At 59.9% G+C, this 230071-nt stretch carries 199 protein-coding genes, 2 tRNA genes, 1 other RNA gene and 1 riboswitch (1 of these 203 running past the window's edge); of the genes, 107 read left to right on the top strand and 95 right to left on the bottom strand.

Going from position 1 to position 230071, the window contains the following annotated elements; genetic code table 11:
• Both speB and speA read right to left on the bottom strand, forming a co-directional pair.
• Window positions 1-599 carry the 5' portion of an agmatinase gene (gene speB / locus ACJ8QI_RS18840; protein ID WP_004937606.1) on the bottom strand. Its footprint begins 322 nt before the window's first position, so only the first 599 of its 921 coding nucleotides appear in the window; the start codon lies at window positions 597-599; its stop codon lies off the left edge, out of view.
• Between the two features lie 318 nt (window positions 600-917).
• Window positions 918-2894: a biosynthetic arginine decarboxylase gene (gene speA / locus ACJ8QI_RS18835; RefSeq protein WP_055311965.1), complete on the bottom strand. Its 1977-nt coding sequence runs from the start codon at window positions 2892-2894 to the stop codon at window positions 918-920.
• A gap of 908 nt (window positions 2895-3802) precedes the next feature.
• On the opposite strand from speA, the gene metK reads away from it, so the two are divergent.
• Window positions 3803-4957: a methionine adenosyltransferase gene (metK, locus tag ACJ8QI_RS18830; RefSeq protein WP_033654692.1), complete on the top strand. Its 1155-nt coding sequence runs from the start codon at window positions 3803-3805 to the stop codon at window positions 4955-4957.
• 124 nt (window positions 4958-5081) lie between these two features.
• Here the strand turns inward: metK and ACJ8QI_RS18825 are convergent, their stop codons facing one another.
• The 7 genes from ACJ8QI_RS18825 to hrpB all read right to left on the bottom strand — a co-directional run bounded on the left by ACJ8QI_RS18825 (window position 5082) and on the right by hrpB (window position 16783).
• The gene (locus ACJ8QI_RS18825; RefSeq protein ID WP_004937610.1) at window positions 5082-5234 is read right to left on the bottom strand and encodes a Hok/Gef family protein; all 153 of its coding nucleotides are present in this window, start codon (window positions 5232-5234) and stop codon (window positions 5082-5084) included.
• Window positions 5235-5545: 311 nt separating this feature from the next.
• On the bottom strand, window positions 5546-7534 hold the full coding sequence (gene fhuB / locus ACJ8QI_RS18820; protein WP_442532932.1) for a Fe(3+)-hydroxamate ABC transporter permease FhuB: 1989 nt from the start codon (window positions 7532-7534) through the stop codon (window positions 5546-5548).
• Entirely contained in the window at window positions 7531-8439 is a 909-nt protein-coding gene (gene fhuD / locus ACJ8QI_RS18815; protein WP_038872395.1) for a Fe(3+)-hydroxamate ABC transporter substrate-binding protein FhuD, read from the bottom strand. The genes fhuB and fhuD overlap by 4 nt, the downstream gene beginning before the upstream one ends.
• Window positions 8439-9236 carry a Fe3+-hydroxamate ABC transporter ATP-binding protein FhuC gene (fhuC, locus tag ACJ8QI_RS18810; RefSeq protein ID WP_049200086.1) on the bottom strand — a complete coding sequence of 266 codons (798 nt, stop codon included), beginning with the start codon at window positions 9234-9236 and terminating at the stop codon, window positions 8439-8441. The genes fhuD and fhuC overlap by 1 nt, the downstream gene beginning before the upstream one ends.
• A gap of 47 nt (window positions 9237-9283) precedes the next feature.
• A complete protein-coding gene (gene fhuA / locus ACJ8QI_RS18805; RefSeq protein WP_149571398.1) occupies window positions 9284-11482 on the bottom strand; it encodes a ferrichrome porin FhuA in 2199 nt (732 codons plus the stop codon).
• 251 nt (window positions 11483-11733) lie between these two features.
• Window positions 11734-14226 carry a bifunctional glycosyl transferase/transpeptidase gene (mrcB, locus tag ACJ8QI_RS18800; protein WP_060441048.1) on the bottom strand — a complete coding sequence of 831 codons (2493 nt, stop codon included), beginning with the start codon at window positions 14224-14226 and terminating at the stop codon, window positions 11734-11736.
• A 118-nt stretch (window positions 14227-14344) separates the two neighbouring features.
• On the bottom strand, window positions 14345-16783 hold the full coding sequence (gene hrpB / locus ACJ8QI_RS18795) for an ATP-dependent helicase HrpB (RefSeq protein WP_336843804.1): 2439 nt from the start codon (window positions 16781-16783) through the stop codon (window positions 14345-14347).
• Between the two features lie 188 nt (window positions 16784-16971).
• Between hrpB and thpR the strand changes: the two genes are divergently transcribed.
• The 6 genes from thpR (at window position 16972) to folK (ending at window position 21950) form a co-directional block, all read left to right on the top strand.
• Window positions 16972-17514 (top strand): RNA 2',3'-cyclic phosphodiesterase, encoded by a 543-nt coding sequence (gene thpR / locus ACJ8QI_RS18790; RefSeq protein ID WP_038872406.1) that lies wholly within the window; start codon window positions 16972-16974, stop codon window positions 17512-17514.
• The gene (gene sfsA, locus ACJ8QI_RS18785) at window positions 17511-18218 is read left to right on the top strand and encodes a DNA/RNA nuclease SfsA (protein ID WP_004937572.1); all 708 of its coding nucleotides are present in this window, start codon (window positions 17511-17513) and stop codon (window positions 18216-18218) included. The genes thpR and sfsA overlap by 4 nt, the downstream gene beginning before the upstream one ends.
• A 183-nt stretch (window positions 18219-18401) precedes the next feature.
• Entirely contained in the window at window positions 18402-18857 is a 456-nt protein-coding gene (gene dksA, locus ACJ8QI_RS18780) for an RNA polymerase-binding protein DksA (RefSeq protein WP_004937569.1), read from the top strand.
• A gap of 72 nt (window positions 18858-18929) precedes the next feature.
• Window positions 18930-19841, top strand: a complete 912-nt coding sequence (gene gluQRS, locus ACJ8QI_RS18775) for a tRNA glutamyl-Q(34) synthetase GluQRS (protein WP_047729869.1) — start codon at window positions 18930-18932, stop codon at window positions 19839-19841.
• A gap of 61 nt (window positions 19842-19902) precedes the next feature.
• A complete protein-coding gene (gene pcnB / locus ACJ8QI_RS18770; RefSeq protein WP_071591451.1) occupies window positions 19903-21450 on the top strand; it encodes a polynucleotide adenylyltransferase PcnB in 1548 nt (515 codons plus the stop codon).
• Complete coding sequence (folK, locus tag ACJ8QI_RS18765) at window positions 21450-21950, top strand: 2-amino-4-hydroxy-6-hydroxymethyldihydropteridine diphosphokinase (protein WP_019456064.1); 501 nt, start codon at window positions 21450-21452, stop codon at window positions 21948-21950. Before pcnB ends, folK begins: the two co-directional genes overlap by 1 nt.
• A gap of 5 nt (window positions 21951-21955) precedes the next feature.
• On the opposite strand, the gene qseC is transcribed toward folK, so the two are convergent.
• A complete protein-coding gene (qseC, locus tag ACJ8QI_RS18760; protein ID WP_087762565.1) occupies window positions 21956-23314 on the bottom strand; it encodes a quorum sensing histidine kinase QseC in 1359 nt (452 codons plus the stop codon).
• A complete protein-coding gene (gene qseB / locus ACJ8QI_RS18755) occupies window positions 23311-23973 on the bottom strand; it encodes a quorum sensing response regulator transcription factor QseB (RefSeq protein WP_004937550.1) in 663 nt (220 codons plus the stop codon). The genes qseC and qseB overlap by 4 nt, the downstream gene beginning before the upstream one ends.
• A gap of 166 nt (window positions 23974-24139) precedes the next feature.
• Between qseB and panB the strand changes: the two genes are divergently transcribed.
• From panB to panD, 3 genes are all read left to right on the top strand, one after another.
• Complete coding sequence (gene panB, locus ACJ8QI_RS18750) at window positions 24140-24934, top strand: 3-methyl-2-oxobutanoate hydroxymethyltransferase (RefSeq protein WP_004937548.1); 795 nt, start codon at window positions 24140-24142, stop codon at window positions 24932-24934.
• A 23-nt stretch (window positions 24935-24957) separates the two neighbouring features.
• Entirely contained in the window at window positions 24958-25812 is an 855-nt protein-coding gene (panC, locus tag ACJ8QI_RS18745; protein WP_141960246.1) for a pantoate--beta-alanine ligase, read from the top strand.
• Window positions 25813-25957: 145 nt separating this feature from the next.
• On the top strand, window positions 25958-26338 hold the full coding sequence (panD, locus tag ACJ8QI_RS18740; protein WP_004937544.1) for an aspartate 1-decarboxylase: 381 nt from the start codon (window positions 25958-25960) through the stop codon (window positions 26336-26338).
• Window positions 26339-26372: 34 nt separating this feature from the next.
• On the opposite strand, the gene ACJ8QI_RS18735 is transcribed toward panD, so the two are convergent.
• The 3 genes from ACJ8QI_RS18735 to ACJ8QI_RS18725 all read right to left on the bottom strand — a co-directional run bounded on the left by ACJ8QI_RS18735 (window position 26373) and on the right by ACJ8QI_RS18725 (window position 29521).
• On the bottom strand, window positions 26373-27653 hold the full coding sequence (locus ACJ8QI_RS18735; RefSeq protein WP_055311947.1) for a polysaccharide deacetylase family protein: 1281 nt from the start codon (window positions 27651-27653) through the stop codon (window positions 26373-26375).
• Between the two features lie 177 nt (window positions 27654-27830).
• The gene (locus ACJ8QI_RS18730) at window positions 27831-28601 is read right to left on the bottom strand and encodes an ABC transporter permease (RefSeq protein ID WP_004937535.1); all 771 of its coding nucleotides are present in this window, start codon (window positions 28599-28601) and stop codon (window positions 27831-27833) included.
• On the bottom strand, window positions 28598-29521 hold the full coding sequence (locus ACJ8QI_RS18725; protein WP_015379030.1) for an ABC transporter ATP-binding protein: 924 nt from the start codon (window positions 29519-29521) through the stop codon (window positions 28598-28600). Before ACJ8QI_RS18725 ends, ACJ8QI_RS18730 begins: the two co-directional genes overlap by 4 nt.
• Before the next feature lie 210 nt (window positions 29522-29731).
• On the opposite strand from ACJ8QI_RS18725, the gene can reads away from it, so the two are divergent.
• Window positions 29732-30388 carry a carbonate dehydratase gene (can, locus tag ACJ8QI_RS18720; RefSeq protein WP_049200096.1) on the top strand — a complete coding sequence of 219 codons (657 nt, stop codon included), beginning with the start codon at window positions 29732-29734 and terminating at the stop codon, window positions 30386-30388.
• Window positions 30389-30425: 37 nt separating this feature from the next.
• Here can and hpt read toward each other — a convergent pair whose 3' ends face one another.
• From hpt to cueO, 4 genes are all read right to left on the bottom strand, one after another.
• Window positions 30426-30962 (bottom strand): hypoxanthine phosphoribosyltransferase, encoded by a 537-nt coding sequence (gene hpt / locus ACJ8QI_RS18715; protein WP_048234659.1) that lies wholly within the window; start codon window positions 30960-30962, stop codon window positions 30426-30428.
• A 90-nt stretch (window positions 30963-31052) separates the two neighbouring features.
• Window positions 31053-31328 carry a type II toxin-antitoxin system RelE/ParE family toxin gene (locus ACJ8QI_RS18710; RefSeq protein WP_049208401.1) on the bottom strand — a complete coding sequence of 92 codons (276 nt, stop codon included), beginning with the start codon at window positions 31326-31328 and terminating at the stop codon, window positions 31053-31055.
• 5 nt (window positions 31329-31333) lie between these two features.
• Complete coding sequence (gene relB / locus ACJ8QI_RS18705) at window positions 31334-31525, bottom strand: type II toxin-antitoxin system RelB family antitoxin (RefSeq protein WP_049200097.1); 192 nt, start codon at window positions 31523-31525, stop codon at window positions 31334-31336.
• A gap of 105 nt (window positions 31526-31630) precedes the next feature.
• Window positions 31631-33358 (bottom strand): multicopper oxidase CueO, encoded by a 1728-nt coding sequence (gene cueO / locus ACJ8QI_RS18700; protein WP_442532931.1) that lies wholly within the window; start codon window positions 33356-33358, stop codon window positions 31631-31633.
• Between the two features lie 218 nt (window positions 33359-33576).
• Between cueO and ACJ8QI_RS18695 the strand changes: the two genes are divergently transcribed.
• The 3 genes from ACJ8QI_RS18695 (at window position 33577) to speD (ending at window position 35734) form a co-directional block, all read left to right on the top strand.
• Window positions 33577-33924, top strand: coding sequence for a YacC family pilotin-like protein (locus tag ACJ8QI_RS18695; RefSeq protein ID WP_004937515.1), 348 nt, complete (start codon window positions 33577-33579; stop codon window positions 33922-33924).
• A 124-nt stretch (window positions 33925-34048) separates the two neighbouring features.
• Window positions 34049-34912: a polyamine aminopropyltransferase gene (gene speE, locus ACJ8QI_RS18690; protein WP_442532930.1), complete on the top strand. Its 864-nt coding sequence runs from the start codon at window positions 34049-34051 to the stop codon at window positions 34910-34912.
• Window positions 34913-34939: 27 nt separating this feature from the next.
• On the top strand, window positions 34940-35734 hold the full coding sequence (gene speD / locus ACJ8QI_RS18685) for an adenosylmethionine decarboxylase (RefSeq protein WP_049200100.1): 795 nt from the start codon (window positions 34940-34942) through the stop codon (window positions 35732-35734).
• Between the two features lie 32 nt (window positions 35735-35766).
• Here speD and yacL read toward each other — a convergent pair whose 3' ends face one another.
• Entirely contained in the window at window positions 35767-36129 is a 363-nt protein-coding gene (gene yacL / locus ACJ8QI_RS18680; protein ID WP_004937507.1) for a protein YacL, read from the bottom strand.
• Between the two features lie 467 nt (window positions 36130-36596).
• Here yacL and ACJ8QI_RS18675 point away from each other — a divergent pair, with 467 nt between their 5' ends.
• Window positions 36597-36887 (top strand): hypothetical protein, encoded by a 291-nt coding sequence (locus ACJ8QI_RS18675; RefSeq protein WP_064291158.1) that lies wholly within the window; start codon window positions 36597-36599, stop codon window positions 36885-36887.
• Window positions 36888-36960: 73 nt separating this feature from the next.
• On the opposite strand, the gene acnB is transcribed toward ACJ8QI_RS18675, so the two are convergent.
• The 5 genes from acnB to pdhR all read right to left on the bottom strand — a co-directional run bounded on the left by acnB (window position 36961) and on the right by pdhR (window position 47222).
• Window positions 36961-39558 carry a bifunctional aconitate hydratase 2/2-methylisocitrate dehydratase gene (gene acnB, locus ACJ8QI_RS18670; protein WP_442532929.1) on the bottom strand — a complete coding sequence of 866 codons (2598 nt, stop codon included), beginning with the start codon at window positions 39556-39558 and terminating at the stop codon, window positions 36961-36963.
• 515 nt (window positions 39559-40073) lie between these two features.
• Window positions 40074-41498, bottom strand: coding sequence for a dihydrolipoyl dehydrogenase (gene lpdA, locus ACJ8QI_RS18665; protein ID WP_004937500.1), 1425 nt, complete (start codon window positions 41496-41498; stop codon window positions 40074-40076).
• 233 nt (window positions 41499-41731) lie between these two features.
• Window positions 41732-43615: a pyruvate dehydrogenase complex dihydrolipoyllysine-residue acetyltransferase gene (gene aceF / locus ACJ8QI_RS18660; protein ID WP_019456076.1), complete on the bottom strand. Its 1884-nt coding sequence runs from the start codon at window positions 43613-43615 to the stop codon at window positions 41732-41734.
• Between the two features lie 13 nt (window positions 43616-43628).
• On the bottom strand, window positions 43629-46292 hold the full coding sequence (gene aceE / locus ACJ8QI_RS18655) for a pyruvate dehydrogenase (acetyl-transferring), homodimeric type (RefSeq protein ID WP_025304233.1): 2664 nt from the start codon (window positions 46290-46292) through the stop codon (window positions 43629-43631).
• A gap of 165 nt (window positions 46293-46457) precedes the next feature.
• Window positions 46458-47222, bottom strand: coding sequence for a pyruvate dehydrogenase complex transcriptional repressor PdhR (pdhR, locus tag ACJ8QI_RS18650; RefSeq protein WP_004937490.1), 765 nt, complete (start codon window positions 47220-47222; stop codon window positions 46458-46460).
• A gap of 631 nt (window positions 47223-47853) precedes the next feature.
• On the opposite strand from pdhR, the gene ACJ8QI_RS18645 reads away from it, so the two are divergent.
• Window positions 47854-49230 carry an amino acid permease gene (locus tag ACJ8QI_RS18645; protein ID WP_004937488.1) on the top strand — a complete coding sequence of 459 codons (1377 nt, stop codon included), beginning with the start codon at window positions 47854-47856 and terminating at the stop codon, window positions 49228-49230.
• 67 nt (window positions 49231-49297) lie between these two features.
• Here ACJ8QI_RS18645 and ACJ8QI_RS18640 read toward each other — a convergent pair whose 3' ends face one another.
• From ACJ8QI_RS18640 to ACJ8QI_RS18630, 3 genes are read right to left on the bottom strand one after another with little or no spacing between them, the layout of a single operon-like run.
• Complete coding sequence (locus ACJ8QI_RS18640; protein ID WP_442532928.1) at window positions 49298-50533, bottom strand: c-type cytochrome; 1236 nt, start codon at window positions 50531-50533, stop codon at window positions 49298-49300.
• The gene (locus tag ACJ8QI_RS18635; RefSeq protein WP_060441040.1) at window positions 50530-51084 is read right to left on the bottom strand and encodes a (2Fe-2S)-binding protein; all 555 of its coding nucleotides are present in this window, start codon (window positions 51082-51084) and stop codon (window positions 50530-50532) included. The genes ACJ8QI_RS18640 and ACJ8QI_RS18635 overlap by 4 nt, the downstream gene beginning before the upstream one ends.
• Entirely contained in the window at window positions 51081-53870 is a 2790-nt protein-coding gene (locus ACJ8QI_RS18630) for a xanthine dehydrogenase family protein molybdopterin-binding subunit (RefSeq protein WP_442532927.1), read from the bottom strand. Before ACJ8QI_RS18630 ends, ACJ8QI_RS18635 begins: the two co-directional genes overlap by 4 nt.
• A 208-nt stretch (window positions 53871-54078) precedes the next feature.
• On the opposite strand from ACJ8QI_RS18630, the gene ACJ8QI_RS18625 reads away from it, so the two are divergent.
• A complete protein-coding gene (locus ACJ8QI_RS18625) occupies window positions 54079-54663 on the top strand; it encodes a nucleotidyltransferase family protein (RefSeq protein ID WP_084827150.1) in 585 nt (194 codons plus the stop codon).
• 8 nt (window positions 54664-54671) lie between these two features.
• Entirely contained in the window at window positions 54672-55724 is a 1053-nt protein-coding gene (locus ACJ8QI_RS18620) for an XdhC family protein (RefSeq protein WP_442532926.1), read from the top strand.
• Here the strand turns inward: ACJ8QI_RS18620 and ACJ8QI_RS18615 are convergent.
• Both ACJ8QI_RS18615 and fumA read right to left on the bottom strand, forming a co-directional pair.
• Window positions 55648-56514, bottom strand: a complete 867-nt coding sequence (locus tag ACJ8QI_RS18615; RefSeq protein ID WP_084827149.1) for a helix-turn-helix domain-containing protein — start codon at window positions 56512-56514, stop codon at window positions 55648-55650. The genes ACJ8QI_RS18620 and ACJ8QI_RS18615 overlap by 77 nt on opposite strands.
• Window positions 56515-56664: 150 nt before the next feature.
• Window positions 56665-58311, bottom strand: coding sequence for a class I fumarate hydratase FumA (gene fumA, locus ACJ8QI_RS18610; RefSeq protein WP_033635936.1), 1647 nt, complete (start codon window positions 58309-58311; stop codon window positions 56665-56667).
• Between the two features lie 372 nt (window positions 58312-58683).
• Between fumA and ACJ8QI_RS18605 the strand changes: the two genes are divergently transcribed.
• The 6 genes from ACJ8QI_RS18605 to ruvX all read left to right on the top strand — a co-directional run bounded on the left by ACJ8QI_RS18605 (window position 58684) and on the right by ruvX (window position 62886).
• Window positions 58684-59196 (top strand): SprT family zinc-dependent metalloprotease, encoded by a 513-nt coding sequence (locus ACJ8QI_RS18605; RefSeq protein ID WP_016930082.1) that lies wholly within the window; start codon window positions 58684-58686, stop codon window positions 59194-59196.
• A gap of 101 nt (window positions 59197-59297) precedes the next feature.
• On the top strand, window positions 59298-59993 hold the full coding sequence (gene endA / locus ACJ8QI_RS18600) for a deoxyribonuclease I (protein ID WP_038879275.1): 696 nt from the start codon (window positions 59298-59300) through the stop codon (window positions 59991-59993).
• 69 nt (window positions 59994-60062) lie between these two features.
• On the top strand, window positions 60063-60794 hold the full coding sequence (gene rsmE / locus ACJ8QI_RS18595; RefSeq protein ID WP_033635938.1) for a 16S rRNA (uracil(1498)-N(3))-methyltransferase: 732 nt from the start codon (window positions 60063-60065) through the stop codon (window positions 60792-60794).
• A gap of 10 nt (window positions 60795-60804) precedes the next feature.
• Entirely contained in the window at window positions 60805-61755 is a 951-nt protein-coding gene (gene gshB / locus ACJ8QI_RS18590) for a glutathione synthase (RefSeq protein ID WP_047729854.1), read from the top strand.
• A 145-nt stretch (window positions 61756-61900) separates the two neighbouring features.
• Complete coding sequence (locus ACJ8QI_RS18585) at window positions 61901-62464, top strand: YqgE/AlgH family protein (RefSeq protein WP_033635940.1); 564 nt, start codon at window positions 61901-61903, stop codon at window positions 62462-62464.
• Window positions 62464-62886, top strand: coding sequence for a Holliday junction resolvase RuvX (gene ruvX, locus ACJ8QI_RS18580; protein ID WP_015379046.1), 423 nt, complete (start codon window positions 62464-62466; stop codon window positions 62884-62886). The genes ACJ8QI_RS18585 and ruvX overlap by 1 nt, the downstream gene beginning before the upstream one ends.
• Here ruvX and ACJ8QI_RS18575 read toward each other — a convergent pair.
• Entirely contained in the window at window positions 62883-63905 is a 1023-nt protein-coding gene (locus ACJ8QI_RS18575; protein WP_342145023.1) for a type IV pilus twitching motility protein PilT, read from the bottom strand. The two genes, ruvX and ACJ8QI_RS18575, sit on opposite strands and share 4 nt — an antisense overlap.
• 20 nt (window positions 63906-63925) lie before the next feature.
• Here ACJ8QI_RS18575 and ACJ8QI_RS18570 point away from each other — a divergent pair, with 20 nt between their 5' ends.
• The 6 genes from ACJ8QI_RS18570 to hemW are packed head-to-tail and all read left to right on the top strand — an operon-like array spanning window position 63926 to window position 68093.
• A complete protein-coding gene (locus tag ACJ8QI_RS18570) occupies window positions 63926-64633 on the top strand; it encodes a YggS family pyridoxal phosphate-dependent enzyme (protein ID WP_060422654.1) in 708 nt (235 codons plus the stop codon).
• A 19-nt stretch (window positions 64634-64652) separates the two neighbouring features.
• Window positions 64653-65474, top strand: coding sequence for a pyrroline-5-carboxylate reductase (gene proC, locus ACJ8QI_RS18565; RefSeq protein ID WP_442532925.1), 822 nt, complete (start codon window positions 64653-64655; stop codon window positions 65472-65474).
• A 31-nt stretch (window positions 65475-65505) separates the two neighbouring features.
• Window positions 65506-66060, top strand: a complete 555-nt coding sequence (locus tag ACJ8QI_RS18560) for a YggT family protein (RefSeq protein ID WP_442532924.1) — start codon at window positions 65506-65508, stop codon at window positions 66058-66060.
• Window positions 66057-66347, top strand: a complete 291-nt coding sequence (gene yggU, locus ACJ8QI_RS18555) for a DUF167 family protein YggU (RefSeq protein ID WP_033649585.1) — start codon at window positions 66057-66059, stop codon at window positions 66345-66347. Before ACJ8QI_RS18560 ends, yggU begins: the two co-directional genes overlap by 4 nt.
• A gap of 17 nt (window positions 66348-66364) precedes the next feature.
• The gene (locus ACJ8QI_RS18550; protein WP_047729848.1) at window positions 66365-66958 is read left to right on the top strand and encodes an XTP/dITP diphosphatase; all 594 of its coding nucleotides are present in this window, start codon (window positions 66365-66367) and stop codon (window positions 66956-66958) included.
• Complete coding sequence (hemW, locus tag ACJ8QI_RS18545; RefSeq protein WP_442532923.1) at window positions 66951-68093, top strand: radical SAM family heme chaperone HemW; 1143 nt, start codon at window positions 66951-66953, stop codon at window positions 68091-68093. Before ACJ8QI_RS18550 ends, hemW begins: the two co-directional genes overlap by 8 nt.
• Window positions 68094-68130: 37 nt before the next feature.
• On the opposite strand, the gene ACJ8QI_RS18540 is transcribed toward hemW, so the two are convergent.
• The 5 genes from ACJ8QI_RS18540 to trmB form a co-directional block, all read right to left on the bottom strand.
• The gene (locus ACJ8QI_RS18540) at window positions 68131-68565 is read right to left on the bottom strand and encodes a DUF29 domain-containing protein (RefSeq protein ID WP_016930094.1); all 435 of its coding nucleotides are present in this window, start codon (window positions 68563-68565) and stop codon (window positions 68131-68133) included.
• A 100-nt stretch (window positions 68566-68665) separates the two neighbouring features.
• Window positions 68666-69388: a DUF2884 domain-containing protein gene (locus ACJ8QI_RS18535; RefSeq protein WP_038879295.1), complete on the bottom strand. Its 723-nt coding sequence runs from the start codon at window positions 69386-69388 to the stop codon at window positions 68666-68668.
• A gap of 30 nt (window positions 69389-69418) precedes the next feature.
• A complete protein-coding gene (glsB, locus tag ACJ8QI_RS18530; RefSeq protein WP_033649631.1) occupies window positions 69419-70342 on the bottom strand; it encodes a glutaminase B in 924 nt (307 codons plus the stop codon).
• 95 nt (window positions 70343-70437) lie between these two features.
• The gene (locus tag ACJ8QI_RS18525; protein WP_019456098.1) at window positions 70438-70764 is read right to left on the bottom strand and encodes a YggL family protein; all 327 of its coding nucleotides are present in this window, start codon (window positions 70762-70764) and stop codon (window positions 70438-70440) included.
• Complete coding sequence (gene trmB, locus ACJ8QI_RS18520; protein ID WP_060441033.1) at window positions 70764-71483, bottom strand: tRNA (guanosine(46)-N7)-methyltransferase TrmB; 720 nt, start codon at window positions 71481-71483, stop codon at window positions 70764-70766. The genes ACJ8QI_RS18525 and trmB overlap by 1 nt, the downstream gene beginning before the upstream one ends.
• Before the next feature lie 177 nt (window positions 71484-71660).
• Between trmB and mutY the strand changes: the two genes are divergently transcribed.
• The 3 genes from mutY to mltC all read left to right on the top strand — a co-directional run bounded on the left by mutY (window position 71661) and on the right by mltC (window position 74171).
• A complete protein-coding gene (gene mutY / locus ACJ8QI_RS18515) occupies window positions 71661-72761 on the top strand; it encodes an A/G-specific adenine glycosylase (RefSeq protein ID WP_004937408.1) in 1101 nt (366 codons plus the stop codon).
• Complete coding sequence (locus ACJ8QI_RS18510) at window positions 72758-73030, top strand: oxidative damage protection protein (RefSeq protein WP_004937404.1); 273 nt, start codon at window positions 72758-72760, stop codon at window positions 73028-73030. Before mutY ends, ACJ8QI_RS18510 begins: the two co-directional genes overlap by 4 nt.
• 64 nt (window positions 73031-73094) lie before the next feature.
• Window positions 73095-74171 (top strand): membrane-bound lytic murein transglycosylase MltC, encoded by a 1077-nt coding sequence (mltC, locus tag ACJ8QI_RS18505; RefSeq protein WP_004937402.1) that lies wholly within the window; start codon window positions 73095-73097, stop codon window positions 74169-74171.
• 50 nt (window positions 74172-74221) lie between these two features.
• Here the strand turns inward: mltC and speF are convergent, their stop codons facing one another.
• The gene (gene speF / locus ACJ8QI_RS18500) at window positions 74222-76387 is read right to left on the bottom strand and encodes an ornithine decarboxylase SpeF (protein WP_442532941.1); all 2166 of its coding nucleotides are present in this window, start codon (window positions 76385-76387) and stop codon (window positions 74222-74224) included.
• A 704-nt stretch (window positions 76388-77091) separates the two neighbouring features.
• On the opposite strand from speF, the gene ACJ8QI_RS18495 reads away from it, so the two are divergent.
• Window positions 77092-77167 (top strand) — tRNA-Phe (locus ACJ8QI_RS18495).
• 618 nt (window positions 77168-77785) lie between these two features.
• Here ACJ8QI_RS18495 and ACJ8QI_RS18490 read toward each other — a convergent pair.
• The 9 genes from ACJ8QI_RS18490 to ACJ8QI_RS18450 are packed head-to-tail and all read right to left on the bottom strand — an operon-like array spanning window position 77786 to window position 89339.
• Window positions 77786-78202: a ParB N-terminal domain-containing protein gene (locus ACJ8QI_RS18490; RefSeq protein WP_072265500.1), complete on the bottom strand. Its 417-nt coding sequence runs from the start codon at window positions 78200-78202 to the stop codon at window positions 77786-77788.
• A gap of 7 nt (window positions 78203-78209) precedes the next feature.
• Complete coding sequence (locus tag ACJ8QI_RS18485) at window positions 78210-79394, bottom strand: aminotransferase class V-fold PLP-dependent enzyme (protein ID WP_060441031.1); 1185 nt, start codon at window positions 79392-79394, stop codon at window positions 78210-78212.
• On the bottom strand, window positions 79363-80523 hold the full coding sequence (locus ACJ8QI_RS18480; protein WP_442532922.1) for an ABC transporter substrate-binding protein: 1161 nt from the start codon (window positions 80521-80523) through the stop codon (window positions 79363-79365). The genes ACJ8QI_RS18485 and ACJ8QI_RS18480 overlap by 32 nt, the downstream gene beginning before the upstream one ends.
• Window positions 80520-81746 carry an MFS transporter gene (locus ACJ8QI_RS18475; RefSeq protein WP_060422630.1) on the bottom strand — a complete coding sequence of 409 codons (1227 nt, stop codon included), beginning with the start codon at window positions 81744-81746 and terminating at the stop codon, window positions 80520-80522. Before ACJ8QI_RS18475 ends, ACJ8QI_RS18480 begins: the two co-directional genes overlap by 4 nt.
• A gap of 2 nt (window positions 81747-81748) precedes the next feature.
• The gene (locus ACJ8QI_RS18470) at window positions 81749-82906 is read right to left on the bottom strand and encodes an NAD/NADP-dependent octopine/nopaline dehydrogenase family protein (RefSeq protein ID WP_060441029.1); all 1158 of its coding nucleotides are present in this window, start codon (window positions 82904-82906) and stop codon (window positions 81749-81751) included.
• Entirely contained in the window at window positions 82906-83919 is a 1014-nt protein-coding gene (locus tag ACJ8QI_RS18465; RefSeq protein WP_060422622.1) for a PLP-dependent cysteine synthase family protein, read from the bottom strand. Before ACJ8QI_RS18465 ends, ACJ8QI_RS18470 begins: the two co-directional genes overlap by 1 nt.
• Before the next feature lie 11 nt (window positions 83920-83930).
• Window positions 83931-85331, bottom strand: coding sequence for a Y4yA family PLP-dependent enzyme (locus ACJ8QI_RS18460; RefSeq protein WP_060422618.1), 1401 nt, complete (start codon window positions 85329-85331; stop codon window positions 83931-83933).
• 11 nt (window positions 85332-85342) lie between these two features.
• A complete protein-coding gene (locus tag ACJ8QI_RS18455) occupies window positions 85343-87448 on the bottom strand; it encodes a TonB-dependent receptor (RefSeq protein ID WP_060423105.1) in 2106 nt (701 codons plus the stop codon).
• A 34-nt stretch (window positions 87449-87482) separates the two neighbouring features.
• Window positions 87483-89339 carry an IucA/IucC family protein gene (locus ACJ8QI_RS18450; RefSeq protein ID WP_425504614.1) on the bottom strand — a complete coding sequence of 619 codons (1857 nt, stop codon included), beginning with the start codon at window positions 89337-89339 and terminating at the stop codon, window positions 87483-87485.
• A 219-nt stretch (window positions 89340-89558) separates the two neighbouring features.
• On the opposite strand from ACJ8QI_RS18450, the gene ACJ8QI_RS18445 reads away from it, so the two are divergent.
• The 17 genes from ACJ8QI_RS18445 (at window position 89559) to ACJ8QI_RS18365 (ending at window position 111203) form a co-directional block, all read left to right on the top strand.
• Window positions 89559-90383: an HpcH/HpaI aldolase/citrate lyase family protein gene (locus tag ACJ8QI_RS18445; RefSeq protein WP_060423102.1), complete on the top strand. Its 825-nt coding sequence runs from the start codon at window positions 89559-89561 to the stop codon at window positions 90381-90383.
• A gap of 345 nt (window positions 90384-90728) precedes the next feature.
• Complete coding sequence (locus ACJ8QI_RS18440) at window positions 90729-91331, top strand: DUF2913 family protein (protein WP_158524203.1); 603 nt, start codon at window positions 90729-90731, stop codon at window positions 91329-91331.
• A gap of 1439 nt (window positions 91332-92770) precedes the next feature.
• Window positions 92771-94066, top strand: a complete 1296-nt coding sequence (locus tag ACJ8QI_RS18435) for a lysine N(6)-hydroxylase/L-ornithine N(5)-oxygenase family protein (protein WP_308344867.1) — start codon at window positions 92771-92773, stop codon at window positions 94064-94066.
• Between the two features lie 50 nt (window positions 94067-94116).
• Complete coding sequence (locus ACJ8QI_RS18430; RefSeq protein WP_102985294.1) at window positions 94117-95001, top strand: ATP-grasp fold amidoligase family protein; 885 nt, start codon at window positions 94117-94119, stop codon at window positions 94999-95001.
• 625 nt (window positions 95002-95626) lie between these two features.
• Window positions 95627-96541 (top strand): alpha/beta hydrolase, encoded by a 915-nt coding sequence (locus tag ACJ8QI_RS18425; protein ID WP_442532921.1) that lies wholly within the window; start codon window positions 95627-95629, stop codon window positions 96539-96541.
• A 427-nt stretch (window positions 96542-96968) separates the two neighbouring features.
• Window positions 96969-97379, top strand: coding sequence for a GNAT family N-acetyltransferase (locus ACJ8QI_RS18420; protein ID WP_442532920.1), 411 nt, complete (start codon window positions 96969-96971; stop codon window positions 97377-97379).
• A gap of 27 nt (window positions 97380-97406) precedes the next feature.
• A complete protein-coding gene (locus ACJ8QI_RS18415) occupies window positions 97407-98096 on the top strand; it encodes a helix-turn-helix transcriptional regulator (protein WP_442532919.1) in 690 nt (229 codons plus the stop codon).
• Window positions 98097-98116: 20 nt separating this feature from the next.
• Window positions 98117-99418, top strand: a complete 1302-nt coding sequence (locus ACJ8QI_RS18410; protein ID WP_442532918.1) for a cytosine permease — start codon at window positions 98117-98119, stop codon at window positions 99416-99418.
• A 529-nt stretch (window positions 99419-99947) separates the two neighbouring features.
• Entirely contained in the window at window positions 99948-100562 is a 615-nt protein-coding gene (locus ACJ8QI_RS18405) for a helix-turn-helix domain-containing protein (protein WP_004937341.1), read from the top strand.
• Complete coding sequence (locus ACJ8QI_RS18400) at window positions 100563-101459, top strand: queuosine precursor transporter (protein WP_019453032.1); 897 nt, start codon at window positions 100563-100565, stop codon at window positions 101457-101459.
• A complete protein-coding gene (gene queF / locus ACJ8QI_RS18395) occupies window positions 101437-102276 on the top strand; it encodes an NADPH-dependent 7-cyano-7-deazaguanine reductase QueF (protein ID WP_060441065.1) in 840 nt (279 codons plus the stop codon). Before ACJ8QI_RS18400 ends, queF begins: the two co-directional genes overlap by 23 nt.
• A gap of 124 nt (window positions 102277-102400) precedes the next feature.
• Window positions 102401-104548 (top strand): phosphocholine-specific phospholipase C, encoded by a 2148-nt coding sequence (locus ACJ8QI_RS18390; protein ID WP_442532917.1) that lies wholly within the window; start codon window positions 102401-102403, stop codon window positions 104546-104548.
• A gap of 224 nt (window positions 104549-104772) precedes the next feature.
• Window positions 104773-105699 (top strand): aminoimidazole riboside kinase, encoded by a 927-nt coding sequence (locus ACJ8QI_RS18385; RefSeq protein ID WP_038879399.1) that lies wholly within the window; start codon window positions 104773-104775, stop codon window positions 105697-105699.
• 195 nt (window positions 105700-105894) lie between these two features.
• A complete protein-coding gene (locus tag ACJ8QI_RS18380; protein WP_197804298.1) occupies window positions 105895-107295 on the top strand; it encodes a carbohydrate porin in 1401 nt (466 codons plus the stop codon).
• 63 nt (window positions 107296-107358) lie between these two features.
• Window positions 107359-108729 (top strand): sucrose-specific PTS transporter subunit IIBC, encoded by a 1371-nt coding sequence (locus ACJ8QI_RS18375; protein WP_049198446.1) that lies wholly within the window; start codon window positions 107359-107361, stop codon window positions 108727-108729.
• Window positions 108729-110138: a sucrose-6-phosphate hydrolase gene (locus tag ACJ8QI_RS18370; protein ID WP_442532940.1), complete on the top strand. Its 1410-nt coding sequence runs from the start codon at window positions 108729-108731 to the stop codon at window positions 110136-110138. Before ACJ8QI_RS18375 ends, ACJ8QI_RS18370 begins: the two co-directional genes overlap by 1 nt.
• Window positions 110139-110159: 21 nt before the next feature.
• Window positions 110160-111203: a substrate-binding domain-containing protein gene (locus ACJ8QI_RS18365; protein WP_060422585.1), complete on the top strand. Its 1044-nt coding sequence runs from the start codon at window positions 110160-110162 to the stop codon at window positions 111201-111203.
• Between the two features lie 55 nt (window positions 111204-111258).
• On the opposite strand, the gene exbD is transcribed toward ACJ8QI_RS18365, so the two are convergent.
• Both exbD and exbB read right to left on the bottom strand, forming a co-directional pair.
• On the bottom strand, window positions 111259-111681 hold the full coding sequence (exbD, locus tag ACJ8QI_RS18360) for a TonB system transport protein ExbD (protein WP_004937307.1): 423 nt from the start codon (window positions 111679-111681) through the stop codon (window positions 111259-111261).
• A gap of 3 nt (window positions 111682-111684) precedes the next feature.
• Window positions 111685-112665 carry a tol-pal system-associated acyl-CoA thioesterase gene (gene exbB, locus ACJ8QI_RS18355; RefSeq protein WP_442532916.1) on the bottom strand — a complete coding sequence of 327 codons (981 nt, stop codon included), beginning with the start codon at window positions 112663-112665 and terminating at the stop codon, window positions 111685-111687.
• A 431-nt stretch (window positions 112666-113096) separates the two neighbouring features.
• Between exbB and metC the strand changes: the two genes are divergently transcribed.
• On the top strand, window positions 113097-114293 hold the full coding sequence (gene metC / locus ACJ8QI_RS18350; RefSeq protein ID WP_038879409.1) for a cystathionine beta-lyase: 1197 nt from the start codon (window positions 113097-113099) through the stop codon (window positions 114291-114293).
• A gap of 145 nt (window positions 114294-114438) precedes the next feature.
• Window positions 114439-115098: a DedA family protein gene (locus ACJ8QI_RS18345; RefSeq protein WP_038879412.1), complete on the top strand. Its 660-nt coding sequence runs from the start codon at window positions 114439-114441 to the stop codon at window positions 115096-115098.
• Between the two features lie 10 nt (window positions 115099-115108).
• Here ACJ8QI_RS18345 and ACJ8QI_RS18340 read toward each other — a convergent pair whose 3' ends face one another.
• On the bottom strand, window positions 115109-116029 hold the full coding sequence (locus ACJ8QI_RS18340; protein ID WP_100395899.1) for a LysR family transcriptional regulator: 921 nt from the start codon (window positions 116027-116029) through the stop codon (window positions 115109-115111).
• Window positions 116030-116136: 107 nt separating this feature from the next.
• On the opposite strand from ACJ8QI_RS18340, the gene ACJ8QI_RS18335 reads away from it, so the two are divergent.
• Window positions 116137-117165: a zinc-dependent alcohol dehydrogenase family protein gene (locus ACJ8QI_RS18335; RefSeq protein WP_442532915.1), complete on the top strand. Its 1029-nt coding sequence runs from the start codon at window positions 116137-116139 to the stop codon at window positions 117163-117165.
• 7 nt (window positions 117166-117172) lie between these two features.
• Here the strand turns inward: ACJ8QI_RS18335 and ACJ8QI_RS18330 are convergent, their stop codons facing one another.
• Entirely contained in the window at window positions 117173-118060 is an 888-nt protein-coding gene (locus ACJ8QI_RS18330) for an AraC family transcriptional regulator (RefSeq protein ID WP_194243114.1), read from the bottom strand.
• A 226-nt stretch (window positions 118061-118286) separates the two neighbouring features.
• Between ACJ8QI_RS18330 and yqhD the strand changes: the two genes are divergently transcribed.
• The 3 genes from yqhD to ACJ8QI_RS18315 all read left to right on the top strand — a co-directional run bounded on the left by yqhD (window position 118287) and on the right by ACJ8QI_RS18315 (window position 121311).
• Entirely contained in the window at window positions 118287-119450 is a 1164-nt protein-coding gene (gene yqhD / locus ACJ8QI_RS18325; protein ID WP_049196195.1) for an alcohol dehydrogenase, read from the top strand.
• A gap of 287 nt (window positions 119451-119737) precedes the next feature.
• Window positions 119738-120562, top strand: coding sequence for a 2,5-didehydrogluconate reductase DkgA (dkgA, locus tag ACJ8QI_RS18320; RefSeq protein WP_442532914.1), 825 nt, complete (start codon window positions 119738-119740; stop codon window positions 120560-120562).
• Window positions 120563-120705: 143 nt separating this feature from the next.
• The gene (locus ACJ8QI_RS18315; RefSeq protein WP_060441017.1) at window positions 120706-121311 is read left to right on the top strand and encodes a transglycosylase SLT domain-containing protein; all 606 of its coding nucleotides are present in this window, start codon (window positions 120706-120708) and stop codon (window positions 121309-121311) included.
• Window positions 121312-121374: 63 nt separating this feature from the next.
• On the opposite strand, the gene ACJ8QI_RS18310 is transcribed toward ACJ8QI_RS18315, so the two are convergent.
• Together ACJ8QI_RS18310 and ACJ8QI_RS18305 are read right to left on the bottom strand one after the other, a co-directional pair.
• Window positions 121375-123543, bottom strand: coding sequence for a YgiQ family radical SAM protein (locus ACJ8QI_RS18310; RefSeq protein ID WP_442532913.1), 2169 nt, complete (start codon window positions 123541-123543; stop codon window positions 121375-121377).
• Window positions 123544-123623: 80 nt separating this feature from the next.
• Complete coding sequence (locus ACJ8QI_RS18305; protein WP_442532912.1) at window positions 123624-124358, bottom strand: GntR family transcriptional regulator; 735 nt, start codon at window positions 124356-124358, stop codon at window positions 123624-123626.
• A 658-nt stretch (window positions 124359-125016) separates the two neighbouring features.
• Between ACJ8QI_RS18305 and ACJ8QI_RS18300 the strand changes: the two genes are divergently transcribed.
• Window positions 125017-126414 carry a purine-cytosine permease family protein gene (locus ACJ8QI_RS18300; protein ID WP_442532911.1) on the top strand — a complete coding sequence of 466 codons (1398 nt, stop codon included), beginning with the start codon at window positions 125017-125019 and terminating at the stop codon, window positions 126412-126414.
• Window positions 126411-127343 carry a PfkB family carbohydrate kinase gene (locus ACJ8QI_RS18295; RefSeq protein ID WP_442532910.1) on the top strand — a complete coding sequence of 311 codons (933 nt, stop codon included), beginning with the start codon at window positions 126411-126413 and terminating at the stop codon, window positions 127341-127343. Before ACJ8QI_RS18300 ends, ACJ8QI_RS18295 begins: the two co-directional genes overlap by 4 nt.
• Before the next feature lie 34 nt (window positions 127344-127377).
• On the opposite strand, the gene ACJ8QI_RS18290 is transcribed toward ACJ8QI_RS18295, so the two are convergent.
• Together ACJ8QI_RS18290 and xapA are read right to left on the bottom strand one after the other, a co-directional pair.
• Window positions 127378-128628: a nucleoside permease gene (locus tag ACJ8QI_RS18290; protein WP_442532909.1), complete on the bottom strand. Its 1251-nt coding sequence runs from the start codon at window positions 128626-128628 to the stop codon at window positions 127378-127380.
• 81 nt (window positions 128629-128709) lie between these two features.
• Window positions 128710-129531, bottom strand: coding sequence for a xanthosine phosphorylase (xapA, locus tag ACJ8QI_RS18285; RefSeq protein WP_070915369.1), 822 nt, complete (start codon window positions 129529-129531; stop codon window positions 128710-128712).
• Between the two features lie 137 nt (window positions 129532-129668).
• Here xapA and ACJ8QI_RS18280 point away from each other — a divergent pair, with 137 nt between their 5' ends.
• Window positions 129669-130580 carry a LysR family transcriptional regulator gene (locus ACJ8QI_RS18280; protein WP_049198459.1) on the top strand — a complete coding sequence of 304 codons (912 nt, stop codon included), beginning with the start codon at window positions 129669-129671 and terminating at the stop codon, window positions 130578-130580.
• Window positions 130581-130597: 17 nt separating this feature from the next.
• On the opposite strand, the gene ftsP is transcribed toward ACJ8QI_RS18280, so the two are convergent.
• The 3 genes from ftsP to parC form a co-directional block, all read right to left on the bottom strand.
• The gene (gene ftsP, locus ACJ8QI_RS18275) at window positions 130598-132013 is read right to left on the bottom strand and encodes a cell division protein FtsP (protein ID WP_442532908.1); all 1416 of its coding nucleotides are present in this window, start codon (window positions 132011-132013) and stop codon (window positions 130598-130600) included.
• A 132-nt stretch (window positions 132014-132145) separates the two neighbouring features.
• Window positions 132146-132880 carry a 1-acylglycerol-3-phosphate O-acyltransferase gene (locus ACJ8QI_RS18270; RefSeq protein WP_004937266.1) on the bottom strand — a complete coding sequence of 245 codons (735 nt, stop codon included), beginning with the start codon at window positions 132878-132880 and terminating at the stop codon, window positions 132146-132148.
• A gap of 246 nt (window positions 132881-133126) precedes the next feature.
• Window positions 133127-135400 (bottom strand): DNA topoisomerase IV subunit A, encoded by a 2274-nt coding sequence (gene parC, locus ACJ8QI_RS18265; RefSeq protein ID WP_025304301.1) that lies wholly within the window; start codon window positions 135398-135400, stop codon window positions 133127-133129.
• A 315-nt stretch (window positions 135401-135715) separates the two neighbouring features.
• On the opposite strand from parC, the gene ACJ8QI_RS18260 reads away from it, so the two are divergent.
• Window positions 135716-136297, top strand: a complete 582-nt coding sequence (locus tag ACJ8QI_RS18260) for an NAD(P)H-dependent oxidoreductase (RefSeq protein ID WP_038879461.1) — start codon at window positions 135716-135718, stop codon at window positions 136295-136297.
• A gap of 33 nt (window positions 136298-136330) precedes the next feature.
• Window positions 136331-136639, top strand: a complete 309-nt coding sequence (locus tag ACJ8QI_RS18255; RefSeq protein ID WP_033638602.1) for a putative quinol monooxygenase — start codon at window positions 136331-136333, stop codon at window positions 136637-136639.
• Between the two features lie 5 nt (window positions 136640-136644).
• Here ACJ8QI_RS18255 and ACJ8QI_RS18250 read toward each other — a convergent pair whose 3' ends face one another.
• From ACJ8QI_RS18250 to nudF, 6 genes are all read right to left on the bottom strand, one after another.
• On the bottom strand, window positions 136645-137559 hold the full coding sequence (locus ACJ8QI_RS18250) for a LysR substrate-binding domain-containing protein (RefSeq protein ID WP_060424765.1): 915 nt from the start codon (window positions 137557-137559) through the stop codon (window positions 136645-136647).
• An 83-nt stretch (window positions 137560-137642) separates the two neighbouring features.
• A complete protein-coding gene (parE, locus tag ACJ8QI_RS18245) occupies window positions 137643-139538 on the bottom strand; it encodes a DNA topoisomerase IV subunit B (RefSeq protein WP_025304305.1) in 1896 nt (631 codons plus the stop codon).
• 46 nt (window positions 139539-139584) lie between these two features.
• Entirely contained in the window at window positions 139585-140169 is a 585-nt protein-coding gene (gene yqiA / locus ACJ8QI_RS18240) for an esterase YqiA (RefSeq protein WP_442532907.1), read from the bottom strand.
• Window positions 140169-140996 (bottom strand): 3',5'-cyclic-AMP phosphodiesterase, encoded by an 828-nt coding sequence (gene cpdA, locus ACJ8QI_RS18235; protein WP_004937250.1) that lies wholly within the window; start codon window positions 140994-140996, stop codon window positions 140169-140171. The genes yqiA and cpdA overlap by 1 nt, the downstream gene beginning before the upstream one ends.
• Window positions 140997-141023: 27 nt before the next feature.
• Window positions 141024-141449 (bottom strand): DUF1249 family protein, encoded by a 426-nt coding sequence (locus tag ACJ8QI_RS18230; protein ID WP_004937244.1) that lies wholly within the window; start codon window positions 141447-141449, stop codon window positions 141024-141026.
• Window positions 141449-142081, bottom strand: a complete 633-nt coding sequence (gene nudF / locus ACJ8QI_RS18225) for an ADP-ribose diphosphatase (protein WP_004937242.1) — start codon at window positions 142079-142081, stop codon at window positions 141449-141451. The genes ACJ8QI_RS18230 and nudF overlap by 1 nt, the downstream gene beginning before the upstream one ends.
• 347 nt (window positions 142082-142428) lie before the next feature.
• On the opposite strand from nudF, the gene tolC reads away from it, so the two are divergent.
• The gene (tolC, locus tag ACJ8QI_RS18220) at window positions 142429-143943 is read left to right on the top strand and encodes an outer membrane channel protein TolC (RefSeq protein ID WP_442532906.1); all 1515 of its coding nucleotides are present in this window, start codon (window positions 142429-142431) and stop codon (window positions 143941-143943) included.
• Between the two features lie 150 nt (window positions 143944-144093).
• The gene (gene dhaR, locus ACJ8QI_RS18215) at window positions 144094-146043 is read left to right on the top strand and encodes a dihydroxyacetone kinase operon transcriptional regulator DhaR (protein WP_442532905.1); all 1950 of its coding nucleotides are present in this window, start codon (window positions 144094-144096) and stop codon (window positions 146041-146043) included.
• On the opposite strand, the gene dhaM is transcribed toward dhaR, so the two are convergent.
• Genes dhaM through ACJ8QI_RS18195 form a run of 4 tightly spaced genes read right to left on the bottom strand, consistent with a single transcriptional unit; the run spans window position 146040 to window position 150352 of the window.
• Window positions 146040-147470 carry a dihydroxyacetone kinase phosphoryl donor subunit DhaM gene (gene dhaM / locus ACJ8QI_RS18210; protein WP_442532904.1) on the bottom strand — a complete coding sequence of 477 codons (1431 nt, stop codon included), beginning with the start codon at window positions 147468-147470 and terminating at the stop codon, window positions 146040-146042. The genes dhaR and dhaM overlap by 4 nt on opposite strands.
• 17 nt (window positions 147471-147487) lie before the next feature.
• On the bottom strand, window positions 147488-148120 hold the full coding sequence (dhaL, locus tag ACJ8QI_RS18205) for a dihydroxyacetone kinase subunit DhaL (protein WP_442532903.1): 633 nt from the start codon (window positions 148118-148120) through the stop codon (window positions 147488-147490).
• Between the two features lie 9 nt (window positions 148121-148129).
• Window positions 148130-149200 carry a dihydroxyacetone kinase subunit DhaK gene (gene dhaK, locus ACJ8QI_RS18200; protein ID WP_193158418.1) on the bottom strand — a complete coding sequence of 357 codons (1071 nt, stop codon included), beginning with the start codon at window positions 149198-149200 and terminating at the stop codon, window positions 148130-148132.
• A gap of 51 nt (window positions 149201-149251) precedes the next feature.
• Window positions 149252-150352, bottom strand: coding sequence for a glycerol dehydrogenase (locus tag ACJ8QI_RS18195; protein WP_060424753.1), 1101 nt, complete (start codon window positions 150350-150352; stop codon window positions 149252-149254).
• 353 nt (window positions 150353-150705) lie between these two features.
• Between ACJ8QI_RS18195 and ACJ8QI_RS18190 the strand changes: the two genes are divergently transcribed.
• Together ACJ8QI_RS18190 and ACJ8QI_RS18185 are read left to right on the top strand one after the other, a co-directional pair.
• A complete protein-coding gene (locus tag ACJ8QI_RS18190; RefSeq protein WP_049198472.1) occupies window positions 150706-151374 on the top strand; it encodes a DUF1190 family protein in 669 nt (222 codons plus the stop codon).
• A 3-nt stretch (window positions 151375-151377) separates the two neighbouring features.
• Entirely contained in the window at window positions 151378-152538 is a 1161-nt protein-coding gene (locus ACJ8QI_RS18185; RefSeq protein WP_442532902.1) for a glutathionylspermidine synthase family protein, read from the top strand.
• 48 nt (window positions 152539-152586) lie between these two features.
• Here ACJ8QI_RS18185 and ygiD read toward each other — a convergent pair whose 3' ends face one another.
• The gene (gene ygiD / locus ACJ8QI_RS18180; RefSeq protein WP_442532901.1) at window positions 152587-153369 is read right to left on the bottom strand and encodes a 4,5-DOPA dioxygenase extradiol; all 783 of its coding nucleotides are present in this window, start codon (window positions 153367-153369) and stop codon (window positions 152587-152589) included.
• Between the two features lie 322 nt (window positions 153370-153691).
• Between ygiD and ACJ8QI_RS18175 the strand changes: the two genes are divergently transcribed.
• Window positions 153692-155224, top strand: coding sequence for an alkaline phosphatase (locus ACJ8QI_RS18175; protein ID WP_442532900.1), 1533 nt, complete (start codon window positions 153692-153694; stop codon window positions 155222-155224).
• 53 nt (window positions 155225-155277) lie between these two features.
• Here the strand turns inward: ACJ8QI_RS18175 and ribB are convergent, their stop codons facing one another.
• Window positions 155278-155931, bottom strand: coding sequence for a 3,4-dihydroxy-2-butanone-4-phosphate synthase (gene ribB / locus ACJ8QI_RS18170; protein WP_033636071.1), 654 nt, complete (start codon window positions 155929-155931; stop codon window positions 155278-155280).
• Between the two features lie 109 nt (window positions 155932-156040).
• Window positions 156041-156201: riboswitch (FMN riboswitch) on the bottom strand.
• A gap of 145 nt (window positions 156202-156346) precedes the next feature.
• Here ribB and ubiK point away from each other — a divergent pair.
• Window positions 156347-156622 (top strand): ubiquinone biosynthesis accessory factor UbiK, encoded by a 276-nt coding sequence (gene ubiK / locus ACJ8QI_RS18165; protein WP_442532899.1) that lies wholly within the window; start codon window positions 156347-156349, stop codon window positions 156620-156622.
• A gap of 51 nt (window positions 156623-156673) precedes the next feature.
• Here the strand turns inward: ubiK and hldE are convergent, their stop codons facing one another.
• The 3 genes from hldE to ACJ8QI_RS18150 all read right to left on the bottom strand — a co-directional run bounded on the left by hldE (window position 156674) and on the right by ACJ8QI_RS18150 (window position 162372).
• Window positions 156674-158104: a bifunctional D-glycero-beta-D-manno-heptose-7-phosphate kinase/D-glycero-beta-D-manno-heptose 1-phosphate adenylyltransferase HldE gene (gene hldE / locus ACJ8QI_RS18160; protein WP_019453075.1), complete on the bottom strand. Its 1431-nt coding sequence runs from the start codon at window positions 158102-158104 to the stop codon at window positions 156674-156676.
• A gap of 77 nt (window positions 158105-158181) precedes the next feature.
• On the bottom strand, window positions 158182-161019 hold the full coding sequence (gene glnE, locus ACJ8QI_RS18155; RefSeq protein ID WP_442532898.1) for a bifunctional [glutamate--ammonia ligase]-adenylyl-L-tyrosine phosphorylase/[glutamate--ammonia-ligase] adenylyltransferase: 2838 nt from the start codon (window positions 161017-161019) through the stop codon (window positions 158182-158184).
• A gap of 45 nt (window positions 161020-161064) precedes the next feature.
• Entirely contained in the window at window positions 161065-162372 is a 1308-nt protein-coding gene (locus tag ACJ8QI_RS18150) for a CYTH domain-containing protein (RefSeq protein WP_442532897.1), read from the bottom strand.
• A gap of 278 nt (window positions 162373-162650) precedes the next feature.
• Here ACJ8QI_RS18150 and ACJ8QI_RS18145 point away from each other — a divergent pair, with 278 nt between their 5' ends.
• Window positions 162651-163271: a TIGR04211 family SH3 domain-containing protein gene (locus tag ACJ8QI_RS18145; protein ID WP_019453078.1), complete on the top strand. Its 621-nt coding sequence runs from the start codon at window positions 162651-162653 to the stop codon at window positions 163269-163271.
• Window positions 163272-163393: 122 nt separating this feature from the next.
• Entirely contained in the window at window positions 163394-164638 is a 1245-nt protein-coding gene (locus tag ACJ8QI_RS18140) for a multifunctional CCA addition/repair protein (RefSeq protein WP_197796853.1), read from the top strand.
• Window positions 164639-164677: 39 nt separating this feature from the next.
• Here the strand turns inward: ACJ8QI_RS18140 and bacA are convergent, their stop codons facing one another.
• Together bacA and folB are read right to left on the bottom strand one after the other, a co-directional pair.
• Window positions 164678-165502 carry an undecaprenyl-diphosphate phosphatase gene (bacA, locus tag ACJ8QI_RS18135; RefSeq protein WP_025160107.1) on the bottom strand — a complete coding sequence of 275 codons (825 nt, stop codon included), beginning with the start codon at window positions 165500-165502 and terminating at the stop codon, window positions 164678-164680.
• A 132-nt stretch (window positions 165503-165634) separates the two neighbouring features.
• Window positions 165635-165994 (bottom strand): bifunctional dihydroneopterin aldolase/7,8-dihydroneopterin epimerase, encoded by a 360-nt coding sequence (gene folB / locus ACJ8QI_RS18130; RefSeq protein WP_019453081.1) that lies wholly within the window; start codon window positions 165992-165994, stop codon window positions 165635-165637.
• 107 nt (window positions 165995-166101) lie between these two features.
• Between folB and plsY the strand changes: the two genes are divergently transcribed.
• A complete protein-coding gene (plsY, locus tag ACJ8QI_RS18125; RefSeq protein ID WP_049198480.1) occupies window positions 166102-166746 on the top strand; it encodes a glycerol-3-phosphate 1-O-acyltransferase PlsY in 645 nt (214 codons plus the stop codon).
• Between the two features lie 30 nt (window positions 166747-166776).
• Here plsY and tsaD read toward each other — a convergent pair whose 3' ends face one another.
• Complete coding sequence (gene tsaD / locus ACJ8QI_RS18120; RefSeq protein WP_049198481.1) at window positions 166777-167790, bottom strand: tRNA (adenosine(37)-N6)-threonylcarbamoyltransferase complex transferase subunit TsaD; 1014 nt, start codon at window positions 167788-167790, stop codon at window positions 166777-166779.
• Window positions 167791-168115: 325 nt separating this feature from the next.
• Between tsaD and rpsU the strand changes: the two genes are divergently transcribed.
• The 3 genes from rpsU to rpoD all read left to right on the top strand — a co-directional run bounded on the left by rpsU (window position 168116) and on the right by rpoD (window position 172215).
• The gene (gene rpsU, locus ACJ8QI_RS18115) at window positions 168116-168331 is read left to right on the top strand and encodes a 30S ribosomal protein S21 (protein WP_001144069.1); all 216 of its coding nucleotides are present in this window, start codon (window positions 168116-168118) and stop codon (window positions 168329-168331) included.
• Window positions 168332-168467: 136 nt separating this feature from the next.
• On the top strand, window positions 168468-170216 hold the full coding sequence (gene dnaG, locus ACJ8QI_RS18110) for a DNA primase (protein ID WP_025304325.1): 1749 nt from the start codon (window positions 168468-168470) through the stop codon (window positions 170214-170216).
• A gap of 157 nt (window positions 170217-170373) precedes the next feature.
• Entirely contained in the window at window positions 170374-172215 is a 1842-nt protein-coding gene (gene rpoD / locus ACJ8QI_RS18105) for an RNA polymerase sigma factor RpoD (protein WP_004937194.1), read from the top strand.
• Window positions 172216-172289: 74 nt separating this feature from the next.
• Here the strand turns inward: rpoD and mug are convergent, their stop codons facing one another.
• Window positions 172290-172778 (bottom strand): G/U mismatch-specific DNA glycosylase, encoded by a 489-nt coding sequence (gene mug, locus ACJ8QI_RS18100; RefSeq protein ID WP_060441002.1) that lies wholly within the window; start codon window positions 172776-172778, stop codon window positions 172290-172292.
• A gap of 146 nt (window positions 172779-172924) precedes the next feature.
• Here mug and ACJ8QI_RS18095 point away from each other — a divergent pair.
• Together ACJ8QI_RS18095 and aac(6') are read left to right on the top strand one after the other, a co-directional pair.
• Window positions 172925-173000 (top strand) — tRNA-Ile (locus ACJ8QI_RS18095).
• A gap of 122 nt (window positions 173001-173122) precedes the next feature.
• Window positions 173123-173563 (top strand): aminoglycoside 6'-N-acetyltransferase, encoded by a 441-nt coding sequence (gene aac(6') / locus ACJ8QI_RS18090; protein ID WP_060422871.1) that lies wholly within the window; start codon window positions 173123-173125, stop codon window positions 173561-173563.
• On the opposite strand, the gene ACJ8QI_RS18085 is transcribed toward aac(6'), so the two are convergent.
• A complete protein-coding gene (locus ACJ8QI_RS18085; protein ID WP_060441001.1) occupies window positions 173564-174280 on the bottom strand; it encodes an HPP family protein in 717 nt (238 codons plus the stop codon). It abuts the gene before it with no gap.
• 171 nt (window positions 174281-174451) lie between these two features.
• Here ACJ8QI_RS18085 and yfcF point away from each other — a divergent pair, with 171 nt between their 5' ends.
• Entirely contained in the window at window positions 174452-175087 is a 636-nt protein-coding gene (yfcF, locus tag ACJ8QI_RS18080; protein WP_089186478.1) for a glutathione transferase, read from the top strand.
• A gap of 73 nt (window positions 175088-175160) precedes the next feature.
• On the opposite strand, the gene ACJ8QI_RS18075 is transcribed toward yfcF, so the two are convergent.
• Genes ACJ8QI_RS18075 through ACJ8QI_RS18065 form a run of 3 tightly spaced genes read right to left on the bottom strand, consistent with a single transcriptional unit; the run spans window position 175161 to window position 179193 of the window.
• Window positions 175161-176402, bottom strand: a complete 1242-nt coding sequence (locus ACJ8QI_RS18075; protein WP_033639324.1) for an aromatic amino acid transport family protein — start codon at window positions 176400-176402, stop codon at window positions 175161-175163.
• Window positions 176403-176460: 58 nt separating this feature from the next.
• On the bottom strand, window positions 176461-177915 hold the full coding sequence (locus tag ACJ8QI_RS18070) for an NAD-dependent succinate-semialdehyde dehydrogenase (RefSeq protein WP_060451958.1): 1455 nt from the start codon (window positions 177913-177915) through the stop codon (window positions 176461-176463).
• Window positions 177916-177927: 12 nt separating this feature from the next.
• Window positions 177928-179193 (bottom strand): 4-aminobutyrate--2-oxoglutarate transaminase, encoded by a 1266-nt coding sequence (locus tag ACJ8QI_RS18065; RefSeq protein WP_442532896.1) that lies wholly within the window; start codon window positions 179191-179193, stop codon window positions 177928-177930.
• A gap of 121 nt (window positions 179194-179314) precedes the next feature.
• Here ACJ8QI_RS18065 and pdxR point away from each other — a divergent pair, with 121 nt between their 5' ends.
• Window positions 179315-180805: a MocR-like pyridoxine biosynthesis transcription factor PdxR gene (pdxR, locus tag ACJ8QI_RS18060; protein WP_442532895.1), complete on the top strand. Its 1491-nt coding sequence runs from the start codon at window positions 179315-179317 to the stop codon at window positions 180803-180805.
• Between the two features lie 15 nt (window positions 180806-180820).
• Here the strand turns inward: pdxR and ACJ8QI_RS18055 are convergent, their stop codons facing one another.
• Complete coding sequence (locus ACJ8QI_RS18055) at window positions 180821-182440, bottom strand: ABC-F family ATP-binding cassette domain-containing protein (protein WP_442532894.1); 1620 nt, start codon at window positions 182438-182440, stop codon at window positions 180821-180823.
• 307 nt (window positions 182441-182747) lie between these two features.
• Between ACJ8QI_RS18055 and ACJ8QI_RS18050 the strand changes: the two genes are divergently transcribed.
• Window positions 182748-184769 carry an oxidoreductase gene (locus tag ACJ8QI_RS18050; protein ID WP_336843841.1) on the top strand — a complete coding sequence of 674 codons (2022 nt, stop codon included), beginning with the start codon at window positions 182748-182750 and terminating at the stop codon, window positions 184767-184769.
• Between the two features lie 34 nt (window positions 184770-184803).
• Here the strand turns inward: ACJ8QI_RS18050 and rlmG are convergent, their stop codons facing one another.
• Window positions 184804-185943, bottom strand: a complete 1140-nt coding sequence (gene rlmG / locus ACJ8QI_RS18045) for a 23S rRNA (guanine(1835)-N(2))-methyltransferase RlmG (protein ID WP_015379148.1) — start codon at window positions 185941-185943, stop codon at window positions 184804-184806.
• Window positions 185944-186092: 149 nt separating this feature from the next.
• Between rlmG and ACJ8QI_RS18040 the strand changes: the two genes are divergently transcribed.
• The 5 genes from ACJ8QI_RS18040 to sstT all read left to right on the top strand — a co-directional run bounded on the left by ACJ8QI_RS18040 (window position 186093) and on the right by sstT (window position 191082).
• Window positions 186093-186599 carry a M48 metallopeptidase family protein gene (locus ACJ8QI_RS18040; RefSeq protein ID WP_004937154.1) on the top strand — a complete coding sequence of 169 codons (507 nt, stop codon included), beginning with the start codon at window positions 186093-186095 and terminating at the stop codon, window positions 186597-186599.
• 50 nt (window positions 186600-186649) lie between these two features.
• Window positions 186650-187630, top strand: coding sequence for a Gfo/Idh/MocA family protein (locus tag ACJ8QI_RS18035; protein ID WP_070915396.1), 981 nt, complete (start codon window positions 186650-186652; stop codon window positions 187628-187630).
• A 1-nt stretch (window position 187631) separates the two neighbouring features.
• Entirely contained in the window at window positions 187632-188363 is a 732-nt protein-coding gene (locus tag ACJ8QI_RS18030) for a glutamine amidotransferase (RefSeq protein WP_141972442.1), read from the top strand.
• A 252-nt stretch (window positions 188364-188615) separates the two neighbouring features.
• Complete coding sequence (locus ACJ8QI_RS18025; protein WP_060424713.1) at window positions 188616-189584, top strand: TerC family protein; 969 nt, start codon at window positions 188616-188618, stop codon at window positions 189582-189584.
• A gap of 262 nt (window positions 189585-189846) precedes the next feature.
• Window positions 189847-191082 carry a serine/threonine transporter SstT gene (gene sstT, locus ACJ8QI_RS18020; protein WP_038879565.1) on the top strand — a complete coding sequence of 412 codons (1236 nt, stop codon included), beginning with the start codon at window positions 189847-189849 and terminating at the stop codon, window positions 191080-191082.
• A gap of 52 nt (window positions 191083-191134) precedes the next feature.
• Here sstT and ACJ8QI_RS18015 read toward each other — a convergent pair whose 3' ends face one another.
• Window positions 191135-192622: a UxaA family hydrolase gene (locus ACJ8QI_RS18015; protein ID WP_141960322.1), complete on the bottom strand. Its 1488-nt coding sequence runs from the start codon at window positions 192620-192622 to the stop codon at window positions 191135-191137.
• A gap of 20 nt (window positions 192623-192642) precedes the next feature.
• Window positions 192643-194055 (bottom strand): glucuronate isomerase, encoded by a 1413-nt coding sequence (gene uxaC, locus ACJ8QI_RS18010; protein WP_060424706.1) that lies wholly within the window; start codon window positions 194053-194055, stop codon window positions 192643-192645.
• A 300-nt stretch (window positions 194056-194355) separates the two neighbouring features.
• On the opposite strand from uxaC, the gene ACJ8QI_RS18005 reads away from it, so the two are divergent.
• The 11 genes from ACJ8QI_RS18005 to ACJ8QI_RS17955 all read left to right on the top strand — a co-directional run bounded on the left by ACJ8QI_RS18005 (window position 194356) and on the right by ACJ8QI_RS17955 (window position 201894).
• Window positions 194356-195654, top strand: a complete 1299-nt coding sequence (locus tag ACJ8QI_RS18005; protein ID WP_084827510.1) for an MFS transporter — start codon at window positions 194356-194358, stop codon at window positions 195652-195654.
• A 124-nt stretch (window positions 195655-195778) separates the two neighbouring features.
• Window positions 195779-196555: a transcriptional regulator ExuR gene (gene exuR, locus ACJ8QI_RS18000; RefSeq protein WP_033636102.1), complete on the top strand. Its 777-nt coding sequence runs from the start codon at window positions 195779-195781 to the stop codon at window positions 196553-196555.
• Window positions 196556-196741: 186 nt separating this feature from the next.
• Window positions 196742-197188, top strand: a complete 447-nt coding sequence (locus tag ACJ8QI_RS17995; protein ID WP_149571325.1) for a hypothetical protein — start codon at window positions 196742-196744, stop codon at window positions 197186-197188.
• A 136-nt stretch (window positions 197189-197324) separates the two neighbouring features.
• Window positions 197325-198005, top strand: a complete 681-nt coding sequence (locus ACJ8QI_RS17990; RefSeq protein ID WP_049198505.1) for a DedA family protein — start codon at window positions 197325-197327, stop codon at window positions 198003-198005.
• On the top strand, window positions 198002-198376 hold the full coding sequence (mzrA, locus tag ACJ8QI_RS17985; RefSeq protein WP_442532892.1) for an EnvZ/OmpR regulon moderator MzrA: 375 nt from the start codon (window positions 198002-198004) through the stop codon (window positions 198374-198376). Before ACJ8QI_RS17990 ends, mzrA begins: the two co-directional genes overlap by 4 nt.
• A gap of 241 nt (window positions 198377-198617) precedes the next feature.
• A complete protein-coding gene (locus tag ACJ8QI_RS17980) occupies window positions 198618-198989 on the top strand; it encodes a DUF1090 domain-containing protein (protein ID WP_084827508.1) in 372 nt (123 codons plus the stop codon).
• 164 nt (window positions 198990-199153) lie between these two features.
• On the top strand, window positions 199154-199459 hold the full coding sequence (locus tag ACJ8QI_RS17975) for a DUF883 family protein (protein WP_060424699.1): 306 nt from the start codon (window positions 199154-199156) through the stop codon (window positions 199457-199459).
• A gap of 2 nt (window positions 199460-199461) precedes the next feature.
• Window positions 199462-199863 carry a phage holin family protein gene (locus ACJ8QI_RS17970; RefSeq protein WP_015379160.1) on the top strand — a complete coding sequence of 134 codons (402 nt, stop codon included), beginning with the start codon at window positions 199462-199464 and terminating at the stop codon, window positions 199861-199863.
• Window positions 199860-200147 (top strand): YqjK-like family protein, encoded by a 288-nt coding sequence (locus ACJ8QI_RS17965; RefSeq protein WP_004937121.1) that lies wholly within the window; start codon window positions 199860-199862, stop codon window positions 200145-200147. The genes ACJ8QI_RS17970 and ACJ8QI_RS17965 overlap by 4 nt, the downstream gene beginning before the upstream one ends.
• A gap of 294 nt (window positions 200148-200441) precedes the next feature.
• Complete coding sequence (locus tag ACJ8QI_RS17960) at window positions 200442-200837, top strand: DoxX family protein (RefSeq protein WP_004937119.1); 396 nt, start codon at window positions 200442-200444, stop codon at window positions 200835-200837.
• 70 nt (window positions 200838-200907) lie between these two features.
• Window positions 200908-201894 (top strand): glutathione S-transferase family protein, encoded by a 987-nt coding sequence (locus tag ACJ8QI_RS17955; protein ID WP_442532891.1) that lies wholly within the window; start codon window positions 200908-200910, stop codon window positions 201892-201894.
• A 51-nt stretch (window positions 201895-201945) separates the two neighbouring features.
• Here ACJ8QI_RS17955 and ACJ8QI_RS17950 read toward each other — a convergent pair whose 3' ends face one another.
• Complete coding sequence (locus ACJ8QI_RS17950) at window positions 201946-202842, bottom strand: LysR family transcriptional regulator (protein WP_004937113.1); 897 nt, start codon at window positions 202840-202842, stop codon at window positions 201946-201948.
• A gap of 107 nt (window positions 202843-202949) precedes the next feature.
• Here ACJ8QI_RS17950 and ACJ8QI_RS17945 point away from each other — a divergent pair, with 107 nt between their 5' ends.
• Window positions 202950-203651 (top strand): pirin family protein, encoded by a 702-nt coding sequence (locus ACJ8QI_RS17945; protein WP_060424694.1) that lies wholly within the window; start codon window positions 202950-202952, stop codon window positions 203649-203651.
• A gap of 57 nt (window positions 203652-203708) precedes the next feature.
• Here the strand turns inward: ACJ8QI_RS17945 and rnpB are convergent.
• Together rnpB and rsmI are read right to left on the bottom strand one after the other, a co-directional pair.
• An RNA gene (gene rnpB / locus ACJ8QI_RS17940) (RNase P RNA component class A) lies at window positions 203709-204086 on the bottom strand.
• Between the two features lie 41 nt (window positions 204087-204127).
• On the bottom strand, window positions 204128-204991 hold the full coding sequence (gene rsmI / locus ACJ8QI_RS17935) for a 16S rRNA (cytidine(1402)-2'-O)-methyltransferase (RefSeq protein WP_004937108.1): 864 nt from the start codon (window positions 204989-204991) through the stop codon (window positions 204128-204130).
• Window positions 204992-205053: 62 nt separating this feature from the next.
• Here rsmI and ACJ8QI_RS17930 point away from each other — a divergent pair, with 62 nt between their 5' ends.
• The 5 genes from ACJ8QI_RS17930 to ACJ8QI_RS17910 all read left to right on the top strand — a co-directional run bounded on the left by ACJ8QI_RS17930 (window position 205054) and on the right by ACJ8QI_RS17910 (window position 210349).
• On the top strand, window positions 205054-207093 hold the full coding sequence (locus ACJ8QI_RS17930; RefSeq protein WP_060424690.1) for a penicillin-binding protein activator: 2040 nt from the start codon (window positions 205054-205056) through the stop codon (window positions 207091-207093).
• Complete coding sequence (locus ACJ8QI_RS17925) at window positions 207090-207443, top strand: YraN family protein (protein WP_089186488.1); 354 nt, start codon at window positions 207090-207092, stop codon at window positions 207441-207443. Before ACJ8QI_RS17930 ends, ACJ8QI_RS17925 begins: the two co-directional genes overlap by 4 nt.
• 51 nt (window positions 207444-207494) lie before the next feature.
• A complete protein-coding gene (diaA, locus tag ACJ8QI_RS17920; protein ID WP_004937103.1) occupies window positions 207495-208085 on the top strand; it encodes a DnaA initiator-associating protein DiaA in 591 nt (196 codons plus the stop codon).
• A 9-nt stretch (window positions 208086-208094) separates the two neighbouring features.
• Window positions 208095-208670: a division/outer membrane stress-associated lipid-binding lipoprotein gene (dolP, locus tag ACJ8QI_RS17915; RefSeq protein ID WP_004937101.1), complete on the top strand. Its 576-nt coding sequence runs from the start codon at window positions 208095-208097 to the stop codon at window positions 208668-208670.
• A 116-nt stretch (window positions 208671-208786) separates the two neighbouring features.
• Entirely contained in the window at window positions 208787-210349 is a 1563-nt protein-coding gene (locus tag ACJ8QI_RS17910) for a S10 family peptidase (RefSeq protein WP_442532890.1), read from the top strand.
• Between the two features lie 57 nt (window positions 210350-210406).
• Here ACJ8QI_RS17910 and mtgA read toward each other — a convergent pair whose 3' ends face one another.
• From mtgA to ACJ8QI_RS17890, 4 genes are all read right to left on the bottom strand, one after another.
• Window positions 210407-211138 carry a monofunctional biosynthetic peptidoglycan transglycosylase gene (mtgA, locus tag ACJ8QI_RS17905; RefSeq protein WP_060440986.1) on the bottom strand — a complete coding sequence of 244 codons (732 nt, stop codon included), beginning with the start codon at window positions 211136-211138 and terminating at the stop codon, window positions 210407-210409.
• The gene (gene elbB, locus ACJ8QI_RS17900; RefSeq protein WP_070915403.1) at window positions 211135-211788 is read right to left on the bottom strand and encodes an isoprenoid biosynthesis glyoxalase ElbB; all 654 of its coding nucleotides are present in this window, start codon (window positions 211786-211788) and stop codon (window positions 211135-211137) included. The genes mtgA and elbB overlap by 4 nt, the downstream gene beginning before the upstream one ends.
• A gap of 237 nt (window positions 211789-212025) precedes the next feature.
• A complete protein-coding gene (gene arcB / locus ACJ8QI_RS17895) occupies window positions 212026-214365 on the bottom strand; it encodes an aerobic respiration two-component sensor histidine kinase ArcB (protein WP_087763593.1) in 2340 nt (779 codons plus the stop codon).
• 92 nt (window positions 214366-214457) lie between these two features.
• Complete coding sequence (locus ACJ8QI_RS17890; protein WP_060424679.1) at window positions 214458-215396, bottom strand: TIGR01212 family radical SAM protein; 939 nt, start codon at window positions 215394-215396, stop codon at window positions 214458-214460.
• Window positions 215397-216088: 692 nt separating this feature from the next.
• Between ACJ8QI_RS17890 and gltB the strand changes: the two genes are divergently transcribed.
• From gltB to ACJ8QI_RS17875, 3 genes are all read left to right on the top strand, one after another.
• On the top strand, window positions 216089-220549 hold the full coding sequence (gltB, locus tag ACJ8QI_RS17885; RefSeq protein ID WP_442532889.1) for a glutamate synthase large subunit: 4461 nt from the start codon (window positions 216089-216091) through the stop codon (window positions 220547-220549).
• A 14-nt stretch (window positions 220550-220563) separates the two neighbouring features.
• Window positions 220564-221982 carry a glutamate synthase small subunit gene (locus ACJ8QI_RS17880; protein ID WP_048234903.1) on the top strand — a complete coding sequence of 473 codons (1419 nt, stop codon included), beginning with the start codon at window positions 220564-220566 and terminating at the stop codon, window positions 221980-221982.
• A 165-nt stretch (window positions 221983-222147) separates the two neighbouring features.
• Window positions 222148-222627, top strand: a complete 480-nt coding sequence (locus ACJ8QI_RS17875) for a hypothetical protein (RefSeq protein WP_049198519.1) — start codon at window positions 222148-222150, stop codon at window positions 222625-222627.
• 62 nt (window positions 222628-222689) lie between these two features.
• Here ACJ8QI_RS17875 and sspB read toward each other — a convergent pair whose 3' ends face one another.
• The 5 genes from sspB to zapE all read right to left on the bottom strand — a co-directional run bounded on the left by sspB (window position 222690) and on the right by zapE (window position 226391).
• Window positions 222690-223190 carry a ClpXP protease specificity-enhancing factor gene (sspB, locus tag ACJ8QI_RS17870; RefSeq protein WP_004937084.1) on the bottom strand — a complete coding sequence of 167 codons (501 nt, stop codon included), beginning with the start codon at window positions 223188-223190 and terminating at the stop codon, window positions 222690-222692.
• 5 nt (window positions 223191-223195) lie between these two features.
• The gene (sspA, locus tag ACJ8QI_RS17865) at window positions 223196-223837 is read right to left on the bottom strand and encodes a stringent starvation protein SspA (RefSeq protein ID WP_004937082.1); all 642 of its coding nucleotides are present in this window, start codon (window positions 223835-223837) and stop codon (window positions 223196-223198) included.
• 325 nt (window positions 223838-224162) lie between these two features.
• Window positions 224163-224555, bottom strand: coding sequence for a 30S ribosomal protein S9 (rpsI, locus tag ACJ8QI_RS17860; RefSeq protein WP_004937080.1), 393 nt, complete (start codon window positions 224553-224555; stop codon window positions 224163-224165).
• A 15-nt stretch (window positions 224556-224570) separates the two neighbouring features.
• A complete protein-coding gene (rplM, locus tag ACJ8QI_RS17855) occupies window positions 224571-224999 on the bottom strand; it encodes a 50S ribosomal protein L13 (protein ID WP_004937079.1) in 429 nt (142 codons plus the stop codon).
• A 264-nt stretch (window positions 225000-225263) separates the two neighbouring features.
• Complete coding sequence (gene zapE, locus ACJ8QI_RS17850; RefSeq protein WP_442532888.1) at window positions 225264-226391, bottom strand: cell division protein ZapE; 1128 nt, start codon at window positions 226389-226391, stop codon at window positions 225264-225266.
• Between the two features lie 231 nt (window positions 226392-226622).
• Between zapE and zapG the strand changes: the two genes are divergently transcribed.
• From zapG to degS, 3 genes are all read left to right on the top strand, one after another.
• Window positions 226623-227024 (top strand): Z-ring associated protein ZapG, encoded by a 402-nt coding sequence (gene zapG, locus ACJ8QI_RS17845; protein ID WP_004937074.1) that lies wholly within the window; start codon window positions 226623-226625, stop codon window positions 227022-227024.
• Between the two features lie 180 nt (window positions 227025-227204).
• Window positions 227205-228575 (top strand): serine endoprotease DegQ, encoded by a 1371-nt coding sequence (degQ, locus tag ACJ8QI_RS17840; RefSeq protein ID WP_442532887.1) that lies wholly within the window; start codon window positions 227205-227207, stop codon window positions 228573-228575.
• Window positions 228576-228663: 88 nt separating this feature from the next.
• Window positions 228664-229722 carry an outer membrane-stress sensor serine endopeptidase DegS gene (degS, locus tag ACJ8QI_RS17835; RefSeq protein WP_004937070.1) on the top strand — a complete coding sequence of 353 codons (1059 nt, stop codon included), beginning with the start codon at window positions 228664-228666 and terminating at the stop codon, window positions 229720-229722.
• Window positions 229723-230071: the final 349 nt, after the last annotated feature.

The raw sequence follows: 230071 nt of genomic DNA, 5'->3' as shown, positions 1-230071 counted from the left end.
TCCAGCACGGTAAAGCCGTTGTCATGATCGAACTCGGTGCGAATACCGATCTGCACCGAGTGGTGCGGATCGATCAGGCCTTCGTTCGGGGCATGGTAGAACATGGTGCCGTGGTCGAACTTGCTGCCGTTGGCGTAGGTATCGGTATGGGCGTCGAAGTGTACCAGCGCCAGCTTGCCGAAATGCTTGGCGTGCGCGCGCAGCAGCGGCAGGGTCACGAAGTGGTCGCCGCCGAACGAGAGCATGCGCTTACCGGCCTTCAGCAGTTTCTCCGCGTGCGCCTGCAGCTTGTCGCTCATGTCCTGCGCATCGCCGAAATTGAACACGATGTCGCCGCAGTCAACCACGTTCAGCCGATCGCGCAGATCGAAGCTCCACGGCCAACGGTTGCCTTCCCAGGCCAGGTTGGTAGATACCTGACGAATAGCCGCCGGGCCGTGACGGCCACCGGCGCGACCGGAGGTCGCCATGTCAAACGGAATGCCGGTGATGACCCACTCTGCATCGCTGTCGTAAGGCATGAAGTTCAGCGGAAAGCGCAGGAAACCAAAGGCATTGGACACTAATGAATTATCGGACTGATGGCCTAAGGTGCTCATAGTAAACCCTCGTAGTTCAACAAGTTGCCAGGCGCAGACGCCGGGCCGTTACAAAAAAAAATCCCTCCCGCGTCGTTAGCCCGACGAGAAAGGGATTGATACCCTGGATAATTGGAGTTGCATCAAGACGGCCAGAACGGGAATCCCCAGGAGCTTACTCAAGTAAGTAACTGGGGTGAACGCACGCAGCCAACACAGAGGCAACTTCAAGTATGACGGGTAATTCGATGTTTGTTTCGGTGCTACCGATACGGCAGATTATGGCCGCATTTTATCCATGCTTCAAGGGGGCCGATATCGCCCCCCTGAAGAGGGCGGTTACTCGTCTTCCAGATACGTGTAGCCGTACAGGCCGGCCTCAAACTCTTCCAGGAACTGCGCCTGCAGCTCGCTGTCCAGATCGGTTTCTTTGACCTGATCGCGGAATTTGGCCAGCAGCGCACTCGGATCGAGCTGCACGTACTCCAACATGTCCGCCACGGTGTCGCCCTCGTCGGACAGTTCGGTCTCGACGCTGCCGTCCGGGAACACATACACGTCAACCGAGGCGGTATCGCCGAACAGGTTGTGCATGTTGCCGAGGATCTCCTGGTACGCACCGACCATGAAGAAGCCCAGCGCCGGCGGGTTCTCCGGATCGTACGGCGGCATCGGCATGGTGGTCGCCACGCCGTCGCCGTCGACATAGTGGTCGATGGTGCCGTCGGAGTCGCAGGTGATGTCGAGCAGCACCGCGCGGCCTTCCGGCGGCTTATCCAGCCCTTCCAGCGGCAGCACCGGGAACAGCTGATCGATACCCCAGGCATCCGGCATCGATTGGAACAGCGAGAAGTTGACGTAGAACTTGTCCGCCATGCGTTCTTGCAGTTCGTCAATGATCGGACGGTGCGCGCGGTTGCTCGGATCGAGCTGCTGCTGGATCTTGTTGCAGATGTTCAGATACAGCTGCTCGGCCCAGGCACGCTTGGTCAGATCCAACATGCCGTGCGCGTATTGGGTATGCACGTCGTGCAGATCCATCTGGCTGTCGTGCAGCCATTCGCGCAGCGAGCGGCGGTTCTCCGGCTCGTTCATTTCCAGCCAGGTTTCCCACATGCTTTCCAGCGCGCGCGGCGCGTCGGCTTCCGGCGGCAGCGGTTCGCTGAATTCGTTGCGTTCTACGCCGATCACGTTGGAGACCAACACCGTGTGGTGCGCGGTCACGGCGCGGCCGGACTCGGTGATCACCGTCGGGTGCGGCAGGCCGTGTTCGTTACAGGCGTCGCCGATGCCCCAAATCACGTTGTTGGCATATTCGTTCAGGCCGTAGTTCACCGAGCAGTCGGACTGCGAGCGGGTGCCTTCGTAGTCGACGCCCAAACCGCCGCCCACGTCGAAGCACTGAATGTTGACGCCCAGCTTGTGCAGTTCAACGTAGAAGCGCGCCGATTCGCGCACGCCGGTGGCGATGTCGCGAATGTTGGCCAGCTGCGAGCCCAGGTGGAAGTGCAGCAGTTGCAGGCTGTCGAGACGGCCCGCTTCGCGCAGGGTCTCTACCAGCTTCAGCACCTGCACCGCCGCCAGGCCGAACTTGGATTTTTCGCCGCCGCTCGACTGCCATTTGCCGGAGCCCTGCGAAGCCAGACGCGCACGCACGCCCAGGCGTGGTATGACGTTCAACCGTTCGGCTTCTTCCAGCACCAGGTTGATCTCGGACATCTTCTCGATCACCAGGTACACCTTGTGCCCCAGTTTTTCCCCGATCAGCGCCAGGCGAATGTATTCACGATCTTTATAGCCGTTACAGACGATCACCGAGCGGGTCATGCCGGCATGCGCCAGCACCGCCATCAGCTCGGCCTTGGAGCCGGCTTCCAGCCCCAGCGGTTCCCCGGAGTTCACCAGCGACTCAATCACGCGGCGATGTTGGTTCACCTTGATCGGATACACCAGGAAATAGCCGCCCTGGTAACCGAAGGACTCACGCGCGCGTTTGAACGCGGCGTTGATCGAACGCAAGCGATGCTGGAGGATCTGCGGGAAGCAGAACAGCGCAGGCAAACGCTGCCCGTCTTGCTGGCGCGTTTTCACCAGTTCTGCCAGATCGACGCGCGCCTGCGGGACATCCGGGTCCGGGCACACGCTGATATGGCCCAGCTCGTTGACGTCATAGTAATTGTTGCCCCAGTAGGCGACGTTATAAGTGCGCAGCATCTTGCTGGCATTACGATCATTCATGGCAACCTCCTGCATGGAGCGCAAAGATAAAGACTCGCCCGCAACCGGCGGGCGGTGAATCAACAGATCATCAGACATGGTTCGCCTCACATTCCGCACTGACGAAACCGTCAGCCACTATCGCAGCTACAACCCGCGAGAACAACCCAACAAGCCGCGCTGGCGGCAGCGAAGAGAACTGCCGTTCGCGGTCAGCGATCGGTTTATCACTCATATAATTGTAAGACACCCTGTTCAAACCTCGTGAATCGGGCCAAGAAACATCCCACAGGAAGGCTGCAGGCTACCCTTGTTCAGTTCTTCAGACGACCGTTAGCCGGCCCGAGAATCCTGAGTAGCGGCCAAGTGTTTATCGCACCTGGTAAGTGACAGAGAGACAAGACGGGAAATAGCAGAAGAATGTGCGCCAGAACGGCACTGCTGTTGGGAGCCAACAACCGGTAGACAACGGATCATTAATCCAACCACCTCCACGCGCGCCGTTCGGAGTGAACGACCCAGCCTCTAAAATAGTGTAAGAACGTGACCGTTCGATGAAGCGGCGGCGCTCACGGCGAACGCCTGCGACGGATAATAGCGCAACGCCGGCGAATGCAAAGCGGAAGTTTATCGCACCTTCCCCACCGCCAATCGCCGTACTGTGCAGCAAATGAACCGCGCGCGCAGTTTATACCGGTAAGCAGGTGAAAAAGCAAAATGAAAATTCGCCGAAAACTGTTTCAAGCGATGAAAATGGCGCCAACCCGTTTGCGCAAAAGAGCGAAAGCGCAAAAAATTACTGGCAATCTGGCTAAACCCTGACCTAAAATAGACGTCCAGATGTTAATCCATCTATACTGGTTAACTGATAAACTGCTTAACGGCTTTGCCTGAGGGGCGTTGCAGGATGCATCTCGCGCCATCAGCGGAAGACCCTTCGCTTTGATGCCGGATCTCCAGCGCTGTGCAGTAATTTCTAACCCGTCTTATGCAAGGTAAAGAACACAATGGCTAAACACCTCTTCACGTCCGAATCCGTCTCCGAAGGACATCCCGATAAAATCGCCGATCAGATCTCCGATGCCGTCCTCGACGCCATCCTGGAACAGGATCCGAAAGCGCGCGTCGCCTGCGAAACCTACGTGAAAACCGGCATGGTGCTGGTCGGCGGTGAAATCACCACCAGCGCCTGGGTCGATATCGAAGAGATCACCCGCAAAACCGTACGCGAAATCGGCTACGTTCATTCGGACATGGGCTTTGACGCCAACTCCTGCGCAGTATTGAGCGCCATCGGCAAACAATCCCCGGATATCAATCAGGGCGTTGACCGTACCGATCCTCTCGAGCAGGGCGCCGGCGATCAGGGCTTGATGTTTGGCTACGCCACCAACGAAACCGACGTGCTGATGCCGGCTCCGGTGACCTACGCACACCGTCTGGTGCAGCGTCAGTCCGAAGTGCGCAAAAACGGCACCCTGCCGTGGCTGCGTCCGGACGCGAAGAGCCAGGTAACCTTCCAGTACGACGACGGCAAAATCGTCGGTATCGACGCCGTGGTGCTGTCCACTCAGCATTCCGAAGACATCGCGCTGAAAGATCTGCAAGAAGCGGTGATGGAAGAGATCATTAAACCGGTCCTGCCGGCGGAATGGCTGACGGCGGGCACCAAATACCACATCAACCCGACCGGCCGTTTCGTTATCGGCGGCCCGATGGGCGACTGCGGTCTGACCGGCCGTAAGATCATCGTCGACACCTACGGCGGCATGGCGCGCCACGGCGGCGGCGCCTTCTCCGGTAAGGATCCGTCCAAGGTTGACCGTTCCGCGGCTTACGCGGCGCGCTACGTGGCGAAAAACATCGTCGCCGCCGGCCTGGCCGATCGCTGCGAGATCCAGGTGTCTTACGCTATCGGCGTAGCGGAACCGACCTCCATCATGGTGGAAACCTTCGGTACCGAGAAAGTGCCAACCGAACAGCTGACGCTGCTGGTGCGCGAATTCTTCGATCTGCGCCCATACGGCCTGATCCAGATGATGGATCTGCTGCAGCCGATTTACCGCGAAACCGCTGCCTACGGCCACTTCGGCCGCGAGCACTTCCCGTGGGAAGCGACCGACAAAGCCGCGCTGCTGCGCGATGCCGCCGGCCTGAAATAAGCCCCGACATCAACATGAAAACGGCGAGCCTGGGCTCGCCGTTTTTTTTAAGCGGATGGGTGCTCCCGGATCAACGCAGCGACTTGCCGGCAAGCGGAGGCAAAGCCCCCGCTGCCGGGTTGCCTTACCGTTCGGATTCGTAAGCCAAAATGGCCGCAACCTCCGTAGTGCCCGATCGGATCCGCAGCTCACACAGCGTGCTGCGAGTTATCCATGCCAGTGATATTACCGTGGCACAAATAACCACCAATTTTAACAGGCTCCGTTTGTTCGGCATCATGCCTTCTTCTCCTTGCCTCGCGGCGGGTAAGAGGCTAACTTAACGTTGTCACGCGTTAGAGTAGGCCTCGGGTTGATGGATATCGACTCGGGGCTTTTCTCTTTATCTCTTTCGCACGGGCTCCAGAGACAAAGATCCAGAGCACCCGCCCGCAGTATATTCATCTCACCACCACGCCACGTGTTCCTTTTCGCACGCAATATCGTTTTTGCGCAACCGCTCGCAGTGCCTTGCAACACCCTGAAAAATAAAAAAAGGCTCAGCGACGCTGAGCCTTTGAGGGCAGAAAAAGCACGGCGAGACGCCGATTACGACGTCTGCTTACGCAACAGATAAACGAAGTACGGCGCACCGATAAAGGTCGCCAACAACCCGGCGGGGATCTGGTACGGGAACAGCAGCATCCGCCCGCACCAGTCGGCAAACACCATCAGCAAGCCGCCCAGCAGCGCGGCGATCACCATCTGCGGCAGCGCACGGCGGAAGCCCAGCATGCGCGCCATATGCGGTGCCATCAGCCCGACAAAGCTCAACGGCCCTACGGTCAGGGTCGCCATGGCGGTCAGCACGGCGGCCAATAAAAGAATGGTCAACCGCGCCGGCGTCAGTGCAATGCCCACCGAACGGGCGGTGGCGCCGCCGAGCGGCAGGATGGTCAACCAACGGCGGCACAGCGGCGCCAATACCATCAGGCCGGAGGCCACCAGCGCGGTACGCAGCGCCTGCGCCGGCTCCACCGAATAGGTCGAGCCGGAGAGCCAGGTCAGCAAGCCCCCCATACGCGGATCGCCGCTGGCCAACAGCAGGAAGATGACAGTGGTAAAGGCGGTGCTGAGCGCGATACCGGCGAGCAGCATACGTTCCGTCGAGAAACCGCCGCGACCTGCGGCGATCATGATAATAAGCAGCGTCGCGGCCGCCCCCAGGCTGCCGGCGGGCAGCAGCCAAACGAAGGCGTCGCCCGGCACCATAAACAGCATCATCACGACGCCAAAAGCGGCGCCGGAACTGATGCCCAACACTTCCGGGCTGGCCATCGGATTGCCGGTCAATTTCTGGATCAGCGTGCCGGCGACCGCCAGCATCATGCCCGCCGCCAGCGCCGACAGCACCCGCGGCCAGCGCCACGGCAGCAAGGAGTCCAGTTCCGCCCCCAGGCTCCAGTGCCAGCCTCCGGCATTTTTGCCCAGCATCAGCGCCAGCGTCAGGCCGATCAGCAGTACAAGGCCCCCCACCAGGATCCAGGCAGGCAGATTCCCGCGTTCGGCAGGCACCTTGTCGCCGAGGTTCATCGGCGGCGGCGCGGCGGCGCTGCGCAAACGCGGCAGCAGCCACAGCAGCAGCGGTGCGCCGAACAGCGCGGTGGCCGCGCCGGTCGGGATCTCACGCCACACCTGCGTCACCCCGATCATCACCTGATCGGTCAACCACAGCAGCAGCGCCCCCAGCAACGGCGCCAGCATCATGCGGTGCGCCAGGCGGCGCGCGCCCAGCATCTTCGCCATCAGCGGCGCAAACAGGCCGATAAAACCGATAACGCCCACCGCACTCACCAACATGGCGCTGAAGATAATGGCCAGCCCCAGAGTGCAGAAGCGCGCCATCGACAGCCCCAGCCCCAGGTTACGCGCCACGCCATCGTCCAGCCCCAGCAGCGTCAGCGGGCGCAGCAACAGTGCCGCCAGCAGGCCGGCCACCAGCAAACGCGGCAGAATGAACTGCACGGCGCTCCAGTCCTGTTGGTTCAACGCGCCAGTGCCCCACAGGAACATGCCCTGCAGCTGATCGTAATGAAACAGCGCCAACAGGCTGTTGACCGCGCCGCAGTACAGCCCCAGTACCAGCCCGGCCAGAATCAGCGTGACCGGCGACATCCGCTTGCCCCAGGCGACGCCGAACACCAGCCCGCCCACCACAATCGCGCCCACCATAGCGGCCAGCTGGCGAGTGAATTCGCCCACCGGCAGCACCCACAGCGTGGCAATGGTCAGGCCGAGCTGCGCGCCGGCGGCAACGCCGAGCGTCGACGGCTCCGCCAACGGATTGCGCAACACCTGCTGGAACAGGACGCCGACCAACCCCAGGCCGGCGCCGGCCAACAGCGACACCGTCAACCGCGGCAGCAGGCTGTAATGGAACAGCATTTGCCGCACGTCGTCGATGTCCGGCGCGCTGAGCGCCCGCATCCATTGCGCCGGCGGCAGCTGCTGCGCCAGGTTGTATATCGTCAGGCCGCCTGCCGCCGCCAGCAACAGTAGGATCAGCGTCAGTGGTAATCTCCGGATGCACGCATTCATGCCGCACTCTCCTGGGCCTGCGCCAACAGGCGGCAAAACCGCATCGTCGACAGCGTGGCGCCGTAGAACCACACCGCCGGCACCTGCCGCAGTTGGTTTTGCCGCACAAAGGGCAACGACTGCCACAGCGGCGTCGCGCTGACCTTGTCCATCATCGCCTGATTACCGTGATCGAGATAGATGACCCGGGCATTACGCACCGTAGCCAACCGTTCAATCCCCACCACCGCCGTGCCCCAAAAGTCGGTTTGCTCCTGCCAGGCATTGCGGATGCCCAGTTGGTCCATCGCTTCCTGGAACAGGCTTTTCTGGCCGATGATCAACGCATGGCGCGTGTCGATCAGCGAAAACAACAGCAGCGGTTGCCGGGTATAGCTTTGCAGGCGCTGACGCGCGTCCTGCATAAAGCCGTCGAACTGCGCCAGGTGGTTTACCGCCCGGCTTTCTATGCCCAACCGCTGGCCCAGCGCTAGCAGCGACTGGCGGGCGACGGTCAGCGGTTTGCCGCTGCCGTCGTTGAAGCCGAAGCTCATGGTTGGCGCGATGGGTTGGATTTTTCGCGGCGTCGGGCCATAGCCTTGCGACAGCAACACCAGCGAAGGCTGGAGCTGCTGCAGCAGTTCGAGGTTAGGTTCGGTGCGCTGACCGACGTCGACCACCGTCGCCGGCAGCTTCGGCTCCGCCACCCACAGGTTGTAGTTATGCACATCGGCCACCGCCAGCGGCGTCACGCCCAATGCCAACAGCAGTTCGATCGGCAGCCATTCCAGCGCCGCAACGCGCGCGATATCCGGCGGCGCATCCGCCGCCCGGCCGGGCAACGAGCCCAACAGCGGTGACAGCGCCAGCGCCATCAACAAACGGCGGCGCAGCGGATCGTGAGAAGAAGTGAATGCAGAAGACATCAGTAGACAAAACTCACCGGCGCGCCGCCGCTCGGGTGCGGCAACGTGCCCATAGGAATACCGTAAATTTGCTCCAGCACCGGCCCCTGCATCAGTTCCAGCGGGCCGCCCTGAGCGATCATTTCACCGCCGCGCAGCGCCACCAGATGATCGCAGTAGCGCGCCGCCATGTTGATGTCGTGCAGCACGGCGATCACCGTGAGATCGCGTTCACGGCTCAAACGCTGAATGAGCGCCAGCACCTCGACCTGGTGCGCGATGTCCAGCGCCGACGTCGGTTCGTCAAGCAGCAGGCAGCGGCTGTCCTGCGCCACCATCATCGCCAGCCAGGCGCGTTGGCGCTCGCCGCCGGACAGGCTGTCCACCAGGCGGTTGGCGAACGGCTTGAGCCCCACCAGTGAAATGGCCTCTTCGACCAATTGGCGATCGTTGGCGCCAAAACGCCCCAGCGCGCCGTGCCACGGATAGCGGCCGACGGCCACCAGCTCGCGCACCGTCATGCCTTCCGCCGCCGGCAACTGCTGCGGCAGGTAGGCCACCTGGCGGGCGAAGGATTTGCTGTCCCACTGCGCCAACGGCTGCCGATTGAGCAGTACCTGGCCACCGCTGGGGGCTTGATGCCGCCCGAGCAGTTTCAACAGAGTGGATTTACCAGAACCGTTATGGCCGATCAGGCCGCAGACTTTGCCCTGGGGAAAACTGAGCGACAGCGGTTGCAACAGCACCCGGCCGGGGACGGCGAAGCTGGCGTTATCCAGCGCGAAGGTCGCGCCGGGATTAAGAAGTTTGTCCTGCATAGATCCTGCTTTGTCCGGGGCGACGCGGCGCCGCCCCGGCTATCCGGTTAGAAACGGAAGGTTGCGGTGGCGACCACCTGGCGTTCTGCGCCCCAGTAGCAGGCGTAGTCGCGGTAGCAGCTCGACACGTAGGTCTTGTCGAACAGGTTGTTGATGTTGACGCCCACGGACGAGCCCGGCAGGCCAAAGCGCGCCAGATCGTATTTAATGGTAGCGTCCACCAGCGTGTAATCCGGCACCTTGAAGGCGGAATTATCGCTGTTGAAGCTCGAGCTGGAGCCGACGTAACGCACGCCGGAACCCAGCGTCAGGCCGCTCACCGCCGTTTCGTGGAAGGTGTAATCCGCCCACAGCGAAGCCATGTGTTTCGGCACTTCGACGGTCGGTTTGCCCTGATAGGTGTTGTCCTTGGTGTACTTCGCATCGGTATAGGTATAGGAGGCGATCAGGTTGACGTTGGCATTCAACGCCGCCTTGGCTTCCAGCTCCACGCCGCGTGAACGGATTTCGCCGCTCTGCACGCTGAACTGCGCATTGCTCGGGTCCGGCGTCAGGTTGTTGTTCTTGGTCAGCTGATACAGGGCGCCGGTCAGCACGATTGGGCGATCCTTCGGCACGTATTTCACGCCGGCTTCATACTGCTTGCCGATCGACGGCTTGAAGGTGCTACCCCCTTGCGTCGTGCCCAGATTCGGTTCAAACGATTCGCTGTAGCTGAAATACGGCGTCACGCCGTTGTCGAACAAGTAGTTGAGGCCGCCGCGCCAGGTGAACTGACGATCGGTCTGCTGGCTCGTCGAACTCGCATCGCGGTTATAAGCGGAAGTCTTCGCCCAGTCATAGCGCCCGCCCAGCGTCAACAGCCACTGGTTCCACTCCCCTTGCTCCTGCACATACAGGCCGGTTTGCTCCTGACGGTTCAGGTAATGGTAGGGGAAGTTGATATTGACCGCGTCATTCCCGTATTGCGGATTGGTCATGCTCAGACCGTCCGCAGAGCCAAATGCGGCATTGATATCGTTACGCATGCGCATGTAGTCCACGCCGAACAACAGCGTGTGGTCGATATCGCCGGTTTTCACCTTCGCCTGCGCCTGGGTATCCACAGAGAAATTGTTCAGGTGTTCTTTCGACTGGACATAGGCGCGATTAATCGTCGTCGGCGTCGCCGCAGAAACGCCGCTGCCATAGATGCTCTTCATGTCGGTTTCCAGCTGCATATAGCGCAGATTCTGGCGCACCGCCCAGGTATCGCTGAAGGCATGTTCGAAGCTGTAGCCGATCATCCGCTGTTTGCGGGAGGTGTAGTTGCTGGCTTCGCCTTCGTTGAAATCGGTCGGCAGCTTACCGCCGTTCGGCAGCGGAATCAGCGTGCCCTGCTTCGGCAGCCAGCCGTAATAACCGGTATAGGGATCGTTTTGAATGTTGGCCAACAGCGTGAAGTTGGTTTTGTCATCCGGACGCCAGCTAAAGGACGGCGCGATCGCATAGCGCTTCTCTTTGCTCATGTTCTGCTGCGAATCGCTGTCTTTCGCCAGGCCGGTCAGGCGGTAAGAATAGATACCCTGATCGTCCAGCGCGTCGCTGAAATCGAAACCGGTCTGGAACAGGTTATCGGTGCCCATTTTGAACTGGATTTCGCGCAGCGGCTCGGTGGTTGGCCGCTTGCTGACCATCGAGACCAAACCACCCGGGTTGCTTTTGCCGTACAGCACCGAGACCGGGCCGCGCAGCAGCTCGGCGCGCTCGAGGAAATAAGGATCGATGGACGCTTCGCTGTAGTTGTCGCCCAGCAACCGCAACCCATCCAGATACTGGGTGGTGTTGGTGGCCGGGAAGCCGCGGATCGCCACCGCATCATAGGTCGTGGAGCTGCCGCGGCTGGCAAATACGCCCGGCGCATAGGCCAGCGCGCCCTTCACCGTATCCGGCTGACGCATGTCCATCTCTTCACGCGTCACCACGGAAACAGACTGCGGGTTCTTCTCGATCGGCGTATCGGTTTTGGTGCCGGTGGCGCTGCGTTTGGCGACATAGGTGCCGACCGGCCCCCAGGCGCTTTCCTGCTGGGCGGTATTGCTACCGCCCACAACGGTAATCGTGTCTTCCTTGGCGGCCGGCTTGGCGTCGGCGGAAAAAGCCGGCATCGCCAGCGTGCCCAACGCCGCAGCGACGGTGATCGCTAACGCGCTGACGGGGGTACGGCCCTGCTTGGCCGCGGATGATGAAAGACGCTTGGTCGGCATAGTTGATTTCTCTGATGAATAATTAAATGACGAATGTAAACGATAATAATTATTATAAGCGTCGCATTTTATGCAGAAGCCAAATTAAACTGCAAGCCGAATTCATAGGGCAAATAGGTTAAGGATTAGGCGCTTAGCCATGCGGTTAACAGGGAAATAAAACGAGCGGAAAAATAAAAAAGCCCGCAACCAAGGTTACGGGCTTAATAACAAAGAAAAAATTTTCACCGGGGCCGACGCCCCGGTAGCGATTACTGGCCGAACATATCCTTGATCCAGCCGGCGACGCCATCGCCATCTTTTTGCTCACCCGCCGCCGGTTGCTGCTGTTGCTGCACCGCTGCCTGGCTGGCCTGGCACAATCCCTGCGGATTGTCGGTCCAGACCGGGATGGTGCGCCAGCTGCCGCCGCCGCAGATAAAGTTGCCGGCAGAGTCGATGTTCATCTGGTTAATGCCTTCCGGCGGCTGCAGCATCAGCGGCAGCGGCGTCTGGTTTTCCAGATAACGGCGATACAGGGTCAACGCGCCGTTGGCGCCGGTCAGCTTGGCCGGGCCGTTGTTGTCGCGCCCGACCCAGGCGATCGCCACTTCCTTGCCGTCGATGCCGGCGAACCAGCTGTCGCGCAGATCGTTGGTGGTACCGGTTTTCGCCGCCAGGTTGTAGTTCGGGAACTTCACCGACAGCGAGCGGGAAGTCCCGCGCGCCACGCCCTGCTGCATCGCGTACAGCGTCAGGTAAGCGGCCTGCGCCGGCACCATGCGTTCCGCCTGCGGGAAGCTCTGGTACAGCACCGTGCCGTCTTCGGCGATCACCGAACGCACCGCCGACAGCGGCGCACGGTTACCGCCGCTGGCGATGGTCTGGTACTCCTGAGCGACTTCCATCGGCGTCAGGCCGATCGCCCCCAGCAGCATCGATGGCACCGGGTTGATCTCCGCTTTCGGGATACCCAGGCGTTGCAGCGTAGCGCTGATCTGATCCAGCCCGACCGACAGGCCGAGGTTCACAGTCGGCACGTTCAGCGAGTTGGCCAACGCATCCACCAGCATCACCTGACCGCGGAATTTACGGTCATAGTTGTTCGGCTGCCAGACGGCGCCGTTCGGCTGTTTCAGCGACAGCGGCGCATCCGCCAGCCAGGTGTTGAGGCGGTATTTATCCGGTTCGGACAGCGCGGTCAGGTACGTCGGCGGCTTGGCCAGCGAGCCGACCAGGCGGCGCGCCTGCATCGCGCGGTTGAAGCCGGCGAACTGCGGGTTAGCGCCGCCGACCATGGCGCGCACTTCACCGCTGAAGCGATCGACGATCACCATCGCCGCTTCCAGATCCTGCAGGTGACGCGCGGCGCGCAGCGCCGGGATGCCGTCTTCGACCGCTTTTTCCGCCGCGTCTTGCGACACCGGATCCAGCGTGGTGAAGATCTTCACGCCGGACAGGTCATTGACCTTATCGCCCAGCTTGGTCTGCAGTTCCTGACGCACCATCTGCATAAACGCCGGCTGTGGCGTAATGACGCCGCCTTTCGGCTGCACGCCCAGCGGACGCGCGCTCAGCATGTCATACAGCTCGCCGTCGATCACGCCCTGGTTCTGCAGCAGCTTGAGCACCAGGTTGCGGCGCTCCAGCGCCAGTTTCGGGTTACGCCACGGGTTGTACAGCGACGCGCCCTTGACCATGCCGACCAGCAGCGCCTGCTGATCGAGGCTCAGCTCGTCCACCGGACGGCCAAAGTAGTACAGGCTGGCCAGCGGGAAACCGCGGATCTGGTCGCTGCCGCTCTGGCCGAGGTACACCTCGTTCAGATACAGCTCCAGAATGCGGTCCTTGCTGTAACGGTAATCCACCAGCAGCGCCATATAGGCTTCGTTAGCCTTACGCCACAGCGAACGTTCGTTGCTCAGGAACAGGTTCTTCACCAGCTGCTGCGTCAGCGTACTGCCGCCCTGCACCGCACGCCCGGCGGTCAGGTTGGCCAGCACCGCACGGCCGATGGAGTAGGGGCTGATGCCGTCATGCTCATAGAAGTGGCGGTCTTCCGTGGCGATCAACGTATCCACCAGCAGATCCGGGAAACCGGAGCGCGGCACGAACAGACGCTGTTCACCGTTCGGCGACTGCAGCATGGTGATAAGACGCGGATCGAGGCGGAAGAAGCCGAAGCTGCGGCCGCTGTCCAGGTTTTCGATCTTCGCCAGACGATTGTTCTGGAAGTCGAGACGGGCGCGGATCTGCCCCTCTTTACCATCCGGGAAGTCGAACGGGCGGCGCAGCATCTCAATGCTGTTGGCCTGCACGGTAAACTCGCCCGGACGCGTCATGCGGCTGACCTGGCGATACTGCATGCCTTCCAGCAGGTTGACCATCTCCTTCTTACTGTACGGCATACCCGGTTCCAGGTTGACCATGCGGCCGTACACCGCCGCCGGCAGTTGCCAGACTTTACCGTCGATACGGCTGCGGATCTGGGAATCCAGGTAGACGCCATAGATCGCCAACAGGACGGCGATCACCAGGATCAGTTTGATAAACAGGCCGAGCCAGCGGCGTTTTTTACGCGGCGGAGTCGCTTTTACCTTACGCGGCATGCGTTCCTCCTCCTCTTCATACTCATCATCGTCATACTCGTCTTCTTCGTAATCGTCATAATCGTCGTCTCGGCGACGGCGCGGCGGCTTGCGCGACGCGGTGCTTTTTGGTTGTTTTCCTTTGCGCCCGATGGGCTCGCGGTCATCCCCAGCCATGGCTGTTGTTCTCCGAGCTTGCCGACACTGCCGGCCATGATTAGTCGCTTAATCTGTGCCTACGCCGCAGCGCTGACCAGAAGAAACATCTGAATTCCAAACCTTAAATGATCGCGACCTACTGATATTTCTTCGTTCGGCGCGTCGGTACCGCCGTGGCCGGATCGTCCGGCCAAACGTGTTTCGGGTAGCGGCCCTTCATCTCTTTTTGCACCTCGCGATAGGCGCCTTGCCAGAAGGCCGCCAGATCGCCGGTGATTTGCAACGGCCGGTGCGCCGGTGAGAGTAACTCAAGCACCACCGGGATGCGACCCTCCGCCAGCATCGGGCTGCGCTGCTCGCCGAACACTTCCTGTAAACGCACCGCCAGCGCCGGCGGTTTGCCGGCCTCATAACGGATCGGCAGGCGGCTGCCGGTCGGCACAGTGTAATGAGTGGGTAGCGCATTATCCAGCCGCTGCTTTTGCTGCCAATCCAGCAGACGGGACAGCGCCTCGGCGATGTTGACCTGCTTCAAACCGCGCAGATCGCGCACGCCGTTCAGCGACGGCAACAGCCACTGCTCCAGCGCCGCCAGCAGGGGTTCTTCGTCCATCGCCGGCCATTCCGCCTCCGGCAGCCAGGCTTGCGCGCACTGCAGGCGCACCCGCAATTGTTCGGCGGCGCCCTCCCAGTTGAGCACCGCCAGCCCCTGTGCGCGCACCCAATCGAGCAGCGCCTGCTGCAGCTCTTCATCCGCCGGTTTGGCCAGCGGCTGGGCGCGCAGCGTCAGACGGCCGATCTGCTGGCGCTTCCAGGCGCGCAGCGTGCCCTTCTCGTCATCCCACTCCACCGCCGTGCGCTGCGTGACGATCGCCGGCAGCTGTGCCGCCAGCGCGTCGATATCCACCGGCAACGCCAACAGGATACGCGCATCGGGGCTGTTGTGGCCCTGCAACAGGCTGGGGACGATGAGCCAGGGCGCGCGCGACAGCGCCTCGTCCTGGTTCATCGCCGCCCCCAGACCGTTGGCCAGCAGGTAGCGGCCGTCCTGGCCTCGGCGCTGGGCGATACGATCGGTAAACGCCTGCGCCAACAGGCGCGGCGCCAGATCGACGTCGATTTGCCCCGCACGTTGCGGCAGGCGTTTGGCCAACTGCGCGGCGCGCTGCCGCCAGTTCGGTTGCGGGCGGCTCAGCCAGTAGCCGATATCCATCTGCCCGCCGCGCGGCGGTTCTTCCAGCAATGCCGCCAGCAACGCCGCCGTCGCCAGGCCGTCGGCACTCAGCGCCGCGCCGGCGACCAGCATCGCCGCCAGCCGCGGCTCGCACCCCAGCGCGGCCATCTGGCGCCCCGGGGCGGTAAGTTTGCCGCCGTCATCCGTGGCCCCCAGCCGGTGCAGCAACGCCCTGGCCGCCGCCAATGCCGCCGCCGGAGGCGCATCCAGCCAGGTCAGCTGCGCCGGATCATGGCATCCCCACTGCAGCAGTTCGAGCCAGAAGCCGGTGAGATCGCTCTGTAAAATGTCCGGTTCGGCGTGTTCCGCCGCGCGCTCCGCCTGTTCTTTGGCGAACAGATGCCAGCAAATGCCCGGCTCCAGGCGCCCGGCGCGTCCGGCGCGCTGCACCATCGACGCCTGACTGATGCGCTGCGTCGCCAGCCGCGTCAAACCGTTGCGCACGTCGTAGCGCGCCACGCGCTCCAGGCCGCTGTCCACCACCAGCCGAATGCCCTCGATCGTCAGGCTGGTTTCGGCGATGTTGGTCGCCAGCACCACCTTGCGGCGGCCAGACGCCGCCGGTTGGATCGCCTTTTGCTGCTGCGCCAAAGGCAGCGCGCCATACAGCGGGCAAAGATCGGTATCGCTCGCCACCTCGCCGGTCAATCGCTCCAGCACCCGATTGATCTCCGCCACACCCGGCAGGAACAGCAGCAAAGATCCCGGCTGTTCGGCCAGCAACCGCTTCACCGCCGCCGCTACGCCATCTTCCAGCCGCTGATGGCTGGCCAACGGCTGATACAGACGCTCAACCGGGAAGCTGCGCCCCTCGGACACCACCACCGGCGCTTCCGGCAGCAGCTGCGACAGGCGAGCGTTGTCCAGGGTGGCCGACATGATCAGCAGTTTCAGATCGTCGCGCAGCCCTTGCTGCACGTCGAGCAGCAGCGCCAGCGCCAGATCGGCCTGCAGGCTGCGTTCGTGGAACTCATCGAGGATCACCAGCGACACGCCCTGCAGTTCGGCGTCCTGCTGCAGCATGCGGGTGAGAATGCCTTCCGTCACCACTTCCAACCGGGTTTGCGGCCCGCTTTTGCTTTCGGCGCGCATGCGGTAGCCCACGGTCTGGCCGGGCTCCTCCCCCAGTTGCTGCGCCAGGCGATAGGCGACATTTTTCGCCGCCAGCCGCCGCGGCTCCAGCATGATAATGCGCCCCGGCAACCCGGCCTTAGCCAGGATCTGCAGCGGCAGCCAGGTGGATTTACCGGCGCCGGTCGGGGCGTGCAACAGCACCTGAGGAGCGGACTGCAACGCAGCCAGCAACTCATCAAGCACCGCGCTGACGGGCAATGAAGACACTGAACTCTCCGTGGTGGTTAACGTTAAACGGCGTACAGTGTAGCATTAGCTTTGTCCCCGTAGCCTTTCAAACTGCGGCGGCGTTAGCTATAGTACGGACCTCGTCCATGCGTCCCGCTTCGCGCGAGACCGTTGCAAGCCGCATCCATGTCTGTCCCGACAGATTTGTCATTATTTACCGAGCCCCCATGTCCAATTCGCGCCGCCTGTTTTTCGCCCTGTCCTTGCCTGATGCCCTGCAACAGCAGGTGATCCGCTGGCGCGCCGAGGCGTTTGCGCCGGAGGCCGGCCGGCCGGTGGTGGCGGCTAATTTGCACCTGACGCTGGCGTTTCTCGGCGAGGTCACCGCGCAGAAAGAGTTGGCGCTGCGCAAACTGGCCGGGCGCATCGTGCAACCCGGCTTCAGCATGCGGCTCGACGACCTCGGCCATTGGCCGCGCCCCGGCGTGGTCTGGCTCGGCACCCGCCGCGCGCCGCGCGGGCTGCTGCAGCTGGCCGAGCTGCTGCGTTCGCAGGCCGCCCGCAACGGCTGCCATCAAAGCGCGCTGCCGTTCCATCCGCACATCACGCTGTTGCGCGCCGCCACCCAGCCGGTGGCGATCCCGCCGGCGACGCCGGGCTGGGCGTTCAGCGCCGACGCCTTTTCCTTATATGAGTCGGTGTTCGAAAACGGCCGCACCCGCTATCAACACCTCGAACAGTGGCCGCTGGCCAAGCAGGCATCCGCATGATTTTCTCTCCACCACTGCGTTCCGCCACGCTGATCAAACGTTACAAACGCTTTCTGGCGGACGTGATCACCCCGGAAGGGGAAACCTTTACGCTGCACTGCGCCAATACCGGCGCCATGACCGGCTGCGCCACGCCCGGCGATACCGTTTGGTACTCCACCTCGGATAACCCCAAGCGCAAATACGCCCACAGCTGGGAGTTGACCCATACCCAACAGGGGCACTGGATCTGCGTCAATACCCTGCGCGCCAACGCGCTGGTGCGCGAGGCAATTGAACACAATTTAATCAATGAATTATCCGGTTACAGTAAAATCAGCGGCGAAGTGAAATACGGCGGTGAAAACAGCCGTATCGATTTGTTATTACAGGCAGAAAATCGGGTTAACTGCTATATTGAAGTTAAGTCAGTCACATTACTGCAACAACAACGTGGTTACTTTCCTGATGCGGTAACGCTCAGAGGGCAAAAGCACCTGCGTGAGTTGCTCAGCGTGGTTGAAAGCGGGCAACGGGCGGTGTTGTTCTTTGCCGTGTTACACAGCGGTATTGAGCAGGTCGCACCGGCACATCATATAGATGAGCGCTATGCGGCGCTGTTGGCACAGGTCCGGCAGTTGGGAGTGGAAGTGGTTTGTTACGGGGCAAAGTTATCACCTGACGGTATTTATCTCTGCGATAAGCTGCCGTTTTTTATCGATTAGCGCAGTCGGGTCCCTATAAATAGACAACCGGCCAGCACGATCGCCAAATACGCCCTCCTTCACACGATTGTCAAGCGGGCGACAGGAATAATTGCCAACCTACCTTCCTTCTGTTATTTATAGCGGCCTGTTTTTCCCCCGCATTGGGGATTCGATAGTGCGTGTGTATGTAGGAGAAGCAACATGCAAGAAGGGCAAAACCGTAAAACCTCGTCCTTGAGCATTCTCGCCATCGCTGGGGTGGAGCCGTACCAAGAGAAGCCGGGCGAAGAGTACATGAACGACGCCCAGTTGTCGCATTTCAAGCGCATTCTTGAAGCGTGGCGCAACCAGCTCAGGGACGAAGTGGACCGTACTGTATCGCATATGCAAGAAGAGGCAGCCAACTTCCCTGATCCGGCCGACCGTGCTACCCAGGAAGAAGAGTTCAGCCTTGAACTGCGTAACCGTGACCGTGAACGCAAACTGATCAAAAAGATCGAGAAAACGCTGAAGAAAGTGGAAGACGATGATTTCGGCTACTGCGAATCTTGCGGCGTGGAGATCGGCATTCGTCGCCTCGAAGCGCGTCCGACCGCCGATCTGTGCATCGACTGCAAGACGCTGGCTGAGATCCGCGAAAAGCAGATGGCCGGCTAATACCGTTGTTACCGCTGCGGCGTGCGCACCTGCGTGCGCCGCACAGAGAAAAGGGAACCTCTCCCCTCTGATATGCAAGAAAGTCATTATGTGGGGCGCTTTGCCCCATCGCCTTCCGGGGATCTGCATTTCGGTTCGCTGATTGCCGCTCTGGGAAGCTACCTTCAGGCTCGCGCCCAACGCGGGCAGTGGCTGGTTCGCATCGAAGATATCGACCCGCCGCGCGAAGTCCCCGGCGCCGCCGCTCGCATCCTGTCCGCGCTGGAACATTATGGTCTCCACTGGGACGGCCAGGTCATCTATCAATCCCAACGTCACGACGCCTATCGCGCCGCGCTGGATCTGTTGCAGCGCCAGGGGCTCAGCTATTACTGCACCTGCACCCGCAGCCGCATCCAGCAGATCGGCGGGTTGTACGACGGCCACTGCCGCGATTTGCAGCTCGGCCCACAGGGTGCCGCCATCCGCTTACGCCAAACCGCGCCCGTTTACGGGTTCCACGATCGCCTGCAGGGAGAATTGCACGCCGATCCGGCGCTGGCGGGGGAAGACTTTATCATTCGCCGCCGCGACGGGCTGTTCGCCTACAACCTGGCGGTGGTGATCGACGACCATTTTCAGGGCGTGACCGAGATTGTACGCGGTGCCGATCTGATCGAGCCGACGGTGCGCCAAATCGCCCTCTACCGCCAGCTGCAGGCGCCGGTGCCCGCCTATGTGCATCTGCCGCTGGCGCTGGGCGCCAACGGCATTAAGCTGTCGAAGCAAAACCATGCGCCGGCGTTGCCCGCCGGCGATCCGCGCCCGGTGCTGATCGCCGCGCTGAAATTTCTGCGCCAACCGCTGCCGGAAAGCTGGCAAGATCTTGACCTGCCATTATTATTGAGCTGGGCGGTCGCACATTGGCGGTTGGAAAACGTGCCGCGTCAGGAGGCTATCCCTCTGGATGAAAACACGCCGGCATTCTCAAAGGAGCCGTGGTGAGCTATGATTAGCCGCTATTTTTTGTTAGCTCCATTTTTATCAGTCACTATCGAGGTGTACCATTTTTACCCGAGTAGCCAACTTCTGTCGTAAGGTACTGACCCGCGATGACAAGCTGCCCCGCGACGACGCGGCGGCCGGCGATAAAAACGTAGTCCGCGAAGAGCGTGCCGCGGCACCAAGCCGCCCTGCGCCGCAGCCGCGCGCCGCCGATAACGGCAGCAACGCCCCTGCCCGCCGCTCAACGCCGCGCAAGCGTCCGCCTTTTCCTATCGCCGAGAGCAACGACTCGATGACCGTGATCCCGCGCGAACAGCACTCGATCTCCCGCAAAGACATCAGCGAAAATGCGCTGAAAGTGCTTTACCGCCTGAACAAGTCCGGCTACGAAGCCTATCTGGTCGGCGGCGGCGTGCGCGATCTGTTGCTCGGCAAAAAGCCGAAAGACTTCGACATCACCACTAACGCTACGCCGGAGCAAGTGCGCAAGCTGTTCCGCAACTGCCGCCTGGTCGGCCGCCGCTTCCGCTTGGCGCACGTGATGTTCGGGCCGGAGATCATCGAAGTGGCCACTTTCCGCGGCCACCACGAACAGAATCAGGAATCCGACAAGAACTCATCCCAGCAGGCGCAAAACGGCATGCTGCTGCGCGACAACATCTTCGGCTCGATCGAGGAAGATGCCCAGCGCCGTGATTTCACCATCAACAGCCTGTACTACGGCGTGGCGGATTTCACCCTGCGCGATTACGTCGGCGGCCTGAACGACCTGAAACAGGGCGTGATTCGCCTGATTGGCGATCCGGAAACCCGCTACCGCGAAGATCCGGTGCGCATGCTGCGCGCGGTGCGCTTCGCCGCCAAGCTGGATATGCGCATCAGCGAAGAAACCGCCGAGCCGATCCCGCGCCTGGCCTCGCTGCTGCATGAGATCCCGCCGGCGCGCCTGTTCGAAGAATCCCTCAAGCTGCTGCAGGCGGGTTACGGTTTCCAGACCTACCTGAAGCTGTGCGAATACCAGCTGTTCCAACCGCTGTTCCCGCTGATCGCCCGCAACTTCACGCCGAACCACGATACGCCGATGGAGCGCATTCTGGTGCAGGTGCTGAAGAACACCGATCACCGTCTGCAGAACGACATGCGCGTCAACCCGGCCTTCCTGTTTGCCGCCATGCTGTGGTACCCGCTGCTGGAGCATGCGCAGAAGCTGGCGCAGGAAAGCGGCCTGGCCTACTACGACGCCTTCGCGCTGGCGATGAACGACGTACTCGACGAGCAGTGCCGTTCGCTGGCCATTCCGAAACGCATCACCACGCTGGTGCGCGATATCTGGCAGCTGCAGCTGCGCCTGTCCCGCCGCCAGGGCAAACGCGCGCACAAGCTGATGGAGCACCCGAAATTCCGCGCCGCCTATGATCTGCTGGCGCTGCGTGCGGAAGTGGAAGACAATCAGGAGATGCTGCGTCTGGCCGAGTGGTGGGGCGAATTCCAGGACGCCACGCCGGCGCGGCAGAAAGCCATGCTGAGCACCCTGGGGGACGATCCGGCGCCGCGCCGCGCGCGTCAACGCCGCCCTCGCCGCCGGGCACCGCGTAAAGAAGGGGCATAATGATCCGCGTTTATATCGCGCTGGGCAGCAACCTGGCGCAGCCGCTGCAACAGGTTAAAGCCGCACTGGAGGCGCTGGAGCATCTCCCGCGCACCCGGCTGGTCACCTGTTCTTCGTTTTACCGCACCAAGCCGCTGGGGCCGCAAAACCAGCCGGACTTTCTCAACGCGGTGGTGGCGCTGGATACCCTGTTGCCGCCTGAACAGCTGCTCGACCATACCCAGGCGATAGAACGCAATCAGGGGCGCGTGCGCAAGGATGAACGCTGGGGGCCGCGCACGCTCGATCTGGACATCATGCTGTACGGCGACAAGGTGATCCATACCGAGCGCCTGACGGTGCCGCATTACGGCCTGAAAGAGCGCGAATTCATGCTCTACCCGCTGGCGGAAATCGCCCCCGACCTGATTTTCCCCGATGGCGAGCCACTCGCCAGCTGCCTCAAGCGCGTGCCGGAAAACGGCATGGCGCTGTGGCACCAGCCAAAACCCAAGTCCTGACCCACCTACAGAGCCAGCCGCGCAACGAACCCGCCCGCCGGGCGATTGGCGAAACTGACCTGTAGGCTATGCAAGCCGGCGATACGCTGCACGATCGAGAGCCCCAGCCCGCTGCCGGTTTGCTCCTGCCCCGGCGGGCGATAGAAGCGTTCTCCGAGCCGCGCCAGATGTTCCGTGGTGACCCCCGGACCGTCGTCCTCCACCGTCAGCGAACGTTCGCTCAGCGTCACGGTGACGACGCCGCCCTGCGGGGTGTAGCGCACCGCGTTATCCAGCAGGTTGCGCAATAGCAGCGACAGCAGCAAGGTTTCCCCCTGACGCGGCGGCGGCGTTCCCCGATGTTCATAGCGCAGCGTCACGCCCGCCGCATGGGCCTGCCGATCCTGCTCCGCCAGGGTCATCGTCACCAGATCGTTCCAGTCGATCGGCGCCAGTTCGGCCAGATCCGACAGCGAATCCAGCCGCGACAGCGTCAGCAGCTGATCCACCAGCCGGGTCGCGCGATCGATGCCGAGCGTCAGATTGTCCAGCGCGTGCTCGCGCATCGGCGCATCGTCCCCCGCCAGTTGCACCACTTCGGTCTGCACCCGCAGCGCCGCCAGCGGGCTGCGCAACTCGTGCGCGGCATCGGAGGTGAAACGCCGCTCCCGCACCAGCAGAGCGTTGATGCGGGTGAACAGCGCATTGAGCGCATCCACCAGCGGACGCACCTCGGTCGGCACCTGGCGCGCGTCCAGCGGCGTCGCGTCATCGGGTGCGCGCCGGCGCAAACCGGCGGCCACAGTGCGCAGCGGCCGCAGCTCCCGCCCGACCATCAGCGCGATCAGCAGCATCAGCACCGGCAGCGTCGCCAGCCAGGGCACCAGTTGGCCGGTCACCATGCCCAGCGCCATATCGCGCCGGTAATCCCACTCCTGGCCGACCACGATGCGGTAGCGCCCGTCCGGGCTGGTCAACCATACCAGGCGCCAACTGTCGTCATCGCCTTTGCGCTCGCCGTCGGTAAAACCTTCACGCTCCCCGTCAAACAGGAAGTCGGCGCCGTTCTCGCCGTCGTTGAGCAGCATCTTGCCTTGGCGATCGAAGATGGCGAACGCCAGCGCGTCGTCGTCCTGCTCGCCGCGTTTGCCGTGGTGCACCAGCTTTTTGGTTTTCGGCAGGCTGCGCGCACTTTCATCGGCCAGCAGATCGCCGAGGTTGGCGGTCGCCAGCCGTTTGGCGAACAGCATCTGTTGGGTGTCGAACACTTCGTTGATGGTGTTGCGCGACATCACCCAGGCCACCACGCTGGCGGTGCTCCAAGTCAGCAGCGCCAGCAGGCTGAAGATCAGGATCAGGCGCAGCCGCAGGCTGAGACGCTTCACGGCGCATCCCCCAGCGTGTAACCCACGCCGTGGATGGTACGGATGAAGCCGTTGCCCAGCTTGCGCCGCAGGTGGTGAATATGTACCTCCACCGCGTTGCTGCTCACCTCGTCATCCCAGTTGTACAGCTTCTCCTGAATCAACGGCCGCGCCAGCACCCGCCCCTTGTTGTGCAGAAACAGTTCCAGCACCGCCAATTCGCGCGGCGTCAGCGTCACCGGCTCGCCGTTGCAGCTCACGCTGCGGGTGGCGCTGTCGAACACCACGTTGCCGTGCGTCAGCTGCGGCATCAGTTGGCCGTGGCGGCGGCGGATCAGCGCCTGCAGGCGCGCCGCCACTTCGGCCAGCGCGAAAGGCTTGCACAGATAATCGTCGGCACCGCTTTGCAGCCCGCTGACCCTCTGCTCCAGCGCGTCTCGGGCGGTGAGGATCAGGACCGGCACGTCCTGCCCGGCCTGGCGCCACTGGCGCAGCAGATCCAGGCCGTCGAGGCCCGGCAGGCTGAGGTCGAGGATCACCGCGTCGTACGGCGCACTGTCCAGCGCATTTTTGCCGACGGCGCCGTCGGTGAACCAGTCCAGATTGAAGCCGAGTTTGGTCAGCCCGGCCTTGATGCCGTCCCCGATCAGTTTGTCATCTTCGATCAGCAAAATTCGCATGAGTATCCCTTTTGAGTCTTGGCGCCATTGCACCACAAGGTTCTTAAGAACCGCTTAAGCATGGCGATCCGCGCTACCCACCCCGATCGGGTTACAGTAGAATGACTGCACTTTTTTGCAGCCTGGGCCTGCGTACGCCGCACGGCCCGTTTCAGGAGACGTTGTGATGAAACCCACCACCGTGACCCACTTGCGCCAGTGGAAACAGGAGCAGCGCAAGTTTGCTACCCTTACCGCCTACGATGCCAGCTTTGCCAAACTGTTTGAAGAGCAAGGCATCAAAGTCCTGTTGGTGGGCGATTCGCTGGGCATGACGCTGCAGGGCCACGACTCCACGCTGCCGGTCACCGTCGCCGACGTGGCCTACCACACTCGCGCTGTGCGCCGCGGCGCGCCGGCCTGCCTGCTGTTGGCCGATCTGCCGTTCATGAGTTACGCCACCCCGGAACAGACCTTCGCCAACGCCGCCGAGCTGATGCGCGCCGGCGCCAACATGGTGAAACTGGAAGGCGGCAGCTGGCTGTGCGACACGGTGAAAATGCTCGCCGAGCGCGCGGTACCGGTGTGCGGCCACCTGGGCCTGACGCCGCAGTCGGTCAACGTATTCGGCGGCTATAAGGTACAAGGACGCGACGAACTGGCCGCCAAACAGCTGTTGCAGGACGCACAGAATCTGGAACTGGCCGGCATTCAGCTGCTGGTGCTGGAATGCGTGCCGACCGAGCTGGCGCGCCAGATCACCGAAGCATTGTCCATTCCGGTCATCGGCATCGGCGCCGGCAACGGCACCGACGGCCAGATCCTGGTGATGCACGACGCCTTCGGCATCACCGGCGGCCACACGCCGAAGTTCGCCAAGAACTTCCTGGCGCAGAGCGGCGATATCCGCACGGCGGTGCAGCACTACATTCAGGAAGTGGAGCAAGGCCTCTACCCGGCGGCTGAACACTCTTTTAACTAAGCGATGGTTCCAGGAGTCACCCAATGATTATTATCGAAACCCTGCCGATGCTGCGTCAGCAGATCCGCCGCTGGCGCCAGGAAGGCAAACGCATCGCGCTGGTGCCGACCATGGGCAACCTGCACGACGGCCATATGACGCTGGTCGATGAAGCGCGCGCCCGCGCCGACGTGGTGGTGGTGAGCATCTTCGTCAACCCGATGCAGTTCGATCGGCCGGACGATCTGGCGCGCTACCCGCGCACGCTGCAGGAAGACAGCGAGAAGCTGACCCGCCGCGGCGTCGATCTGGTGTTCGCGCCGGCCCCGGCTGCGGTCTATCCGCAGGGGCTGGACCAGCAGACTTACGTCGACGTGCCGGGCATCTCCAGCATCCTGGAAGGCGCAAGCCGGCCGGGCCACTTCCGCGGCGTTTCCACCATCGTCAGCAAGCTGTTCAACCTGGTGCAGCCTGATTTAGCCTGCTTCGGCGAGAAGGATTACCAACAGCTGGCGCTGATCCGCAAAATGGTGGCGGACATGGGTTACGACATCGACATCGTCGGCGTGCCGACCGTGCGCGCCAAAGACGGCCTGGCCCTCAGCTCGCGCAACGGCTACCTGACCGCCGAAGAGCGCAAGATCGCGCCGCAGCTGAGCAAGATCATGAACGCGCTGGCGCAGCAGTTGGCCAATGGCGAACGCCATGTCGAAGAGCTGCTGGAGCAGACCGCCGAGCAGCTGCGCGCCGCCGGCTTTACGCCGGATGAGCTGTTTATTCGCGACGCCGACAGCCTGCAGCCGCTGACGGTGGACAGCCAGCGGGCGGTGGTGCTGATGGCCGCCTGGCTGGGCAAGGCGCGTCTTATCGACAATCAGCAGGTCGACCTGACGCTGTAAGCCATTTTTTATACTATCGTCACCCTAAAACCCAGGCCATTGGTAGACAATGGCGGGGCAATCGGTGACGATAGAGATTGCAGGGATGCAGGAGAGATGTTCAACCCCAGCGCCTGTGAAGGCCGATATTCAGTTAGGTAAAGCTATGATACGTACTATGCTGCAAGGCAAGCTGCATCGCGTCAAAGTCACTCAGGCTGACTTGCACTATGAAGGGTCCTGCGCCATCGACCAGGATTTCCTGGAGGCCGCCGGCATTCTGGAATATGAAGCGATCGATATTTACAACGTGGATAACGGCCAGCGCTTCTCCACCTACGCCATCGCCGCCGAGCGCGGTTCGCGCATCATTTCGGTCAACGGCGCCGCCGCGCGCTGCGCCTGCGTGGGCGACAAGCTGATCATCTGCTCCTATGTGCAAATGACCGACGCCGACGCCCGCCAACACCACCCGAAAGTCGCCTATTTCGAAGGTGACAACAACCTGCAGCGCAAGGCGAAAGCCGTGCCGGTTCAGGTCGCCTGACGCTAAAACGGGCGCCTTACGCGCCCGTTCTTCCTTACTGCACCACCACCGTGCCCGGCTTGTTGGCTATCCGATCCGCCATGGTCTGGATCGAGTCGGTGCGCAGAATATATAGCCGCTTCAGCGTATAGGGATTATCCCCCGGTTTCACCTTGCCCTGCACCGTGGTCACCGCCAGATGGAAACCGGCATCCTGCGCCGCCTGGATCGCCCGCTGGTTATAGCCGCCGAACGGGTACGACAGATACAGCACGTGCGGGTTGAACTGCGACAGCGCGCGGCGCGAACGCTCAAAATCGAACTCGATATTGTGCAGCGAACGGCTCAGCAAAATCGGCTGACGATTGCCGTCGGTGCGGTGCAGGAAGTGGGTGTGCGACTGCACGTCGAACACGTCCTGAATCTGCTTCAGCTCCGAGACGCTCATAAACTGCAGCGAGTCCGGGTTCCATTTCTGCGGGTGGCGTTTGATGCGCGAAGAGATGATGAACGCCGTCGCGCGGAAACCGTAATCCTTCAGCACCGGGTAAGCGTAGCGATAAACCGACTTCAGCCCGTCGTCGAAGGTCAGCACGATCGCCTTGCCCGGCAGGTTGATCTGGTTCTTCAGGTAGGCTTCCAGCTGATACAGCGAAATGGTGTCGTAACCCGCCTGCTTCAGGTAGGTCATCTGGTTGCTGAACGCCACGTCAGAGGTGGTGGTCGAGGTGTGGCGGAAGCGTTTGTTCTCTTCGTTTTTCAGCAGGTGGTGGTAAGTCAGCACCGGGATGCCGTTATCGATTTCGCAGTCCAACTCACTGACGAACCCCAGCCGATCGCCGATGTTGACCTCGTACCAGGTGTTGTTCAGCCGGTCCTTCAGCTTGCCGATGATCGGATAGCGCAGGTTGCCTTCCAGCGTGCCGAAGACCTCGCTGTCCTTGTCCGCCGCGGTGTAAACGTCGATCGTTTTTTGGGTGATCAGGTTCTGGTTGGTCAGCGGTTTGTTCAGCTCGCCCAGATCGTCTTGCACCTTGCGCGATTTCTTCAGCTCACGCACGTCGTCTTTATCGATAAAGCCGGTACCGTGCCCGAATTTGAATTCGTAGTACTCCGCATCCGCCGGGAACACCTGGATCAGCTGCCCGCGCTTCACTTCCCCGACCGGGATCACATGCTCGCCCACCAACGCATAGACTTCGCTGTCGCGCTGCGCTTCCATGTATTCAGATTTAACCGCGCTGTCTTCCGACAGCAGATTCGCCAGGCTCACAGGGGAAACCAACGACATCAGAATGCCGAGTAACCCAGCCGCTAACTTGTATTGAGGCCGCATGATGATGTTCTGCTTACGAGTGCGTAATGACAAAAGTGAAGGAAATGTGGAGCGCCAGCATAGCACGATTTGAACAGCGGGGAACTAGCGGTTATCTGAGCAATTCTATTGATTTACGCGCCGCCTGCGCCAAATCAAGAAAAGCGCCCCCGCCGGGAAAGCGGGGGCGCGATACGATCAGCTGCGCAGGCCGCGGCCGCGCTCGATCAGATACCAGGACAGCAGGTAGAACACCGCGATAAACGCCACCAGCACCGCCATGGTGAACGCCAGCGGCACATCGTTGATGCCGAGGAAACCGTAGCGGAACCCGCTGATCATATAGACGATGGGGTTGAGCTTGGACACCGCCTGCCAGAATGGCGGCAGCAGCGACAGCGAGTAAAACACCCCGCCCAGGTAGGTCAGCGGCGTCAGGACGAAGGTCGGGATCAGGCTGATGTCGTCGAAGGTGGTGGCGAACACCGCGTTGATCAGCCCCGCCAGCGAGAACAGGATCGCCGTCAACAACAGCGTCAGCGCAATCACCCACCAGGCGTGTACCTGCAGCGGTACGAAGAACAGCGAGATGATGGTCACCAGCACGCCGACGCAGATACCGCGCGCCACGCCGCCGCCGACATAGCCGGCGATCACCACGTGGGTCGGCACCGGCGCCACCAGCAGTTCTTCAATGTTGCGCTGGAACTTGGCGCTGAAGAACGACGAGGCGACGTTGGCGTAAGAGTTGGTGATCACCGCCATCATGATAAGGCCGGGCACGATGAACTGCATGTAGCTGAAGCCGTGCATATCGCCGATGCGCGAGCCGATCAGATTGCCGAAGATGATGAAATACAGCGTCATGGTGATCACCGGCGGCACCAGGGTCTGGATCCAGATGCGCGCGAAGCGGTTCACCTCTTTGGCCCAGATGCTCTGCAAGGCCACCCAATACAAACGCGTCATGCTTTTTCTCCATTGCCGTTAACCAGGGTGACAAACAGCTCTTCCAGGCGGTTCGCCTTATTACGCATGCTCAGCACCTGCACGCCCTGTGCGCTCAGCTGGGCGAATAAACCGTTCAGCCCCTGCTCGCGCATCACCTCCACTTCCAGCGTGGAGGTATCCGTCAGGCGGCTGTGGTAACCGTCCAGCTTCGGCAGCGGGCTCTTCGCCGCCAGATCGAGGATAAAGGTTTCCGACTTCAGCTTGGCCAGCAGCCCCTTCATCGAGGTGTTTTCCACCAGCTCCCCGTTCTGGATGATACCGATGTTGCGGCACAGCATCTCCGCCTCTTCCAGATAGTGGGTGGTAAGGATAATGGTGGTGCCCTGGGCATTCAGCTCTTTCAGGAAGCCCCACATCGAACGGCGCAGCTCGATATCCACCCCGGCGGTCGGCTCATCGAGGATCAGCAGCTTCGGCTGATGCATCAACGCGCGGGCGATCATCAGGCGGCGCTTCATGCCGCCGGACAGCATGCGGGCGCGCTCGTTGCGCTTGCCCCACAGATCCAGCTGGTTGAGGTATTTTTCGGCGCGCGCCATCGCTTCACGCCGCGTAACGCCGTAGTAACCCGCCTGGTTCACCACGATCTGCAACACGGTCTCGAACGGGTTGAAGTTGAACTCCTGCGGCACCAGGCCGAGCTGGCGCTTGGCGTTGACGATGTCTTTATCGATGTCGTAACCGAACACCCGCACGCTGCCGGCGGTTTTGTTCACCAGCGAGCTGATGATGCCGATGGTGGTGGATTTACCGGCGCCGTTTGGCCCCAAAAGGGCATAAAAGTCCCCCGCCTCGACGCTCAGGTCGATGCCGCGCAGCGCCTTGACGCCACCGGCGTAAGTCTTGGTCAACTGCGCTAATTCCAGTGCATAATTCATATGTAAAATAGTACCTTATGACGATGAGTATGCCGCCGCGCCCCTGTCTGCGAGGCTTGAAACAATAACGATAATCCTAGCATCGGCGACGTTTCCACTGAGTCGAATCCGTGCGGAAAATGAGGTTGCACCACTGTTCCGATTTCCAAATTGTGACGCTTACCCTATATTACCCCAACGCAATCTGTTCGTTACGAGTCAATAACCTCCATGAAAGAAATCGAAGAGCTTATCGCCAACAACCATGCCTGGTCGGCCAATATCAGTCAGGAAGACCCGGAATTTTTTGAACGTTTAGCCCAGGCGCAAAAGCCCCGTTTCTTATGGATTGGTTGCTCTGACAGCCGCGTTCCCGCCGAACGCTTGACCGGCCTCGAGCCGGGTGAACTGTTCGTCCATCGCAACGTGGCGAACCTCGTTATCCATACCGATCTTAACTGCCTGTCGGTGGTGCAGTATGCGGTAGATGTGCTGGAAGTCGAACACATCATCATCTGCGGCCACCTGGGCTGCGGCGGCGTGCAGGCGGCGGTGGAAAACCCGGAGCTGGGGTTGATCGACAACTGGCTGCTGCACATTCGCGATCTGTGGTACAAGCACAGCTCGCTGCTGGGCGAGCTGCCGCCGGAGCAGCGTTTCGACATGCTGTGCAAGATCAACGTCATTGAGCAGGTGTACAACCTGGGCCACTCCACCATCATGCAGTCCGCCTGGAAGCGCGGCCAGAAGGTGATGATCCACGGTTGGGTATACGGCATTCAGGACGGCCGTCTGCGCGATATGGAAGTGCTGGCGACCAGCCGCGAGAGCCTGGAGATGGGCTACCGCAAAGCGATAGCCAAACTGAAGCAGGATAAAGGCATCTAACCCCGCCGCGGGCGCGGCAGGCCGCGCCCCACATCAATTACTCGTCCAGCAGCACCACTTTGCCGACGTACGGCAGGTGACGGTAGCGCTGAGCGTAGTCGATGCCATACCCCACCACGAACTCATCCGGGATCGAGAAGCCGACATATTCGACCGGCACCTGCACTTCACGGCGCTCAGGCTTGTCCAGCAAGGTGCAAATCGCCAGCGATTTCGGCCCGCGCAGCGCCAAAATCTCGCGCACTTTGTTCAGCGTGTTGCCGGAATCGATGATGTCTTCCACGATCAGTACGTCTTTGCCGCGAATGTCTTCGTCCAGATCCTTGAGGATCTTCACGTCGCGGGTGGTGGACATGCCGCTGCCGTAGCTGGAGGCAGTCATAAAGTCGACTTCGTGCGGCACGTCGATCGCGCGGCAGAGATCGGCCATGAACATGAAGGAGCCGCGCAGCAGCCCAACCAGCACCATGTCGCTGCCGCTGTCGCGGTAATGTTCGGTGATCTGGCGGCCAAGTTCGGCGATACGGGTCTTAACTTCCTGCTCGGAAATCATTACGTCTACAGTGTGTTTCATAGTATTCAGGTCAGTTGCCGGAAGAAAGGCGCAGAGTTTAGCATAGGCCGTTACGACTTGCCTCTCTCCCGGACAGGGGAGTTTTCTTTATTAAGGGTATTCCTGACGAGCGTGCAGGACACTCACTATTTCAATATGTGCAGCCAGCACGCGATAAACCACAATGTAATTAGGATGAACAACCATTTCACGAGTCCCGTTCACCCTGCCTGGCCTGAATAGATAAGGATGTTCCGCTAACGGGATAACCGACTCTTCAATGCGTTGCAACAAAGCCTCTGCGGCAAGTGGATTTCGCTCAGCGATAAAAGCCAGCAGCGTATATAAACCCGTTTTTGCTTCGTCAGTCCATTTGACGGTTAACATAAGGGTCAGGCCGATTTTCTTTTGGCTTTCGCCTGCTCGATAATGTGACGAGCGCCGGCCATGACTTCGTCATGGGGAATACGGGGGGAGTCGCTATTGATGGAAGATTCCACGGTGCTTCTGAACCAACGATCGTAGCTATCAGCCTGCTCTTGAGTCTCAAACTCAGAAACGATGGGATCCAATTTTGTCGGCATGACGCACTCCTCAACAGCTGATATTTTAATCAGTATAACGGCTTCCTTTCATTGAACCAAGCGGTGGCGACGCGAGCGCGCCACCACCGGAGCACCGGGCCGCCATCAATCGGCGACGGTGAAGCCCATCATCATGCCGGTATCTTCATGTTCCAACAGGTGGCAGTGGGCCATGTACGCATGTTCGCTGCTGGCCGGATGGTCAAAACGCACCAGCACTTCACTGCGCCATCCTTCGACGCGCACCGTGTCCTTCCAGCCGCTGCGATGCGCCGCCGGCGGTTTGCCGTTTTCCGACAAGATGCGGAACTGGGTGCCGTGAATGTGGAACGGGTGCAACATCATGTCGCCCTCGCCGGAAATGGTCCACTTTTCATACTGGCCCCGTTTGGCAGCGAACATCGGCTTGGTCATATCGAAGGCCTTGCCGTTGATCATATTGCCGTGGCTGAAATCGAACGGTTTGGCTTTGCCCTGCGCGCCACCGTGATCCATCCCGGCCATATTGCCATGATCCATGCCCTTCATGTTACCCATGTTGCCCATGTTGCCCATGTTGCCCATGTTGCCATGGTCCATGCCCTGCATGCCGCCCTTCTCCATGCCTTTCATGTTGCCATGGTCCATGCTCTGCATGCCGCCCTTCTCCATGCCTTTCATATCTGCGCCGCCCGTCGCGCCATGATTCATGCTCATGCCGGCCATCGCCTGGTGACCATAGCGGTCCATCAGCGCCTGCATACCGAGCATATCCATCTGCGGATCCATCATCAGCTGCAGCCAACGCTCCTGGATGCCGGTGGTGGCAGGCAACGTCGGCAGCTTCACCAGGCTGTCCGGCATGGTTTTGATGCCCTGCGCCAGCGACGGCTGAATGCGCAACACCGGCAGCGCTTGATCGAACGGCGCCAGCGTCATGCCCATCTGCTTCACCGGCAGCGTCACGATATCGAACGCTTTCCCATCCGAGGCATCGACCAGCACTTCAAAGCGTTCGCCCATCAGCATCGGCAGCTCGGTCAGTTTCACCGGCTCCGCCAGGAAACCGCCGTCGCTGGCGATGACATACAGCGGGCGGTTGTCACTGGCCGCCAGATTCAGCGAGCGGGCGTTGCAGCCGTTGAGGAAACGCAGGCGCAGCCAACCGCGCGGCGCCAAATGTTGTGGATACTGCGCGCCGTTGGTGAACATGCGATCGCCAAACCAGCCCACCGCCGCACTCATCACGTCCAGGCGGTATTCGATCTGCGCGTCTTTGCCCAGCCGCTTATCCTGCAGGATCACCGGAATATCATCCTGTCCCCAGGTTTTCGGCAGCGGCAGTTTGGCGCTCTCTTCGTCTTCCAGCAGCACCAGCCCCGCCAGCCCCATCATGACCTGGCTGCCGGTTTTACCGTGCGTATGCGGGTGGAACCAGCAGGTGGCCGCCGGTTGATCGACGGTGAAATTCACCGTGCGCGTCGCGCCGGGATGAATCAATGCCTGCGGGCCACCATCGACGTCACCGGGAATCTCCAGGCCGTGCCAGTGGACGGTGCTGGCCTCCGCCAGGCTGTTTTTGATATCAACCGTTACCGGCTGGCCACGCTGCAGCTTCACCGCCGGCCCGAGCAGCGCGCCGTTGAATCCCCAGGTTTTGGTGGCTGCGCCGGGCAACCAGCGGGTTTCCCCCGCCTGCAGCGCCAGCGCAATCTTTCCCTGCGCGTCCGGCGTCAACAGCGGCGGTACCGGCAGGGCCGGCCGATCGGCCGCCCAGGCGGCCCGGCTCCATAACGGCAATGCGCTCGCGGCGCCCAGCGCGGCGGTTAATTTAATAAAATCACGGCGTAACATCGCTGACTCCCTTTTCTCAGTGACATAACTCAATGCCGCCAGCCTAAACCTTCCCCCTGGCGGAAGGTCAAGCCTTTCCTGGCGGTATTTTAAGCTATGCCTCACAATCAAGAGAGCGCCATTGACGAACGCAAGGCCGCGCCCAGCGGCAATAAAATTTGGTGCCTTTACAGGCAAGTGTGGTAACGTCTGCAAACGACAAACAGGCCTATTTCATGATGAAAAAAACAACGTTATCGATGCTGTTGCTGGCGATGCTGGGCTTCTCCAACGCCAGTCTGGCGCTGAATGAATCCGAGGCGGAAGATCTGGCCGATCTGACGGCGGTATTTATTTATTTGAAAAATGATTGCGGCTACAACGATTTGCCAAATGCGCAAATCAAACGCGCCATCGTCTATTTCGCGCAACAAAACCGCTGGGATTTGAGCAACTACAACAGCTTCAATATGAAGGCGCTGGGCGAAGACAGCTACCGCGATCTCAGCGGCATCGCCATTCCAACGCCTAAAAAATGCAAATCGCTGGCGCGCGACTCTTTGAGCCTGCTGGCCTACGCCAACTAATTTCCCCCCTTCTCCCGCCCGCCTAACGCTCTCTCTGTCTGAAATTCAACCGTGCATCGCCAGGCAGAGTTAGCTATGATGTTGCGCCGATTTTTCATGGCTGTTATTACGGAGTTTCCCGCACATGACCCAGAAAGAAATTTGGTACGAAACGCTGCATACGGGCTTCGGCCAGTACTTCTCGGTAGAGAAAGTGCTGTACCGCGAGAAGACCGATCATCAGGATCTGGTGATCTTCGAGAACCCGGTGCTGGGGCGCGTGATGGCGCTCGACGGCGTGGTGCAAACCACCGAGCGTGACGAGTTCATCTATCACGAAATGCTGACCCACGTGCCGCTGCTGGCGCACGGCGCGGCGAAGAAAGTGCTGATCATCGGCGGCGGCGACGGCGGCATGCTGCGCGAAGTCAGCCGGCACCCTGGCGTGGAGCAGATCACCATGGTCGAAATCGACGCCGGCGTCGTCGAGTTCTGCCGCCAATACCTGCCCAACCACAGCGCCGGCGCCTATGACGATCCGCGCTTCAAGCTGGTGATCGACGACGGCGTCAACTTCGTGAACCAAACCGACGAAACCTTCGATGTGATCATCTCCGACTGCACCGATCCGATCGGCCCCGGCGAAAGCCTGTTCACCTCGGCGTTTTATGAAGGCTGCGCCCGCTGCCTGAATGAGGGCGGCATTTTCGTCGCGCAAAACGGCGTCTGTTTCCTGCAGCAGGACGAAGCGGTCAACAGCCACACCAAACTGAGCGGCTACTTTAGCGACGTCAGCTTCTATCAGGCAGCGATCCCTACCTATTACGGCGGCATCATGACCTTTGCCTGGGCAAGCCAGAACCCGGCGCTGCGCCAGCTCGATCTGCCTACTCTGCAACAGCGCTTTAACCAAAGCGGTCTACACTGCCGTTATTACAACCCGGCAATTCACGTCGGCAGCTTTGCCCTGCCGCAATATTTGCTCAATGCCCTGAACGTAACACGTTAAGCGAGAAGATAAAGGAGGTGGCCCAAATTGCATAAGCTAAAACTGCACGGCTTCAACAACCTGACTAAGAGCCTGAGTTTTTGTATTTACGATATTTGTTACGCCAAGACCGCGGACGATCGCGACGGCTATATCGCCTACATTGACGAACAATATAATGCCAACCGGCTGACCGAGATCCTGAGCGAGACCTGCTCTATCATCGGCGCCAATATTCTGAACATCGCACGTCAGGACTACGAGCCGCAGGGCGCCAGCGTCACCATCCTGGTCAGCGAAGAGCCGATCGATCCGAAAGACGTCGATACGTCGGAACATCCCGGCCCGCTGCCAAACACGGTCGTTGCGCACCTGGACAAGAGCCACATCTGCGTACACACCTACCCGGAAAGCCATCCGGAAGGCGGGCTGTGCACCTTTCGCGCCGATATCGAAGTCTCGACCTGCGGCGTCATTTCGCCCCTCAAGGCGCTGAACTACTTAATTCACCAGCTGGAATCCGACATCGTCACCATGGACTACCGCGTGCGCGGTTTCACCCGCGACGTGAACGGCGTGAAACATTACATCGATCACGAGATCAATTCGATCCAGAACTTTATGTCGGAAGACATCAAGGCGCTGTACCACATGATGGACGTGAACGTTTACCAGGAAAATATCTTCCATACCAAGATGTTGCTGAAGGATTTCGATCTGAAGCATTACCTGTTCAATGCGGCACCGGAAGCGCTGAGCGCCGTCGAACGCAAACAGATCACCGATCTGTTATGGAAAGAGATGCAGGAAATCTATTACGGCCGCAATATCCCGCCTCTATGATGGAAAGGGCGCGGCACGCCGCGCCCTGATGCTTAGTATTTCAGCATGAAAGAACGATAGGCCTTCAACACCAGCAGGAAGTCCTCAACGCCGCAGAATGAGAGGCTTTCTTCGTCGTAGTAGTTCATCCCCTCTTCCATTTCATCGCCTTCGAACTCCAGCTGATTGGCGCGGATCATCACTTCTTCACCATCCATCAACAGCGTATATTCATGGCCTTCCAGCTGCCATTGACGCTCGCTGCCTTTGACCTCGGCCGCACCGGCTTCTATGCGGTCCAGCAGGTTGAAATCGCCTTTGACTTCTTCGTTGATCCAGTGGCCAATCGCTTCATGCCCCATCGAAAATCTGACGATCACCTGACCGGTAACGTCACGCAGAAATTCGTAATCCATAGCATGCCCTCCTGAGCCCTTTTTCTTAGTGTAAACATAAATTGATTGCTAACTCAGTGAGCGCTCGCAAAGTTGGCAACTCGGCAAAATAAAACCTTGGCGGCGCGCAATATAGCGGCTTGCGGCGGCGATGGGAAGACGCCGGCCGCGATCCCTCAAGGAAAGCGAAGCGGTGCCTCATCGCCGCGCGGCGCATGCCCGCCATGCGAAAAGTCGGCCGACAATCCGCCGATCGCCGGTTATTTATTTGAATCATGTAGATACCGTGGAGATGTATGTCACGATTTTATCGGGATTATGATTTCCCTTTAAAATAAATAAGTTACTGATTCCTGGCGCGACGCGACTTTATTGACATCCCCTCAATATCGATTAGCTTTTAAATAAAGGAGCTCTAATTATGTTCACCAGCGGCCAGAGGTGTTCTCACCTCATTCATACCTATCACCACGATCAGGATGTGTGCCATGAAATACATAACCTCCATTATCGCACTGAGCATGATGTTCTCTGCATCGGCGTTCGCCGCCAAACAAATCACCCTTGAAGAATCCGCCAACTACACCAAACTCGGCGATCTCTCCATTCAGCAGACCGGCGTGCCTACCGTCGGCCATAAATATATTTCCTCAGAGGTTGATAAGAAATGTAATGAACTCAGCGGACTGGATGGGAAAGACTGCTTCTATCGCATCATCTCCGCCACCGGGCAAGAGAGCGATCACAAAGATATCCACGTGGAAATATTCAAAAAATAGCGGGCAGGCTTTGAACGTAAAATAAAAAAACGGGGCCCTGGAAAGGGCCCCGCTGCTTGGGATTGACGCTGAATTAAACCGCGGTCTGGAAGATCACGCCGTCGGCTTTTTCGGTGTACTGCCCCAGCTGATCAAAGTTCAGATAGCGGTAGGTATCCGCCGCCGTCTTGTCGACCTGCGCCATATAGGTCTGGTACTCGTCCGGCGTCGGCAGGCGGCCCAGCAGGGACGCAACCGCAGCCAGTTCGGCAGACGCCAGATAGACGTTGGCACCGGTGCCCAGACGGTTCGGGAAGTTACGGGTCGAGGTGGAGACCACCGTCGCACCGTCCGCCACGCGAGCCTGGTTGCCCATGCACAGCGAACAGCCCGGGATCTCGATGCGCGCCCCGCTCTTGCCGAAGACGCTGTAGTAGCCTTCTTCGGTCAGCTGAGCCGCGTCCATCTTGGTTGGCGGCGCCACCCACAGACGGGTCGGCAGCTGGCCCTTGTGCTGATCCAGCAGCTTGCCGGCCGCGCGGAAGTGGCCGATGTTGGTCATGCAAGAACCGATGAACACTTCATCGATTTTGCTGTTGGCCACGTCAGACAGCAGACGTGCATCGTCAGGATCGTTCGGCGCGCACAGGATCGGCTCTTTGATCTCGTTCAGATCGATGTCGATCACCGCCGCGTATTCCGCATCCGCATCGCCTTCCAGCAGTTGCGGATCCGCCAGCCATTTTTCCATACCCTGAATACGGCGTTCCAGCGTACGGCGATCGCCGTAGCCTTCGGAGATCATCCACTTCAGCAACACGATGTTGGAGTTCAGGTACTCTTCGATCGGCGCTTTGTCCAGCTTGATGGTACAACCGGCGGCGGAACGTTCGGCGGACGCATCGGTCAGCTCAAACGCCTGCTCGACCTTCAGATCCGGCAGGCCTTCGATCTCCAGAATACGGCCGGAGAAGATGTTTTTCTTGCCCTTCTTCTCGACGGTCAGCAAGCCTTGCTGGATCGCGTAGTAAGGGATGGCGTGCACCAGATCGCGCAGGGTAATGCCCGGCTGCATTTTGCCTTTGAAGCGCACCAGCACCGACTCAGGCATATCCAGCGGCATCACGCCGGTCGCGGCGGCAAACGCCACCAGGCCGGAACCGGCCGGGAAGGAGATGCCGATCGGGAAGCGGGTGTGGGAATCGCCACCGGTGCCGACGGTGTCAGGCAGCAGCATGCGGTTCAACCAGGAGTGGATCACGCCGTCGCCCGGACGCAGCGAGACGCCGCCGCGGTTCATGATGAAGTCAGGCAGCGTGTGGTGCGTGGTCACGTCGACCGGTTTCGGGTACGCGGCGGTGTGGCAGAACGACTGCATGACCAGATCGGCGGAGAAGCCGAGGCAGGCCAGGTCTTTCAGCTCATCGCGGGTCATCGGGCCGGTGGTGTCCTGAGAACCGACGGAGGTCATCTTCGGTTCGCAGTACTCGCCAGGGCGAATGCCGGCGACGCCGCAGGCGCGGCCGACCATTTTCTGCGCCAGCGAGAAGCCTTTGCTGCTGGCGGCAACCGGCTTGGCGATACGGAACACGTCGCTGTGCGGCAGACCTAGCGCTTCGCGTGCCTTGGTGGTCAGGCCGCGGCCGATGATCAGCGGGATACGGCCGCCGGCGCGCACTTCATCCAGCAGCACGTCGGTTTTCAGCTCGAAGTTGGCGATCAGCGCGCCGGTTTCGTGGTTGCGCACTTCACCTTTGTACGGGTAAACGTCGATCACGTCGCCCATGTTCAGCTCGGACACGTCCACTTCGATCGGCAACGCGCCGGCATCTTCCATGGTGTTGAAGAAGATAGGCGCAATCTTGCCGCCCAGCACCACGCCGCCGCCGCGCTTGTTCGGCACGTGCGGGATGTCGTCGCCCATAAACCACAGCACGGAGTTGGTAGCGGATTTACGGGAAGAACCGGTGCCGACCACGTCGCCGACGTAGGCCAGCGGGAAGCCTTTCTTGTTCAGCAGCTCGATCTGTTTGATCGGGCCGACGCTGCCCGGCTGATCCGGCACGATGCCTTCACGTTCGTTTTTCAGCATCGCCAGCGCGTGCAGCGGGATGTCCGGGCGCGACCAGGCGTCCGGCGCCGGGGAAAGGTCGTCGGTGTTGGTTTCGCCGGTGACTTTGAACACGGTGACGGTGATCTTTTCCGCCAGCTCAGGGCGCGACAGGTACCATTCGGCGTCGGCCCAGGACTGCATGATCTGCTTGGCGTGTGGGTTACCGGCCTTGGCCTTCTCTTCCACGTCGTAGAAGTTGTCGAACATCAGCAGCGTGTGGGACAGCGCTTTCGCGGCGATAGGCGCCAGCGTTTCGTTGTCCAGCGCTTCGATCAGCGGGTGAATGTTATAGCCGCCCTGCATGGTGCCTAACAGTTCAATGGCTTTCTCGGGGGTAACCAGGGGGGATGTCGCTTCGCCTTTGCCGATGGCCGCCAGGAAACCTGCTTTGACGTAGGCGGCTTCGTCGACGCCCGGTGGAACACGGTTAATCAGCAGGTCTAACAGGAATTCTTCTTCGCCTTTTGGCGGATTCTTCAGTAGTTCGACCAGCGCGGCCATTTGGGTGGCGTCTAGCGGCTTAGGGGCGATGCCCTCAGCAGCACGCTCGGCTACGTGCTTACGGTATTCTTCTAGCACGACGTTCTCCTCGCTCTCATTGTCATTTATTGTGCCTGGCGTATATGCAAACCGGGTTTATACCCTTGGGGTTTCACTCTGTGGCTAGGCGATCGGCCCGTAAAGGCCCCGAAACGGTGATTGGGGCAAACAAGCACGGTCAAACAGCGTTACAGCATGAAAGACTGATGGGTAGAGCGCACGGCGATATAGATGCCATCTATCCTGACGGGGCACTGCTGTCGATGTCCTGGACTGTAAGGTACAGTGCCCGGTTCCGCTCAGCCAGCATATCAGGATTTGAAACGGTTGTTAATTCGTTCACATAAAAGCAACATTAAATCTTTGCTGAATCGTTGAGCGCAGCGTAATCGGCTGCCGGACTAGCAGGGCATTATATCCATATAATTAGAGTGGATATAAGCAGGGGGATCGGAATTTGGCGCAGCGGCCACAAAAATACCGCTTTCTGAGTTTGAGCAAAAAAAAACGGCCCCTTTTCAGGAGCCGCTGGTTAACCGGTCAAGCCAGCAGAATTACTTCTTCTTGGCTTTCGGGTTAGGCAGGTCGGTGATGCTGCCTTCGTAGATTTCCGCCGCCAGGCCCACGGATTCGTGCAGGGTCGGGTGAGCGTGGATGGTCAGCGCGATGTCTTCCGCGTCGCAGCCCATCTCGATAGCCAGACCGATTTCACCCAGCAGCTCGCCGCCGTTGGTGCCGACAATCGCGCCACCGATGATGCGATGAGTTTCTTTGTCGAAGATCAGTTTGGTCATGCCGTCTGCACAGTCGGAAGCGATCGCACGGCCGGAAGCCGCCCACGGGAAGGTGGAGGTTTCGTAGCTGATGCCTTTCTCTTTCGCTTCTTTCTCGGTCAGACCCACCCATGCCACTTCCGGCTCGGTGTAAGCGATGGATGGGATCACTTTCGGATCGAAGTAGTGCTTCATGCCGGCGATAACTTCCGCGGCAACGTGGCCTTCGTGCACGCCTTTGTGCGCCAGCATCGGCTGACCGACGATGTCGCCGATAGCGAAGATGTGCGGCACGTTGGTGCGCAGCTGTTTGTCGACGTTGATGAAGCCACGCTCGTCAACTTCAACACCGGCTTTGCCGGCATCCAGCAGTTTGCCGTTCGGCACGCGGCCGATCGCCACCAGCACCGCGTCGTAACGCTGTGGTTCTGCCGGCGCTTTTTTACCTTCCATCGTGACGTAGATGCCGTCTTCTTTGGCTTCTACCGCGGTCACTTTGGTTTCCAGCATCAGGTTGAACTGCTTGCTGATACGTTTGGTGAAGACTTTCACCACGTCTTTATCTGCCGCCGGGATGACCTGATCGAACATTTCAACGACGTCGATCTGTGAACCCAAAGCATGGTATACGGTGCCCATTTCCAGGCCGATGATGCCGCCGCCCATAACCAGCAGACGCTCTGGGACGGTTTTCAGTTCCAGCGCATCGGTAGAATCCCACACGCGTGGATCTTCATGAGGAATGAATGGCAGTTGGATCGGACGAGAACCTGCAGCGATGATGGCGTTGTCGAAGTTGATGGTGGTTGGGCCGTTTTCGCCTTCCACAACCAGGGTGTTAGCGCCGGTGAACTTGCCCAGGCCGTTGACCACTTTCACTTTACGGCCTTTCGCCATGCCAGCCAGACCGCCGGTCAGCTGAGTGATGACTTTTTCTTTCCAGACGCGCACTTTGTCGATGTCGGTTTTCGGCTCGCCGAAAACGATGCCGTGTTCGGCCAACGCTTTGGCTTCTTCGATCACTTTGGCAACGTGCAGCAGTGCTTTGGAAGGGATACATCCCACGTTCAGGCAAACCCCGCCCAGAGTGGAATAACGTTCAACCAGAACGGTTTCAAGACCTAAGTCAGCGCAACGAAAGGCTGCAGAGTAACCTGCCGGGCCCGCCCCAAGTACCACGACCTGAGTTTTAATTTCAGTACTCATCATGACCTCTTAATTGATTGTCCGGCGGGTCAGACGTCATTTTTATTGCTAATCGATCTCATAACGCCCTTCATCCACCGGGACGCTTACACCGCGAGCAGTTTACAGAATTGTTAATAATCTGCAAAGCGTGTTCGAGTGACCCGTGTCTCAACAATTTTGTCGAGTTGTGCAAAATCCGACAAAACTGCTACAGAATCGTCAGGGGCGCAGCATGCTGCGCCCCTTTTGCATTACATCACCAGACGGCGAATGTCGGACAACATGTTGTTGATGATGGTGATGAAGCGCGCACCATCGGCACCGTCGATAACGCGGTGGTCGAAGGACAGCGACATCGGCATCATCAGGCGCGGCATGAACTCTTTACCGTTCCAGACCGGCTCCATCGCAGACTTGGAGACGCCCAGGATAGCCACTTCCGGCGCGTTGACGATCGGCGCGAAGTGGGTCGTCCCGATGCCGCCCAGGCTGGAGATGGTGAAGCAGCCGCCCTGCATCTCGCCCGCGGTCAGCTTGCCGTCGCGCGCTTTCTTGGAGATGGCCATCAGTTCGCGAGACAGCTCGGTGATGCTCTTCTTGTTCACGTCCTTGAACACCGGAACCACCAGGCCGTTCGGGGTATCTACCGCCACGCCGATGTTGATGTATTTCTTCAGCGTCAGCTTCTGACCGTCTTCGGACAGCGAGCTGTTGAAGCGCGGCATCTGCTCCAGAGCGGCAGCAACGGCTTTCATGATGAACACGACAGGCGTGAACTTCACGTCCAGCTTGCGCTTGGCCGCTTCTTCGTTCTGCTGCTTGCGGAACGCTTCCAGATCGGTGATGTCGGTTTTGTCGAAGTGAGTCACGTGCGGGATCATCACCCAGTTGCGGCTCAGGTTCGCGCCAGAGATCTTCTGGATGCGGCCCATTTCGACTTCTTCGATCTCGCCGAACTTGCTGAAGTCCACTTTCGGCCATGGCAGCATGCCTGGCAGACCGCCGCCGGCAGCAGCCGGAGCCGCTTCAGCGCGTTTCACCGCGTCTTTCACGTAAGTCTGAACGTCTTCGCGCAGGATGCGGCCTTTACGACCGGTGCCCTTCACTTTCGCCAGGTTAACGCCGAATTCACGCGCCAGACGACGAATGACCGGGGTCGCGTGCACGTATGCCGCGTTCTCGGCGAACTCGCCTTTGTCGTCAGCTTTCGCAGCCGGAGCGGCGGCTTTAGCGGCGGCCGGAGCCGGCGCAGCTTCCGCTTTAGCGGCTGGAGCGGCGGCAGCGGCAGGCGCAGCGCCTTCCACTTCGAACACCATGATCAGGGAGCCGGTTTTCACTTTGTCGCCGGTCGCGATCTTGATCTCTTTAACGGTACCCGCGAACGGTGCAGGCACTTCCATGGAGGCCTTGTCGCCTTCCACGGTGATCAGAGACTGCTCGGCGGCAACCTTGTCGCCCACCTTAACCATCACTTCGGTCACTTCGACTTCGTCACCGCCGATATCCGGCACGGCGACGTCTTTGGCCGCAGAGGCCGCAGGCGCTGCAGCGGCGGCAGGGGCTTGCGCCGCAGCCGGGGCCGCAGCGGAAGCGGCGCCGGCCACTTCGAACACCATGATCAGGGAACCGGTTTTCACTTTGTCGCCGGTCGCGATCTTGATCTCTTTCACGGTGCCCGCGAACGGCGCAGGGACTTCCATGGAAGCCTTGTCGCCTTCCACGGTGATCAGGGACTGCTCGGCTTCCACCTTGTCGCCCACTTTCACCAGGATCTCGGTCACTTCGACTTCGTCAGCGCCGATGTCCGGCACGGCAACGTCTTTGGCCGCAGCGGCGGCCGGGGCAGCTGCTGCCGCTGCCGGTTTTTCTTCCGCTTTCGCCGCCGGTGCAGCTTCCGCTGCGCCTGCCGCTTCGAAGATCATGATCAGTTTGCCGGTTTCGGTTTTATCGCCGACCGCCACTTTGATCTCTTTCACCACGCCCGCCTGCGGGGAGGGCACTTCCATGGAAGCCTTGTCGCCTTCCACGGTGATCAGCGATTGTTCCGCTTCAACTTTATCGCCGACCTTCACCAGAATCTCGGTGATTTCGACTTCATCTGCACCGATGTCCGGTACGTTGATTTCGATAGACATTATTCAGTACCTCTTAGGCCAGACGCGGGTTAACTTTTTCCGGGTTGATGTCGAATTTCTTGATTGCATCGGCAACCACAGAAGCTTCGATCTCACCGCGTTTAGCCAGTTCACCCAGAGCAGCAACCACCACGTAGGATGCATCGACTTCGAAGTGGTGACGCAGGTTTTCGCGGCTGTCCGAACGACCGAAGCCGTCGGTGCCCAGTACGCGATAATCGCTGGCCGGCACATAAGTACGAACCTGTTCGGCGAACAGTTTCATGTAGTCGGTAGAAGCTACCGCCGGCGCGTCGCTCATCACCTGAGCGATGTAAGGCACGCGTGGCGTTTCGGTTGGGTGCAGCATGTTCCAGCGCTCGCAATCCTGGCCGTCGCGCGCCAGTTCTGTGAACGAGGTCACGCTGTAGGTGTCGGAACCCACGCCGTAGTCCTTCGCCAGGATCTGCGCAGCTTCGCGCACGTGGCGCAGGATGGCGCCGGAGCCCAGCAGCTGTACCTTGCCTTTGCTGCCTTCCAGCGTTTCCAGCTTGTAGATACCCTTGCGGATACCTTCTTCCGCACCCTGCGGCATCGCAGGCATGTGGTAGTTTTCGTTCAGCGTGGTCAGGTAGTAGTACACGTTTTCCGGGTTGTCGCCATACATGCGCACCAGACCGTCGTGCATGATCACCGCCACTTCGTACGCGTAAGCCGGATCGTAAGAGATGCAGTTAGGGATGGTCAGAGACTGAATGTGGCTGTGGCCATCTTCGTGCTGCAGACCTTCGCCGTTCAGGGTAGTACGGCCCGAGGTGCCGCCGATCAGGAAGCCGCGCGCCTGTTGGTCGCCCGCTGCCCAGCACAGGTCGCCGATACGTTGGAAACCGAACATCGAGTAGTAGATGTAGAACGGAATCATCGGCAGATCGTTGGTGCTGTAGGAAGTCGCTGCGGCCAGCCAGGAAGAGGCTGCGCCCAGTTCGTTGATGCCTTCCTGCAGGATTTGGCCTTTCTCGTCTTCTTTGTAGTAAGCCACCTGCTCACGGTCCTGCGGAGTGTACTGCTGGCCGTTCGGGCTGTAGATACCGATCTGACGGAACAGACCTTCCATACCGAAGGTACGCGCTTCGTCGGCGATGATTGGCACCAGGCGATCTTTGATCGACTTGTTCTTCAGCATCACGTTCAGGGCACGCACGAAGGCGATAGTGGTGGAGATCTCTTTGTTCTGCTCTTCCAGCAGCGAGCTGAAATCTTCCAGCGCCGGCATTTCCAGCTTCTGAGTGAACTCCGGCAGACGCGTCGGCACGTAGCCTTTCAGCGCCTGGCGACGTTCGTGCAGGTATTTGTACTCTTCGGACTCTTTCTCGAAGGTGATGTACGGCAGTTTTTCGATGTCAGCATCGGCAACCGGCACGTTGAAACGATCGCGGAAGTGGTGAACCCCTTCCATGTTCATTTTCTTCACCTGGTGAGCGATGTTTTTACCTTCCGCGGTTTCACCCATGCCGTAACCTTTGATGGTGTGGGCCAGGATAACGGTCGGTTTGCCTTTGGTGTCCTGCGCTTTTTTCAGTGCAGCGAAGATTTTCTTCGGATCGTGACCACCACGGTTCAGCGCCCAGATTTCGTCGTCGGTCATGTCTTTGACCAGCGCCGCGGTTTCTGGGTAACGGCCGAAGAAGTGCTCGCGCACGTAAGCGCCGTCTTTGGATTTGAAGGTCTGGTAGTCGCCGTCCAGGGTCTCGTTCATCAGCTGAACCAGTTTACCGCTGGTGTCTTTACGCAGCAGTTCGTCCCAACGGCCGCCCCAGATCACTTTCAGCACCTGCCAGCCTGCGCCGGAGAAGATGCCTTCCAGTTCGTTGATGATCTTGCCGTTGCCGGTGACCGGGCCGTCCAGGCGCTGCAGGTTGCAGTTGATGACGAACACCAGGTTGTCCAGCTTCTCGCGGGTCGCGATGGTGATGGCGCCTTTGGATTCCGGCTCATCCATCTCGCCGTCGCCCAGGAAGGCGTAAACGGTCTGCTCAGAGGTGTCTTTCAGGCCGCGGTGTTCCAGGTATTTCAGGAACTTCGCCTGATAGATGGCGCTGATTGGGCCCAGGCCCATGGAAACGGTCGGGAACTGCCAGAATTCCGGCATCAGCTTAGGATGCGGGTAAGAGGACAGGCCGTTGCCGTGCACTTCCTGACGGAAGTTGTTCATTTGTTCTTCGGTCAGGCGGCCTTCAAGGAAGGCACGCGCGTAAACGCCCGGAGAGATGTGGCCCTGGAAGTACACCAGGTCGCCGCCGTCTTTCTCGTTGCGTGCGCGGAAGAAGTGGTTAAAGCAGACTTCATAGAAGGTCGCGGAAGACTGGAAGGAAGCCATGTGGCCGCCCAGCTCCAGGTCTTTTTTGGATGCGCGCAGAACGGTCATGATCGCGTTCCAACGGATCGCTGAGCGAATGCGGCGTTCCAGATCCAGGTTGCCTGGGTAGGCCGGTTCGTCTTCTACCGCGATGGTGTTGACGTAGTTGTGCGCTGCAGCACCGGCCGCAACGTTAACGCCGCCTTTGCGGGCTTCTCCCAATACCTGATCAATCAGAAACTGAGCTCGCTCAACACCCTCTTCACGGATGACCGATTCGATCGCCTGCAGCCAGTCGCGGGTTTCGATCGGATCCACGTCATTGTTTAAACGTTCTGACATGGTGGTATTCCTTATCTGTCTAATGGTTTGTTTGGAGCCTGTCTTCCTGTGCTCTGTGCAAAAACACACGAAGACAGGCCCATCAGTTTAGTTGCCGCTTAAGTACTTAACTAAGTACCTCGAACTTAACCCCCGCAGGCTGGTGTACCCTGAAGAGGACAGCTCTTAATCCTTGCGTTGCTGGAGACGCCGTAGCGATCTCTCGCGCCGAGTATGCTCCCGGCTGAGATCCAGCAAGATTTCCTCGATAAACGCCAAGTGGCGATGCGAGGCTTCACGGGCCTTTTCCGGCTCGCGTGCCACAATCGCCTCAAAAATTCCGGCGCGGTGGCTGCTCACTTTTGCCAACATCTCACGGCGCGAGTAGAGCAATTCAAAGTTCTGACGCACGTTCTGTTCCAGCATCGGCCCCATGCAGCGTAGCAGGTGAAGTAACACAACGTTGTGGGCAGCTTCGGTCACGGCGATTTGATACTGCATGACCGCATCGGCTTCGGCGTCGAGATCGCCGCTGTCTTGAGCCTGTTGAATCACGATATGGCAGTCGCGGATGCGCGCCAGATCTTCATCGGTGCCGCGCAGCGCCGCGTAATAGGCGGCAATGCCTTCCAGCGCGTGACGGGTTTCCAGCAGATCGAACTGTGATTCGGGATGGTCGGCCAGCAGCTCGGCCAGCGGATCGCTGAAGCTCTGCCACAGATTAGTTTGCACGAAGGTGCCGCCGCCCTGACGGCGCAGGAGCAGCCCTTTCGCTTCCAGGCGCTGAATGGCCTCTCTCAGAGAAGGACGGGAGACATCAAATTGTTTCGCCAGCTCGCGCTCCGGAGGCAGTTTTTCGCCTGGGCGCAGTGTCCCCTCGAGGATCAGGTATTCGAGCTGTTGCTCGATAACATCTGACAACTTGGGTTGGCGGATTTTGCTGTAGGCCATGAGTGAATTCTTCTCTGCGAATGGCGCGGAGTCAATTGGTAATACCAATTTCAAAAACGTGACGGTAAAGTAACAAAGTATTCACCTCCTGTCCATACGGGCCTTGATCGAAATCAGGTTACCCGCACATTTTAACACCCCGCTGAAAACCCCGCTGCAAACCGGTAACGCCGTGATGGTATTACCATTTACGCGCCGGGTTGGGGATTTAACTTTTACCAAACCTTACGCAAGGCAGAGTGCAAACTTTTTGCCCGAGTTTTATTGCATGGTTATGACGCTTTAATGAATGGCTATTTGGCGAGCAGCGCAACGGGGATTCGTTCATTATTTGAACGCGCGCCGCCGCTCGGATCTACGTTATTTTTGCGCATTATGTGATTTGTTGCTTATTTCATGCACTGAATCCCCCCCGCCGTCACACAACCCGCATTTTGTTTCCTAAACTGCTGCAATCTTAATCACTCACACGACAAAGCAGGTGCAAACCGACGCGCATAACATTATTCTCTGCCAAACGGTAGCGGCGCCGTGGAATTAATAGCTATAACGCCGTAAATAAAACAAAACACACATCGTAACCACTGCTTTACAGGCATGTGGTCATTCGCAACGACAGAGGGTTAGATTGATGGATGGTCAACAGCATGGTGACCAGCTGAAACGCGGCCTGAAAAACCGCCATATTCAGCTCATCGCCTTAGGTGGCGCAATCGGCACCGGGTTATTTCTCGGTATCGCTCAAACAATAAAAATGGCCGGCCCGTCAGTGCTTCTCGGCTACGCCATCGGCGGCTTCATCGCGTTTCTGATCATGCGCCAGCTGGGGGAAATGGTGGTGGAAGAGCCGGTTGCCGGTTCCTTCAGCCACTTCGCCTACAAATACTGGGGCAACTTCGCCGGCTTCGCTTCCGGCTGGAACTACTGGGTGCTGTATGTCCTGGTGGCGATGGCGGAGCTGACCGCGGTCGGCATCTACGTGCAGTACTGGTGGCCGGAGATCCCCACCTGGGTCTCCGCCGCGGTGTTCTTCCTGGCGATCAACGCCATCAACCTGGCCAACGTTAAAGTTTACGGCGAGATGGAGTTCTGGTTCGCCATCATCAAGGTGGTGGCGATTATCGGCATGATCGTGTTCGGCGCCTACCTGCTGTTCAGCGGCATGGGCGGCCCGGAGGCCACCGTCACCAACCTGTGGGCGCAGGGCGGGTTCTTCCCGAACGGCGTCATGGGCCTGGTGATGGCGATGGCGGTGATCATGTTCTCCTTCGGCGGCCTCGAGCTGGTCGGCATCACCGCCGCTGAAGCCGACAACCCGCAAAAAAGCATTCCGAAAGCCACCAATCAGGTGATCTACCGCATCCTGATCTTCTATATCGGTTCGCTGGCCATTCTGCTGTCGCTGTACCCGTGGGGCAAAGTGGTTGAAGGCGGCAGCCCGTTCGTGCTGATCTTCCACGCGCTGAACAGCAACCTGGTGGCGACCGTGCTGAACATCGTGGTGCTCACCGCCGCGCTGTCGGTGTACAACAGCTGCGTCTACTGCAACAGCCGCATGCTGTACGGCCTGGCGCAGCAGGGCAACGGCCCGAAAAGCCTGCTGAAGGTCGACGGCCGCGGCGTGCCGGTGGTAGCCATCGGCATTTCCGCCCTCGCCACCGCGCTGTGCGTGCTGATTAACTACCTGATCCCGGGGCGGGCCTTCGAACTGCTGATGGCGTTGGTGGTATCGGCGCTGGTGATCAACTGGGCGATGATCAGCCTGGCGCACCTGAAGTTCCGCGCCGCCAAAAACCGCGAAGGCGTGGTGCCGAAGTTCAAAGCCTTCTGGTACCCGTTCAGCAACTACCTATGCCTGCTGTTCATGGCCGGCATCCTGGTGATCATGTACCTGACGCCGGGCATTCAAATCTCGGTGCTGCTGATCCCGGTATGGGTGGCGATCCTGGCCGTCGGTTACGCCATCAAACAGCGCAGCCAACGCGTAGACGGCGTCACCAGCCGTTGAATCCCGTGACCGCACAATAAATAAAATGGCCCGCAGATGCGGGCCATTTTTTTCTCCTGAACGCCGCTTACTTGCGCAGCGCTTTCACCTGCTCTGCGGTGATATCCGCCGGCAAGCCGCCCCAGGTCACGCGCAGGTAATTCACCAGCTCCGCCACTTCGGCATCGCTCAGCCGCTCACCGAAGCCCGGCATGCTCTGCATGCTTTCATCGTTCGGGAACTGCTGGGCCGGCAGGCCGTCCAGCACCGACACGATCAGGTTCTTGCCGTCTGCCTGGCGCAGCGTGGCATTATCGCGCATCGCCGGTGCGACGTGCGGTTTACCCTCGCCTTCACGCGCGTGACACCCGGCGCACTGATCCAAATAGGCCATGCGCCCGGCATCGCTGCCCTGGCCCATTTTCACCGGCACCGCCACCGGCGGCTGCTCGCCCATCAGATACAGCGCCAACGCCTGATGATCTTCCGGCGTTAAATGACGGGTGCTGAGATCCACCACCATGTGCATCTCGCTGAAGGCGGAACCCTGCGGCGCGAGGCCGGTGCTGAGGAAGCGGCTGACGTCCTGTGGCGTCCAGCCGCGCTGCGCCAGGCCGTGCGGCGTAATGTCCGGCGCCATGAAGCGGCCGAGATCGCCGCCCTGCATCGGCTTAGCGAGATCCATCTGGCCCAGCGCGCCGCGCGGCGTGTGGCATTCGCCACAGTGCCCCAGCACGTCGGCCAGATAGCGGCCGCGCTGCCATAGCGGCGAACTGCCCTGCGAACTGGCCGGCAGCGGATCCTGGCTGCGGAACAGCAGGTTCCAGCCGATCAGCGCCATGCGCTGGTTGAACGGGAACGGCATCTCGTTGGCCGGAATGGCCACGTCCACCGCCGGGCGCGTCATCAGGTAAGCGTAGATGTCGTCGGCATCCTGACGCGACATGCCCTTGTACGAGGTGTAAGGCATCGCCGGGTACAGGTGTCGCCCGCCCGGCGCCACGCCCTGCGTCAGCGCCAGGAAGAAGTCGTCCTTGGTCCAGCGCCCGATGCCGTGGTCTGACGACGGCGTCAGATTGCTGCCGTAAATCGTGCCGAACGGCGTTTCCAGCGGATAGCCGCCGGCCAACGGCGCCCCGCCGCTGGCGGTATGACAGGCGGCGCAGTCGGCGGCCTGCGCCAGATAGCGGCCGCGAGCGATCTGTTCGGCGCCGGCGGTCACCTGCTGCACCGGGCCGTCGTAACGGCGGTTTTCCCGCCACCACAGCAGCGCAATCACCACGATCGCCACCAGCAAAATCAATACTGCGAGACGTTTTTTCATTGCGCCGTCTCCTTCAGCAGGCCCGGCGTTTTCAGCACCACGTCGCGCACCGCTTCGTAGTAACGCACATAACCGGTACAGCGGCAGATGTGGCTGTCCAGCGCCTGCTCGATGGCGCTTTCCAGCTGCTCGCGAGCGATAGGTTCACGCTTGAGCTTTTCCACGAAAATGGTAGCGGCATTGACGAAGCCCGGCGTGCAATAGCCGCACTGGAAGCTGTAGTGCTCCAGAAACGCCTGCTGGATCGGAGACAGTTCAACCACCTCGCCCTGCTCGTCCATCTTGGCGTGGCCTTCGACGGTACGCACTTTCTTGCCGTTGAAGAAATGCGCGCCGGTGATACAGGTGCGCACCTCTTCGCTAGTGCCGCTCGGGTGATCGACGATCGCCACGCAGGCGTGGCAAATGCCCTGCCCGCAGCCGAGGCGCGAACCGGTCAGGTCAAGGTACTCGTGCAGGAAATCGATCATCATCAAGCCTTCCGGCACCTCGATCGGGCCGTACTGCTTCTCGTTGATGGTCAGGGAGATCGGCTGGGTTTTAATGCTCATTGTAATACCTCACGAATATTTTCTGCACGAACGGGCAAATCACGGAAACGGTGGCCGGTGGCGTCGGCGATGGCGTTGACCAGCGCGGCCACGATCGGGATCATCACCACCTCCGCCATGCCTTTCGGCGGATCGGTTTCCGACAGCGCCGGCAGGATGTCGCCGCTCTGTTTCCACACCGCCACGTCGCTGGCGCGCGGCAGGTGGTAACGGTTGAAGTTCCAGGTGCCGTTGCCCGGGCCGTCTTCGTACAGCGGTAAATATTCGTGCAGCGCATGGCCGATCCCCATCGCCAGCCCGCCCTGCAGTTGGCCGGAAACCAGTTCCGGCACGATCAGGTTGCCGCACTCCATGATCGAATGGTGATTCAGCAATTCCACCTGGCCGGTGGCGATATCCACCGCCACTTCCGCCAGCGTGCCAACGGCGCTGTAGTAGGTCACCGCCGCATTGTTGCGCTGGGTTGGCGGGTAGTAGACCTGCCCGCGCGCCAGCGGTTTGAATTCACCGCCGGCGTTGCGCAGCGCCATGCCGTCGATCGGCAGGCGTTCGCTTTTGCCGTTCAGCGTGAAATCGGCCTCCGCCCACTGCCAGCGGTTGAAAACGTGCACCGCCGCGCCGGTGACGCCGCCCATCTGATAGGCCGTCTTGGCCAGCAGCTCGAGGCTCAGCACCGACATGCCCGCCGCCGTCAGGCCGCCCTCGACCCAACGCGCATCTTCACGCCGCACCACCAGCGGCGCCGCCTGGCCGCCGCCGATGCCGGCCTGCCACAGCGCCATCGCCGCCGGCCACAGGCCGCGATCGAAGATCAGGCGCGCCGCTTCGCGGGTGCTGTGCGAGAAGTAATAGGCCGAGTTGCTGGCGCTGGACGGCGAACAGTAGCTCGGCGTCCAGTTAGGGTTGGTTTGCAGTTTGTCCTGCTCTGCCTGCGACATCAGGTAAGGATCGCCGCTGGTGACCATCGGCAGCACCGACCAGTCGGTGACCGAGAAATGCGCTTCGTCGGCCGGTTTGCCCAGCCACTGTGCGCACAGCACCGACTGCGAGGTCGACATGCCGGTGCCCATCTCCGCGCCGCTGTGATGCAGCGTGATGCGGCCGTCTTCGCTCAGCTCCACCCGGGCGAACGAAGTTTCCGCCCCGGTGCCGAAGTCTTTCTGCACGCAGCCAAAGCCAACGCCATAGCGCTTGCCGGGATGGCGGCTCTCAAACTCGGCCTTGCGTTCGGCGCGCTTGAGCCACATCTCATGCTTCGCCGCCTTCTCCAGCACTTCATCGGCGCGGATCGCACCGGCAGGGATCGCCCCCTGGGTATTTTTCATGCCGGATTTCAGCACGTTGCGCAGGCGGAACTCGATCGGGTCGATCTTCAGTTCGGCGGCCAGCTCATCCACCATCATCTCGGTGGCGGCCATGCTCTGCAGCGTGCCGTAACCGCGCGCCGAACCGGCGTCGATGGCGCGTGAGGCCAGCCCGACCGACGACAGATCGCTTTTCGGGAAATAGTAAATCGACTGGGCGGCGGTCGCGCCGACCATCACCACCGAAGGGGTAAAGTTGCTTCGGCCGCCACCGTCCGCGGTCATGTCACCGAGGAACGACTGCATAACGCCGGTCTGGCGATTCACCGCGATGCGGTAATTCATATCGAACGCGTGGCGCTTCAGCGCCGTCTGGAACTGCTCGAAGCGGTCATTGGCCAGGCGCACCGGGTGGCCGTCGCCGTACATCGCCGCCACCGCGCCGTAATAGGGGAAGTTGTAGTGATCTTTCGAGCCGTAGCCCACGGTGTAGCACGGGTGCAGGATCAGCTGTTTCACCGGCGGATTGCGCTTGGCCAGCATGCGCGGCATCTCGTCGGCCACTTCCTGCGGCGACTGGGTCGGCACCACCAGATGCAGCGTTTGCGTCTGTGCGTCAAACCAGCCGTTGGCGTTGTCCGGCTCCAGCGCCGAGGTGTCGATCGACTGCGTGGTGTAGCGGCGCGACATCACCAGCCAATCGGCCGGCGGGTTTGCCATCTCGTCGGCGATCTGGCCCGCATAGCGCATGCCTTCCTGATCCAGCTTGCCGCCCTCGTGCCCTTCCGGCCACACCGGCAGGTGTTTTTTCATCGATACCGGGAAGATTGGCGTGTCCTTCAGGCTGGAGAAGCGATCGTCGTCGAACGGCTGATCGCCCCCCACCCGCACATAGCGGAAGCTGCCCCAGGGATCGCGCTCCAGCGGGCCGGTGACCGCGCCGTATTTGATGGTTTCTTCACGAAATTTCAGCTTGTCCTTGGCGAAGCGGAAACGGGCGAAGTCGTGATAGATCAGGATCGCCACCGCTTGGCCGAGGTAGGCCGGGGTTTTGCCGCTCGGCAGCAGCATGTCGTCACCGTAGAACGCCGGGAAGGCCAGGCCGTCGCGCGCCAGATCTTCCGCCGTCACCAGGCGATCCGGCTGCAGGTCGTCCCCCAACAGCGACAGATCGACCCCTTCGAACAGCCGGTCGGCTTTGGTGACGCGCAGAATGAAGGCGTGCGCCTGTTTCTGCGGCCAGTGCGGCATGTCCACCGCGCGGATATCGCGCGCGAACACCTTCTGCCCCATGACCTTGGCGCGGCCATCGATACGGAAACGGACGCGTTTGGTCTGCGGATCCCAGTTGGGTGACTGGAGGATTTTTTGCTCGAACAGCGCGGCGTAGGCGCGGCTGTACAGGGGCGCGAGATACACAGACACCCCCGCAATCACGGCGCTTTTGATAAAGCGGCGCCGCGACGGGTTGAAATTGCTCATAAATAAGTCCTTCACGTCTTTCTTGTAATTGGTTTTTGTTCGCGGTGTTGTTGCGCAAACGCTGACGACCTTGCCGTAGACGTCATAAGCATATGCTTATAACTAAAATTATGTGATGATTAACAGGCTGTTTTCAACAAAAAAACATTTGCAAAACACAGGTAGTTTGTAGGCTAATAAATAATTTGCGCAAACGCGGACTTCAACCATGACCACGGGCATTGTCATTACCGCCGCCGGACGCGGGGAGCGCTTTATTCAGGCCGGCGGCCAGGGCAACAAATTGAACGCCGGATTTACCGACGCGGCGGGCGAGCGGCGATCGCTGTTCGAACACACCCTGCGCCAGGCATTGGCTTCCGGCCTGCCGGTACAGGTGGTAACCCGGCCGGATAATCTGCCGGTGCTGGCAGCCTGCGCCGCCAATCAGGTGCCGGTCACCCTGCTCGCCAGTTCGGGCCTCGGCGACTCGATCGCCGCGGGCGTTGCCGCCACGCCGCACTGGCAGGGCTGGCTGATCCACCTGGCCGATATGCCGTTCGTCGGCGCCGAGGTTTTCCGGCAGGTGGCGGATGCCTTACGGCAGCACACGATCGTGCGCCCCTGCTATGCGCAACAGCCCGGCCACCCGGTCGGCTTTTCCGCCCTATTGCGCAAACCCCTTTGCCAACTGCGCGGCGATAATGGCGCGCGTGAACTGCTGCAAGGCGCGGCAGTGCACCTGCTGCCGCTTGAGCACCCCGGCGTCGTGCAGGATATTGATCTTCCATCGCAACTCCCGGCCAGCGAGTAAATTCACCTATGCAACATCTTGATGTCACCGTGGTCAGCCAGGCGATAAGCTGGCTGCAGCAACAGCCGGTCTGGTTATGCACCGTGCTCAGTACCTATGGCTCTTCGCCGCGGTCGCCGGGCGCGCTGATGGCGGCGACCCGCGACGGCCGCTACAGCGGTTCGCTGTCGGGCGGCTGTGTGGAGGAGGATTTTTTGCGCCGCGTGGCCGCCGGGGAGTATCAGGCGGCCAGCCAGGTGATCCGTTACGGCGAAGGCGGCATGACGCCCAACGTGGCGCTGCCCTGCGGCGGCGTGTTGGACGTGCTGATCGAATACCTGCCGGCGGGTGAAGGCAGCATCGCTTACCTGCAACGCATCGCCGGCGCGCTGGAAGGGCATCACGCGTTGATCAAACGCCTGACGCTGCCCAACGCCTGCCACAGCCTCGAGAAAAGCCACTTCACCAGCGCCACGCAGGTCGAACGCCGGCTCGAGCAGATCACCCTGCACATCGCGGCCGCGCCGCGCCTGCTGATCGCCGGGCTGTCCAGCGTGGCGCTGTACTGCGCCGATTTCGCCGTGGCGCTGGGGTTTGAGGTGCTGGTGTGCGAGAACCGCCCTGAGGTGCTGGATAACTTTGCCGCCGAGCTGAAACCGGGCGTGACGTTGCTGCGCCAGTTTCCGGCCAAATTTATTGAAGAAGGGGGATGCCACGCCAATACCGCCGTCGTGGCGCTGACCCACGATCCGCGCATGGACGACCTGACGCTGATGGAAGCGATCCACACCCCGGCGTTTTACATCGGGGCCATGGGATCGCTCAGAAACAGCGCGCGGCGGCGCCAGCGTTTGCAGCAGATTGCCGAATTCACGCCGCAGGAGCTGGAACGCATCCATGCGCCGATCGGCCTGCCGCTGGGCAGCAAAACCCCGGCGGAGATCGCCCTGGCGGTGATGGCGGCGATCGTGCAGCAAAAAAACCGGCTGCCGGCCGCCGACGGGATCAATGCAGCGGCACCACCGGCACCAGATGCTGCAGCTCCAGATGCAGTTCCTCTTTCCCGCTCAGCGAATAGCTGAACACCGTAATGTCCGGCCCGTCACCGCGGGCCAGCCCCATTTCGGGCAACACCTGCGTGTAGATCTGAATGATGTGGTCGTTGAGCGCCACCGGCTTGCCGGAATAGCGAAAACGGCAAAACTCGCCGTGGATCTCCGGCAGCGGCTCCAGCACCACGCCTTCGCGCAGCGGGTATTCCGTCGTCACGCCCAGGGTATAATCGACCCTGACCCGCTCGCCGTCCGGCACCAGCTGGGTAAACGAATAGGTTTGCGTCGGGCGCTCGCCCAACAAGGTGTAGAACTGCCCCCGCAGCGCGCTGCGCTGTGGCAGGTGCGACTTGTCCAGCTTCTCGATATCCAGGTGATAAGCGTACTGCTTGCCGTGAAAGGCGTATTGCCCCCGGGCGATGCTGACGCGTTCAACCTGAATATCGCCGGGCTGGCTGGCCGCCAGCGAACGCACCAGATTGCTGAAGTCCTGCTTGCGGGCATGGCGATACACGCTGGGCGATTCGGCGAAGTGTTTCTTGAAACAGCGCGAGAACGTCTGCTGGTTATCGAATTGGTATTCGACCGAGATATCGAGAATGCTCTTCTGCGTGAAACGCAAGGCGAAAGCGGCGAGGTAGAGGCGGCGAGCGCGGATGTACGAGGCTAACGACAACCCGGTCTGCTTCTTGAACATGCGCTGCAGGTACCATTTCGTATAGCCTGACTTGGCGGAAACGATATCCAACGACAGCGGATTGGTCAGGTTATCTTCAATCCAGACCAGCAATTCCTTGATATGACTTTCCTGCGTACCCATGTGCTTGCCGAACCTTCTGTTGCCGATATTCCATTAGTCGAATTTTAGTGCTATCCGCGTAGGGTATACAGGTTAAAACTCGACGTCCAGCAAGCTACAGGACTTTACACACTCCCCTTCACCGCCCGCAGGCGGCGAAGGGGGCCGCGCTTATTTCAGGCAGCTGGAGCACTGACCGGCCTGGATCTTCTGGAAGAAGTCATTGCCTTTGTCATCCACCAGGATAAACGCCGGGAAATCCTCCACTTCGATTTTCCAGATCGCTTCCATACCCAGCTCAGGATACTCCACGCACTCCAGGCTCTTGATGCTCTGCTGCGCCAGCACCGCCGCCGGGCCGCCGATGCTGCCGAGGTAGAAACCGCCGTGCTTGTGGCAGGCATCCGTCACCTGCTGGCTACGGTTGCCTTTCGCCAGCATGATCATGCTGCCGCCGTGAGATTGCAGCAGATCGACGTAGGAGTCCATACGTCCGGCGGTGGTCGGCCCCAGCGAACCGGACGCGTAGCCCTCCGGCGTTTTGGCCGGGCCGGCGTAGTAGATCGGGTGATCCTTGACGTACTGCGGCAGGCCTTCACCGCGATCCAGACGCTCTTTCAGCTTGGCGTGCGCGATATCGCGGCCGACGATGATGGTGCCACTCAACGACAGGCGGGTGGAAACCGGGTACTGCGACAGCTGTTTAAGGATCTCGGCCATCGGGCGGTTGAGATCGACTTTGATCGCCTCGCCTTCCCCGGCCTGACGCAGTTCCTGAGGAATGAATTTACCCGGATTGTGCTCCAGTTTTTCCAGCCAGATGCCGTCGCGGTTGATCTTGCCTTTGATGTTGCGGTCCGCCGAGCAGGAGACGCCCATGCCGACCGGGCAGGACGCGCCGTGGCGCGGCAGGCGCACCACGCGGATATCGTGCGCGAAGTATTTGCCGCCGAACTGCGCGCCCAGCCCCAGGTTTTGCGCTTCTTGCAGCAGCTCCGCTTCGAGTTCCAGATCGCGGAACGCCTGGCCATGCTCGTTGCCTTCGGTGGGCAGGCCATCGTAATACTTGGTCGAGGCCAGCTTGACGGTTTTCAGCGTCGCTTCCGCCGAGGTGCCGCCGATGACGAACGCCACGTGGTACGGCGGGCAAGCCGCGGTGCCTAACGTGCGCATCTTGTCGACCAGGTAGTTTTTCAGTTTTCCCGGCGACAGCAGCGCCTTGGTTTCCTGATACAGATAGGTTTTGTTGGCGGAACCGCCGCCCTTGGCGATGCACAGGAACTTGTACTCTTCGCCGTCCACGCTGTAGAGATCGATCTGCGCCGGCAGGTTGCTACCGGTATTGACCTCTTTATACATATCCAGCGCGGCGTTCTGCGAATAGCGCAGGTTCTCTTCGATGTAGGTGTTGTACACCCCACGCGACAACGCCGCTTCATCGCCGCCGCCGGTCCAGACGCGCTGGCCCTTTTTGCCGACGATGATCGCCGTGCCGGTGTCCTGGCAGGTCGGTAAAATACCCTTGGCGGCGATTTCTGAGTTACGCAGAAATTGCAGCGCAACGTACTTGTCGTTTTCGCTGGCGTCCGGATCGTCGAGGATATCGGCCACCTGCTGTTGGTGCGCCGGGCGCAGCATGAACGAGGCGTCGTGGAACGCATGCTGGGCAAGCAGGGTTAACGCTTCAGGGGCAACTTTCAGAATTTCCTGGCCTTCAAATTCGCTCACGGAAACGTGGTCGCGGCTCAGCAGGTAGTATTCGGTATCGTCTTTCTTCAGCGGGAACGGATCTTGATAGTGGAACGGTTTATTCGACATTGATCTCTCACTTGCAACATCAGCTGCGTTAAATTCACACTTGCGGCGCACGGCTCGGCGCCTTGTCAAAAAACTGCCTCCACCTTACGTATTTTTAATCAGTCAGTTATTGCGCCAAATCGCAAAATAACCGCTCTTTGCGTAAGGAATTACCACAGGCGGCGTTTCAACCTTGCTCGGTGAGAACTGCGGGTACAGGCTCATCATGCACGCTTTATTATCCCGCAGTTAACACATTGATTACAATCCATCGGCGGCGATCGTCTTATCAATGTGGCGAAAAACCGGCGCGCAGCGCCAAGAAAGCGTCGGATGCGGATTTAGGCCGGGGCATATTGTCAGCCGCCGTGCCATTGCTTAAGCTAGGCCGCAATGAACAAACCAAGAATCCCCATCGCGCTGCAACAAGCGGTGATGCGCTGCCTGCGAGAAAAGCTGCAGTTGGCACGCCGGCATTTTGCCGTCGAGTTCCCCGAACCCAGCATCGTCTATCAGCAACGCGGCACCAGCGCGGGCACCGCCTGGCTGCAAAGCTGGGAAATCCGTCTGAACCCGGTGCTGCTGCTGGAAAACCAACAGCCGTTTATCGATGAAGTGGTGCCGCACGAGCTGGCGCACCTGCTGGTGTTTCGCCAATTCGGCCGGGTGGCGCCGCACGGCCGCGAATGGCGCTGGATGATGGAAAGCGTACTGCTGACCCCCGCCAGCCGCACTCACCGTTTCGAAACCGCCTCGGTGCAAAGCAAAACCTTCCCCTACCGCTGCGGCTGCGGGCAGCACCAGCTCACCATTCGCCGCCATAACCGCGTGCTGCGCGGCGAAAGCGAATACCGCTGCCGCCGGTGCGGCGAAAAACTGAAATTTCTTGCTAGCGAGAACCTTTAGTTAAACGATTTATACGTTAAAACAAGCAAATATCGCCATTTGCCACTACCGGCAAGTTCCGTTACCCTGCCTGCTTTTCCAATTTTGAGCTGTTTTGGAATATGCTTCGCAGAATTTTGTTTATGGCGGTTTTCGCCGCAGGCGCCGTACAGGCGCACGGCATCAATAATTTTTCTCAGGCCAAGGCGGCGGCGGCCAAGATTAACCAGGATGCGCCGGGCAGTTTTTACTGCGGCTGCCGCATCGACTGGCAAGGCAAGAAGGGCATCCCGGATCTCGCCGGCTGCGGCTATCAGGTGCGTAAAAACGCCCAACGCGCGCAGCGCATCGAGTGGGAACACGTGGTGCCGGCCTGGCAGTTCGGCCACCAGCTGCAGTGCTGGCAGGACGGCGGGCGCAAGAACTGCAACAAAGACGCCACCTATCGCCAGATAGAAACCGATCTGCACAACCTGCAGCCGGCGATCGGCGAAGTGAACGGCGACCGCAATAACTTCATGTACAGCCAATGGAACGGCGGTGAAGGCCAATACGGGCAATGCCCGATGAAGGTGGACTTCAAGAATAAACAGGCGGAGCCGCCCGCCCGCGCCCGCGGCGCCATTGCCCGCACCTACTTCTACATGCGCGATCGCTACCAGCTGCGGCTGTCACGCCAGCAAACCCAGCTGTTCGAGGTGTGGAACCGGCAATATCCGGTGAGCCAATGGGAATGTCAGCGTGAAGCACGTATCGCCAAGGTGCAGGGCAACCACAACCCCTATATTCAACAGGCTTGTCAGCAGCGGAAAAGCTAACCTACTATAGCCTTTATCTTTCATGGCGCCGCCAACCCGCGGCGCCGTTTCGTCAGGATCAGACTACCCATGCGCATACCCCGCATTTACCATCCGCAGCCGTTGACCGATCGGGCGGAGATCGCCCTGAGCGAGGACGCCGCCAACCACGTCGGCCGCGTGCTGCGCATGAGCGCCGGCCAGGCGCTGCAGCTGTTCGACGGCAGCAACCAGGTGTTCGACGCCGAGATAGTTCGGGTGGACAAAAAGAGCGTGCTGGTGCGCCTCGGCGACGGCCGCGTGGATGACATCGAATCGCCGCTCAACCTGCATCTGGGCCAGGTGATCTCGCGCGGCGAGAAGATGGAGTTCACCATTCAGAAGTCCATCGAGCTGGGCGTCAACGTCATTACCCCGCTGTTTTCCGAGCGCTGCGGCGTCAAACTGGACGGCGAGCGTCTGGCGAAGAAAATCCAGCAATGGCAAAAGATCGCCATCGCCGCCTGCGAACAGTGCGGCCGTAACCGCATTCCCGAAATCCGCGAGGCGATGTCGCTGGAAGCCTGGTGCGCCGAGCAGGACGGCAGCCTGAAGCTCAACCTGCATCCGCGCGCCAGCCACAGCATCAACACGCTGCCGCAGCCGGTAGACCGCGTCCGCCTGCTGATCGGCCCGGAAGGCGGTTTGTCCGCCGACGAAATCGCCATGACCACCAACCACGGATTTACTGATATTCTGCTGGGGCCACGCGTGCTGCGTACCGAAACCACAGCGCTCACCGCCATTACCGCTCTGCAGGTCCGCTTCGGCGACCTGGGTTAAAGGAGAAAAGATGATTAAGCTCGGCATCGTGATGGACCCTATCGATTCCATCAACATCAAGAAAGACACCAGCTTCGCCATGCTGCTCGAAGCGCAGCGCCGCGGTTACGAATTGCACTACATGGAGATGAACGATCTCTATCTGCACGCCGGTGACGGGCGCGCCCGCACTCGCCTGCTGAGCGTGAAGGAAGACAAGGAGAACTGGTTCAGCTTCGGCAGCGAGCAGGATCTGGCGCTGCACGATCTGGACGTGATCCTGATGCGCAAGGATCCGCCGTTCGATACCGAATACATCTACGCGACCTACATTCTGGAGCGCGCCGAAGTCAAAGGCACGCTGGTGGTCAACAAGCCGCAAAGCCTGCGCGACTGCAACGAGAAGCTGTTCACCGCCTGGTTCCCGGAACTGACGCCGGACACGCTGGTCAGCCGCAGCGCCGCGCACATCCGCAAATTCCACCAGCAGCACGGCGACGTCATCCTGAAGCCGCTGGACGGCATGGGCGGCGCGTCTATCTTCCGCGTGAAGCAGGACGATCCTAACCTGTCGGTGATCATCGAAACCCTGACCGAACACGGCAGCCGTTTCTGCATGGCGCAGAACTTCCTGCCGGCGATCAAGGACGGCGACAAACGCATTCTGGTCGTCGACGGCGAGCCGGTGCCTTACTGCCTGGCGCGCATTCCGGCGCAGGGCGAAACCCGTGGCAACCTGGCGGCCGGCGGCCGCGGCGAAGCGCGTCCGCTGAGCGAGAGCGACTGGAAAATCGCCCGCGCCGTCGCGCCGACGCTGAAAGAGAAAGGGCTGATCTTCGTCGGCTTGGACGTGATCGGCGATCGCCTGACCGAAATCAACGTGACCAGCCCAACCTGCGCGCGCGAAATTGAGGCGGCATTCCCGATCTCGATTACCGGCATGCTGATGGACGCGATTGAAAAGCGCCTGGCGGCGAAATAATGCGTCATGCGGGCGGCCTGCCGCCCGCTATCCTGTATCGCGCCCGCCAAAGCACGCCTTTTCACGCGGCTTGAAAGGCGGCGGGTATAGCCGCATACTGGCGGCTGTTTATTTTCTCACCCATTGATTACCTTATACTAACGCCATGAATTTACAGCACCATTTTCTGATCGCCATGCCCACCCTGCAGGATCCTCGCTTCAAGCGCTCGGTGATTTACGTCTGCGAGCACAACGAAGAAGGCGCCATGGGTTTGGTGATCAATAAACCGGTGGAGCAGTTCACGGTAGCCACGGTACTGAGCAAGCTGAAGATCATGCCGCCTGCGCGCGATCCTGCCATCAGCCTGGACAAGCCGGTGTTCGCCGGCGGCCCGCTGGCGGACGATCGCGGATTTATCCTGCATACGCCGCGCCACGGCTTCGGTGCCAGCATTCAAATTTCCCCCAACACCATGATCACCACCTCGAAAGACGTGCTGGAAACGCTCGGCACCCCGGAACAACCGGACGACGTGCTGGTGGCGCTGGGTTATGCAGGTTGGGAAAAGGGCCAGCTGGAGCAGGAGGTGTTGGAGAACGCCTGGCTGACCATCGAGGCCAACACCGACATTCTGTTCCGCACGCCGATCGCCAGCCGTTGGCGCGAGGCGGGGAACCTTCTGGGTATCGACATTCGCAGCATCGCCAACCACGCAGGACACGCCTGATGAGTAACCGCACCATTATCGCCTTCGACTTCGGCACCAAAAGCATCGGCGCGGCCGTCGGCCAGGAGTTGACCGGCAGTGCCCGCGCCCTGCCGGCCTTCAAAGCGCAGGACGGCTCGCCGGACTGGCTGAAAATCGAAAAGCTGCTGAAGGAGTGGCAGCCGGATCTGGTGGTGGTCGGCCTGCCGCTGAACATGGACGGCACCGAACAACCGGTGACCGCCCAGGCGCGCAAGTTCGCCAACCGCCTGCACGGCCGCTTCGGCATTCAGATCGATCTGCATGACGAGCGCCTGAGCACCGTGGAAGCCCGCGCCAACCTGTTCGATCGCGGCGGCTTCCGCGCGCTCGACAAAGGCAGCGTGGATTCCGCCTCTGCGGTGGTGATCCTCGAAAGCTGGTTCGAACGGCAGCTGGGTTAACTCCCCGCCCCTTCGCCAACACAATCCCCCAACACGCCGGCGTCGATCCGCTGCTGCAAACCTTGCTCAAAGGTTTGCATGCCGGACTGCGCGCCGGTTTGCAACACGCTCGCCAACTGATGGGTTTTCCCTTCGCGGATCAGGTTGCTGACCGCCGCCGTCGCCGTCAGCACCTCAAAGATCGCCACTCGCCCGCCGCCGGGCCGCCGCATCAGCTTTTGTGCGATCACCGCCTGCAGGCTGCCGGCCAGCTGGGCGCGCACATAGGGTTTCTCTTCCGCCGGAAACACGTCCACCAGCCGTTCCACCGCCTGCGGCGCGCTGCGGGTGTGCAGCGTCGCCAGCACCAGATGGCCGGTCTCCGCCGCGGTGAGCGCCAGCCGAATGGTGGCGACATCGCGCAGCTCGCCCAGCAGGATCACATCCGGATCTTCGCGCAGCGCAGCGCGCAACGCCGTATCGAAGCTGTGACTGTCGCGGCCGATCTCCCGCTGCTGAATCAGCGATCGTCGGCTGCGGTGCAGGAATTCGATCGGATCTTCCAACGTCAAAATGTGCCGCGGCTGGTGCCGGTTGATCTCGTCAATCATCGCCGCCAGCGTGGTGGACTTGCCGCTGCCGGTGGCGCCGGTGACCAGGAGAAGCCCGTCGTCGCGCCGCAGCAGTGCCGGGACGATGGCCGGGGCCGCCAGCTCGGCAAGCGAAGGCGCCTGCCCAGCGATGCGCCGCAATGCGAGAGACATCCCCGCGCTTTGCTGAAAAACGTTGGCCCGCAACCGCTCCCCACCCGGCCTGTGCAGCGCCAGATCGAGCTGCCCCAGCCGCCGCAGGCTCTCGCGCTGCTGCACACTCAGCAATCCGTCGCAGAGGGCCTGCACGCCTTGCGCCGTCAGCGTTGGCGCCGCCGCCAGCGGCTGCAGCTCACCGTCGATGCGCAACATCGGCGGATGGCCGGCACAAAGGTGCAGATCGGAAGCATTATGCTTTACACTAAGGGCCACGAATTCATCGATATCCATATCACTCTCCCGGGTCAATAATGAGCACTATCCAACAGAACCTGCAGGATGTCAGAAACCGCATCGCGGCCGCCGCGCAAAACTGCGCGCGGGCGCCAGAAGAAGTTGCTCTGCTTGCAGTCAGCAAAACCAAACCTGTGGCGGCGATCGAAGAAGCCATCGCCGCGGGCCAGCGCGCCTTCGGCGAGAACTACGTGCAGGAAGGGGTAGACAAGATCCGGCATTTCGCCGAGTCGCCGCAGAGCGGCGAGTTGGTGTGGCACTTTATCGGCCCGCTGCAATCCAATAAGAGTCGGCTGGTGGCGGAACACTTCGCCTGGTGCCATACCGTAGATCGGCTGCGCATCGCCCAGCGCCTGAGCGATCAGCGTCCGGCCGGTATGCCGCCGCTCAACGTGCTGATTCAAATCAACATCAGCGATGAGCAGAGCAAATCCGGCATCGCGCTGGCCGAGCTGCCGGCGTTGGCCGAAGCGATCGCCGCGCTGCCGAACCTGACGCTGCGCGGCCTGATGGCCATTCCGGCGCCGGAAGCGGATTACCAGCGGCAGCTGGCGGTATTCAGCCGGATGAACGACGCCTTTCTCGCCCTGCGTCAGCGTTATCCGCAGGCCGATACGCTGTCGATGGGCATGACGGACGACATGGCGGCGGCGATCGCCGCTGGCAGCACCCTGGTGCGCATCGGCACCGCAATTTTTGGCGCCCGCGACTACTCGCAGGCCTGACAAACAGACGAGGGATTTGATGCAACATCGCAAGATTACCTTTATCGGCGCCGGCAACATGGCGCGTGCAATCATCGCCGGCCTGGTGGCGGGCGGCTATCCGGCCAAATCCATCAGCGTCTGCGCCCCTTCGGCGAAAAACCGTGACGCGCTGGCGGCGGACTACGGCATCGTCAGCAGCGGCGACAACGTCGCCTGCGCGCGCGCGGCCGACGTGGTGGTGCTGGCGGTCAAACCGCAGCTGATGGCCGACGTTTGCCAGCCGCTGCGCGAGCAGGTCGATTTCAGAGGCAAGCTGGTGCTGTCGATCGCCGCCGGTATTCAGGTCAGCCGTTTCTATCAGCTGCTCGGCGACAAGCTGAACATCGTGCGCATCATGCCCAACACCCCGTCGCTGGTCGGCAAGGGCATGAGCGGATTGTACGCACCGGAGCAGGTCAGCCGGCAGGATCGCGACTACACCAGCGATTTAATGGCGTCGGTCGGTAAAGTTTGCTGGGTCGGTGACGAAAATGGCATCAACGGCGTGATCGCCGCTGCGGGCAGTGCCCCGGCCTATTTCTTCCTGTTTATGGAAGCGATGCAGAAAGAGGCCGAACGCATGGGCTTCGACAGCCAAACCGCGCGCGATCTGGTGCAACAGGCCGCTTCCGGCGCCGCCGCGCTGGTTGAGGCCAACCCGGATACGCCGCTAGGCACGCTGCGCGAGCAGGTGACATCCAAAGGCGGCACCACCGCCGAAGCGCTGCGGGTGTTCAACGAACGCCAACTGGCGGAAACCGTGGCGCAAGCGATGCAGGCCGCCGTTTCCCGTGCGCAAGAGATGGAAAAATTATTTTAAATAACCATGAGTTAAGGAGAAGGACCACTTCATGCTAACGCTGACTTTCCTGGTCAAAACCGTTATTGATCTGTACGTGATGGTGCTGTTGCTGCGCATTTGGATGCAATGGACGCGCACCGATTTTTACAACCCGTTCTCGCAGTTTGTGGTGAAGATCACCCAGCCGATCGTCGGCCCATTGCGCCGCATCATCCCGTCGCTGGGGCCTATCGACAGCGCTTCGCTGCTGCTGGCGTTCCTGCTGATGACCATCAAGTACCCGCTGCTACTGCTGATCCAGGGCGGCGCGATGTCGCTCAGCCCCTATAACCTGCTGTTCGGCCTAATCTCGCTGGTGAAGTCCGTCGGCTACCTGATCTTCTGGGTAATGATCATTCGTGCGCTGATGAGCTGGGTAAGCCAGGGCCGCAGCCCGATCGACTACGTGATGTACCAGCTGACCGAACCCTTGATGGCGCCGATCCGTCGCATCATCCCGGCGATGGGCGGCATCGACTTTTCCGCCATGGTGGTAATCCTGATCCTCTATCTGCTCAACTACCTGGGCATGGATCTGTTCCCCCAACTTTGGTTCCTGCTGTGAGTGCAGTCACTCCGGTGCTGGACGGGCTGGCGATCAGGCTATATATTCAGCCGAAAGCCAGCCGCGACCAAATTATCGGCTTGCATGGCGACGAACTGAAAGTCGCCATCACCGCTCCGCCGGTCGACGGCCAAGCCAACGCCCATTTGATCAAGTTTATCGCCAAGCAGTTCAAAGTGGCGAAAAGCAGCGTCACCATCGAGAAAGGCGAACTGGGGCGGCATAAACAGTTACGCATCGTGAATCCGCAACAGATCCCCGCCGTGGTCGCGGCGCTCATCGAATAATTTTCAAGGTAGTCATTATGCAAAAAGTCGTTCTTGCCACCGGTAACCCGGGCAAAGTGCGCGAACTTGCCGACCTGTTGGCCGATTTCGGCCTGGACGTGGTCGCGCAAACCGATCTGGGCGTGGAATCCGCCGAAGAGACCGGGCTGACGTTTATCGAAAACGCCATTCTGAAAGCGCGCCATGCGGCACAGGTCACCGGCCTGCCGGCGATCGCCGACGACTCCGGCCTGGCGGTCGACGCGCTGGGCGGCGCGCCGGGCATCTACTCCGCACGCTATGCCGGTGAAGACGCCGACGATCGGCAGAACCTCGACAAGCTGCTGGCGGCGCTGAAAGGCGTAGCGCCGGGCCGGCGCGGCGCGCAATTCCACTGCGTGCTGGTCTATCTGCGCCATGCGGAAGATCCGACGCCGCTGGTGTTCCACGGCAGTTGGGCCGGTGAGATCACCGAGCAGGCCGCCGGCGAAGGCGGCTTCGGTTACGATCCTGTCTTCTACGTACCGGAGCTGGGCCGCACCGCCGCCGAGCTGAGCCGCGACGAGAAGCGGGCGATTTCGCACCGCGGCAAGGCGCTGACGCTGATGTTGGAAGCCATGCGCAATGCTTAAGCTGCCCCCGCTGAGTCTCTACATTCACATCCCGTGGTGCGTGCAGAAATGCCCGTACTGCGACTTCAACTCCCATGCGCTGAAGGGTGACGTGCCGCATCAGGAGTATGTCGATCATCTGTTGGCGGATCTGGATACCGATCTGCCGCTGGCCGGCGGCCGGGAGATAAACACCATCTTCATCGGCGGCGGCACCCCCAGCCTGCTGAGCGCAGAGGCGATGCAAGCCTTGCTGGACGGCGTGCGGGCGCGCATACGCGTCGCCGACGACGCCGAAATCACCATGGAGGCCAACCCCGGCACCGTGGAGGCCGATCGCTTCAGCGGCTACCAGCGCGCCGGCGTCAACCGCATCTCCATCGGGGTGCAAAGCTTCAGCGCCGAGAAGCTGACCCGCTTAGGGCGCATCCACGGCCCGGAAGAGGCCAAGCGCGCGGCAACGCTGGCGACCGGCCTCGGCCTGCGCAGCTTCAACCTCGATCTGATGCACGGCCTGCCGGATCAGTCGCTGGAAGAGGCGCTGGACGATCTGCGCCAGGCTATCGCCCTGAACCCGCCGCACCTGTCGTGGTATCAGCTGACCATCGAGCCGAACACCCTGTTCAGCTCGCGCCCGCCGGTTTTGCCGGACGACGACGCGCTGTGGGATATCTTCGAACGCGGCCACCAGCTGCTGAGCGCCGCCGGCTATCAGCAGTATGAAACTTCGGCCTATGCCAAACCGGGCTACCAATGCCAGCACAACCTCAACTACTGGCGCTTCGGCGACTATCTGGGGATCGGCTGCGGCGCGCACGGCAAGGTGACCTTCAGCGACGGGCGCATCCTGCGCACCGCCAAGACCAAGCACCCGCGCGGCTTTATGCGCGGCGATTACATGGACAAGCAGCATGAGGTGGCGGCGGCGGATCGGCCGTTCGAATTCTTCATGAACCGCTTCCGCCTGCTGGAAGCTGCGCCGCGCGCCGACTTCGTCAACTACACCGGGCTGGCGGAAAGCGTCATTCGCCCGCAGCTGGACGAAGCGCTGGCCAAAGGCTATCTGGAAGAAACCGCAGAGCACTGGCAAATCACCGAGAAGGGCAAACTGTTCCTCAACTCGCTGCTGGAACTGTTCCTGGCGGACGACGAGTAAAAAAAAGCGCTGAATAATCAGCGCTTTTTTATTGGTGTTAATCTGGGTAAAACGTCTGAGACAGAATCTGCTGAGTTTCCCAGATGCCGTTTTCCGGATATACATCCAGCCCAGTTTCGGCCGTAGCGAGCGCAACGGCCTTCGACCAGACGACATCCAGCCAATCAGCATCGCTCAGTTTACCTTTTAGGCTGGGCGACTCTTTCAAGCTGTAAAGCACCTCTTTGCGCTGCGCTTTAATCGTTCTCTCCCAGCTGGTTCCGCGCCTGGCCGGCTGATATTTCCATTTAAGCAAATGTGCAATCAGCACCGTCATCCGGCTAGCAAGTTCCCTTTGCTCGCTCTTCCCCACGTCCTCAATCTCCTCGGCGATCTTTTCAATATCGATCTCAGACAATTTTCCGGAGCGCAAAAGAGCGGCCTGTTCATTTGCCCAGGCAACAACATCGGTTTCGTAACGTGTATGGCTCATAGCGTCCTCCGTAAACATCCATAAATCTGTACGTAGTTTGACCAGTCTGTCAGATAAGCTTAAGAAGGTCAAAAAACATACTGCCGAGAAGGTTCTTGAATCACTTCAACGCCTTCAGAAGATCCTTGCGCTGGGTTTCCAGTGCGGTGACGCGGTTGCAAACGTCGTGACCGAAGTTCTGGAAGTCCTGCTCCTGGTTGTTCCACTCGTTCTGGATCGCCTTCTGCAAGCCGCCCAGGTTGCCCATGATCGCCTGCAGCGGGTTGCCGCCGCTGTTGGCAGCCTGTTTGACGCCCATCTCGTTCAGGCTGTCCTGCAGCACGCCGCCCATGCTCTGCTGCACGATGTTGCGGCCATCCTGTTCCACCTGGTCAATCGCCTTGTGGTGGAAGGTCAGGCCGTCGCTGCGGTGCTCGATGATGCGGTTCATCTGCTGTTTCAGCTGGCCGTTGAGGGTGGTCAGCCGGTTGCGCACGTTGCTGTTGCTGCCCAGCTCTTTGACGATCACCTTATCCAGCGCTGCGCGGGCTTTCTCCAGGTGTTTCTGCGCGCCGTCGTCGATCCACGGCAGCTGCTTGCGCAGCGCGCTCTGGTAACTGAAGGCTTTCTGCCGCTGGCTGTCGCTCAGGCTCAGCGCCTGACCGTTGCGGATCACGTCACCATCCGGCGAAATTTGCAGGTCGCCGCTGGCGCCTTTCACCTGCACGCTCTGCGGGCTGATGATCACATCGTCCTGGGGTTTAACGCTGCATTGGTACTCGGCGTGGGCCTGCGCGGCAGTCGCCGCCAGCAGCAGTAAGGCTAACCCGGTTTTCTTCAACATAGCTTCTCCTGACTCCCATCCAGATTGGGATTAAAAAATCGAACGACCGATACGTTGAGACAACAGTTCCAGCGCCGCAGTTCCCGCCAGCGAGTTGCCGGAAGCATCCAGCTCCGGCGACCAGACGACGATCGACAGCTCGCCCGGCACAATGGCCACGATGCCGCCGCCCACGCCGGACTTGCCCGGCATCCCCACCCGATAGGCGAATTCGCCGGCGCCGTCGTACATGCCGCTGGTCATCATCAGGGCGTTGATCTGCCGGGCCTGCAGCGGGCTGATCACCGTCTCGCCGTTGAGATCGCGGCCGTGATTGGCCAGATAGACGAAGCTGCGCGCCAGCTCCACGCAGCTCATGCGCAGCGCACAGTAGTGGAAATAGGTTTGCAGCACGGTGATCACGTCGTTCTCGAAGTTGCCGAACGACTTCATCAGATAGGCGATGGCCGCATTGCGATCGGAGTGTTCGAACTCGGAGCGCGCCACCCGCAGGTCATAGGCCAGGTCGTCTTCGCCGGCCAGCTGGCGCACCACCTCCAGCATGCGCTGTTTGGGGGCGCTGAGCCGGGTTTGCAGCATGTCGCACACCACCAGCGCGCCGGGGTTGATAAACGGATTGCGCGGTTTGCCCTGCTCCATCTCCAGCTGCAGCAGCGAGTTGAACGGCAGGCCGGAAGGCTCTTTGCCGACGCGCCGCCAGATCTCAGGCTCCTGATAGCGCGTCAGCGCCAGCGTCAGGCTCAGCACTTTGGAGATCGACTGAATGGAGAAGCGCTCCGCGGCGTCGCCGGCCTGGAACAGTTCGCCATCCACCGTGCAGACGGCGATCGCCAGCCGATCGGCGGGCACTTCCGCCAACGCCGGGATGTAGTCGGCCACTTTCCCCTGACCAATCAGCGGGCGCACCTGTTGCAGGATCTCCTCCAGCAACGCGTTATCCAATGTTGTTACCACCTCGGTCACACTCCGGGCAAAACAAAGGCGCCGTTAAGGCACCTTAGATCAATAAAACGGCGCGGCGCGAAGCCGCGCTCATCGGGCAAGCGCGATCAATCCCACCAGATATCGAACAGATCGCTGACCTTAACGTCGGTCAGTTTGCGCGCTTCCAGCCAGTTTTTCACCAGCTCGCGCTGCTCGTCGGTGCAGTGGCCGATCTTCTGCAGGCAGATCAGACCTTCCCACTGCAGGTAGCCGCTGCCGTCAAACGCCAGGCCGTTCGGCTCGATCACTTCATCGATGAAGGTATCCAGCGTGCTGTCGATGTCTTCCACCGACGTGCCTTCGGCGAAGCGCCAGGCTACGGAGAAACCCAGCTCCTGAAATTCTTCAATGTGCAACTTTTTACGTAAACGACGACTGCGGTTCTTAGCCATTATTCTTTCCTCTCAAACATCAAGTCCCAAACGCCATGTCCCAGGCGCTGGCCGCGTAATTCAAATTTCGTCAGTGGGCGCGAATCCGGACGCGGCACGTAATCATTATCGCTGGAAAGATTACGGTAGCCTGCGACCCCGTTCATAACCTCTAACATATGTTCCGCATAAGGTTGCCAATCGGTGGCCATGTGGAAGACGCCGCCGGTCTTCAGCTTGCGCAGCACCAGTTCGACAAACGGCGTTTGCACGATGCGGCGCTTGTTGTGGCGCGCCTTGTGCCACGGATCGGGGAAGAACAGCTGCACCATATCCAGCGAGCCGTCCGGGATCATGTTTTCCAGCACCTCAACCGCGTCGTGGCACATCACGCGCAGGTTGCTCAGCTTCGCCTCGTGGGCGTCGGCCAGGCAGGCGCCCACGCCCGGCGAGTGCACTTCGATCCCTAAAAAGTTCTGCTGCGGGTTGTTGCCCGCCATGGTCACCAGCGAGGCCCCCATGCCAAAACCGATCTCCAGCACCGTCGGCGCGTCGCGGCCGAACAACGCGGTGAGATCGACAGCGTCAGCCTGATACTCCACGCCCATCACCGGCCAATAGTTCTCCAGCGCGTGCTGCTGGCCTTTGGTCAGCCGCCCCTGGCGGCGGACAAAACTGCGGATACGGCGCATCGCGCGGCCGTTCTCATCAAATTCCGGGGAGATGACGTCATTAATCATAGTGCTTTCTGTCTGTTTGGCTGCCAATTAGGGAAACGCGCATTATGCAAAGATACATTGGTTTAGCAAGTGTTCATCTTCTGTACCCGCCGTGCGGCGTCGGAAAGTTCCGGTTTACAGCACCATGACTCTATGCTGCAATCTCGCTTCATTTTCTGCCGGATAACGACGCTGCTCATGATGCAAGCACAACAATTCGCACAGGTGGTGCTTGACTGGTATCAGCGCTACGGTCGCAAGACCCTGCCGTGGCAGCTGGAAAAAACCGCCTATCAAGTATGGCTCTCCGAGGTGATGTTGCAACAGACCCAGGTTGCCACCGTCATTCCTTATTTTCAGCGCTTTATGGCCCGTTTTCCCAACGTGCGCGCGCTGGCGGAAGCCCCGCTCGACGAAGTGCTGCATCTGTGGACCGGCCTTGGCTATTACGCCCGCGCCCGCAACCTGCACAAGGCGGCGCAGACCATTGTCGCACAGCACGGCGGCGAGTTCCCGACAACCTTCGCAGAAATCGCCGATTTACCGGGCGTCGGCCGCTCTACCGCCGGCGCGGTGCTGTCGTTGGCGCTGGGCCAACACTATCCGATCCTCGACGGCAACGTGAAGCGCGTGCTGGCCCGCTGCTACGCGGTGGAGGGCTGGCCGGGCAAGAAAGAAGTCGAAAACCGGCTGTGGAAAATCAGCGAAGAGGTCACTCCGGCGCAGGGCGTCGGCCAGTTCAACCAGGCAATGATGGATCTGGGCGCCATGGTCTGTACCCGCTCCAAGCCCAAGTGCGAACTCTGCCCGCTCAACGTCGGCTGCCTGTCTTACGCCAACCACAGCTGGGCCAACTACCCCGGCAAGAAACCCAAGCAGACCCTGCCGGAAAAAACCGCCTACTTCTTATTGCTGCAGCACGGCGACCGGGTGTGGCTGGAGCAGCGCCCGGCGGTGGGCCTGTGGGGCGGCCTGTTCTGCTTCCCGCAGTTCAGCGCGCGCGTGGATTTGGAACTCTGGCTGCAGCAGCGCGGTCTGAAAGGCAAGCGCCTGGAGCAGCTGACCGCGTTTCGCCACACGTTCAGCCATTTCCACCTCGATATCGTGCCGATGTGGCTGTCGCTCGACGCGGCGGGCAGCGGCATGGATGAGGGCGCAGGTCTCTGGTATAACTTAGCGCAGCCGCCGTCGGTCGGGCTGGCAGCGCCGGTGGATCGCCTGTTGCAACAGCTAGCGAAGCAGCCCCCGATCCAACAAAACTTATATGGCGATAGCGCCATCGATGAGGAATTAGCATGAGCCGCACCATTTTTTGTACTTTCCTGCAGCGCGACGCCGAAGGCCAGGACTTCCAGCTTTATCCCGGTGACGTCGGCAAGCGCATCTACAACGAGATCTCCAAGGAAGCCTGGGGCGAGTGGATGAAGAAGCAGACCATGCTGATCAACGAGAAGAAGCTGAACATGATGAACGTGGACGACCGCAAGCTGCTGGAAGAGGAAATGATCAAGTTCCTGTTCGAAGGGCACGACGTGCACATCGAAGGCTATACGCCGCCGAGCGAATAACGCTGTTGGGGCCAGGCGCTGGCCCCGCTTCAATCCTCTTATACTTCTTCCAAACGGCTTTAAGATGAAGAAAATTTTAGCTTTGCTCGTAATAGCGCCTTTGCTGATCTCCTGTTCCGGCAAAAAAAGTGAAGAAATCAACGAAGCCTGGATTAAAGATACCAACGGCTTCGACATTCTGATGGGCCAATTCGCCCACAACATCGAGAACATCTGGGGTCTGAACGAAGTTCTGATCGCCGGGCCGAAAGACTACGTCAAATATACCGACCAATACCAAACCCGCAGCCACATCAACTTCGACACCGGCGCCATTACCATCGAGACCATCGCCACCACCGATCCGGCCGCGCACCTGCGCCAGGCGATCATCAGCACGCTGCTGATGGGTGACGATCCGGGGTCCATCGATCTCTATTCCGACGCCAACGATATCCAGATCAGCAAAGAGCCGTTCCTGTACGGCCAGGTGCTGGATAACAAGGGCGCGCCGATCCGCTGGGAATGGCGCGCGGCGCACTTCGCCGATTACCTGCTGCAGACCAAGCTGCAAAAACGCACCTCCGGCCTGCACGTGATCTACTCGGTCACCATCCAGCTGGTGCCGAACCACCTGGACAAACGTGCGCACAAATACCTGCCGATGGTGCGCAAAGCGTCGGAAAAATACGGCGTGGACGAGTCGCTGATCCTGGCGATCATGCAGACCGAATCGAGCTTCAACCCGTATGCGGTGAGCGGTTCGGACGCGCTCGGCCTGATGCAGGTGGTGCAGCACACCGCCGGTAAGGATGTGTTCCAGATGCGCGGCAAATGGGGCACCCCGAGCCGCAGCTACCTGTTCGATCCGGAGAACAACATCGACACCGGCACCGCCTACCTGGCTATCCTGCAGAACAACTACCTGGGCGGCATTCAGAACCCGACCTCGCGCCGCTATGCGGTGATCACCGCCTACAACGGCGGTGCGGGCAGCGTGCTGCGGGTGTTCTCCAGCGACAGAACGCGCGCGGTGGGCATCATCAACGGCATGCAACCGGGCGACGTGTACCAGACGCTGACCACCAAGCACCCGGCAGCCGAGTCGCGCCGCTATCTGGTGAAAGTGAATACCGCGCAGAAGAGCTACCGCAGAAAGTAACGCGTTCCGCGTGGATAAATGAGAAGGGCCGGTGCGAACCGGCCCTTTTTCTATGGCTTGATCATATAGCCGAAGATGCGCTTCCAGCCGTGATCTTTTTTCTCGATGTAGACCCCCTGCAGCTCCGGCGAGAAGCCCGGCAGGCGGTTGATGCCCTCTTCCAGCGCCAGGAAGTAGCGCTGCACCGCGCCGCCCCACACTTCGCCCGGCACCACGCACAGCACGCCCGGCGGGTACGGCAAGGCCCCTTCCGCCGCGATGCGCCCTTCCGCCTGGCCGATCGGCACCAGCTCGACGTTATCGCGGATAAACTCCACGTTGGCGTCCTGCGGGTTCATCACCACCGGCGGGAAATGATCCTGCCGGAACATCTCCTTTTGCAGCTGTTTGACGTCGAAGCTGACGTACAGATCGTGCATCTCCTGGCACAGTCGGCGAATGCTGTAGCCGCGGTAGCGCTGCTCGTTCTTGCGGTACACCGTCGGCAGTACCACGCTCAGCGGCGCGTCTTCTGCAACATAGCGCTCGAACTGCGCCAGCATCTCCACCAGGTGCTCCATCTTGGCCGGGTTTTCCGCCGGGGTCAGCAGGAACAGGATCGAGTTGAGATCGCACTTCTCCGGCACGATACCGTTCTCGCGCAGGAAGTTGGCCAGAATGGTGGCCGGCACGCCGAACTCGGTGTATTGGCCGGTCGCGGCGTCGATGCCCGGCGTGGTCAGCAGCAGCTTGCACGGATCCACCAAATACTGATCCTGGGCATAGCCTTCGAAGCCGTGCCACGTTTCCCCCGGCACGAAGGTGAAGAAGCGCGCGTCGTTGGCGATAAGGTCAGTATCGTGATCCTGCCAGTCTTTGCCCGCCACCTGCTGCGGAATAAACGGTTTCAGCTGCGAGCAGCACTTGAGCAGCTGTTTACGGGTCTCGATGCCCAGCTTGACGCAGTCCATCCACATGCGGCGCCCGGCGGGGCCGGCGTGCATCTTGGCGTTGACGTCCAGCGCGGCGAACAGCGGATAGAACGGGCTGGTCGACGCATGCAGCATGAACGCGTTGTTCAGGTGCTTGTGGTTGCAGTGGCGCTTTTGCCCTTTGATATGGTCGTCTTTCTTGTGGATCTGCGAGGTCTGCGAGAACCCCGCCTGCTGTTTATGCACCGACTGGGTGACGAAAATGCCCGGATCGTGCTCGTCCAGCTCCAGCAGCAGCGGCGAACACTCTTTCAGCATCGGAATAAAGCCTTCGTAGCCCACCCAGGCGGAGTCGAACAGGATGTAGTCGCACAGGTGGCCGATGGTGTCGATCACCTGGCGAGCGTTGTAAATCGTGCCGTCGTAGGTGCCGAGCTGAATAATCGCCAGCCGGAACGGCCGCGCCGCCGCGGCCTTCTCAGGCGCCACTTCGCGGATTTGCTCACGCAGGTAGCGTTCGTCGAAGCAGTACGCATCGATGCCGCCGATAAAGCCGAACGGGTTACGGGCGGTTTCCAGATAGACCGGCGTGGCGCCGGCCTGGATCAGCGCCCCGTGGTGGTTGGATTTATGGTTGTTGCGATCGAACAGCACCAGATCGCCACGGGTCAGCAGCGCGTTGGTCACCACCTTGTTGGCCGCCGAGGTGCCGTTGAGCACGAAGTAGGTTTTATCGGCGTTGAACACCCGCGCCGCGTGCTTTTGCGCATCCTTGGCCGATCCTTCGTGGATCAGCAGATCGCCCAGCTTGACGTCGGCGTTGCACATATCGGAACGGAACAGGGTCTCACCGTAGAAATCGAAGAACTGCCGGCCGGCCGGGTGCTTGCGGAAGAACTCGCCGCCCTGATGCCCCGGGCAGGCGAAGGTCGAGTTTTCCATCTCGACGTAGGTCTTCAGCGTTTTGAAGAACGGCGGCAGCAGCGCCTGCTCGTAGGCATCGGCGGCGGCCTCCAGCTGCGCCATGTAGAACGGCTTGCTGGCGCCGGCCAGCAGCGCGAAAACCCCACTGACGAACGGCAGATAGTCCGGCGAGAGATGCTCATCCCCTTCCACCGCCACGAAGGTCGGAATGTCGAACCCCGTCGCCTGCAAGCGCGCCAGAATGCCGGCGTTAACGTCGGCGACCGACACCACCACCGCCGCCACGTCGGTGTAGTCCGTCTGCTCTACGCGCACGATTTGGCGCAGCGTCTCAATGGTGGCGACCAGGCTGGCGCTGGTCGCGATTTTCAATTCTTTCATCATGCTGACTCTCAAACGGTGAAGGATGAGGGTGTGCCACCGGCACGGTAATGAGATAACGCGGTTATCCCGGTAAAGCGATACCCGGGCACGGCAGCATAAGCGGCGTGCGTGACCGGCTCATGATCGGGGATCATCAGGCGGCTATCGGGGGAACTGGTCTTGGCAGCGTCCGACAGGCATCAGTAAAATCAGGGCCATAGCGCTGGCTTTACGCATGCCTAACAGCGAGCATCAGGCGGCCTTACCGCATGGCCGGCAGGCGTATTCGGGCGGATGACGTGCAAAGGAGACAACGGCGGAACGGTGGCGGCGTCAGATGTCTGGTGCGCAGCAGCGCTTGAGCAACAAAACCAGTCATGCCAATAACCCTCTGGCTTATAAGAAGCGGGAACACCGTCAGGGAACGGAGAGTGCTAAAATTTGCGCAATGATTGCATGATTCGTTGCGGGGTTCAAGCAAGAATCGCCCTGATTTAACGCGCATTGATTTTAAAATAACGCATTGTTATTTAATTAAAAAATCATAAAAACTCATCTTAACGACGGTATAAATACACGTTTTATATGCATATTTATTGAATGACGATACCCTCCCATTCCCCACTCCGCCGGGTTCGCTGCCTGAAAATAGAGCAACCGATCGGCTTTGTGACAGAAAGCGATTGACGCCACCCGGCCAATACGGTTTAATGCGCCCCGTTGCCCGGATAGCTCAGTCGGTAGAGCAGGGGATTGAAAATCCCCGTGTCCTTGGTTCGATTCCGAGTCCGGGCACCATATTTAGAGAACCCAGCCTATGGCTGGGTTTTTCGCTTTCTGGAGTACGGACTCTCCATCGAACTACGTTCGATTATTCGGCCCAAAGTCCTCACCCTGCGGGCCAGCGCTAAAGCGCTGTTCAACGCGGCGCAGGCGCCGGTTGTCCGAGTCCGGTCGCCCTATTTAGAGAACCCAGCCTATGGCTGGGTTTTTGCTTTTCAGGGACAGGACTCTCCATCGAACTGCGTTCGATTATTCGGCCAAAGGCCTCACCCTGCGGGCCAGCGCTAAAGCGCTGTTCAACCCGGCACAGGCGCCCGTTGTCCGAGTCCGGGCACCATATTCAGAATAACCCGCCTATGGCGGGTTTTTCGTTTTCTGGGATACGGACTCTCCATCGAACTACGTTCGATGATGCGGCCAAGGGCCTCGCTCGGAAGAAGGCAAAGTGCAGCGCATGGTCGATCTGCGGCCGCGCTGAGGCGCAGTACATACATAGCGGGACATCAGCAACGTCCTAAGCTCGAGGATTGGCTCAATGGCTGAGTGTCTAAAAGCATCCGCTGCAATGCTCTCGTGCAGAACTATTCCTACAAAACGGACTCCGGCATTGATCGCGACCAGAGCCGAGAAGAACTATATAGTTAATGAACGTATACCGAATAACTGTTTGAGCTGAAAATCAACGGCTGGAAGAACCGGTGAAAATAAATGACGAGTGGTTTTATACGGGAAAATTTTTCCCTGGTTTACTATGTGGTCTCTGATTTTTAACGGGCAGAAGGGCTCACCATTATTCCAGTCGTGTACTCTCACGCGTACATCAGTATAATCAAGCAATATACAAGGAAGGTACATTAGCCCAAGATTATTGGCCACACGATATCGATGGTTGCCATCCATAATGATCCCCGTGTGCTTTTCAATGGGAACGGGTGTTATCCATTTTTGGCAACGCGCTATCTCCTCTGTTAATGCTATAACATGTTCCATATTGACCTCTTCAGAGGGACGGATCAAGGCAACTGGGTGTAATATTACCTCATACTGCATGTTCACCTCACCTGAAATTTTCAAGGGCATTAAGTAAGATATCTATCTCATCTTCACTGTTATACGCATGAACGGATGCACGAACGACTGACTCCAGCCCACGATTTCGCATGTCAATGAATGTCGAACTAAATCGAGAACATGAGACATTAATTCGACGTGGTTGAGCCGATAGGTATTCCTTAACAGATTCAGCTGTTTTATTTTTAACTGTAAATGTAACTATTCCTGATAGATTATCTCCTTTATCCTGTAACTGAACGTGCGTTATACATTTCAGGCCTAAGCGAAGTTGCTTAGCCAACTTAAAAATTCTTTGCGTTACTTTATCTTGCCCTAACGAAAGCGCATATTTCGCGGCAGCCCCCAGGCCAAGCCTGTCAGCGATATTTGCCTCCCAGCATTCGAATCGTCGGGCTCCCTCGCTAATATGATAACTCTGCTCATCTATAAGTCTTGCAGCATGGTGATCAAGCCACACCGGTTCAATATTCGAACTCAGGGTGCTGTCCATCCATAAAAAACCCGTACCGCGTGGAGCTCGCAGGTATTTACGCCCTGAGGCTGTTAACACGTGGCACCCAATTTTTTGGACATCAAGTTGTAAATGTCCAATACCCTGGCAAGCATCAAGGAAAAACCACACGCCAGCATCACGAGCAAGGGCGCCCATTTTTTCTACCGGCTGTATTGGTCCCCCATGAGTTCCCAGTATTGGGAGGCTGATTAATCTGACCCGAGGGTTGCCAAGGGCATGTTGTAATTGCTTCAGACAAACAGCCCCCTCCTCATCCGCTTCCAGAATGTTGATCTGAATGCCATCACGTTTTTGTCGTTGCAGGTAAGGTATATAATTACCTGCATATTCAGTGGTCGAAGTCAGGATGATATCTCCAGGGCGCAAGGGAAGAGAGTAGAATGCGATGTCCCAGGCCCGGGTAGCATTTTCCACAAGCGCGATATCTGCAGGCTTTGCCTGGATCATTTTCGCCAGATAACCATATATATCACTAAGCCATTGGCGCTCACTCTCTGCGGCTTCATACCCACCGAGGGTAATTTCTTTTAAATAGTGTTCATGCACAGCCTGTATAACCGGGACAGGCATTAAGCTTGCTCCTGCATTGTTAAAATGAATAACATGCTCAGTCCCTGGCGTGTCAGCGCGGAGTTGTGCCAGACTTAACGTCATGGTTATTCTCCTCTTTTTTCAGGCTTACCATATACCCGGATTGATACGGAACGGGAAGAAATTCCTGATGCATACGACGGAATGTGTCATCAGGGGCCAGGTCCGCGAATAATTGTGGATGTATCCATCTGGCGAGTTGCTGGATGGCAATAACGTCATACGGGCTGTTGTAGAACTGATGCCAGATGGCGAAAAATGCGCTATTACGGCGGGCAGTGCTATCTGCATAAGCTGGACGGGTGGTGAACCATGCCAGCTTACGCCTGGACTCCTCGATATTGACGCCCGGTCCGAGAGGGATCCACCTTCCGCCAGGAACGAAGGCCTGAAAATTCCCGCTGGTGAGTATGACGACATCAGGATTTGCAGCTATCACCTTTTCAGGATTTAGCGTAAAAAATGAACCGGGAGCAAGATTGGTTGCGATATTGTCTCCTCCGGCTAATTTAACAAAACGCCCAAAACTCCCCTTTCCAAAGGTCATACAGCATTCTTCTGAATAACCTCCAAGACGTTCTAAAAATACCTTTGGCAATGGCTTCTGTAATTTTAAAGTCCTGGATATGACGCGTTGTAACTCACTATCGCGAAACTTTAAATAGGCTTCAGAGCGTTCCGATTGACCAAATAACTCGCCAAATAGTTTCACTGTAAGAGGAATATGTGCAATAGGGTCATACCGAAAATCCACATAGACAATTGGGATACCCGCACTGGCAAGTGCGGCTTCATACCCTGAGTCAACAATGGCATTTCGCGCATCCATATTCATGATGATGACGTCAGGTTTCAAATTAATAGCCTGTTCGATATCGAAGGTCCCTTGCTCGCTGCCTCCAAATGTCGGGATTTTCTCCAGTTGTGGAAACTGTTGCCGGTACTGCTGCCATGTTGCCGGATCTGACTGTATTAAATCTTTCCGCCAGGCCACTATCCTCTTGGCAGGATTTTCTTTATCAAGCATTGCGACCAGATACAGTTGGCGCCCTTCCCCAAGGATGACACGCTGTACCGGTAATTTGATGTTAACGGTTCGGCCAAGGAGATCGGTTACAGGCGTCACCGTCTGTTCAGCATGAGCAACTGATGAGGTTAACAATACAATAAAGAGCACAAGTCGTAATATCATTTTTCATAACCTATTTTCTTGTTGAATTCCCTTGAAGAACGGCTGATTTTTAACGTAATCATTAAAGTCATGGAATACATGACCACAACGCAAAGAAACAACGCTGACAACCCCGGCCAGAGAAGGACTACGCCCCCCAAAGCAATACCTATGATGGAGGCGAACTGGCTGATGCTCTGGACCACCCCCAATATATACCCTTGCATACCTTCGGCTGTTGTGCGCGAAATTAATGCGGTAAGCACAGGCGTGGTTGCGCCAAGGAGAATTCCCCATAAAAAATAAAGCCCGATAAACCAGCTGGTTTCCCTTACTGTAGCCAGCAGCAGTGTTACCAGGATACATCCCATGATGATCCCCACCATTCGGTAGAGCGTGCTGGCTATATCGTGCGCTTCAAACCATCTTGCCCAGAGAGACGCTGATACAATCACTCCCGTAGCCTGTAATCCATAAGCTAATCCTGTTAGCCAATTAGGGGCATTGAACACCGTGCTGACATAAAGAGAAAAAGGCGTTTGCGTAATCATGCGGCTCATTAATAACAAGCCAAGAACCGTCAGTAAGCCAACAATGACGCCATTGTTGATTCCAGTTGGAGTCCTTTTCTTATCTTTTGAATGAACAGCTGAAGTAGACGAGACTCCATGAGGAGCATCAGCAGGTAATATGAAAAGAACAATCAGTGCACATAGCGTACAAATAATGAATGCGCTGACGTTTATCCAGAAGAAACTCAGTAGATCGAGAATGGCTCCCCCGATAATCGCCCCTGCCAAAGAGCCTGCGTTGGTCGACACCTGCAACCAGGCAAAAAGTCTCGTACGCTGTGCCGCTGGCACCATTGCAATACCATAGGCCTGCGCCGGCGCAATATAACCCGCACAGGTACCCTGTAAAAAACGTAAAATAAGCACCAGCCAGACGTCATTGGCGAAAGCAAGCCCAAGTTGCGTTAATGCCAGGCCCATCAGTGCGCGGATCATCATGACTTTATTGCCCGTTTTGTCGCCTACCCGCCCCCAGAATGTGCTGGTTAGCATAACGCCAAGCATCGGTGCTATATACACCCCTGTGCCAGCGATGCTCAGTAGTTCTGTGGACGTCATGCTTTCGATATGAAGCGGCCAAAAAGGGCCGCTCATTTCCATCGCTCCCATCGAAAGCAGTTGCACGATAAACAGAAACTGGACAATAAAAGTCACACTGCCCGTTACGCGCATCCTCATTCCCTCCTTATCGTTGGCCAATCGGCGGGGATCGGGGAGCGGGCAATCTTCCCTCCCATATACTCGCAACACCAGTAATAGATTTCTTCTATATATGGTGTTGGCACCTTGAGCCTCTGGCCGATTAAAACCAGCAGGCTTAAACCGCAGCCAATATCTTCCCGAAAGACCCGATGGTTTTTGTCAAAAATAAAAGTGTCGGATCGCCCTTCGCGGATCAGAGGCAGCGGGATCCCCTCATAGGCCTTATTCGTTCGTAAAATACTGAGGAGTGTTCTGGGGTCAGAAATTGAGTCACCGTATGCCTCGACTATTTCCTGCTGCAATGGCTGCACAGAGCTGAGATCGATACCCAGTGAAAGTTCGGCAGCTTTACATAAGGCCTGATTTTCCTCATCACAGCGAGCAAGGAAATAAGCACCGAGTTCAGGGCAATCACTCCACCAACACGGAATATGATTGAAAGCATGCCCGTGCCACTGCCCCCATGGGCCGATGAGGCCATAAATGACGGAACTGTGCATGATTGGATTTCCTGGTGTAAGGGTAATCTCCAGATAATTAGACAGCAGAGTGACGGGAGCCTCATAAAGCTGCCTCAGATAATCAAGCAGAATATCGGTATTCTCAGGTGTTTCCCGGCGATGAACAGCCACGTACAACTGTGATTTCTCCCCCCCTATCCTGACACTTTTTCCGGGTACAAGATCAAACGCAATATGGGGGACATCTTTCATGCCCCATATAACAATATTCGATAAGCCTCCAAATGCTTTTTCTGCCAGCCAGTCAAATCCGCCAAAACCGGGAATGGCTCCGACGAAGACCTGCTTATGCCGGGGCAGCGCTGGCGCGATGCTTTGAAGCACGCTTTCGCGTACATGGCTTGGGGCAGTAATGATAATGAGATCTGCAGCGGCGCAGGCTTCATCGACTGACGCCGTCATCCTGACGGCAGAGGCTTTTATGACATTTGCGTCAGGCATGATCGCATGCAACTGAGCGCCACTGCCTTGATATGCGGTGACAGTTTCTGGCCGGCTAGTGTAAAGAGTTACTGCAACTGCGGGATTTTGACTGAATAAAATGGCAGCAAGGTGGCCCGTACGGCCGGCCCCACATATTGTTACCCTTAACTTCTCGCCTGAGAACATTATTCTCCCTCCTGAACAGAAGAGAGTGCAAACCAGCCATCAAGTTTCTCCCAGACTTGCTCGGAGAGAAGATCCCGTTCTTTGAGCCACTCCTCATTGAAGATCGTATTTAGATATTTTTCACCGCCATCTGCAATAACGAGAGCCACATTCCCCCGAATCGTTCCATTATTGATAAATTCCAACGCTTTATATATTGCACCACCGGTAGAACCGCCAACAAGCAGCCCGAAACGGCGCGCAAGATAGCGTGCAGTTTCAAAAGCGCAGACGTCGGAAACCTGTTCACCATAATCAATGCAGCTGTAATCCAGAACTAATCCGACGGTGTCTCCTTCCGGTGTGCCGGTCCCTGATTGATAATAGGGTTTTCCTGGCTTGCCAAATACGATAGAGCCTTCTGGCTCTACCGCGATCGTAACTGTATCCGGATTATGAACCTTGAGGCCATGCGCTATCCCTGTCATCGAACCGCCAGTGCCAACACATCCAATCCACGCGTCGACTTTGCCAATCTGGCAGATAATTTCACGCACCAGGTCTGCATATCCACCGGCATTGGCCGCATTATCTGATTGGTTCATGAAAACTGCGCCGGGTATTTCACCTGCAATTTCAGCCGCCATACGCTGTCGTTCCACAACCGCGACTTCATTTTCACCATAATTACCCTTAACGTAACGAATATCTGCTCCCAGAGCTCGCATGATGGTAATTTTATCCTGAGCGGCATGATGGTCCACCACTGCAATAAATTTAAGCCCAAATTCGATAGCCGCAATGGCCAGGCCGATCCCCGTATTTCCTGATGATGATTCAACAATCGTCCCACCTGGTTGGATCCGCCCTGATTTCAGCGCCGCAACAATCATATTTCTGGCCATGCGATCTTTCATGCTCCCGCCAGGATTGTTCTTCTCCACTTTGATATAAAGACGAGAGTCAGATTGCGCCAGCGGTAATTGAATGACGGGAGTATTGCCAATCAAATCAGTTACTTTTCTGAAGATCATTTTACAACTCCTTAATTGTCAACGGTAAAAATGAGGTTTTGGCGCGAGCTCATGACAGCGGTCAGTCTTGTGGGGAGCGGGTGCCGGTGGAACTGGTTTTCCAGTAAATCCATTTGGTAACCAGCGGTATTGGCAAATATCAGCAAGTCGCCCGGTTCAGGCAGGTGCTTGAATGCAATCAGACGGTTAGTTATAACGTCCTCGTCAAGGCAACTATGACCCGCAATCCATGCTTTCGCAGCAGGAGATGGCTCATGAGAATTCTGACGAATATGAAGCGGATCGCTTAAGAATTCAGAGTTAAACCACGTTTCGCATGCACTGAAGCTACTTCCCTCGACAAAAATAACGTATCCGGAATCACCGTGAGGCCGGACTCGACATACACGAAAAACACTTATGGCGCTCTGGTTGGCCAGACTTCTTCCGGGCTCGACACACAGCGTTAATCCTTCATCGATTAATGCATCGCAGACTCTTTTACCCACAGGGCCCGCGCCGCCAAGAAACTGAGTGAGCCAGTGCTCAGCGTTTATATCACCACCATAGGGATAGAAAGCATCCGGGACCCGTCGAGTACGATAGTTTTCCTGCGTCTGTGAGGATAGCCATGCCTTATAGCAATTCCCCTCTACATACTGAACGGGCAACCCTCCCCCGATATCGATAATGCATGGGGAATGGCCAAGACTACGGGCGCAGGCAATCAACGGTAATGTGTCAAAAAAAGCGTTAACCCTGGATACGGGCGAGTAGCCACTAAGATGGAAATGGAAGCCATCGATTTTTAATGGATTACAGGTCTCGAGTTTCTGAAGCACGGCACTCACTTCACTGGATGACATACCAAAACGGCTGGTATGGCTGAACGCGGGGCGAAGGCGCAGTAGTATACTGATTCGGCCTGTCGGGCTTTTCCAGCATTTAGCTACTTCCATGAGATCGTCCATTTCCTCGACTGAATCCACGACAATCCGCGCCCCCTGCAGAATTAACTCCTGCAAAAAACGTATTGTTTTTGCAGGACCGGTGGCACACAAATCGGTGCCTCTGCATCCAGCGCGGATAGCATCGTTGAGCTCATGCAGGCTGGATACATCAGCCCCTGTTCCGGCAGCGACGGCAGCCTGTAATAACGACTGTGATTTATTGACTTTAACGCCATAATAAAATTTCGCTTCAATACCAAATCCCGCCGTAATAGCAGCCATCGCATTGAAATTATTCTCCACGGTATGCGGCCAAACAATATTGAGCGGAGAACCGTAAATTTCTGATAAGCGAACAAGAGTATCAGGGGACGTCTCTAACCATCGGGCAATAACAGGATCCACATAGGGGGGTAATTCTCTGGCAGGGCTTACCCGCCATGAAGTGGTTTCCCGGCAATAGGTATTTAACAGCGAAGCCATATTAAATCCTCTCAGAAATCAATGGTTACCGATGCAAGGAAGGTGCGTGGCGCTCCCTGCGCAATGGTGCTGTATGACGCCACGCCAGCCCAATAATGGCGATCTAACACGTTCTGAACATCAAAGCGGAAAGTTGCCGGTGTACCGTACACACGCGTTTTATAGGCAGCCCCCATATCTACCGTTGTCCAAGAACGGATAGACTGCGTATTCGCCTGATTGACGTACTGCTTCCCGCTGTAATTAACATGACTGTTCAGGGACAATCCCCGTAGGACAGGGAGGTCATATTCAACACCCGCGTTTGCTTGTACCGGGGAGACGCCAACGGGTTTGTTACCACGAACGCCGGTGGAGGGAGATTTGGTGAGCTCAGCATCAATCAGGGAAAGGCTTCCTGACATTCGCAAATTATCAAGAGGTTTATGGGAGATATTCAGTTCAATTCCTCGGTTCCGCTGCTCGCTATTGGAATTGAATGTATTGTTACTGTCGATTGCACCACTCGGCTTCGTGATCTGGAAAAGAGCAAGACTGTTTTGGATTCCCGCCTCATCGTATTTAATGCCCACTTCGTATTGACGCGATCGGTATGGACGCATCACCTGACCTGCGTTTTGTGCCGTACCAGGGGCAACATCACCTTTGCTGAGCCCCTCAATGTAGTTGGCATACAGCGAAACGGGTTTCCAGGGACGGTAAACCAGGCCAAGCATCGGAGTGACGGCAGAGTCATCATAGGTGGATGAACGATCGCCATTAGCGGCGAAGTTATCGGCACGAACCCTTTGGAGACGCACGCCTGGCGTGATGTCAACACGTCCATCCAGTACGGTCATTGTGTCTGCAAGCGCGAGACCACTTAACTGGCTGGAGGAGGTTTTTGATACTCTGGCTGGCGCAGAAGGCAGGGTGACATCAACGTCTGACGGGGAATAAATATTGGAATCTACCGTTTGCCCCCAAGTGCTGGCGATTGCGAGGCGATCATGGTAATAACTGACCTGCAGCGTCGCCTGATGATCAATGGAACCGGTTGAAAAATAACTTCTTGCGCCAGCTTCTAAAGTATAACGATTCACCTTAAAGCGGAAATTAGTAATCGTCGAGACGACATCCCCTTTGTCGTTAATAATATTAGGGGTTTGCTCTGATATGCGTGAAACCATCGAGCGCCCACCGCCTGCATTCGCAAAAACGGTCACGTTGTCATTAATATCGTATTCTGTGTGTAGCAATGCCCCCTGATCCCGGATTTTCCACCACATCCCCTTTTGTGCGATGTTTGTCTTACCATCAGGAGCATCCGGAACATCAATGCCTGCAGCGACAGTGAAGGGGCGATTTGGGGATTTGACTCGCTGATATTGATCAAGCAGGTCAAGGGAAGCCCTCACCCCTCCGTTCCCATAATCGAGAGCAAGCGCGCCTAATGCCGTATTTTTATAGGCATTGTCGAGTGCCAAATCGCCACCACTACCGCCACCGTTAAAACGGATTCCCCACACCTCACCGTCCGGGGTAACCCACAATTTACCGACATCGACGTATGCACCGAGTTGGTTGTTGGACTCCCAGGTGGTGGTGAGTCGTTTAATATCCTGAGCTGTAGCCCTTTTAGTCACTGCGTTGATGACACCGCCAACCCCTCCATTCGGGGACATCCCATAGAGCCCCGCGCCCGGCCCCTTCAGTAACTCTATTCGTTCGAGATATTGCGGCAATAATTGATAATTTGGTGCCACACCATAGACACCATTGAGTGCCACTTCACCGGTATTGCCTTCACCAATAGGGAATCCACGGATCATGAAAGAATCCAGGATCCCGCCTGAAGGAGAGGTAACCCGCACGGATGAATCATTTTTTATAACATCGCCGAGAGATTTAGCCTGCCTGTCTTCAATGTATCGCGAGGTATATCCCTTGATACTGAATGGCGTATCATGAATGACTTTACTTCCTAATAAGCCAATGTTGGCTTGTTTGGATAGTTCATCTTCAGTTTGTGTAACAGCACTGTCGGCGGTAACGACAACGGTATCTTCCGCGTTCGCAATATAAGGAATTAAAATTTCTACAACAGCCAAAACCAGAAACTTCTTTCTACGATTCATAACCATTATCTCGAGTCCCAGAGTTACCGGCGTATCAATCAGCTAAAGGATTATTAAGGCCGTGCTGAAGTCGATAATCAGTATATTGTTGTAAATGCATGCTCATTAATGAGCGGGTATACCAGGGATGGTTCATAAAATGCTCGCGTTCCTGATGCCAGAAGCTGTCATCTAGCCTTGGGTGAAGTTCTTTAAATACACGGTCAAGTTCTTCGCCAATAACTTTCCACATACGGTTATCTTGGATGCAATAGAAGTGAGTCAGGCAAAGGGCGATTTCATGTAAATGACTGACAAGGCAAGCATCCACGACGAAGGTTCTGACGGGTTCAATATCATCTTCAAACACCGTGGGTAAAATGCCAGGCCAGATATAAGGCTTGAGTTCGTAACCTTGCTTACGGAGTGCCGGGGCCCAGCTGCGGCCATCGCCGAAGTCACGGATAAGCATGGCCACAGCGCGGCCGGAATCATCAAATAAAACCTGCGTATTTTGTTGGTGTGCTTCAAGCGCCACGCCATAAATCAAATACATAGCCAAGACCGGTTTCAGTATGATCCGGGTGTAATGACGAAACCATGTCTCAGGCGTGTATCCTGACAAGGCAATCAGCTCACTGATAAGGGGATCGGATTTATGCGGGAGGGCGGTAAATAGCGATGCAACCGTGATAGCCAATGAATTATCGTTTCTTTTCCACGCATCCGTACTACGAAACACGACGGAGAGAAACTTACCCTCAGCGTCATCCATACGATCTTTATGACGGAAATGCCATGCGGCATCTTCCCGGAAAAAGTCGAGTTTGCCGTCAAAACCCTGCTCCACATCCAGGATATCCTCAATAATCGTACTAATACGCGGCCCCATGTGAATGGATTTAGCCTGGAGGCTACGCATCTCACTGGTCATCCATATGGCAACGGGCAATTTTATAAAAGGCAATGCCGGGGCCGTCGGAAGCATAGTTCTGAACGACATTGAGGGTGCGGTTTCAATTTCGGGACCAAATGGCAAAAGAATGCCTTCGTCTATTTCTTTGGCGAAATGACCCAAGACCCAATGTTCAAGATGCCAGGGGTGAAGGGGAATGGGCAGCCATTCTTGAGGGTTGTGATGTTGACTTTCGAGCCAGGCGCACCATTCACTCCAGACGCCAGGAAAGGCCGATGACAGCCATTGATGGGTATCCTGAACATGAGGCATCTTCTCGCAATAAACCATGTCGGCCTGTATGGCTCCCATGCGAAGAATGACTCGGGCTCCAAATTCGGCGGACAGGGCCTCGATGTCTTCATCGTTTAATCCAGGCCGGGACTTCCAGGTAGGATAATAAGGGTGGCCTTCCAGAGATCCCCACTGGTCCAGGAGAGTCGCCCCCTCTCTCAAACTGTGATGGCGTCTTATCCATTTAACAAAATAAGACTCCCCCTCTTTCTCCATGTCTTTAGTAATGCTATTCCGCCATTTTGACCGATGCGCTCTGGCCAGCCGGTCATTATGGATACTGTTAGCAACATCTTTATTGAATTTAGCTATACCCTCAGCCGAAGGGCTGAAACTAAATTCATTTTTCAGGACGTCGATCAGTTGTTCATGTGACAGAATCGGTGTTTTGCTCCCGTCGGCTGCCTCGAGGATAATATCACCACGATTAATAACACTATTCGCCGGAAAAACCGCCGTTAGATTTAGCCGAAGGGTATATTCTCCATCAGAGAGGCGGTAATTAACCCTACTTTTATCATCGAAAATCTCAAGTTTCTTTTCATCAAGTAGTTTTTCCGAAAAAAGACAACGAATTATTCGAGAGAGTGCGTTACGAGCCGAAAAATCAGGTTGTGTTGAAAGTGCCTGTCTCGCAAAGCCATTCTCCTCTGCCAGCTCCATCATATTTTCTCCCAAAGTAAGAGGGTTGAAACGATTAGGCGTAAATTGAGAACCTTAAGATCAACGTGATATTTCATTGCTCTCTCAGGTTCCTTGAAAACTTTCAGTCACTACGCTACCATCAAAATAAATTCATGTAAATGATAATCAATATCATTCTCATAACTGTAATCCATGATGAGAGAATCAATTTATATCAATCACTTAGGCGGACAAGGTATGAGTATAGAGATTAGCTATTTGTTTATCCCTGCTAATAAAGAGGTAATGTTTTCGAAGGCGTTGGCCAGTGGTACCGATGCGATCATTATTGATCTTGAAGATGCTGTTCATCCGAACGAAAAGCCCCTTGGGCGTGATAACGTTCTGAGTTGGCTACATAAAATTAATAAGAGCAGCGTTAAAACCGGAATATATATCCGGATAAATCATCCAAACGACAAGGAATTTGATGACGACATCAGTTTACTCAATTCATTAAATAAGCCATTGATTACGGGTGTGATGGTGCCAAAACTGGAATGCAGTGAAACGATAAACCATTTGAAGTCGAGGCTTAATGCCGGAATATCAAGGCTACCCTTTATCGGCATCATAGAAACGGCGCGAGGATTGTATCACTGTGAGAGTATAGCCTGTAGCGGTGTGGTCAGATTAGCGTTCGGCTCTTTAGATTATTCGCACGATATTAATTGTCTGCAAACACCTGAGGCACTTCTCTATGCGAGAAGTCGTATCGTGGTGGCTTCACGGCTTGCCAACCTACCGCCCCCTATTGATTGCGTCACCCCCGAATTTTGTACGCCCGAAACGTTGTTAACGGATTGCTGCCATGCCCGATCTCTTGGATTCAGTGCGAAATTATGTATTCATCCGGATCAAGTCGATGTGGTTGCCAAAGCATTTAGCCCTACTGAGGAACAAATTAAATGGGCTGAAGAAGTGTTAAAACAGTCCAGAGAGAGTTATGCATTCCAGATCGGAGGTTCGATGGTAGATTTACCTTTAATAAAACAGGCGGCCCGTTTAATGGACAATAAATAAATCAGAATGGACATATTAGCAACCCACTCAAATAATATTAATCATAATTATTATTTGAGTGGTTATAGATAAACTCTATCTATATATATTTAACCGTTCGATATCATTTAACGTCAGGCCAAAGCATTTGCCCCGGAGAGAGTGTCCGACAAGCAAAGAGTAGCCTTCCAGTAAGGAGCCCGAGTCTGCGATAGAGGCGCTGCATTTCGCACAAACCAGGCATGTTGTCACAACGCTCATTTTGGTAAGATTTTCTTATGAATTCATGATAGCATCGGGTAACACTATTACGCTGGCAAGGATGTCAGAGGGACTGAAATCATAGGGACGAAGATGCAGACTGCTATGCAAAGCAATCCCCCCGAAATTACACTATCAGCACTGAGCCATCTGGCCTTTTGTGCTCTTGTTGGGCTGGGTATTGCTCGCCAGGAAGGCGTTGCCAGTACGCCGTTGACTGAACATCTGTTTTTGGTTCGTTGGTTGGCTACGGCTCAAAAACAAAAGCGGTTTCCAAAATGTGTTGCCATTGATATTGCACTCCTGCTTGAGCAGGGACGGAGAAAAGGCCCCGCCAGCAAGCTGCGTGAAAAACTGCAATACCTGTGGCGATCCTGCACTGACCCCCTCATCACCCAATCGGACTTATTTCGACTCACCTATGTTACCGAGAAACTGAGAGAGCAAGGTTGGAAAAACTTCATCATGGACAGCCACATCTGGAAAGATGAACGCTTTTCTGCATCTTCTGCACCCAATGAGTTTTACACGGAAGAAAATACGTTAAGAGCAGCATTCTCCGATAATGGTGAGTTAACCAATACTTTAGAGTTACGCATCATTGGAGATGTTGAATCACTCTTGGCGCTAATGGCCCAATCAGCTATTTCTGCAAAGCTGATTGAGAGAGGCGAGCTCTTCCATCGGGTCGTGCTGTTTCCCCAATAAGCACTTATATCCAATCACGCAGCCCTGCACACTCGGCTGAGTCGTGCCACAGTGGCCAGCGCCAGTGTAAAGAAAATTAGCCGCCTTGCCGCCAATGATGCAGCAGCCGCTCGAGATAATGTGGAAAAAAGTCTATTACTACGGGAGGATCACGCAGGATAACAAACAGATTACCGAAGGAATGCTTTTTTCTTGCCGGGAGAATACAGGCAACCCACCTTGCGAAGTGGTCTATACTCCATAGACAAGTAAGCTTTTATTACCAAAGAGACATAACAAGAAGAGGCCCATTAAGAGGCCCTTGCAATCTTCAATTATGTTCCATCAACCCCATCCCATAGTGGATACATTATGGGATGCGTACCCTATTTTTTAGGCGCGGAACAAAGCCTCTCTGGCATCCTGCCGTTATACATGACAAGGTTGCCATCATCTAACTTTGCAAGTTTCAGCACATAGAGTCGTTTGTTAACACCCAGAAAAAATTTTTTCGCCTCGCCTAAGGAGAAGTTATCTCATCTAAGATAATTAGGCTATCGATTAAGAATCTCATAATCGCTCTATTAGACCCACTCTTAGTTCGGTACATAGCCGAAACATCAGCATCTTCCCATCCTTCTTGCCATTGATGGCATAGTAGCAAGTCAGGCCTTTATATCAGCGCAATCGCCTTACGCGGGGTAGCCGCTCCTCTTTGAGAGTCCATTAGCATTGAGTCGATGTTCACTAAACGCGCAACACATTTTGTATATGGCATGAACACTTCTTGTCCTATCACTTAACGCTCACAGGGGGCGAATTCTATTGATTCAGGATGAGAACGACGAAGTAAGGGAACCTCTTCCTCAGGAAAACCCCCAGCTCATTCACTCAACAAGCAGCTATGGACAAGCATTCAACCCATTGAATTAAAATGTAAAAAAAGAAGTATAATAAACTGATTTCATAATTTCACTTTTAATTTCATTTTTTCAAAATACCCCCTGATTCTAATATCACGTTATTTCACCTTCTCAGCGCCTATTTTAGGGTTATTCTAAGCAACGAACACCCGATCCCGGAAATGCAAAGCGAACGCAGGCTGGCACATACACCAGAAAATCAGATGAGAACCCATACGATGGGTAGCCGCTTCAGGCGATCGTTTTCATGGCGTCGAGACTCAGGGATATCGGATTTTTACGTAGGAATAATCATTAAAACCACATGCAAGCTTTCATAGGGATTTTCATGGAAAGAAATACGCCCGTAGCCTTTACCTGATGTGCTACCCAATTCTAAACGGGCATTTAAAAATTCGGTATTTCTGGCCCGTACACATTTTAATTAAATTTAATTCGTGAAGCTTACTTATAAGAAAAAGGCAGCCTGGTTGCTATAAGCCACCCTATCTGCAGCCGTATTTCTGGGTATTATTCTCATTATACTGGAGCTTATTAATGAATCAGCGTTTGGATATCATCGGCATTGGCCTTGGCCCGTCGAATCTTAGCCTGGCGGCCTTAGGAAGTGAAATAGAGGGGTTTACGGGGCAATTCCTGGAGCGCAAACCTCATTTCTCCTGGCATCCAGGGATGATCCTGGCGGATTGCAGCATGCAGACCAACTTTTTAAAAGACCTGGTGAGCGCAGTTGCCCCCACCAATCGCTACAGTTTCCTCAACTACCTGGTAAAAAACAGAAAGTTCTATCGTTTTCTGACGACGGAGCAGCGCACCGCATCGCGTGAAGAGTTCGCCGACTACCTCACCTGGGCCGCCGGCGGGATGGACTCGTTGGCGTTTAACCAAGACGTTCAGCAGATCGAGTTCGACGATCGGCAGCGCCAGTTCGTGGTGACCACCTCGAATAAGGTCTTCCACGCCAAACACGTCAGCATTGGTATAGGCAAGAAAATAAAGTTGCCGGATTGCGTGACGGCGCAAAGCGATCGCTGTTTCCACGCCAGTGAAATGATGCTTCGCAACCCCGATTTGACCGGCAAACGCGTGGCGATCGTCGGCGGCGGCCAGAGCGGCGCCGATCTGTTCCTGAATATTTTTAAAGGGGAATGGGGCCAGCCGGAACAGCTCGACTGGATATCGCGCCGCAACAATTACAACGCGCTTGATGAAGCGGCCTTTGCCAACGAATACTTCACGCCCGATTACGTCGAGAGCTTTTACTCGCTGGATAGCGCGGCCAAGCGTCATATGCTGGCCGAACAGAAGATGACCTCAGACGGCATCACCAGTGAGTCGCTGCTGGCGATTTATCGCGCCATGTACCACCGCTTCGATGTTCTGCGCGAGAAATTATGGGTGCGCCTGCTGCCCAGCCGTTCGCTGACGGCCGTGAAACACACGCTGGATAACGCCTACCAACTCGAAACGCGTCATCATCTCGATCACGGTGAGGAAGCCTTCAAGGCGGACGTGGTGATCTTCGCCACCGGTTATCAGACGGCCACGCCAGAGTTCCTTGAACCTTTGTCCCACCGCCTGCTGACCACTGCGGATGGCGAATACCGCATCGCCCCAGACTTTACCTTTGAGTGGGAAGGCCCGGCGGAGAACTGCTTATTCGCCATGAACGCCAGTATGCACAATCACGGCATCGCCGATCCGCAGTTGAGCCTGATGGCGTGGCGATCGGCCCGGATTCTTAATCGGGCGTTAGACCGCAAGCCATTTGATCTGGGAACCACGCCGACGGCCATTCAATGGCGCAGTGAAAGCGTACCACACGCGTTTTAAATACAAGAACGTCTTAATCATTGTCACTACGCTTTGATGGAATTACGGATATGAAAAGACAAGTCATTAAATTTATTACAAAGCAGCTGGCCGTATTGGCCCCCGAATTCAAGGCCAGATTGCTCTACAAAAAAGCATTTGGCAAACCGTTGAACTTGCAGGCGCCATCCACCTGGAATGAAAAGATCAATCACCTGAAGTTGAATGGCTATAGCCACAATGCGTTGGTGAAGCAGTGTGCAGATAAATATGCGGTAAGACAGTACATCAAAGATCAAGGGTGCGAAGAGATCCTTAATGAATTGTACTTTGCCTGTGATTCAGTGAACGATATTCCGTGGGACGCATTACCGGATAAGTTTGTGATCAAAGGGAATCACGGTTCCGGGTATAACCTGATTTGCCAGAATAAAAAATTGCTGAATATCAAGAGCGCCAAAAAATTGATCGATGGCTGGATGAAAGACGATTATTGGAAAACCTATGTAGAGCTCAACTACAAAGGGATACAAAAAAAGATCATTGGGGAGAAATATATCGAATCGGCCAATGGTCACGGGCCTGAAGACTATAAAATCTATTGTTTCCGCGGTGTGCCCTACTGCACGTTGCTGTGTGTCGGCAGAGATACCGGGTCGCCGAAGTATTACTTCTTTGACAAAGATTTCAAGTTTCTGTGCTACAGCGATGACTGCCTGGCCTTGAGCCAGGAAGAAATAGACGCCTTCGTGAAGCCAGAAGGCTACGATGAGCTGTTTGACTACGCCTCACGCTTGTCCGCGCCCTTCGAGTTTGTTCGCGTTGATTTCTACATCTCCAAAGGCCAGATCATTTTCGGCGAATTGACCTTTACCCCCTCCGCCGGGCTGGATACGGATATCCTGCCGCCAACCGATGTTTTGCTTGGCGAGATGTTGACGTTGCAACAGCACTGATTTTCACCTGGCCCCACGGTGAAGCTCGGCCACGCCTGAGCAGAAATACCGGCCGGCACGTTTGCCGCCTGCCGGTCGGTATTGCCTTGAGGGTTATCGGGCCGAGGCTCTCGCCCGTTCTACCGCCGTGACGGCAACATCTCCGCCTCCCGCCCTTGGCTATCCGCACCAGCCCCAAGGGCAATACCTCAACCAGATTGCATAACCATTTGAAAAACAATGGCATTGAGCGATTAATAAGAATCACTTACATATTTATAATAAAATGTTCTATATGTATAGGAAGCTATAATATAAGATACCGGAAAGTTTCCCTGGTGTTGTTGTGTGTCTTTGCCCTATTTTATAGGGCTTTTTTTGCTAAACATCGTTGATAACCGTGTGTTTTCACCCTTCTTCGCCGTTTGCTTACCCACAAAAATCATAATCATTTCTAATTAATTGTAATCCTTGTTATTCCTGACTTATCAATAATAACAAGGGGTTGCTATTAACCCGGCAAAGCAACTGGCGGCCCTCTCTGGGCTGCGGCCGCACTTCGCCGTCGGAATGCCCGCCCTAAAGGTAGGTTTTGCCGGCCCCGAACGGATGCTACTATCGGCTTTTTACAAGGATGTTGATCCGCATGTTCTTGTCCAACCGGCATTTTATCTCCGCGCTTCTGGCGCTCGCCATCGGCCTTTGGCTGCCGGGCTCCGTGCTGGCCAGGCCCGACCTGGAACGCAAGATCGGCACTACCGTTGCCGATAGCGATTCTGCAGATTACCGTTTCAGCGATCTGCGCTTCACCTCCGCCGACGGCCAACGGCATTACCGCGTTCGCATCGCCCAGCCGCGCCAGGCCCCTGCGCCTGACGGCTATCCAACGGTTTATTTCCTCGACGGCAATGCGGTGCTGATGGGATTGACCCCCGCCTTGCTGGCCAAATTGGCGGCGGCGAAGCGGCCGCCGGTGCTGGTGATGATCGGCTATGACAACGATCTGCGCATCGATGCCGCCGGCCGCGCCTACGACTATACGCTCCCTCTGCCGGCGGGCCTGAAGCAACCGCCGCGGGGCGGCGGGGGCGCGGATGCGTTCCTGCAATTGATTGAAACTCGGATCAAACCGGCGATCGCCGCCAAACTGGCGGTCGATCCGCAGCGGCAAACGCTGTGGGGTCACTCCTATGGCGGGCTCTTCGTGCTGCACACGTTGTTCACTCATCCCACCGCCTTCCAACGCTACATCGCCGTGGAACCCTCGCTGTGGTGGGGCAACGGCATGATCCTGCAAGAAGCGCAGCAGATGATGGCGCGACGCCCGGCGCCGGTGGCGAGGCTGCAACTGTGGGTTGGCCTGGCGGAACGCGATCGTGCGGCTCCGCCCGGCGTGAAGAGCCCCGCTCTGCCGGCGGACGCAACGCGTTTATTGGCCGAACATTTGGCACAGCTCGACGGTCTCGCCGTCGGCTATCGGGAGTGGCCTGCCTTAGGACACGGCGCCATGCTGGATGCCGCCATCGAACCGGCGCTGAGCAGCGTCATAACAGAGAACTAAATCAGCGGATCAGAAGGTATCGGCCACATTTTCATCTGCGGCGCATATCTTCTGATGAGAAGAGTGTTTAATATCTGAGACAGCGAGTGGCGGGCGCGGGTGGGCGCGTCAAAAAACAAAGTGGCTCCCCCGTCGGCAAGTGAGCTTGCTCTATCCGGTGGAGCCATACAGTACTGCAGTTTTCCCGGTGGGGCCCTGGTGAGGCGCAAGTAGGAAAAGATGGTGTAAGCAGGGCATTTCAGCGTTTTAATACCGCCTGTTTCACTATTTTCTTCTCCCTGTGACGCCTACTATAAGCGCCCCCTCACCCGGCGGAAAAGGGTGAAAACCACCCTTGAAATACATTAACGGAAGTGATATTAGAAGCGGTTGAGGCGAAAATGCCTAGTTCAGTTTTGAATAATTAAATCAGGGAATTATATTAAAAATGAATATTAATATCACCGACAAACCCAACCCGCAGGATGAAGAGTTCGTTATCGACAGCCTCTGGGCTCACAACCATAAAATCCAGCCCGTAGACATTCACCCACTGTTTCTGACCGTCACCGACGACAACCAGCAGATCGTCGGCGGCCTCGTCGCACGTACCTGGTGGGGCGGCCTGGAAGTGCAGTATCTGTGGGTCGGCGAGCGGTGTCGCAAGAGTGGTTACGGCCGCCAATTGATGCAGCTGGCCGAAGAAGAAGCCCGCAAGCGCGGTTGCCATATGGCCTATGTCGATACCTTCGATTTCCAGGCCCGGGGCTTCTACGAAAAACTGGGCTACCGGGTCTACGGCGAGCTGGGCGACTACGCGCATCGCCACACCCGCCATTACCTGGCTAAAAGCCTGTAACGCGGCCTGAGCGGCGCAGAGGTAGGTATGGGTCCATCGCATAAAAATAATGAATCTTATTTTAAGGGCCTCATCACCATGATGGAGCACCTGAGCGAGCCCTGGGGCATCAAAGACCAGCTGTCCCGCCACCTTTATATGAATCGCGCCGCTTATCTCTATACCAATACGCCGCTGAATTTCGACGTCGCCGGCAAATATGACCACGAATTCCCCGCCGACTGGGCCGACTCCGCCGCCGACTTTATCGAGCATGACAAGATGACCGAAGCGGCGCGCGATCGGGTCACGGTCATAGAAACGCACTACTGGTACGGCAAAGACAGCCTGACGCCGTTTATCAGCGAAAAGCTGCCGGTGTACAACGATGACAAACAGGTGATTGGCGTGATCTGGAACGCCAAGCCGATGAACAGCCTGTCGCCGCTGAAATACATCAATCAGCAAAAGCCCAGCGTGTTGACCACCGAAGTCAATAACGAGCTGTTCACCCGTGCCGAACTCGATGTCATTTTTCTTATGCTTCAGCGATTTACGGTGAAAGAGATCGCCAAAATCTATAACGTCAGCAATAAGACCATCGAAAACCGCATTTATAACATTTACCAGAAGGCCAACGTGCATACTCAGCAGCAATTTGAGGAGTACTGCAAATACGCCAACCTGGATAACTACATTCCCGATCGCCTGATAACCAAAGGCATTCAGTTTATTTGAACCGCAAGGAAGATCTCACCGTGATAAAGATCGAAGATTATCCGCTCACCCGGGTGCCGCAGGATAAAAGAGTTTCGTTTTTAAGCGTGGCCATCGTGCATATGGGCATGTTGACCGCGCTGGACCAGTTCATGCTCGGCGCCGTACTCGGCAACTCCATGACGCTGATTGACGCCTTCACCGCCATTTTCGTCGGCAGCCTGATCTTCGGCGTGGTGACCTACGGCCTGGGGCTGGCGGGCATGCGCGAAGGGATTTCCGGCAGCCTGCTGGCGCGCTGGTGCGGCTTCGGCCGTCTGGGGTCGGTGCTGATCGGCGTGGTGGTGGCCGTCAGCCTGTTGGGTTGGTTCGGCATTCAGAACGCCATTTTCGCCAAGTCGCTCGACTTCGCGCTCGGCAATAAGCTGGGCTTCGGCCTGGCCGCCGGGCTCTCGGGCACGCTGCTGACCATCCTGGTGGCATTCGGCTTCAAAGCGCTGCGCATCGCCGCCCGTATCGCGGTGCCGATGTTCATCATGCTGGTGGCCTATATATCGGTGACCGCACTGACCGGGCATAACCTGCAGGAGATCATCCAGCTGGCGCCGCTGGGTGAACCGCTGACCATCAGCGCCGGTATCACCATCGTCGTCGGCGGCGCCATCGTGGCCAGCCTGATGACGCCCGACCTGACCCGTTACTCCAAAAACGGCAAGCACGTGCTCGGCGTCACGATCTTCACCATCATCGCCGGCGAGTTCGTGGTGAACGGTCTGGCAATCCTGATCGCCAAAACCCTGGGCACCGCCGATGTGGTCACCATCATGTCGCAAGCAGCCGGCGGCGCCGGTTTGCTGGTCGTGGTGTTCTCCACCCTACGCGTCAACGATCTCAACCTGTATTCCTCTTCGCTGGGCATCGTCAACGCGGTGGAAGGCATCACCGGCAAAAAGCTGAAGTACACCTACACCACTCTGGTGATCGGGATTCTGGGTACCACGCTGTCGGTGCTGGGCATTCTGGACCGCTTTGTCGACTTCCTGACGGTGCTTGGCGTAGTCTTCCCGCCGATTATCGGCATCATGCTGGTGGACTATTATCTGCTGCGCAGCCACCGCAAAATCCTGGACGAAAGCCGCCGCACGGGCCAGCTGCCAAACGAGACGCCAACCATCGGCTGGGCGGCGATCGTCGCCAGCATCGCCGGTGGCGCCGTTGGTCTGGCGACCGAATGGGGCGTACCGACCATCAACTCTCTGATGGCCGCCAGCCTGCTGTATTGGGTGCTCAAACTGGCCGTCAGCCGGGCGCAAAAACCGCTGGCCTCACAGAAGTCGCTCTGATTTTCGCCCATGAGTTAATGCACTCCTCCGGTGACGGGGGAGTGTTTATGCTCAGGAAAGGTGGGCGTAACGGAAAAGAATGGGCCGATCGCGCGGACAAACGGCCATGATGGTTAGGGTCCCTGGTGTCGGTAGCAAGCTATCTATTAGGCTCAGAGTGTGGCAGCGCCCCCTCTGAGTTTTTTATTATAAAATCGTTGGCTTCAGTGTTTTGATCATAAAGAAAAACTTCAGCTTGAATGAACAGTAGCTCATGAAATCGGCTTTGGTCAACATAAAAGTACACATAAAATTGGCTTTTGTGTTCACTTTTCCATAAGCAAAAGCTAATCAATTGATTTACACAGTTTTATCATCTTTGCAGGTCACCCCGATCGCCTGCGCTAATATCACTGCGCTAAACGGCTGACAAGAAACAATAATTACCACCAATAATCAGCCTGTTACCTCCCCCTCAGCGCCTTTTTATCTGGACAACGCCGACGCGTAAGATATAGTGAAGCCAGCGTAATGTTTGTAAGGACAGCCGATGAAAACCACCAACGCACAGCGCAAAATCAACATCATTAAAAATATTGAATATCTGATGCGTACCCGCGGTGAAACCAAGGCTTCCTTTTCCAACCGCAGCGGCCTGACGCGCACGACTCTCTACAAAATTCTTGACGGAAGAGTGAACAACGTTCAGCAATCCACCGTGAATCGGATTTCCGATTTCTTCGGGGTCTCCTGTGAAGAGATCGAAGACTACGATCTGGAAAAACTGGAGCTGCTCAACGAAACGCTGTCCACCGAGGGCAACAAGAACCCTTCCGCCATCCCGGTGATCCCGCAGTCGCGCTATCTGGCCGTCTCGCAGCGCAAGATCGGGCAGCTGGTCACCGAGTTTCCTCTGACTTATTTCTTCGGCGATGAGTCGAACATGTTGGCAATGAAAATAGAGACCGAAATTAAAGGGTCATTTATTCCCGGCGAAGTCATCATCATCAAACGCCCGCCGGTACTGATTTGCGATTCACCTTTGCTGTATCACTCGGGAAAAAGCGGCTTCTTTGTGGTTGACGACAAAGACAGCGAAAGCATGGACAAACGCCCTCAGGACACCGTGCAATTCCTGGGTTATATCGTTGGAGAAAGGTTATAAATGGAACCGAATCAGAAGTTCAAGCTGTTGGGCTTCACCCGACATGGCACCATCGCGGCCAATGTCATGGTATTGGCCACCGGCAAAACCATTACCATGGGGCTGAATGAGCTGGCCGACAGCGAAATATCAGAAGATCTGAGCCGGCACGAGCTGCAGGCGCTGTACCGCAAACTCTATGGCGACAACAAACAAAAAACCGCCTACGAGCTCAGCGATCGCCACGAACGCTCCTGGTACGCCTACCTGATTATTACCGTGGCGCTCAGCGTGATTTATATTTTCTCAACGCTGTGCGGCGTCAAGCCGATCCAAATCCCGGTGCTGAATCTCATCACGCCCCCGGCGATCTTCATCTACCCGCTCACGTTCATTCTGGTGGACATCCTCAACGAATTCTATGGATTACGGCTGGCCCGGCGCACGATTATCATCTCGTTTATCGCCAACCTGACCTTCGTCCTGGGGGTCTGGGTAACGACGCTGGTGCCGAGCATTCCGCAGTGGGAGTACAGCGAGACCTACAACGGCATCGTGCACAGCATCATGGCGGTGCTGGTGGCCTCGTCGGCGGCCTATCTGATCTCCGAGAACGTCAACTCCTACCTGCTTTGCAAAATCAAAGAGTTGACCAATTCCCGCTACCTGTTTGTGCGCGTGATCACCAGTACCGTTGTGGCTTCGGCCATCGACAGCGTGGTGTTCTGTACGCTGGCGTTCTACAACGTGCTGAGCTGGGACATCATCAAAACCATGATCCTGTCGCAGTTCCTGATCAAGGTGGTTTACGCCCTGCTGGGCGTCGGGCCAATCTACGCCACCCGCAGTCTGTTTAACCGCTACATCAATACCGAACAAGCAAAGGGCAATGAATATGCATATCCAAAAGCAAGATAAGATCACCCATCTTGGCGCGAACTCCGATTATCCGGATCAATATGCTCCCGCATTGCTCGAAGCCTTGCCGCGTGCGCGCGGCCGCGATCTGATCGGCGTCGACGAGCGGCAGCTGCCGTTCAGCGGCTTTGATCTGTGGACCGCCTTCGAGCTGTCCTGGCTCAATGCCAAGGGCAAGCCGGTGGTGGGCATCGGCGAATTTACCTTCCCGCATTCCTCGTCGAACCTGATCGAGTCCAAATCGTTCAAGCTGTATCTCAACAGCTTCAACCAAACGCGCTTTGACAGCGTGGAACAGGTGAGCGCCGCCATGCAGAAAGATCTGTCGCAGGCGGCCAACGGCCAGGTCACCGTCAAGCTCTATCCGGGGCTGGAAGGTTACCCGGCGCAGATCGACCGCCTGCCGGGCATCAACATCGACGATCTGGATATCGCGGTCGACGACTTCGCCTTCAAACCGGAATACCTGAGCGGCGCGGCCGAGAGAGGGGAACCGGTGTCGGAGACGCTGTCTTCCAACCTGCTGAAATCCAACTGCCTGGTCACCAACCAGCCGGACTGGGGCAGCGTCGTGATCCGCTATGAAGGCCGCAAAATCGACCGCGAAAGCCTGCTGCGCTACCTGATCTCCTTCCGCCAGCACAACGAATTCCACGAGCAGTGCGTCGAGCGTATTTTCAACGACATCAAGCAAAGCTGCCGTCCGGAAAAACTCAGCGTGTTCGCGCGCTACACCCGCCGCGGCGGCCTGGATATCAACCCCTTCCGCAGCGATTTCGAAACGGCGCCGGCGCTCGGTCGCCTGATCAGACAGTAAGCGTTATCCCCGCAATGCTCCCGCCAGGGAGCATTGTTTCCCTCGCTTTCATCTCCCTGTTATTTTTCGCCATTATCGTCGTCAGCGGCTATCTTCAAAGCACACTGACGGAGATTAACGACGCATGCCTGACCTTTCACGCAGAGACATCCTGCGGGCTGCCGCCATCGGATCGGCGTTCTCGCTGTTGCCCGCCTCGATTCGCAAAGCGCTGGCCATTCCCGCCAACAACCGCACCGGCACCCTGCGCGACGTCGAACACGTGGTGATCCTGATGCAGGAGAACCGCTCTTTCGACCACTACTTCGGCACCCTGCCGGGCGTACGCGGCTTCAGCGATCGCTTTACCATTCCCTTGCCCGGCGATCGCCATGTCTGGCAACAGCAGGGCGCCGAGCGGCTGGTGCTGCCCTACCACCTGGACAGCAAACGCGGCAACGCCCAGCGCGTCACCGGCACGCCGCATTCGTGGGTGGATGAGCAAGCCGCCTGGGATCACGGCCGCATGAGCGCCTGGCCCACCTACAAAACGCCGGCTTCGATGGGCTACTACCGCCAGCATGAGCTGCCGTTCCAGTTCGCACTGGCCAACGCCTTTACCCTGTGCGACGCCTATCACTGCGCTATTCACGCCGGCACCAACACCAACCGGCTGTTCCACTGGACCGGCACCAACGGCCCGTCCGCCGCCGACGTGGCGGTGGTGGTCAACGAATGGGACAGCCCCGGCCCGGCGGAGATCGGCTACCAGTGGACAACCTATCCGGAACGGCTGGAGGCGAGCGGCGTCAGCTGGAAGGTGTATCAATTCCTGCCGGACAACTTTACCGACAACCCGTTGGCGGGCTTCCGCCAGTACCGCGCCGCCAGCATTCAGGTGGGCAATCCGGCGCGGCCGCCGAAAGACTTCAACGCCTTCGTGCCCTATCGCGATGCGCTCAATGAGGCCGCACCGCTGTACAAAGGCAACGGCAACACCCTGCCGGCCGCCGACGGCAACGATCTGGACGCCATGCTGGCCGGGTTCCGCTCCGACATACAGCAGGGCAAACTGCCGCAGGTCAGCTGGATCATCGCGCCGGCGGCCTATTCGGAACACCCCGATCCCTCCAGCCCGGTGCAGGGCGGCTGGTTCACCCAAGAGATCCTCAACGCGCTGACCGACAACCCGGAGGTGTGGAGTAAAACCGTCCTGCTGGTCAACTACGACGAAAACGACGGCTTTTTTGACCATATGCCTTCGCCTTCCGCGCCGTCGCTGCGCGAGGACGGCAGCTTCGCCGGTAAATCGACGGTGCCGTTCGACACCGAGATCTTCCAGCACGTGGCGCCGCCCGGTTCGCAGGATCAACCGCCGCCGGACGGCCGCATTTACGGCCCCGGCCCGCGGGTGCCGATGCTGGTGCTGTCGCCCTGGAGCCGCGGCGGCTGGGTCAATTCGCAGGTCTTCGATCACACCTCGGTGCTGCAATTCCTGGAAAAGCGCTTTCAGGTGCATGAACCCAACATCAGCGCCTGGCGCCGCGCCGTGTGCGGCGATCTCACCTCGGCGTTCAACTTCGTCGACCCTAACGGCGAAGCGCTGCCGAGCCTGCCCGCCACCAGCCGTCACGCCGCCGATGACCTGCGCCAGCGCCAGGAACAGCTGCCGCAGGTACCGCTGCCATCGCCTGTCCACCAGCGTTTGCCCCACCAACGCCGCCTGGCGCGCCCTTCCCGCGCGCTGCCCTACCAGCTGCACGTCGAGGCCACCGTCGCGGCCGAACAGCGCCGCGTGACGCTGAACCTGTTCAATACCGGCGAGCAGGGAGCGGTGTTTCACGTCTACGATCGGCGAGATCTGGCGCAGATCCCGCGCCGTTTTACCGTCGAGGCGGGCAAGGCGGTCAGCGACGACTGGCAGACGGAGGATGAGTACCATCTGTGGCTGCTCGGCCCCAACGGCTTTCATCGTGAACTGCGCGGCGCCCTGAACCGGCCGCAGCCGGAGGTGCGTTTGCGCCCGACGGGCCGCAGCCTGCAGCTGCAGCTGAACAATCCGGGCACCGAAGCGATAGCGGTTACCCTCGAACGCTGCCCCTATACGCAGCAGGGCCCGTGGCGCATCACGCTGCCGGCGGGCGGCAGTCACCAACAGAGGTTTGACGCCCACGCCAGCGGCGGTTGGTATGACCTTACGCTGCAAGGCCCGGGAGGTTGGCTGCGCCGCCTGGCGGGCCGGTTGGAGGATGGCGAGCACAGCGTCAGCGACCCGCTGATGGGCCAGGAGTAAAGCGTTGTAGATTGAAATCGCGGAAATTAAACCGCCAGCCTCTTTTTTGTGGCGCCCACAGACGTCGGTTCTCCCGCGGTGGGCGCATTCTCAAAACCTTCTCCCTGCCCCACCCCCGCTATTTTTTTGATCTCGCTCACGGTCGGATATTATTTCATTGCCTTGCTAAACCGGTTCTTCTATTTTAGCCACCCATCTGACAAGGCTAATAACAGGGATTAAGCATGATAAATCGCGTATGGGTACTGGGCGACGCCGTGATCGACCTGGTGCCGGAAAATGCCAACGGTTATCTCAAATGCCCCGGCGGCGCGCCGGCTAACGTGGCGGTGGGGATCGCCCGGCTTGGTGGCGACAGCGCCTTTATCGGGCGGGTGGGGCAAGACGGCTTCGGTGCCTTTCTGCAGCAGGTGCTGAGCGATGAAGGGGTGGATATCGGCCATATGCGGCCAGACCCCGAACACCACACCTCCACGGTCGTGGTGGATCTCGATCTGCAGGGTGAGCGCTCATTCACGTTTATGGTGCAGCCCAGCGCCGATCTGTTTTTGCAGCCTGACGATCTGCCGGATTTCCAACGGGGGGAATGGCTGCACCTCTGCTCCATCGCGCTCTCGCAGGAACCCAGCCGCAGCGCGGCCTTTGCCGCGATGGAACGCATCCGGGCGGCCGGTGGCCGGGTCAGTTTCGATCCCAACATCCGCGAAGAGGTCTGGCGCCAGCCGGAAGCGCTGCGCCCCTGCCTGCAAAAGGCGCTGCTGCTGGCGGACGTGGTGAAACTGTCGCGCGAAGAGCTGGCTTTCATCAGCCATCTTGACGATCTGGAGAACGCCATTCGCTGGATGATGCAAACCTATCCGCTGCGCCTGCTGCTGGTGACGCTGGGCGGCGACGGCGTCTATGTGCATGACGGCCAACGGCTGCGTCATTTCCGCGCGGCGCCTGTCGTTCCGGTCGATACCACCGGCGCCGGCGACGCCTTCGTCGCCGGGCTGTTAGCGGCGCTGGCACGCCTTCACGAATTGCCGCAGGAAGCGCAGTGGCCGGCGGTTATCGCCCAGGCGCAGGCCTGCGGCGCGCTGGCCACCACCGCCAAAGGGGCCATGACCGCCCTGCCCCACGCCGACGAGCTGGCGGCTTTCCTCCGTTGATCCTCTGCATCCACGGCGATCCTCAGGTTCGCCGTGGTCTTTTGCCCACGATTTGCGCGCTCGATCACAATAGCTGAATCGGGTTAGCTAACTGAGTTGCCAGCTCGCCTCCCTCTCGTTATCTTTCGCCTTGAAAAACCGGTTTAGCAATTTAGCAAACAATAATAACAACCCTTACCCGGATGATAGACGATGATGAAAAAACTCAGCTATTTGGCGATAACAACAGGGCTTTTCCTCTCCGCTTCCAGCGCAGCGGCATCGGGCAGCGGCGGCATCGAGGCGCGCCTCAACGCCCTGGAACAACGTCTGGCGCAGGCGGAACGGCGCGCCGCACAGGCTGAAACCCGCGCAACGGCGGCGGAACGCCGGGCGCAACAGCTGGAACAACGCACCGCCAACACCGAACGGCAAACCGCGCAGATTGCGCAGCATGCCGCTACGCCGATTGCCCCGACCGGCGCACTGAAACTGAACGGCTTCAACGATCTGAAGCTGTACGGCGACGTGGAGTTCAACCTGGACGGCGCCAGCCGCAGCGGCCAACTGACGTCGCTGAAAGGCAGCGACCACAAGGACTGGAAGCCCGGCAACAAAGAGCGTTGGGATATCAACGGCCGCATTCTGGTCGGGCTGGACGGCTACCGCCGCAATCAGGACGGCAACTTCTCCGGCTTCAGCGTGCAGCCGCTGGCGGACATGACCGGCAAAATGAACCTGGACGACGCCGCCTTCTTCTTCGGCAATGAAAAGAACTGGCAAACCAAAATCGGCCGCTTTGAAGCCTACGACATGTTCCCGCTGAATCAGGACACCTTCATTCAATACTCCGGCAATACCGCCAACGATTTGTACGCCGACGGCTTCGGCTATATCTACATGATGAAAGAAGGCCGCGGCCGCAGCAGCAGCGGCGGCAACCTGATGTTGAGCAAATACGCCGGTGATGTCTATTTCGAGCTGAACACGCTGGTGGAGGACGGCACTTCGCTGTTCCAGGACAACAGCTACCACGGCAACGCCCTGGACAATAAGAAAAACGTCGCCTATTTGCGCCCGGTGATCGCCTGGAAAAAAGACGCCTTCAGCATCGCGGCAGCAATGGAAAGCAACGTGGTGAATAACGCCTACGGCTATCAGGACAGCCAGGGCCGCTTCGTCGATCAGTCCAAGCGCAACGGCTACGGCATGACGATGAGCTGGAACAACAGCGCCGCCGATCCGGACAACGGCGTGGTGGCCAACCTGAGCACCGCCTATCTGGATGCGTCAGGCGAGCAAGACTTCACCGCCGGCGTGAACGTGCTGTGGCGGCGCTTCGAACTGGGTTATATCTATGCCCATAACAATATCAAAGAGTTCAATACCGCCGGGATCGCCGCCGATATCCACAACCCGCTCAGCGAACCGGGCAACTACGACATCCACACCGTTCATGCGTCGTATCAGATACCTAACATTATGAATATGAAGAATTTCAATTTGTATTTGGGGGCCTATGTCTCGCTGCTGGAAGCCAACGCCGACAACAAGATAGCCAACGGCGACAACGACCAACGTTACGGCATGCGCGCCAGATTCAAGTATTTCTTCTGACATCGATTCACGTCGCTGCGCCGCAAACTGCGCAGCGGCATTTTTATTTAGCAAGGGGACAACATGGACATTACCGCAACCGCCAACGCGCTGTTGCCACTGCTCGGCGGTAAAGAGAATATCGCCAGCGCCGCCCACTGCGCCACGCGCCTGCGCCTGGTACTGGTGGACGACAGCAAAGTGGATAAAGAGGCCATCGGCAAACTGGACGGCGTCAAAGGCTGCTTCAGCAACGCCGGTCAGATCCAGGTGATCTTCGGCACCGGGCTGGTCAACAAGGTGCATGCGGAATTCATCAAGGCGGCGGGCGTCAGCGAATCCAGCAAGGCCGAAGCCGCCGATATTGCGGCGAAAAAGCTCAACCCGCTGCAGCGCATCGCCCGCCTGCTGTCGAACATCTTCGTGCCGATCATCCCGGCGATCGTCGCGTCCGGCCTGTTGATGGGGCTGCTCGGCATGGTGAAAACCTATGGCTGGGCCGATGCCAACAGCGCGCTGTTCATCATGCTGGATATGTTCAGCTCGGCGGCGTTCATTATCCTGCCGATTCTGATCGGCTTCACCGCCGCACGCGAATTCGGCGGCAACCCCTACCTGGGCGCCACGCTCGGCGGCATTCTGACGCATCCGGCGCTGACCAACGCCTGGGGCGTCGCCGGAGGGTTCCACACCATGAACTTCTTCGGTCTGGACATCGCCATGATCGGCTATCAGGGCACCGTGTTCCCGGTGCTGCTGACGGTGTGGTTCATGAGCGTGCTGGAAAAGCGGCTGCGCAAGGTGATCCCCAACGCGCTCGATCTGATCCTGACGCCGTTCCTGACGGTGGTCATCTCAGGTTTTGTCGCCCTGCTGTTTATCGGCCCCGCCGGCCGGGCGCTGGGCGACGGCATCTCCTTCGTGCTCAGCACGCTGATTGCCCATGCGGGGTGGTTCGCCGGGCTGCTGTTCGGCGGCCTCTATTCCGCTATCGTCATCACCGGCATTCACCACAGTTTCCATGCGGTAGAGGCCGGGCTGCTCGGCAACCCCAATATCGGCGTCAACTTCCTGCTGCCGATCTGGTCGATGGCCAACATCGCTCAGGGCGGCGCCTGCCTGGCGGTGTATTTCAAAACCCGCGACGCCAAAATCAAAGCCATCGCGGTGCCTTCGGCCTTTTCCGCCATGCTCGGCATCACCGAGGCGGCGCTGTTCGGCATCAACCTGCGCTTCGTGAAACCGTTCCTGGCGGCGCTGGCGGGCGGCGCGCTCGGCGGCGCCTGGGTGGTGGCCAACCATGTCGGCATGAACGCGGTCGGGCTGACGGCGATCCCCGGCATGGCGATCGTGCAGGCCAGTTCGCTGGTCAGCTATATCATCGGCCTGGCAATCGCTTTTGGCAGCGCCTTCGTGCTCTCCCTGCTGCTGAAATACAACACGGACGCGCAATGATGGAAGAACTCAGCTTAATCAAACAGGCTCTGCGGGCGGTCATGAACGGCCAGCCACTCGCGCTGCGCGATCCGCACCGCCCGGCCTGGCATCTGGCGCCCAGCGTTGGCTTGCTGAACGATCCCAACGGCTTTATCCAGCACAACGGCGTTTATCACCTGTTCTATCAGTGGAATCCGCTGGGCTGCGATCATCGCAACAAGTGCTGGGGACACTGGCAGTCGATCGATTTAGTGCATTGGGAACATCAGCCGCTCGCCCTGGCACCGGGCGCCTGTTACGACAGCCACGGCTGTTACTCCGGCTCGGCGGTGGTGGCGGAAGACAAAATCACGCTGATCTATACCGGCAACGTGAAATTCCCCGACGGCTCACGCACCGCTTACCAATGCCTGGCTCAGGCAAGCGATCGGGGCGAATACCGCAAACTCGGGCCGGTGCTACCGCTGCCGGAGGGCTACAGCGGCCACGTACGCGACCCGAAAGTGTGGCGTCATCAGGATGCCTGGTACATGGTGCTCGGCGCGCGTGACTTGCAGGATCGCGGCAAGGTGTTGCTGCTGCGTTCCAGCGATCTGCGCGACTGGCAAGCGCTGGGAGAGATCGCCGGTTCCGGCCTGAACGACCTGGGCGAATTCGGCTACATGTGGGAATGCCCGGATCTGTTCTCGCTGGACGGCGGCGACGTGTTGATCTGCTGCCCGCAGGGGCTGGCGCCGCAGCCGGAACGCTATCTCAACCGTTATCAGGCCGGCTATCTGCTCGGCAAGCTGGATTACCGGCAGGCGGCCTTCAGCCACGGCGAATTTCACGAGCTGGACGCCGGCTTCGAGTTCTACGCGCCCCAGACAACGCTGGCGGAAGATGGCCGCCGCCTGCTGTTCGCCTGGATGGGCGTGCCCGAGCAAGATGAAGAAGCCCATCCGACGCGCCGTTATGGCTGGATCCATACCATGACCTGCCCACGCGAGCTGTCGCTGCGGCATGGCCGCCTCCACCAGCGCCCGGCGCGCGAGTTGCAACAGCTGCGCGGCGAGCGAGAAGACTGGCGAGGCCGCGCCGATGACGCCCCCACCTATGCGCTGGGCGCCGCGGAGCTGCAGCTGACGCCGCAGGGTGCGTTCAGCGCCGCCTTTGGCGACGCGATGACGCTGAGCTGGGACGGCGAGCGGCTGCAGCTGACGCGCACCTCTCTGGCCGACGGCCGGCCGGAGCACCGTTACTGGCGCGGCCCGGTCACGCATCTGCAGCTGCTGTTCGATCGCTCCAGCGTGGAAATCTTCATCAACCACGGCGAGGCGGTGATGAGCGCGCGCTACTTCCCGGCAGGTGAACCGCAACTGCGGCTGAACGGGAGCGCAGCGCTGGCGTTGGAATACTGGCCGCTGACGCCATGCATGCTAGAATGACGCATCCTCCGATGACTTCAGATGGCGTCAGTGAAAAAAAATAAACGCATTACCATCAGTGACATCGCCACGCTGGCCGGGGTGTCGAAATCGACCGCCAGCCTGGTGCTGAACGGCCGCAGCAAGGAATACCGGGTGTCCGACGACACCCGCGATCGCATTCTGGCGCTGGCGCACGAACACCATTATCAGCCCAGCATCCACGCCCGCTCTTTGCGCTCCAACCGCAGCCACACGCTGGGGCTGGTGGTACCGGAGATGACCAACTACGGCTTTGCGGTGATCTCACGCGAGCTGGAAACGCTGTGCCGCGAAGCCGGTCTGCAGCTGTTGATCGCCTGCACCGATGAAAACCCGGCGCAGGAGATGATGGCGGTGAACAGTCTGGTGCAACGGCAGGTCGACGGCCTGATCGTCGCCTCCAGCCAGCTGAACGACGCGGAATACCAGAAGATCAACGTCGGGCTGCCGGTGGTGCAGATGGACCGCCTGATCGCCGGTTCCGAGCTGCCGCTGGTGATCACCGATTCGGTTAATGCGACCGCCGACCTGGTGGAAAAGGTCGCGCGCCAACATCCGGATGAGATCTATTTTCTCGGCGGGCAGCCGCGCATTTCACCGACCCGCGATCGGCTGGCCGGCTTCCAGCTTGGCCTGGAGCGCGCCGGCGTAACGTGCAAACCGGAATGGATCATCAACGGCAGCTACCACCCCAGCTCAGGTTACGAGATGTTCGCTCAGCTGTGCGCACAGCTGGGGCGTCCGCCCAAAGCGCTGTTCACCGCCGCCTGTGGCCTGCTGGAAGGGGTGTTGCGTTATCTGACGCAGCATCAGCTGATGGAGAGCGACATCCACCTGTGCAGCTTCGACGATCACTACCTGTTCGATTGCATGACGCTGAAGATAGACACGGTCGCGCAAGACTGCCGGGCGCTGGCGCAGCATAGCTTCGACCAGGTTACCGCTCTCATCGACGAGCGGCCGCTGGAACAGCATGCGCTTTATCTGCCGGGCCGCATCCACTGGCGTCATGCCGGTTCCCGGGCGTTGTTGGCCGGGGAGTGATATTTCTGAATCAATAAAAAAGGGCGCCTGAGCGCCCTTTATCGTTTTGCTGCCGCTACTTGGCGGCGCCTTCCATGCCCACCAGCCCCACTTTCAGGTAGCCGGCTTTACGCAGGGTGTCCATCACGCTCATCAGCGTTTCATAGTCCACGCTCTTGTCCGCCTGGAAGAAGATGGTGGTTTCTTTGTTCGCCTGAGTGCGTTGATCCAGCACCGAAGTCAGCTGATCGGCATTCACCGGCTGATCGCCAACGTAGAGCTGCTTGTCGGCCTTCACCGACAGGAACACCGGTTTTTCCGGCCGCGGCTGCGGTTTGGCGGAAGAAGCCGGTAGATCGACGCGAATATCTACCGTTGCCAACGGCGCTGCCACCATAAAGATGATCAACAGCACCAACATGACGTCGATAAACGGCGTCACGTTGATTTCATGCAGTTCGCCGCTGTCGTCCAGATCTTCATTTAAGCGCATCGCCATGACTCACCCCGCCCGCAGTTGGTGTGCGTGCTGTGAGCGCTTGGCTTCCGCCGTCGCGGCCAGATCCAGATCGCGGCCCTGCAGCAGCAAGACCTGCGCCGCCACGTCGCCCACCTGGGCGCGATGGCCGCTGATGACGCGGGCGAAGATGTTGTAGATAACGACGGCTGGGATCGCCGCCACCAGGCCCATCGCAGTCGCCAGCAGCGCCTCTGCGATGCCCGGCGCCACGACCGCCAGGTTGGTGGTCTGCGAATGGGCGATGCCGATAAAGCTGTTCATGATGCCCCACACGGTACCGAACAGGCCGACGAACGGCGAGATGGCGCCGATGGTGGCCAGGAAGCCGTTGCCGCGGCCCATGTTGCGGCTGTAGGCCGCCACGCGGCGCTCGAGGCGGAAACCGGTGCGTTCCTTGATGCCATTGTTGTCGTTGGATTCCGCAGACAGCTCCAGCTCATTTTGCGCATCGTTCAGCAACACCGCGCTGACGCTCTCCGGGGAGAAGTTTTGCGCCAGCTCGGAGGCTTCATCCAGCGAGCGCGCTTCGGCCAGCGTCAGCTGCTCGCGGCGCAGACGGCGCTTGGCGCGCAGCAGTTCGCTGCCTTTGGCGAACAGAATGGTCCAGGTCACGATCGAGGCCAGCACCAGGCCGATCATCACCGCTTTCACCACCGCGTCGGCGTGCTGGTACATGCCCCAAATGGACAGGTCCATGCCGCGGGTTTCCGGTGGCTGGATCGTTGGCGCCGGGTTCACCGGCGTGATGCTCTCCGGCGCGGCGGCTGCAGCAGGTGCAGGCGCGGTGGTCGGCGCAACGCTTTCGGTAACGGCCGGATTGGCCGCCGGCGCTGCCTGCGCACTGCCGGCCAGCCCCACGACCAGCACCATAGAAGCCATCAGGCTGCGGCCGAAGGCCTTGCCCCACTGCGCCCGGCCCTGGCCGAACGATCCTTGATTTAAATTCTTGCCAGCCGTTTTCACGCTGTGCCTCCACCCATTACCGATCAAAATTAAGGAATAATTCAGCGTGCGATCATATCAAACCAACCGGGGATTGATAGTAGTTCTCATTATTATTTACCAAATAAACGAGAAAATTTTAGCCAGCCCCGCCGCAAAGCGCCAATCCGCGCCCGTTCACCGCCAAACGCCCCTTTTATGGGGTTATTTCGTTACTTTTCTCCCACAACGGCGCAACAAGGCCGCGCTGCCGAACGGCGTCTTGACCGAGGAATGGGCTTCTCTCTCGCCCCCCGGCAGAAGGATGAGGCGAGAAAGGCGTGCTCGGCAGCCAATTATAGCCGTTTCTGTATCTGGAAGTTAAAACGTCTGGATGGCTATATTAACTCATGCTAACGTAAGGGCTATCGTAAACGGGCACGTGCAGAGCAACCAGAGGTGAGCCAGGTACCATGACGTCAAAACACATCGAAACCACGCTGATCGGCGCCGGCCGCGGCAAACGCTACACCCAGGGCTCCGTCAATCCCGTCACGCAACGCGCCTCTTCTTTGGTTTTCGACTCCGTCGCCGCCAAAAAGCATGCCACCGCGCAGCGCGCCCACGGCGAGCTGTTTTACGGCCGACGCGGCACGCTGACCCACTTTGCCCTGCAGGATGCGATGGTGGAGCTGGAGGGCGGCGCCGGCTGCGTGCTGTACCCCTGCGGCGCAGCGGCGGTGGCCAATGCGATCCTGTCGTTCGTCGGCGCCGGCGATCACCTGCTGGTCACGGGTTCGGCGTACGAACCGACCCAGGATTTCTGCACCCATATCCTCGGCCGCATGAACGTCAGCACCACCTATTTCGATCCGCTGATCGGCGCCGACATCGCCACGCTGATCCAACCCAATACCCGCGTGGTGTTCCTGGAATCCCCCGGCTCCATCACCCTGGAAGTGCAGGACATTCCGGCGATGGTGCAGGCCATTCGCGCCGTGGCGCCGGAGGTGGTGATCATGATCGACAATACCTGGGCGGCGGGCGTGCTGTTCAAGGCGTTGGATTTCGACATCGACATTTCGATTCAGGCCGGCACCAAATACCTGATCGGCCATTCCGATTACATGCTCGGCACCGCCGTCGCCAACGCGCGCTGTTGGGATCGGCTGCGCGAGTACTCCTACCTGATGGGGCAAATGGTGGATGCCGACACCGCCTACATGGCGAGCCGCGGCCTGCGCACCCTGAGCGTACGCCTGAAGCAGCACGAACGCAGCAGCATCGAAGTCGCCCACTGGCTGGCGGCACGGCCGGAAGTGGCGACGGTCAATCACCCGGCCCTGCCCAGCTGCAAGGGCCACGAGTTCTACCGCCGCGACTTCAGCGGCTGCAACGGGCTGTTCTCCTTCGTGCTGAAAGAGCGGTTGGACGATGCGCAGTTGGCCGCCTACCTGGACAACTTCAGCCACTTCAGCATGGCCTACTCCTGGGGCGGCTTCGAGTCGCTGATCCTGGCCAACCAGCCGGAAGAGCTGGAAGCGATCCGTCCGGCGGGCGGCGTCGATTTCTCCGGCACGCTGGTGCGCCTGCACATCGGCCTGGAGAACGTCGAAGACCTGATCGCCGATCTGGCGGCCGGTTTCGATCGCCTCAACGGCGTGCGCTAAGGCGGATTCCGCTAATTTTCTTCGTCTCGTTTAATGTCGGCTTAAGCTATTAGCGGTACACTATCCGGGTAACTGTCAGATACGGTAACCGCCGCACCCTGGAGAACGTGACCCCGGGCGCAACCGGCATGCAACAGGACATAAAATGGATGTATTACGAGAGATTATTCATGCGCTTTGGCAGCAGGACTTTATTGCCCTCGCCGATCCAAGCGTAATTTGGGTGGTTTACGCCGTACTTTTCACCACTCTGTTTTTGGAAAACGGACTGCTGCCCGCCTCCTTCCTCCCCGGCGACAGCCTGCTGCTGCTGTCGGGTGCGCTGATCGCCAAAGGCGTGATGGGCTTTGCCCCCACCCTGCTGATTTTGACCGCTGCCGCCGGCCTCGGCTGCTGGCTGAGCTATATCCAGGGCCGCTGGCTGGGCCACACCGGCCTGGTGAAGGGCTGGTTGCTGCAGCTGCCGGCGCAATATCACCAACGCGCGCATAACCTGTTCAACCGCCACGGGCTGACGGCGCTGCTGATCGGCCGCTTCCTCGGCTTCGTGCGCACGCTGCTGCCGACCATGGCCGGCATTTCCGGGCTCAACAGCTCACGCTTCCAGGTGTTCAACTGGCTGAGCGCGGCGATCTGGGTTTGTGCGCTGGTGGGCCTTGGCTACGCTTTCAGCCAAATTCCGCTGGTGAAGCGCTACGAAAGCCAGGTGATGACAGGCCTGATGCTGCTGCCGCTGCTGCTGCTGTTCGTCGGCCTGCTGGGCGCCATGCTGGTCATTTGGCGTAAAAAGCGCGCCTCCTCCTGAGCCCGGCGCGCTACAGCGCCTTCTCGACCAACGCCAGACTGGCGGGCAACTTGCTCACTAGCGTATCCACCGCCAGCCGCACCTTCAGCGGCAGGTGAGGCGTGTGCGGCCACACCGCATGCGCTTCAAAGGCGGCGCCCGGCCGGTCGCGCAGCAAGCGCACCAGCGCCCCGCTCAACAGCTGCTCACGCACCAGCCAGCACGGCAGCCAGGCAATGCCGAACCCCGCCGTCGCCGCATCAGCAATCGCCTGCAGATCATCCATTTGCAGCCGGTTAGTCGGCATCACTTCCTGCGGCTTGCCGTCGCTATCCAATACCAACCAGCTGCGCCGCGCACCGGCGCGCATATAGGTCACCGCCTCATGCTGCGCCAGCTGTTCGATGCTGTGCGGCTCGCCGCACCGCTGCAGATAGGCCGGCGAGGCGCACAGCGTCATGCGATGATCGCCGATGCGGCGCGCCACCAGCCCGCCGCTGTTGGCCAGCGTGCCGTTGCGGATCGCCATGTCGAAGCCGTCCTCAATCAGATCCACCACCCGATCGTTGAACGACAGCTCCAGCTCCAGGCCCGGGTGCTCGCGCGTCAGCTCGGTCAACAGCGGCGCAATGCACATGCGGCCAAACAGCACCGGCATCGATACCCGCAGCCGGCCGCTGACCTGTCGCTTGCCCGACTCCAGCAGCGTTTCCGCACTGCGGATCTCCTCCAGCGCTCGCAGGCAGCGCTCATAGAATAACGCGCCGTCGTCGGTCAGGCTCTGGCTGCGGGTAGTGCGATGAAACAGCCGCACGCCCAGCCGCTGTTCCAGCCGGGCGATGGTTTTCCCCACCGCCGAACGCGACAGGTGCAGCCGGCTGGCCGCCAACGCAAAACTGCCCGCCTCCACGGCGGTGACGAATACCGAAATGCCGCTCAATCGATCGCTCATGATTTGTCGCCCTGAAAGAAACAATCTTCGGAAATCTTATCGCCACTGGCGAACCTCCATCAACGATATTATCGACCGGTCGTTAATCGCTGACTTTGGAGAACATCATGACCGACACGATGCAACGCTGGACGATGGACGCCCTGGGACGTGAACACCTGCGGTTGACCGCCGACGCGATCCCGCAGCCGGGGCCACACGAAATCAGAGTGAAAGTGAAAGCGGTAGCGCTCAACTACCGCGACAAGCTGATGATCGAAAACGGCATGGGGCTGACGCTGCCGCAGCCGTTCACCCCCGCCTCGGACATGGCCGGCGAGGTCGACGCTATCGGCCCCGGCGTCAGCCGTTTCCAACCCGGCGCCAGGGTCATCTCTACCTTCAGCCCCGGCTGGCTCGACGGCCGGCAAAAACCGTACGGCAATGCGCGCCAGGTGCCTTACCACACCCTCGGCGGCTTCTATCAGGGCGTGCTGGCGGAATATGTGATTTTGCATGAGGACTGGCTGGTGGCGGCGCCGGCGTCGCTGGACGACGTGCAGGCCAGCACCCTGCCGTGCGCCGGGCTAACCGCCTGGTTTGCGCTGGTGGAGCAAGGCAAGCTGCATGCCGGCGAGACGGTGCTGGTGCAAGGCACCGGCGGGGTGGCGCTGTTCGCGCTGCAGATCGCCAAAGCGCACGGCGCCGAGGTATATGTGACCTCCGGCAGCGATGAAAAGCTGGCGCGTGCCCAGGCGCTGGGCGCCAGTCACGGCATCAACCGGCTGAACGGCGATTGGGTGGAAGCAATTTATGCGCTGACGCAGGATCGCGGCATCGACCATGTGATCGACACCGTCGGCGGCCCGAATCTGGGCAACTCGGTACGCGCCGTGGCGGTGGGCGGCCGCATCTCGGTGATCGGCGTGCTGGCGGGCGCCGAGATTTCCGCCTCCGCCGGCCTGCTGCTGCTGAAATCGGCGGAGATCCAGGGCATCGGCGTCGGCCACCGCCGCGCGCTGGAAGATCTGGTGCGCGCCGTGGACGCCGTCAACCTGCAGCCGGTGATCGACCAGGTCTACCGTTTCGATCAGCTGCCGCAGGCGTTGGATCACCTCGATCGCGGGCCGTTCGGCAAGATCGTCCTGACCCCGTAAACGCGGTTCAGCCCTCCAGCAGCAGCGGGTTGGCGTCGCGCAGCCGGGCGATTTCATCGCTCGGCGTCATGCCGAACAGGCGCTTGAATTCACGGCTGAACTGCGACGCGCTCTCATAGCCGACGCGGATCGCCGCCGTGCTGGCCTTCAGGCCGTCATGCACCATCAACAGGCGCGCCTTATGCAGCCGGTACGACTTCACGTATTGCAGCGGCGAGGTGTTGGTCACCGCCTTGAAGTTGTGGTGGAACGCCGAGACGCTCATGTTGACCTCGCTGGCCAACTGTTCGACGTTGAGGTTGTCGGCATATTGATTTTCTATGCGCCGCAGCGCCTTGGCGATCTGGCTGAAGTGGGTATGGCGGTTGACCAGCTCCTGCAGCGACGCGCCGCAGGTGCCGCGCAGCACGTAGTAAAGGATTTCGCGCACGATCTGCGGCCCCAGCACCCGGGCATCGAGCGGCTTGGCCATCACGTCCAGCAGGCGTTCGGTGGCGCACAGCAGCTCTTCCGTCAGCTCGGCCAGGTTCACCCCGTTGCTCTCCGCCCGCGGTTGCATCAGGTAGTCGTCGTCGCCGATGTCGATCAGCAAGTCCTGCAGCATTTGGGTATCGATATTGACCGCCAACCCAACCAGCGGCAGTTCCGGGCTGGCGAAGGTTTCGCACTCGAACGGCAGCGGCACCGTCATCAGCAGGTAGTTGCGCGGATCGTACTGGAACATCTTGTTGCCGCAATAGCCCACCTTGTGCCCCTGAAAGACGATCACGATCCCCGGCTCGTACATCACCGGTTGGCGCGGGCTGTGGCGATCGACATACAGGATCTTGACCCGCGGCACCGGTGACGGCGTGTAGCCGTTGCCGGTGGCGATAGCCATCGCCTGGCGCGCCATGCGGCTGCGCTGCGCATCGATTTCAATCACGGAAACACCCTCTTACAGTCAGAACGATTCGGCATAAATAATAATTTAAAACTCGCCATTTCTACAGCGACTTGTAGGAATAGGCAAGAACCAAACAGGAATGTGCATTGTGCGTTGCCGCCAGGTTCCTGACAATACGGGCCAGAAACCTTTGCGCCACGTTGGCGCCCGCCTGACAGAAAGAGAGAAATCATCCATGCAAAACTTCATTCTGCATACCCCAACCAAAATCCTGTTCGGCAAGGACCAAATTGCCGAAGTGGCCGGCCAGATCCCGGCGGACGCACGCATCCTGATCACCTACGGTGGCGGCAGCGTGAAGAAGAACGGCGTGCTGGATCAGGTGTACAGCGCGCTGGCCGGCCGCGACGTGCGGGAGTTCTCCGGCATCGAGCCGAACCCGACCTACGAAACGCTGATGAAAGCGGTCGAGGTGGTGAAGGCGGAAAACATCGATTTCCTGCTGGCGGTCGGCGGTGGTTCGGTGGTTGACGGCACCAAGTTCATCGCCGCCGCCGCCCGTTACACCGCCGACGGCGACGCCTGGCATATCCTGCAGACCGTCGGCAGCCACATCGCCGACGCGGTGCCGATGGGCTGCGTGCTGACGCTGCCGGCCACCGGTTCCGAATCCAACAGCGGCGCGGTGATCACCCGTAAAAGCAGCGGCGACAAGCAGCACTTTTTCTCGCCGCTGGTGCAGCCGCGCTTCGCCGTACTGGATCCGGTGGTGACCTACTCGCTGCCGCCGCGCCAGATCGCCAACGGCGTGGTCGACGCCTTCGTGCACACCCTGGAGCAATACCTGACCTACCCGGTGGACGCCAAGGTGCAGGATCGCTTCGCCGAAGGCCTGCTGCTGACCCTGCTGGAAGACGGCCCGCGCGCGCTGGCCGAACCGGAAAACTATGGGGTGCGCGCCAACGTGATGTGGAGCGCCACCATGGCGCTGAACGGCCTGATCGGCGCCGGGGTGCCGCAGGACTGGGCGACCCACATGCTGGGCCACGAGCTGACCGCCATGCACGATCTCGACCACGCGCAAACGCTGGCCATCGTACTGCCGGCGCTGCTGCACGAGAAGAAAGCGCAGAAGCGCGAAAAACTGCTGCAGTACGCTGACCGCGTCTGGGGCCTGCGCGAAGGCAGCGAAGACAGCCGCATCGACGGCGCCATCGCCGCCACTCGCGCCTTCTTCGAGCAGATGGGCGTACCGACCCGCATGGCGGATTATCAGCTCGACGGCAGCAGCATTCCGGCGCTGCTCGACAAGCTGCATCAGCACGGCATGACCGCCCTGGGCGAGCATCAGGACATCACCCTGGACGTCAGCCGCCGCATTTACGAAGCGGCGCGTTAATCGCAAAACGGCGATTTTTTGCTAGGCTTTAGTCTCCGCCAGCCATTTTTCGCCGCATCCGGCGCCCGGCCGATCACCGGGTGCCGTCGGGCGCCTCCGCGCGCCGCCGATCGTTTCGCACCACCCGTCTTACCGCTCATTCGCAGGGAGAGCGGGGAGAAAGTCGCCCTCCCGCCACCGCTGAAATTAGGCTGGCAAACCCGGCAACCGCCCATTTTGCCAACTAGAATTTATCTATAGCCGTTTCGGTGCCGCAGGCGCCGCAATCCGTACACAAGGAGATGCGCATGACAACGCAACAACCCATCATCAAACTCCACGATGGTAATCTGATGCCGCAGTTGGGTCTCGGCGTTTGGCAGGCGAGTATTGAAGAGACCACCCGCGCGGTGAGCAAAGCGCTGGAGATCGGTTACCGCTCCATCGACACCGCCGCGATCTACAAGAACGAGGAAGGAGTCGGCGCCGCACTGCAGTCCAGTTCGCTGCCGCGCAGCGAGCTGTTCATCACCACCAAGCTGTGGAACGACGCTCAGGGCGATCCACTGGCGGCGCTGGAAACCAGTTTGGAAAAACTCAGGCTGGACTATGTGGATCTGTACCTGATCCACTGGCCGCGCCCGCAGCAAGATCAATACGTCTCCGCCTGGCGCGAACTGATCAAGCTGCGCGATCAAGGCCTGGTCAAAAGCATCGGCGTATGCAACTTCCATACGCCGCACCTGCAGCGCCTGCTGGATGAAACCAACGTGGCGCCGGTCGTCAACCAGATAGAGCTACACCCGCTGCTGCAACAGCGCCAGCTGCGCGCCTGGAACGCCACGCACCATATCGCCACCGAATCCTGGAGCCCGCTGGCGCAGGGTGGTGAAGGGGTGTTCGACCAGCCGCTGATCAAGGCGCTGGCCGAGAAATACGAGAAAACCCCGGCGCAGATCGTGGTGCGCTGGCACCTGGACAGCGGCCTTATCGTGATCCCGAAATCGGTCACGCCGTCGCGCATCCGCGAAAACTTCGAGGTGTTTGATTTCAAACTCGATAAGGACGAACTGGGCGAGATCGCCAAGCTGGACGTCGGCAACCGCCTCGGGCCGGATCCGGATACCCTGTAACCCCTCCCCAAGCCCTCTCCCGTCGGAGGGGGCTTTTCCTTCCCGCGCATTGCTCCCTTGCGCCGCCTGACGTTATGATGACGACGCCGGAGGCCTCGCCCGCCGGTTAACGCCGTTAAAAAAACAGACAAGCACGGAGCACCATGAAATTCTCTTTCTCACACGGGTTACGGCTGGGCATGCTTTGCGTCATGCTGGTGCTGGCGGGTTGCGCCGGCAAGAAACAGCGCGTCAGCTACGATCGCCACGCTTTCGATAGCGCCATTAAAGACGCCGCCAGCGAATACGGCGTGGACGCCAAGCTGATCACCGCCATGATCCAGGTGGAGTCCGGCTTCAACCCCGCGGCGGTGAGCAAATCCAACGCTATCGGCCTGATGCAGCTGAAAGCCGATACCGCCGGCTGCGATGCCTACCGCTACAAAGGCAAACGCGGTTGCCCGGACGCTGACGACCTGCGGGATCCCGACACCAATATCGATCTCGGCGCCGCCTACCTGGCCACCTTGCAAAAACAGCAGCTTAAAGGGATCACGAACCCTGTTACGCTGCGCTACGCCACCATCATCGCCTACGTCAACGGCACCGGCGCGCTGCTGCGCACCTTCTCCAGCAACCGTCAGCAGGCCATCGCGATGATCAACAACCTGTCGCCGGAAGCCTTTAACTGGCACGTGCGCAAATACCACCCCGCTCCGCAGGCGCCGCGCCATTTGATGAAAGTGGAAGCCGCCTACGATAGTTTGTGATGAGCAAAAGTAAAAAGGAGAACCCCAGGGTTCTCCTTTTTGTTTGCGCACGCGGCGTGGCCGTTACGGCTTGGCTTTGCGAATCGGTTTGCGCGGCGGCCGGTTGGACGGCGTGCGCTGCCGATTGATATCGGTATGCTTGGTCAGCGCCGGCCGGGTATGGCGCTGCAGGCGTTTCGCTTCGCGCTGCTCGTCGATGCTCGGCGCCGGCACCAGACACTCGCGGCGGCTGCCGATCAGGTGCTTCAGCCCCATCTCTTCCAGCGCGGTGCGGATCAGCGCCCAGTTGGCCGGGTCGTGGTAACGCAGCAGCGCCTTATGCAGGCGACGCTGGCGATCGCCGCGCGGCACCACCACGTCTTCGCTCTTGTACCCCACCTTGCTCAGCGGGTTTTTGCCGCTGTAATACATGGTGGTGGAGTTGGCCATCGGCGAGGGATAGAAGTTCTGCACCTGATCGAGGCGGAAACGGTTCTTCTTCAGCCACAGCGCCAGGTTCACCATGTCTTCATCACGAGTGCCCGGGTGCGACGAGATGAAGTACGGGATCAGATACTGTTCTTTGCCCGCCTGCTTCGAATAGTGATCAAACAGCTGCTTGAAGCGATCGTAGCTGCCCATGCCCGGCTTCATCATCTTCGACAGCGGCCCTTCTTCGGTGTGCTCCGGCGCGATCTTCAGGTAGCCGCCGACGTGGTGGGTCGCCAGCTCCTTGATATAACGCGGATCTTCCACCGCCAGATCGTAACGAACCCCGGAAGCGATCAGGATCTTCTTGATGCCCTCCAGCGAACGCGCACGGCGATACAGTTTGATGGTCGGCTCGTGGTTGGTGTCCATGTAGGTGCAAATCTCCGGATACACGCACGAGGCGCGGCGGCAGGTCTGCTCGGCGCGCGGGTTGGTGCAGCGCAGCATATACATGTTGGCGGTCGGGCCGCCGAGATCGGAGATCACGCCGGTAAAGCCCGGCACCTTGTCGCGGATCTCTTCGATTTCGCGAACGATCGAATCTTCCGAACGGCTCTGGATGATGCGCCCTTCGTGCTCGGTGATCGAACAGAACGAGCAGCCGCCGTAGCAACCGCGCATGATGTTCACCGAGAAACGGATCATGTCATAGGCCGGAATGCGATCCTGGCCGTAGGACGGATGCGGCACGCGCTGATAAGGCAGCGCGAAGACGCTGTCCATCTCCGGCGTGGTCAGCGGGATCGCCGGCGGGTTGATCCACACGTAGCGGTCACAGTGTTTCTGCATCAGCGCACGGGCGCAGCCCGGGTTGGTTTCATGGTGCAAAATGCGCGAGGTGTGCGCATACAGCACCTTGTCGCCCTTCACTTTCTCGAAGGACGGCAGCAGCACGTAGGTCTTCTCCCACGGCTTCGGCTTGGCGGCGCGCACGGTGACAGGCTTGGCTTCCGGCTCTTTCGGCTTGGCGCCGTCGGCGCACGGCAGATCGTCGCCGTACGGGTTCGGGATAGCTTCGATGCGGCCCGGCTTGTCGAGACGGGTGGAATCCACGCCGCTCCAGCCCGGCAGCGCTTCTTTGCGCATCACCGCGGTATTGCGAATATCGTGGATGTCGCCGATCTTCTCGCCGGCGGCCAGGCGATGCGCCACTTCCACCAGCGGGCGTTCGCCGTTGCCGTAGATCAGCATGTCGGCTTTGGAATCCACCAGCACCGAGCGGCGCACGGTATCAGACCAGTAATCGTAGTGGGCGATGCGGCGCAGGCTGGCTTCGATGCCGCCCAGCACGATCGGCACGTCTTTGTAGGCTTCTTTACAACGCTGGCTGTAAACCAGGGTAGCGCGATCTGGGCGTTTGCCGCCGACGTTGCCGGCGGTGTAAGCATCGTCGTGGCGCAGTTTGCGATCGGCGGTATAGCGGTTGATCATCGAGTCCATGTTGCCGGCGGTGATGCCGAAGAACAGGTTCGGTTTCCCCAACCGCATGAAATCTTCTTTGTTGCTCCAGTCCGGCTGCGCGATGATGCCGACGCGGAAGCCCTGCGCTTCCAGCATGCGGCCGATGATCGCCATGCCGAAGCTCGGGTGATCGACATAGGCGTCGCCGCTGATGATGATCACGTCGCAGCTGTCCCAGCCCAGTTGATCCATCTCTGCTCGCGACATCGGTAAAAACGGCGCGGTGCCAAAACATTCAGCCCAATAAGGCTTATAGGAAAACAGTTCACGATCGGGTTGGATCAGGCTGGTGGTGCTCATTCTGCTGCTCTTTTTACAGGTTAATTAATCGCCGGGCGGCGATTATACGCACTAGCAGCAAAAAGAGCATGGTTATTTCGCTAACCGTTCACTTCGAATTCATAAACGTCGCTGCGACACAGGATATCGCTGAACTCCAGCGCCTCGCCCTGGGCATTGCGGCTGGTCTGGGTGATGTGCAACAACGGCGCGCCGCACGGCACGTTGAGCAGCTCGGCGACCTCGTCGCTGCAGGACACCGCCTTCAGCAGAAAGTGTTTATCTTCAGGCACGATGCCGCGCGATTGCCATAACGCATACAGCGAATGTTCCAGCTGTCCCGGTTCGGGCAGGAAGCGCGGCGGAATATAGGTGGTTTCCAGCGAGACCGGGCTGCCGTTCAGCAAGCGCAAACGCCGCAGTTTGATCACCTCATCCCCCTCCGCCAGCCCCAGCGCCGCCGCGGCCTTGGCCGGCGCGCCGACCCGGGTGCGCAGCAACCATCGGTTACTGACGCTGCTGCCGTGGCGCAGCGCCTGAGCGGTGAAACCGCTGTCCTTATCAAGGGAATAGCCGATGCGCATCGCCACGCGGGTGCCAACGCCCTGCTGCCGCGAAATCAGCCCCTTCTCCTCCAGCAGCTTCATCGCCTTGCTGACGGTGACGCGCGACAGCCCTAGGCCTTCCGCCATCTGCCGTTCCGGCGGCAAAAACGCCTCCGCCGCCAACACCTGCTGCCTGATTGCGTTTTCTATCGCCGTCGCCAGCTGAATATAACGCGGCGCTACCGCCCCCTGCGCCAGATGGCCACGCAGCCAGGCCATAAAATCCGTCATTCGCCCGCCCTCTTACCTATGCCATTTGTCTGGATTTCGTTTTTTATCCTATCGCCGATCCGGCGATAAGCCCCTCACCTTAACTAAAATATCGCTAATGTTTTCAGAGTGGCATCACAATTTTTGCCTAATGGACTTTCATTGGATCTAGATCGCGCGTAATCTGTGCTTATTGATGTTGATACATCAATCGCACCAACACCAGGGACCCACTTTAAAAACAATAAAAAACCCGCTGCCAGCCCTAAAGGATACCCTTGATGGCCGGTAGCGGGGATATACTGTCAGCACAAACGGCCTAGAATAAGCAACGTAGCTAATGGATAGCTTGCTCACTGCTCATAGCCACATCACAGGATCCCCTTGCGGTGGGCGCAACGGATCGATGTCGGCAAATAGAAACGTTCCCGCTTCGCCAAACCCCGCTGCAGACCCACTCTTTGACTACACTCATTGGCGCCGTGCGGCCGACGTGCCTCACCCGATAAGGCGGATACCGCCCTCATTTTGACAGACCCGGCGGTCTCAGCCGCTACACACTGCGCGGAATCGGCGTCTTCACCGACAACGGAATAGCCGGCGTCAACCGCGCCAACGGAATCGATTTTCAGTCAACTGCAGCGGCCCTCGCGGCCCTGCGCTACAGGGATCATTTGCTATGACCGATTTCAATCGCAATGAAGCATGGAAGGTAGAAAGCACCGGTATCGATCGGGTGCCGGACGCGGAACAGACCGGCAAGCCCATCGAGCTGTTTTGGGTCTGGTCGGCGGCCAATATCGGCATTCTCGGCGTGGTGTACGGCGCCATTATCGTCGGCTTCGGCTTATCCTTCCTGCAATCGGTACTCGCCGCGCTACTCGGCGTCGCCAGCTTCGTGCTGGTCGGCCTCACCAGCTTCGCCGGCAAGCGCGGGCGCACCTCTACGCTGACGCTCTCGCGGGTGATTTTCGGCCTGAAGGGCAACGTGGCGCCCACCCTGTTCAGTTGGATCAACCTGATGGGCTGGGAAGCGGTCAATGTGATCACCGGCACCCTGACGCTGGCGGCGCTGTTCGAGGCCTTCGGGTTGGGTAGCAGCCACCTGCTGACCGCGCTCAGCCTGCTGCTGTTCGGCGGACTCACTGTCGTCGTCAGCCTGCTGGGGCAAAATACCGTGGTCTGGATGCAAAGCTGGTTCAGCCGCATCTTCGGCACCATGACGCTGATCGTGGTGCTCTATATCCTGTTCAACACCGAGTGGAGCCAGGTGCTGGCGCTGCCTTCCGGCAGCTGGTTGACCGGCTTCCTGCCGGCGGTATCGGTGATCGCCGCCGGCACCGGCATCAGCTGGGCGATTGCCGGCGCCGATTACAGCCGCTATCAAAGCCCGAGCTCGTCGAGCAAAAGCATTTTCGCCGCGGTAATGGGCGGCGCCTGTTTGCCGCTGATGCTGCTGATGCTGGCCGGCATCCTGCTTTCCGTGCAGCTGCCCGATCTGGCCAGCGCCGCCAACCCCATCGCGCTGATAGGCTCCGTGCTGCCCGCCTGGATGGCGATCCCTTATCTGCTGGCCGCCACCGCCGGCATCGTCACCATCGCGGTGCTCAGCCTGTATTCCGCCAGCCTTAACCTGCTGACCATCGGCGTGCAGGTCAAACAGTGGCTGGCGGTGTCGATCGACGCGGCCGTAGTGCTGGGCATCGCCCTGTATGTGTTGTTCATCTCCGGCGATTTCATGGGGCCGTTCATCTCCTTCCTGGTGTTCTGCGGCGTCTTCCTGGCGGCCTGGGAGGCGATTTTCCTGCTCGATTACCTGTGCCTGCGCCGCCGCCACGGGTATGATGGCAACGCTTTGTACGGCCTGCATGGCCAGAACCGCGGCGTGCGCAAAGCCCCGCTGTTCTGCTGGTTCCTCGGCGCCCTGTGCGGCCTGCTGGTCACCAAAACCGGTTTTATCGACGGCCCGCTGGCCAAAGGCTTGTTCGCCGATTCCAGCCTGGGGCTGTTTGTGTCGTTCGCGGTGAGTCTGATCGCTTACGGTCTGTACCTGACCCAACGCAGAGAACATCAATGAGTGAGTGGGAAGCTGTAACACCTGTCCTGGTTATTGGGGGCGCGGTCGGCGATCTGGTGATGACGCTGCCGCGCCTGCCGACCAGCGGCGAAGATATCGAAGCCCAGCCGCAGGCGCGGCAAATCGGCGGCTGCGCGTTCAACGTGGCGCGCGCGCTGGTGCGCCTGGAAACGCCGGTGATTAACGGCATGCCGGTTGGCAACGGCGAATGGGGCGCGGCTGCCGAAGCCGCCATGGGCGAGCTGGGGCTGGAGGTGCTGTTGCGCCACGGCCAGATGGACAACGGCTGGTGCCTGGCGCTGGTGGAGCCGGACGGCGAACGCACCTTCATCACGGTTTCCGGCTGCGAAAGCCAATGGAATAAAGCGCAGCTGGCGACGCTGCCGCTGACGGAGCACACCCTGATCTACGCCAGCGGCTACGAGCTGGCGGGCGAAAGCGGCGAAGCGCTGCGCGAGTGGCTGACGCGCATGCCGTTCGACCAACCGCGCCTGATCGATCCCGGCCCGCGCATCGCTCAGCTCAGTGAAGATTTCTTCGCCATGCTCAGCGACAGCCACACCCTATTGACGCTCAACCGCGACGAAGTGGCCGCGCTGTGCGGCGCCGGCGACGCCGTGGAGGCCGCGCAGCGCTATGCCGCCGCCCGTAATCTGACGCTGATCTGCCGCCTGGATCGCGACGGCGCATGGATCTGCGACGGCCTCACGCCGCCGCTGCACGTTCCCGCCTATCCGGTAGACGTCGTCGATACCATCGGCGCGGGCGATGCCCACTGCGCCGGTTTACTGACGGGCCTGTCCGCCGGCTGGCCGCTGCCGCAGGCGGTCGATCTGGCCAACCGGGTCGCTGCTTGCGTGGTGGCCAGCCTCGGGGCCGCCAATCCGCCGGACTGGCAGCAGTTGCAACAGCGCTTCCCGCAGGCCTGACGTTTCAGGGCGCAGCCAGGCTGCGCCCCCTGCCTTACTGCGCCGCCACCGCGCTCTCATGCGGCGAGTGGCGGTAGTTGAAGCTCAACGCGAACACGATCCCCAGCACCAGCGTATACAGCGCAAACACCAGCCAGATGCTCTGCCAGTCTTTCACGCCGTCATGGCTGAAGAAGTCCACCACCTCGCCGCTGGCGAGCGCCCCGAGATAGGCGCCCAACCCGTTCACCATGGTCATGAACAGCCCCTGCGCGCTGGCGCGGATGCGGTGATCGGCCTCTTTCTCGACGAAGATGGCGCCGGAGATATTAAAGAAGTCGAACGCACAACCGTAGACGATCATCGACAGCAGCAGCAGAACGAAACCAAAGCCGACCGGCGTGCCGTACGCCAGGAACAGGAAACGCAGCGTCCAGGCCGCCATGCTGATCAGCATCACCTGCTTGATACCGTAACGGCGCAGGAAGAAGGGAATGGTGAGGATAAAGAACACTTCAGAGATCTGCGACAGCGACAGCAGCACCGCCGGATACCGGACGCTGAGGCTGTCCTGATACAGCGGATTGAGCGACAGATCGTGCAGGAACGGGTTGCCGAAGGTATTGGTTATCTGCAGCGCCGCCCCAAGCAACATGGCGAACAGGAAAAACAGCGCCATGCGCCGCTGGCGGAACAGCACCAGCGCATCCAGCCCCAGCACGCTCACCCAGCTCTTTGACTCGGCCGCGCGGTTGGTCGGGCAGCGCGGCAGCGTCAGCGAATAGGCGGACAGCAGCAGCGACGCCGCAGAAGCCAGGTACAGCTGCAGATTGCTGAGCTCGATTTGGCTAAAGCCGACCAGCCACATCGCCAGAATGAACCCCACCGTGCCGTACACCCGCACCGGCGGAAAGTCCTTCACCGTGTCAAAGCCGTGCTTCTCGAGGCAAAAATAGGAAATGGCGTTGGAGAGCGCGATGGTCGGCATATAGACCATGGCGTTGAACAGCATCACCCAGAACATCAGCATCGGTTGCTCGACCTGCGCCGCGCAGTACAGCGCCAGTGCCCCGAGCAGGTGGCAAAGCGCATACAGAGAGTTGGCCTTCATCCACCGATCGGCAATGATGCCCGCCAGCCCCGGCATGATCAGCGCAGCGATGCCTTTGGCGCTGTAAACCATCCCCACCTGCATGCCGCTGAAATGCAGCGTGTTGATCATGTATGAGCCCAGCGTGACCAGCCAGGCACCCCAGATAAAGAACTGCAGGAAAATCATGACCTTCAATCGTGTTTTTATCGCCATCGCCATCACCTTGTTATTATGCTTTCAACGATGATTGATGCGGCAGGCCCCCTGCAGCCCGCCGCCGGTTTGCTTGCGCTATTACAGCGTTTTGAACAGCTCGCGGATCAGGCGCATGAAATCGTCCGCCGCCAGCGCCGCGCAGCTGAGCGTTTGTTCATGGGAGAGCGGCGTATCCGACAGCCCTTCGGCGTAGTTGGTCATCGCGGACACCACCAGCACCTTGAGGCCGCAGTGGCGCGCCGTCAGGACTTCCGGCACGATCGACATCCCCACCACGTCGCAGCCCAGGGTCTGCATCATGCGGATCTCCGCCGGCGTTTCGAAATTCGGCCCGGTGTAAGCGGCGAATACCCCTTCCGCCAGCGGAATGCCCGCGCTTTCGGCCACCGCCGCCAGCTGGGCGCGCAGATCGCGATCGTAGGCGTTCGCCAGGCTGAAGAAGCGCGGCCCGAAGCGCTCGTCGTTGGCGCCGACCAGCGGCGATTCCGGCATGAAATTGATGTGATCGGTAATGGCCACCAGGCTGCCCGGCGCCACCGAGCGGCGCAGCGAACCGGCGGCGTTGGTCGCCAGCAGGAATTCGCAGCCCAGCAGTTTGAAGGTGCGCACTGCGGTGGTCATCACCTGCATGCCGCGCCCTTCATAGAAATGACCGCGCCCTTTCATGCACAATACCGGTACGCCCTCCAGCTTGCCGGCGACCAGCTGCCCGGCATGGCCGGCGACGCCGCTCACCGGAAAGCCCGGCAGCTCTGCGTAGTCGATGGTGACGGTTTCGGTCATCACCTCCGCCAGGGCGCCGAGCCCGGAGCCGAGAATCAAGGCCGCTTTCGGCTGGAAATCCGGCAGGCGTGCGCGGACGACATCGGCGCAGGTAAAAGCATCTTCTTGATTAAACATCGTATTCTCTCTTTCAGCGGGGGATAATAATCCCCATAGTAGAGAGCGAGGCTCAGCCGAGACCAATACATTCTTGGCGGCCGATTTATTCCATTTACCTATAAGTTGAGCTGCGTCACAAGGAGACGATATCCCGGATGAATCAGCCCCATGCCCTGCCCGATCCCGGCCGGATTAACTTCCGCCTGCTGCACTATTTCCGCGTGGTGGCGGAAGAGATGAACTTCACCCAGGCGGCTCGGCGGCTGAATATGTCACAGCCGCCGCTCAGCAAGCACATCAAGGAGTTGGAGAGCCAGCTCGGCGTGGTGCTGTTCAAACGCACCACCCGCTCCATGACGCTGACGCCGGCCGGCCGCACGCTGCTGCGCAACGTCGAGCGGCTGCTGGATCAGGCCGACAGCGCGCTGCATCAGGTGCAACAGATGGGGCGCGGCGAAGGCGGCCACATGGTGGTCGGCATGGTCGGCACCTCGGCCTGGGGCGGCCTGATCGCGGCGCTGCGGCGGTTCAGCGAGCAAAGCGCCGGCGTCACCTGGTCGTTGAACGAGCTGACGCCCAGCCAGCAAATCGCCGCGCTGCAAAAGCGGCATATCGATATCGGGGTCTGGCGAGAGGCGCAGCAGCAGACGCTGCCGGGGTTGACCTGCCAACGGTTGGCGAGCGAAAGCATCGCCGTGGTGCTGCCGCTCGATCATCCGCTGGCGCAGCAGGAAAACATCCCGCTGGCGGCGCTGCAGAACGATAGCTTCATCGTGCTGCCGCCGCATGAGGCCAGCCTGGGGCTGTATCTGCACAATCTGTGTCTGCAGCAGGGATTCTTGCCGGACGTCGCTTATCAGGTCAACGAGCCGCAAACCCTGCTGGCGCTGGTGGCGGAAGGCTGCGGCATTACGCTGCTGCCGGACAGCTACGGCCGCATTCCGTGGCCCGGCGTCCGCTTTTGCTCGCTGCAACAGGCGCCGCCGGCGGATCTGTATGCGGTTTACCGCGCCGACAGCGTCACACCGGTGGTGCAGGCCTTTCTGGAGATGCTGCGGGCGCCGTAAGCGGCCCGCAGCGCAGATTACATCGTCGGCTGCACCATCAGCTGGCCGGCGGTGCCGCGATCGGCCATTTCCAGCGTCTGGCTGTAATACAGGAACGGGAAGTGTTCGGAGGTAGGTTGGTTGAAATACACCAGCAGCTCGACGTCGCCATCGACCCAGACGGTGTCCTTCCAGCCACGATCTTCCGCCATCGGCTGCGCGCCGTTGACGCGTTTGATCAGGAACTGCACGCCCTGAATATGGAACGACTGCGGCGTATCCGCATGAATGTTCCAGCGTTCCCAGGTGCCTTGCTGCGCCTGCACGTCGATGCGGTTCATATCCCAAATCGCGCCGTTGATGCCAACGCCGCCGTCGCCCAGGCGGAAATCGCGGGTGCGGCTGGCGCTGCCGTCCAACAGCTGATCCGCCAGCAGGCGCATCGGCAGGTTGTCGGTCACCAGCGGCAGCAGGCCGGTCGGGCGCAGCGTCAGCACCTGGGTGGACACCAGAATGCTCGACGGCTCGAACAGGCCGCGAAGGCGATCCATGATGCCCGCCGCTTCACCGGCGGTGATGGTCACCTCGTCGCCCTTCGACATGTCGATCAGCACTTCCCGGCGTTCGCCCGGCGCCAGCGACAGCTGCTGCACCGCGACCGGCGCGGGCAGGAAGCCCTGATCGCTGGCGATCACGTTGAATGAGCGCCCGTCGCTGAGCTGCAGGGTATAGCGGCGCGCGTTAGAGGCGTTAAGCAGGCGCAAACGCACCCAGCCGCGCGACACTTCGACATACGGGTTTTGCACGCCGTTAACCAACAGCGTATCGCCGACGAAGCCTCCCTGCGACGGCGCATCGTATTGCGGCGTGCCGAAGTTATCGAAGCGCTTGTCCTGAATGATCAGCGGGAAATCGTCGACGCCGTAGTGGTTGGGCAGCGGCAGCGCTTTGCTGACGGCATCTTCCACCAGCCACAGCCCGGCCAGCCCGTTGTAAACGTGCGGCGCCATGCGGTTCGGCGTGTTGGCGTGGTACCAGCAGGTGGCCGCCGCCTGACGAATAGGCAGCACCGGCGACCAGTCGACGTTCGGCGACATCATGCGCGGCGCGCCGCCCATCAGCGTGCCCGGCACCTGCAGCCCGCTGACGGTCATCGCCACCGGCTCCTGCAGGCGGTTGCTGTAGATCAGCTTGACGTCGTCGCCGCTGTAAACCCGCACCGTCGGCCCCAAATACATGCCGTTGACGCCCCACACCGCCGCTTTGCGGTTATCCATAAACGCCCAGTGGGCGCGCTGCAGGGTCAGGAACAGCGGCTGACCGCGGCGAGACTCCAGCAGCGGCGGAATGGGTAATGGGGTCTGCGTTCCGCTCGCCTCTGCCCTCAGCGGCACGGCGCTCGCGCACAGCGCCAGGCCCGATGCCTGTAAAAACTGACGTCGACTGAGTGACATATTTTCTCCATGAAAAGCAATAACTAAACCGTGTGCAAAACCCAAACGCCCGCCAATCAAGATTAGCAGGCGCTCAGGCGTTAACGGCGCTGAACGCCAATTAAAAACGTATTCTTTGAAGCCGGTAGACTCTTATTTTTTGGCGGCGTTGCGCTGGGCGACTTCGGCGTCCAATTCGGCGATCTTCGCCTCCATCAGCTCGCGGCAATGGGCCGCCAGCTCGCGCACGTTTTCTTTGCCGTATTTGCTGGTATCCACCGGCGCCAACATCTCGACGATCACATGACCGTTATTCCAGCGATTAAGATTTATATTACCGCTGGTGGTCGATACGCAGATCGGCACAATCGGCACGCCGGCGGCGATAGCCGCGTGAAACGCGCCGGTTTTAAACGGCATCAGCCCGCGACCGCGGCTGCGGGTCCCTTCCGGGAACATCCAGATCGAAATGTCTTTCTTTTTGAACTGCTCCGCCACCTGGGCGATGGTGCCGTGCGCCTTGGCGCGATTATCACGATCTATCAGCAGATTACCGGTCAGCCAATACAGCGGGCCGAAAAACGGGATCCACACCAGACTTTTTTTACCGACGGTCACGGTGCGCGGCTGCACGATATTCGAGGCCGTCACCATGTCGTAGTTATTTTGGTGGTTGGCGATATAGATGCAGTTGCCGTTGTTGGCCGCATCGGCCGGCACGCGGGTTTCAACCTTGATGCCGAACAGCGTCGACAGGCGGCCGAAAAGGTGGCCGAAGGTCGCCACATGGCGGGGATTGCGCGGGCTGAACAAGCAATAAACAGAACCGAAAATACACACCAGAATACAGAAAAGAGTGGCGAGAACGGCACGCAAAATCAATAACATAACAACCTCATTAGCACACTGCCAACGCAGTTTACTTCGCTGCGCAGATTCCTTTACTCATTATTTGCCGGCCAGGCGATAAGCACGCCGATGTCGCCTGCCTTTCTCGCTATTTTCCCGCCAGCCGGCAATACGCACAATAATTTTATGCGCAGAAATGTTAACTATTTGGAAAATAAACGCCAGCAAAAATAAATAGGGCGGCCACAGCATGCTGCGACCGCCCGTTAACGCTAGCGCCAACGCTTACTCTTCGCTGTCGCCGCCCGACGCCCGCACCGGCGCATCCACTTCAACGCGATCGATACGCTGCAGGCCGCGCGGCAGCTGGGTGCCCTTGCGACCGCGCTCTGCACGGAACTTCTGCAGATCTTCCGGCCGCAGCGTCAGCTTGCGTTTGCCGACGTGCAGCGTGACGGACGCCTGCGGCGGCAGCACGAACAGCCAGGCCAGCTTGTCTTCACCGGCCGCCGCCTGGGCTGCCGGAATGGAGACGATCTTGTTGCCTTTGCCCTTCGACAGCTGCGGCAGATCGGCAACCGGGAACATCAGCATGCGCCCGGCGGCGGTGATCGACAGCAGCATGTCGTCTGCGCCGTGGATCTCCATCGGCGGCAGCGCCCTGGCGTTGTCCGGCAGCGTGATCATCACCTTGCCGGCGCGGTTGCGCGCCACCAGATCGTTGAAGGTGCAAACGAAGCCGTAACCGGCATCGGACGCCATCAGCAGCTTCTGATCGTCGGCCGCCATCAGCACCTGCTCAATGGTGGCGCCCGGCGGCGGCGTCAGCTTGCCGGTCAGCGGCTCGCCCTGCCCGCGCGCCGAAGGCAGCGTCATCGGATCGAGCGCGTAGCTGCGCCCGGTGGAGTCGATGAACACCACCGGCTGGTTGCTCTTGCCGCGCGCCGCGCCGCGGAAGCTGTCGCCGGCCTTGTAGCTCAGGCCGGCCGGATCGATGTCGTGGCCCTTGGCGCTGCGCACCCAGCCCATTTCAGACAGCACGATGGTCACCGGCTCGGACGGCACGAAGTCGTGCTCGCTCATCGCCTTGGCTTCCGCACGCTCGGTCAGCGGCGAACGGCGATCGTCGCCGTAGGTCTGCGCGTCGGCCTGGATCTCTTTCTTAATCAGCGTGTTCAGTTTGCGCTCGGACGCCAGCAGCGCCTGCAGCTGATCGCGCTCTTTCGCCAGCTCATCCTGCTCGCCGCGGATCTTGACCTCTTCCAGCTTGGCCAGGTGACGCAGTTTCAGCTCGAGGATCGCTTCCGCCTGGGTGTCGGAGATGCCGAAACGCTGCATCAGCACCGGCTTCGGTTCATCCTCGCTGCGGATGATGTGGATCACCTCGTCGATGTTGAGGAACGCCACCAGCAAACCCTCGAGGATATGCAGGCGTTTCAGCACTTTCTCGAGGCGGTAGTTCAGGCGGCGGCGCACCGTGTCGCGACGGTAGGCCAGCCATTCGGTGAGGATCTCCACCAGCCCTTTGACCTGCGGGCGGTTATCCAGACCGATCATGTTCATGTTGATGCGGTAGCTGCGTTCCAGATCGGTGGTGGCGAACAGGTGGTTCATCACCTGTTCCAGATCGATACGGTTGGAGCGCGGCACGATCACCAGACGCGTTGGGTTTTCGTGGTCGGACTCATCGCGCAAATCTTCGACCATCGGCAGCTTCTTGGCGCGCATCTGGCTGGCGATCTGCTCCAGCACCTTAGCGCCGGACACCTGATGCGGCAAGGCGGTGATCACCGCGCTACCGTCTTCTTTCTTCCACACGGCGCGCATGCGCACCGAGCCGCGGCCGCTCTGGTAAATTTTGCGGATTTCATCGCGCGGGGTGATGATCTCGGCTTCGGTCGGGAAGTCCGGCCCCTGCACGAATTCGAGCAGGTCATCGAGCGAGGCGCCCGGCTTGTCGAGCAGCGCCACCGCCGCCGCCGCGACTTCGCGCACGTTGTGCGGCGGAATGTCGGTCGCCATGCCGACGGCGATGCCGGTGGTGCCGTTCAGCAGGATATTCGGCAGGCGCGCCGGCAACATCTTCGGCTCTTGCAACGTGCCGTCAAAGTTCGGGATCCAGTCGACGGTGCCCTGCCCCAGCTCGGCCAGCAGCACTTCGGCGTATTTGGAAAGGCGCGATTCGGTATAACGCATCGCCGCAAACGACTTGGGATCGTCCGGCGCCCCCCAGTTCCCCTGGCCGTCCACCAGCGGATAGCGGTACGAGAACGGCTGCGCCATCAGCACCATGGCTTCATAACACGCGCTGTCGCCGTGCGGGTGGTATTTACCCAGCACGTCGCCCACGGTACGGGCGGATTTCTTGAATTTGGCGCTGTTGTTCAGCCCCAGCTCAGACATGGCGTAGATGATGCGGCGTTGTACCGGTTTCAAGCCGTCGCCAATGTACGGCAACGCCCGATCCATGATGACGTACATGGAATAGTTCAGATAGGCGTTTTCAGTGAATGTGTGCAGCGGTAAACGCTCTACACCGTCATGAGTCAGATCACTCATTACTCAATTATCCTCAGACCGTGGCTTGGCAATCCCTGGACGACAATAAGGCATCGCTTGTCGATTCTGCCCGCGATAGTAACCCATCTGCGGGGTGGCTGTCACAGTTGGCGCAAGGATCGCCGGCCGAAGGCGCTGTCGCCGGGGCGTTTAGGCAAAATTCCACCGTGATTGTTGATTAAGAATCAACACTGTTGTGCCTGCCGCCACGTTTTTACTTGCCTGGCCAACGATTACACTCTCGTTCAGCAAGCTGTTTTTGCGCACCGCAGCGGAAAACGGCATCTATCTTAACTCTGACGGGAGCCGCAAAAGATGAGCAATATCCTGATTATCAACGCTAAAAAGCAATTCGGCCATTCCAACGGCGAACTCAACCAAACCCTGAGCGACGTGGCGGAAAGCTTCCTGCGCGATCTGCAGCACGATGTGCAGGTCACGGTGGTCGACGACGGCTATGACATCGAGGCCGAGGTGCAGAAATACCTGTGGGCCGATGCGGTCATCTATCAGATGCCGGGTTGGTGGATGGGCGAGCCGTGGATCCTGAAAAAATACATCGACGAAGTGTTCACCGCCGGCCACGGCAGCCTGTACGCCAGCGATGGCCGCACCCGCTCCGACGCCGGCAAGAAGTACGGTTCCGGCGGCCTGATTCAGGGAAAAAAATACCTGCTGAGCCTGACCTGGAACGCCCCGCTCGAGGCTTTCACCGATCCGAACCAGTTCTTCCACGGCGTCGGCGTCGACGGCGTTTACCTGCACTTCCACAAGGCCAACCAGTTCCTGGGGATGGAAGCCTTGCCAACCTTTATCTGCAATGACGTGATAAAACAACCGGATATCGAAACGGACATCGCACGTTATCGCGAGCATCTGGCGGAAATTTTTGCTTAACTGGCAGCGAAGGGCTTAACCAACGAGGTAATGATGATCACCGTAATCGCAGAAATCAAAGTCAAACCCGGCCACCGCGCCACCGTGTTACAAGCCATTGAAAAACTGGTGCCACTGGTGCTGGCGGAAGAAGGCTGCGGCGAATACACGCCGATGGTAGACAGCCACACCCAGGCCCCCTGGCAGAAACTGTCGCCGGACTCGGTGTTTATGCTGGAAAAATGGCAAAGCCAGGCGCATCTGGAAAAACACCTGCAGATCGACCATATGCTCAAGCACCGCGAGACCATCAAGGACTACGTGCTGGGCACCGAGATCTACGTGCTGGAAAACGCACTGTAATCCCCTCAGAGGCCCTCTGCGGCCTCTGGCGGTTCTCCCTCAAGGCGGGCGCTGACGTAGTCGAGAAAACAGGTGAGGCGCGCCGCCAGCTGGGCGTCGTGGTAATACACCGCGTGGATCGGTTGACGCACGTCCAGCGTCTCCCGCACCAGCAGCGGCACCAGCCTGCCCGCTTCCCGATCGCGTCGCGTCATAAAGTCCGCCAGCTGGACAATGCCCGCCCCACGCAGCGCCAACTCGCGCAGCGTCTCCCCGCTGGAGGCCGAGATCGTCGGTTCGATGGCGAAATGCCGCGCCTGCCGGTGGCGTAGCGGCCACTGGTTCAGCGACTCCGGATAGGTGAATCCCAACAGGCAATGGCGGTGCAGATCTTCCACGCCGCGCGGTTCGCCATGCCGTTGCAGGTAATCCGGGCTGGCGAGAATGCGCAACCGGCTGTTGCCCAGCAGGCGCGCGTGCAGCGTAGAGTCGCGCAGCGCGCCGATGCGGATCGCGATGTCGGCGCGTTTCTCCAGCAGGTCGATATTGCGATCGTCGGTGTCCAGCTCCAGCTCAATCTGCGGATAACGGCGGCGGAACTCCGCCACCATCGGCACCAGCACGTGCGCCATGAAAGGGGCGGCGGCGTTGACCCGCAGCCGACCGGCGGGCAGCCGGCGCCGCAGCGCCATGAGTTCTTCGGCCTGATCTACCGAACGCAGGATTTCTCGCGCAGGCGCCAGGAAGCTCTGCCCTTCTTCGGTCAGGCTCAGGCGACGCGTGGTGCGGCGCAAGAGCGTAGCGTCGAGCTTCGTTTCCAGACGGCTGAGTGCGCGGCTGACGCCGGAGGTGGTTTGGCCGAGCCGATCGGCGGCGGCGGTGACCGAACCGCTGTCGACCACCGCCGTGAACGCCAGCAGCTCTTCGAGGGTGATCTTCACGCGGTTCGCCCCAGGTTGACGGGCGCCGCATGCAACGCCCTGCGGGAAAGCAGGCCCGGCGTTTCACCGGGCCAGGGTCAGGCTCAGACCGCCAGTTCGGCCATGTCGCCCTTGTCTTGCAGCCAGTTGCGGCGATCTTCCGAACGCTTCTTGGCCAACAGCATGTCCATCACCGCCAGCGTCTGATCGACGTCATCCTCTGCCACCGTCAGTTGCACCAGACGGCGGGTGTTCGGATCGAGGGTGGTTTCGCGCAGCTGCAGCGGGTTCATCTCGCCCAGCCCTTTAAAGCGCTGTACGTTCGGCTTGCCCTTCTTGCGCTTCAGCTGTTCCAGCACGCCGGCTTTCTCTTCTTCATCCAGCGCGTAGAACACCTCTTTACCGAGATCGATACGGTACAGCGGCGGCATGGCGACATAGACATGGCCGCCTTTCACCAGCGAACGGAAGTGGCGCACGAACAGCGCGCACAGCAGCGTGGCGATGTGCAGGCCGTCGGAGTCCGCATCCGCCAGGATGCAGATTTTGCCGTAGCGCAGTTGGCTGAGATCTTCGCTGTCCGGATCGATGCCGATCGCCACGGAAATGTCGTGCACTTCCTGCGAGGCCAGTACTTCGTCCGAGGAGACTTCCCAGGTATTCAGGATCTTGCCCTTGAGCGGCATGATCGCCTGATATTCACGATCGCGCGCCTGCTTGGCCGATCCGCCCGCCGAGTCCCCTTCCACCAGGAACAGTTCGGTCATGGCCAGATCCTGCGAGGTGCAGTCCGCCAGCTTGCCCGGCAGCGCCGGCCCGCTGGTCAGCTTCTTGCGCACCACTTTCTTGGCGGCGCGCAGACGGCGCTGGGCGCTGGAAATCGCCAGCTCGGCCAGCTGTTCCGCCGCCTGAACGTTCTGGTTCAGCCACAGGCTGAAGGCGTCTTTCACCACGCCGGAAACGAAGGCCGCGCACTGGCGCGACGAGAGACGCTCTTTGGTCTGCCCGGCGAACTGCGGATCCTGCATCTTCACCGACAGCACGTAGGCGCAGCGATCCCAGATATCCTCCGCCGACAGCTTCACGCCGCGCGGCAGAATATTGCGGAATTCGCAGAACTCGCGCATCGCGTCCAGCAGCCCCTGACGCAGGCCGTTGACGTGGGTGCCGCCCTGCATGGTCGGGATCAGGTTGACGTAGCTTTCGGTCAGCAGCTCGCCGCCTTCCGGCAGCCACAGCAGCGCCCAGTCCACCGCTTCGGTATCACCGGCGAAATTGCCGACGAACGGCGCTTCCGGCAGGGTAATCAGGCCGTTGACCGCTTCCATCAGGTAGTCGGTCAGACCGTCCTGGTAGCACCAGCGCTGTTCGGTGTTGTTCACCTTGTCGATGAAATAGATCTCGACGCCGGGGCACAGCACCGCTTTGGCTTTCAGCAGGTGAGTCAAGCGCGATACCGAGAAACGCGGGCTGTCGAAGAACTGTTCGTCCGGCCAGAAGTGCACGCTGGTGCCGGTATTGCGTTTGCCGCAGGTGCCGGTCACCGTCAGATCTTGCACCTTGTCGCCGTTTTCGAAGGCGATGCCGTAGACGTTGCCGTCGCGGCGCACGTTGACTTCCACCCGTTTCGACAGGGCGTTGACCACCGAGATGCCAACGCCGTGCAGGCCGCCGGAGAACTGGTAATTTTTATTCGAGAATTTACCGCCGGCGTGCAGCCGGCACAGGATCAACTCAACCGCCGGCACGCCCTCTTCCGGGTGGATGTCCACCGGCATGCCGCGGCCGTCGTCGATCACTTCCAGCGACTGATCGGCGTGCAGAATCACGTCGATACGCTTGGCGTGACCGGCCAACGCTTCGTCGACGCTGTTATCGATCACCTCTTGGCCGAGGTGGTTTGGGCGCGTCGTGTCGGTATACATGCCGGGACGACGGCGCACTGGTTCTAGACCGCTGAGTACTTCAATGGCATCAGCGTTATAGCTGGATTGAGTCATCGTTGATTATTTTTTCGTGGTTAAAGGGAGGTGCCGGAACGGTCCGTCAGACCGCGTTTAGCCCTAAAAAATCCACAATCTGGGGGAAGTAGTGCTCGAAACCGACGAAGGCGTGGTTTCCACCCGACTCCACCGTTTGCCGACACGCGGTGTAATACGCCACTGCCTGGCCGTAATCGAGAATTTCATCGCCCGTTTGCTGCAGCAGCCAGATTAAATCCGGCGACTCCAAGGGATCGATCTGCATCATTTTCAGATCGTAAACGTGACGAGACTCTAACACATATTGCTGGCCGGTGTAGGGGTTCTCGTTGGCGCCGAGATAGTCGACCAGCAGCTCAAACGGCTTGACCGCCGGGTTGACCACCACCGCCGGCAGCGAAAAACACTGCGACAGCCAGGTGGCGTAATAGCCGCCGAGCGAAGAGCCGACCAACCCGAGCGTTTGGCCGGCGCGCTCCAGCACCAGATTCTCCAGCATCTCGGCGGCCTCCGCCGGAAAAGCCGGCAGCTGCGGCACCAGCATCTGGATATCGGGATGGTGCTCAGCCAGCCAGGCCTTGAAGGCCACCGCCTTGGCCGACTGCGGCGAGCTGTTGAAACCGTGCAGGTAGAGCAGTGTCGAAGGCATCAGTATCCATCCGAGTCCATATCGGGGCGGAAATCGTCGTTTTCCAGGCGGAACACCTGCGTCTCGACGCGGCCATCCGGCAACAGATCGAGGTAGCGCCAGCCGGGGGAGACGTCGTCGATGGTGAAGTTCGTGCAGTGCGGCTTGAATTGCACGCAGGTCGAGGGCGTCGCCAACAGGCGCCGGCCCTGCCATTCCAGATCCAGATCCTGGTGAATGTGCCCGCACACTACGGTATTCACTTTCGGATAACGCAGCAAGATCGCACCCAGCATATGCGGGTTGCGCAGGCTGTGCTGATCAAGCCAGGTACAGCCGGAAGGCAGCGGATGATGGTGCAGCAGCAACAGCGTATAGCGCTCGGGGTGAGCCTGCAGGCAGCGCTCCATCCACTCGAGCTGGTATTCGCTCAATTCGCCGTGCGGCACGCCGAACACCTGGCTGTCCAACATCAGCACCTGCCAGTTATCGCCCAGCAGCACCTGTTTGGAAGGCGCGATACCGGCGGCGGCCAACGCGTCGACCATCGCCGGTTGAAAATCGTGGTTACCCGGCAGCCACACGCAGGGGGCCGGCAGTTGCGCGATGCCGGCGGCGAAGTGGCGGTACGCCTCCTGCGAATGATCCTGCGCCAAATCTCCCGTGGCGACGATCAAGTCGACATCGCGGCGCTGCGCCTGGATGGCGTCCAGCACCGCGTGATAGCTGCGATAGGTATTGATGCCGAGCAACGTCTCGTGTTCGCCGGCAAAAAGGTGGGTATCTGTTATTTGTAGAATCCTGACCGCGGCCCCACTCGCCACGGGCAGTTTAAACAGGCTTTCCAAATGGTGTCCTTTGTTATTTCAGTCTGTCTAACAAACCGGAACCGCCATCGCTCCATGCGCCAAACAGTAGCGCAGCCAATCAGCAAGAAACTGGTTAATTTGATGCTTTTCGTCGCGTTGATGCAACTTTTTATTAGGATAATCATAACGCGCTTTAAAGCGGTAGATCTGCTGACTGGAACACACTTCCGCAACCATGGCGTCATGGTACAGCCGCACCGTCATCGCGGGCAGGCTCCAGTAGCTGACCGCCGGAAAGATCTGCTCGATCTCCACCAGCGACGTGTAACGCGTGGACTCAACGATGGTCAAACGATAGCCGGCGCCGTTCACCTGATAAGTCACCGTTTCGCCCGCTTCGTCGTTGCGCGGCAACAAGCGGCGCAATTGCGCGAAGTTGGTTTCGCACAATCTCATCATTTCGGGGAAATCAGGGGTATAGCGCTGTTTCATTAGTTGGCCCACTCTTTTCTCAACGATTCATGGTGCAACGCCAGCCATTGCAATGCAATCACTGATGCGGCGTTATCGATCGCGCCCTCCTCCACCCAGCGGTAAGCCTGCTCGCGGCTGACCACGTGGACGCGGATATCCTCATGTTCTTCCGCCAGGCCATGGATGCCTTCGGCGGTGCCGGCGTCTACCTCGCCGACCATGATCGACAGACGTTCGCTGGTGCCCCCCGGGCTGGCCAGATAGCTCAGCACCGGCTTGCAGCGCCCGACCACCACGCCGGCCTCTTCCTGCGCTTCGCGGCGGCACACGTCTTCGACGCTTTCGCCGGTTTCGATCATACCCGCCACCATTTCCAGCAGCCAGGGCGAATTACTGGTATCGACCGCGGCGATGCGCAGTTGTTCAATCAGTACCACTTCGTCGCGCACCGGATCGTAAGGCAGCAGCACCGCCGCATGGCCGCGCTCGAAAATTTCACGCGTGATTTCAGGACTCATTTCGCCATTGAACAAGCGATGGCGAAACCGGTATAAATTGAGTGAAAAAAAACCACGGTACAGCGTCTCGCGTGCAATAATTTCTACATCTTTTTTATCGAAAGTGACGGGTGACGGCTGCGAACGGTTCATGCGCGAATTCTCCTGCGTGAGTATGCCGATAAAATAAACGGTTTTGATGACAGAAACAGCGGGTCTCACCGCCGCCGCTTTATGTTAGGCTGTTTTTCGCCGCCGGACGCGGCGCGTTTGTGCGCTCGCAGGTAATAGCGGGAAACAATCCGGATTGTCAGCCATAATATCAGCTGCAGTCGACCCGGACAGTACGCCAAGGTAAATGGGCGGTCTGAAAGGTAAAAGTTACGTGAGATGGCACATTCAGCCACCTGATGCGTACCGCAGACTCTGCTAGAATCGGCAACTATTTCGTCTATCGTCAGCGCTAACATAGCAATATTGCTGCACAACAAGGAATGCAAATGAAGAAACTGCTCCCCCTTCTTATCGGACTGAGCCTGGGCGGCTTCAGTGCAATGAGCCAGGCAGAGAACCTGCTGCAGGTCTACAAACAGGCCAGGGAAAGTAACCCGGATCTGCGCAAAAGTGCTGCTGACCGCGACGCCGCATTCGAAAAGATCAATGAAGCGCGCAGCCCGCTGCTGCCGCAGCTCGGCCTGAGCGCCGGTTACAACTACAACAACGGCTATCGCGACAGCAACGGCGTCAACAGCAATGTCACCAGCGCTTCACTCGGCCTGACGCAAACCATCTTCGACATGTCGAAATGGCGTGCGCTGACGCTGCAGGAAAAGACCGCCGGCATCTCCGACGTGACCTTCCAGACCGCGGAACAGCAGCTGATCCTCAACACCGCCACCGCCTATTTCAACGTGCTGAGCGCCATTGACACGCTCTCTTATACCCAGGCGAACAAACAAGCGGTTTACCGCACGCTGGATCAAACCACCCAGCGCTTCAACGTAGGCCTGGTGGCGATCACCGACGTGCAGAACGCCCGTTCCGCCTACGATACCGTGCTGGCGGCCGAAGTCACTGCCCGCAACAACCTGGACAACGCGCTGGAATCGCTGCGCCAGATCACCGGCACCTTCTATCCTGAGCTGGCCTCGCTGAATACCGATCGCTTCAATACCCAGCGCCCGGAAGCGGTGAACAACCTGCTGAAAGAAGCGGAAGCGCGCAACCTGAGCCTGCTGTCCGCCCGTCTGAGCCAGGACCTGGCGCGCGAGCAGATTCGCTCTGCGCAGACCGGTTATATGCCGACGGTCAACCTGAATGCGTCGACCGGGATCACCAATACCCGTTACAACGGTTCCGCCACTCACGACACGCTGAGCTCCAGCCGTTACAGCAATTCTGATGCCGGCCAAAACCAGGTTGGCGTTTCGATCAGCCTGCCGCTGTACAGCGGCGGCGCAACCAACTCGCAGGTGGAACAGGCGCAGTACGGCTTTGTCGGCGCCAGCGAGCAGCTAGAAAGCGCCCACCGCGGCGTGGTGCAGACCGTGCGTTCGTCGTTCAACAACGTCAACGCCTCGATCAGCAGCATCAACGCCTACAAGCAGGCGGTGATCTCCGCGCAGAGCTCGTTGGATGCAATGGAAGCCGGTTATCAGGTCGGTACCCGCACCATCGTCGACGTGCTGAACGCCACCAGTACCCTGTATAACGCCAAGCAGCAGCTTTCCAGCGCGCGTTATACCTACCTGATCAACCAGCTGAACATCAAGTCGGCGCTCGGCACGCTGAACCAGAACGATCTGCTGACGCTGAACGGCGCACTGGGCAAACCGGTGTCGACCGCGCCTGACGCCGTCGCGCCGCAGAACCGCTCTCAGGACGCCTACGCGGACGGTTATCAGGACAACGCGCTGATGCAACAGGTCGCCGCACCGGCACCGAGCGCCACACGCGCTGCGGCACCGGCCGTCAGCCAACCGGCACGCAACAGCGGCAACCCATTCCGCAACTGATGCGCGCGCGTTGATAAACACGGGGTCCGGCGTGCGCCGCACCCCGTTTTTTTTGCCCCGATTTCCCCACTTCTGCCCGCCGCCTCACAGCCGCCGCTGCGCCAGGTGGTATCATCGTCACTCTCGTTTTCGCAGTCTGGATGAGGTTCGATGGACAACGATTCACGCTGGCAGCGCTTGATTAACGACGGCGAACTGCCGCCGCCGCAGCGCCCGGCACAGGCGGTTTACGCTTCCTGGCTGCGCTGCCGCAGCCTGATGCAGCCCGACGTTTGGCAGGCACCGCACCGTGCCCAGGGCGCCACCTTCGAATCGATTTGCCGCCGCAAGAACGACCTGCTGACGCTCGGCCAGGCGGCGCTGGAAGACGCCTGCGAATACATGGAGCCACGGCGTTGCCTGTTGATGATCCTCGACGAGAGCGGCTGCATGCTGTGGCACTGCGGCGACGCCAAAACCTGGGAGCTGTTGCAGCCATTGGGGTTCGCCCCCGGCGCTTACTGGGCCGAGGGGCAGATCGGCACCAACGCCCCGGCGCTGGCGGCGGCGGAAGGCCACCCGGTGCGGGTGAGCGGTGAGGAGCATGTGCGCCGGGCGCTGCACGGCTGGTCGTTCTGCGCCACGCCGGTCTACGACAACAGCGGCCGCCAACGCGGCTCGATCGCGCTAGGCTGCCTGCTGGCCGACTGCGCCGCCGGCGATCTGTCGCTGACGTTGGCCATCGCCCGCGAAATCGGCAATTCGCTGAACGCCGACGGCCTGCTGGCGGAATCCAACCGTCATCTGAATCAGCTTTACGGTCTGCTGGACGGCGTAGACGACGGCGTCATGGCCTGGGATCACCGCGGTTACCTGCAATACATCAACCAGCGCGCCGCCGGCCTGCTGAAGCTGGACGAACAGCAGAGCCAGGGCAAACCGCTGGCGCAACTGCTGACGCTGCCCGCCCTGCTCAAGCGCGCCATCGCCGACCGGCAGCCGCTGCAACACGTCGAAGTCACCTTCGAAAGCCAGCGGCAGTTTATCGCCGCCTTGCTGACGCTCAAGCCGATTTTCGACGGCGAACGCTGCAGTTTCATCGCCCTGCTGCACCCGCTCGAGCGGCTGCGCCAGTACGTCAGCAGCCAGCTGGGGCGAGTCAGCCACAGCTTCGAGCAGATGCCCTCCGCCTCGCTGGAGATGCGGCGGCTGATCCGTTACGGGCAGCAGGCGGCCAAGGGCCAGCATCCAATCCTGCTGCGCGGAGAGGAAGGGGTCGGCAAAGAGCGGCTCAGCCAGGCTATCCACAACGCCGGCGAACGCGCCGCCGGGCCGTATATCGCCCTCAACTGCCAGCTGCTGCCGCAGGCACAGGGGTTACGTGAGCTGCTGGGCAGCGACGCCAGCGAAGAAGAGGCCGGCCAGCTGAGCAAATTCGAATTGGCCAACGGCGGTACGCTGTACCTCGAACAGATCGAATACCTGCCGGCGGAGATGCAGTCGGCGTTGCTGCAGGTGCTGAAAACCGGCGTGGTGATCCGCCTCAATTCCAGCCGGGTGATCCCGGTCGATGTGCGGGTGATCGCCGGCAGCGCCGCCGATCTGCCGCTGCTGGTGCAGCAAAACCGCTTCCGCCGCCAGCTGTTTTACAGCCTGCAAGCCTTCGAGATCCAGATCCCGCCGCTGCGCCAGCGGCTGAGCGATATTCCGCTGCTGGTCAAACACCATCTGCGCGCGCTGGAGCAACATTTTCAGTGTCGCTTTCGGGTGGATGACGAAGTGATGGCCCAGCTGGCGCTCTACCTGTGGCCGGGCAACGATTTGGAACTGAAAGGGGTGGTGGAGCGCGCGGCGATGATCTGCCACGGCCACCACATCCAGTTAGCAGATTTGCCGGCGCACCTGCTCGGCCAGCCGTCGCTGCTGGAGAGCGATCCGCAGCCCGGCGCGCCGCTGTTGACGCTGACGGACATGGAGCGCCAGGCGATCCTCCGCGCGGCGACCGTCAGCCGGGGTCAGCTGACGGAGATGGCGCAGCTGCTGGGCATCGGCCGCACCACCCTGTGGCGGAAGATCAAACAACACGGGATCGACATCCGCCAGTTCAAGCTGCGTGCCTAGTGGCTGAGCTGCAACACCCCACGCGCGGCGTCCAGCATCGCCTTCTGCCCGCTGCGGGTTTTGCTCAGGCAATCCTGCATGCCGACCACCATCGGAATGCCCATCGCCTTCGCCAGAATGGCGCTGTGCGACAGGGCATTGCCACCGCTGAGGCAGATGCCGAGCACCAGCCGCCTGTCGAGCATCACCACCTCTGAAGGCATCAGCTCGTCCATCACCAGTATCGATGGCTCTGCCAGCGCGATGGCCGGCAGCGGCAGCCCCTGCAGATGGCACAGCGTGCGGCGCAGCATGTCGCGCACGTCCAGTTCACGCGCCCGCATGTAGTCGTCATCCAGTTCGCGGTACTCTTCGGCGATCGCTTCCAGCACCTGCCGCCAGGCCTGTTCAGCGCAGCACAGCTGTTGCGCAATGCGGGTGTAAGCCGCCTGCTGCAGATCCGGATCGTCCAACAGCATGCTGTGGGCGCCGAAGATCGCCGCCTGCGGCTTGCCGATCAGCGTACCGGTACGTTCCGCCAGCCGGTTCAGATCGCTCAGGGTGTGCTGTAGCGCCTCCCGCAGGCGTTGCTGTTCACCCAACACTTCGTCCGCGCCGATCCGTCGTTCGACGGTTGGCGGCCAGAAGCTGTGGGCCTGGAACACCGGCCCGCTGGTGACGCTCTCCGCCACCGGGATACCGTGCAGCGAAGGCTGCTGCCGCTCGGAGACCGTCTCGCCGAAATGTTGTTCCGCCAGCGCTTTGAACGCCGCCAGCGCTTCGTCCGCCTGCGCGCCGTCAGCGATCAGGCGAATGGTGTCGCCGTGGCGCACCTGCAGCAGCGCCAGCTGATTGAGGCTGCGCGGATCGACGCACTGCCCCTGTTTTTCCAGCACCAGCTCGGCCTTGAACGGCGCCAGCGCCTCTACCAGCCGCGCCGCCGGGCGCGCATGCAGCCCGTGCGGGTTCTGCACCGTCCAGGTTGCGCTTTTACCCTGCGCCAGCGGCAAAGCCGCGCTTTTCGTGGCCGGCGAGCCTTCGCCTAGCTGCGCCTGTTTAGCCTGCAACGCGCCCTGCGCCTCCGCCACCACCTGCTCCAGCGAAGCGCCGGAATTGGCGGCGACCACCGCCGCCAGCGTGCCTTCGACCAGCGGCGCCGCACACAGCCGCACTTTGGCGGCCAAGCCCGGGTCCAGCAAATCGAGCGCAGTTTCCGCGCTGAGCAGCGCACTGCCCAAATCCATCAGCACCAGAACGCCGTCGCCGTCGGCAACCGCTTCGATCGCCTCCATCACTTTGACCGCGTCGGTACCGATCGGGTGCTGCTCGTCATCCACGCCCGCAGCCAGCGCCAGCTTGCAGCCATCGCCGCGCATCATCTGCCGCGCCAACTGCTCAACGCCGCGCGCCAGCAACGCACTGTGCGAAACCACCACGATATTAATCATCTCGCCTCCTGCTACAGCTAACTACCGGCGACCTCGGCCAGCGTTTTCATCATCAGCATCACCGAAGTGGCGCCGGGATCCTGGTGGCCGATGCTGCGCTCGCCCAGGTAACTGGCCCGCCCCTTGCGCGCCTGCATGGTAATGGTGCTCTCCACCGCCCGCTCGGCGCTGTCGGCGGCGCGCTGCAGCGCCTCCGACACGCTCAGGTTCTGCTGCGCGGACTGGCCGAGGCTTTCCACCACCGGCCACCAGACGTCGCACATGGTTTTGTCGCCCGGCTCCGCCTTACCGCGCATCACCACGCCTTCCACCCCCTCCTGCATCATCTGCTGCAGCTCCGCCAGATCCAGGCTTTGCTTGGCGTTCGCCGCCTGCGCCGCGCGGATGAAGAAGGTGCCGAACAGCGGGCCGCTGGCGCCGCCCACGCTCGACAGCAGCGTCATGCCGGTATTTTTCAGAATGAAGCCGATATCTTTGTCTGCCACCGACGGCAGTTTTTCTACCACCTTGTTAAAACCGCGATTCATGTTCAAACCGTGGTCGGCATCGCCGATCTCGGTGTCCAACCGGGTCAGAAAATCGCGCTCCCGGCTGAACACCTCGCCGCAACGCATCAGCCAATCGACAACCTGTTGTTTGGTCAACGCCATGATTCCTCCTCAGCAACCCCAACGCAGCGCAGGCGTTTTCACCGGCGCATCCCACAAGGACAACAGCTCGTCGTCCACGTTCAACAGCGTGATAGACACGCCCTGCATATCGAGCGAGGTGCAATAAGAGCCCACCAGGTTGCGTTCGATAATGATGCCCGCCTCAGCGCAGCGTTCCGCCAATCGATGGTACACGCCATACAGCTCGGACAGCGGCGTGGCGCCCAGGTTGTTGACCAGCGCGATCGCCCGATCGCCGCGCCTCAGCGGCTGCTTGGTTTGCATCTCGTCGCGCCACTCGCCCTGCTGACGATCCCAGACGCGGATCGTGCGCTGATAGTGGCCGTGGTCGATCAGCGTATGGAACATGTCGTCCACCGCCGCGTTGAGCGTGGTGAACGGGCGGCGCGCAATGCCCGGCTCGCCGTGAATGCCGACGCCGAACTCCATTTCGTTCTCCGCCAGGGTGAACGACGGCTTGCCGGCGGCCGGAACGGTGCAAGCCCCCAGCGCGATGCCGATCGAATGCCCGTGGTTATTGATGCGATGCCCCAGCGTCACCACGCTGTCCAGATCGTCGCCGCGCGCCGCGGCGGCGCCCAGCAACTTCTCCATCAGCACGGTGTTGGCCACCCCGCGCCGCCCGGCGGTAAACAAGCTGTCTTTGACCGCCACGTCGTCATCCACCAGCACCGTCGCCACCGCGACGCCGCTGTCGTGCAGCAGCTCGGTGGCGGTTTCGAAGTTGAGCACGTCGCCGGTATAGTTCTTGATCAGCAGCAACACCCCGGCGCCGCCGTCGATCGCCTGGCCGCACTCGTACATTTTATCCGGCGTCGGCGAGGTAAAAATCTCGCCCGGACAGGCGCCATCGAGCATCCCTTCGCCAACGAAGCCGCAGTGCATCGGCTCATGGCCGCTGCCGCCGCCGGACAGGATCGCCACCTTGCCCGCCACCGGCGCGTCGGCGCGGGTCACGAACACCGGATCCGCGTGCACCAGCAGCTCGGGATGGGCCTCCGCCAGCCCCTGTAACTGCTCTTCCAACACCGACTCGACCTGATTAATCAGTTTTTTCACGATGGTTTCCTCTGTAAGAACAGGGGCGCGGCGCACCGCGCCCCAAGGGTATCAATGACGCTGCAGCCAGGCGGCGCCCAGCCTATCCGCCGTCAGGATCGCCGCCTGCACGCCCGCTGGGGTGACCTTGAACGGCATGTTGTGAATGGTTTCGCCGGCGGCGCAGCTGGCCTCGGCCACCGCCATGATCTTCGCCGTCGCATCGCCGGTGACGCCCATCTGCGCCAGCGTGATCGGCAGGCCGATGCCATGGCAAAACGCCAGCACGGTTTCAATCTGCGCCATCGGGCTGTTCTGCAGCACCAGCTGCGCCAGGGTGCCGAACGCCACTTTCTCGCCGTGATACAGGTGGTGGCACTCTTCCAGCACGGTAAAACCGTTGTGAATGGCATGCGCTGCCGCCAGCCCGCTGCTCTCGAAGCCGATGCCGCTCAGATAGGTATTGGCCTCAATGATGCGCTCCACCGCTTCCGTCACCACGCCGGCCTCGACCGCCAGTTTGGCTTTCACCCCTTCCGCCAGCAGCGTGTCATAACACAGCCGCGCCAGGCTGAGCGCCGCCAGCGTCGATTTGCCGCCGGCCATGCTGGTGGCCTGGGCGTCGAAACAGGCCTGGGCTTCGAAATAGGTAGAGAGCGCGTCGCCCATGCCAGCTACCAGCAGGCGCACCGGCGCTTTGGCGATGATGGCGCTGTCCATCACCACCATGTCCGGGTTGCGCGGATAAATCAGGTATTCGGCGAATTCGCCCTGTTCAGTGTAGAGGACCGACAGCGCGCTGGTCGGCGCATCGGTGGAGGCGATTGTGGGAATAAGCACCACCGGCAGCTGTTGGTAGTGCGCCACGGCCTTGGCGGTGTCGAGCGTCTTGCCGCCGCCGACGCCGATCACGCCGCGGCAGCCGTGAGCCTGCAGCTCATGGCCGAGCCGGTCTATCTCTTTGCGGCAGCATTCGCCGTTGAAGCGGGCCGCGTGATGTTTCACGCCGTGCTGCTGCAGGCTGCCCATCAGGGTGTCGCCCGCCAGCTGCATCACGAAGTCGTCAGCGATCACCAGGTAGTGATCGGCGAGGGATTTGGCGTATTCGCCGACGGCGGCCAGCGCATTGGCGCCCTGAATATATTTGCCTGGTGACTGGATGATTCTCAACATAACCGGATCCTTGTAGGGAGTTGGCGATGGTAACGTTCAGATATCAGGTGATGACGCGCCGACTTCGCCGCCGGCTTGTTGTTGTGCTTCGACTATGAGCGCCCGCCGCCCGCCTGGCGAGCCTCGCGATTTTTGTTCCATTATGGAACATCATCATAGCGACAACGTTTCATGATGAAACACCAACGCGCGTTTTTTCGCCGCGAAAGCGAACTGGCGCACACCCCAACGTATAACTGCGTAAAGAGTCGATTCTGCGGGCGTTTCAGCTTTAATTTTGACCATGTTTCCCCTATCCTTAGCGCCACTACTGGGAAAGGGCGAAAACAGCCCGCATGATGGGATTGATAACGATGAAACGGACAAAAAACATCAACCAAGAGACGTTCCGCAAATCCTGGCGCAGCTACCGTGTCGCGCCCGTGGCTTTGGCGATCAGCGCTGTCTTTATGCTGGCCGGCTGCGAGAAGAGCGATGAAACGGTCTCCCTGTATCAGAATGCCGATGACTGTTCGCGCGCCAATCCTTCGATGAGCGAGCAGTGCACCACCGCCTACAACAGCGCCCTGAAAGAAGCGGCGAAAACCGCACCGAAATATGCTACCCGCGAAGACTGCGTCGCCGAGTTCGGCGAAGCGCAGTGCACCCAGGCGCCGGCTCCGGCGCAGGCCGGCATGGCGGCGGAATCGCAAAGCAGCGGCAGCTTCTGGATGCCGCTGATGGCGGGCTACATGATGGGTCGCCTGATGGGCGGCTCCGGTTTCGCGCAGCAGCCACTGTTCACCTCCAAGAACGCCGCCAGCCCGGCGAACGGCAAGTTTGTCGACGCCAGCGGCAAGAGCTACGGCCCGGCCACCGCCGGCGGCCGCACCATGACGGTGCCGAAAACCGCCATGGCGCCGAAGCCTGCGGTCACCAACACCGTGACCCGCGGCGGCTTCGGCGAGACCGTGGCCAAGCAGACCAGCATGCAGCGCAGCAGCGCCACCTCCAACTCCGGCTCTCGCAGCATGGGCGGTTGATGCATGAAACGTATTGCTATTACCGAGCGCCCGGACTGGCGTGAAAAAGCGACCGAGTTCGGGTTCCGTTTCCACACCATGTACGGCGAGCCCTACTGGTGTGAAGACGCCTATTACCAGTTCACGCTGGCGCAGATTGAAGAGATCGAAAGCGCCACCGCGGAGCTGCACCAGATGTGCCTGCAGGTGGTAGAAAAAGTGGTCGGCAGCGACGAGCTGATGGCCAAGTTCTGCATCCCGAAACACACCTGGGAGTTCGTGCGCAGCTCCTGGCGCACCCACCAGCCGTCGCTGTACTCGCGTCTCGATCTGGCCTACGACGGCGTCAACCCGCCGAAGCTGCTGGAAAACAACGCCGATACGCCAACCTCGCTGTATGAGGCGGCCTTCTTCCAGTGGCTGTGGCTGGAAGACCAGATCAACGCCGGCAAGCTGGATCCGGAGTCGGATCAGTACAACAGCCTGCAGGAGAAGCTGATCGAGCGTTTCGCCGATCTGAAAGCGCATCACGGTTTTGGCCTGTTGCACCTGGCCTGCTGCCAGGACAGCGAGGAAGATCGCGGCACGGTGCAATATCTGCAGGACTGCGCGCAGGAAGCCGGTCTGCCGACCGAGTTTCTGTTCATGGAAGAGATTGGCCTCGGCGAGAAAGGCCAGTTTACCGATCTGCAGGATCAGGTGATCGGCAACCTGTTCAAGCTCTACCCGTGGGAATTCATGCTGCGCGAGATGTTCTCTACCAAGCTCGAAGACGCCGGCGTGCGCTGGCTGGAGCCGGCCTGGAAGAGCATCATCTCCAACAAGGCGCTGCTGCCGCTGCTGTGGGAAATGTTCCCGAACCACCCGAATCTGTTGCCGGCTTATTTCGCGCAAGACGATCATCCGCCGATGGATCATTACGTCACCAAGCCGCTGTTCTCACGCGAAGGCGCCAATATCCAGATCGTCGAAAACGGTCAGGAAGTGGCGCGCGTCGATGGGCCATACGGCGAAGAGGGCATGATCGTGCAGCAGTTCCATCCGCTGCCGAAGTTCGAAGACAGCTACACGTTGATCGGCAGCTGGCTGGTGAACGATCAACCTTGCGGCATCGGTCTGCGCGAAGATCGCGAACTGATCACGCAGGATCTGTCGCGCTTCTATCCGCACACCATTCTCGACTGATCGCTCCGCCGAAGACAAAAACGCCAGTCTCTGACTGGCGTTTTTTCTTTAGCCTACCTGCACCGACAGCATGCTCAGCGCTCCCATTTCGATACCGTCGATCGGCACGCTGATGGCCTCTTTTCCATCCCAACCGCCAAGCACGTACAGCAACGGCAGATAGTGTTCCGGCGTCGGATTCGACAGCGCCGCCCCCTCATGGCGCATGAAATCCACCAGCGGATGGTTATCGCCCCGATAACGCAGGTTATCGCGGACAAAGTTATTGAACGATTCCGCCCACGGGTAGGCGCTGGTATCGCCCTGCCACTTCACCATGCGCAGGTTGTGCACCACGTTGCCGCTGGCGACAATCATCACCCCCTCATCGCGCAGCGCAGCGAGTTTACGGCCCAGTTCATAGTGATAGGCCGCCGGCTGCGTGCCGTCGACGCTGAGCTGCACCACCGGGATGTCGGCATTGGGATACATCTTGATCAAGACGCCCCAGGTGCCGTGATCCAACCCCCACTCGCCGAGATCGGCCGTTACCGGCACCGGCGCCAGCATGTGCTGCAGCTGCGCAGCCAGCGCGGGAGAGCCCGGCGCCGGATAACGGATATCGAACAGCGCCTGCGGGAACCCGCCGAAATCGTGAATGGTTTTGGGTTTTTCCATCGCGGTAACCGCAGTGCCGCGGGTATACCAATGTGCGGAAACCGCCACGATCGCCTTCGGGCGCGGCAATGACTCACCCAACGCACGCCATGCCCGGGTGTAACGATTGTCTTCCAGCACGTTCATCGGGCTACCGTGGCCAAGAAACAGTGCAGGCATACGAGAGGTGTTCATAGGGAGATCCTTAGTTCAAATTGTGCTATGCCGCTACATTACGCGCTTTGCCGCACCAACACAGCCGGATAACCGTGATGAAGATATTCAATAAATTTGAATTAAAAACGGAGGAATGCGCCGGCAGACAGAAAGATAAAAAATTTATATATTTCAATAGATTAATAACAAACATGAATGTCATGGCATTACTGCCACACAGATCCAATTTGTGAACAATTTATGTATTTTTTGTTAACGCAATCTATACACTCCTCCTCTGCCGACGGGGGCCGACAGCCCCGCCGCGCAATGGGAATTACGTCTCACCAAGGAGGAATTCATGTTCAGACTCACACTGGCAACCCGCCTGGCACTTTCCATGTCCTTATTCGCCGGCTGGACGGCAACCGCCGGCACAGCGGACAACGCGCAGCTGACGCAGCGCGAAGACCCTTACTTCCTTCAGGCGCAAGCTCAGCTGCAACAGCGGCTGAAACAGACGCCAAACACCAACCGCGCCAAAAACGTCATTCTGGTGGTCGGCGGCGGCATGGGGTTTTCCACCGTGACCGCCGCCCGCATTTTTGAAGGGCAGCAGCGCGGCGTGGACGGCGAATCCAACGTGCTGGCCTGGGAGGCCTTCCCCTATCTGGCGGCGGCCAAAACCTACTCCGCCGACGCCCAAATCACCGACTCCGCCCCCAGCGCAGTAGCGATGACCACCGGCGTCAAAACCATCAACGATCTGATGGGCCTCAACCATACGGCTGCCCTCAATAATTGCGAGGACCAGCAAACCAAGGCCGTCACCACGCTGTGGGAGATGGCCGCAACGCTCGGCATGTCCACCGGCGCCGTGACGACCGCGACCATCACCCACGCCACGCCGGGCGCGACCTATGCCCATATCGCCAACCGCGATTGGGAATCCGACGCAAAAATGCCGGCAGCGGCCCTGGCCGCAGGCTGCCGCGACATCGCGCGCCAACTGGTGGAAATGAAGTACGGCAACGGCCTCAACGTGGCAATGGGCGGCGGGCGCGCCAACTTCCTGCCCGACAGCGTGAGCGATCCGGAATACCCCGGCAAGACAGGCGCCAGAAAGGATGGCCGCGATCTGACGCAGGCCTGGCTACAACGCTATGGCGAGCGAGGTCAATACGTATGGAATCAGGCGCAGTTCGACAAAATCGAGCCGGGTAAGGTCGACCACCTGTTGGCCCTGTTTGAGCCGTCGCACATGAACTTCGAGCACGATCGGCGGCAAGACGCGGCGGGAGAACCTTCGCTGGCGGAAATGACCGGCAAGGCCATCGATATTCTGGCCAAGAATCCCGAGGGCTACCTGCTGTTGGTGGAGGGTGGACGCATCGATCACGGCAGCCATAGCGGTAACGCCTACCGCACGCTGAGCGACGCGGTCGCCCTGAACGAAGCGGTGAAAACCATCGTCGACAAGGTCAATCTGGACGAAACCCTGGTAATCGTGACCGGCGATCACAGCCACACACTCACCATCGCCGGCTATGCCAAGCGGGGTAATCCTATCCTCGGTATTTCCGTGGGGGTCAACGGCAAACCGCTGCTGGGCAGCGACGGCAAGCCTTATACCACCGTCGGTTTCGCCAATGGCCCCGGCGGCACGATCCCGCTGGCCGAACGCCCGGCATTGACCATGGAGCAGGCCACCGCGCCCGACTTTATTCAGCCGGCGCTGGTCCCGCTGAAAAGCGAGACCCACGGCGGGGAAGATCTCGGCATCTACGCCATCGGCCCTTGGGCCCATCTGTTCCAGGGCACGGTGGAGGAGAACTACACCTTCCACGTGATGAATTACGCCAGCCGCATCGGCGAACGCCTGTCAAAACGGTAGCCACAAAAAAAGCCGCGTTACGCGGCTTTTTTATCGTTGAAAGCGGCCGGCTATCAGCTGGCTTTTTTCTCGTGCGCCTGGCGGTAGGCCACCAGATCTTCGATGGTCAGCACCACCATGTCGTGCTGTTTGGCGAAGGCGATCACTTCCGGCGCGTGCGCCATGCTGCCATCGTCGTTGGTCAGTTCACACAGCACGCCGGCAGGTTTGAAACCGGCCATGGAAACCAGATCGATGGTCGCTTCGGTGTGGCCGCGACGGCTCAGCACGCCGCCCGGCTGCGCGCGCAGCGGGAACACGTGGCCCGGACGGTTCAGGTCGCTCGGCTTGGCGCTGTCTGCCACCGCCGCACGGATGGTGGTCAGGCGATCGGAAGCGGAAACCCCGGTGGTCACGCCCTGCGCCGCTTCAATGGTCACGGTGAAGGCGGTCTGGAATTGGCTGGAGTTGTTGGTCACCATCATCGGCAGCTCAAGCTGCTGACGGCGTTCTTCGGTGATGCACAGGCACACGATACCGCTGCCGTGGCGAATGGTCAGCGCCATCTGCTCAACGGTCATGGTTTCCGCGGCGAAGATCATGTCACCTTCGTTTTCACGGTTTTCATCATCGAGCACCATTACGCCGCGCCCGTTGCGCAGTGCGTCAATCGCGCGTTCAACGCGTTCTGTCGGCGTGCCGAAGTCTGAAAGTAGCGTCTGATTCATGGTAAAAAACCTCATTAAAAATTATGGATTACCAGAACCAGGGCGATCTTGAGGAGTAGCTAGCAATAGCTAAAAAAATAACGCAAGCGGGCGCAAGCCCGGCAGATACCGTTACTCTCTCCCATCCGGACTATAACCGTCGGCCCCGGAATTACACCGGATCTGCTGACCTCTAACCGGCCCTGACAGGCTGGCTGAGCGCTCGCGGGCTTTCACCGTAGAAGGTGATTTACCGCCGGTGGGGACTTTCACCCCGCCCTGAGAATAAGCAGGATGACTATAACGCTAATGGGTAGGCAGGGCAATTGGCAAAAGCACAATTCGGCCACGCACGGCGAATGCGCTTAATGGTTTATCCGGCGGGCAACTCGCATTACACTAAGCGGCAGCTATTAAACTCTGAAAGGGATACGCCATGATTGACCCGAAAAAAATCGAACAAATCGCACGCCAGGTTCATGAGTCCATGCCTAAAGGCGTTCGTGAATTCGGGGAAGACGTTGAGAAAAAAATCCGTCAGGTCCTGCAGTCGCAGCTGACCCGCCTGGATTTGGTTAACCGCGAAGAGTTCGACGTACAGACTCAGGTGCTGTTGCGCACCCGCGAGAAGCTGGCGCTGTTGGAACAGCGCATGGCCGAGCTGGAAAGCAAACTGAGCGCGGCACCGGCCGCCAAGCAGGAAGGCGAATAATTCCCGCCAAGGGCGCGCACCGCGCGCCCTTGTTCTTTAGGTCGCCCGGCGTTAGCCGCGCCCGTCTTTGATCGCTTTGATGATGTTGGTGGTCGACAGCCCGTCTTCAAAGTTCAGCACTTTGACATCGCCGCCGTTGGCCCACACTTCCGCACTGCCGGCAATCTCTTCCGGTTTGTAATCACCGCCTTTCACCAGCAGATCCGGCAGAATGTCGGCGATCAAGCGCTGCGGCGTATCCTCTTCGAACGGTACTACCCAATCCACCGCTTCCAGCGCGCCCAGCACGATCATGCGGTTCTCCAGCGCGTTGACCGGGCGTGTTTCCCCTTTCAGGCGCTTGGTCGAGGCGTCGCTGTTCACCGCCACGATCAGGCGATCGCCCAGCTTGCGGGCGTTGGCCAGATAAGAGACGTGGCCGGCATGCAGAATGTCGAAGATGCCGTTGGTCATCACCACTTTCTCGCCGCGCTGGCGCGCCTGCGCCACGGCGTGTTTCAACTGCGCTTCGGTCATCACGCCAAAGCCGGTTTCGGCCCGGCCGCGCACCGCGTTTTCCAGCTCGATGGGCGACACGGTGGAAGTACCGAGCTTGCCCACTACCACGCCGGCGGCGGCGTTGGCCAGGAAACAGGACTCTTCCAGCGAATTGCCGGCGGCCAGCGAGGCGGCCAGCACGCCGATCACAGTGTCGCCGGCGCCGGTCACGTCGAACACTTCCTGCGCCTGGGTCGGCAAGTGCAGCGGTTCAACGCCCGGCTGCAGCAGCGTCATACCGTGTTCTGAACGGGTGACCAGCAGCGCCGACAACTCGAAATCCGCCACCAGCTTCATGCCGCGTTCCACCAGTTCCGCCTCATCCTTGCAGTGGCCCACCACCGCTTCGAACTCGGACAGGTTCGGCGTCAGCAGCGTCGCGCCGCGATAGCGCTCGAAGTCAGAGCCTTTAGGATCGATCAGCACCGGCACCTTGGCGGCGCGCGCCAGTTGGATCATGCCCTGCACCTGGCTGAGCGCGCCCTTGGCGTAATCGGACAGCACCAGCGCGCCGATCTGCGGCAGCGCCTGCTGAATGCGCTCCAGCATCGGCTGCGGATCGACGTTGGAGAAGCCTTCTTCGAAGTCGAGACGGATCAGCTGCTGGTTGCGCGACAGCACGCGCAGCTTGGTGATGGTCGGATGGGTCGGCACCGAGACGAAGTCGCAGCGCACGTTGACTTCATTCAGCTTGGCGCTCAGCGCCCGCGCCGCATCGTCGATGCCGGTCAGGCCCACCAGACGGGAAGTGGCACCCAGCGAAGCGATGTTCATCGCCACGTTAGCCGCGCCGCCGGGACGCTCTTCGATGGTATCGACCTTGACCACCGGCACCGGGGCTTCCGGTGAAATGCGGCTGGTCGGCCCGTACCAATAGCGATCCAACATGACGTCACCGACCACCAGCACACCGGCGCGGCGAAAATCAGGCAGCGTAACTTTCATCCGATAACTCCAAAAAAGTACAAAATTTTAGTGGCGCAGATATTACCACAGACCGCCGGAATACCCGCAAAAAGGTATTAATCCAGCCATTTGGCCCAGCTGGCGCGCACCTGCTCGCGCTCGGCGGCGAACAGCCCGCTGCCGACCTTGCCGGAATGCTCCTGCAGCGCCAGATGGTGGATCTCGTCGCGCATGGTGACATAGGCCTGGGTCAGCGCGCGCGCCTCCTCTTCCGGCATGATGTCGTAATTGGCCATCAGCTCGAAGATGCGCACGTTGTCCGACCAACGCGTCAGCCGCGGTTCACCCGGCGCATAGCGTAAGACCAGATATTGGGCGATAAATTCGATGTCGGTAATGCCGCCCTCATCGGTTTTGATATCAAACAGATCGCGCTGCTTGTTGCCGAGATGGTTGCGCATCTTTTCACGCATCTCGCGCACTTCGCGCTTCAGGATCTCCGCATCGCGCATTTTGCACAGGATCTCGCGCCGGATCGTGTCGAACTGCTGATGCAGCGCCGGGTCGCCATGCACGATGCGCGCGCGCACCAGGGCCTGATGTTCCCAGGTCCAGGCTTCGTTTTGCTGGTAATCGGCGAACGCCTCGACGGTGCTGACCAGCATCCCCGCAGCGCCGGAAGGCCGCAGGCGCGCGTCCACCTCATACAGAATGCCGGAGGAGGTGCGGGTGCTGAACAGATGCATCACCCGCTGCGCCAGCCGCAGGTAGAACTGACGGCCGTCGATGCAGCGATCGCCGTCGGTCATCACCTCCGGCGGGCAATCCAGCAGGAATACCAGATCGAGATCGGAACTGTAACCCAGCTCCCAGCCGCCCAGCTTGCCGTAGCCGATCACCGCAAAGCCGCGCCCTTCGCGCTCCTGCAGGTGGGTCGGTTGGCCGTAGCGCGCCACCATATCGCTCCAGGCTTGCTGCACCACCGCGTCGATGATCGCCTCCGCCAGATAAGTCAGGTGGTCGCTCACTTTCATCACCGGCAGCGCGCCGGCGATATCCGCCGCAGCGATGCGCAGCTGCTGCGCCTGCTTGAACTGGCGCAGCGCCTCCAGCTTTTGCTCTTCGTCGTCTTCCGGCACCCGCAGCAGGTACTGGCGCAGCTCGCTGCGGTAGGCGTCCAGCGCCACCGGCTGATACAGCGTGGCCGGATCCAGCAGTTCGTCCAGCAACAGCGGGTAGCGCGACAGCTGGTTGGCAACCATCGGCGACGCGGCGCACAGGCGGATCAGATGGCTGAGCGCCGCGTGATACTCCACCAGCAGCTCGAGGTAGGTGGTGCGGGTGACGATGCTGAGCAGCAGCTGCGCCAGCCGCACCAGCGCGGTCGGCGCGTCCTGGCGCGGGCACACCTCAGCCAGCAGACGTGGCATCAGCTGATCGAGCACGTCGCGGCCGCGCGGGCCGATGGTGCGTTTGTCGACGTCGTGGCGGAAATCGGCGATGGTGCGCAGCATCTGTCGGCGCCCCTCTTCGTCCAGGTGCGGCGTCAGCGGCGCCAGCTCGTTTTCCTCCAGCGCGTCCTGCCACAGGCTGTGGTAGTGCTGATAGTCGGGATCTTCGCCGACATCCGGGCTATCGTCGCCGATCAGGTCATCGAACACCGCCCGCACCGCCTGCATGTGCAACTCCAGCGTCGCCATCAGCGCCGGCCAATCCGCCAGCCCCATGCCGTAGGCCAGCCGCGCCTGATCGAGCGCATCCTGCGGCAGCGTCTGGGTTTGCTGATCGCCGATCGCCTGCAGCAGATTCTCCAGCCGCCGCAGGAACAGGTAGGCGGCGCTCAGCGCCCGCACCTGCTCGGCCTCCAGCAGCCCCAGTTCACCCACCGCCTGCAGCGTCGGCAGCAGCGAACGCCCCTGCAGCGCCGGCTCGCGGCCGCCGCGGATCAGCTGGAATACCTGGGTGATGAATTCGATTTCGCGAATGCCGCCGGCACCCAGCTTGATGTTGTCCTTCAGGCCGCGACGCCGCACTTCACGGGCGATCATGCCCTTCATGTTGCGCAGCGACTGGATGACGCTGAAATCGATATAGCGGCGGAACACGAACGGCCGCAGCGTTTTGCGCAGCTCCTGGCTGTAGGCGTCTTCCGCGCCGCCCATCAGGCGCGCCTTCACCATCGCATAGCGCTCCCAGTCGCGCCCCTGCTCCTGATAGTAATCTTCCAGCGCCGCAAAGCTCATCACCAATGGGCCGCTGTCACCGAACGGCCGTAACCGCATGTCGACGCGATAGACGAAGCCGTCAATAGTCTGCTGATCCAGCGCCTTGATCAGCCGCTGGCCAAGGCGGGTGAAGAACTGGGCATTGTCCAGCTCGCGCCGCCCGCCCTGAGTCTGGCCGTTTTCCGGGTAGGCGAAGATCAGATCGATATCCGACGAGAAATTCAGCTCGCCGCCGCCCAGCTTGCCCATGCCGAGGATCAGCAGCGGCTGCGGTTCACCGGCGGCGTTGCACGGCGTGCCCCACTCGCGGCAACAGGTTTGGTACAGCCAGTCGCGCGCGCTGACGATCAGCGTTTCCGCCAATCCGCTCAGCTGCAGTAACGTTTCTTCGGTCGAACACAGCCCCTGAGCCTGCGCCCAGGCGATGCGCACCAGCGTTTCACGGCGAAACAGACGCAGCGTGCGCATCAGCTGCGTCTCATCGCGCACCTCTTCCAGCTCGTCCTGCAGCCAGGCGGCATAGTGTTGCCACTCGCCGGGCGCCGGTGGTTGTTCGCGCAGCATCGCCAGCCAGGCTGGCTGGGCAAGCAGCGCGTCGCTGACGAAGTCGCTCGACGCCAGCACCCACTGCTCCTGTTCGCTAAAGGCGCTGTCCGCGCCGTGAACTTCCTGAAAACGCTGCACAACCTGCTGTGCCTGAGCCTGTAACGCGGCTGAAAGTGGCGACATAGTGTATGACCCGTTCTGCGGCCCACGGCTGGCGGGCCGGCTTGATTAACGAAGCGCGCCGTTTAACCAGAATGGCGCATGCGATAAGGCCTGTTTGCGGCTGGCTTCATACCAGCCCTGACGGCGCTCGCTCAGCGCCGCCTGCAGTTCGCGCCAGGCCTCGATATAAGGGCCGGTCTGCTCGTCGGGGTAGGCACCCGACAGCAGGACCAGCGCCGAAATCTGACGCGTCAGGCGCGGCAATTGTTCCTGATATTCATCTTCGTTCAGCGTACGGCTGAAGGCTTCTTTCAGCTCCGCACCGCTGCGCCCCAGCATGATGTCGCTGAAGCGTTTGAAAGAACCGTCCAGCTTGGCCTGCGCTTTGGCATCGATAAACGGCCGCCAGGCGCCGCTCACCAGCCATGATGTGAGCGCCAACTTACATTGCAGGTAGGTGGCGCTGTAGCACAGGGCCTCTGGTTGCGCGGCTTTGTCCGCCAACAGCGGCTCGAGCTCGGTCAGACGGGCGCGCAGATCGGCGCTGGCCTTGCGCGGCACCAAACCGCCGAAGATCACCAGCGCCTGGCGAATCGTTCCGACCGCCTCAATCACCGAAGCGCGCGCCTGCGCGTCGCCGCGCAGCCACAGCTCTTCGTGGTACTGCCAGTGGCCCAGCGCCAGCTCGAAGGCGGCGATCATCCCCTGTTCCACGGTCGCCTTCGCCGCCGGCTTCAACACCCGCAGCGGGCGCAACTCGCGCGGCGGATTGCCCTGCGCCAGGTGGTAACCGCGCGCCGCCTTGCTCAGGCTGCCCTGACGCAGCCCGCCGTGCGCCGCCAGCTCACCGGCCAACGCCAGCAGATCGGCGGTATTGCCGTTCAGCAGCTCCAGCTCTACCTCGCTCAGGGCTTCGCTGAGGTCACCGGCACGCACCTCGCCCTGGTCCAGGCCAATCTCGATCTCGCTTTGGCCGTAAGTAACCACCCACTTCTCGCGCACGAAATCGGTACGGAACAGCGGTTGCAACGCCTGCTGCAGCGCCGCGATATCGCAATCCTGCGGCCAGATGTCGGCAGGGAACTGCGCCAACGCCAGCTGCGGCTCAGCGATAGCGACATTGTATTCCGGGCGCTGGTGCAGGCCGCCCACCACTTTACCGGCGGTTTTGATGGTCATCTCATAGCGATCGTCGAAACCGCGAATCCGCAGCCCCATGTCGTGACGGCGCAGGACGTTGTCGGCCGTTTCGAAGTAAATGTTGGTCAGCTTTTGCGGCGCGGAATGCTGATGCGGCCAGGCGGCGAGCCATTGTGGCAGAGCGGCCACCGCTTGCGGCGCGGCGATGAATTTCAGTTCAATTTCAACGGTCATAATTCTTTAACACCAATAAGTTACGCATTCGCGTCAGTTTCAGCGCGGCGCGTTCGGCCCGCCGTATGCTGCCCAATGACGCACAGTTGCCATTATCTTACCGCGATTCCCGGCGCCTTAACCCTGCTAACTGTAGAAAAAACCTGTTACGTTATAAAACGCTGCGCAACTCACAGAATCAGCCACAGTAAGATAGTTCTCATTCCGGTTTTGGCGTTGCGTCGTCAGACTGAACGCTCTACTATCGTTCCATAAATTCACCCAGAAACGATGAACTAATGCAGAAATTACGCCTGATTTGCCTTGCCGCGCTGAGCTTCAGCATCACTTGGGCCGCACATGCCGAAGATAAACGCTATATCTCCGATGAGTTAAGCACTTACGTCCATAGCGGCCCAGGTAATCAGTACCGTATTGTCGGCACTCTGAACGCCGGTGAAGAAGTCACCCTGCTGAGCGTCAACGACAGCACCAACTACGGCCAGATCCGCGATCCGAAAGGCCGCACCACCTGGATCCCGCTCGACCAGCTCAGCCAGACGCCAAGCCTGCGCACTCGCGTGCCCGAGCTGGAACAGCAGGTGAAAACCCTGACCGACAAGCTGGCCAACATCGACAACACCTGGAACCAGCGCACCTCGGAAATGCAGGAGAAAGTCGCGGGCAGCGACAGCACCATCAGCAGCCTGCAGAAGGAAAACCAGGATCTGAAAAACCAGCTGGTGGTCGCGCAGAAGAAGGTCAACGCCGTTAATCTGCAGCTCGACGACAAGCAGCGCACCATTATCCTGCAGTGGTTCATGTACGGCGGCGGCGTCGCCGGCGTCGGTTTGCTGCTGGGCCTGCTGTTGCCGCACCTGATCCCGCGCCGCAAGAACAACAACCGCTGGATGAACTGATCTCAGTATCGTTCAGTTTGAGTATGGGCGCCTGCGGGCGCCCTTTTCATTAGTGCCGACATCCCGCGGCCAATTCATGTAATCTGATAGACAGAGCCTTACACGATATTCAGGAGTCAACAGTGCAGATTTATCTGGTCGGCGGCGCCGTTCGCGACAGCCTGCTCGACATTCCGGTGGTCGATCATGATTGGGTGGTGGTGGGCGCCACGCCGGCGGAGCTGCTGGCATTGGGCTATCAGCAAGTCGGCAAAGATTTCCCGGTGTTCCTCAATCCCGATTCTCATGAGGAGTACGCGCTGGCACGCACCGAGCGCAAATCCGGCCAGGGGTACACCGGTTTTACCTGCTATGCCGCGCCGGACGTGACGCTGGAAGAAGATCTGCTGCGGCGCGATCTGACCATCAACGCCATCGCCCGCTCCGCCGAAGGGGAACTGATTGATCCTTACGGCGGCGTGGCCGATCTGCAGGCGCGCGTGCTGCGCCACGTTTCCGACGCGTTCGGCGAAGATCCGCTGCGCGTGCTGCGTGTGGCGCGCTTCGCCGCTCGCTTCGCCCACCTGGGTTTTCACATCGCCGACGAAACGCTCGCGCTGATGCGCCAAATGGCGCACGGCGGTGAACTGGCTGCGCTGACCGCCGAACGCGTCTGGAAGGAAACCGAAAAGGCGCTGCAAAGCCAGAGCCCGCAGGTCTATTTTCAGGTGTTGCGCGACTGCGATGCGCTGGCGGTGCTGTTCCCGGAAATCGACGCGCTGTTCGGCGTACCGGCCCCCGCCAAGTGGCACCCGGAGATCGACACCGGCGTGCACACGCTGATGGCGCTGGCGATTGCCGCCCGCCTCACGCCGGAGGTGGACGTGCGCTTCGCCACCCTGTGTCATGACCTCGGCAAAGGATTGACGCCGAAAGAATTCTGGCCGCATCACCACGGCCACGGCCCGGCGGGCGTGCGGCTGGTCGAAGCGCTGTGCCAGCGGCTGCGGGTGCCCAACCCGGTGCGCGATCTGAGCAAGCTGGTGGCCGAGTACCATGACCTGATCCACACCGTGAACAAGCTGCGGCCGGAAACCCTGCTGAAGCTGTTCGACGCCATCGACGTCTGGCGCAAGCCCCAGAGGCTGGAGCAGATGATCCTGACCAGCGAAGCGGACGCGCGCGGGCGCACCGGCTTTGAGGAGAACCCTTATCCACAGGGCGACTATCTGCGCCAGGCGTATCAGGTGGCGAACGCGGTATCTATCAAAGAAGTGGTGGCCAGCGGGCTGCAGGGCACCGCGATCCGCGACGAGCTCAAACGTCGCCGCCAGCAGGCGCTGGCCGACTGGAAACTCAGCCAAACGATTATCAACGATCAGGCATAAAAAAACCCCGCAAAGCGGGGTTTTTTCTTGGCGTCGGGCTTACAGGAATACCATGTAAACCACGGCTGCCACGATAAAGCGGTAGATGGCGAACGGCACGAACGAGATGCGTTTGATCAGCGACAGGAAGGTCTTGATCGCAATCAGCGCCACCACGAAGGCCGTAATGAAACCGACGGCAAACATCGGCAGATCGCCCCAGGTCAGGAAGTGCAGGCTCTTGTACAGATCCAGGCCGCTGGCGCCAATCATCATCGGCACCGCCAGGATGAAGGAGAACTCGGACGCCGCATAGCGGTTCACGCCCACCAGCATACCGCCGGCGATAGTGGAACCCGAACGGGAGAAGCCCGGCCACAGCGCCAGGCACTGGAAGCAGCCGATCATGAACGCCTGGCGGTAGGTGATGTCATCCAGCCCTTCCGCGCTCGGTTTCTTCGGCTTCAGCCATTCCGCCGCCAACAGCAGCAGGCCGCCGACCACCAACGCGTACATCACGTTTTTCGGCGCGAACAGCGACTTGATGAAATCATGGAAGGCCAGGCCCAGCACCACCGCCGGGATCATCGCCAACAGGATGTGCCCCAGCTTCAGCTGGCCGCTGGTTTTGCCCTCGTGCTCCACCGGCTTGCCGCCAAAATGGATGCCGATCAGGCCGAACAGCCGGCGCCAGAACATCACGACTACGGCCAGGATCGACCCCAGCTGGATAATGACTTCAAAGGTTTTGGCTTTGTCGCCGGTAAAGCCCAGCCACTCGCCGACGATGATCATATGCCCGGTGGAAGAAACCGGCAGAAATTCGGTTAATCCCTCGACAACCCCAAGAACAAACGCAATAAACAGTGAATGCATGTCTGCCATGTGCTTCGCTCACCCCATAAAATAACGGCTATCACATAAAAAAGCGGCAATGCTTAAAGACAATGCCGCTAAAACAATTCTCAGGATTAAGACCAGGTTAACGGCCTTTCGTTGCAAGCAGATGACATAAAATCATGCGGGACGAGTGCCGCGCTCAATGATCACGCCGACCCGACTGGCATGTGCTACAGCGCCCGGTTTGCTGACCTTAATACGGACCCAGGGGGAATTGAAGCGCTGAAGCAAAATTTCAGATATTTCCTCTGCCACTCGCTCCACCAGCGCAAAACGGTTCGACTCCACGTGTTGGATCACGGCGTCGCTGACGTCGGCATAGCTCAGACAGTCAGTTACGTCGTCGCTGGCGGCGGCCGGCCGGTTATCCCAGCCCATTTCGATATCGAACACCAGCTTCTGACGAATGCCCTGTTCCCACTCATAAACGCCAATGGTGGTAATTACGGTAAGCTCTTCAATAAATACGATATCCATCACGTCATTCTCTGTTTTTGGCCTTGCCGGATACCACTTCCAGCGGAATGTGCGTATTATCCATAGATGTTGCGAGTAAAACGACCATTATTAAACGGAACCGCGTTATGAGTGCTACCGCGCTTGGCATGATTATCTTCGCGTATCTGTGCGGCTCGATTTCCAGCGCGATCCTGGTTTGCCGGATCGCCAGGCTGCCGGATCCGCGTGAACATGGCTCAGGAAACCCCGGGGCGACCAACGTCCTGCGCATCGGCGGCCGGCTGGCGGCAGCGGCGGTGCTGGTATTCGATATTCTGAAAGGGATGTTGCCGGTCTGGCTGGCCTACAAACTCGATGTGCCGCCGCTGTACCTCGGCCTGACGGCGATCGCCGCCTGCCTGGGGCACATCTATCCGGTGTTCTTCCACTTCCGCGGCGGTAAGGGCGTAGCGACGGCGTTTGGCGCCATCGCGCCTATCGGTTGGGATCTGACCGGCCTGATGACCGGCACCTGGCTGCTGACGGTGCTGCTCAGCGGCTACTCTTCGCTCGGCGCCATCGTCAGCGCGCTGATCGCCCCGTTCTACGTCTGGTGGTTCAAACCGCAGTTCACCTTCCCGGTGGCGATGCTCTCCTGCCTGATCCTGATGCGGCATCACGACAATATTCAGCGCCTGTGGCGCGGCCAGGAAGGCAAGATCTGGGGCAAGTTCCGCAAGAAGAAAAACCAGGCAGATGCGGATAACGGCGATCGGCCGAAAGACGAATAACAGAAGGGCCGGATTATCCGGCCCTTTGCTTTATACCGCAGGCAGTTCCGCCAGCGGCCAGCGCGGCCGCACCGAAACGCTCAGTTCCGGGCTGGCGCCGCTCTTCAGGCGCACCATGCCGGCATAGGCGATCATCGCGCCGTTGTCGGTGCAAAATTCCGGGCGGGCATAGAATACTTCCCCACCGCGCTTGTGCATCATCTCCGCCAGCTTGGCGCGCAACGTGCGGTTGGCGCTCACGCCGCCGGCCATCACCAGGCGTTTGAAACCGGTCTGCTCCAGCGCGCGTTTGCACTTGATTGCCAGCGTGTCCACCACCGCATCCTCGAAGGCGCGGGCGATGTCGGCACGCGTCTGATCGTCGTTGCCGTTGGAGCGAATGGTGTTGGCGGCGAAGGTTTTCAGCCCGGAGAAGCTGAAGTCCAGGCCCGGACGATCGGTCATCGGCCGCGGGAAAGTGAAACGCCCCGCCGTGCCCTGCTGCGCCATCTTCGACAGCATCGGCCCGCCGGGGTAATCCAGGCCGAGCAGCTTGGCGGTTTTGTCGAACGCTTCGCCGGCCGCATCGTCGATCGATTCGCCCAGCAGTTCATACTCACCGATGCCGGTGACGCTGATCAGCTGAGTATGGCCGCCGGAGACCAGCAGCGCGACGAACGGGAACGCCGGCGGGTTGTCTTCCAGCATCGGCGCCAGCAGGTGGCCTTCCATATGGTGCACCGGCACCGCCGGTACGTTCCAGGCGAACGCCAGCGCGCGCCCCACGGTAGCGCCGACCAGCAGCGCCCCCACCAGGCCCGGCCCGGCGGTGTAGGCCACGCCGTCGATGTCGGCCGGAGTCAGGTTGGCCTCTTTCAGCGCCGCCTGAATCAGCGGCACGGTTTTGCGCACGTGATCGCGCGAGGCCAGTTCCGGCACCACGCCGCCGTAGTCGGCGTGCAGCTTCACCTGGCTGTATAATTGGTTGGCCAACAAACCGGTTTGATCGTCATACACTGCAATTCCGGTTTCATCGCAGGACGTTTCTATACCCAGTACTCGCATTACATTTCCCATCATTCACGTGCGGCCGCCAGTCTACCACATTCCGCCGCATTTACCGCCAGCGCGGCGCATCTTGTCACCGGCTCGCACCTATGTCGATGATTCATCCAGAAAATGCCCAGGCGATTAAACACGAGCATTTTTTTCTGATTAGTCTATAATCAGCGCCCGGTGCAAAATTGCGCACGTTGCGGCAGAGCGACGCGGGTTTCAATTTGCGGTGATGCTTTACAAAGCAGCATCCATTGGAGTAAAATTCCGCACCATTTTGAAAAGGCTGGCGCTTGGCCAGCAACAAACCGAATTTTATTGAGGTGAGAGGCACATGCCGGTAATTAAAGTACGTGAAAACGAGCCATTTGACGTTGCTCTGCGTCGTTTCAAACGCTCTTGCGAAAAAGCAGGTGTTTTAGCTGAAGTTCGTCGTCGTGAGTTTTATGAAAAACCAACTACCGAACGTAAACGCGCTAAAGCTTCTGCTGTGAAACGTCACGCGAAGAAACTGGCTCGCGAAAACGCACGCCGCACTCGTCTGTATTAATTCTTCGGGGGCAACCCCACCGCGTGAATTTCTGATTTTCAAAATCGCGCAGACCGAGTAGTTGCATACGAAGGCCGTGCTTTCCGAAAGGAATGCGCGGCTTGTTCTCGTTTATAGGCTAATGAAGTAAGGGCTTATGGCTGGACGAATTCCGCGCGTATTTATCAATGACTTGCTGGCTCGCACCGACATCGTCGACTTGATCGACGCCCGCGTGAAGCTCAAGAAGCAAGGCAAGAACTACCACGCGTGCTGTCCGTTCCACCACGAAAAGACGCCTTCCTTTACCGTTAATGGCGAAAAGCAGTTTTATCACTGTTTTGGGTGTGGTGCGCACGGCAACGCCGTCGATTTTTTGATGAATTACGACCGACTCGAGTTTGTCGAAACCATCGAAGAGCTGGCGACCATGCACGGGCTGGAAGTGCCTTATGAAGCGGGCACCGGGCCAACCCAGATCGAACGCCATCAGCGCCAGAGCCTGTACCAACTGATGGAGCAGCTCAGCGCGTTCTATCAACAGTCACTGCAGCAGTCCTCCGGGGCACCGGCGCGCAGCTATTTGCAGCAGCGCGGATTAAGTGACGACGTTATTCGCCATTTCGCCATCGGCTTCGCGCCGGCGGGATGGGACAACGCCCTGAAGCGTTTCGGCCGCGACGCCGACTCGCGCCGCGCATTGAACGATGCCGGCATGCTGGTGACTAACGATCAGGGGCGTTCGTACGACCGTTTCCGTGAACGGGTGATGTTCCCCATCCGCGACAAGCGCGGGCGCGTGATCGCCTTCGGCGGCCGCGTATTGGGTGACGGTATGCCGAAGTACCTGAACTCGCCGGAAACCGAAGTTTTCCATAAGGGCCGCCAGCTGTACGGCCTGTATGAAGCACAGCAGAACCACCCTACCCTCCAGCGGCTGCTGGTGGTGGAAGGGTATATGGACGTGGTGGCGTTGGCGCAATTCGGCATCGATTATGCCGTCGCCTCGCTCGGAACCTCGACGACGGCTGAACACATTCAGCTGCTGTTCCGCGCCACCGACAACGTCGTCTGCTGTTACGACGGCGACCGCGCCGGCCGCGAGGCGGCATGGCGGGCGCTGGAAACCGCGCTGCCGTACCTGAACGACGGGCGCCAGCTGCGGTTCATGTTTTTGCCCGACGGCGAAGATCCGGACACCCTGGTGCGCAAGGAAGGCAAAGAAGCCTTCGAACAGCGAATGGAGCAGGCGCAGCCGCTGTCCACGTTCCTGTTCGAAAGTCTGCTGCCGCAGGTGGATCTGAGCAGCCCGGACGGGCGCGCCAAGCTGAGCACGCTGGCGCTGCCGCTGATTACTCAGGTGCCGGGCGAAACGTTGCGTTTGTACCTGCGTCAGGAGCTCGGCAACAAGCTGGGGCTGCTGGACGACAGCCAGCTCGACAAGCTGATGCCCAAGCAGGCGGAAAATGCGAATCCTTATCAGGCGCCCCAGCTAAAACGCACAACCATGCGTATACTGATAGGGTTACTGGTGCAAAATCCGCAGTTGGCTACACTTATCCCTTCGCTTGAAGGGCTGGAGCAGACCAAACAAGCGGGATTGCCGCTGTTCGTCGAACTGGTGCAGACCTGTTTGGCGCAGCCGGGCCTGACGACCGGGCAATTGCTGGAGCTGTATCGCGACAACAAATTCAGCCAGCAGCTTGAAACCTTGGCGACATGGAACCATATGATCGTTGAGGACATGGTCGAACAGACCTTTTTGGATACGTTGGCCAGCCTGTACGACTCGGTGCTCGAGCAACGGCTGGAAACGCTGATCGCCCAGGCCAGAACGCGCGGCCTGAGCCCGGAGGAACGTGAAGAAGTCCGTTCTCTCAACCAGGTTTTAGCGAAGAAAAACTGAATACCAAACGGCTTAAGTGCCGATAATTGCGAGGGCAGAGCCCTGCACAGTGCCGCCATAGTGGGCCGCGGCGATAACGAAAACGCCCCAAATGCTATTGTTGGCGGTTTCGCCGACCGACACCAACCTAAATACTCTGAAGTGTGGATACCGTCTTATGGAGCAAAACCCGCAGTCACAGCTGAAGCTACTTGTCACCCGTGGTAAGGAGCAAGGCTATCTGACCTATGCTGAGGTCAATGACCATCTGCCGGAAGATATCGTCGACTCCGATCAGATCGAAGACATCATCCAGATGATTAACGACATGGGCATCCAGGTGATGGAAGAAGCACCGGACGCCGATGACCTGCTGCTCGCCGAAAACTCGAACAGCACGGACGAAGATGCGGAAGAAGCCGCCGCACAGGTTCTGTCCAGCGTGGAATCCGAAATCGGCCGCACCACCGACCCGGTGCGCATGTACATGCGCGAAATGGGTACCGTCGAACTGCTGACGCGCGAAGGCGAAATCGACATCGCCAAACGCATCGAAGACGGCATCAACCAGGTGCAGTGCTCGGTTGCCGAATACCCGGAAGCCATTACCTACCTGCTTGAGCAGTACGATCGCGTCGAAGCGGGCGAAGCGCGCCTGTCCGATCTGATCACCGGCTTCGTCGATCCTAACGCGGAAGAGGACATCGCCCCAACCGCCACCCACATCGGTTCTGAACTGTCGAGCGAAGAGCAAGACGACGACGAAGAAGATGAAGACGACGAAGACGACGATACCGAAGACGACAACAGCATCGATCCTGAGCTGGCGCGTCAGAAGTTCGCCGAGCTGCGCGATCAGTATGAAGCGACGCGTCTGGTGATCAAGAAGAACGGCCGCAGCCACGCCAGCGCCGCGGACGAGATCCTGAAGCTGTCTGAAGTGTTCAAGCAGTTCCGCCTGGTGCCGAAGCAGTTCGACTTCCTGGTCAACAGCATGCGCACCATGATGGACCGGGTTCGCACCCAGGAACGCATCATCATGAAGCTGTGCGTTGAACAGTGCAAAATGCCGAAGAAAAACTTCGTCACCCTGTTCGCCGGCAACGAAACCAGCGATTCCTGGTTCGAAGCCGCGCTGGCGATGGCCAAGCCATGGTCGGAAAAGCTGAAAGACGTGGCTGAAGACGTGCAGCGCAGCCTGCAGAAACTGCGTCAGATCGAAGAAGAAACCGGCCTGACCATCGAGCAGGTCAAAGACATCAACCGTCGCATGTCGATCGGTGAAGCGAAAGCCCGCCGCGCGAAGAAAGAGATGGTTGAGGCCAACCTGCGTCTGGTTATTTCTATCGCCAAGAAATACACCAACCGCGGCCTGCAGTTCCTGGATCTGATCCAGGAAGGCAACATCGGCCTGATGAAAGCGGTAGACAAGTTCGAATACCGCCGCGGCTACAAGTTCTCGACGTACGCCACCTGGTGGATCCGTCAGGCTATCACCCGCTCCATCGCCGACCAGGCGCGCACCATCCGTATTCCGGTGCATATGATTGAGACCATCAACAAGCTCAACCGTATTTCGCGCCAGATGCTGCAAGAGATGGGCCGCGAGCCGACGCCGGAAGAGTTGGCCGAGCGCATGCTGATGCCGGAAGACAAGATCCGCAAGGTGCTGAAGATCGCCAAAGAGCCAATCTCGATGGAAACGCCGATCGGCGACGACGAAGATTCGCATCTGGGCGACTTCATCGAGGATACCACCCTCGAGCTGCCGCTGGACTCCGCGACCTCGGAAAGCCTGCGTTCCGCCACCCACGACGTGCTGGCCGGCCTGACCGCGCGCGAAGCGAAAGTGCTGCGCATGCGTTTCGGCATCGACATGAACACCGATCACACGCTGGAAGAGGTCGGCAAGCAGTTTGACGTTACCCGTGAGCGTATTCGTCAGATCGAAGCCAAGGCGCTGCGCAAGCTGCGTCACCCAAGCCGCTCTGAAGTGCTGCGCAGCTTCCTGGACGACTAAGTCCGGCTGCCGCACCCAAAACAAAAACCCCGGCCTGCCGGGGTTTTTTTATGCCCTGAATACGCCCCGCCGCATCATTGCAACGCCAGGAACAGCTCACGATAGCTGGCGGTAAGCTGCTCCAGCGTGGCGCGGTTCAATCCGCTGGGGTTAGGCAATACCCACACCTCGGTTTCCCCCAGCATCAGCGCCTGTTTGCCCCAGGGCGCGTTTTTCACCCCGAAGGCGGTGGTGAACGCCTGCTTGCCCAAAATCGCCAGCGCGCGCGGCTGATAGCGCAGGATTTTCTCTTGCAGCACCTCGCCGCCGCTGCGCAGCTCGTCGCGCGACAGCTCGCTGGCCGCCACCGTCGGGCGCGCCACCAGCGCGGTAATGCCGCAGCCGTTATCCTTCAGCTGCTGCCACTGCTCCGGCGCCAGCTGGCGCTCGGTAAAGCCGGCCTGATGGATCACCTTCCAGAAGCGGTTGCTGCCGTTGGCGAAAGGGTAGCCCTGATGGGCGGAAGAAAGGCCGGGGTTGATGCCGCAAAACACCACCCGCAGGTCAGGCGCCAGAAGTTCCATGAGTATCGTGAGTCCATTGCAGGGATTTACTGCGGTTATCGCAAAATCCGCCAGCAATTACAACAGGCTAGAACTGTGCAGAAAAGCAACATACGGGCGGGTAACAGTAGACCGCCGCTTAAGGATTCCCTATAATCTCGCGGCTTGGCCCCTTAGCTCAGTGGTTAGAGCAGGCGACTCATAATCGCTTGGTCGTTGGTTCAAACCCAACAGGGGCCACCAAATTTTAGCTGTTTTCACAGCCTTAGAAGCCATTCTGTCCGGGATGGCTTTTTTGTTTCCCGCCGCCGTGCCACACTTCTCTTTCGGCATTCCTGATTTATTCCGACTCATAAGGGCCCCGCATGATCGTCAACTGCGACCACGACAACCTCGACGCCTGGCTGGCGCTGCGCACCGCGCTGTGGCCCTCCAGCTCGCCTGAAGATCACCGCGCGGAAATGCGCGAGATATTGGCTTCGCCGCACCACACCGCGTTTATGGCGCGGGGGCTGGACGGCGCTTTCGTTGGCTTTGCCGAGGTCGCGCTGCGCTACGATTACGTCAACGGCTGCGAATCGTCGCCGGTGGCGTTTCTGGAAGGGATTTATACCGTCGAACGCGCCCGCCGCCAGGGTTGGGCCGCGCGCTTGATCGCGCAGGTGCAGGAGTGGGCGAAGCAGCAGGGGTGCAGCGAGCTGGCGTCGGATACCGACATCGCCAATCTGGACTCCCAGCGCCTGCATGCGGCGCTGGGCTTTGCCGAAACGGAGCGGGTGGTGTTTTACCGCAAAACGCTGGGCTGATCAGGCGGTCTTGCTTTGCCGCTGATGCGCCAGCTGCTCGGCGCGCAGCAGAAGCTCCTGCAGATCGTCCTCGTCAATATCGAACAGATCCCCCTCCATCAGCGCCTCGTGCAGATCGGCGCGGGTGATGGCAACGGCATCGATCGGCAGATTGGCCGGTTTGGCCTCCGCCGGCGCCAGCGCGTGCGGGTAGCGTCGCCCGGCCAGGTTATTGAACAGAATGGCCAGCGCCGCCAGCAGCACCGAGTTCAGCAGCACCGGGTACAGCACGAAGTGGTAGCCCATCTGGTGAATGCCGGGGCCGCCGAGGATGGCGGTCAGCGCCACCGCGCCACCCGGAGGATGCAGGCAGCGCAGCTTGAACATCAGGCCGATGGCCACCGCCGCCGCAACGCCGCAGGCCAGGCCCGGATCGGGGATCAGCAGACCGGCGCTGACACCCACCGTCGCCGCCAGCGCATTGCCGCCGACGATCGACCAGGGCTGCGCCAGCGGGCTGTTGGGCACGCCGAACAGCAGCACCGCCGAGGCGCCCATCGGCGCGATAAACCACAGGTTCACCTCGCCCAAAATAAAGTGGCTGATCCAGCCGGCGAGCATCAGCCCCAAACCGGCGCCGACGCTGGAAATCAGCATCTCTCGCTTGCCCACCGCCAGCGGGTGCGGCCACAGGCGCGCGCATCCCACTTTTACTCGTTCTATCCACTGCGTCTTCATGTTACCCAATACGGCTCGATTCACGTGTTGGCAACAAATATATCACATCATCCTGAAGGAGCTCACGGCGCCGGAAACCGCGCCACCCAAGAACTTTTAGGCTAACAGATTGATTTTTAGCCTCCCCTCGACAATGATGAATGTTCCCCCCTTAACCCCGAGGAACCGCCGATGTCTCAACCGATCATCGAGCTTTATACCGACAGTGAATTTTTCAGCCCGTACGCCATGTCCGCCTTTGTCGTGCTGACGGAAAAAGGCATTCCGTTCACCGTGAAGCCGGTGGATCTGGCGAAAGAAGAAAACAAAGAGGCGGCCTACGCGGCGCTGTCGCTCACCCGCCGGGTGCCGACGCTGGCGATCGGCGAGTTTCAGCTCTCGGAGTCTTCGGCGATCGCCGAATACCTGGAAGACATCCACCCGGCCCACGCCGTGTACCCGCGCGACGTGAAGCTGCGCGCCAAGGCGCGCGAGATCCAGGCCTGGCTGCGCAGCGATCTGTTGCCGATCCGCGCCGAGCGCTCGACCGAGGTGGTGTTCAACAACGGCAAGTTCCCGCCGCTGTCCGAAGCCGCGCAGGAGGCCGCGCGCAAGCTGATCGCCGCCGTGGAAAAGCTGCTGAGCCACGGGCAGGACAATCTGTTCAGGGAGTGGTGCATCACCGACACCGATCTGGCGCTGATGCTCAACCGGCTGGTGATGCACGGCGACCCGGTGCCGGAGCGCGTGCGCCACTATGCGCACAAGCAGTGGCAGCGCCCGTCGGTGCAGGCCTGGCTGGCGTTGTCGGAAAAACGGCGCGCCTGAGAAAAAAATCGGCGGCCACGACGCCGCCGTTCTCAATGCCGAGAAACAACATCACTGCTTGAGGGAAGGCAAATCACCATCCAGAGGGCAGATAGCCTAACAATGAAGCGATGGCGTACACCGCGCTGGCCAGATACAGCAACACAATGCTGACCTGCAGCAGCGGGTGCGTGATCCAGTTGCACTGCCAGCGCGGGGTCTGGTCGCCATGTTTGCGCGCGCCGCGCAGGATCAGCATCGGCATGATCGACAGGATCACCCCGCTGAACACCCCGGCGAAGTAGAGCGCGTTGACGAACGACACCAGCCCACTGTAGGCCAGCACGAACGGCGGCACCACCACCAGTAGCAGCACGCCGAAGCGGCGCAGCGGCAGCTCGTCGTTGCCCAGCCGAAACTTGTCGAAAATATTGGTCAGGAAGCTGCCACCCAATCCCCAGTACGAGGTCAGCATCGCGCACAGCGCAAAGATGTTGGCGGAGAAGAACGCCCACTGCCCTAGCGCCTGGCCCCAGGAGATGGTGGCCACGTCGGAGATGTCATCCAGCCCGCTGAGCGCGATCACCGACATCGGCACCGCCGCCAGCAAAATGAAGGTCACCACCATACCGACGATGATCGCCTTCGGCAGTTGTTCCGGCTTGTCGGCAAAGCCGCGCGCCATTTCCGGCACGATGTACTGCGCCGAGAAGCAGAACACCACCACGTTGAACACCGGCACCATATAGCGCCAGTCACCGTCCAGCAGGTTGCGCATCTGGGTGGTGTCTTTCAGCAGCGTTGCCGCCACCAGCGCGGTCAACATCACCACCATGCCGATGCTGATGAACTTCTCGCCGCGGCCGATCGCTTTCAAACCGAGGTACAGCACGCCGGCGGCGGGCACGAAGAACAGCAGGCTGCCCAGCGCCGGCGAGATGCCGAACAGTGATTGCAACAGCTTGCCGCTGCCGGTCATGTAGGCGGTAAGCGCCCCGACGCTGTTGACGCACACCGAAGCGAACATCAGCCAGGCGCCCAGGCCGCCGACGTAGCGCTTCGCCAGCCCGCTCAGCTGCAGATGTGCGCGGGTGCGCAGCGTGGATTCGGCGACGTACAGCATAGTGATGGTGGTCAGACTCCCCACCAGCACCAGCCAGAACAGCAGCGGCAGGAAACCGGCCTTGCTGGAGGCGTAGGCGATGGAGAGCACCCCGGCGCCGATGTTGGTGCCGACGATCATCGCCACCCCTTCGAGGAAACTTAACGATTTGGCGGGTGCAGGTGCTCGCACCCCGGCGGCAAGCGCCGGAGAAACAGAGATATTATCAGACATGCATCATCCTTTATCGCCCGGCGACGCTGGCCGCCGGGATGGGTTAACGTCCTGACGCTCAACAGCTCACATCGATACACAGGTATTTCAGCTCCAGATATTCTTCTATCCCGTAGCGCGATCCTTCACGCCCGAGCCCTGACTGTTTCACGCCGCCGAACGGCGCCACTTCGTTGGAAATCAGCCCGGTGTTGATGCCGACCATGCCGTACTCCAGCGCTTCCGGCACGCGCCACTGGCGCGCGGCGTTCTGCGTGAACAGGTAGGCGGCCAGGCCGAATTCGGTGTCGTTGGCCATGGCGATGGCTTCCGCCTCGTCATGGAAGCGGAACAGCGGCGCCACCGGCCCGAAGGTCTCTTCTTTGGCGAAGCGCATCTTCTGCGTTACGCCGGTCACCACCGTCGGCTGGAAGAAAGTGCCGCCGAGCGCGTGCGGCTGGCCGCCGGTGGCGATCTGCGCCCCTTTGATCAACGCGTCGTCGATATGGCTCTGTACCTTCGCTACCGCATCGCTGTCGATCAGCGGCCCCTGGGTGGTGCCTTCCTGGCTGCCGTCGCCGACTTTCAGCTGCTCGACCGCCGCCACCAGTTTTTCCACCAGCCGCTCGTAGATGCCGTCCTGCACGTAGATGCGGTTGGCGCAGACGCAGGTCTGGCCGCTGTTGCGGAACTTGGAGGCCATGATGCCCGCCACCGCCGCGTCCAGATTGGCGTCGTCGAACACGATGACCGGCGCGTTACCGCCCAGCTCCAGCGACAGTTTCTTAATGCTCGGCGCGCACTGCGCCATCAGGATGCGGCCGACCTCGGTCGAACCGGTAAAGCTCAGCTTGCGCACCACCGGGCTGTCGCACAGCACCTTGCCCACCTGCGCCGCTTCCCCGGTCACCACCTGCAAAACGCCGGCGGGAATACCGGCGTCCTGCGCCAGCTTGGCCAGCGCCAACGCGGTCAACGGCGTTTGCTCAGCCGGTTTGACGATGATGGCGCAACCGGCCGCCAGCGCCGGCGCCACCTTGCGGGTGATCATCGCCGCCGGGAAATTCCACGGGGTGATGGCCGCACACACACCGATCGGCTGTTTCACCACCACCAGGCGCTGCGAAGCCTGCGGCGCCTGCAATACCGCGCCGTCCACCCGCTTGGCCTCTTCGGCGAACCAGGTGATGAACGACGCGGCGTACGCCACTTCGCCGCGCGCTTCCGCCAGCGATTTGCCCTGCTCGGCGGTCATCAGCTGCGCCAGATCTTCCTGTGCGGCCAGCACCTTGTCGGCCCAGGCCAGCAGCAGCGCGGAACGCTGCTTGGCGGTCAGCTGTTTCCACTCGTTTTGCGCCCGCTGCGCCGCCGCGATCGCCTGCTGGGTTTCCTCTTCGCTGACCAGCGGAATGCTGGCCAGCTCGGCGCCGGTGGCCGGATTGATCACCGCTTCGCGCTTGCCGCTCAGGGCATCGCACCATTCGCCGTTGATCAGACACTGGCTGCGCAGCAGCTCGGGATTGTTCAATTTCATGCCATTCGCTCCTTAGTGGGCCAGCGCGCGAGACAGGATGCCCATCGCCTTGGTGAACTGATCGTCCGGGATGGTCAGCGGGTACAGGAAGCGAATCACGTTGCCGTTCACGCCGCAGCTCAGCAGCAGCAGCCCTTCTTCCATCGCCTTCTGCTGCACCTGACGGGTGATCTCCGCCGAAGGCTTGCCGGTAGCCGGATCGTTGAACTCCACCGCCACCATCGAGCCTTGCGCACGCACATCGGCGATCGCCGGGCTGGTTTTGCGCGCCTGCTGCAACACTTCCACCAGGTGCTGCCCCAAGCGCTGGGCGCGCTGGCACAGCTGCTCTTCGTCGATCACGTCCAGCACCGCATGCGCCGCGGCCACCGCCAGCGGGTTACCGGCGTAGGTGCCGCCCAGCCCGCCCGGCGCCGGCGCGTCCATCACCTCGGCGCGGCCCGCCACCGCCGACAGCGGCATGCCGCCCGCCAGGCTTTTCGCCATGGTGATCAGATCCGGTTTAACGCTGTAGTGCTCCATGGCGAACAGCTTGCCGGTACGGGCGAAGCCGGTCTGCACTTCGTCGGCGATCAGCAGGATGCCATGCTGGTCGCACAGCGCGCGCAGCGCCTGCATGAATTCGGCCGGCGCCACGTTGAAGCCGCCTTCGCCCTGCACCGGCTCCAGCACAATCGCCGCCACCTGCTTGGGATCGATATCCGCTTTAAACAGGCGATCCAGGCTGTTCATCGCGTCTTCGGTGGTCACGCCGTACAGCGCATTCGGGTACTGGCCGTGGAACACCGAGCCGGGGAATGGGCCAAAGCCCAGTTTGTAAGGCGCCACTTTGCCGGTCAGCGCCATGGTCATATAGGTGCGGCCGTGGAAACCGCCGCCGAAGGTGATCAACCCCGGGCGGCCGGTGTAAGCGCGGGCGATCTTCACCGCGTTTTCCACCGCTTCCGCGCCGGTGGTGAAGAAAGCGGTTTTACACAGGCCGGCGATCGGCGCGCGCTGGTTGATGCGCTCCGCCAACGAAACATAGCTTTCGTAAGGAACGATCTGATAGGCGGTGTGGGTGAAGGCCTGCAGCTGCTTTTCAATCGCGGCGATCACCTTCGGGTGGCGGTGGCCGGTGTTCAGCACGGCGATCCCCGAGGCGAAATCGATCACTTCTTTGCCTTCCACATCCCACAGCGTGGCGTTCTCTGCGCGCTCGGCGTAAAAACCACACATCACGCCCACTCCGCGCGGGGTGGCGTCCTGACGGCGTTGGTTCAATTCTGCGTTTTTCATGCTGTTCTCTCCGGTCGGTGCCAGTTACACGTTTCGTTCACATTCGTGAAACAATGCCGTTTATTTACACAGGATGTGGCCCTATAATCGAGTGCCAGTTACGAATAATTGAGGGATCCAATTGCGCTCATTGAGTGGTGATCTGTTGCTGCAGCGCCTCGGCGAGCAGCCCGATGACAAGCTGCACAAGCGGCTTTACAACGCGATCCGCACCAGCATTCTCGACGGCAGCCTGCCTCCCTCCAGCCGCCTGCCCGCCTCGCGCGATCTGGCGCAGGAACTCAGCCTGTCCCGCAACACCGTGTTAACCGTTTATGAACAACTGCTGGCTGAAGGTTACGTGTCGGCGCGCGCCGGCAGCGGCACCTTCGTCGCCGACACGGTGCCGGACAGCTGCCTCTCCACCGGCGGCGCCCCGGCAGACGGCAGTGGGCAACCGCACCGCGTCGAACTGTCGGAACGCGGCGCCACGCTGCTGCACCACGCCAGCGCCAGCCCCAAACAGTGGGGGGCATTCATTCCCGGCGTGCCCGACGTCAACGCCTTTCCCCATCAGCTGTTCAGCAAGATCCAGGCGCGCCTCAGCCGCCGCCCGGCGCCGCAGCGGCTGACCTACAGCAATCAGGGCGGTAGCCCGGAGCTGCAGCATGCGCTGGTGGAGTATTTACGGGTGGCGCGCTCGGTGCGCTGTTCGCCGGAACAGATCCTGATCACCGAGGGCATCCATCAGGCGATCGATCTGGTGACGCGCATGCTATGCAATCCGGGGGATGACGCCTGGATCGAAGAGCCGGGCTATTGGGGGATCCGCAATATCTTGCGCATCAATGCGCTGAACATCTGCCCGCTGGCGGTAGACGAAGCCGGGCTGGTGCCGCCGGAGCAGCCGACCAGCCCACCGCGGCTGATCTTCGTGACCCCGTCGCACCAGTATCCGCTCGGCTCGGTGATGAGCCTGGCGCGCCGCCAACGGCTGCTGGCGCTGGCGCGCAACGCCGGCGGCTGGATCGTCGAGGACGACTACGACAGCGAATTCCGCTTTTCCGGCCAACCGATCCCGGCGCTGCAAGGGCTGGAGGCCGACGCGCCGGTGATTTACATCGGCACCTTCAGCAAAACGCTCTACCCGGCGCTGCGCCTCGGCTATGTGGTGTTGCCGCCGCCGCTGGTGCAGGCGCTGAAAACCGCCCACGCCGAGCTGTACCGCGGCGGGCACCTCCTGATCCAGAGCGCGCTGGCGGAGTTTATTCAGGCAGGACACTACACCGCACATATCCGCCGCATGCGGTTGCTGTACGCCCGGCGGCGTGCCTTCCTGACCGGATTGATCGAACAGCACCTCGGCAAACAGGCGCTCAGCGAATTCAACAGCAACGCCGGATTGCACCTGATCCTCAACCTGCCGGACGAGGCCGACGACGTGGCAATCGCCGCCGCCGCCGGCGCGCAGGGGGTGCTGGTGCGGCCGCTGTCGCGCTACTACATGCTGCCCAACCGCCGGCGCGGCCTGCTGATGGGGTTTGCCTGCGTGCCGGAAGAGCAGATGGCCGCGGCCTTCACCCAGCTGCTGGCCTGCATTAACGCGCCCGAGATGAAAAAGGCGGCCCCCTAGGGCCGCCTTTGCGCGTTACCAGGCCTGAAGCCGCCAGCCGTCCGCCTGCCGGTTCAGGCGGTGCGTCGGCCGCAGCGCCTGCAGGAAGTCTTCGTCGTGCGATACCACCAGCATCGCGCCGGGGAAATCCGCCAGGGCGGTTTCGATCGCCAGCGACGACGCCAGATCCAGGTGGTTGGTCGGTTCGTCCAGCAACAGCAGCTGTGCCGGTTGTCGCCGCCACAGCGCGCAGGCCAGCGCCGCCTTGAGCCGTTCGCCGCCGCTCAGCGCGCCCAGCGGCAGCGCGATGCGATCCGCGCCAAGCTGCAGCTGCGCCAGCCGGGTGCGCAACGCGCCTTCCGCCAGCGGCGAATCCTGCAGCCCCAGATGGTCCATCACCGACAGACTCGGGTCGAGCTGCGACAGGGTTTGATCGAGGTAGGCCGTCGACAGCGGGCAATGACAATGGCCGGAAAGCGCCGCCAGCTGACCGAGAATGGTCTTCAGCAAGGTGGACTTGCCGCAGCCATTAGGGCCGGTCAACGCCACGCGCATCGGGCCGTCGATCCGCAGATCCAGCGGCGGCGCGCTGACGAACGGCAGCTGCAGCTGCTCGAGCACCAGCACCTGCTTGTTCGCGCTCACTTCGCTGCCCGGCAGCGCCAGCAACACCGGCTGCTCGTCCTCCACCCGCTGATAGGCCTCGCGCACCGCCGCATCGAGGCTGTCGCGCTGGTCCTGATGCTGTTTGCGCAGCGTGCCGAGGCTCTCCTTCGCCGCCGATTTGTAGGCCACCCGTTCGAAGGAGGCGATGTTCAGCGTATCGACGACGCGCAGCGTTTGCGCCGAGCGCCGCTGGCTCATGTCGTGCTCTTTCTGCTGACGGGCGCGGGTGCGGCGGCGCTCCTCGCGCGCATGTTCCAGATCGGCGCGCGCCGCCTGCTGCTCCGCGTCGCGCTGGCGCCGGTAGTCGTCGTAGTTGCCGCCGTAGCTGCGCAGCGCGCCGGGCGTCAGTTCGACGATGCGCTCCATACGCCCCAGCAGCTGCCGGTCATGGCTGGCGATAAGCAGCCCGCCGCGCCACTGATCCAACTGCTGATACAGCCAGGCGCGCCCGGCGCTGTCGAGGTGGTTGGTCGGTTCGTCCAGCAGCAGATAATCCGTCTCCCCCAGAAAAGCACCGCATAGCGCCGCGCGCATCCGTTCGCCACCGCTCAGTGAACTTGCGGCTCGCAGCGGATCGAAGGCCGGCAACCCGGCGGCGGCGAAGGCGCTTTGCAGGCGATCGTTGAGATCCCAGCGCCCTTCCAGACGATCGATGTCGTCCGCCAACGGCCGCCCCTGCTCGATGCGCGCCAGCGCGGCGAAGACCTCGCCGTAGCCCAGCAGCTGCGCCAGCGTGGTGTTCGCCGCGATCTCCGGCTGCTGCGCAACGTAAGCCAATGCGGCATGGGATTCGACATGCCCGTTGCCCGGCCGATCCCGCCCGGCGATCAGGCGCAGCAGCTGGGTTTTGCCGACGCCGTTGCGCCCCACCAGGCCGCAGCGCGACCGATCGAAAGCGAGATCCAGCGGGCCGAACAGCGTTTCGCCGTCAGCAAATTGGCAGGTCAGTTGATGTAAAACGAAATAAGGGGACTGCGCAAAATGAGCCATAAGCACTCCTGAATGAGATCAAAACATCCCCACAGGGCGCGGGAGCGCACAGCGTGGGACCCGATATCAGCAGGTGTGGTTGTTCATTTTCGGTTATGGCTCCGCAGAGAGAAGGAATTTACAACGCGCAAAGGTTAACCGATCTTTTGTTCGTTATGCAAACGGTGCCTGAGATTCATGACGTCTATCACATTCGGCACAACGCAGATTCCCAAGCGGCGCGACAACGGCTAGATTTATCTCATCCGACCACTTATGTTCACATAATTATAACAACGGGCCCCGATTTCACCCGATGGAGAGTGCAATGAGCAATTACCCTCACCTGCTGGCGCCGCTGGATCTCGGCTTCACCACCCTGAAAAACCGGGTGCTGATGGGATCGATGCATACCGGCCTGGAAGAGCTGCCTGACGGCCCGCAGCGCCTGGCCGCGTTCTATGCCGAGCGCGCCGCCGCCGGCGTGGCCCTGATCGTCACCGGCGGCATCGCGCCCAACGACAAAGGCGTGGTGTATCGCGGCGGTTCCACCCTCAACAGCGAGGCGCAGCTGCCTCACCATCGGCCGGTCACCGAGGCCGTTCATCGCGCGGGCGGCAAGATAGCGCTGCAGATCCTGCATGCCGGCCGCTACAGCTATCAGCCGCACCCGGTGGGCCCTTCCGCGCTGCAGGCGCCGATCAATCCCTTCGCGCCAAGCGCGCTGAGTGAAGCGGAGATCGAGCAGACCATCGCCGACTTCGCCCGCTGCGCGGCGCTGGCGCAACAGGCCGGCTACGACGGCGTTGAGGTGATGGGTTCCGAAGGCTACCTGATCAACCAATTTTTGGCGGCGCGCACCAACCAGCGCGACGATCGCTGGGGCGGCAGCTTCACCAACCGCATGCGCTTCGCCGTCGAGATCGTGCGGGCGGTGCGCCAGGCGGTGGGCGCGGAATTCATCCTGATCTACCGGCTGTCGATGCTCGATCTGGTGGAGGACGGCTCCAGCTGGCAGGAGATTGAACAGCTGGCGCTGGCGGTCGAACAGGCGGGCGCCACGATCATCAATACCGGCATCGGCTGGCACGAGGCGCGCATCCCGACTATCGCCACCATGGTGCCGCGCGCCGGGTTCAGCTGGGTGACCCGCAAGCTGATGGGCAAGGTGGGTATTCCGCTGATCACCACCAACCGCATCAACGATCCGGCGGTGGCCGAGCAGGTGCTGGCGGACGGCTGCGCCGACATGGTGTCGATGGCGCGCCCGTTCCTCGCCGACGCCGCCTTTGTGCAGAAAGCCGCCGAGGGACGCGCCGACGAGATCAATACCTGCATCGGTTGCAACCAGGCCTGTCTCGACCAGATTTTTGAAGGCAAGCTGACGTCTTGCCTGGTCAACCCGCGCGCCTGCCGCGAAACCGAAATGCCGTTGACGATGGCGGAGAAACCGAAAAAGCTGGCGGTGATCGGCGCCGGCCCCGCCGGGTTGGCCTTCGCCACCACCGCCGCCAGCCGCGGCCATCAGGTGACGCTGTTCGACGCGGCCGATCAGATCGGCGGCCAATTCAACATCGCCAAGCAGATCCCCGGCAAGGAAGAATTCCATGAAACCCTGCGTTACTTCCGCCGCCAGCTGGCGCTGCGCGAAGTGACGGTCAGGCTGGGCGTCAAGGTCGAGGCGGCGGATTTAAGCGAATTCGACGAAGTGATCCTCGCCTGCGGCATCATGCCGCGCACCCCGGACATCCCCGGCATCGGCCACGCCAAGGTGCTGAGCTATCTGGACGTGCTGCGCGATAAAAAACCGGTCGGCCAGCGGGTGGCGATCGTCGGCGCCGGCGGCATCGGCTTCGACACCGCCGAGTACCTCAGCCAGCACGGCGTGTCCAGCAGCCTGGATCAGGCGGAATTCAACCGCGAATGGGGCATCGACGGCCGCCTTGAGCAGCGCGGCGGGCTGGCGGCGCAAGGACCGCAGGCACCGCGCGCCGCGCGGCAAATCTATCTGTTACAGCGCAAAACCAGCAAAGTGGGCGAAGGCCTGGGGAAAACCACCGGTTGGATCCACCGCGCCAGCCTGGCGATGCGCGGCGTGAAAATGCTCAACAGCGTCAGCTATCGGCTGATCGACGACGAAGGGCTGCACATCACCCGCGCCGAGCAGGACAGCTGCCTGCCGGTAGACACCGTGGTCATCTGCGCCGGGCAGGAACCGCGCCGCGAGCTGCAGCAACCGCTGCTGGCGATGGGGAAAACCGTGCATCTGATCGGCGGCGCCGACGTGGCCGCCGAGCTGGACGCCCGCCGCGCGATCGATCAGGGTACGCGGCTGGCGATGGCGCTGTAAAAAAGGGGCGCACCGCGCCCCTTGGTCATCATGCTCAGCGACGCGCGCCGGATTTCACCGCTCTCAAGATCACGAACTTCTTGTTCGAGGCTACCAGCGTGCAGTTGCCGAACAGACGCTTGAGCTTCTGGTGATAGTCGAGGTGGCGGTTGCCGACGATGCGCAATTCGCCGCCTACCTGCAGGCAGCGCTTGGCGTCGCAGAACATCTGCCAGGCGGTGTGATCGGTAATGGCGTGCTGCTGGTGGAACGGCGGGTTGCACAGCACCGCCTGCACGCTTTCGCGCTCGATGCCCGCCAGCGCGTTGTTCACCTCAAACTGGCAACGATCCAGCTCTTGCGGCAGGTTGTGCTCCACGTTCAGTTCGCTGGAAGCCACCGCCATGTAAGATTCATCGACGAAGGTCACCTGCGCTTCCGGGTTTTGCGCCAGCGCCGTCAGGCCAATCACGCCGTTGCCGCAGCCCAGATCGACGATATGGCCGTTCAGGCCACGCGGCAGATGTTCCATAAACAGGCGCGCGCCGATATCCAGGCTGCCGCGCGAGAAGACGTTGGCGTGGTTATGGATCAGCCAATCGGTGCCGTCCAGCGTCCAGTCGGTGGTTTCCGCCGCCGCCGGTGGGACGATATCCGCCGCCTGGCAGAAGATCAGGCGCGCTTTCTTCCACGCCAGGCTGGTGCGCGTCGGGCCCAGCACCTTTTCAAACAGCTGCATCGTCGAGGTATGCACGTCGCGCGCCTTGGCGCCGGCGACGATCAGCGTGTCTTCGGTCACGACGTGGCGCAGCGCGCGCAGCTGCTGCTCCAGCAGCGCCAGCGCTTTCGGCACGCGAATCAGCACCACCGCCGGCGCCGCCGGCAGCTCGGCCAGGCTGTCCAACAGCGTGACCTGCTCGGGATCCAGACCGTTGAGCTTCAGGTTGTGGCGCGTCGCCAGCTGGCTCATGTACGAGTCGCTGACGCTGTAAGGACGATGCGCGTGCAGCGCACAGGCCAGGGTGCCGAAGTTATCGTTGAAAATCAGCACCGGACGGCCGCCGATGTCTACGTTTTCAAGCTGTTGCAGCAGATATTCGTCCGCTGCTTCCCACGCCTGCAGTTGGGTGGATTCTTCCTGTTGGGGATAACGCTCCAGCTCAAGTTGCTGTGTTCCCAGATCGAGTTGGCTCATTGCCCCTCCTGACTGATAAAATTTGGGCTGTTTATCCCCTAAAAACGCCCGTCAGTAAAATGTTTTTTCGGATAAATTGCGTATGCCAGGATTTGAGCGAAAAAACAGCATAGAATGACCGGCTGAATGGCCGTTGATACGGAACAAGAATGTCTGAATTGACCTACCTGCAAGGCTACCCAACGCATCTGCAAAGCCAGGTGCAGCAACTGATCCATCAGAACCGGCTGGGAGACGTGCTGCTGCAGCGCTATCCGCAGGTGCACGACTGTACTACCGACAAGTCGCTGTATCAGTTTACCGTCGATCTGAAAAACCAGTATCTGCGCAACGCCCAGCCGCTGAGCAAGGTGGCCTACGACAGCAAGATCCACGTCATGAAGCACGCGCTTGGCCTGCATACCGCCATCTCGCGCGTGCAGGGCGGCAAGCTGAAGGCCAAGGCGGAAATCCGCGTGGCGACGGTGTTCAAGGTGGCGCCCGAACCCTTCCTGCGCATGATCGTGGTGCATGAGCTGGCGCACCTGAAAGAGAAAGATCACAACAAGGCGTTCTACAGCCTGTGCTGCCATATGGAGCCGGATTACCACCAGTTGGAGTTCGATACCCGGCTTTATCTGACGCACCTTTCGCTGTTCGGCGAGCTGTATGCATAGCGAGTGAGGCCGTGATAATCTGCGGTTTTAGGCCTGGACCGGAGCTCGCCATGATTCGCTTTGCCGTCGTCGGCACCAACTGGATTACGGAACGTTTTATCGATGCCGCCCATGAAAGCGGCAAACTCAAGCTGAGCGCCGTGTATTCACGCTCGCTGGACCAGGCGCAGGCCTTTGGCGCCAACTATCAGGTCACGCAGTTTTTCGACTCGCTCGAGGCGATGGCGCAGTCTGACGCCATAGACGCGGTGTATATCGCCAGCCCCAATTCCCTGCACTGCCCGCAGTCGCTGCTGTTCCTGCGCCATAAAAAACACGTGATCTGCGAAAAGCCGCTGGCCTCCAACCAGCGCGAAGCGGAACAGCTGGTAGCCTGCGCGCGGGAAAATCAGGTGGTGCTGTTCGAAGCGTTCAAAAGCGCCTACTTGCCGAATTTCCTGGCGCTGCAGCAGGCATTGCCGAAAGTCGGCCGGCTGCGCAAAGCCTTTATCAACTACTGCCAATACTCTTCGCGCTACCCGCGCTATCTCGCCGGCGAGAACCCCAACACCTTTAACCCCCAGTTCTCCAACGGCTCGATCATGGACATCGGCTACTACTGCCTGGCCAGCGCGGTAGCGCTGTTCGGCGCGCCGCAGTCGGTGCTGGCCAGCGCCACGCTGCTGGATACCGGCGTGGACGCCCACGGCACCGTCTGCCTGAACTACGGCGATTTCGACGTCACGCTTTCCCATTCCAAGGTCAGCGACTCGGCGATCCCCAGCGAGATCCAGGGGGAAGAAGGCACGCTGATTATCGACAAGATTTCCGAGTGTCAGGGCGTGGCGCTGACGCCGCGCGGCGGCAACCGCCAGGATCTGAGCCAGACGCAGCACATCAATACCATGCTGTATGAAGCGCTGGCCTTCGCCGAGCTGATTGAGAAGCATCAGGTGGAACACCCGGGGCTGGAGAATTCGCTGATCGTCGCCCGCCTGCTGACCGACATCCGCCGCCAGACCGGCGTCGTCTTCCCCGCCGACGGAGAATGAGATGAAACCGCTGCTCGTGATGCAAACCGGCGACGCACCGCAGGCCATTCGTCAGGAATTGGCCAACTTTGAAGGCATGTTCCTGCAACAGGGCAACATCGACGCTGAACGCGCGCACATCGTGCATCTGCCCGCCGGCGAACGGCCGTTGCCGCCGGCCGCCTATTGCGGCGTGGTCATCACCGGCTCGCCGGCGATGGTGACCGAACGGCTGCCGTGGAGCGAGGAGGCCGCCGAATGGCTGCGCCAGGCGATGGCGATCAAACTGCCATTGTTCGGTGTCTGCTACGGCCACCAGCTGTTGGCCTATGCGCTCGGCGGCGAAGTGGGCTACCACCCGCAGGGCATGGAGGTGGGTACGCTGGAGATCGAACTGCTGCCCGCCGCGGCCGAAGACCGGCGGCTCACCCTGCTGCCGCCGCGCTTCAAAGCTAACCTGATCCATTCGCAGAGCGTACTGACGCCGCCCGCCGGCGCGCAGACGCTGGCGCGTTCGCAGCAGGATGCGCACCAGATCCTGCGCTATGGCGATCATGCCCTGACCACCCAGTTCCACCCGGAATTCAACGGCGCGGTGATGAGCCAGTATCTGCAGTGGCTCGGCGAACTGCATCCCGAGCAGCAGGCCCGCTATCAGCTGCAACAACAACAGGTTAGCGACACGCCGTTCAGCCGCCTGCTGCTGCAGGGATTCGTCGTCAGCCTCGGCGCGCAAAAAGCGATGGCCGGCTAACGCGATTCACGTTGACCGCCGACACATTTTGCATTACTTTCTGCTCTGCAAAGGGGAGTAACTTCATTGCCGGTCAATCGTCATTACGATGCGCAAGCATCCGGTTACCGGGCAACCTGATGTCAAAGGTGTAATCACCTTCATCAACGTTGTAAGTGAGACCTTGCCGGAAGGCGAGGTTTGCTTGCAGCGTTCACAGAGCGGCTGGCGTCTTCCGACGTTGGCCGTTTTTGTTTTTGAAGGATACCTCTGATGATGAATTCCGTTGGCACACCGTGGTTATGGGGCAGCTTCGCCGCCGTCATAGTCGTGATGCTCGCAATCGACCTCCTGTTGCAGGGCCGTAAAGGCGCGCACACCATGACCCTGAAGCAGGCCGCCAGCTGGTCGCTGGTGTGGGTCAGCCTTTCTCTGCTGTTCAATTTCGGTTTCTGGTACTACCTGAATGAAACCGCCGGGCGCGCCGTCGCCGATACCCAGGCGCTGGCCTTCCTGACCGGCTACCTGATCGAAAAAGCGCTGGCGGTGGATAACGTGTTCGTTTGGCTGATGCTGTTCAGCTACTTCGCCGTGCCGGCCAACCTGCAGCGGCGGGTGCTGATCTACGGCGTACTGGGCGCGATCGTGCTGCGTACCATCATGATCTTCGCCGGCAGCTGGCTGGTCAGCCAGTTCCAGTGGCTGCTGTATCTGTTCGGCGCCTTCCTGCTGTTCACCGGTATCAAGATGGCGCTGGCGAAGGAAGATGACTCGGCGATCGGCGACAAGCCGCTGGTGAAATGGCTGCGCAGCCACCTGCGCATGACCGACAGCCTGGAAGGCGAGCGCTTTTTCGTGCGCCGCAACGGCATCCTGTTCGCCACCCCGCTGGTGCTGGTGCTGATCCTGGTCGAACTGAGCGACGTGATCTTCGCGGTGGACAGCATCCCGGCGATCTTCGCCGTGACCACCGATCCGTTCATCGTCCTGACCTCCAACCTGTTTGCCATCATGGGTCTGCGTGCCATGTACTTCCTGCTGGCCAACGTAGCGGAGCGTTTCTCGATGCTGAAATATGGCCTGTCGGTGATCCTGGTGTTTATCGGCATCAAGATGCTGATTATCGACTTCTTCCACATCCCGATCGGCGTGTCGCTCGGCGTGGTGGCAGGCATCCTGACGCTTACCTTGCTGATCAACGCCTGGGTCAATCGCCGCAACGATCGCCTGGCGAAGAAATAACCACAATCTGTTATCCGGGGCGCTAGTCGCCCCGCGATTGTTTGGCAATTCCCCCAAAACGCCAAACGTTATTGCGATCACACAAATGTAACCAGTATGTTATCAAGTGTTGATCCGCGCTCAGAATTTCATCCCCGCCTCTTTCCAACATCATTCGATTGCTGAATACTGATTCGGCAAACACACTTAGTTACAGAATCATATAAAGCTACCCGGCGTCGTTCCCGCCGCGGCGGCCAGATAACATCAGGAAGAAAGCACTATGCAAAAACTATTACAAAGGATCACGCAGGGTAGCCTGGTCAAACAAATCATGGTCGGCCTGGTGGCCGGCATTCTGGTGGCGCTGGTTTCGCCGGCAGCCGCTGCGGCCGTCGGCCTGCTCGGTACCCTGTTCGTCGGCGCGCTGAAAGCGGTGGCGCCGGTGCTGGTGCTGATTCTGGTGATGGCCTCGATCGCCAACCATAAACAGGGGCAGAAGACCAACATTCGCCCGATCCTGTTCCTCTACCTGCTGGGCACCTTTGCCGCCGCGCTGGTGGCGGTCGTCGTCAGCTTTATCTTCCCTTCTACGCTGGCGCTGACCACCGGCGCGACGGACATTACCCCGCCGGGCGGCATTGTGGAGGTGATGAAGGGTCTGTTGATGAGCGTGGTGGCCAACCCGTTCCATGCGCTGATTAACGCCAACTACATCGGTATTCTGGCGTGGGCCGTCGGGCTGGGGCTGGCGCTGCGCCACGCTTCCGAAACCACTAAAGGGCTGATCAACGACATGTCCCATGCGGTTACGCTGGTGGTGCGCGCGGTGATCCGCTGTGCGCCGCTTGGCATCTTCGGCCTGGTGGCTTCCACGCTGGCGGAAACCGGCTTCGGCGTGCTGTGGGGCTACGCCCAGCTGCTGATGGTACTGCTCGGCTGCATGCTGCTGGTGGCGCTGGTGCTCAACCCGCTGATCGTTTACTGGAAAATCCGCCGCAACCCGTATCCGCTGGTGTTCGCCTGCCTGCGCGAGAGCGGCGTGACCGCCTTCTTCACCCGCAGCTCCGCCGCCAACATCCCGGTGAACATGGAGCTGTGCAAGAAGCTGAATCTGAATGAGGACACCTACTCGGTTTCCATCCCGCTGGGCGCCACCATCAACATGGCCGGCGCGGCGATCACCATCACCGTGCTGACGCTGGCGGCGGTGAACACGCTGGGCATCGCGGTGGACGTCCCGACCGCTCTGCTGCTGAGCGTGGTGGCCGCCCTGTGCGCCTGCGGGGCCTCCGGCGTGGCCGGCGGCTCGCTGCTGCTGATCCCGTTGGCGTGCAACATGTTCGGCATTCCGAACGACGTGGCGATGCAGGTGGTGGCGGTCGGCTTTATTATCGGCGTGCTGCAGGATTCGGCGGAAACCGCCCTCAACTCCTCCACCGACGTGCTGTTCACCGCCGCGGCCTGCCAGGCGGAAGATCAACGGCTGGCGAACGAAGATCCGCTGAAGGTGCGTTAAGCGCAAGTTGCTTCATAAAAAGGCGCTCCCTCGAGCGCCTTTTTTGTCAGCGTTAGAGCGTCACCCCGCTTTTAAAGATCGCCAGCTCGCGGAAATCGTTGGCTTCATTGCGCGCCGGGCGGCCGTTGGCGATCTCGACGATCAGATCGACGAAGCGGCCGAGCAAGGTCTCCATCGCCACGCCGTGGATCAGGCCGCCGGCGTCGAAATCGATCCAATGCGGTTTCTTCGCCGCCAGCTCGCTGTTGGTGGCCAGCTTCACCGTCGGCACAAAGCCGCCGTATGGCGTGCCGCGCCCGGTGCTGAACAGCACCATATGGCAGCCGGCACCGGCCAGCGCGCTGGTCGCCACCGCATCGTTGCCCGGCGCGCTGAGCAGATTCAGCCCCGGCACGCGCAGCCGCTCACCGTACTTCAGCACGTCCACCACCTGGCTCAGGCCCGCTTTTTGGGTGCAGCCGAGCGATTTCTCTTCCAGCGTGGTAATGCCGCCGGCCTTGTTGCCCGGCGATGGGTTCTCGTATATCGGCTGTTGATGGGCGATGAAATAGCGTTTGAAATCGTTGATCATGTCGACGGTTTTGTCGAAGGTCTCCCCGTCGCGGCAGCGGCTCATCAGAATGCGCTCGGCGCCGAACATCTCCGGCACTTCGGTCAGCACCGTGGTGCCGCCGTTGGCGATCACATAATCGGAAAAGCGCCCCAGCAACGGGTTGGCGGTGATGCCCGACAATCCGTCCGAACCGCCGCACTCCAGGCCGAACTTCAGCTCGCTCAGGCGGCCCGGCTCGCGGCGATCGTGGCGCATCTCCCGGTACAGCTCGTGCAACAGCGCCAGCCCGGCCTCCACCTCGTCGTCCTGCTGTTGGCACACCATAAAGCGCAGCCGCCGCTCGTCCGCCATCCCCAGCGTGGCGCGAAAAGCATCCACCTGATTGTTCTCGCACCCCAGCCCGATCACCAGCACCGCGCCGGCGTTGGGATGGCGCGCCATGTTCTGCAGCATGATGCGGGTGTTGGCATGATCCTGCCCCAGCTGCGAGCAGCCGAACGGATGGCTGAACAGATGCACGCCGTCGATCCCCTCCGCCTGCGTTTGCTGCAAAAAGCGCTGCTGGATCTGGCGGGCGATGCCGTTGACGCAGCCGACGGTCGGCACGATCCACAGTTCGTTGCGGATCCCCACGTCGCCGCCGGCCCGGCGGTACAGCTGCACCTCGCGATCCGCCGCCTGCGGCGGCAACGCCGGGAACTGCGGCTGGTAACGGTAGCTGTCCAGATCGCTCAGGTTGGTTTTGGCGTTTTGCGAATGAATATGCTCCCCAGGGCCGATGGCCACGAGCGCGTGGCCGATCGGCTGGCCATATTTGATGATGTCCTCGCCCTCGGCGATCGGGCCGAGCGCAAACTTGTGCCCGCGCGCCACCGGCTGCACCAGCGGAACGGCGACGCCTGCCAGCTCAACCGTGTCTCCAGCGGCCAGGTCGCGCAGCGCTACCGCCACGTTATCCTGCTCGTGAATCTTTATCGTACTTTGCATAAACCGGTCCCGGATAACGGCTACGCCAGGTCAATGGCGAAATAGTCTTTGGCGTTGTCGAAGCAGATGTTTTTCACCATCCCGCCCAGCAGCGCGATATCGGCCGGCGCTTCGCCGTCCGTCACCCAGCGGCCGATCATCTGGCAAAGGATGCGGCGGAAGTATTCATGGCGCGTATACGACAGGAAGCTGCGACTGTCGGTCAGCATGCCGACGAAGCGGCTCAGCAACCCGAGTTGCGCCAGCTGCGTCATTTGGCGCTGCATGCCGTCCTTCTGATCGTTGAACCACCAGCCGGAGCCAAACTGCATCTTGCCCGGCGTGCCTTCCCCCTGGAAATTGCCGATCATGGTGCCGATCACTTCGTTATCGCGCGGGTTGAGGCAATAGAGAATGGTTTTCGGCAGGCCGCCCTGCCGCGCCTGGGCATCCAACAGCCGCGACAGCGGCTCCGCCAGCGGCCGATCGTTGATCGAGTCGAAGCCGATATCCGGCCCGACGGCGGCCAACATGCGGCTGTTGTTATTGCGCAGCGCGCCGATGTGATATTGCTGCACCCAGCCGCGGCGCCGGTATTCGCCGGCCAGGAACAGCAGCACCGCGCTTTTGAACTGCGCGCTCTGTTCCGGCGTCGGCAGCTCGCCGTTCAGGCGACGCAGCAGGATCGCATCCAGCGTCGCTTCATCGGCCTCGCCGAACACCACCACGTCCAGCGCATGGTCGGCCACCTTGCAACCGTGGGCGGCGAAGTGATCCATACGCTTGTGCAGGGCGTCGCACAGCATGCTGAAACGGCCGATGGCGGTGTCCGCCGCCGCCTCCAGCTGCCGCAGATAGTCATTGAAGCCGGGCGCATCGATGGCGAAGGCCTTGTCTGGCCGCCAGCTCGGCAACACCTTGATATCGAAGCTATGATCGTCGGCGATCGCCCGATGGTGGCGCAGATCGTCGATCGGATCGTCGGTGGTACCGACCATTTTCACGTTCATCTGCCGCATGATGCCGCGCGCGCGAAACTCATCCTGCGCCAGCAGCGCATTGCCGCGCTGCCAGATCTCATCCGCCGTGCTCGGCGACAGCAGCGTCCCGGTGATGCCGAACGGCCGGCGCAGCTCCAGGTGCGTCCAGTGATAGAGCGGGTTGCCAATGGTGTGCGGCACCGTGGCGGCCCAGGCGTCGAATTTCTCGCGATCGCCCGCATCGCCGGTGCACAGCCGCTCCGCCACGCCGTTGGTGCGCATCGCCCGCCATTTGTAGTGATCGCCCCGCAGCCAGATATCGTACAGGTTGCTGAAGCGGGTATTCTCCGCAATCTGCTGCGGCGGCAAATGGCAGTGGTAGTCGAAAATCGGCTGCTGCGCCGCGTAGTCATGGTACAAACGCCGGGCAAATTCGCTGTCCAGCAGGAAATCTTCGCTCAAAAACGTCGCCATCTCGGGCTCCTTACCTTACTTGCCGTGCGGCACAGGGATCGAATCACAAAAGTTATCACACCAATTTTAGCGAGCGTCCAGCAAATTTTTCCCGCCATCTGCCGTTTTGCTGTCCTCCAATCCCTTTTTCACTCGTTTTTACGGCAAATGTGCGGCATAAACGCCCTATTTCACCGGCGACAGTATCGCTCAGGCGAATAATTCCTTTTGTGATATCACTCAACTTTTAAACATGTATGACAGGTTATTGTCTCGCCAGCCGCATCGCCGGCCATACCTTCAAACGGGGAGACATTTCGGATGCGTAAAATTAAAGGGTTACGCTGGTACATGATCGGGCTGGTGACCGTCGGCACCGTGCTGGGTTACCTGACCCGCAACGCCATCGCCGTGGCGGCGCCGACGCTGGAAGATACGCTGCACATCACCACCCAGCAGTATTCCTATATCGTCGCCGCCTATTCCGCCTGCTACACCGTGATGCAGCCGGTGGCGGGCTATGTGTTGGACGTGCTCGGCACCAAGGTCGGTTACGCCATGTTCGCCATTCTTTGGGCGGTGTTCTGTATGGGCACCGCGCTGGCCAACAGCTGGGGCGGACTGGCGTTGGCGCGCGGCGCGGTCGGCATGGCCGAGGCGGCGATGATCCCCGCCGGGCTGAAGGCCAGCAGCGAGTGGTTTCCGGCCAAAGAGCGTTCGATCGCCGTCGGCTATTTCAACGTCGGTTCGTCGATCGGCGGCATGATCGCCCCGCCGCTGGTGGTATGGGCCATCGTGGCGCACAGCTGGGAGATGGCGTTCATCATCACCGGCGTGCTGAGCCTGATCTGGGCCATCTGCTGGCTGCTGTTCTACAAGCACCCGAAAGATCAGAAGAAACTGAGCCAGGAAGAGCGTCGTTACATCCTCGAAGGCCAGGAAGCGCAGCACCAGACCTCAAACGCCAAAAAGATGTCCGCCTGGCAGATCGTGCGCAACCGCCAGTTCTGGGGCATCGCGCTGCCGCGCTTTCTGGCGGAACCGGCCTGGGGCACCTTCAACGCCTGGATCCCACTGTTCATGTTCAAGGCCTACGGCTTTAATCTGAAAGAGATCGCCATGTTCGCCTGGATGCCGATGCTGTTCGCCGATCTCGGCTGCATCGTCGGCGGCTACCTGCCGCCGCTGTTCCAGAAGTATTTCAAGGTCAATCTGATCGTCTCGCGCAAGCTGGTGGTGACGATGGGGGCGGTGTTGATGATCGGCCCCGGCATGATCGGCCTGTTCACCAGCCCTTATGCGGCTATCGCGCTGCTGTGCGTCGGCGGCTTCGCCCATCAGGCGCTGTCCGGCGCGCTGATCACCCTCTCTTCCGACGTGTTCGGCCGCAATGAGGTGGCGACCGCCAACGGCCTGACCGGCATGGCGGCCTGGACCGCCAGCACGCTGTTCGCCCTGGTGGTCGGCGCCCTGGCGGACACCCTCGGCTTCAGTCCGCTGTTCGCCGCGCTGTCGGTTTTCGACATTCTCGGCGCCATCGTCATCTGGACGGTGTTGCAAAACCGCCCGGCCGCCGAACCTCAACCCGCCACGCTGCAGCCGGCCCCGGCGCGCAGCTGATCCCGCCGCCCGGCCGCCGCGCCGGGCCGGGCCTTTTGCTCCTCTGGCAGCGGTGCCGAATAAGTGGTATAACAAATCCGATGGCCACGCGCCCCCTCCCACCGCACCGTATAGAGCATTCACTATGGAATTCACCGAAACCAGACGCCTGTATCAGCAACTGGCCGCCGAGCTTAAGCAACGTATCGAAAGCGGCCGCTACCCGGTAGGCGACAAGCTGCCGGCCGAGCGATACATCGCCGAAGAGATGAATGTCAGCCGCACCGTGGTGCGCGAAGCGATCATCATGCTGGAAGTGGAAGGCTATGTGGACGTGCGCAAGGGATCCGGGATCCACGTGGTGTCCAACCAGCAAAAACACCTGGTGGTGCCGGGCGACAGCATCGAGTTCGCCACCGCGGGCCCGTTTGAGCTGCTGCAGGCGCGCCAGCTGATCGAAAGCAACATCGCCGAATTCGCCGCCACCCAGGTGACCAAACAAGATATCGTGCAACTGATGGAGATCCAGGAGCACGCCCGCAAAGAGGATCGCTTCCGCGACTCGCAGTGGGATCTGAAGTTCCACGTGCAGGTGGCGTTGGCCACCCAGAACACCGCCATGGCCACCATCGTGGAAAAAATGTGGGTGCAGCGGGTCAACAACCCTTACTGGAAGAAACTGCACGAGCATATCGACGAACGTTCGATCGCCAGCTGGTGCGACGATCACGATCAGATCCTCAAGGCGCTGATGCGCAAAGATCCTTACGCCGCCAAACTGGCGATGTGGCAGCACCTGGAAAACACCAAGCAGATGCTGTTTAACGCCACCAGCGACGACTTTGAATACAACGCCGATCGCTACCTGTTCGCCGAGAATCCGGTGGTGCATCTGGATGGCGTGAGCCACGAGCCGAAATAGCCCCGGCGGTCAAAAACCGTCGGCTTATGTCAGGTAATGTAAAATCCGCTGAATCGATGCCGGAACCGCCGTTTGCCGTGTACTATTTCACCGTCGGCAACGTAGATTTCCCTGTTGCCAATCGTGCTATTTTGGTAGAGTTAGCCCACTTTTTTACCCATTGCTGCGGGGGCGGGACGCGAATAAATGCGCTGGTTGTTTGCCATGCTGATTGCTGTTTTCTGCTGGACCGGTTCGGTCTCCGGCCAACAGCTATGCGTGGCGTCATCCAAGCCAACCCCCAGTGCGCTGAGCAGCCTGCCGCTGCTGGCGGAGCCGGCGCTTTCCCCCTATGATCATGTGTATCGGGCGCCGGCCGAAGCGCGCCGCAAAGCCCCCGGCAAGTTGCCGCTGCTGCTGCCCAGAGCGCACTCTTTCCCCGGTTCGCTGCTCGCGTCCTCCCTGACGGCACCGGTCTATACCCTGGCCGCAGAGCCGGGCTACCGAATTCGTTTCCCCCGCCAGGACACCCCGGCCCCCAACCGGCTTGCCCAGGTCGACTGGACGCTGGACGCCTCCAGGCAACAGAGCCGGCAGGCCGGCTGGAAAGAAAGCAACATGCAGTACCGTGGCACGCTGACTTATCACCTATGACCGGTGTCGCACCGCTTAGAAATCTTAAAGCAACGCCGTTTCATCGTTATCAGCATTCAGGATCGCCGCGCGCTTTCAGCCCACGCCCGCTCCGCCGCTGAGATAAAAATAAACAATGACGTTTTAGGAACACCGGATGGATATCATTAAAGAACTGATACATGCCTTGTGGCAGCAGGATTTTGAGACGCTGGCGAACCCTTCGTTGGTGTGGACCCTCTACATTCTGCTGTTCATGATCCTGTTTTTGGAAAACGGCCTGCTGCCGGCCGCTTTCCTGCCGGGCGACAGCCTGCTGATCCTGGTCGGCGTGCTGATCGCCAAAGGCACCATGGGCTTCCCGCTGACCATCGTCATCCTGACCGTCGCCGCCAGCCTGGGGTGCTGGGTCAGCTATATACAGGGCCGATGGCTCGGCAATACGCGAACGGTGCAAGGCTGGCTTTCGCACCTGCCGGCCCACTACCATCAGCGCGCTCACAACCTGTTCCACCGTCACGGGCTTTCCGCCCTGCTGGTCGGCCGCTTCCTGGCCTTCGTGCGCACCCTGCTGCCGACCATCGCCGGCCTGTCCGGCCTGAGCAACGCGCGCTTCCAGTTCTTCAACTGGATGAGCGGCCTGCTGTGGGTCTTGATCCTGACGACGCTGGGTTTCGCGCTGGGGAAAACCCCGGTGTTCCGCAAGTATGAAGATCAGCTGATGTTCTGCCTGATGATGTTGCCGCTGGTGTTGCTGGTGGTCGGGCTGGTCGGCTCGCTGATCGTGCTGTGGCGCAAAAAACGCGCCGGCAGCCAGAATCCGGGGAAAGGGGCGTGACAGCAAAGCGCCCGTGCTGGCAATACGTCTTGATGATCGCGCTCGCCCTGCTGGCGTTGGCGACGCTGTTGGTGCCCTGCATGGTGCGCACCGAGAGCGAGCTGCGCATTCGCGCCAGCCAGCAAGGGCTGTCGCTGCCCGACGGTTTTTACGTCTATCAGCGCCTGGATGAGCGCGGCATCCGCATCAAAAGCATTACGCCGGAAGGCGATGGCCTGGTCATCCGTCTGGATTCGCCGGAGCAGCAATTGCTGGCGCGCGAAGCGCTGCAAACCATCCTGCCGCCCGGTTACCACATCGCGTTGAGCGAGTCCCCCGTGCCGTCGCACTGGGTACGCGAATTTGCGCGTTCCCCACTCAATCTGGGATAATCCCCTTCATATGAAGGGGTTTCCTTTCATTGCCATTATCTTCATTTTCATTCGCATCGATTAGCTCAAAAATCAATCAGTCGGCACTAAGTCACGGCTGATTCTTTGGGGGCACGCCGGTTTCATGACTATGCTGAAGGGTAACTTCAGCCGGCGATGAACGCCCTCCTCTCACGCTGCCGCCTTCGGCAGTCAGGAAAGCGGATGCCTGTTCAGGCATCCCATGAAAAGGAACTGAAAGATGAAATTACGCCATTCACTGTTACTGCTGTTGCCACTCTGCACGCTGCCGTCGCTCGCTTCGGCCGCTGAGGGCGGCTGCGCCGCCAAAGCGCAAGACATCCAGCAGCAAATCGACTACGCCACCCAACACGGCAACACCCACCGCGTGGACGGGCTGAAAAAAGCGCTGAGCGAAGTGCAGACTCACTGTACCGAAGCCGGCCTGCAGGCCGAACGCCAGAAAAATATCGCGGAGAAGCAGCGCAAGGTCGACGAGCGCCGGCAGGAACTGAAAGAAGCGCAGCAAACCGGCAAGCTGGATAAGGTCGCCAAGAAGCAGCAAAAGCTGGCGGAAGCGCAGGCTGAGCTGAAACGCGCCCAGGCGGAATAATTTTTTTACACCAGCGGATTTATCGATGAGAGCCCCATCACACGGGATTTCTTAAGCATATGGAATTGATGCCTGGTGTTATCTGCTGGCCATCACCCCTTTGCTCCGGCGAAAAAATCCGCTATGTTAAAAGTCTGTCGAAATAAACGTTAAGGAATAATAACATGGCACATGATTCAAATGCAGAAAACTTACGCGCTGAACTGAAGTCCTTAGCCGATACGCTGGAGGAAGTGCTGAACTCCTCCACCGATAAGCCGAAAGCCGAGCTGGAGAAGCTGCGTTCGAAAGCGGAAGGCGCGCTGAAAGAGAGCCGCGCTCGCCTGAGCGACGCCGGTGACAAGCTGGCTTCGCAAACCAAACAGATCGCCGGTCAGGCCGACGACTACGTGCGCGACAACCCGTGGACCGGCATCGGTATCGGCGCGGCGGTCGGCGTCGTGCTGGGCGTGCTGCTCGCGCGTCGTTAATCATGGCTGAACAACCGCAAGTGCGCGCGCAGGGCCCCGCTAAAGGGGTCCTGGATATCGGTCAGCGCATCATCACGATCCTGGTCGGCATGGTGGAAACCCGTGTCCGGCTGGCGGTGGTCGAGCTGGAAGAGGAGAAAGCCAACCTCATTCAGCTGCTGATCATGGCCGGTATGACGCTGCTGTTCACCGCCTTCGGTTTGATGAGCCTGCTGATCCTGATCTTCTGGGCCATCGATCCGGTCTACCGGCTGGTGGCGCTGGGCGCCACGACCGGCGTGCTGCTGTTCCTGGCCGTGGTCGGCACCATCTGGACGCTGGTCAAGGCCCGTCGCACCACGCTGCTCGGCGCCACGCGCAAGCAGCTGGAACTCGACCGCGCCGAACTGGAGCGCGAGCCATGAGCCGCCGCCGCTACCTGGAATGGAAAAAAGAGAGGCTGATTCGCCAGATCCAGCAGCAACGCTTGGATCTGGCCGAACACAAGTCTCTGTGGTTGGAGAAGACCGAACGCATCGACCGCGGCTGGCAGACGGTGTTTGGCCTGCGCCGCTATCTGGTGCTCGGTTCCAGCGTCATGGCGCTGTATGGCATTCGCCACCCCAGCAAGATGATCCGCTGGTCGCGCCGCGCTTTCGGTGCCTGGAGCGCTATCCGCCTGTTTAAAAAGACCTTCTCCGCCAAGTAAGCCCCACGCCTTTCCTTCAAACATCCTGTTGCTCCGCCCTCGTTTTCCCCCTAAAACAGCGCTGCTTATCCCGAGGGCCGGGCAACCTGCTGACCAGCGTCAGTTTATTAGCACGCTAAAGATTCAGATTTTTTGAAAAATTACGACAGTTTTACTTGCTAACAACCTGAGCACTTCCCGCTTAACATTCACTCCATCAATACGATATGGGCCGGACAGGGTGAGAGACCCGATATACCGCCCGTTGATATGACTACCGCCGAACAGGCGCACAAAAACACTTTGGAGTAGATGATGAAAAAATTAGAAGATACAGGTTTGCTGGTTGCTCGTATTCTGATGCCAATCCTGTTTATCGTGGCAGGCTACGGCAAAATGGGTGACGCTTATGCCGGTACCCAACAGTACATGCAATCGATGGGCGTGCCTGGCTTCTTGCTGCCGCTGACCATCCTGCTGGAATTTGGCGGCGGTCTGGCGATCCTGTTCGGTTTCCTGACCCGCACCGTAGCGCTGTTCACTGCCGGCTTCACCATTCTGACCGCGCTGCTGTTCCACACTGACTTTGCGGAAGGCGTAAACCAGCTGATGTTCATGAAAAACCTGACCATCGCCGGCGGCTTCATCGTGTTGGCGGTTGCAGGCCCGGGCGGCTTCAGCATCGACCGCCTTCTGAACAAGAAATGGTAATCTAAACTGTCATTCAGGGCCCGGCATGCCGGGCCCTGTCGCTTTTCACTCGGACACCAAGGAGATTCCCATGGGACAACTCGTCGATGGCGTTTGGCAAGACATCTGGTATGACACGAAATCTACCGGCGGCCGTTTCAAACGTTCAACCGCTCAGTTTCGCAATTGGGTGACCGCCGACGGTCAGCCGGGCGAACACGGCGCGGGCGGCTTCCAGGCCGAAGCGGGCCGTTATCACCTGTACGTTTCTCTCGCCTGCCCCTGGGCGCACCGCACGCTGCTGATGCGCAAACTGAAAGGGCTGGAACAGATCATTCCGGTCTCGGTGGTGCACCCGCTGATGCTGGAAAACGGCTGGACCTTCGGCCAGGATTTTCCTGAAACCACCGGCGATCCGTTGTATCACGCCGACTTCCTGTATCAGATCTACCTGCAGGCCGATCCGCACTACAGCGGGCGCGTGACCGTGCCGGTACTGTGGGATAAACAGCGGCAAACCATGGTCAGCAACGAATCCGCCGACATCATCCGCATGTTCAACAGCGCGTTTGACAGCGTGGGCGCCCGCGCGGGCGATTACTACCCGGCCGAGCTGCGCGGCAAAATCGATGAGCTGAACGGTTGGATTTACGATCAGGTGAACAACGGCGTGTACAAGGCCGGTTTCGCCACCAGCCAGGAAGCGTATGACGAAGCGGTCAACGGGGTCTTCAACGCGCTGGAGCGCCTGGAGCAGATCCTGGGGCAGCACCGCTACCTGACCGGCGATCGGCTGACCGAAGCCGACCTGCGTCTGTGGACCACGCTGGTGCGCTTCGATCCGGTGTACGTCACCCACTTCAAGTGCGATAAACACCGCATCAGCGACTACCTGAACCTGTACGGTTTCCTGCGCGACATCTACCAGATGCCGGGCATCGCCGACACGGTCAGCCTGCCGCACATTCGCAACCACTACTACCGCAGCCACGCCACCATCAACCCGCACGGCATCATTTCCATCGGGCCGGCGCAGGATCTGGACGAGCCGCACGGCCGCGATCGGCTCTTCGGCTAAGACAAAAAAAATCCCCTTGCCGCCCGGCAAGGGGATGTCATCCCACCGACCTTAGCGCTGCGCGAACAGGCGCGGAATTTCGCGCAGGAACCAGGCTTTCGCCTCCCCCATGCTGTCACGTCGCCAGGCCATGATGATATCGGCTTCGCGACTGTATTCCGGCCCCACCACGCGCAGCCGCCCGGCCTCAATATCTTTCTCCACCATCGGATATGGCATGGTCGCCACCCCCAGCCCGGCCAGCAGCGCCAGACGCTTGTCTTCGATGGTGCTCACCGTCAGACGCTGCTGCTTATCCAGCAGCTGCACGGTCAACACCGGGCGCTCGCGGGCGGTATCCGCCACCGCGATGCCGCGGTACTTCACGCGGGTCACCTCGGACAACGGCTCCGGCTCCTGGTGGATAGGATGATCCGGCGCGGCGACGTAAACGCTCATTACCTTGTACAGTTTGCGGGTGTTGATCTCCGACGACGCGCGAAAATGCATGTCCGGCGCGATCACGATGTCGGCGCGCCCCTGCTCCAGCCGCTCCCAGGCGCCCGCCAGCACTTCGGTGAAAATCGACACCTGGGTGTTGGCCTTCAGCGCCAGCTTGTCCACCAGCGGAAACAGCAGGCTCGGCGGCGACAGCGCTTCGCTGACGATAGTCAGGTGGGTTTCCCAACCGCGCGCCAGCGCCTCGGCGTCGGTGGTCAACTTGTCGGCCGCTTCCAGCAGCACCCGCCCGCGCTCCAGCAACATGCGCCCCACGTTGGTGAACTTGGTGCGGTGGCCCGAACGGTCGAACAGCACCACGTCCAATTCTTCTTCCAATTTTTGCATGGTGTAGCTGAGCGCCGACGGCACCCGGCCCAATTCGTCGGCGGCCGCGGCGAAGCTGCCGCGGCGGTCGATCGCGTCCATCACTCTCAGCGCCTCAAGCGTGAGCGCCCGATCTCTGGCCATCACATCCCTCTGTCAGGAAATTTGAATATGCCGACCAGATTAACTGGCTAACAATCCGACGTCCAGATGCTTACCATTTGGATAATGAATTTAGAGAGCCGATTGCCATGATTACATGCAGAACAGCACAACAATGCGGGCAAGCTGACTTTGGTTGGCTGCAGGCTCGCTACACCTTTTCCTTTGGTCACTACTTCGATCCCAAACTGATGGGCTATGCGTCGCTGCGGGTGCTGAATCAGGAGGTGCTGGCGCCGGGCGCGTCGTTCCAGCCGCGCACCTATCCCAGCGTGGATATCCTGAACCTGATCCTGCAGGGCGAGGCGGAATACCGCGACAGCGACGGCAACGCCGCGCGCGCCAAAGCCGGCGAAGCGCTGCTGCTGGCCACCCAGCCGGGCCTGAGCTACAGCGAACAGAACGTCAGCAGCGATACGCCGCTGACCCGCCTGCAGCTGTGGCTGGACGCCTGCCCGGAACGCAACAACGAGCGGGTGCAGCGCCTGACGCTGCCGGCGGCGGGCAACCTGCTGCTGGCCTCACCGGACGGCGCGCAGGGCAGCCTGCAGCTGCGCCAGCAGGTTTGGATCCACCATCTCGATCTGCAGCCGGGCGAAGAACAAACGCTGACGATTAACGGGCCGCGCGCCTATTTGCAGTCGATTCACGGCACCATCGCCGCCACCGGCGAGCGCCACGAAGCGCAGCGCCTGACCTGCGGCGACGGCGCCTTCGTGCGCGAGGAGAATCGCCTGACGATCCGCGCCGAGACCCCGCTGCGCGCGCTGCTGATTGACCTGCCGGTGTAAGCCGACCGGAAAACGAAAAACCCCGCGCAACTGACGTTGCGCGGGGTTTTCTTTTGTCGAGGGAGTTGACCGGTAAGCCGGGTTCTGTCGTGGACAGTCATTCCTCTAGGCCAGCAATCGCTCACTGGCTCAAGCAGCCTACCCGGGTTCAGTACGGGCCGTACCATGTGAACCCCTATTTGGCCTTGCTCCGGGTGGAGTTTACCGTGCCACGAACTGTTGCCAGCCGCGCGGTGCGCTCTTACCGCACCCTTTCACCCTTACCTGATCCCGCTTGCGCGGGCCATCGGCGGTTTGCTCTCTGTTGCACTAGTCGTAGGCTTGCGCCTCCCAGGCGTTACCTGGCACCCTGCCCTATGGAGCCCGGACTTTCCTCCCCTCCATCTGTCTCCCCGAAGAGGACGGCAATGAAGCGGCGACTGTCTGGTCAACTCCGGCGCGGATAGTAGCGTCGCGGCGGCGGCAGGTCAACCGCTTTACGGCTGTTGTTGCTCCAGCGCGTGCTTATACAGCGCATTTTTCTTCACGCCGTGGATTTCCGCCGCCAGCGCCGCCGCCTTTTTCAGCGGCAGCTCTTTTTGCAGCAGCGCCAGCGTGCGCAGCGCCTCGAGCGGCAGCGCATCCTCCTGCGCCTTGTGGCCTTCGACGATCAGCACCATCTCGCCGCGGCGGCGCACTTCATCTTCCTGCACCCACGCCAGCAACTCGCCCACCGGTGCGCCGTGGATAGATTCCCAGGTTTTGGTCAGCTCGCGCGCCAGCACCACATAGCGCTGCGGGCCCCAGACGGTGACCATGTCCTGCAGGCTTTCCAGCAGGCGGTGAGTGGATTCGTAGAAAATCAGCGTGCGCGGTTCCTCCGCCAGCGCCATCAGCGTATCCTTGCGCCCCTTGGTTTTCGCCGGCAGGAAGCCTTCGTAGCAGAAGCGGTCGGAAGCGACGCCCGCGGCGCACAGCGCGGTGGTGGCGGCGCAGGCGCCCGGCAGCGGCACCACGCGAATGCCGGCCTCGCGGCAGCGGCGCACCAGGTGATAACCGGGATCGTTGATCAGCGGCGTGCCGGCGTCGGACACCAGCGCGATGCTCTGGCCTTCCTGCAGTTTCGCCAGCAGCTGATCGGCCTTTTGCTGTTCGTTGTGGTCATGCAGCGCGAACAGACGCGCGTTGATCGCGAAGTGTTGCAGCAGCAATCCGGTATGGCGCGTGTCTTCCGCCGCGATCAGATCAACGCTTTTCAGTACCTCTAACGCCCGGTGAGTGATATCGCCCAAATTGCCGATGGGGGTGGGCACCACATACAGCGTTGATGCAGAAATGACTGATTGTTGGTGTTGATTCATTGTTTCATCCGGGTTGCCGATTTAATATTGAGCATCTTGAAAAAAACATCACTGGATACAGTATGCTTTCCTCAACATTCGTTCGTACCAAAGCAGGGCGTTCCAAGCCTGTCCGACTTACCGCAGTCATCGCGGCCGCCCTTTTCCTGGCAGGCTGTCCAAGTCGGGCCCCGCAAACGCCGCCCGCCAATATACAGGACGAAGCGAGCGCCAGCTCCGATTACTACCTGCAGCAGTTGCAGCAAAGCAGCGATGATAACAAGGCTGACTGGCAATTACTTGCTATTCGCGCCTTGCTGCGTGAAGGAAAACTGCCGCAGGCCGGCGACCAGTTGAATCAACTGCCGAAAAACCTCAGCGGTGCGCAGCAGACTGAACGCCAGTTGCTGACCGCCGAACTGCAGATCGCCAACAAGAGCTACGTCAGCGCCCGCAGCACGCTGGGCCATCTGGACAGCGCTTCGCTGTCGCCGAATCAGAAGGTGCGCTACTACCAGGCGCAGATTGCCGCCAATCAGGGCAAAGCGTCGCTGCCCTTGATCCGCGCCTATATCGCTCAGGAGCCGTTGCTGACCGGCAAACCGCACCAGGACAACCTGGATCAGACCTGGCAGGCGCTGCTGCAGCTGACGCCGCAGGAGATGAACAGCCTGGTGATCAACGCCGACGAGAACGTGCTGCAAGGCTGGCTGGATCTGCTGCGCGTCTATCAGGACAACAAGCAGGATCCCGATCTGCTGAAGGCCGGCATCAAAGACTGGCAGAACCGTTATCCGAAGAACCCGGCGGCCAAAACGCTGCCCGCTCGCCTGAACCAGGTGCTGAACTTCACCCAGGCCTCCACCTCGAAAATCGCCCTGCTGCTGCCGTTGAACGGCCAAGCGAAAGTGTTCGCCGACGCCATCCAGCAAGGCTTCGAAGCGGCGAAAAACGGCGGTTCCATGCCGGCGCCGCAGCCTCAAGCCGCGCAACCGGCCAGCGCACCGGCCCCAACGGCGCCGGCCGATCAGGCCGCCACGGGTGACATCAACGCCAACGGCGCGGTCAGCCCTTCGGCGCAAGAGAGCCAGCCTGCGGTGACCGCCGCGCAACCGGCGGCGCCGTCCAGTGCGCCGATAACGCCGCTGCAGGCCGCTAACGCACAGGTCAAAGTGTACGATACCACCAGCCAGCCGCTGGCCGCCTTGCTGAGCCAGGCGCAGCAGGATGGCGCCACCCTGGTGGTCGGGCCGCTGCTGAAAGAGAACGTCGATCAGTTGTCCGCCAGCACCACCACGCTGAACGTGCTGGCGCTCAACCAGCCGGAAACGCCGAAGGACAACCTGAACATCTGTTACTTCGCCCTGTCGCCGGAAGATGAAGCGCGCGACGCCGCCCGCCACATCTGGGAACAGCAGAAGCGTCAACCGCTGCTGCTGGTGCCGCGCGGCGCCTTCGGCGATCGCGTCGCCAAGGCCTTTAACCAGGAATGGCAGAAGCAAGGCGGGCAAACCGTGCTGCGTCAGGACATCGGCTCTGCCGGCGAACTGCGCCAGATGGTCAACAGCGGCGGCATCCGCATGACCGGTACGCCGATATCGAGCGCCCCGGCGCCGCAGAGCGTGACCATCGCCGGGCTGACTATTCCTGCGCCGCCGAGCGACGTGCCCGCCGCGACCGGCGGCAGCGTCGACGCGGTGTATATCGTCGCCACCCAGTCTCAGCTGACGCTGATCAAACCGATGATCGACATGGCCACCAGCTCGCGCGGCAAGCCGGCGATGTACGCCAGCTCGCGCAGCTATCAGGCCGGTGCCGGCCCGGACTTCCGCCTGGAAATGGAAGGCCTGCAGTTCAGCGACATCCCGCTGCTGGCCGGTTCAAACCCTCAGCTGTTGCAGCAGGCCAGCGCGCGCTTCCGCAACGACTACTCGCTGGTGCGCCTGTATGCGATGGGGATGGATGCCTGGACATTGGCCAACCACTTTGCTGAAATGCGCCAGCTGCCGGGCTTCCAGGTTTCCGGCACCACCGGTACGCTGAGCGCGTCGCCGAACTGCGTGATCAACCGCAAACTGCCTTGGCTGCAATACCGTCAGGGTACGGTCGTTCCGGTCTCTTGAACCCACGCGCCTCAGGGGCGGGCTATGAGTTACTGGCCCGCCGTCACCTGGAATACGCCGGACTCACCTTCTGCGCCGCCAACGTCGCGGTGCGCGGCGGTGAGCTCGACCTCATCATGCGCGACGGCGCCACCTGGGTGTTCGTCGAAGTGCGCTACCGCCGCAACGACGCCTTCGGCGGCGCGGCCGCCAGCGTCACCTTTCGCAAACAACAGCGGTTGCTGCATGCCGCCGCCGTCTGGCTGGCGGGGCGCGGAGCCAGTTTTGACACATCATCTTGCCGTTTTGATGTTTTGGCCATTACCGGTAGCCAGTTAGAATGGATACCCAACGCCTTCAATGCGGATTAATCGGGGTTTTGCGGCGCAGACCGGCCCTTTGACTTAGTGGATTAATACAACGTGCTGGATAGAATTAAAGTCTGTTTTACCGAAAGCATCCAAACCCAGATCGCGGCGGCGGAAGCATTGCCGGACGCCATTTCCCGCGCTGCGATGACGCTGGTTCAATCCTTACTCAACGGTAACAAAATCCTGTGCTGCGGCAACGGCACCTCGGCGGCCAACGCGCAGCACTTCGCCGCCAGCATGATCAACCGTTTTGAAACCGAGCGCCCCAGCCTGCCGGCCATCGCCCTCAACGCCGACAACGTGGTGCTGACGGCGATCAGCAACGATCGACTGCACGACGAAGTGTACGCCAAGCAGGTGCGCGCACTCGGGCACACCGGTGACGTGCTGCTGGCGATTTCCACCCGCGGCAACAGCCGTGATATTGTGAAAGCGGTCGAGGCGGCCGTCACGCGCGATATGACCATCGTCGCGCTCACCGGCTACGACGGCGGCGAGCTGGCCGGGTTGCTCGGCCAGCAGGATGTCGAGATCCGCATCCCGTCGCACCGCAGCTCGCGCATTCAGGAAATGCATATGCTGACCGTAAACTGCCTGTGCGATCTGATAGACAATACGTTATTCCCCCACCAGGACGATTAAGGAACTGAGATGAAGCTAAAAGCCACATTTGCAGTGCTGTCCAGCGCCCTGCTGTTGCAAGGCTGTATCGCCGGCGTCGTCGTCGGCAGTGCGGCCGTCGCGACCAAAACCGCCACCGACCCGCGCAGCGTCGGGACCCAGGTGGATGACGGCACGCTGGAAGCCAGGGTCGAAAGCGCTCTGAGCAAAGACCAGCAGTTGAAGAAAGACGCCCGGGTGGTCGCCACCGCCTATCAGGGCAAAGTGCTGTTGACCGGCCAGTCGCCTAACGCCGATCTCACCGCGCGCGCCAAGCAGATCGCCATGGGCGTGGAAGGCACGACCGAAGTGTATAACGAAATCCGTCAGGGCACGCCGGTCAGCCTGAGCACCGCGTCCTCCGACACCTGGATCACCACCAAGGTGCGTTCGCAGCTGCTCACCAGCGATACGGTGAAATCATCCAACGTGAAGGTCACCACCGAAAACGGCGAAGTGTTCTTGCTGGGCCTGGTCACCCAACAGGAAGGGCAGTCGGCGGCGCAGATCGCCAGCCAGGTGAGCGGCGTGAAGCACGTCACCACCGCCTTTACCTATGTGAAATGATCCTGCAGGCAAGGGGCCTTCCCCTTGCCGCTTTTCTGTACGCTTCCCGCTGTTTTACCCTGGTTTAATGAGCCGCGTTTAAAGTAATCTCTCACTTCATTACGGATAAAATTCAAATGGACAGAATTTTAATCGGTTTTCTCACTGCCGTTTCTTTATTCACCGCCGGAGTTTCCGCCGCCAATCCCACACAGGATGCGCCCCGCACCGAACATGCCCCGGCCCCGATGGCCGATCAAGCCGTGGCTACTGAAGGCGCGATCACGGTCGACCAGGTAAAAATCAATTATCAGGCGCAAACCGGGGTGCTGGAATTGAGTAAAGAGGATCCGGAAGATCCCGTGACCGGCATGTTCTATGTTGCGTATTTCAAAAAGGATGAGAATAAGAACGAGAGCAGGCCGATTACCTTTATCTACAACGGCGGGCCGGGCTCCGCCTCGCTTTGGCTGCATATGGGGGCGCTGGGGCCTAAACGGGTTATCGCTACTCAGCCAGAGAAAACACAGCTGGCGCCTTACCAACTCACCGATAACCAATACAGCCTGCTCAACGTCAGCGATCTGGTGTTTATCGATGCCCCCGGAACGGGTTACAGCCGCTTTTCCAGCAGTGCCGCCAGCCAGCCGGAGAGAGCGCAGCAAAAATCACAGAGTGCCAGCAACGTTTATGGCGTCAACGGCGATGCTCAGGCTTTCTCTCAATTTATCGTTCAGTTTTTAACGCATTACCAACGCTGGAACTCACCTAAATATTTATTGGGTGAAAGCTACGGCACTACCCGCTCGGTGGTATTGGCCGAGACGCTAAAAAATCAGAATATCGATCTTAACGGTATTATCCTGATGTCGCAGTTTCTGAACTACGACAATAACGTCGACGATCCCAATCAAAACCCCGGCGTCGATCAACCTTACTATCTGGCACTCCCCACCTACGCAGCCAGCGCATGGTACCACCAGCGGCTGCCGGGCAAGCACCCGAGCCTGAAAACCCTGTTAGACCAGGCCGAGCAGTTTGCGCTGGGGACTTATGCCCAAGCCTTGCTGCAAGGTGCCAATCTGCCTGAAAAAGATCGCCAAACGCTCGCCGAGCAGCTTTACCAATTTACCGGCATTCCGGCCGATTATTGGCTCAAAGCCAATTTGCGCCTGAGTGGACCGGTCTTCGCCAAGCAACTGTTGCGCAGTCAGGACGAGACCATTGGCAGAATCGATACCCGCTATCGTGGGCCGTCGCTGGATAATATCGCTGAAACGTCCAACTACGATCCCAACGTCAGTGCCATTACTTCCGCCTACGTCGCGCAATTCCACAATTATCTTGGCAAAACGCTGCATTTTAGCGCCGACCAAAACTATCGCGCATTTTCCGATGAGGTCTATGACTGGAACATGTCCAGCAACAGCCGGGACAGATCATTTAACGTGTTGCCGAACCTGTCGCGGGTGATGAAAATGACCCCGACAATGAGAGTGATGGTGATTGGTGGGGTTTACGATTTGGCCACCCCTTACTTCGTCGCCAAATATGAGATGAGCCATCTGCCCGTGTCGCCCAAATTACGCGACAATATCCGTTTCTATTGGTATGACACCGGGCATATGCCGTACTTGGATGAACCATCGCTTAAAAAGATGCACGCGGATTTAACTGCATTTATCAGCGATAAGCCCTGATGCGGCATTAGCCACCGAAGAGAGAGATACCTTGCCCGAAAGCAGGGTATCGCTTGGTTAATCCAGCTTGTTTTCTTTCAGGAAATCTTCCCCACCCAGCTGCCGCATCTGGCGCATGATCCACTGCTGTCGCTGTATCACATAGCCGGAAGGCGCATCGGCCCTAAAGCGATGCGGATTCGGCAATACCGCCGCCAACAGCGCCGCTTCCGCCGCGCTTAGCCGTTTGGCCGGCTTATGGAAAAAGCGTTGTGAAGCCTCTTCAACGCCAAACACCCCGTCGCCGAACTCGACGATATTCAGATACACCGTCAGAATGCGCCGCTTGGTCCACACCAACTCGATGCCCGACGTCAAGCCGGCCTCCAGCCCTTTGCGCAGCCAGCTGCGGCCATCCCACAGAAACAGGTTCTTGGCGGTTTGCTGCGACAGCGTGGACGCACCGCGGATGCGCGTCGGGCGCTTCTCGTTGTGGCTGAGCGCCTTTTCAATGGCCGCCACATCGAAGCCCCAATGGTCTGGAAACTTCTGATCCTCCGCCGCCATCACCGCCAGCGCCATCTGCGGCGAGATGTCGTCCATCGACACCCAATCCGAATGGGCGACGTAGCCAAAGTCGCCGCTCAGCCAGGCGCTGACTTGCCGCTCCACCATCACGGCGGAAAACGGCACCGGCAGGAAGGCAAAGGCCACAATGCCCAACACCCACAGGCCGAGAATCGCGATGACCCCGCGCTTCAGCCAATACCACGGGCGCAGTCGCCGCCATCCGCCGAGCGATTTTCTCATTCAGCCATTTCCAGTACCCGCGCCACCAGCTTATCGATACCGAGGGCCGCCTGCGCGATCGACGGCGCCAGCATATAGGCCGGCGTGGTCACGACTTTGTGTTCGCTGTCCACCACGATATCGTCTACCGGACAAATCACCGGCTCGCCGCCCATGGCGTCAATCACTTCTCCCAGGTCCGGATCGTTGCCAATGGTCAGCCGCGCTTGTTGATCCAGCAGTTTCGGCAACAGCGCCGGCGCGATGCACATCAGGCCAATTGGTTTGCCGGCCTTATGCATCTCGCGCGTCAGACGCGCCAAATCCTCATCGACCCAACATTCCGCGCCGGCTTCGGCGAAATTGCTGAGGTTCTTGGCGGCGCCGAAGCCGCCGGGCACGATCAGCGCATCCAGCTGCGCGGCCTCCGCCAGCGCCAGCGGCTGCACCGCGCCGCGGGCAATGCGCGCCGATTCAATCAGGACATTGCGCGACTCCGCCATCTCCTCACCTGATAAGTGATTAATAACATGGCATTGTGGTTTATCGGGCGCAAAGCACACCGCCTGCGCGCCGGCACGGTCCAACGCCAGCAGCGTCAGCACCGCTTCATGGATCTCCGTACCGTCATAAACACCGCTGCCGCTGAGGACGACACCCACCTTTTTCATCACTCTTACTCCTGTCGCTGCTGTCAACTGGTTCGTGCTCGGAGTTGACAAACACTAATCTACATCACACATTTTAATGAATCTTCTAACAAGAGCGCTTACATTTGCTATGTTGTTGGCTGTATGATGTTTAGGAATTCGCTACAACCTGCTCGACCAGAACACTGAAACCAATACGCAGGTTCACAATTTCCCTGGTGTTGGCGCAATATTCGCGCACCCCGGCTTAGGTCGGGGTCATTTTTTTTCAGCGTTCTCAACCCAAGCCCGCAGTACCTGCACGTCGTTGCGCCACTCTTGTTTCAACTCATCCACCCAATCCTGCACGTTATCCCACCAGGCCGGCAGCGTCGGCGTTTGAATCTGTTGCGCCAGCTGCTGCAGGTGACGCAGACCGACCGAACCGGCGGCGCCTTTGATCTTGTGCCCTTCTTCGGTGATGCCTTTCTGATCGCGCGCCGTCATGTTGGAGTCCAGCACCGCCAGGTAGCCCGGCATCATCTGTTCGAACATCTCCAGGCTTTGGTGGATCAGCTGCGGGCCAACCAGGTCCATGTACTGCTCCAGCATCGCGGTATCGAGTAACGACTCATTAATCTGCATCGCCTTGTGCTCCGTTTTCTTTGAAGTGTGAGAAGGTTGATGATCCCAATAGTGTTTGATGACCTGGGTCAACGCCGGCACCGACAGCGGCTTGCTCAGCACATCGTCCATGCCCGCCTCGAGGTACTCTTTTTTGTCTTTCAGCACGTTAGCGGTCAGGGCCACCAGCGGCGGCAGCGCCTGCCCGGCGTAGCGTTCGCGCAGCACCCGGGCGATGTCCAGCCCGGTCATGTCCGGCAGCTGGATGTCCAGCAGCACCAGATCGAACTCGTCCGGATCGAACATCGCCAGCGCGTCGTGGCCGTTCATCGCCACCTCGACGCTGTTGCCCAGTTTCTCCAGCACCGAGCGCGCCACGATCACGTTCAGCTCGATATCCTCCACCAGCAGGATGTGCAGCGCCGGCAACGGCAGTTCCTCTTCCTCCGGCGCCGCGCTGGCGGCTTCCTGCACCGCCGGCGCCTGGATGGTCAGAGTGAAGCAAGAACCGTGCCCCTGTTCGCTGCGCACGGTGATGTCGCCGCCCATGCTCTGCGCCAGTCGCTTGGAGACCGCCAGCCCGATGCCGGTGCCGGTGGCCGGGCGGCCGCCGCGCTGATCTTTCACCTGGTAATACATGGCGAAGATCTTGTCCTGCTCGTCCTGCGGGATGCCCATGCCCGAGTCTTCCACCTCGAACACCAGCTTCTCCTGCGCCTCACGCCGCACGCGCACCACGATTTGCCCCTGCTGGGTGAATTTCACCGCGTTGCCGATCAGGTTCCACAAAATCTGCCGCAGGCGCGTACCGTCGGTCACGATCTGCTGCGGCAGCGGCGTCTGCGGCTCCATGATGAACTGCAGCCCTTTCGGCTGCGCCAACAGGCCGGAGAGGTTCTCCAGATCTGCCAGGAAGCCGGTGAAGTCCACCGGCTGGTTGTCGAGCTGCACCTTGCGCCGCTCGAGCTTATCCATTTCGATAATGTCGTTGAAGATATTGCCGAGGGTGATGGCGCTGACGTGAATGGTCTTCAGGTATTTCAGCTGCTCGTCGTTCAGCTCGGTATCGAGCAGGATACGGCTCAGGCCAACGATGCCGTTAAGCGGCGTACGCAGCTCGTGGCTGATCGTGGAGATAAAGGTGGTCTTCTCCCTGCTGGCGTTCTCCAGCGCGTCCTGGTAGCGCTTACGCTCGGTAATATCGCGGCCGAAGCCCATCAGCCCGTGGCGTTTGCCCACCCGGTCATAAAACGGGACCTTGCGCAGCTCGAAACAGGCCTTGCGGCCATCGGGATACACCAGCCACTGTTCGTAGGTCAGCGAGACGTTGTGGCGGAACACCTTCTCGTCGGTCTCAATGACCTTTTCGGCGATCTCCTGGCCGTAGACGTCGAACGGCGTCAGGCCGATCAGCTGCTTCTCGCTCTTGCCGGTCAGCAGCTCCATCGCGCGGTTGCAGCCGGAAAATTCTTTGTCTTCGTTGCGGTAGTAGACCAGATCCGGCGAGGCATCGAGGAAGGAACGCAGCAGCGCCGATTGCTGGCCCAGCTCAATCTGCGCCAGTTCACGCTGTTCCATCTCTTCCGTCAGCTTGTCCATCACCTGCAGGCGCTCTTCTTCCGCCTTGATACGGTCAGCGATCTCCTGGTTCAGCTGGCTGATATTGTCCTTAAGCTGCTGATTGAGCTCCAGATCGCGGTGGCGCATTTCCTCCAGCTTGTCCACCAGCCGCGCCAGCCGCTGGCGCGACTCCTCCAGCTGCTCCACCACCACCGAGAGGAAGTAGACCGCCCACGGGGTGATCAACAGGCCGAAGAAGATCGAACGCACCACGTCGATGCTTTCCACTTCGCCGCGCAGCAACATGGTCACCGCCATCTGCACCACCATCGCCAGCACCACCAGCGCCGAGGCCAGCAGCAGCGAGAAGCGCACCAACCCCAGTTTCACCATTAAATCGACGTAGTACTGGGCCAACACCCGGATTTGCTTCATAGCGGCTCCCATCAGACACAATCTTTTGAATCATACCGTAAAACAGCGGTGAGATAAGGCGGCAAACGCCGAAGTGTGGCAAAGATTGCACTTCAGAGCGGCATTCCAGGGCGGTAGCGCCGCTTTTCATCCAGCGCGCTGCCCTGCCCGCCGTATTGCTGCAGATAAGCGCCCACCGCCTGCATGCCGCTCCAGCGGTTTTCGCACCACAGCGGCGCCAGCAGCGTGGGCCGACGGGCGCTGGCGGACAGGCGGTGATACACCACCTCGCCAGGCGTGTGGCGGATCATCTCCCCGGCGCTGACGGCGTAGTCCTCCAGCGCCAGTTCGGGCAAACGCCCGGCTCGCCACGCGCGGGCCAGGGTACTGCCGGTCACGACGTGCAGCGGATGCAGCTTAATGCCATCCACGCCGGACTCCACCACCCGCTGCAGCGTGAGCAGATGATCGCGCTGGGTTTCTCCCGGCAGCCCGACGATCAGATGGCAGCACACCTTCAGCCCGCGCTGCCGGGCCCGTTGCGCGGTCTGCTGATAGCAGCGGAAATCATGGCCGCGGTTGATGCGTTTGAGCGTTTTATCGTGCGCCGTCTGCAGCCCCAGCTCCAGCCACACTTCATAACCCTCCTCGCGATACCCCGTCAGCAGATCCAATGCGGCGGGCGGCACGCAGTCCGGCCGGGTGCCGACGCACAGGCCGACCATCTCACTCTGCGCCAACGCCTGCCGATACATCGACGCCAACAATTCGACCTCCGCATAGGTGCTGGTATAGGCCTGGAAATAGGCCAGATAGCGCCGCGCCCGGTTGACCCGCGCGGCCTGCTGCGCCAGCTGTTCGGCGATACTTTGCCGCTGCATCGCCTCATCGGCAAACGAAGCGACGTTGCAAAATGTACAGCCGCCGCGCCCCAACGTGCCGTCGCGGTTAGGGCAGCTGAATCCGCCGTGCAGCGTGAGTTTATGGATCTTTTCGCCATAGCGGCGCTGGAGATCTGCGCCAAACATATTGACTAATTGCGGCAACTGCATAATCTTGGTGATTCTCTGTGTTCAAAGCCGCGATGCTAATAAGAAACGGCTTTTCCCGCGATGACAGAGATCAACGCTTTCCCCGCAAGGCGCCACCAGGCATAACTATTCATCATAAATGCAAATCAATTCACTATAATTCTGATGAATTATTCTAATCGTCGCGCAACCGTTAACGGCAATATGACAATGCGGTGAAAAACAGTGACAAACATCAACAAAGAAATATCTTATAGAATAAAATTCTGCCATTAACCCCCGCACTAGCATGGTGCAGAGATTAAGGGGTTGCACTATAGTGAGACAGCTCACACTTCTGTGGGGATCGGCGTTGCCCCACGATAGTGCAAAAACACATTAAAATACTTACTTTTCAAATAAATAAACATCATCAATTCGATAAGAATCTATCTTAAGCCCACATTTGACCTGCGAATTCTTTCTCGCTAAGTTGGAAGTCCGCTGGAAGCTTTCTGGACGGGCAAACGTCTCGTCATATTTATGCAGTAATTGAAGACTCCCTCTTAAAACAAGTCCTATACCACTTGTGAGACCGTCACGAGAGGCCATTGATGGAGGGCGGAAAAGCAGATTAGCGGGGTTAACTTGCTGATTGGACTTCTGCCTGAAATTGGGAAGCCCCCTCGCAGTAGGTTGTGAGAGTCACGCAGAGCCTGGGGAGGTTCACTGATATGTTGTACGATAAATCCCAAGAGAGGGACAACTGTGGTTTCGGCCTGATCGCCCACATAGAAGGCGAACCTAGCCACAAGGTGGTTCGCACCGCCATTCACGCGCTGGCCCGCATGCAACACCGCGGCGCAATCCTGGCCGACGGCAAGACCGGCGACGGCTGCGGCCTGTTGCTGCAAAAACCCGATCGCTTCTTCCGCATGGTGGCGGAAGAGCGCGGCTGGCGTTTGGCCAAGAACTACGCCGTCGGCATGATGTTCCTCAGCCAGAATGAAGAGGAAGCGCGCCTCAGCCGCCGCATCGTGGAAGAAGAGCTGCAAAACGAAACGCTGTCGATCGTCGGCTGGCGTGAAGTGCCGACCAACCCGGACGTGCTGGGTGAAATCGCCCTCTCCTCCCTGCCGCGCATCGAGCAAATCTTCGTTAACGCCCCGGCCGGCTGGCGCCCGCGCGATATGGAGCGCCGCCTGTTCGTGGCGCGCCGCCGCATCGAGAAACGCGTGCAGGACAACAGCTTCTACGTCTGCAGCTTCTCCAACCTGGTGACGATCTATAAAGGCCTGTGCATGCCTGCGGATCTGCCGCGCTTCTATCTCGATCTGGCGGACCTGCGCCTGGAGTCGGCCATTTGCCTGTTCCACCAGCGCTTCTCCACCAACACCGTGCCGCGCTGGCCGCTGGCGCAGCCGTTCCGCTACCTGGCGCACAACGGCGAAATCAACACCATCACCGGCAACCGCCAGTGGGCGCGTGCCCGTACCTACAAATTCCAAACGCCGCTGATCCCGGATCTGCAGGCCGCCGCGCCGTTCGTCAACGAAACCGGCTCCGACTCCAGCTCGCTGGACAACATGCTGGAGCTGCTGCTGGCGGGCGGGATGGATCTCATTCGCGCCATGCGTTTGCTAGTGCCGCCGGCCTGGCAGAACAACCCGGACATGGACGGCGATCTGCGCGCCTTCTTCGACTTCAACTCGATGCACATGGAGCCGTGGGACGGCCCGGCCGGCATCGTGATGTCCGACGGCCGCTACGCCGCCTGTAACCTCGATCGCAACGGCCTGCGCCCGGCGCGCTATGTGATCACCAAAGACAAGCTGATCACCTGCGCCTCCGAAGTCGGCATCTGGGATTACCAGCCGGACGAAGTGGTGGAAAAAGGCCGCGTCGGCCCCGGCGAGCTGATGGTGATCGACACCCGCAGCGGCCGCATCCTGCACTCGGCGGAGACCGACAACGATCTGAAAAGCCGCCATCCGTATAAAGAGTGGATGGAGAAAAACGTCAAACGTCTGGTGCCGTTCGAAGATCTGCCGGACGATCAGGTCGGCAGCCGCGAGCTCGACGACGCGCAGCTCGAAACCTACCAGAAACAGTTCGGCTACAGCAGCGAAGAGCTGGATCAGGTGATCCGCGTGCTGGGCGAGATTGGCCAGGAAGCCACCGGCTCGATGGGCGACGATACCCCGTTCGCCGTGCTCTCCAGCCGGCCGCGCATCGTTTACGACTATTTCCGCCAGCAGTTCGCGCAGGTCACCAACCCGCCGATCGATCCGCTGCGCGAAGCGCACGTCATGTCGCTGGCCACCAGCATCGGCCGTGAAATGAACGTGTTCTGCGAAGCCGAAGGCCAGGCGCACCGCCTGAGCTTCAAATCGCCGATCCTGCTGTACTCCGATTTCAAACAGCTCACCACGCTGGAAGGCGAATACTATCGCGCCGAGACCCTCGATCTGGCCTTCGATCCGCAGCAGCAGGATCTGGAGCAGACCATTCGCGCCCTGTGCGACGAAGCGGAACGCAAGGTGCGCGAAGGTGCGGTGCTGTTGGTGCTGTCCGACCGCGCCATCGCGCCCGGCCGCCTGCCGGTACCGGCCCCAATGGCGGTGGGCGCCGTGCAAACCCGCCTGGTTGAGAAAAGCCTGCGCTGCGACGCCAACCTGATCGTTGAAACCGCCAGCGCCCGCGATCCGCACCACTTCGCCGTGCTGCTCGGCTTCGGCGCGACCGCCATCTACCCGTATCTGGCCTATGAAACCCTGGCCAAGCTGGTGGACAGCCAGGCGATCGACAAGAAATACCGCGACGTGATGCTGAACTACCGCAACGGCATCAACAAAGGCCTGTACAAGATCATGTCCAAAATGGGCATCTCGACCATCGCCTCTTACCGCTGCTCCAAGCTGTTCGAAGCGGTCGGCCTGCACCGCGATCTGGCGAATCTGTGCTTCCAGGGCGTGGTCAGCCGCATCGGCGGCGCCAGCTTCAGCGATTTCCAGCAGGATCTGCAGAACCTTTCCAAGCGCGCCTGGCTGAAACGCAAGCCGCTGGAGCAAGGCGGCCTGCTGAAGTTCGTGCACGGCGGCGAATACCACGCCTACAACCCGGACGTGGTGAACTCGCTGCAAAAAGCGGTGCACAGCGGGGAATACAGTGACTATCAGGCCTACGCCAAGCTGGTGAACGAGCGGCCGGTCGCCATGCTGCGCGATCTGCTGGCCATAACGCCGAAAGGCGAACCGATCCCGGTCGATCAGGTTGAACCGGCGGAGTCGCTGTTCAAACGCTTCGACACCGCGGCGATGTCGATCGGCGCACTGAGCCCGGAAGCGCACGAGTCGCTGGCGATCGCCATGAACGGCCTCGGCGGCTTCTCCAACTCCGGCGAAGGCGGCGAAGATCCGGCGCGCTACCGCACCAACAAGGTGTCGCGCATCAAACAGGTGGCCTCCGGCCGCTTCGGCGTGACGCCGGCCTACCTGGTGAACGCCGACGTGATCCAGATTAAGGTGGCGCAGGGCGCCAAGCCGGGCGAAGGCGGCCAGCTGCCGGGCGACAAAGTCACTCCGTACATCGCCAGACTGCGTTACTCGGTGCCGGGCGTGACCCTGATCTCCCCGCCGCCGCACCACGACATCTACTCGATCGAAGATCTGGCGCAGCTGATCTTCGACCTGAAGCAGGTCAACCCGAAGGCGGTGATCTCGGTGAAACTGGTGTCCGAACCGGGCGTCGGCACCATCGCCACTGGCGTGGCGAAGGCCTATGCCGATCTCATCACCATCGCCGGTTACGACGGCGGCACCGGCGCCAGCCCGCTGTCCTCGGTGAAATACGCCGGCTGTCCGTGGGAGCTGGGCCTGGTGGAAACCCAGCAGGCGCTGGTGGCCAACGGCCTGCGCCACAAGATCCGCCTGCAGGTGGACGGCGGCCTGAAAACCGGCGTGGACATCGTCAAAGCGGCGATCCTGGGCGCGGAAAGCTTCGGCTTCGGCACCGGGCCGATGGTGGCGCTGGGCTGTAAATACCTGCGCATCTGCCACCTCAACAACTGCGCGACCGGCGTCGCGACTCAGGACGACAAGCTGCGCCGCGATCACTACCACGGCCTGCCGGAACGCGTGACGAATTACTTCCAGTTTATCGCGCGTGAAACCCGCGAGATCATGGCGCAACTGGGCGTGAGCCAACTGGTGGATCTGATCGGCCGCACCGAGTTCCTGACCGAGCTGGACGGCATCTCTGCCAAGCAGAACAAGCTGGATCTGTCGCCGCTGCTGAAAACCGCCACGCCGCATCCGGGTAAAGCGGTGTACTGCACCGAAAGCAGCAACCCGGCGTTCGACAAGGGCCTGCTGAACAAAGAACTGCTGGCGCAGGCGCAACCGTACATCGAAGCGAAGCAGGGTAAAACCTTCTACTTCGACATTCGCAACACCGACCGCTCCGTGGGCGCCATGCTGTCCGGCGCTATCGCCGACGTGCACGGCGATCAGGGCATGGCGGCCGATCCGATCAAGGCGCACTTCTCCGGCACCGCCGGGCAGAGCTTCGGCGTCTGGAACGCCGGCGGGGTCGAGCTGACCCTGACCGGCGACGCCAACGACTATGTCGGCAAAGGCATGGCCGGCGGCAGCATCGCGGTGCGTCCGCCGATCGGCTCCGCCTTCCGCAGCCATGAAGCCAGCATCGTCGGCAACACCTGCCTGTACGGCGCTACCGGCGGCAAGCTGTTCGCCGCCGGCCGCGCGGGCGAACGCTTCGCGGTGCGCAACTCCGGCGCCATCACCGTGGTGGAAGGCATCGGCGACAACGGCTGCGAATACATGACCGGCGGCATCGTCTGCGTGCTGGGTAAAACCGGCATCAACTTCGGTGCGGGCATGACCGGCGGTTTCGCCTACGTGCTGGACGAAGACGGCGAGTTCCGCAAGCGCGTGAACCCGGAGCTGGTGGAAGTGCTGGATGTCGATCAGCTGGCGATCCATGAGGAGCACCTGCGCGGCCTGATCACCGAACACGTGCAGGCGACCGGCTCTTCCCGCGCGGAAGAGATCCTGGCCAACTGGCCGGAGTGGGCACCGAAGTTCGCCCTGGTCAAACCGAAGTCCAGCGATGTCAAAGCGCTGTTGGGTCACCGTAGCCGTTCCGCAGCCGAGCTGCGGGTGCAGGCGCAGTAAGAGGTAGGTCATTAATGAGCCAGAACGTTTACCAATTTATCGACCTGCAGCGTGTTGATCCGCCAAAGAAACCGCTGAAGATCCGCAAAATCGAGTTCGTCGAGATCTACGAACCGTTTTCGGAAACCCAGGCCAAGGCCCAGGCGGACCGCTGTCTGTCCTGCGGCAACCCGTATTGCGAGTGGAAGTGCCCGGTGCACAACTACATCCCGAACTGGCTGAAGCTGGCCAACGAAGGCCGCATCATGGAAGCGGCGGACCTGGCGCATCAGACCAACAGCCTGCCGGAGGTATGCGGCCGCGTGTGCCCGCAGGATCGCCTGTGCGAAGGCTCCTGCACCCTGAACGACGAGTTCGGTGCGGTCACCATCGGCAATATCGAGCGCTACATCAGCGATAAGGCCATCGAAATGGGCTGGAAGCCGGACATGTCGCACGTGCAGCCGACCGGCAAGCGCGTGGCGATCGTCGGTGCCGGCCCTGCCGGGCTGGCCTGCGCCGACGTATTGACCCGCAACGGCGTCAAGGCGGTGGTATATGACCGTCATCCTGAAATCGGCGGCCTGCTGACCTTCGGTATCCCGGCCTTCAAGCTGGAAAAGGAAGTGATGGTCAAACGCCGCAGCATCTTCAGTGAGATGGGCATCGAGTTCCAGCTGAACACCGAAGTGGGCAAAGACATCAGCATGGAGACCTTGCTGAGCGAGTACGATGCGGTATTCCTCGGCGTCGGCACCTATCAGTCGATGCGCGGCGGCCTGGAGAACGAGGAAGCGCAGGGCGTGTACGATGCGCTGCCGTTCCTGATCGCCAACACCAAGCAGCTGATGGGGTATGAAACCGAGCAGCACGAGCCTTACGTCAGCATGGAAGGCAAGCGCGTGGTGGTGCTGGGCGGCGGCGATACCGCCATGGACTGCGTTCGTACCTCAGTGCGCCAGGGCGCGACGCAGGTCACCTGCGCCTACCGCCGCGACGAAGCCAACATGCCGGGTTCCAAGCGCGAAGTGAAGAACGCCCGGGAAGAAGGGGTAGATTTCCAGTTTAACCTGCAGCCGCTGAGCATCGAGCTGAACAGCGCCGGCCGCGTGGCCGGGGTGAAGATGGTACGCACCCAGCTGGGCGCACCGGATGCCAACGGCCGTCAGGCGGCGGAGCAGGTGCCGGGTTCTGAACACGTGATCGACGCCGACGCGGTGGTGATGGCGTTCGGCTTCCGCCCTCACCGTATGGACTGGCTGGCGGCACACGACGTGCAGCTCGATAAACAGGGCCGCATCCTGGCGCCGGAAGGCAGCGACAACGCGTTCCAGACCAGTAACCCGAAAATCTTCGCCGGCGGCGACGCGGTGCGCGGTTCCGACCTGGTGGTGACGGCGATCGCCGAAGGCCGCAAGGCGGCAGACGGCATCATGAACTACCTGGAAGTGTAAACCTTCCGTACCGCCAGAGGCCCGGCACATTGCCGGGCCTCTGTTTTTAGCCTGCCACGCTTTGTAACAACCTCCCCTCACCTCACCGCTTCAACGCGCTATAGTATTGAGTTAGCACCATTGCGGGGCGCGGCTGCGCCTGACACCGAGATAAGGATAGCGAACATGAAATGCTCCATTTCCCTGTTGGCCGGCGCACTGCTGGCCGTCAGTTTCAGCGCTTCAGCCATGGCGCTGGATTCGCAGGAGGTCGGTTACAATATCGAAGCGCGCGGCGCGCGGCCGGTCGTGGCACAGTTGGGCAAAGCCGGGCAGTTCAGCGCCGTGGAAAACAGCATCCGGCTGGGGGACGACAGCTGGATTGCCCTGGCGCCCAAGCTGGCCGGCGGCGGCAATGCCGGCTTTACCGCCGGCATCAAATCTGCGCTCTCCGCCGCCCTGATTTACAATCCGGCGGCGGTGTTGCAGGCGCTCAACAAAGGCAACGATCTGCCGCTCAATGACATTTGCACCGCGCCGCCGGAAGTGCAAGGCGACACCGCCATCACCAGTTTCCGCCAGCGCGCAACCCGCGCCTTGTCCACCGTGCGCGTAGGCGATCTCAGCGCACCGCGCGATGCCTGCATTGCCGCCTTGAAAGGCTGATCCGCTTCTGCCGGGCAAAAAAAAGCACCCCATAGGGTGCTTTTTCGTTTGTTCGCGCGGGATTACTTCACCACGCGCAGCGCCGGGCGGCCACCGCGCGGCGGCTGCGGCGGCTCGTCGTCCGGGCCGTTATCTTCCGCGGTATCCGGGCGATCGCCGTCGATCACCGACATCAGGGTTTCCGAAGGGATCGTCTCATTGTCCAGGCCTTCGAAAACGCCTTCGCTCTCGTCGTAGGCGGCTTCCGGTTCGAACATCGTGCCGGCGCCGTTTTCACGCGCATAGATCGCCAGCACGGCGGCCATCGGCACCGAAACCTGACGCGGCACGCCGCCGAAGCGCGCGTTGAACTGCACGTCTTCGTTGCCCAACGCCAGGTTGCCTACCGCGCGCGGCGCGATATTCAGCACGATCTGGCCGTCACGCGCGAACTCCATCGGCACCTGCACGTCCGGGCGAGTCACATCGACCACCAGGTGCGGCGTCAGCTGGTTATCCAGCAGCCAGTCATAGAACGCCCGCAGCAGATACGGGCGACGCGGCGTCATCTGAGACATGTCCATCGCGCTTAGCCCCGGGTTTGCAGGCGCATTTCACGCTCGGCTTCGGTCAGGGAAGCCAGGAAAGCGTCGCGTTCGAAGACGCGGGTCATGTAGCCTTTCAGCTCTTTGGAGCCGGCACCGCTCAACTCAATGCCCAGCTGCGGCAGACGCCACAACAGCGGCGCCAGATAGCAATCCACCAGGCTGAACTCTTCGCTCATGAAATACGGCGCCTGGCCGAAGATCGGTGCGATCGCCAGCAGCTCTTCACGCAGCTGACGACGGGCGGATTCCGCTTCCTGACCGCTGCTCTTCTCGATCTTGTCCATCAGCGAGTACCAGTTCTTCTCGATGCGCAGCATCATCAGACGGCTCTCGCCACGGGCAACCGGGTAAACCGGCATCAGCGGCGGGTGTGGGAAACGCTCATCCAGGTATTCCATGATGATGCGGGATTCATACAGGGTCAGTTCGCGATCGACCAGCGTAGGCACCGTCTGGTAAGGGTTGAGGTCAATCAGATCTTGCGGCAGGTTATCCATTTCGACCTGCTCGATCTCGACGCTGACACCTTTCTCCGCCAGTACGATACGTACTTGATGGCTAAAAATGTCGGTCGGGCCAGAGAACAGCGTCATTACCGAACGTTTGTTGGCAGCGACAGCCATGAAAACCTCCAAGTTATCTAGAAAATACTGCGAATAGCCAACTGACAGGCTGCTATCCTGAATAATCTTGCCGCAGGCCGGCAGCACGCAGCGCGACCCGAGCCCATGAAAAACCGGCCCAGGAGGTCAACTGCACGGCGAACAGGCGCAAAAGTGGGTGATAGTTTACCAGATTTTGCTTGTTTTGTGGGGACGGTGCGGTGAATTCATGTTGAATTGTCTGATCTGCCACAGATTTTAGTCGGGGACGGCGGATTTCAGGCATAAAAAAACCCGGTGAAGCACCGGGTTTTTTGCGTAAATCGCACTGCCGAAGCAGCGAAAATTAACGCTTGGAGAACTGCGGACGACGACGTGCTTTACGCAGGCCGACTTTCTTACGTTCAACCTGACGAGCGTCACGGGTGACGAAGCCAGCTTTACGCAGTTCAGAACGCAGAGTCTCATCGTACTCCATCAGTGCACGGGTGATACCGTGACGGATAGCGCCAGCTTGACCGGAGATACCACCACCTTTAACGGTGATGTACAGGTCCAGTTTGCCAACCATGTCGACCAGCTCCAGCGGCTGACGAACTACCATGCGGGCAGTTTCGCGACCGAAGTACTGTTCCAGGCTGCGCTGGTTGATAACGATGTTACCGTTGCCCGGCTTGATGAAGACGCGAGCGGCGGAGCTTTTGCGGCGACCAGTGCCGTAGTATTGATTTTCAGCCATTGCCATTAATCCCGATTAAATGTCCAGAACTTGCGGTTGCTGTGCCGCGTGATTGTGCTCGGTGCCCGCGTAAACCTTCAGTTTACGGAACATAGCACGACCCAGCGGGCCCTTTGGCAGCATGCCTTTAACCGCGATTTCAATCACGCGCTCAGGACGGCGGGCAATCATCTCTTCAAAGGTCGCTTGCTTGATACCACCGATGTGGCCGGTGTGGTGGTAGTACACTTTGTCTGTACGCTTGTTGCCGGTTACAGCAACTTTGTCAGCGTTCAGAACGATGATGTAATCACCGGTATCCACGTGCGGGGTGTATTCCGCTTTATGCTTGCCGCGCAGGCGACGAGCCAGTTCAGTAGCGAGACGGCCTAAAGTTTTACCATCTGCATCAACAACGTACCAGTCGCGTTTTACGGTTTCTGGTTTAGCTGTAAAAGTTTTCATTAGAAAGCTTACCCAATAATTAGTTACACGTTGGTGAACACCCAAACGCTCGAAAACAGTTGAGGCTCACACGACCATACAAGTCCAGCAAACCTACCCCTTCGAATAGCCATTGCCGGCACTATAAAGTTTTTGGGAAAAAAAACTTTGTTGTAACGTGGGGTCGCAAGATTATAGAGAAGTCGCTCACAAAGATCGAACGGTTTTTGAATGGAAAATAAATTTATCGCCGGCGGCGGGCAACCGGCGATAGGCCCGATGGGCTCAGGGCAGATGCGGCAGCTTGAGGTACTCTTCGCTCTGCATTTCCTGCAGGCGCGACAGGCAGCGCTGATACTCGAACTTCAGCCGCTCCCCCTGGTAGATCTCGAACATCGACACCTCGGCACCGATCACCAGCTTGACGTGACGCTCATAGAATTCGTCCACCAGCGCCAGGAAACGGCGCGCGGTATTCTCTTTCAGCGGCCCCATCACCTGCACATTATACAGGATCACGCTGTGATACAGCCGCGACAGCGCAATGTAGTCCAGTTGACTGCGCGCCTCTTCGCACAGCGTGTGGAAATCCACCGCCAGCACGCCGTCCACCGAACGGATCGCCTGCAGCGGCCGATGGTTGATCTGCAGCATCGGCGCCTCCTCCCCCGCCTTGCCCGCCAGCTTGACGAACATCCGGTCCAGCGTTTCGCGCGTCTGGTCGCTCAGCGGCGTCAGGTAGAGGTGCGCCTGGGTCAGAGTACGCAGACGATAATCGATACCGGCGTCGACGTTCATCACGTCGCAGTACTCATTGATCAGATCGATAGCCGGCAGGAAACGCGCCCGCTGCAGACCGTTGTGGTACAGATCGTCCGGCGGGATGTTCGACGTGGCCACCAGCGTGATGCCGCGCGCGAACAGCGCCTGCAGCAGCGTGGCCAGCAGCATGGCGTCGGTGATGTCGGACACGAAGAATTCGTCGAAGCACAACACGTCGGTCTCGGCCTTGAAGCCGTCGGCGACGATTTCCAGCGGGTTTTCCCGCCCTTGCAACTCGGTCAGCTCTTCATGCACCCGCAGCATGAAGCGGTGGAAGTGCAGACGCATTTTGCGATCGCCCGGCAGGCTGTGGAAGAACATGTCCATCAACCAGGTTTTGCCACGCCCGACGCCGCCCCACATATACAGCCCCTGCACCGGGCGCTGCGGCGCCGTTTCGCCGCCCTTGCCCAACAAACGGCTGAGCTTGCCGCGCAGCCCGCCGGTCGGCGCGCTCGCCGCCGGCTTTTGCCGCAGAGCCTGATAAATGCGATCCAGTTGAGTAACGGCCCGACGTTGAACCTCATCGGCCTGATATTCCCCCGCGTCCAGCGCCTGCTGGTAGCGAGATAACGGTGATAGTGCCTGCATCTGTTCGATGTTCCCTAAGAACGCTTAGAAATTATTTAGCCAACGTTGGCGGCAAGTTGATGCCGATTCGCACCGTTATCGCCACAAATGCCCGCTGCGGGCGCCGCTGAAAACCCTGTAAAAATTAGGTTGAAGCGCATCAGGATTCCACTCGGACAAGGTTAACGGTTATAGTGGATATTATTAAGTGAAAAATCCCTGCGGAACAACGAAGTCAAAATAGGAGTCATCATGACCTGGGAGTATGCGCTGATTGGTTTGGTCGTCGGTATCGTGATTGGTGCGGTGGCGATGCGTTTTGGCAACCGTAAATTGCGTCAACAACAAGTCTTGCAGAATGAGCTGGACAAGAGCAAAACCGAGCTGGAAGAGTACCGTCAGGAGCTGGTCGGCCACTTCGCCCGCAGCGCCGAGCTGCTGGATAACATGGCGCGCGATTATCGCCAGCTGTATCAGCATATGGCGAAAAGCTCCAACAACCTGCTGCCGGATCTGCCGATGCAGGAGAACCCGTTCCGCTATCGCCTGACCGAAGCGGAAGCGGACAACGATCAGGCGCCGGTGGAAATGCCGCGCGACTATTCGGAAGGGGCCTCCGGCCTGCTGCGCGGCCAAAGCGCACGCCGCGACTGATATTCCTTCTTCGCCCGCGGGGCCTCCCGCGGGTTTAATCCCGTTTGTGCCATATTGACCTTCCTTCGCATTACCTTTACTGAACTTTGCACGCAAATTCACGGTCTTACCCTTCACTATGACAAGGCGATTGCCTTATCATCAAATTTTCATCGGCAGGTATTGAGAGAGTTATCATCAATGAAGAAAAAGTCGTTAATTCTTAGTGCATTGGCAATGAGCCTCGGCCTGGCGTTCAGCGCCGCACCGGCGGCCAACGCGGCCCTGCCCGTCGCCGTGCAGGGGCAGCCGCTGCCGAGCCTGGCGCCGATGCTGGAAAAAGTCTTGCCCGCCGTCGTGAGCGTGCATGTCGCCGGCACCCAGGTGCAGCGTCAACAGTTGCCGGAAGAGTTCAGACGCTTCTTCGGCCCCAACTTCCCCGGCCAACAGCAGAGTTCCCGCCCGTTTGAAGGATTGGGCTCCGGCGTGATCATCGACGCCGCCAAGGGCTACGTGCTGACCAACAACCACGTCATCAACAACGCCGATAAAATCCGCGTGCAGTTGAACGACGGTCGCGAGCTGGACGCCAAGCTGGTCGGGCGCGATGAACAGTCCGACATCGCCCTGCTGCAGCTCAGCGATACCAAAAACCTGACCGCCATCAAGATGGCCGATTCCGACCAGCTGCGCGTCGGCGACTTCGCCGTGGCGGTCGGCAACCCGTTCGGCCTGGGCCAAACCGCCACCTCCGGCATCATCTCAGCGCTGGGCCGTACCGGCCTGAATCTGGAAGGGCTGGAAAACTTCATTCAGACCGACGCCTCCATCAACCGCGGCAACTCCGGTGGCGCGCTGGTTAACCTGAACGGCGAACTGATCGGCATCAATACCGCCATTCTGGCGCCGAGCGGCGGCAACGTCGGCATCGGCTTCGCCATTCCGAGTAATATGGCGCAGAACCTGAGCCAGCAGCTGATCGAATTCGGCGAAGTGAAACGCGGCCTGCTTGGCATCAAGGGCAGTGAAATGACCCCGGACATGGCCAAAGCCTTCAACACCGACGCGCAGCGCGGCGCCTTCGTCAGCGAAGTGTTGCCGAAATCCGCCGCCGCCAAGGCCGGCATCAAAGCCGGGGATATTCTGGTTTCCGTCGACGGCAAACCGGTGAACAGCTTTGCCGAACTGCGCGCCAAGGTCGGCACCACTGCGCCGGGCAAAACCCTCAAGGTAGGCCTGCTGCGCGACGGTAAACCGCAGGAAGTCTCGGTCACGCTGGACAACAGCGAGAGCGCCTCGACCAATGCCGAAACGCTGTCGCCGGCGCTGCAGGGGGTATCCCTCAGCAACGGCGCGCTGCCGAGCGGCGACAAGGGCGTGAAGGTGGAGAACGTGGATAAAGGCTCGACGGCGGCGCAAATCGGCCTGCAAAAAGGCGACGTGATCATCGGCGTCAACCGCCAGCGCGTGGACAGTATCACCGCGCTGCGCAAGGTGCTGGAAGCCAAGCCACCGGTGATGGCGCTCAATATCGTGCGCGGTAACGAAACCATTTATCTGCTGCTGCGTTAATTTGTGCAAAAACCGGGCTCGGTGACATACTGCGCCCGGTTAACTCATGCTATCCTCCGAACATCGTTCACCACACCACGAAAACTCCATGTTTGCTAAGCTCTTGCGTTCTGTCGTTATCGGTCTCATCGTTGCCGGCCTGCTGTTGGCCGCCCTGCCCATGCTGCGCTCTTCCAACGGCCTGTTTGCAGAGAAAACCGAGAATACCAGCGACGAAACGCCGGTGAGCTACAACAAGGCGGTGCGCCGCGCCGCCCCTGCCGTGGTGAACATCTACAACCGCAACCTGAACGGCGCCGCCAACGTGCTGTCGCTCGGTTCCGGCGTGATCATGAACGAACGCGGCTATATCATCACCAACCGCCACGTGATCAAAGACGCTCAGCAGATCACCGTGGTGTTGCAGGATGGCCGCCGCTATGAAGCGCTGCTGGTCGGCTCCGACGGCCTGACCGACCTGGCGGTGCTGAAGATCGATCCCGGCAATTTACCGGTGATCCCGACCAATAAAAATCGCGTTGCCCACGTCGGCGACGTGGTGCTGGCGATCGGCAACCCCTATAACCTGGGGCAAACCGTGACTCAGGGCATCCTCAGCGCTACCGGGCGCATCAGTATGAGCACCACCGGCCGGCAGACGTTCCTGCAGACCGACGCCTCAATCAACCGCGGCAACTCCGGCGGCGCGCTGGTCAACTCGCTGGGCGAGCTGATCGGTATCAACACCCTGACCTATGACAAAATCACCGACGGCGAAACGCCGGAGGGCCTCGGCTTCGCCATTCCGATCGAACTGGCCACCAAAATCATGGACAAGCTGATCCGCGACGGCCGCGTGATCCGTGGCTATTTCGGCATTCAGGGCAAGGAGATCATTCCGCTGCGCCCCTCCAATTCCGGCATCGATCGCCTGCAGGGCATCATCGTGACCGAAATTACGCCGAACGGCCCGGCGAGCAACGCCGGTTTCCAGATCAACGACATCATCATCAACGTGGATAACAAACCGGCGGTATCCGTGCTGGAAACCATGGACCAGGTGGCGGAGATCAGACCGGGCACCGAGATACCGGTTATCGTGCTGCGCGACGGCAAACGCATTACGTTGAAAATGACGGTGGGTGAATTCCCGGAAGACAGCAACTAGCCCTTTGATCACCCACGCACCGCTTTATATTCACTCAAAGAGCGGTGCCCCCAACCGCATTCCTGCCTTACCCTGTCCATTCTTATTACTTATCTAATAGGCTTTGTTTCCCTTCAGATAATCAGCACCCCAATTAATAACCCATAATTATAAGTTCAATAAAAACATATTACATCCAACCCATTAATAAAATAATTAATATACATCACACATTAGAACACCAGAAAATTCCAAAAAAAATAAAAAAGATTAAAAAACGTTGCGATTAATAAATCTCGAACCAATAATATCGCAGAAAAACTCTACCAGCATTGAACGCAATAGAATAAATACTTATTTTTTCTTAGAT

Source organism: Serratia sp. CY84636, from assembly GCF_052166245.1.
In the GTDB taxonomy this organism is placed as follows: Bacteria; Pseudomonadota; Gammaproteobacteria; order Enterobacterales; family Enterobacteriaceae; genus Serratia; species Serratia nevei.
Note: the sequence above shows the minus strand (reverse complement) of the source record. Positions and strands in the feature narration are given on the sequence as shown.

What these genes read in the sequence shown, in the direction of transcription:
- speA (WP_055311965.1), bottom strand. Translation starts at nt 2,894, where the DNA reads ATGTCTGATGATCTGTTGATTCACCGCCCGCCGGTTGCGGGCGAGTCT.
- metK (WP_033654692.1), top strand. Translation starts at nt 3,803, where the DNA reads ATGGCTAAACACCTCTTCACGTCCGAATCCGTCTCCGAAGGACATCCC.
- ACJ8QI_RS18825 (WP_004937610.1), bottom strand. Translation starts at nt 5,234, where the DNA reads ATGCCGAACAAACGGAGCCTGTTAAAATTGGTGGTTATTTGTGCCACG.
- fhuB (WP_442532932.1), bottom strand. Translation starts at nt 7,534, where the DNA reads ATGAATGCGTGCATCCGGAGATTACCACTGACGCTGATCCTACTGTTG.
- fhuD (WP_038872395.1), bottom strand. Translation starts at nt 8,439, where the DNA reads ATGTCTTCTGCATTCACTTCTTCTCACGATCCGCTGCGCCGCCGTTTG.
- fhuC (WP_049200086.1), bottom strand. Translation starts at nt 9,236, where the DNA reads ATGCAGGACAAACTTCTTAATCCCGGCGCGACCTTCGCGCTGGATAAC.
- fhuA (WP_149571398.1), bottom strand. Translation starts at nt 11,482, where the DNA reads ATGCCGACCAAGCGTCTTTCATCATCCGCGGCCAAGCAGGGCCGTACC.
- mrcB (WP_060441048.1), bottom strand. Translation starts at nt 14,226, where the DNA reads ATGGCTGGGGATGACCGCGAGCCCATCGGGCGCAAAGGAAAACAACCA.
- thpR (WP_038872406.1), top strand. Translation starts at nt 16,972, where the DNA reads ATGTCCAATTCGCGCCGCCTGTTTTTCGCCCTGTCCTTGCCTGATGCC.
- sfsA (WP_004937572.1), top strand. Translation starts at nt 17,511, where the DNA reads ATGATTTTCTCTCCACCACTGCGTTCCGCCACGCTGATCAAACGTTAC.
- dksA (WP_004937569.1), top strand. Translation starts at nt 18,402, where the DNA reads ATGCAAGAAGGGCAAAACCGTAAAACCTCGTCCTTGAGCATTCTCGCC.
- gluQRS (WP_047729869.1), top strand. Translation starts at nt 18,930, where the DNA reads ATGCAAGAAAGTCATTATGTGGGGCGCTTTGCCCCATCGCCTTCCGGG.
- folK (WP_019456064.1), top strand. Translation starts at nt 21,450, where the DNA reads ATGATCCGCGTTTATATCGCGCTGGGCAGCAACCTGGCGCAGCCGCTG.
- qseB (WP_004937550.1), bottom strand. Translation starts at nt 23,973, where the DNA reads ATGCGAATTTTGCTGATCGAAGATGACAAACTGATCGGGGACGGCATC.
- panB (WP_004937548.1), top strand. Translation starts at nt 24,140, where the DNA reads ATGAAACCCACCACCGTGACCCACTTGCGCCAGTGGAAACAGGAGCAG.
- panC (WP_141960246.1), top strand. Translation starts at nt 24,958, where the DNA reads ATGATTATTATCGAAACCCTGCCGATGCTGCGTCAGCAGATCCGCCGC.
- panD (WP_004937544.1), top strand. Translation starts at nt 25,958, where the DNA reads ATGATACGTACTATGCTGCAAGGCAAGCTGCATCGCGTCAAAGTCACT.
- ACJ8QI_RS18735 (WP_055311947.1), bottom strand. Translation starts at nt 27,653, where the DNA reads ATGCGGCCTCAATACAAGTTAGCGGCTGGGTTACTCGGCATTCTGATG.
- ACJ8QI_RS18730 (WP_004937535.1), bottom strand. Translation starts at nt 28,601, where the DNA reads ATGACGCGTTTGTATTGGGTGGCCTTGCAGAGCATCTGGGCCAAAGAG.
- ACJ8QI_RS18725 (WP_015379030.1), bottom strand. Translation starts at nt 29,521, where the DNA reads ATGAATTATGCACTGGAATTAGCGCAGTTGACCAAGACTTACGCCGGT.
- can (WP_049200096.1), top strand. Translation starts at nt 29,732, where the DNA reads ATGAAAGAAATCGAAGAGCTTATCGCCAACAACCATGCCTGGTCGGCC.
- hpt (WP_048234659.1), bottom strand. Translation starts at nt 30,962, where the DNA reads ATGAAACACACTGTAGACGTAATGATTTCCGAGCAGGAAGTTAAGACC.
- ACJ8QI_RS18710 (WP_049208401.1), bottom strand. Translation starts at nt 31,328, where the DNA reads ATGTTAACCGTCAAATGGACTGACGAAGCAAAAACGGGTTTATATACG.
- relB (WP_049200097.1), bottom strand. Translation starts at nt 31,525, where the DNA reads ATGCCGACAAAATTGGATCCCATCGTTTCTGAGTTTGAGACTCAAGAG.
- cueO (WP_442532931.1), bottom strand. Translation starts at nt 33,358, where the DNA reads ATGTTACGCCGTGATTTTATTAAATTAACCGCCGCGCTGGGCGCCGCG.
- ACJ8QI_RS18695 (WP_004937515.1), top strand. Translation starts at nt 33,577, where the DNA reads ATGAAAAAAACAACGTTATCGATGCTGTTGCTGGCGATGCTGGGCTTC.
- speE (WP_442532930.1), top strand. Translation starts at nt 34,049, where the DNA reads ATGACCCAGAAAGAAATTTGGTACGAAACGCTGCATACGGGCTTCGGC.
- yacL (WP_004937507.1), bottom strand. Translation starts at nt 36,129, where the DNA reads ATGGATTACGAATTTCTGCGTGACGTTACCGGTCAGGTGATCGTCAGA.
- ACJ8QI_RS18675 (WP_064291158.1), top strand. Translation starts at nt 36,597, where the DNA reads ATGAAATACATAACCTCCATTATCGCACTGAGCATGATGTTCTCTGCA.
- lpdA (WP_004937500.1), bottom strand. Translation starts at nt 41,498, where the DNA reads ATGAGTACTGAAATTAAAACTCAGGTCGTGGTACTTGGGGCGGGCCCG.
- aceF (WP_019456076.1), bottom strand. Translation starts at nt 43,615, where the DNA reads ATGTCTATCGAAATCAACGTACCGGACATCGGTGCAGATGAAGTCGAA.
- aceE (WP_025304233.1), bottom strand. Translation starts at nt 46,292, where the DNA reads ATGTCAGAACGTTTAAACAATGACGTGGATCCGATCGAAACCCGCGAC.
- pdhR (WP_004937490.1), bottom strand. Translation starts at nt 47,222, where the DNA reads ATGGCCTACAGCAAAATCCGCCAACCCAAGTTGTCAGATGTTATCGAG.
- ACJ8QI_RS18645 (WP_004937488.1), top strand. Translation starts at nt 47,854, where the DNA reads ATGGATGGTCAACAGCATGGTGACCAGCTGAAACGCGGCCTGAAAAAC.
- ACJ8QI_RS18640 (WP_442532928.1), bottom strand. Translation starts at nt 50,533, where the DNA reads ATGAAAAAACGTCTCGCAGTATTGATTTTGCTGGTGGCGATCGTGGTG.
- ACJ8QI_RS18635 (WP_060441040.1), bottom strand. Translation starts at nt 51,084, where the DNA reads ATGAGCATTAAAACCCAGCCGATCTCCCTGACCATCAACGAGAAGCAG.
- ACJ8QI_RS18630 (WP_442532927.1), bottom strand. Translation starts at nt 53,870, where the DNA reads ATGAGCAATTTCAACCCGTCGCGGCGCCGCTTTATCAAAAGCGCCGTG.
- ACJ8QI_RS18625 (WP_084827150.1), top strand. Translation starts at nt 54,079, where the DNA reads ATGACCACGGGCATTGTCATTACCGCCGCCGGACGCGGGGAGCGCTTT.
- ACJ8QI_RS18620 (WP_442532926.1), top strand. Translation starts at nt 54,672, where the DNA reads ATGCAACATCTTGATGTCACCGTGGTCAGCCAGGCGATAAGCTGGCTG.
- ACJ8QI_RS18615 (WP_084827149.1), bottom strand. Translation starts at nt 56,514, where the DNA reads ATGGGTACGCAGGAAAGTCATATCAAGGAATTGCTGGTCTGGATTGAA.
- fumA (WP_033635936.1), bottom strand. Translation starts at nt 58,311, where the DNA reads ATGTCGAATAAACCGTTCCACTATCAAGATCCGTTCCCGCTGAAGAAA.
- ACJ8QI_RS18605 (WP_016930082.1), top strand. Translation starts at nt 58,684, where the DNA reads ATGAACAAACCAAGAATCCCCATCGCGCTGCAACAAGCGGTGATGCGC.
- endA (WP_038879275.1), top strand. Translation starts at nt 59,298, where the DNA reads ATGCTTCGCAGAATTTTGTTTATGGCGGTTTTCGCCGCAGGCGCCGTA.
- rsmE (WP_033635938.1), top strand. Translation starts at nt 60,063, where the DNA reads ATGCGCATACCCCGCATTTACCATCCGCAGCCGTTGACCGATCGGGCG.
- gshB (WP_047729854.1), top strand. Translation starts at nt 60,805, where the DNA reads ATGATTAAGCTCGGCATCGTGATGGACCCTATCGATTCCATCAACATC.
- ACJ8QI_RS18585 (WP_033635940.1), top strand. Translation starts at nt 61,901, where the DNA reads ATGAATTTACAGCACCATTTTCTGATCGCCATGCCCACCCTGCAGGAT.
- ruvX (WP_015379046.1), top strand. Translation starts at nt 62,464, where the DNA reads ATGAGTAACCGCACCATTATCGCCTTCGACTTCGGCACCAAAAGCATC.
- ACJ8QI_RS18575 (WP_342145023.1), bottom strand. Translation starts at nt 63,905, where the DNA reads ATGGATATCGATGAATTCGTGGCCCTTAGTGTAAAGCATAATGCTTCC.
- ACJ8QI_RS18570 (WP_060422654.1), top strand. Translation starts at nt 63,926, where the DNA reads ATGAGCACTATCCAACAGAACCTGCAGGATGTCAGAAACCGCATCGCG.
- proC (WP_442532925.1), top strand. Translation starts at nt 64,653, where the DNA reads ATGCAACATCGCAAGATTACCTTTATCGGCGCCGGCAACATGGCGCGT.
- ACJ8QI_RS18560 (WP_442532924.1), top strand. Translation starts at nt 65,506, where the DNA reads ATGCTAACGCTGACTTTCCTGGTCAAAACCGTTATTGATCTGTACGTG.
- ACJ8QI_RS18550 (WP_047729848.1), top strand. Translation starts at nt 66,365, where the DNA reads ATGCAAAAAGTCGTTCTTGCCACCGGTAACCCGGGCAAAGTGCGCGAA.
- hemW (WP_442532923.1), top strand. Translation starts at nt 66,951, where the DNA reads ATGCTTAAGCTGCCCCCGCTGAGTCTCTACATTCACATCCCGTGGTGC.
- ACJ8QI_RS18540 (WP_016930094.1), bottom strand. Translation starts at nt 68,565, where the DNA reads ATGAGCCATACACGTTACGAAACCGATGTTGTTGCCTGGGCAAATGAA.
- ACJ8QI_RS18535 (WP_038879295.1), bottom strand. Translation starts at nt 69,388, where the DNA reads ATGTTGAAGAAAACCGGGTTAGCCTTACTGCTGCTGGCGGCGACTGCC.
- ACJ8QI_RS18525 (WP_019456098.1), bottom strand. Translation starts at nt 70,764, where the DNA reads ATGGCTAAGAACCGCAGTCGTCGTTTACGTAAAAAGTTGCACATTGAA.
- trmB (WP_060441033.1), bottom strand. Translation starts at nt 71,483, where the DNA reads ATGATTAATGACGTCATCTCCCCGGAATTTGATGAGAACGGCCGCGCG.
- mutY (WP_004937408.1), top strand. Translation starts at nt 71,661, where the DNA reads ATGATGCAAGCACAACAATTCGCACAGGTGGTGCTTGACTGGTATCAG.
- ACJ8QI_RS18510 (WP_004937404.1), top strand. Translation starts at nt 72,758, where the DNA reads ATGAGCCGCACCATTTTTTGTACTTTCCTGCAGCGCGACGCCGAAGGC.
- mltC (WP_004937402.1), top strand. Translation starts at nt 73,095, where the DNA reads ATGAAGAAAATTTTAGCTTTGCTCGTAATAGCGCCTTTGCTGATCTCC.
- speF (WP_442532941.1), bottom strand. Translation starts at nt 76,387, where the DNA reads ATGAAAGAATTGAAAATCGCGACCAGCGCCAGCCTGGTCGCCACCATT.
- ACJ8QI_RS18490 (WP_072265500.1), bottom strand. Translation starts at nt 78,202, where the DNA reads ATGCAGTATGAGGTAATATTACACCCAGTTGCCTTGATCCGTCCCTCT.
- ACJ8QI_RS18485 (WP_060441031.1), bottom strand. Translation starts at nt 79,394, where the DNA reads ATGACGTTAAGTCTGGCACAACTCCGCGCTGACACGCCAGGGACTGAG.
- ACJ8QI_RS18480 (WP_442532922.1), bottom strand. Translation starts at nt 80,523, where the DNA reads ATGATATTACGACTTGTGCTCTTTATTGTATTGTTAACCTCATCAGTT.
- ACJ8QI_RS18475 (WP_060422630.1), bottom strand. Translation starts at nt 81,746, where the DNA reads ATGCGCGTAACGGGCAGTGTGACTTTTATTGTCCAGTTTCTGTTTATC.
- ACJ8QI_RS18470 (WP_060441029.1), bottom strand. Translation starts at nt 82,906, where the DNA reads ATGTTCTCAGGCGAGAAGTTAAGGGTAACAATATGTGGGGCCGGCCGT.
- ACJ8QI_RS18465 (WP_060422622.1), bottom strand. Translation starts at nt 83,919, where the DNA reads ATGATCTTCAGAAAAGTAACTGATTTGATTGGCAATACTCCCGTCATT.
- ACJ8QI_RS18460 (WP_060422618.1), bottom strand. Translation starts at nt 85,331, where the DNA reads ATGGCTTCGCTGTTAAATACCTATTGCCGGGAAACCACTTCATGGCGG.
- ACJ8QI_RS18455 (WP_060423105.1), bottom strand. Translation starts at nt 87,448, where the DNA reads ATGAATCGTAGAAAGAAGTTTCTGGTTTTGGCTGTTGTAGAAATTTTA.
- ACJ8QI_RS18450 (WP_425504614.1), bottom strand. Translation starts at nt 89,339, where the DNA reads ATGGAGCTGGCAGAGGAGAATGGCTTTGCGAGACAGGCACTTTCAACA.
- ACJ8QI_RS18445 (WP_060423102.1), top strand. Translation starts at nt 89,559, where the DNA reads ATGAGTATAGAGATTAGCTATTTGTTTATCCCTGCTAATAAAGAGGTA.
- ACJ8QI_RS18440 (WP_158524203.1), top strand. Translation starts at nt 90,729, where the DNA reads ATGCAAAGCAATCCCCCCGAAATTACACTATCAGCACTGAGCCATCTG.
- ACJ8QI_RS18435 (WP_308344867.1), top strand. Translation starts at nt 92,771, where the DNA reads ATGAATCAGCGTTTGGATATCATCGGCATTGGCCTTGGCCCGTCGAAT.
- ACJ8QI_RS18430 (WP_102985294.1), top strand. Translation starts at nt 94,117, where the DNA reads ATGAAAAGACAAGTCATTAAATTTATTACAAAGCAGCTGGCCGTATTG.
- ACJ8QI_RS18425 (WP_442532921.1), top strand. Translation starts at nt 95,627, where the DNA reads ATGTTCTTGTCCAACCGGCATTTTATCTCCGCGCTTCTGGCGCTCGCC.
- ACJ8QI_RS18420 (WP_442532920.1), top strand. Translation starts at nt 96,969, where the DNA reads ATGAATATTAATATCACCGACAAACCCAACCCGCAGGATGAAGAGTTC.
- ACJ8QI_RS18415 (WP_442532919.1), top strand. Translation starts at nt 97,407, where the DNA reads ATGGGTCCATCGCATAAAAATAATGAATCTTATTTTAAGGGCCTCATC.
- ACJ8QI_RS18405 (WP_004937341.1), top strand. Translation starts at nt 99,948, where the DNA reads ATGAAAACCACCAACGCACAGCGCAAAATCAACATCATTAAAAATATT.
- ACJ8QI_RS18400 (WP_019453032.1), top strand. Translation starts at nt 100,563, where the DNA reads ATGGAACCGAATCAGAAGTTCAAGCTGTTGGGCTTCACCCGACATGGC.
- queF (WP_060441065.1), top strand. Translation starts at nt 101,437, where the DNA reads ATGCATATCCAAAAGCAAGATAAGATCACCCATCTTGGCGCGAACTCC.
- ACJ8QI_RS18390 (WP_442532917.1), top strand. Translation starts at nt 102,401, where the DNA reads ATGCCTGACCTTTCACGCAGAGACATCCTGCGGGCTGCCGCCATCGGA.
- ACJ8QI_RS18385 (WP_038879399.1), top strand. Translation starts at nt 104,773, where the DNA reads ATGATAAATCGCGTATGGGTACTGGGCGACGCCGTGATCGACCTGGTG.
- ACJ8QI_RS18380 (WP_197804298.1), top strand. Translation starts at nt 105,895, where the DNA reads ATGAAAAAACTCAGCTATTTGGCGATAACAACAGGGCTTTTCCTCTCC.
- ACJ8QI_RS18375 (WP_049198446.1), top strand. Translation starts at nt 107,359, where the DNA reads ATGGACATTACCGCAACCGCCAACGCGCTGTTGCCACTGCTCGGCGGT.
- ACJ8QI_RS18370 (WP_442532940.1), top strand. Translation starts at nt 108,729, where the DNA reads ATGGAAGAACTCAGCTTAATCAAACAGGCTCTGCGGGCGGTCATGAAC.
- ACJ8QI_RS18365 (WP_060422585.1), top strand. Translation starts at nt 110,160, where the DNA reads ATGGCGTCAGTGAAAAAAAATAAACGCATTACCATCAGTGACATCGCC.
- exbD (WP_004937307.1), bottom strand. Translation starts at nt 111,681, where the DNA reads ATGGCGATGCGCTTAAATGAAGATCTGGACGACAGCGGCGAACTGCAT.
- metC (WP_038879409.1), top strand. Translation starts at nt 113,097, where the DNA reads ATGACGTCAAAACACATCGAAACCACGCTGATCGGCGCCGGCCGCGGC.
- ACJ8QI_RS18345 (WP_038879412.1), top strand. Translation starts at nt 114,439, where the DNA reads ATGGATGTATTACGAGAGATTATTCATGCGCTTTGGCAGCAGGACTTT.
- ACJ8QI_RS18340 (WP_100395899.1), bottom strand. Translation starts at nt 116,029, where the DNA reads ATGAGCGATCGATTGAGCGGCATTTCGGTATTCGTCACCGCCGTGGAG.
- ACJ8QI_RS18335 (WP_442532915.1), top strand. Translation starts at nt 116,137, where the DNA reads ATGACCGACACGATGCAACGCTGGACGATGGACGCCCTGGGACGTGAA.
- ACJ8QI_RS18330 (WP_194243114.1), bottom strand. Translation starts at nt 118,060, where the DNA reads ATGGCGCGCCAGGCGATGGCTATCGCCACCGGCAACGGCTACACGCCG.
- yqhD (WP_049196195.1), top strand. Translation starts at nt 118,287, where the DNA reads ATGCAAAACTTCATTCTGCATACCCCAACCAAAATCCTGTTCGGCAAG.
- dkgA (WP_442532914.1), top strand. Translation starts at nt 119,738, where the DNA reads ATGACAACGCAACAACCCATCATCAAACTCCACGATGGTAATCTGATG.
- ACJ8QI_RS18315 (WP_060441017.1), top strand. Translation starts at nt 120,706, where the DNA reads ATGAAATTCTCTTTCTCACACGGGTTACGGCTGGGCATGCTTTGCGTC.
- ACJ8QI_RS18310 (WP_442532913.1), bottom strand. Translation starts at nt 123,543, where the DNA reads ATGAGCACCACCAGCCTGATCCAACCCGATCGTGAACTGTTTTCCTAT.
- ACJ8QI_RS18305 (WP_442532912.1), bottom strand. Translation starts at nt 124,358, where the DNA reads ATGACGGATTTTATGGCCTGGCTGCGTGGCCATCTGGCGCAGGGGGCG.
- ACJ8QI_RS18300 (WP_442532911.1), top strand. Translation starts at nt 125,017, where the DNA reads ATGACCGATTTCAATCGCAATGAAGCATGGAAGGTAGAAAGCACCGGT.
- ACJ8QI_RS18295 (WP_442532910.1), top strand. Translation starts at nt 126,411, where the DNA reads ATGAGTGAGTGGGAAGCTGTAACACCTGTCCTGGTTATTGGGGGCGCG.
- ACJ8QI_RS18290 (WP_442532909.1), bottom strand. Translation starts at nt 128,628, where the DNA reads ATGGCGATAAAAACACGATTGAAGGTCATGATTTTCCTGCAGTTCTTT.
- xapA (WP_070915369.1), bottom strand. Translation starts at nt 129,531, where the DNA reads ATGTTTAATCAAGAAGATGCTTTTACCTGCGCCGATGTCGTCCGCGCA.
- ACJ8QI_RS18280 (WP_049198459.1), top strand. Translation starts at nt 129,669, where the DNA reads ATGAATCAGCCCCATGCCCTGCCCGATCCCGGCCGGATTAACTTCCGC.
- ftsP (WP_442532908.1), bottom strand. Translation starts at nt 132,013, where the DNA reads ATGTCACTCAGTCGACGTCAGTTTTTACAGGCATCGGGCCTGGCGCTG.
- ACJ8QI_RS18270 (WP_004937266.1), bottom strand. Translation starts at nt 132,880, where the DNA reads ATGTTATTGATTTTGCGTGCCGTTCTCGCCACTCTTTTCTGTATTCTG.
- parC (WP_025304301.1), bottom strand. Translation starts at nt 135,400, where the DNA reads ATGAGTGATCTGACTCATGACGGTGTAGAGCGTTTACCGCTGCACACA.
- ACJ8QI_RS18260 (WP_038879461.1), top strand. Translation starts at nt 135,716, where the DNA reads ATGAGCAATATCCTGATTATCAACGCTAAAAAGCAATTCGGCCATTCC.
- ACJ8QI_RS18255 (WP_033638602.1), top strand. Translation starts at nt 136,331, where the DNA reads ATGATCACCGTAATCGCAGAAATCAAAGTCAAACCCGGCCACCGCGCC.
- parE (WP_025304305.1), bottom strand. Translation starts at nt 139,538, where the DNA reads ATGACTCAATCCAGCTATAACGCTGATGCCATTGAAGTACTCAGCGGT.
- yqiA (WP_442532907.1), bottom strand. Translation starts at nt 140,169, where the DNA reads ATGCCTTCGACACTGCTCTACCTGCACGGTTTCAACAGCTCGCCGCAG.
- ACJ8QI_RS18230 (WP_004937244.1), bottom strand. Translation starts at nt 141,449, where the DNA reads ATGAAACAGCGCTATACCCCTGATTTCCCCGAAATGATGAGATTGTGC.
- nudF (WP_004937242.1), bottom strand. Translation starts at nt 142,081, where the DNA reads ATGAACCGTTCGCAGCCGTCACCCGTCACTTTCGATAAAAAAGATGTA.
- tolC (WP_442532906.1), top strand. Translation starts at nt 142,429, where the DNA reads ATGAAGAAACTGCTCCCCCTTCTTATCGGACTGAGCCTGGGCGGCTTC.
- dhaR (WP_442532905.1), top strand. Translation starts at nt 144,094, where the DNA reads ATGGACAACGATTCACGCTGGCAGCGCTTGATTAACGACGGCGAACTG.
- dhaM (WP_442532904.1), bottom strand. Translation starts at nt 147,470, where the DNA reads ATGATTAATATCGTGGTGGTTTCGCACAGTGCGTTGCTGGCGCGCGGC.
- dhaL (WP_442532903.1), bottom strand. Translation starts at nt 148,120, where the DNA reads ATGGCGTTGACCAAACAACAGGTTGTCGATTGGCTGATGCGTTGCGGC.
- ACJ8QI_RS18195 (WP_060424753.1), bottom strand. Translation starts at nt 150,352, where the DNA reads ATGTTGAGAATCATCCAGTCACCAGGCAAATATATTCAGGGCGCCAAT.
- ACJ8QI_RS18190 (WP_049198472.1), top strand. Translation starts at nt 150,706, where the DNA reads ATGAAACGGACAAAAAACATCAACCAAGAGACGTTCCGCAAATCCTGG.
- ACJ8QI_RS18185 (WP_442532902.1), top strand. Translation starts at nt 151,378, where the DNA reads ATGAAACGTATTGCTATTACCGAGCGCCCGGACTGGCGTGAAAAAGCG.
- ygiD (WP_442532901.1), bottom strand. Translation starts at nt 153,369, where the DNA reads ATGAACACCTCTCGTATGCCTGCACTGTTTCTTGGCCACGGTAGCCCG.
- ACJ8QI_RS18175 (WP_442532900.1), top strand. Translation starts at nt 153,692, where the DNA reads ATGTTCAGACTCACACTGGCAACCCGCCTGGCACTTTCCATGTCCTTA.
- ribB (WP_033636071.1), bottom strand. Translation starts at nt 155,931, where the DNA reads ATGAATCAGACGCTACTTTCAGACTTCGGCACGCCGACAGAACGCGTT.
- ubiK (WP_442532899.1), top strand. Translation starts at nt 156,347, where the DNA reads ATGATTGACCCGAAAAAAATCGAACAAATCGCACGCCAGGTTCATGAG.
- hldE (WP_019453075.1), bottom strand. Translation starts at nt 158,104, where the DNA reads ATGAAAGTTACGCTGCCTGATTTTCGCCGCGCCGGTGTGCTGGTGGTC.
- glnE (WP_442532898.1), bottom strand. Translation starts at nt 161,019, where the DNA reads ATGTCGCCACTTTCAGCCGCGTTACAGGCTCAGGCACAGCAGGTTGTG.
- ACJ8QI_RS18150 (WP_442532897.1), bottom strand. Translation starts at nt 162,372, where the DNA reads ATGACCGTTGAAATTGAACTGAAATTCATCGCCGCGCCGCAAGCGGTG.
- ACJ8QI_RS18145 (WP_019453078.1), top strand. Translation starts at nt 162,651, where the DNA reads ATGCAGAAATTACGCCTGATTTGCCTTGCCGCGCTGAGCTTCAGCATC.
- bacA (WP_025160107.1), bottom strand. Translation starts at nt 165,502, where the DNA reads ATGGCAGACATGCATTCACTGTTTATTGCGTTTGTTCTTGGGGTTGTC.
- folB (WP_019453081.1), bottom strand. Translation starts at nt 165,994, where the DNA reads ATGGATATCGTATTTATTGAAGAGCTTACCGTAATTACCACCATTGGC.
- plsY (WP_049198480.1), top strand. Translation starts at nt 166,102, where the DNA reads ATGAGTGCTACCGCGCTTGGCATGATTATCTTCGCGTATCTGTGCGGC.
- tsaD (WP_049198481.1), bottom strand. Translation starts at nt 167,790, where the DNA reads ATGCGAGTACTGGGTATAGAAACGTCCTGCGATGAAACCGGAATTGCA.
- rpsU (WP_001144069.1), top strand. Translation starts at nt 168,116, where the DNA reads ATGCCGGTAATTAAAGTACGTGAAAACGAGCCATTTGACGTTGCTCTG.
- dnaG (WP_025304325.1), top strand. Translation starts at nt 168,468, where the DNA reads ATGGCTGGACGAATTCCGCGCGTATTTATCAATGACTTGCTGGCTCGC.
- rpoD (WP_004937194.1), top strand. Translation starts at nt 170,374, where the DNA reads ATGGAGCAAAACCCGCAGTCACAGCTGAAGCTACTTGTCACCCGTGGT.
- mug (WP_060441002.1), bottom strand. Translation starts at nt 172,778, where the DNA reads ATGGAACTTCTGGCGCCTGACCTGCGGGTGGTGTTTTGCGGCATCAAC.
- ACJ8QI_RS18085 (WP_060441001.1), bottom strand. Translation starts at nt 174,280, where the DNA reads ATGAAGACGCAGTGGATAGAACGAGTAAAAGTGGGATGCGCGCGCCTG.
- yfcF (WP_089186478.1), top strand. Translation starts at nt 174,452, where the DNA reads ATGTCTCAACCGATCATCGAGCTTTATACCGACAGTGAATTTTTCAGC.
- ACJ8QI_RS18075 (WP_033639324.1), bottom strand. Translation starts at nt 176,402, where the DNA reads ATGTCTGATAATATCTCTGTTTCTCCGGCGCTTGCCGCCGGGGTGCGA.
- ACJ8QI_RS18070 (WP_060451958.1), bottom strand. Translation starts at nt 177,915, where the DNA reads ATGAAATTGAACAATCCCGAGCTGCTGCGCAGCCAGTGTCTGATCAAC.
- ACJ8QI_RS18065 (WP_442532896.1), bottom strand. Translation starts at nt 179,193, where the DNA reads ATGAAAAACGCAGAATTGAACCAACGCCGTCAGGACGCCACCCCGCGC.
- ACJ8QI_RS18055 (WP_442532894.1), bottom strand. Translation starts at nt 182,440, where the DNA reads ATGGCTCATTTTGCGCAGTCCCCTTATTTCGTTTTACATCAACTGACC.
- ACJ8QI_RS18050 (WP_336843841.1), top strand. Translation starts at nt 182,748, where the DNA reads ATGAGCAATTACCCTCACCTGCTGGCGCCGCTGGATCTCGGCTTCACC.
- rlmG (WP_015379148.1), bottom strand. Translation starts at nt 185,943, where the DNA reads ATGAGCCAACTCGATCTGGGAACACAGCAACTTGAGCTGGAGCGTTAT.
- ACJ8QI_RS18040 (WP_004937154.1), top strand. Translation starts at nt 186,093, where the DNA reads ATGTCTGAATTGACCTACCTGCAAGGCTACCCAACGCATCTGCAAAGC.
- ACJ8QI_RS18035 (WP_070915396.1), top strand. Translation starts at nt 186,650, where the DNA reads ATGATTCGCTTTGCCGTCGTCGGCACCAACTGGATTACGGAACGTTTT.
- ACJ8QI_RS18030 (WP_141972442.1), top strand. Translation starts at nt 187,632, where the DNA reads ATGAAACCGCTGCTCGTGATGCAAACCGGCGACGCACCGCAGGCCATT.
- ACJ8QI_RS18025 (WP_060424713.1), top strand. Translation starts at nt 188,616, where the DNA reads ATGATGAATTCCGTTGGCACACCGTGGTTATGGGGCAGCTTCGCCGCC.
- sstT (WP_038879565.1), top strand. Translation starts at nt 189,847, where the DNA reads ATGCAAAAACTATTACAAAGGATCACGCAGGGTAGCCTGGTCAAACAA.
- ACJ8QI_RS18015 (WP_141960322.1), bottom strand. Translation starts at nt 192,622, where the DNA reads ATGCAAAGTACGATAAAGATTCACGAGCAGGATAACGTGGCGGTAGCG.
- uxaC (WP_060424706.1), bottom strand. Translation starts at nt 194,055, where the DNA reads ATGGCGACGTTTTTGAGCGAAGATTTCCTGCTGGACAGCGAATTTGCC.
- ACJ8QI_RS18005 (WP_084827510.1), top strand. Translation starts at nt 194,356, where the DNA reads ATGCGTAAAATTAAAGGGTTACGCTGGTACATGATCGGGCTGGTGACC.
- exuR (WP_033636102.1), top strand. Translation starts at nt 195,779, where the DNA reads ATGGAATTCACCGAAACCAGACGCCTGTATCAGCAACTGGCCGCCGAG.
- ACJ8QI_RS17995 (WP_149571325.1), top strand. Translation starts at nt 196,742, where the DNA reads ATGCGCTGGTTGTTTGCCATGCTGATTGCTGTTTTCTGCTGGACCGGT.
- ACJ8QI_RS17990 (WP_049198505.1), top strand. Translation starts at nt 197,325, where the DNA reads ATGGATATCATTAAAGAACTGATACATGCCTTGTGGCAGCAGGATTTT.
- ACJ8QI_RS17980 (WP_084827508.1), top strand. Translation starts at nt 198,618, where the DNA reads ATGAAATTACGCCATTCACTGTTACTGCTGTTGCCACTCTGCACGCTG.
- ACJ8QI_RS17975 (WP_060424699.1), top strand. Translation starts at nt 199,154, where the DNA reads ATGGCACATGATTCAAATGCAGAAAACTTACGCGCTGAACTGAAGTCC.
- ACJ8QI_RS17970 (WP_015379160.1), top strand. Translation starts at nt 199,462, where the DNA reads ATGGCTGAACAACCGCAAGTGCGCGCGCAGGGCCCCGCTAAAGGGGTC.
- ACJ8QI_RS17965 (WP_004937121.1), top strand. Translation starts at nt 199,860, where the DNA reads ATGAGCCGCCGCCGCTACCTGGAATGGAAAAAAGAGAGGCTGATTCGC.
- ACJ8QI_RS17960 (WP_004937119.1), top strand. Translation starts at nt 200,442, where the DNA reads ATGAAAAAATTAGAAGATACAGGTTTGCTGGTTGCTCGTATTCTGATG.
- ACJ8QI_RS17955 (WP_442532891.1), top strand. Translation starts at nt 200,908, where the DNA reads ATGGGACAACTCGTCGATGGCGTTTGGCAAGACATCTGGTATGACACG.
- ACJ8QI_RS17950 (WP_004937113.1), bottom strand. Translation starts at nt 202,842, where the DNA reads ATGGCCAGAGATCGGGCGCTCACGCTTGAGGCGCTGAGAGTGATGGAC.
- ACJ8QI_RS17945 (WP_060424694.1), top strand. Translation starts at nt 202,950, where the DNA reads ATGATTACATGCAGAACAGCACAACAATGCGGGCAAGCTGACTTTGGT.
- rsmI (WP_004937108.1), bottom strand. Translation starts at nt 204,991, where the DNA reads ATGAATCAACACCAACAATCAGTCATTTCTGCATCAACGCTGTATGTG.
- ACJ8QI_RS17930 (WP_060424690.1), top strand. Translation starts at nt 205,054, where the DNA reads ATGCTTTCCTCAACATTCGTTCGTACCAAAGCAGGGCGTTCCAAGCCT.
- dolP (WP_004937101.1), top strand. Translation starts at nt 208,095, where the DNA reads ATGAAGCTAAAAGCCACATTTGCAGTGCTGTCCAGCGCCCTGCTGTTG.
- ACJ8QI_RS17910 (WP_442532890.1), top strand. Translation starts at nt 208,787, where the DNA reads ATGGACAGAATTTTAATCGGTTTTCTCACTGCCGTTTCTTTATTCACC.
- mtgA (WP_060440986.1), bottom strand. Translation starts at nt 211,138, where the DNA reads ATGAGAAAATCGCTCGGCGGATGGCGGCGACTGCGCCCGTGGTATTGG.
- elbB (WP_070915403.1), bottom strand. Translation starts at nt 211,788, where the DNA reads ATGAAAAAGGTGGGTGTCGTCCTCAGCGGCAGCGGTGTTTATGACGGT.
- arcB (WP_087763593.1), bottom strand. Translation starts at nt 214,365, where the DNA reads ATGAAGCAAATCCGGGTGTTGGCCCAGTACTACGTCGATTTAATGGTG.
- ACJ8QI_RS17890 (WP_060424679.1), bottom strand. Translation starts at nt 215,396, where the DNA reads ATGCAGTTGCCGCAATTAGTCAATATGTTTGGCGCAGATCTCCAGCGC.
- gltB (WP_442532889.1), top strand. Translation starts at nt 216,089, where the DNA reads ATGTTGTACGATAAATCCCAAGAGAGGGACAACTGTGGTTTCGGCCTG.
- ACJ8QI_RS17880 (WP_048234903.1), top strand. Translation starts at nt 220,564, where the DNA reads ATGAGCCAGAACGTTTACCAATTTATCGACCTGCAGCGTGTTGATCCG.
- ACJ8QI_RS17875 (WP_049198519.1), top strand. Translation starts at nt 222,148, where the DNA reads ATGAAATGCTCCATTTCCCTGTTGGCCGGCGCACTGCTGGCCGTCAGT.
- sspB (WP_004937084.1), bottom strand. Translation starts at nt 223,190, where the DNA reads ATGGACATGTCTCAGATGACGCCGCGTCGCCCGTATCTGCTGCGGGCG.
- sspA (WP_004937082.1), bottom strand. Translation starts at nt 223,837, where the DNA reads ATGGCTGTCGCTGCCAACAAACGTTCGGTAATGACGCTGTTCTCTGGC.
- rpsI (WP_004937080.1), bottom strand. Translation starts at nt 224,555, where the DNA reads ATGGCTGAAAATCAATACTACGGCACTGGTCGCCGCAAAAGCTCCGCC.
- rplM (WP_004937079.1), bottom strand. Translation starts at nt 224,999, where the DNA reads ATGAAAACTTTTACAGCTAAACCAGAAACCGTAAAACGCGACTGGTAC.
- zapE (WP_442532888.1), bottom strand. Translation starts at nt 226,391, where the DNA reads ATGCAGGCACTATCACCGTTATCTCGCTACCAGCAGGCGCTGGACGCG.
- zapG (WP_004937074.1), top strand. Translation starts at nt 226,623, where the DNA reads ATGACCTGGGAGTATGCGCTGATTGGTTTGGTCGTCGGTATCGTGATT.
- degQ (WP_442532887.1), top strand. Translation starts at nt 227,205, where the DNA reads ATGAAGAAAAAGTCGTTAATTCTTAGTGCATTGGCAATGAGCCTCGGC.
- degS (WP_004937070.1), top strand. Translation starts at nt 228,664, where the DNA reads ATGTTTGCTAAGCTCTTGCGTTCTGTCGTTATCGGTCTCATCGTTGCC.